Annotated in this window: 179 protein-coding genes, 8 pseudogenes and 1 riboswitch (1 of these 188 cut by a window edge); of the genes and pseudogenes, 119 read left to right on the top strand and 68 right to left on the bottom strand. The window is 71.3% G+C overall.

What is annotated here, in order from left to right; all coding sequences use genetic code 11:
* Positions 1-1,180, top strand: partial view of an ATP-dependent DNA helicase gene (locus ACP4IX_RS06220; protein WP_426554943.1) — the 3' portion only. 821 nt of this gene lie to the left of the window's left edge; 1,180 of the gene's 2,001 nt are visible here — the last part of the coding sequence; the start codon falls outside the window, past its left edge; its stop codon occupies positions 1,178-1,180.
* Positions 1,181-1,313: 133 nt separating this feature from the next.
* Here ACP4IX_RS06220 and lexA read toward each other — a convergent pair whose 3' ends face one another.
* Positions 1,314-2,093 (bottom strand): transcriptional repressor LexA, encoded by a 780-nt coding sequence (gene lexA, locus ACP4IX_RS06215; protein ID WP_426521805.1) that lies wholly within the window; start codon positions 2,091-2,093, stop codon positions 1,314-1,316.
* 640 nt (positions 2,094-2,733) lie between these two features.
* Between lexA and nrdR the strand changes: the two genes are divergently transcribed.
* Both nrdR and ACP4IX_RS06205 read left to right on the top strand, forming a co-directional pair.
* A complete protein-coding gene (gene nrdR / locus ACP4IX_RS06210) occupies positions 2,734-3,285 on the top strand; it encodes a transcriptional regulator NrdR (protein WP_361731598.1) in 552 nt (183 codons plus the stop codon).
* A 169-nt stretch (positions 3,286-3,454) separates the two neighbouring features.
* Entirely contained in the window at positions 3,455-6,352 is a 2,898-nt protein-coding gene (locus tag ACP4IX_RS06205) for a vitamin B12-dependent ribonucleotide reductase (RefSeq protein ID WP_426521807.1), read from the top strand.
* 128 nt (positions 6,353-6,480) lie between these two features.
* On the opposite strand, the gene ACP4IX_RS06200 is transcribed toward ACP4IX_RS06205, so the two are convergent.
* Positions 6,481-7,014 (bottom strand): TerD family protein, encoded by a 534-nt coding sequence (locus tag ACP4IX_RS06200; protein WP_426521808.1) that lies wholly within the window; start codon positions 7,012-7,014, stop codon positions 6,481-6,483.
* A 159-nt stretch (positions 7,015-7,173) separates the two neighbouring features.
* Between ACP4IX_RS06200 and ACP4IX_RS06195 the strand changes: the two genes are divergently transcribed.
* The 3 genes from ACP4IX_RS06195 (at position 7,174) to ACP4IX_RS06185 (ending at position 9,480) form a co-directional block, all read left to right on the top strand.
* Complete coding sequence (locus ACP4IX_RS06195; protein ID WP_426521809.1) at positions 7,174-7,779, top strand: YdbC family protein; 606 nt, start codon at positions 7,174-7,176, stop codon at positions 7,777-7,779.
* 123 nt (positions 7,780-7,902) lie between these two features.
* Positions 7,903-8,562 carry a histidine phosphatase family protein gene (locus ACP4IX_RS06190; RefSeq protein ID WP_426521810.1) on the top strand — a complete coding sequence of 220 codons (660 nt, stop codon included), beginning with the start codon at positions 7,903-7,905 and terminating at the stop codon, positions 8,560-8,562.
* A 12-nt stretch (positions 8,563-8,574) separates the two neighbouring features.
* Positions 8,575-9,480, top strand: coding sequence for an ADP-ribosylglycohydrolase family protein (locus tag ACP4IX_RS06185; RefSeq protein ID WP_426554942.1), 906 nt, complete (start codon positions 8,575-8,577; stop codon positions 9,478-9,480).
* A 263-nt stretch (positions 9,481-9,743) separates the two neighbouring features.
* Here ACP4IX_RS06185 and ACP4IX_RS06180 read toward each other — a convergent pair whose 3' ends face one another.
* Complete coding sequence (locus tag ACP4IX_RS06180; protein ID WP_426554941.1) at positions 9,744-11,291, bottom strand: MFS transporter; 1,548 nt, start codon at positions 11,289-11,291, stop codon at positions 9,744-9,746.
* 187 nt (positions 11,292-11,478) lie between these two features.
* On the opposite strand from ACP4IX_RS06180, the gene ACP4IX_RS06175 reads away from it, so the two are divergent.
* From ACP4IX_RS06175 to ACP4IX_RS06165, 3 genes are all read left to right on the top strand, one after another.
* Complete coding sequence (locus ACP4IX_RS06175) at positions 11,479-12,099, top strand: TetR/AcrR family transcriptional regulator (protein ID WP_426554940.1); 621 nt, start codon at positions 11,479-11,481, stop codon at positions 12,097-12,099.
* An 81-nt stretch (positions 12,100-12,180) separates the two neighbouring features.
* Complete coding sequence (locus ACP4IX_RS06170; RefSeq protein ID WP_426521814.1) at positions 12,181-12,882, top strand: ribonuclease HII; 702 nt, start codon at positions 12,181-12,183, stop codon at positions 12,880-12,882.
* A 68-nt stretch (positions 12,883-12,950) separates the two neighbouring features.
* Positions 12,951-13,583 (top strand): hypothetical protein, encoded by a 633-nt coding sequence (locus ACP4IX_RS06165; RefSeq protein WP_426521815.1) that lies wholly within the window; start codon positions 12,951-12,953, stop codon positions 13,581-13,583.
* 191 nt (positions 13,584-13,774) lie between these two features.
* On the opposite strand, the gene ACP4IX_RS06160 is transcribed toward ACP4IX_RS06165, so the two are convergent.
* Together ACP4IX_RS06160 and ACP4IX_RS06155 are read right to left on the bottom strand one after the other, a co-directional pair.
* The gene (locus tag ACP4IX_RS06160) at positions 13,775-14,389 is read right to left on the bottom strand and encodes a hypothetical protein (protein ID WP_426521816.1); all 615 of its coding nucleotides are present in this window, start codon (positions 14,387-14,389) and stop codon (positions 13,775-13,777) included.
* Between the two features lie 279 nt (positions 14,390-14,668).
* Entirely contained in the window at positions 14,669-16,834 is a 2,166-nt protein-coding gene (locus ACP4IX_RS06155) for a RecQ family ATP-dependent DNA helicase (RefSeq protein WP_426554939.1), read from the bottom strand.
* 175 nt (positions 16,835-17,009) lie between these two features.
* Between ACP4IX_RS06155 and ACP4IX_RS06150 the strand changes: the two genes are divergently transcribed.
* The 7 genes from ACP4IX_RS06150 (at position 17,010) to ACP4IX_RS06120 (ending at position 28,456) form a co-directional block, all read left to right on the top strand.
* A complete protein-coding gene (locus tag ACP4IX_RS06150) occupies positions 17,010-18,578 on the top strand; it encodes a DUF4192 domain-containing protein (RefSeq protein WP_426554938.1) in 1,569 nt (522 codons plus the stop codon).
* A 706-nt stretch (positions 18,579-19,284) separates the two neighbouring features.
* Entirely contained in the window at positions 19,285-21,204 is a 1,920-nt protein-coding gene (locus tag ACP4IX_RS06145; protein ID WP_426521819.1) for a glycogen debranching N-terminal domain-containing protein, read from the top strand.
* A gap of 131 nt (positions 21,205-21,335) precedes the next feature.
* Entirely contained in the window at positions 21,336-22,094 is a 759-nt protein-coding gene (locus tag ACP4IX_RS06140) for an NUDIX hydrolase (protein WP_426521820.1), read from the top strand.
* 123 nt (positions 22,095-22,217) lie between these two features.
* Positions 22,218-24,470: an ATP-binding cassette domain-containing protein gene (locus ACP4IX_RS06135; RefSeq protein ID WP_426521821.1), complete on the top strand. Its 2,253-nt coding sequence runs from the start codon at positions 22,218-22,220 to the stop codon at positions 24,468-24,470.
* Positions 24,471-24,631: 161 nt separating this feature from the next.
* Positions 24,632-25,519, top strand: coding sequence for a sporulation transcriptional regulator WhiH (gene whiH / locus ACP4IX_RS06130; RefSeq protein ID WP_426521822.1), 888 nt, complete (start codon positions 24,632-24,634; stop codon positions 25,517-25,519).
* 426 nt (positions 25,520-25,945) lie between these two features.
* Positions 25,946-27,478: an RNA polymerase sigma factor gene (locus ACP4IX_RS06125; protein WP_426554937.1), complete on the top strand. Its 1,533-nt coding sequence runs from the start codon at positions 25,946-25,948 to the stop codon at positions 27,476-27,478.
* A gap of 135 nt (positions 27,479-27,613) precedes the next feature.
* Positions 27,614-28,456 carry a S1 family peptidase gene (locus ACP4IX_RS06120; protein ID WP_426521824.1) on the top strand — a complete coding sequence of 281 codons (843 nt, stop codon included), beginning with the start codon at positions 27,614-27,616 and terminating at the stop codon, positions 28,454-28,456.
* 126 nt (positions 28,457-28,582) lie between these two features.
* Here ACP4IX_RS06120 and ACP4IX_RS06115 read toward each other — a convergent pair whose 3' ends face one another.
* Positions 28,583-28,813: a DUF7455 domain-containing protein gene (locus ACP4IX_RS06115; RefSeq protein WP_426521825.1), complete on the bottom strand. Its 231-nt coding sequence runs from the start codon at positions 28,811-28,813 to the stop codon at positions 28,583-28,585.
* A 439-nt stretch (positions 28,814-29,252) separates the two neighbouring features.
* Here ACP4IX_RS06115 and ACP4IX_RS06110 point away from each other — a divergent pair, with 439 nt between their 5' ends.
* A complete protein-coding gene (locus ACP4IX_RS06110) occupies positions 29,253-31,376 on the top strand; it encodes a DNA gyrase/topoisomerase IV subunit B (protein ID WP_426521826.1) in 2,124 nt (707 codons plus the stop codon).
* Positions 31,377-31,820: 444 nt separating this feature from the next.
* Here ACP4IX_RS06110 and ACP4IX_RS06105 read toward each other — a convergent pair whose 3' ends face one another.
* The 3 genes from ACP4IX_RS06105 to ACP4IX_RS06095 all read right to left on the bottom strand — a co-directional run bounded on the left by ACP4IX_RS06105 (position 31,821) and on the right by ACP4IX_RS06095 (position 35,268).
* Complete coding sequence (locus ACP4IX_RS06105) at positions 31,821-32,501, bottom strand: response regulator (RefSeq protein ID WP_426521827.1); 681 nt, start codon at positions 32,499-32,501, stop codon at positions 31,821-31,823.
* Positions 32,498-34,174, bottom strand: a complete 1,677-nt coding sequence (locus ACP4IX_RS06100) for an ATP-binding protein (RefSeq protein WP_426521828.1) — start codon at positions 34,172-34,174, stop codon at positions 32,498-32,500. The genes ACP4IX_RS06105 and ACP4IX_RS06100 overlap by 4 nt, the downstream gene beginning before the upstream one ends.
* A 149-nt stretch (positions 34,175-34,323) precedes the next feature.
* Positions 34,324-35,268 carry a sucrase ferredoxin gene (locus ACP4IX_RS06095; protein WP_426554936.1) on the bottom strand — a complete coding sequence of 315 codons (945 nt, stop codon included), beginning with the start codon at positions 35,266-35,268 and terminating at the stop codon, positions 34,324-34,326.
* Between the two features lie 678 nt (positions 35,269-35,946).
* Between ACP4IX_RS06095 and ACP4IX_RS06090 the strand changes: the two genes are divergently transcribed.
* Positions 35,947-37,146 (top strand): CobW family GTP-binding protein, encoded by a 1,200-nt coding sequence (locus ACP4IX_RS06090; protein WP_426554935.1) that lies wholly within the window; start codon positions 35,947-35,949, stop codon positions 37,144-37,146.
* Here ACP4IX_RS06090 and ACP4IX_RS06085 read toward each other — a convergent pair.
* On the bottom strand, positions 37,143-39,599 hold the full coding sequence (locus tag ACP4IX_RS06085; protein ID WP_426521831.1) for a DNA gyrase/topoisomerase IV subunit A: 2,457 nt from the start codon (positions 39,597-39,599) through the stop codon (positions 37,143-37,145). The two genes, ACP4IX_RS06090 and ACP4IX_RS06085, sit on opposite strands and share 4 nt — an antisense overlap.
* Before the next feature lie 333 nt (positions 39,600-39,932).
* On the opposite strand from ACP4IX_RS06085, the gene ACP4IX_RS06080 reads away from it, so the two are divergent.
* From ACP4IX_RS06080 to ACP4IX_RS06065, 4 genes are all read left to right on the top strand, one after another.
* The gene (locus ACP4IX_RS06080; RefSeq protein WP_426554934.1) at positions 39,933-41,309 is read left to right on the top strand and encodes a M16 family metallopeptidase; all 1,377 of its coding nucleotides are present in this window, start codon (positions 39,933-39,935) and stop codon (positions 41,307-41,309) included.
* Positions 41,306-42,694, top strand: coding sequence for a M16 family metallopeptidase (locus ACP4IX_RS06075; protein ID WP_426521833.1), 1,389 nt, complete (start codon positions 41,306-41,308; stop codon positions 42,692-42,694). Before ACP4IX_RS06080 ends, ACP4IX_RS06075 begins: the two co-directional genes overlap by 4 nt.
* Before the next feature lie 190 nt (positions 42,695-42,884).
* Positions 42,885-43,049: riboswitch (cyclic di-AMP (ydaO/yuaA leader) on the top strand.
* Positions 43,050-43,061: 12 nt separating this feature from the next.
* On the top strand, positions 43,062-43,826 hold the full coding sequence (locus ACP4IX_RS06070) for a M23 family metallopeptidase (RefSeq protein ID WP_426521834.1): 765 nt from the start codon (positions 43,062-43,064) through the stop codon (positions 43,824-43,826).
* A gap of 199 nt (positions 43,827-44,025) precedes the next feature.
* Positions 44,026-44,721, top strand: a complete 696-nt coding sequence (locus ACP4IX_RS06065) for a GntR family transcriptional regulator (protein WP_426521835.1) — start codon at positions 44,026-44,028, stop codon at positions 44,719-44,721.
* Between the two features lie 199 nt (positions 44,722-44,920).
* Here ACP4IX_RS06065 and ACP4IX_RS06060 read toward each other — a convergent pair whose 3' ends face one another.
* The gene (locus ACP4IX_RS06060) at positions 44,921-45,202 is read right to left on the bottom strand and encodes an HPr family phosphocarrier protein (RefSeq protein ID WP_053138275.1); all 282 of its coding nucleotides are present in this window, start codon (positions 45,200-45,202) and stop codon (positions 44,921-44,923) included.
* 199 nt (positions 45,203-45,401) lie between these two features.
* Here ACP4IX_RS06060 and ACP4IX_RS06055 point away from each other — a divergent pair, with 199 nt between their 5' ends.
* From ACP4IX_RS06055 to ACP4IX_RS06020, 8 genes are all read left to right on the top strand, one after another.
* Entirely contained in the window at positions 45,402-48,506 is a 3,105-nt protein-coding gene (locus tag ACP4IX_RS06055; RefSeq protein WP_426554933.1) for a GNAT family N-acetyltransferase, read from the top strand.
* A 62-nt stretch (positions 48,507-48,568) separates the two neighbouring features.
* Entirely contained in the window at positions 48,569-49,165 is a 597-nt protein-coding gene (locus ACP4IX_RS06050; RefSeq protein ID WP_426521837.1) for a DUF5998 family protein, read from the top strand.
* Positions 49,165-50,358: an alkaline phosphatase family protein gene (locus ACP4IX_RS06045; protein WP_426554932.1), complete on the top strand. Its 1,194-nt coding sequence runs from the start codon at positions 49,165-49,167 to the stop codon at positions 50,356-50,358. The genes ACP4IX_RS06050 and ACP4IX_RS06045 overlap by 1 nt, the downstream gene beginning before the upstream one ends.
* 52 nt (positions 50,359-50,410) lie before the next feature.
* Positions 50,411-51,064, top strand: a complete 654-nt coding sequence (locus tag ACP4IX_RS06040) for a thymidine kinase (RefSeq protein WP_426521839.1) — start codon at positions 50,411-50,413, stop codon at positions 51,062-51,064.
* A 234-nt stretch (positions 51,065-51,298) separates the two neighbouring features.
* Positions 51,299-52,432, top strand: coding sequence for a sensor histidine kinase (locus ACP4IX_RS06035; RefSeq protein WP_426554931.1), 1,134 nt, complete (start codon positions 51,299-51,301; stop codon positions 52,430-52,432).
* 101 nt (positions 52,433-52,533) lie between these two features.
* A complete protein-coding gene (locus tag ACP4IX_RS06030) occupies positions 52,534-53,436 on the top strand; it encodes an ATP-binding cassette domain-containing protein (protein ID WP_426554929.1) in 903 nt (300 codons plus the stop codon).
* Positions 53,429-53,905: a hypothetical protein gene (locus ACP4IX_RS06025; RefSeq protein ID WP_426554928.1), complete on the top strand. Its 477-nt coding sequence runs from the start codon at positions 53,429-53,431 to the stop codon at positions 53,903-53,905. The genes ACP4IX_RS06030 and ACP4IX_RS06025 overlap by 8 nt, the downstream gene beginning before the upstream one ends.
* Positions 53,906-53,910: 5 nt before the next feature.
* A complete protein-coding gene (locus ACP4IX_RS06020) occupies positions 53,911-54,189 on the top strand; it encodes a hypothetical protein (protein WP_426554927.1) in 279 nt (92 codons plus the stop codon).
* A 186-nt stretch (positions 54,190-54,375) separates the two neighbouring features.
* On the opposite strand, the gene ACP4IX_RS06015 is transcribed toward ACP4IX_RS06020, so the two are convergent.
* The 3 genes from ACP4IX_RS06015 to ACP4IX_RS06005 all read right to left on the bottom strand — a co-directional run bounded on the left by ACP4IX_RS06015 (position 54,376) and on the right by ACP4IX_RS06005 (position 57,309).
* Positions 54,376-54,822: a hypothetical protein gene (locus ACP4IX_RS06015; protein ID WP_426554926.1), complete on the bottom strand. Its 447-nt coding sequence runs from the start codon at positions 54,820-54,822 to the stop codon at positions 54,376-54,378.
* 64 nt (positions 54,823-54,886) lie between these two features.
* Positions 54,887-56,257, bottom strand: coding sequence for an amidohydrolase family protein (locus ACP4IX_RS06010; protein WP_426521843.1), 1,371 nt, complete (start codon positions 56,255-56,257; stop codon positions 54,887-54,889).
* A 98-nt stretch (positions 56,258-56,355) separates the two neighbouring features.
* Entirely contained in the window at positions 56,356-57,309 is a 954-nt protein-coding gene (locus ACP4IX_RS06005; RefSeq protein ID WP_426554925.1) for a DMT family transporter, read from the bottom strand.
* A 442-nt stretch (positions 57,310-57,751) separates the two neighbouring features.
* On the opposite strand from ACP4IX_RS06005, the gene ACP4IX_RS06000 reads away from it, so the two are divergent.
* On the top strand, positions 57,752-58,651 hold the full coding sequence (locus tag ACP4IX_RS06000) for a LysR family transcriptional regulator (protein ID WP_426554924.1): 900 nt from the start codon (positions 57,752-57,754) through the stop codon (positions 58,649-58,651).
* A 230-nt stretch (positions 58,652-58,881) separates the two neighbouring features.
* Here the strand turns inward: ACP4IX_RS06000 and ACP4IX_RS05995 are convergent, their stop codons facing one another.
* A complete protein-coding gene (locus ACP4IX_RS05995) occupies positions 58,882-59,349 on the bottom strand; it encodes a hypothetical protein (RefSeq protein WP_426554923.1) in 468 nt (155 codons plus the stop codon).
* 113 nt (positions 59,350-59,462) lie between these two features.
* Between ACP4IX_RS05995 and ACP4IX_RS05990 the strand changes: the two genes are divergently transcribed.
* Complete coding sequence (locus tag ACP4IX_RS05990) at positions 59,463-60,137, top strand: response regulator (protein WP_426521848.1); 675 nt, start codon at positions 59,463-59,465, stop codon at positions 60,135-60,137.
* Between the two features lie 316 nt (positions 60,138-60,453).
* Here ACP4IX_RS05990 and ACP4IX_RS05985 read toward each other — a convergent pair whose 3' ends face one another.
* The 3 genes and pseudogenes from ACP4IX_RS05985 to ACP4IX_RS05975 form a co-directional block, all read right to left on the bottom strand.
* On the bottom strand, positions 60,454-61,254 hold the full coding sequence (locus ACP4IX_RS05985) for a hypothetical protein (RefSeq protein ID WP_426554922.1): 801 nt from the start codon (positions 61,252-61,254) through the stop codon (positions 60,454-60,456).
* Positions 61,255-61,558: 304 nt separating this feature from the next.
* Positions 61,559-62,416, bottom strand: a pseudogene (locus ACP4IX_RS05980) (pentapeptide repeat-containing protein); the annotation flags it as partial.
* Positions 62,417-62,623: 207 nt separating this feature from the next.
* Entirely contained in the window at positions 62,624-63,445 is an 822-nt protein-coding gene (locus tag ACP4IX_RS05975) for a VOC family protein (RefSeq protein WP_426554921.1), read from the bottom strand.
* A 252-nt stretch (positions 63,446-63,697) separates the two neighbouring features.
* On the opposite strand from ACP4IX_RS05975, the gene ACP4IX_RS05970 reads away from it, so the two are divergent.
* Entirely contained in the window at positions 63,698-64,549 is an 852-nt protein-coding gene (locus tag ACP4IX_RS05970) for a sulfurtransferase (RefSeq protein WP_426554920.1), read from the top strand.
* Positions 64,550-64,945: 396 nt separating this feature from the next.
* On the opposite strand, the gene sepH is transcribed toward ACP4IX_RS05970, so the two are convergent.
* Complete coding sequence (gene sepH, locus ACP4IX_RS05965) at positions 64,946-66,004, bottom strand: septation protein SepH (RefSeq protein ID WP_426521852.1); 1,059 nt, start codon at positions 66,002-66,004, stop codon at positions 64,946-64,948.
* A gap of 472 nt (positions 66,005-66,476) precedes the next feature.
* Between sepH and ACP4IX_RS05960 the strand changes: the two genes are divergently transcribed.
* Positions 66,477-67,307 (top strand): hypothetical protein, encoded by an 831-nt coding sequence (locus ACP4IX_RS05960; protein ID WP_426554919.1) that lies wholly within the window; start codon positions 66,477-66,479, stop codon positions 67,305-67,307.
* Here ACP4IX_RS05960 and ACP4IX_RS05955 read toward each other — a convergent pair.
* Positions 67,231-68,556, bottom strand: a complete 1,326-nt coding sequence (locus ACP4IX_RS05955; RefSeq protein ID WP_426554918.1) for a D-arabinono-1,4-lactone oxidase — start codon at positions 68,554-68,556, stop codon at positions 67,231-67,233. The genes ACP4IX_RS05960 and ACP4IX_RS05955 overlap by 77 nt on opposite strands.
* The gene (locus tag ACP4IX_RS05950; RefSeq protein ID WP_426554917.1) at positions 68,510-69,754 is read right to left on the bottom strand and encodes an MFS transporter; all 1,245 of its coding nucleotides are present in this window, start codon (positions 69,752-69,754) and stop codon (positions 68,510-68,512) included. The genes ACP4IX_RS05955 and ACP4IX_RS05950 overlap by 47 nt, the downstream gene beginning before the upstream one ends.
* A 173-nt stretch (positions 69,755-69,927) precedes the next feature.
* On the opposite strand from ACP4IX_RS05950, the gene ACP4IX_RS05945 reads away from it, so the two are divergent.
* Positions 69,928-71,055, top strand: a complete 1,128-nt coding sequence (locus ACP4IX_RS05945) for a ferrochelatase (RefSeq protein ID WP_426521856.1) — start codon at positions 69,928-69,930, stop codon at positions 71,053-71,055.
* 8 nt (positions 71,056-71,063) lie between these two features.
* The gene (locus tag ACP4IX_RS05940) at positions 71,064-71,882 is read left to right on the top strand and encodes an inositol monophosphatase family protein (protein WP_426554916.1); all 819 of its coding nucleotides are present in this window, start codon (positions 71,064-71,066) and stop codon (positions 71,880-71,882) included.
* 716 nt (positions 71,883-72,598) lie between these two features.
* Here ACP4IX_RS05940 and ACP4IX_RS05935 read toward each other — a convergent pair.
* Positions 72,599-72,772 (bottom strand): hypothetical protein, encoded by a 174-nt coding sequence (locus ACP4IX_RS05935; protein WP_167392522.1) that lies wholly within the window; start codon positions 72,770-72,772, stop codon positions 72,599-72,601.
* Positions 72,773-73,220: 448 nt separating this feature from the next.
* On the opposite strand from ACP4IX_RS05935, the gene ACP4IX_RS05930 reads away from it, so the two are divergent.
* The 4 genes from ACP4IX_RS05930 to ACP4IX_RS05915 all read left to right on the top strand — a co-directional run bounded on the left by ACP4IX_RS05930 (position 73,221) and on the right by ACP4IX_RS05915 (position 76,790).
* Positions 73,221-73,874: a response regulator transcription factor gene (locus tag ACP4IX_RS05930; RefSeq protein ID WP_003993508.1), complete on the top strand. Its 654-nt coding sequence runs from the start codon at positions 73,221-73,223 to the stop codon at positions 73,872-73,874.
* A 6-nt stretch (positions 73,875-73,880) separates the two neighbouring features.
* Positions 73,881-75,125: a sensor histidine kinase gene (locus ACP4IX_RS05925; protein ID WP_426521858.1), complete on the top strand. Its 1,245-nt coding sequence runs from the start codon at positions 73,881-73,883 to the stop codon at positions 75,123-75,125.
* A 404-nt stretch (positions 75,126-75,529) separates the two neighbouring features.
* Positions 75,530-75,826 (top strand): DUF4193 domain-containing protein, encoded by a 297-nt coding sequence (locus tag ACP4IX_RS05920; RefSeq protein WP_003993510.1) that lies wholly within the window; start codon positions 75,530-75,532, stop codon positions 75,824-75,826.
* Between the two features lie 13 nt (positions 75,827-75,839).
* The gene (locus ACP4IX_RS05915) at positions 75,840-76,790 is read left to right on the top strand and encodes a hypothetical protein (RefSeq protein ID WP_426521859.1); all 951 of its coding nucleotides are present in this window, start codon (positions 75,840-75,842) and stop codon (positions 76,788-76,790) included.
* 17 nt (positions 76,791-76,807) lie between these two features.
* On the opposite strand, the gene ACP4IX_RS05910 is transcribed toward ACP4IX_RS05915, so the two are convergent.
* Entirely contained in the window at positions 76,808-77,269 is a 462-nt protein-coding gene (locus ACP4IX_RS05910; protein ID WP_426521860.1) for a DUF3093 domain-containing protein, read from the bottom strand.
* Positions 77,270-77,326: 57 nt separating this feature from the next.
* Between ACP4IX_RS05910 and ACP4IX_RS05905 the strand changes: the two genes are divergently transcribed.
* From ACP4IX_RS05905 to ACP4IX_RS05875, 7 genes are all read left to right on the top strand, one after another.
* On the top strand, positions 77,327-77,911 hold the full coding sequence (locus ACP4IX_RS05905) for a PaaI family thioesterase (RefSeq protein ID WP_426521861.1): 585 nt from the start codon (positions 77,327-77,329) through the stop codon (positions 77,909-77,911).
* Positions 77,908-78,468, top strand: a complete 561-nt coding sequence (gene dut, locus ACP4IX_RS05900; RefSeq protein WP_426521862.1) for a dUTP diphosphatase — start codon at positions 77,908-77,910, stop codon at positions 78,466-78,468. The genes ACP4IX_RS05905 and dut overlap by 4 nt, the downstream gene beginning before the upstream one ends.
* A 1-nt stretch (position 78,469) precedes the next feature.
* Positions 78,470-79,222 (top strand): DUF3710 domain-containing protein, encoded by a 753-nt coding sequence (locus ACP4IX_RS05895; protein ID WP_426521863.1) that lies wholly within the window; start codon positions 78,470-78,472, stop codon positions 79,220-79,222.
* Between the two features lie 374 nt (positions 79,223-79,596).
* Complete coding sequence (locus ACP4IX_RS05890; protein ID WP_426554915.1) at positions 79,597-82,251, top strand: ATP-binding protein; 2,655 nt, start codon at positions 79,597-79,599, stop codon at positions 82,249-82,251.
* Positions 82,248-82,931 (top strand): response regulator, encoded by a 684-nt coding sequence (locus tag ACP4IX_RS05885; protein ID WP_426521865.1) that lies wholly within the window; start codon positions 82,248-82,250, stop codon positions 82,929-82,931. The genes ACP4IX_RS05890 and ACP4IX_RS05885 overlap by 4 nt, the downstream gene beginning before the upstream one ends.
* An 88-nt stretch (positions 82,932-83,019) precedes the next feature.
* A complete protein-coding gene (locus ACP4IX_RS05880) occupies positions 83,020-83,418 on the top strand; it encodes an OB-fold nucleic acid binding domain-containing protein (RefSeq protein WP_073731801.1) in 399 nt (132 codons plus the stop codon).
* Positions 83,419-83,421: 3 nt separating this feature from the next.
* The gene (locus tag ACP4IX_RS05875; protein ID WP_426521866.1) at positions 83,422-84,222 is read left to right on the top strand and encodes a DUF3159 domain-containing protein; all 801 of its coding nucleotides are present in this window, start codon (positions 83,422-83,424) and stop codon (positions 84,220-84,222) included.
* Between the two features lie 111 nt (positions 84,223-84,333).
* On the opposite strand, the gene ACP4IX_RS05870 is transcribed toward ACP4IX_RS05875, so the two are convergent.
* Both ACP4IX_RS05870 and ACP4IX_RS05865 read right to left on the bottom strand, forming a co-directional pair.
* Entirely contained in the window at positions 84,334-85,011 is a 678-nt protein-coding gene (locus ACP4IX_RS05870) for a potassium channel family protein (RefSeq protein WP_426521867.1), read from the bottom strand.
* Entirely contained in the window at positions 85,011-85,682 is a 672-nt protein-coding gene (locus tag ACP4IX_RS05865; protein WP_398131759.1) for a potassium channel family protein, read from the bottom strand. Before ACP4IX_RS05865 ends, ACP4IX_RS05870 begins: the two co-directional genes overlap by 1 nt.
* Before the next feature lie 550 nt (positions 85,683-86,232).
* Here ACP4IX_RS05865 and ACP4IX_RS05860 point away from each other — a divergent pair.
* The 4 genes from ACP4IX_RS05860 to ACP4IX_RS05845 all read left to right on the top strand — a co-directional run bounded on the left by ACP4IX_RS05860 (position 86,233) and on the right by ACP4IX_RS05845 (position 92,578).
* A complete protein-coding gene (locus ACP4IX_RS05860) occupies positions 86,233-88,293 on the top strand; it encodes an APC family permease (protein ID WP_426521868.1) in 2,061 nt (686 codons plus the stop codon).
* Between the two features lie 79 nt (positions 88,294-88,372).
* Positions 88,373-89,725, top strand: coding sequence for a class I SAM-dependent RNA methyltransferase (locus tag ACP4IX_RS05855; protein WP_426521869.1), 1,353 nt, complete (start codon positions 88,373-88,375; stop codon positions 89,723-89,725).
* Between the two features lie 984 nt (positions 89,726-90,709).
* Positions 90,710-91,153 (top strand): Rrf2 family transcriptional regulator, encoded by a 444-nt coding sequence (locus ACP4IX_RS05850; RefSeq protein ID WP_426554914.1) that lies wholly within the window; start codon positions 90,710-90,712, stop codon positions 91,151-91,153.
* 183 nt (positions 91,154-91,336) lie between these two features.
* Positions 91,337-92,578: an amidohydrolase family protein gene (locus tag ACP4IX_RS05845; protein ID WP_426521870.1), complete on the top strand. Its 1,242-nt coding sequence runs from the start codon at positions 91,337-91,339 to the stop codon at positions 92,576-92,578.
* Here the strand turns inward: ACP4IX_RS05845 and ACP4IX_RS05840 are convergent.
* From ACP4IX_RS05840 to ACP4IX_RS05830, 3 genes are all read right to left on the bottom strand, one after another.
* Positions 92,575-93,159 (bottom strand): hypothetical protein, encoded by a 585-nt coding sequence (locus tag ACP4IX_RS05840; protein WP_426554913.1) that lies wholly within the window; start codon positions 93,157-93,159, stop codon positions 92,575-92,577. The two genes, ACP4IX_RS05845 and ACP4IX_RS05840, sit on opposite strands and share 4 nt — an antisense overlap.
* 188 nt (positions 93,160-93,347) lie before the next feature.
* On the bottom strand, positions 93,348-95,183 hold the full coding sequence (locus ACP4IX_RS05835; RefSeq protein ID WP_426554912.1) for a sensor histidine kinase: 1,836 nt from the start codon (positions 95,181-95,183) through the stop codon (positions 93,348-93,350).
* A complete protein-coding gene (locus ACP4IX_RS05830) occupies positions 95,176-95,928 on the bottom strand; it encodes a response regulator transcription factor (protein ID WP_115744663.1) in 753 nt (250 codons plus the stop codon). The genes ACP4IX_RS05835 and ACP4IX_RS05830 overlap by 8 nt, the downstream gene beginning before the upstream one ends.
* A 112-nt stretch (positions 95,929-96,040) precedes the next feature.
* On the opposite strand from ACP4IX_RS05830, the gene ACP4IX_RS05825 reads away from it, so the two are divergent.
* The 4 genes from ACP4IX_RS05825 (at position 96,041) to ACP4IX_RS05810 (ending at position 99,921) form a co-directional block, all read left to right on the top strand.
* The gene (locus ACP4IX_RS05825; RefSeq protein ID WP_426521873.1) at positions 96,041-96,748 is read left to right on the top strand and encodes a hypothetical protein; all 708 of its coding nucleotides are present in this window, start codon (positions 96,041-96,043) and stop codon (positions 96,746-96,748) included.
* Between the two features lie 76 nt (positions 96,749-96,824).
* Positions 96,825-97,907, top strand: a complete 1,083-nt coding sequence (locus tag ACP4IX_RS05820) for a hypothetical protein (protein ID WP_426521874.1) — start codon at positions 96,825-96,827, stop codon at positions 97,905-97,907.
* Complete coding sequence (locus tag ACP4IX_RS05815) at positions 97,904-98,629, top strand: ABC transporter ATP-binding protein (RefSeq protein WP_426554911.1); 726 nt, start codon at positions 97,904-97,906, stop codon at positions 98,627-98,629. Before ACP4IX_RS05820 ends, ACP4IX_RS05815 begins: the two co-directional genes overlap by 4 nt.
* Positions 98,626-99,921, top strand: a complete 1,296-nt coding sequence (locus tag ACP4IX_RS05810; protein ID WP_426521875.1) for an ABC transporter permease — start codon at positions 98,626-98,628, stop codon at positions 99,919-99,921. Before ACP4IX_RS05815 ends, ACP4IX_RS05810 begins: the two co-directional genes overlap by 4 nt.
* Before the next feature lie 538 nt (positions 99,922-100,459).
* Here the strand turns inward: ACP4IX_RS05810 and ACP4IX_RS05805 are convergent.
* The 6 genes and pseudogenes from ACP4IX_RS05805 to ACP4IX_RS05780 all read right to left on the bottom strand — a co-directional run bounded on the left by ACP4IX_RS05805 (position 100,460) and on the right by ACP4IX_RS05780 (position 106,942).
* Positions 100,460-101,208: pseudogene (locus ACP4IX_RS05805) on the bottom strand (transposase family protein).
* 404 nt (positions 101,209-101,612) lie between these two features.
* Positions 101,613-102,077, bottom strand: a complete 465-nt coding sequence (locus ACP4IX_RS05800; RefSeq protein ID WP_426554909.1) for a barstar family protein — start codon at positions 102,075-102,077, stop codon at positions 101,613-101,615.
* Positions 102,074-104,515 (bottom strand): RHS repeat-associated core domain-containing protein, encoded by a 2,442-nt coding sequence (locus ACP4IX_RS05795; RefSeq protein ID WP_426554908.1) that lies wholly within the window; start codon positions 104,513-104,515, stop codon positions 102,074-102,076. Before ACP4IX_RS05795 ends, ACP4IX_RS05800 begins: the two co-directional genes overlap by 4 nt.
* A gap of 188 nt (positions 104,516-104,703) precedes the next feature.
* Positions 104,704-105,330 (bottom strand): annotated as a pseudogene (locus ACP4IX_RS05790) (helix-turn-helix domain-containing protein); the annotation flags it as partial.
* 531 nt (positions 105,331-105,861) lie between these two features.
* Positions 105,862-106,545 (bottom strand): nucleotidyl transferase AbiEii/AbiGii toxin family protein, encoded by a 684-nt coding sequence (locus ACP4IX_RS05785; RefSeq protein WP_426554906.1) that lies wholly within the window; start codon positions 106,543-106,545, stop codon positions 105,862-105,864.
* Between the two features lie 5 nt (positions 106,546-106,550).
* Positions 106,551-106,942 (bottom strand): annotated as a pseudogene (locus ACP4IX_RS05780) (hypothetical protein).
* Positions 106,943-107,508: 566 nt separating this feature from the next.
* On the opposite strand from ACP4IX_RS05780, the gene ACP4IX_RS05775 reads away from it, so the two are divergent.
* Entirely contained in the window at positions 107,509-107,703 is a 195-nt protein-coding gene (locus ACP4IX_RS05775; protein ID WP_007445201.1) for a ribbon-helix-helix protein, CopG family, read from the top strand.
* Complete coding sequence (locus tag ACP4IX_RS05770; RefSeq protein WP_426523712.1) at positions 107,700-108,092, top strand: type II toxin-antitoxin system death-on-curing family toxin; 393 nt, start codon at positions 107,700-107,702, stop codon at positions 108,090-108,092. The genes ACP4IX_RS05775 and ACP4IX_RS05770 overlap by 4 nt, the downstream gene beginning before the upstream one ends.
* A 516-nt stretch (positions 108,093-108,608) precedes the next feature.
* On the opposite strand, the gene ACP4IX_RS05765 is transcribed toward ACP4IX_RS05770, so the two are convergent.
* The 10 genes and pseudogenes from ACP4IX_RS05765 to ACP4IX_RS05720 all read right to left on the bottom strand — a co-directional run bounded on the left by ACP4IX_RS05765 (position 108,609) and on the right by ACP4IX_RS05720 (position 123,019).
* Complete coding sequence (locus tag ACP4IX_RS05765; RefSeq protein ID WP_426554905.1) at positions 108,609-109,199, bottom strand: GTP-binding protein; 591 nt, start codon at positions 109,197-109,199, stop codon at positions 108,609-108,611.
* A complete protein-coding gene (locus ACP4IX_RS05760) occupies positions 109,186-109,557 on the bottom strand; it encodes a DUF742 domain-containing protein (RefSeq protein ID WP_426523710.1) in 372 nt (123 codons plus the stop codon). The genes ACP4IX_RS05765 and ACP4IX_RS05760 overlap by 14 nt, the downstream gene beginning before the upstream one ends.
* Positions 109,557-109,958, bottom strand: coding sequence for a roadblock/LC7 domain-containing protein (locus ACP4IX_RS05755; RefSeq protein ID WP_030826382.1), 402 nt, complete (start codon positions 109,956-109,958; stop codon positions 109,557-109,559). The genes ACP4IX_RS05760 and ACP4IX_RS05755 overlap by 1 nt, the downstream gene beginning before the upstream one ends.
* Positions 109,955-112,156 carry a nitrate- and nitrite sensing domain-containing protein gene (locus tag ACP4IX_RS05750; protein ID WP_426554904.1) on the bottom strand — a complete coding sequence of 734 codons (2,202 nt, stop codon included), beginning with the start codon at positions 112,154-112,156 and terminating at the stop codon, positions 109,955-109,957. The genes ACP4IX_RS05755 and ACP4IX_RS05750 overlap by 4 nt, the downstream gene beginning before the upstream one ends.
* A gap of 429 nt (positions 112,157-112,585) precedes the next feature.
* Positions 112,586-112,883, bottom strand: a pseudogene (locus ACP4IX_RS05745) (IS5/IS1182 family transposase); the annotation flags it as partial.
* A 77-nt stretch (positions 112,884-112,960) separates the two neighbouring features.
* Positions 112,961-113,686: a response regulator transcription factor gene (locus tag ACP4IX_RS05740; RefSeq protein WP_426554903.1), complete on the bottom strand. Its 726-nt coding sequence runs from the start codon at positions 113,684-113,686 to the stop codon at positions 112,961-112,963.
* Positions 113,683-114,918: a sensor histidine kinase gene (locus tag ACP4IX_RS05735; protein ID WP_426523707.1), complete on the bottom strand. Its 1,236-nt coding sequence runs from the start codon at positions 114,916-114,918 to the stop codon at positions 113,683-113,685. The genes ACP4IX_RS05740 and ACP4IX_RS05735 overlap by 4 nt, the downstream gene beginning before the upstream one ends.
* Positions 114,919-115,014: 96 nt before the next feature.
* Positions 115,015-117,228: an MMPL family transporter gene (locus ACP4IX_RS05730; RefSeq protein ID WP_426523706.1), complete on the bottom strand. Its 2,214-nt coding sequence runs from the start codon at positions 117,226-117,228 to the stop codon at positions 115,015-115,017.
* Between the two features lie 583 nt (positions 117,229-117,811).
* Positions 117,812-119,566 carry a glycosyltransferase family 4 protein gene (locus ACP4IX_RS05725; RefSeq protein WP_426554902.1) on the bottom strand — a complete coding sequence of 585 codons (1,755 nt, stop codon included), beginning with the start codon at positions 119,564-119,566 and terminating at the stop codon, positions 117,812-117,814.
* Between the two features lie 2,022 nt (positions 119,567-121,588).
* On the bottom strand, positions 121,589-123,019 hold the full coding sequence (locus tag ACP4IX_RS05720) for an endo-1,4-beta-xylanase (protein ID WP_426554901.1): 1,431 nt from the start codon (positions 123,017-123,019) through the stop codon (positions 121,589-121,591).
* A 1,045-nt stretch (positions 123,020-124,064) separates the two neighbouring features.
* On the opposite strand from ACP4IX_RS05720, the gene ACP4IX_RS05715 reads away from it, so the two are divergent.
* Entirely contained in the window at positions 124,065-125,489 is a 1,425-nt protein-coding gene (locus tag ACP4IX_RS05715; protein WP_426523702.1) for a non-reducing end alpha-L-arabinofuranosidase family hydrolase, read from the top strand.
* A 195-nt stretch (positions 125,490-125,684) separates the two neighbouring features.
* On the opposite strand, the pseudogene ACP4IX_RS05710 reads toward ACP4IX_RS05715, so the two are convergent.
* Both ACP4IX_RS05710 and ACP4IX_RS05705 read right to left on the bottom strand, forming a co-directional pair.
* Positions 125,685-125,803, bottom strand: a pseudogene (locus ACP4IX_RS05710) (IS5 family transposase); the annotation flags it as partial.
* A gap of 31 nt (positions 125,804-125,834) precedes the next feature.
* Complete coding sequence (locus ACP4IX_RS05705; protein ID WP_426523701.1) at positions 125,835-127,100, bottom strand: cytochrome P450 family protein; 1,266 nt, start codon at positions 127,098-127,100, stop codon at positions 125,835-125,837.
* A gap of 146 nt (positions 127,101-127,246) precedes the next feature.
* Here ACP4IX_RS05705 and ACP4IX_RS05700 point away from each other — a divergent pair, with 146 nt between their 5' ends.
* The 11 genes from ACP4IX_RS05700 to ACP4IX_RS05650 all read left to right on the top strand — a co-directional run bounded on the left by ACP4IX_RS05700 (position 127,247) and on the right by ACP4IX_RS05650 (position 145,507).
* The gene (locus ACP4IX_RS05700; protein ID WP_426523720.1) at positions 127,247-127,405 is read left to right on the top strand and encodes a transposase; all 159 of its coding nucleotides are present in this window, start codon (positions 127,247-127,249) and stop codon (positions 127,403-127,405) included.
* A gap of 36 nt (positions 127,406-127,441) precedes the next feature.
* A complete protein-coding gene (locus tag ACP4IX_RS05695) occupies positions 127,442-127,564 on the top strand; it encodes a hypothetical protein (RefSeq protein WP_426523700.1) in 123 nt (40 codons plus the stop codon).
* 1,042 nt (positions 127,565-128,606) lie between these two features.
* A complete protein-coding gene (locus tag ACP4IX_RS05690; protein WP_426523719.1) occupies positions 128,607-129,200 on the top strand; it encodes an ATP-dependent Clp protease proteolytic subunit in 594 nt (197 codons plus the stop codon).
* Positions 129,201-129,252: 52 nt separating this feature from the next.
* On the top strand, positions 129,253-129,921 hold the full coding sequence (locus tag ACP4IX_RS05685; protein WP_426523699.1) for an ATP-dependent Clp protease proteolytic subunit: 669 nt from the start codon (positions 129,253-129,255) through the stop codon (positions 129,919-129,921).
* A 549-nt stretch (positions 129,922-130,470) separates the two neighbouring features.
* Positions 130,471-131,196, top strand: a complete 726-nt coding sequence (locus ACP4IX_RS05680; RefSeq protein ID WP_426523698.1) for a dienelactone hydrolase family protein — start codon at positions 130,471-130,473, stop codon at positions 131,194-131,196.
* Positions 131,197-132,359: 1,163 nt separating this feature from the next.
* Positions 132,360-133,427 (top strand): methyltransferase, encoded by a 1,068-nt coding sequence (locus ACP4IX_RS05675; protein WP_426554899.1) that lies wholly within the window; start codon positions 132,360-132,362, stop codon positions 133,425-133,427.
* Positions 133,428-133,675: 248 nt separating this feature from the next.
* Positions 133,676-134,422 (top strand): SDR family NAD(P)-dependent oxidoreductase, encoded by a 747-nt coding sequence (locus ACP4IX_RS05670; RefSeq protein ID WP_426554898.1) that lies wholly within the window; start codon positions 133,676-133,678, stop codon positions 134,420-134,422.
* A gap of 70 nt (positions 134,423-134,492) precedes the next feature.
* Entirely contained in the window at positions 134,493-135,593 is a 1,101-nt protein-coding gene (locus tag ACP4IX_RS05665) for an SIS domain-containing protein (RefSeq protein ID WP_426523695.1), read from the top strand.
* 54 nt (positions 135,594-135,647) lie between these two features.
* Positions 135,648-142,889 (top strand): amino acid adenylation domain-containing protein, encoded by a 7,242-nt coding sequence (locus ACP4IX_RS05660; protein ID WP_426554897.1) that lies wholly within the window; start codon positions 135,648-135,650, stop codon positions 142,887-142,889.
* Entirely contained in the window at positions 142,886-144,061 is a 1,176-nt protein-coding gene (locus ACP4IX_RS05655) for an FAD-dependent monooxygenase (protein ID WP_426554896.1), read from the top strand. The genes ACP4IX_RS05660 and ACP4IX_RS05655 overlap by 4 nt, the downstream gene beginning before the upstream one ends.
* A 285-nt stretch (positions 144,062-144,346) precedes the next feature.
* The gene (locus ACP4IX_RS05650; RefSeq protein ID WP_426523692.1) at positions 144,347-145,507 is read left to right on the top strand and encodes an acyl-CoA dehydrogenase family protein; all 1,161 of its coding nucleotides are present in this window, start codon (positions 144,347-144,349) and stop codon (positions 145,505-145,507) included.
* Positions 145,508-145,580: 73 nt separating this feature from the next.
* Here ACP4IX_RS05650 and ACP4IX_RS05645 read toward each other — a convergent pair.
* From ACP4IX_RS05645 to ACP4IX_RS05620, 6 genes and pseudogenes are all read right to left on the bottom strand, one after another.
* Positions 145,581-146,130: pseudogene (locus tag ACP4IX_RS05645) on the bottom strand (molybdopterin cofactor-binding domain-containing protein); the annotation flags it as partial.
* Between the two features lie 57 nt (positions 146,131-146,187).
* Positions 146,188-146,517, bottom strand: coding sequence for a putative quinol monooxygenase (locus ACP4IX_RS05640; RefSeq protein WP_426523691.1), 330 nt, complete (start codon positions 146,515-146,517; stop codon positions 146,188-146,190).
* Positions 146,518-146,548: 31 nt separating this feature from the next.
* A complete protein-coding gene (locus ACP4IX_RS05635) occupies positions 146,549-147,574 on the bottom strand; it encodes an NAD(P)-dependent alcohol dehydrogenase (RefSeq protein WP_426523690.1) in 1,026 nt (341 codons plus the stop codon).
* Positions 147,571-148,386, bottom strand: coding sequence for an iron-sulfur cluster assembly protein (locus tag ACP4IX_RS05630; protein WP_426523689.1), 816 nt, complete (start codon positions 148,384-148,386; stop codon positions 147,571-147,573). Before ACP4IX_RS05630 ends, ACP4IX_RS05635 begins: the two co-directional genes overlap by 4 nt.
* Before the next feature lies 1 nt (position 148,387).
* Positions 148,388-149,386: an amidohydrolase family protein gene (locus ACP4IX_RS05625; protein WP_426523688.1), complete on the bottom strand. Its 999-nt coding sequence runs from the start codon at positions 149,384-149,386 to the stop codon at positions 148,388-148,390.
* A 79-nt stretch (positions 149,387-149,465) separates the two neighbouring features.
* A complete protein-coding gene (locus ACP4IX_RS05620; protein ID WP_426523687.1) occupies positions 149,466-150,260 on the bottom strand; it encodes an acetoin reductase in 795 nt (264 codons plus the stop codon).
* A gap of 215 nt (positions 150,261-150,475) precedes the next feature.
* On the opposite strand from ACP4IX_RS05620, the gene ACP4IX_RS05615 reads away from it, so the two are divergent.
* Positions 150,476-152,281: a sigma-54-dependent Fis family transcriptional regulator gene (locus ACP4IX_RS05615; protein ID WP_426554895.1), complete on the top strand. Its 1,806-nt coding sequence runs from the start codon at positions 150,476-150,478 to the stop codon at positions 152,279-152,281.
* A 151-nt stretch (positions 152,282-152,432) separates the two neighbouring features.
* Positions 152,433-153,650, top strand: a complete 1,218-nt coding sequence (locus ACP4IX_RS05610) for a hypothetical protein (protein WP_426554894.1) — start codon at positions 152,433-152,435, stop codon at positions 153,648-153,650.
* Between the two features lie 301 nt (positions 153,651-153,951).
* On the opposite strand, the gene ACP4IX_RS05605 is transcribed toward ACP4IX_RS05610, so the two are convergent.
* Positions 153,952-154,854: a helix-turn-helix domain-containing protein gene (locus ACP4IX_RS05605; RefSeq protein ID WP_426554893.1), complete on the bottom strand. Its 903-nt coding sequence runs from the start codon at positions 154,852-154,854 to the stop codon at positions 153,952-153,954.
* Between the two features lie 683 nt (positions 154,855-155,537).
* Between ACP4IX_RS05605 and ACP4IX_RS05600 the strand changes: the two genes are divergently transcribed.
* Positions 155,538-156,452, top strand: a complete 915-nt coding sequence (locus ACP4IX_RS05600; protein ID WP_426554892.1) for an MBL fold metallo-hydrolase — start codon at positions 155,538-155,540, stop codon at positions 156,450-156,452.
* Positions 156,453-156,473: 21 nt separating this feature from the next.
* The gene (locus tag ACP4IX_RS05595) at positions 156,474-157,964 is read left to right on the top strand and encodes a carboxylesterase/lipase family protein (protein WP_426554891.1); all 1,491 of its coding nucleotides are present in this window, start codon (positions 156,474-156,476) and stop codon (positions 157,962-157,964) included.
* Between the two features lie 141 nt (positions 157,965-158,105).
* On the opposite strand, the gene ACP4IX_RS05590 is transcribed toward ACP4IX_RS05595, so the two are convergent.
* Positions 158,106-158,420: a hypothetical protein gene (locus ACP4IX_RS05590; RefSeq protein WP_426523681.1), complete on the bottom strand. Its 315-nt coding sequence runs from the start codon at positions 158,418-158,420 to the stop codon at positions 158,106-158,108.
* 394 nt (positions 158,421-158,814) lie between these two features.
* Here ACP4IX_RS05590 and ACP4IX_RS05585 point away from each other — a divergent pair, with 394 nt between their 5' ends.
* The 8 genes from ACP4IX_RS05585 (at position 158,815) to ACP4IX_RS05550 (ending at position 170,288) form a co-directional block, all read left to right on the top strand.
* Positions 158,815-161,016, top strand: coding sequence for a sensor histidine kinase (locus ACP4IX_RS05585; RefSeq protein ID WP_426554889.1), 2,202 nt, complete (start codon positions 158,815-158,817; stop codon positions 161,014-161,016).
* Positions 161,017-161,163: 147 nt separating this feature from the next.
* Positions 161,164-161,835: a response regulator gene (locus tag ACP4IX_RS05580; protein ID WP_426523718.1), complete on the top strand. Its 672-nt coding sequence runs from the start codon at positions 161,164-161,166 to the stop codon at positions 161,833-161,835.
* 341 nt (positions 161,836-162,176) lie between these two features.
* Positions 162,177-162,452 carry an Atu4866 domain-containing protein gene (locus ACP4IX_RS05575; protein WP_426523679.1) on the top strand — a complete coding sequence of 92 codons (276 nt, stop codon included), beginning with the start codon at positions 162,177-162,179 and terminating at the stop codon, positions 162,450-162,452.
* Between the two features lie 173 nt (positions 162,453-162,625).
* Positions 162,626-163,462, top strand: coding sequence for an alpha/beta fold hydrolase (locus ACP4IX_RS05570; protein ID WP_426554888.1), 837 nt, complete (start codon positions 162,626-162,628; stop codon positions 163,460-163,462).
* Positions 163,463-163,484: 22 nt separating this feature from the next.
* Positions 163,485-164,048, top strand: coding sequence for a TetR/AcrR family transcriptional regulator (locus tag ACP4IX_RS05565; protein WP_426523717.1), 564 nt, complete (start codon positions 163,485-163,487; stop codon positions 164,046-164,048).
* A gap of 63 nt (positions 164,049-164,111) precedes the next feature.
* Positions 164,112-165,074: an effector-associated constant component EACC1 gene (locus tag ACP4IX_RS05560; protein WP_426554887.1), complete on the top strand. Its 963-nt coding sequence runs from the start codon at positions 164,112-164,114 to the stop codon at positions 165,072-165,074.
* A gap of 2 nt (positions 165,075-165,076) precedes the next feature.
* Positions 165,077-169,843: a caspase, EACC1-associated type gene (locus ACP4IX_RS05555; protein WP_426554886.1), complete on the top strand. Its 4,767-nt coding sequence runs from the start codon at positions 165,077-165,079 to the stop codon at positions 169,841-169,843.
* Positions 169,844-169,991: 148 nt separating this feature from the next.
* Positions 169,992-170,288 carry a serine hydrolase gene (locus tag ACP4IX_RS05550; RefSeq protein WP_426523675.1) on the top strand — a complete coding sequence of 99 codons (297 nt, stop codon included), beginning with the start codon at positions 169,992-169,994 and terminating at the stop codon, positions 170,286-170,288.
* Positions 170,289-170,587: 299 nt separating this feature from the next.
* On the opposite strand, the gene ACP4IX_RS05545 is transcribed toward ACP4IX_RS05550, so the two are convergent.
* Positions 170,588-171,304 (bottom strand): TetR/AcrR family transcriptional regulator C-terminal domain-containing protein, encoded by a 717-nt coding sequence (locus ACP4IX_RS05545; RefSeq protein WP_426523674.1) that lies wholly within the window; start codon positions 171,302-171,304, stop codon positions 170,588-170,590.
* Between the two features lie 180 nt (positions 171,305-171,484).
* Between ACP4IX_RS05545 and ACP4IX_RS05540 the strand changes: the two genes are divergently transcribed.
* The 6 genes from ACP4IX_RS05540 (at position 171,485) to ACP4IX_RS05515 (ending at position 178,674) form a co-directional block, all read left to right on the top strand.
* Positions 171,485-173,092, top strand: coding sequence for a CocE/NonD family hydrolase (locus tag ACP4IX_RS05540; protein WP_426523716.1), 1,608 nt, complete (start codon positions 171,485-171,487; stop codon positions 173,090-173,092).
* Between the two features lie 179 nt (positions 173,093-173,271).
* Positions 173,272-173,349 carry a 50S ribosomal protein bL37 gene (locus ACP4IX_RS05535; protein WP_370443954.1) on the top strand — a complete coding sequence of 26 codons (78 nt, stop codon included), beginning with the start codon at positions 173,272-173,274 and terminating at the stop codon, positions 173,347-173,349.
* Between the two features lie 114 nt (positions 173,350-173,463).
* A complete protein-coding gene (locus ACP4IX_RS05530; protein WP_426554963.1) occupies positions 173,464-174,813 on the top strand; it encodes an APC family permease in 1,350 nt (449 codons plus the stop codon).
* Positions 174,814-175,084: 271 nt separating this feature from the next.
* Positions 175,085-175,741, top strand: a complete 657-nt coding sequence (locus tag ACP4IX_RS05525; protein WP_426523673.1) for a TetR/AcrR family transcriptional regulator — start codon at positions 175,085-175,087, stop codon at positions 175,739-175,741.
* A 548-nt stretch (positions 175,742-176,289) separates the two neighbouring features.
* On the top strand, positions 176,290-177,900 hold the full coding sequence (locus ACP4IX_RS05520) for an MFS transporter (RefSeq protein WP_426554885.1): 1,611 nt from the start codon (positions 176,290-176,292) through the stop codon (positions 177,898-177,900).
* Positions 177,901-178,206: 306 nt separating this feature from the next.
* On the top strand, positions 178,207-178,674 hold the full coding sequence (locus tag ACP4IX_RS05515; protein WP_426523671.1) for a DUF7144 family membrane protein: 468 nt from the start codon (positions 178,207-178,209) through the stop codon (positions 178,672-178,674).
* Between the two features lie 21 nt (positions 178,675-178,695).
* On the opposite strand, the gene ACP4IX_RS05510 is transcribed toward ACP4IX_RS05515, so the two are convergent.
* Both ACP4IX_RS05510 and ACP4IX_RS05505 read right to left on the bottom strand, forming a co-directional pair.
* Positions 178,696-179,136 (bottom strand): hypothetical protein, encoded by a 441-nt coding sequence (locus tag ACP4IX_RS05510; protein WP_426554884.1) that lies wholly within the window; start codon positions 179,134-179,136, stop codon positions 178,696-178,698.
* 155 nt (positions 179,137-179,291) lie between these two features.
* Positions 179,292-179,720: pseudogene (locus ACP4IX_RS05505) on the bottom strand (FAD-binding oxidoreductase); the annotation flags it as partial.
* A 317-nt stretch (positions 179,721-180,037) separates the two neighbouring features.
* Here ACP4IX_RS05505 and ACP4IX_RS05500 point away from each other — a divergent pair.
* The 10 genes from ACP4IX_RS05500 (at position 180,038) to fxsT (ending at position 195,704) form a co-directional block, all read left to right on the top strand.
* Complete coding sequence (locus tag ACP4IX_RS05500) at positions 180,038-180,430, top strand: cell division protein SepF (RefSeq protein WP_426523670.1); 393 nt, start codon at positions 180,038-180,040, stop codon at positions 180,428-180,430.
* Between the two features lie 264 nt (positions 180,431-180,694).
* Positions 180,695-181,924: an ATP-binding protein gene (locus ACP4IX_RS05495; protein WP_426523669.1), complete on the top strand. Its 1,230-nt coding sequence runs from the start codon at positions 180,695-180,697 to the stop codon at positions 181,922-181,924.
* Positions 181,921-182,322, top strand: coding sequence for a nucleotide pyrophosphohydrolase (locus tag ACP4IX_RS05490; RefSeq protein ID WP_426523668.1), 402 nt, complete (start codon positions 181,921-181,923; stop codon positions 182,320-182,322). The genes ACP4IX_RS05495 and ACP4IX_RS05490 overlap by 4 nt, the downstream gene beginning before the upstream one ends.
* Positions 182,323-182,448: 126 nt before the next feature.
* On the top strand, positions 182,449-182,919 hold the full coding sequence (locus tag ACP4IX_RS05485; RefSeq protein ID WP_426554883.1) for a DUF6099 family protein: 471 nt from the start codon (positions 182,449-182,451) through the stop codon (positions 182,917-182,919).
* A 115-nt stretch (positions 182,920-183,034) separates the two neighbouring features.
* Complete coding sequence (locus ACP4IX_RS05480) at positions 183,035-183,958, top strand: LLM class F420-dependent oxidoreductase (RefSeq protein WP_426523666.1); 924 nt, start codon at positions 183,035-183,037, stop codon at positions 183,956-183,958.
* Between the two features lie 177 nt (positions 183,959-184,135).
* Positions 184,136-185,614 carry a 3' terminal RNA ribose 2'-O-methyltransferase Hen1 gene (locus ACP4IX_RS05475; protein ID WP_426554882.1) on the top strand — a complete coding sequence of 493 codons (1,479 nt, stop codon included), beginning with the start codon at positions 184,136-184,138 and terminating at the stop codon, positions 185,612-185,614.
* A complete protein-coding gene (locus ACP4IX_RS05470; RefSeq protein WP_426554881.1) occupies positions 185,611-188,250 on the top strand; it encodes a polynucleotide kinase-phosphatase in 2,640 nt (879 codons plus the stop codon). Before ACP4IX_RS05475 ends, ACP4IX_RS05470 begins: the two co-directional genes overlap by 4 nt.
* A 146-nt stretch (positions 188,251-188,396) precedes the next feature.
* Positions 188,397-189,950: an effector-associated domain 2-containing protein gene (locus ACP4IX_RS05465; protein ID WP_426554880.1), complete on the top strand. Its 1,554-nt coding sequence runs from the start codon at positions 188,397-188,399 to the stop codon at positions 189,948-189,950.
* On the top strand, positions 189,947-191,074 hold the full coding sequence (locus ACP4IX_RS05460) for a MoxR family ATPase (RefSeq protein WP_426554879.1): 1,128 nt from the start codon (positions 189,947-189,949) through the stop codon (positions 191,072-191,074). Before ACP4IX_RS05465 ends, ACP4IX_RS05460 begins: the two co-directional genes overlap by 4 nt.
* 1 nt (position 191,075) lies before the next feature.
* Positions 191,076-195,704 carry an FxSxx-COOH system tetratricopeptide repeat protein gene (gene fxsT, locus ACP4IX_RS05455; protein ID WP_426554878.1) on the top strand — a complete coding sequence of 1,543 codons (4,629 nt, stop codon included), beginning with the start codon at positions 191,076-191,078 and terminating at the stop codon, positions 195,702-195,704.
* Positions 195,705-195,758: 54 nt separating this feature from the next.
* Here fxsT and ACP4IX_RS05450 read toward each other — a convergent pair whose 3' ends face one another.
* On the bottom strand, positions 195,759-197,069 hold the full coding sequence (locus ACP4IX_RS05450; RefSeq protein WP_426554877.1) for a cation:proton antiporter: 1,311 nt from the start codon (positions 197,067-197,069) through the stop codon (positions 195,759-195,761).
* Positions 197,070-197,263: 194 nt separating this feature from the next.
* On the opposite strand from ACP4IX_RS05450, the gene ACP4IX_RS05445 reads away from it, so the two are divergent.
* The 7 genes from ACP4IX_RS05445 (at position 197,264) to ACP4IX_RS05415 (ending at position 205,864) form a co-directional block, all read left to right on the top strand.
* Positions 197,264-198,427, top strand: a complete 1,164-nt coding sequence (locus tag ACP4IX_RS05445) for a hypothetical protein (RefSeq protein WP_426554876.1) — start codon at positions 197,264-197,266, stop codon at positions 198,425-198,427.
* Positions 198,424-199,539, top strand: coding sequence for an effector-associated domain 2-containing protein (locus tag ACP4IX_RS05440; protein WP_426554875.1), 1,116 nt, complete (start codon positions 198,424-198,426; stop codon positions 199,537-199,539). The genes ACP4IX_RS05445 and ACP4IX_RS05440 overlap by 4 nt, the downstream gene beginning before the upstream one ends.
* Positions 199,540-199,657: 118 nt before the next feature.
* Positions 199,658-199,894 (top strand): hypothetical protein, encoded by a 237-nt coding sequence (locus ACP4IX_RS05435; RefSeq protein WP_426526202.1) that lies wholly within the window; start codon positions 199,658-199,660, stop codon positions 199,892-199,894.
* Between the two features lie 117 nt (positions 199,895-200,011).
* Positions 200,012-201,892, top strand: a complete 1,881-nt coding sequence (locus ACP4IX_RS05430; protein ID WP_426554874.1) for an aKG-HExxH-type peptide beta-hydroxylase — start codon at positions 200,012-200,014, stop codon at positions 201,890-201,892.
* 102 nt (positions 201,893-201,994) lie between these two features.
* The gene (locus ACP4IX_RS05425) at positions 201,995-203,218 is read left to right on the top strand and encodes an arginine deiminase (RefSeq protein WP_426526206.1); all 1,224 of its coding nucleotides are present in this window, start codon (positions 201,995-201,997) and stop codon (positions 203,216-203,218) included.
* 61 nt (positions 203,219-203,279) lie between these two features.
* On the top strand, positions 203,280-204,287 hold the full coding sequence (argF, locus tag ACP4IX_RS05420) for an ornithine carbamoyltransferase (RefSeq protein WP_426526208.1): 1,008 nt from the start codon (positions 203,280-203,282) through the stop codon (positions 204,285-204,287).
* Positions 204,288-204,415: 128 nt separating this feature from the next.
* Positions 204,416-205,864 (top strand): amino acid permease, encoded by a 1,449-nt coding sequence (locus ACP4IX_RS05415; protein ID WP_426554873.1) that lies wholly within the window; start codon positions 204,416-204,418, stop codon positions 205,862-205,864.
* On the opposite strand, the gene ACP4IX_RS05410 is transcribed toward ACP4IX_RS05415, so the two are convergent.
* Positions 205,821-206,261: an ATP-binding protein gene (locus tag ACP4IX_RS05410; protein ID WP_426526212.1), complete on the bottom strand. Its 441-nt coding sequence runs from the start codon at positions 206,259-206,261 to the stop codon at positions 205,821-205,823. The genes ACP4IX_RS05415 and ACP4IX_RS05410 overlap by 44 nt on opposite strands.
* A gap of 200 nt (positions 206,262-206,461) precedes the next feature.
* Between ACP4IX_RS05410 and ACP4IX_RS05405 the strand changes: the two genes are divergently transcribed.
* Both ACP4IX_RS05405 and ACP4IX_RS05400 read left to right on the top strand, forming a co-directional pair.
* Positions 206,462-207,289 carry an enoyl-CoA hydratase family protein gene (locus tag ACP4IX_RS05405; RefSeq protein ID WP_426554872.1) on the top strand — a complete coding sequence of 276 codons (828 nt, stop codon included), beginning with the start codon at positions 206,462-206,464 and terminating at the stop codon, positions 207,287-207,289.
* 4 nt (positions 207,290-207,293) lie between these two features.
* Complete coding sequence (locus ACP4IX_RS05400) at positions 207,294-209,699, top strand: bifunctional salicylyl-CoA 5-hydroxylase/oxidoreductase (RefSeq protein ID WP_426554871.1); 2,406 nt, start codon at positions 207,294-207,296, stop codon at positions 209,697-209,699.
* Here ACP4IX_RS05400 and ACP4IX_RS05395 read toward each other — a convergent pair.
* The 3 genes from ACP4IX_RS05395 to ACP4IX_RS05385 all read right to left on the bottom strand — a co-directional run bounded on the left by ACP4IX_RS05395 (position 209,663) and on the right by ACP4IX_RS05385 (position 213,291).
* Positions 209,663-210,577: a sulfotransferase family protein gene (locus ACP4IX_RS05395; protein WP_426554870.1), complete on the bottom strand. Its 915-nt coding sequence runs from the start codon at positions 210,575-210,577 to the stop codon at positions 209,663-209,665. The genes ACP4IX_RS05400 and ACP4IX_RS05395 overlap by 37 nt on opposite strands.
* Positions 210,578-210,660: 83 nt before the next feature.
* Positions 210,661-211,506 (bottom strand): PaaX family transcriptional regulator, encoded by an 846-nt coding sequence (locus ACP4IX_RS05390; protein ID WP_426526220.1) that lies wholly within the window; start codon positions 211,504-211,506, stop codon positions 210,661-210,663.
* A gap of 15 nt (positions 211,507-211,521) precedes the next feature.
* Positions 211,522-213,291 (bottom strand): AMP-binding protein, encoded by a 1,770-nt coding sequence (locus ACP4IX_RS05385; protein ID WP_426554962.1) that lies wholly within the window; start codon positions 213,289-213,291, stop codon positions 211,522-211,524.
* A 64-nt stretch (positions 213,292-213,355) separates the two neighbouring features.
* On the opposite strand from ACP4IX_RS05385, the gene ACP4IX_RS05380 reads away from it, so the two are divergent.
* From ACP4IX_RS05380 to ACP4IX_RS05370, 3 genes are all read left to right on the top strand, one after another.
* Positions 213,356-214,513 (top strand): acyl-CoA dehydrogenase family protein, encoded by a 1,158-nt coding sequence (locus ACP4IX_RS05380; RefSeq protein WP_426526222.1) that lies wholly within the window; start codon positions 213,356-213,358, stop codon positions 214,511-214,513.
* On the top strand, positions 214,510-214,908 hold the full coding sequence (locus tag ACP4IX_RS05375) for a RidA family protein (RefSeq protein WP_426526224.1): 399 nt from the start codon (positions 214,510-214,512) through the stop codon (positions 214,906-214,908). The genes ACP4IX_RS05380 and ACP4IX_RS05375 overlap by 4 nt, the downstream gene beginning before the upstream one ends.
* A gap of 205 nt (positions 214,909-215,113) precedes the next feature.
* Positions 215,114-215,557 carry a DUF6299 family protein gene (locus ACP4IX_RS05370; RefSeq protein ID WP_426526226.1) on the top strand — a complete coding sequence of 148 codons (444 nt, stop codon included), beginning with the start codon at positions 215,114-215,116 and terminating at the stop codon, positions 215,555-215,557.
* Positions 215,558-215,635: 78 nt separating this feature from the next.
* Here ACP4IX_RS05370 and ACP4IX_RS05365 read toward each other — a convergent pair whose 3' ends face one another.
* On the bottom strand, positions 215,636-216,520 hold the full coding sequence (locus tag ACP4IX_RS05365; RefSeq protein ID WP_426554869.1) for a DUF2637 domain-containing protein: 885 nt from the start codon (positions 216,518-216,520) through the stop codon (positions 215,636-215,638).
* 654 nt (positions 216,521-217,174) lie between these two features.
* Between ACP4IX_RS05365 and ACP4IX_RS05360 the strand changes: the two genes are divergently transcribed.
* Positions 217,175-217,924 (top strand): class I SAM-dependent methyltransferase, encoded by a 750-nt coding sequence (locus tag ACP4IX_RS05360; protein ID WP_426526230.1) that lies wholly within the window; start codon positions 217,175-217,177, stop codon positions 217,922-217,924.
* 102 nt (positions 217,925-218,026) lie between these two features.
* On the opposite strand, the gene ACP4IX_RS05355 is transcribed toward ACP4IX_RS05360, so the two are convergent.
* Positions 218,027-218,425 carry a MerR family transcriptional regulator gene (locus ACP4IX_RS05355; protein WP_426526232.1) on the bottom strand — a complete coding sequence of 133 codons (399 nt, stop codon included), beginning with the start codon at positions 218,423-218,425 and terminating at the stop codon, positions 218,027-218,029.
* A 407-nt stretch (positions 218,426-218,832) separates the two neighbouring features.
* Between ACP4IX_RS05355 and ACP4IX_RS05350 the strand changes: the two genes are divergently transcribed.
* From ACP4IX_RS05350 to ACP4IX_RS05340, 3 genes are all read left to right on the top strand, one after another.
* The gene (locus ACP4IX_RS05350; RefSeq protein ID WP_426526234.1) at positions 218,833-220,335 is read left to right on the top strand and encodes a SulP family inorganic anion transporter; all 1,503 of its coding nucleotides are present in this window, start codon (positions 218,833-218,835) and stop codon (positions 220,333-220,335) included.
* Positions 220,336-220,795: 460 nt separating this feature from the next.
* Positions 220,796-221,236 carry a MarR family winged helix-turn-helix transcriptional regulator gene (locus ACP4IX_RS05345; protein WP_426526236.1) on the top strand — a complete coding sequence of 147 codons (441 nt, stop codon included), beginning with the start codon at positions 220,796-220,798 and terminating at the stop codon, positions 221,234-221,236.
* 83 nt (positions 221,237-221,319) lie between these two features.
* Positions 221,320-222,210 carry an NmrA/HSCARG family protein gene (locus ACP4IX_RS05340; protein ID WP_426526238.1) on the top strand — a complete coding sequence of 297 codons (891 nt, stop codon included), beginning with the start codon at positions 221,320-221,322 and terminating at the stop codon, positions 222,208-222,210.
* A gap of 228 nt (positions 222,211-222,438) precedes the next feature.
* Here ACP4IX_RS05340 and ACP4IX_RS05335 read toward each other — a convergent pair whose 3' ends face one another.
* On the bottom strand, positions 222,439-222,864 hold the full coding sequence (locus ACP4IX_RS05335; RefSeq protein WP_426526240.1) for an arsenate reductase ArsC: 426 nt from the start codon (positions 222,862-222,864) through the stop codon (positions 222,439-222,441).
* A 92-nt stretch (positions 222,865-222,956) separates the two neighbouring features.
* Here ACP4IX_RS05335 and ACP4IX_RS05330 point away from each other — a divergent pair, with 92 nt between their 5' ends.
* The 3 genes from ACP4IX_RS05330 (at position 222,957) to ACP4IX_RS05320 (ending at position 225,396) form a co-directional block, all read left to right on the top strand.
* The gene (locus ACP4IX_RS05330) at positions 222,957-223,265 is read left to right on the top strand and encodes an ArsR/SmtB family transcription factor (protein WP_426526242.1); all 309 of its coding nucleotides are present in this window, start codon (positions 222,957-222,959) and stop codon (positions 223,263-223,265) included.
* Positions 223,262-224,371 (top strand): ACR3 family arsenite efflux transporter, encoded by a 1,110-nt coding sequence (arsB, locus tag ACP4IX_RS05325; RefSeq protein WP_426526244.1) that lies wholly within the window; start codon positions 223,262-223,264, stop codon positions 224,369-224,371. Before ACP4IX_RS05330 ends, arsB begins: the two co-directional genes overlap by 4 nt.
* A 341-nt stretch (positions 224,372-224,712) precedes the next feature.
* Positions 224,713-225,396: a carbonic anhydrase gene (locus ACP4IX_RS05320; protein WP_426526246.1), complete on the top strand. Its 684-nt coding sequence runs from the start codon at positions 224,713-224,715 to the stop codon at positions 225,394-225,396.
* A 66-nt stretch (positions 225,397-225,462) separates the two neighbouring features.
* Here ACP4IX_RS05320 and ACP4IX_RS05315 read toward each other — a convergent pair whose 3' ends face one another.
* Together ACP4IX_RS05315 and ACP4IX_RS05310 are read right to left on the bottom strand one after the other, a co-directional pair.
* The gene (locus ACP4IX_RS05315; protein WP_426526248.1) at positions 225,463-226,374 is read right to left on the bottom strand and encodes a phosphorothioated DNA-binding restriction endonuclease; all 912 of its coding nucleotides are present in this window, start codon (positions 226,372-226,374) and stop codon (positions 225,463-225,465) included.
* Between the two features lie 519 nt (positions 226,375-226,893).
* The gene (locus tag ACP4IX_RS05310) at positions 226,894-227,256 is read right to left on the bottom strand and encodes a hypothetical protein (RefSeq protein ID WP_426526250.1); all 363 of its coding nucleotides are present in this window, start codon (positions 227,254-227,256) and stop codon (positions 226,894-226,896) included.
* Positions 227,257-227,540: 284 nt separating this feature from the next.
* Between ACP4IX_RS05310 and ACP4IX_RS05305 the strand changes: the two genes are divergently transcribed.
* Positions 227,541-228,065, top strand: coding sequence for a DUF6584 family protein (locus ACP4IX_RS05305; RefSeq protein ID WP_426526252.1), 525 nt, complete (start codon positions 227,541-227,543; stop codon positions 228,063-228,065).
* Between the two features lie 235 nt (positions 228,066-228,300).
* Here the strand turns inward: ACP4IX_RS05305 and ACP4IX_RS05300 are convergent, their stop codons facing one another.
* Positions 228,301-228,693 (bottom strand): ester cyclase, encoded by a 393-nt coding sequence (locus ACP4IX_RS05300; protein WP_426526254.1) that lies wholly within the window; start codon positions 228,691-228,693, stop codon positions 228,301-228,303.
* A 404-nt stretch (positions 228,694-229,097) separates the two neighbouring features.
* On the opposite strand from ACP4IX_RS05300, the gene ACP4IX_RS05295 reads away from it, so the two are divergent.
* Together ACP4IX_RS05295 and ACP4IX_RS05290 are read left to right on the top strand one after the other, a co-directional pair.
* The gene (locus ACP4IX_RS05295) at positions 229,098-229,967 is read left to right on the top strand and encodes a helix-turn-helix transcriptional regulator (RefSeq protein ID WP_426526256.1); all 870 of its coding nucleotides are present in this window, start codon (positions 229,098-229,100) and stop codon (positions 229,965-229,967) included.
* On the top strand, positions 229,964-230,620 hold the full coding sequence (locus ACP4IX_RS05290) for an NADPH-dependent F420 reductase (protein ID WP_426526258.1): 657 nt from the start codon (positions 229,964-229,966) through the stop codon (positions 230,618-230,620). The genes ACP4IX_RS05295 and ACP4IX_RS05290 overlap by 4 nt, the downstream gene beginning before the upstream one ends.
* Positions 230,621-230,686 lie beyond the last annotated feature (66 nt).

Genomic DNA, 230,686 nt, shown 5'->3' with positions numbered 1-230,686 from the left:
CGCCGACCAGCTCCAGACCGCGGCCGAGGGGTTCGAGCGGCTGATGGAGCTGGCGCTGCCGGGCCGGCTGGAGGAGATCCCGGAGGACCTCGGCTACGCGCTGATGGCGCTGCGCGACGCCTGCCGTACGGTCATCTCGGCGATCGGTGCCACCCGCGACAAGTCCGTGCAGGACGAGGACGCCGTGCGCAAGCAGGCGCTGGCCTCCGTGGAGTCCGTGCACGACGTGGCGGAGCGGATCACGAACGGTTCCGAGTGGGACGTCGTCTGGTACGAGCGGCACGACCGCTTCGGTGCCTCCCTGCGGGTCGCCCCCATGTCCGTCGCCGGCCTGCTGCGCGAGAAGCTCTTCGCGGACCGCTCGGTCGTCCTGACCTCCGCGACCCTGAAGCTGGGCGGCGACTTCAACGGCGTCGGAGCATCCCTCGGCCTCGCCCCGGAGGGCACCGAGGGCGATGACGTCCCCCAGTGGAAGGGTTTCGACGTGGGGTCGCCCTTCGACTACCGCAAGCAGGGCATCCTGTACGTCGCCAAGCACCTGGCGCGCCCCGCCCGCGACGGCGACCGCGGCGACATGCTCGACGAGCTGACGGAGCTGATCCAGGCCGCAGGCGGTCGTACGCTGGGGCTGTTCTCCTCGATGCGGGCAGCCCAGCTGGCCGCCGAGGAACTGCGCTCCCGCATCCCCGAGTACCCGATCCTTCTCCAGGGCGAGGAGACGCTCGGTGAGCTGATCAAGAACTTCGCCGCCGACCCGAAGACCTGCCTCTTCGGCACGCTGTCGCTCTGGCAGGGGGTGGATGTCCCCGGGCCGAGCTGCCAACTGGTCGTCATGGACAAGATTCCGTTCCCACGCCCCGACGACCCCTTGATGAGCGCCCGCCAGAAGGCGGTGGAGGAGGCCGGCGGTAACGGTTTCATGGCGGTCGCCGCCACGCATGCCGCGTTGCTGATGGCCCAGGGCGCGGGCCGCCTGATCCGGGCGTCGGGCGACCGCGGTGTGGTCGCCGTTCTGGATCAGCGACTGGCGACGGCCCGGTACGGAAGCTATCTGAAGGCGTCGCTGCCCGAGTTCTGGTTCACCACGGACCGCAATCAGGTCCGCAGGTCACTCGCCGCGATCGACGCGACGGCACGGCAGATGGAAACGGAGACGGAGACGGCGGCGGAGGGCGGCTGAACGCGGTGCCCCACACGGCGGTCACCGGGGCCTGGCCCTCCACACAGCGCGGGGCCCCGGAACCGGCGCAGAGGTTCCGGGGCCCGGTCGGGTCGGCGGGTCGCTGTCGCGGCGTACCCGCCCGCCGTGGCGCTCAGACGCGGCGCAGTACGGCCACCACCTTGCCGAGGATGGTCGCGTCGTCACCGGGGATCGGCTCGTACGCCGAGTTGTGCGGAAGGAGCCAGACGTGGCCGTCCTCACGCTTGAAGCGCTTGACGGTGGCTTCGCCGTCGAGCATCGCGGCCACGATGTCGCCGTTCTCGGCGACCGGCTGGCGGCGGACGGTGACCCAGTCGCCGTCGCAGATGGCGGCCTCGATCATCGAGTCGCCGACGACCTTCAGGACGAACAGCTCGCCGTCACCGACCAGCTGCCGGGGAAGCGGGAAGACGTCCTCGACGGATTCCTCGGCGAGGATCGGGCCACCGGCGGCGATGCGCCCGACGAGCGGGACGTACGACGCGGCCGGCTTGCCGGCGGTGTCCGTGGGCTGCACGGAGGAGACCTGGTCGGAGCCGCGCACCTCGTAGGCGCGCGGGCGGTGCGGGTCGCGGCGCAGGAAGCCCTTGCGCTCCAGCGCCATCAGCTGGTGTGCGACGGAGGAGGTGCTGGAGAGGCCGACGGCCTGGCCGATCTCCCGCATGGACGGCGGGTAGCCGCGTCGCTGCACCGAGTCGCGGATCACCTCGATCACCCGGCGCTGGCGGTCGGTGAGTCCCGAACTGTCCGCCCGGATGCCAGGAGGTCGGCCTGGCAGGGAGCGCTTGTGCCCCTCTGGATTCACGGCGTCGCTCATGGCATGTACCGGCTCAGGTCGGCCCTGGGGGCGGTCCTGGGCAGTGATGGCGGCACTGTCGGCAGTGGTGGTCACGTCGGCCCCTCTCGATGGTCTCCCTGCTGCACAACGGTAGTAGCTTTCGAAAGGTTGCGCCAAACACACGTTCGAGTGAAAAATCGCGAATCGTTCGCCCGGATGCCATGTCGGGGTGTATGGCCTGCGCGATGCCTGCGCGGTGCCGGCGGACGAAAGGGTCCATTGCGGTACTCTTCACCGCCGTGGTGGCAGCCTCGGGGGTGTCGCTCCAGTCTGCCATCCGGCGTTCCGTTCGACGGCGTGGGTCCCTCATCTGTGCGGTAGCCCCACGCGCCCTTCTCGCGGTGCCCACGGTATCTCCGCATGCCGGCGGTCGACGCGTTCGCGCGCCCGTGTCCGCCGCGCCTGCGGGCCGTACCGCCCTTGCGTGCCCGTGTGGTGCCCGTGCGCGTGCGCGCCGTCCGGGCCGTGCGGCGACTCCGCACCCACGGCCGGTACGTACGGGAGCGATGCGAACGCAGGGCGTGTATGTATGAGTCGATCCCCACATCTAGTGGTTGGATTGCATCAGCAGCCCACAAGTTGTGGTCCCCCGGGTCTTCGGCCCTGCCGCGATCGCCTATGCTGGGGGCTGCTTCGAGGGGCCTGAAGGGCCTTCCGAGGCCATTGAGTCTGCTGTGAGGAGGGTTCGGAGATCATGCACTGCCCCTTCTGCAGGCACCCCGACAGCCGTGTCGTCGACAGCCGTACGACCGACGACGGCACGTCGATCCGCCGGCGCCGCCAGTGTCCTGACTGCTCCCGTCGTTTCACGACCGTGGAGACGTGCTCGCTCATGGTGGTGAAGCGGTCCGGGGTCACCGAACCGTTCAGCCGGACCAAGATCATCAACGGTGTGCGCAAGGCCTGCCAGGGCCGGCCCGTCACCGAGGACGCGCTCGCCCAGCTCGGCCAGCGGGTCGAGGAGGCGGTGCGGGCCACCGGAAGTGCCGAGCTGACCACCCACGACGTGGGGCTGGCCATACTCGGTCCTTTGCAGGAACTCGACCTCGTCGCCTATCTGCGATTCGCCTCCGTCTACCGGGCGTTCGACTCGCTCGAGGACTTCGAGGCCGCGATCGCGGAGCTCAGGGAGGCGACGGGGCGCCCCGGCGGGGACGGCGACGACGCCGGTGCGGGGAGCCAGGAGAACGACCGCGGGTCCACGGGGGCGGCACAGGTCCCCGAGCCCGCAGGCGCCGCCGACTGACCGGCGGGCCGGACCCGGACTTCGGCGCCCGGGCCCGGCCGGACGGCGGCGAGTGACAAAGACCTGTTGCGGGCGGTAGCGAGAGATGCCCGCAATACAAGACAGAACACCGTGCCACGGGAACAATCGGGGCACTTCAGGGCGTTTTCGCCCGTACATGGGAGGCGGCATGACAGAGACGGCGAGCGGTCCGGCACGGAGTTCCCGCGCCAAGGGCACCAAGGCGGGCAAGGGACTCCGCGTCGAGCGCGTCCACACCACTCCCGGAGTCCACCCCTACGACGAGGTGGCCTGGGAGCGTCGTGACGTCGTCATGACCAACTGGCGCGACGGCTCGGTCAACTTCGAGCAGCGTGGCGTCGAGTTCCCCGAGTTCTGGTCGGTGAACGCGGTCAACATCGTCACCAGCAAGTACTTCCGGGGCGCCGTCGGCACCCCGCAGCGCGAGGTGAGCCTGAAGCAGCTCATCGACCGCATCGTGAAGACGTACCGGAAGGCCGGTGAGGACCACAAGTACTTCGCCTCGCCCGCCGACGCCGAGATCTTCGAGCACGAGCTGGCCTACGCCCTCCTGCACCAGATCTTCAGCTTCAACAGCCCCGTCTGGTTCAACGTCGGCACGCCCCAGCCGCAGCAGGTGTCCGCCTGCTTCATCCTGTCCGTCGACGACTCCATGGAGTCGATCCTCGACTGGTACAAGGAAGAGGGCATGATCTTCAAGGGGGGTTCGGGCGCGGGTTTGAACCTCTCCCGGATCCGCTCCTCCAAGGAACTGCTCTCCTCCGGCGGCAACGCCTCCGGCCCGGTCTCCTTCATGCGCGGCGCCGACGCCTCCGCCGGCACGATCAAGTCCGGTGGCGCCACCCGCCGCGCCGCCAAGATGGTCATCCTCGACGTCGACCACCCCGACATCGAGGACTTCATCGAGACCAAGGTCAAGGAGGAGGAGAAGATCCGCGCCCTGCGCGACGCGGGCTTCGACATGGACCTGGGCGGCGACGACATCACGTCCGTCCAGTACCAGAACGCCAACAACTCGGTCCGCGTGAACGACACGTTCATGAAGGCCGTCCAGGACGGCGGCAAGTTCGGTCTGACGTCCCGCATGACCGGCGAGGTCATCGAGGAGGTCGAGGCCAAGGCGCTCTTCCGCAAGATGGCCGAGGCCGCCTGGGCCTGCGCCGACCCGGGCATCCAGTACGACGACACCATCAACCACTGGCACACCTGCCCGGAGTCCGGCCGGATCAACGGCTCGAACCCGTGCAGCGAGTACATGCACCTGGACAACACGTCCTGCAACCTCGCCTCGCTGAACCTGATGAAGTTCCTGAAGGACGACGGCAAGGGCAACCAGTCCTTCGACGCCGAGCGCTTCGCGAAGGTCGTCGAGCTCGTCATCACCGCGATGGACATCTCCATCTGCTTCGCGGACTTCCCGACCCAGAAGATCGGCGAGAACACCCGCGCCTACCGCCAGCTCGGCATCGGCTACGCCAACCTCGGCGCCCTGCTGATGGCGACCGGCCACGCGTACGACTCCGACGGCGGCCGTGCCCTGGCCGGCGCCATCACCTCGCTGATGACCGGCACGTCGTACCGGCGCTCCGCCGAGCTCGCCGCGATCGTCGGCCCGTACGACGGCTACGCCCGCAACGCGCAGCCGCACCTGCGGGTCATGAAGCAGCACTCCGACGAGAACGCCAAGGCCGTCCGTATGGACGACCTGGACACGCCGATCTGGGCCGCCGCCACCGAGGCCTGGCAGGACGTGCTGCGCCTCGGCGAGAAGAACGGTTTCCGTAACGCCCAGGCGTCCGTCATCGCCCCGACCGGCACCATCGGTCTGGCGATGTCCTGCGACACCACCGGCCTCGAGCCCGACCTCGCCCTGGTCAAGTTCAAGAAGCTGGTCGGCGGCGGCTCGATGCAGATCGTCAACGGCACCGTCCCGCAGGCCCTGCGCCGCCTGGGTTACCAGGAGGAGCAGATCGAGGCGATCGTCGCCCACATCGCCGAGCACGGCAACGTGATCGACGCCCCCGGCCTCAAGCACGAGCACTACGAGGTCTTCGACTGCGCCATGGGCGAGCGTTCCATCTCCGCGATGGGACACGTCCGCATGATGGCCGCCATCCAGCCGTGGATCTCCGGCGCCCTCTCCAAGACGGTCAACCTGCCGGAGTCGGCGACCGTCGAGGACGTCGAGGAGGTCTACTTCGAGGCCTGGAAGATGGGCGTCAAGGCGCTCGCGATCTACCGCGACAACTGCAAGGTCGGCCAGCCCCTCTCCGCCAAGACCAAGGACAAGTCCGCGACGGACGCCGTCGCGGAGAAGGCCGAGGCGACCATCCGCGAGACGGTCGAGAAGGTCGTCGAGTACCGTCCGGTACGCAAGCGCCTCCCGAAGGGCCGTCCCGGCATCACCACGTCCTTCACGGTCGGCGGCGCCGAGGGCTACATGACCGCCAACTCCTACCCGGACGACGGTCTCGGCGAGGTCTTCCTGAAGATGTCCAAGCAGGGTTCGACCCTCGCGGGAATGATGGACGCCTTCTCCATCGCGGTCTCCGTCGGCCTCCAGTACGGCGTGCCGCTGGAGACGTACGTCTCGAAGTTCACCAACATGCGCTTCGAGCCGGCCGGTATGACGGACGACCCGGACGTGCGGATGGCGCAGTCGATCGTCGACTACATCTTCCGCCGCCTGGCGCTGGACTTCCTGCCCTTCGAGACGCGCTCCGCGCTCGGCATCCACTCCGCCGAAGAGCGTCAGCGCCACCTGGAGACGGGCTCGTACGAGCCGTCCGACGACGAGCTCGACGTCGAGGGCCTGGCCCAGTCGGCGCCGCGCGCCCAGGAGCTGAAGGCCGTCGTCACGCCGAAGGCCGAGGTCGAGGCGGCCAAGCCCGCTCCGCAGCAGGCTCACACCAGCGCCGAGCTGGTGGAGATGCAGCTGGGCATCCAGGCCGACGCCCCGCTGTGCTTCTCCTGCGGAACGAAGATGCAGCGAGCCGGTTCCTGCTACATCTGCGAGGGCTGCGGCTCGACCAGCGGTTGCAGCTGATCCGTAGGTCCACATGAGTAAGGGGCGTCCGCCATGGCGGACGCCCCTTACTCATGCGCCGGCTGCTCATGCGCCGGCTGCTCATGCGCCGGCTGCTCATGCGCCGGTTACTCACGCACCGGGCGCTGTCAGGGGCGGCGTGTCGCACCCATCGTGGCGGCGAACGCCGCGGGATCCCCCTCGAAACCGTGGACGCCGGCCCGGAACTCCCATGCCCCCGTCTCGTCCCGGACGAACTCGGCGACCGTCGCCGCCGACGCGCCCAGGACCCCGCTGAAGTCGTCCGTGGCAAGGTCGGTGTAGCCCTCACGGATGCGCAGTCCCGGGTTGCCCACGTCTGCGAAGGTCCGGTCCTCGGCGCGCTGCTGGATCGCGACGCCCACCACCACGCGCGTGTACCGCGCGTCGAGCCGCTCCAGCTCCAGCGTCATGACCTCGTCGAAGCCGAAGCCCTTGCCGTCCCGGCTGTCCCGGTTCAGATAGATGGTGCCGTCGGGGGAGCGGCTGTCGAAGTGCACCACATAGGCCGGGTCGCCGTACGGGTCACCCACCGGATAGGTCCCGGCGACGACGTCCAGGTCGGCGGCCGGCTGCCCCGCCGGACTGGGGTCCCACCGCAGTGCGACCTCGACCTTGCGAATGCCCTTGTTGAGGCGGTTCACGAACATCCCCTTCCCTGGTCCCGCGTCCCTGCCCGGCCACCTCAACTGCCGAGTGGTCACGGTCGGTTGCCCATCCTGCCACGCGCAGCGAGCCTGGTGCGGGCAAGCGGTCCCGCGGAGAGTGACCGGTACCGCGTTCCCTGGCCTTACCATGGCGCGGTGCTGGTCAAGTGGATTCGCTGCACCGTGGTGGACCGCCGCGGTTTCGAGCGGGGGCAGCGGAAGTGGGCGGGGCTTCCGGGGGAGCCGGGTTTTCGGGGGCAGGGGGGTGGCTGGAGCAGGGGGAGGCAGGACGTGGCGCATGTCTTCGCCTTCTGGGAGAGCCGTGCCTTCTACGACTCGTTCATGGCCCGTTCCCACGACCGGCTCGCCTCGGCCCAGGCAGGCACCTTCAAGGATGCCCAGGTACGTCTCTTCGACTACCGGTTCGACGTGAAGACCGGGTTCGAACCGCGCTTCACCGACGCCGACCTGCTGCGGGTGGCACTCTGTCGCGTCCACGAGGAGCGGGCCGAGCACTACGTCCTCATGCAGGAGAAGGTCTGGAATCCCGCGATGGCCGGTTCGCCCGGTATGGTCCGCGGGCTGTTCGGCGAGGCGCCGGGGAACGAGTACCTGGTGCTGTCCATGTGGCGGTCGGCCGCCGAGCACGGCAAGTACCGCACCGAGAGGGTGGAGCGGCTCGCCCTGCGGGCTCAGACGGAGGCCGATGTCGCGGCACTGACGGGGGACATCGTGCAGCTGGAACCTTCGTGGACCGTTTGAGATCGGATCCCGGCCGCCCCGGCGCCCGACGGGTGCCGACCCGGACGGGGAGACTGTGTGACGTACGCCGTACGGGGCCCGTCCGAGTGCTTGGCTCCGTCCGTTTCGATCTAGGGTTCTGACATGGCACGACCACGGCGCATCGTTCTTGTCCGGCACGGCGAGTCGACGGGCAATGTCGATGACTCCGTGTACGAGCGCGAGCCCGACCACGCGCTGGCCCTCACAGAACGGGGCCGGGCGCAGGCAGAGGAGACGGGCAGGAGGCTGCGCGAGGTGTTCGGCCACGAGCGGGTCAGCGTGTACGTCTCCCCGTACCGCCGGACCCACGAGACACTGCGCTCCTTCCGCCTCGATCCCGAACTCATACGGATACGGGAGGAGCCCCGGCTGCGTGAGCAGGACTGGGGCAACTGGCAGGACTGCGACGACGTACGCCTGCAGAAGGCCTACCGGGACGCCTACGGCCACTTCTTCTACCGCTTCGCCCAGGGCGAGTCCGGTGCCGACGTGTACGACCGGGTCGGCGGCTTCCTGGAGAGCCTGTTCCGCAGTTTCGAGGACTCCGACCATCCGCCGAACGTCCTCCTGGTGACCCACGGCCTGGCGATGCGGCTGTTCTGCATGCGGTGGTTCCACTGGACGGTCGCGGAATTCGAGTCGCTGTCGAACCCCGGGAACGGTGAGATGCGCATGCTCGTTCTCGGTGACGACGGCAAGTACACCCTTGACCGTCCGTTCGATCGCTGGCGAGATCCGGAACCGTACGGGATCACCGGATAGAGTGGCAGGGCGATGACCGCTCATTCATCTCCCGACGGGCGCCTGGACCGGGCCCTGTCCAGCCTGCGCGGACTGTCGGTGGGCGACGCGCTGGGCTCACAGTTCTTCCTGCCGGCGAACTACCCGCTGCTGAAATGCCGCGAGCTGCCCCCCGGCACCTGGCAGTGGACGGACGACACGGAAATGGCCTGCTCCGTGGTCTCCGTCCTGGCCGCCCACCACCGCATCGACCAGGACGCGCTGGCGCTCTCCTTCGCCCGGCACCACGACGTCGACCGCGGCTACGGCCCCGCCGTCAACCGGCTGCTGCGACTGGTCCGGGAAGGCGGTGACTGGCGCGAGCTCGCCGCCGCGCTGTTCAACGGCCAGGGCTCCTGGGGCAACGGCGCCGCGATGCGCATCGCGCCCCTGGGCGCCTGGTACGCGGACGACCCGGAGCAGGCGACCCATCAGGCGGAGATCTCGGCCTACCCCACGCATCAGCACCGCGAGGCCGTGGTCGGCGCCATGGCGGTCGCCGCGGCCGCCGCACTGGCCGCGGACCCCGGCGGCCCTCCCACCCCCCACGCGCTCCTGGACGGGGTGATCGCCCTGGTGCCGAAGAGCGCGGTCGGCGCCGGGCTGCGACGCGCCCGGGACATGCTCGACTACGGCGACGCGACCACGGTCGCGGCGGTGCTGGGCTGCGGCAGGCGTACCACCGCGCACGACACGGTTCCCTTCGCCCTCTGGTCCGCGGCGCGCTCTCTCGGAGCCTACGAGCACGCTTTCTGGACGACCGCCCAGGTCGGCGGGGATGTGGACACGACCTGTGCCATCGTGGGCGGGGTGGTCGCCGCGGGCGAGGCCGGAGCGCCGCCGCCCGAGTGGGCGGGACGGGTCGAGGCGCTGCCCGAGTGGATGCCGGCGCCGGCTTAGCGGACTCTCCGTATGCGACGGGAACTCTGCGTGACCGCTCGTCCGTTGTCGTGACAACCGTTGTGCGGGGAGTGAGCCTGGCCGGGAGTGTCACGAGGGGGTAGGGCATGGGGTGGTTGCCGCTGGTGTCGGTCGTCGCGCCGCTGTTCTTCGTCTTGCTCTCCCGGTCCGGCACGCTGCGGACCGGGTGCCGACGGCGCGGGCACCGGCGAGCGCCCATGACGCCCGCCGGTGGACACCGCCCGGTCCGGGGTACCGCCCGGTCAGCCCATCCCCGGCCCGGCCGAGCCGGACAGCGCCTCCAGGTCGCTCTTGCGTACCCGGATCACCAGCCAGGCCGTGGCCAGGGCGAGTACGGCCATCACGGCAGCCGGCAAGAAGGCCGCCGATATGCCCTGCGCCAGCACTTCGTGTCCCCAGGGCGCCGGCAGCTGGTGCGTCTGGGCGAATTCCGCCTTCTGCTCCGCCGAACCGTTGGTGAGGAAGTCCGCCCCCTGCTTCTCCGCCTCGTCCTTGGTGGCCGTGCCGAACATCGTCGTCAGGATGGCGAGGCCGATCGAGCCGCCCACCTGCTGCATCGCGTTGAGCAGGCCGGACGCCGCGCCCGCCTCGTGCTGGGCGACCCCGGAAACGGCGGTCAGCGTCAGCGTCACGAAGTTCAGCCCCATGCCGAACCCGAAGATCAGCATCGGCCCGAGGACGCCGCCGACGTAGGTGCTGTCGGAGCTGATGAGGGCCTGCCAGCCGAGCCCGATCGCGGCGAGCGCCGAGCCCACGAGCATGAACGGCTTCGGGCCGAACACCGGCAGGAACCGCTGCGACAGGCCCGCGCCGAGCGCGATCACGACCGTGACCGGCAGGAAGGCCAGACCGGCCTGGATGGGGGTGTAGCCCAGTACGTTCTGAACGAACAGCACGATGTAGAAGAACATGCCGAACATCGCCGCGGCCAGGCTCAGCATGATCACGTAGGTGCCGGAGCGATTGCGATCGGCGAACATCCGCAGCGGGGTGATCGGCTCCTTGGCCCGCGACTCGATGAACACGAAGGAGAACAGCAGGACCACCGCGGCCGCGAAGGAACCGATGGTCAGCCCGTCCCGCCAGCCCTCGTCCGCGGCACGGATGAAGCCATAGACGAGGGATGCCATACCCGCTGTCGAGGTCACCGCCCCGGCGATGTCGAAGCGTCCGGAGTGCCGCTCGGACTCGCTGATGTACAGCGGGGTGAGCACGGCGATCAGTACGCCGATCGGCACGTTGACGAAGAGTACCCAGCGCCAGTCGAGCCACTCGGTGAGCATGCCGCCCGCCAGCAGGCCTATGGCGCCGCCGCCTGCGGAGACGGCGGCGAAGACACCGAAGGCCCGGTTGCGTGCCGGCCCTTCGGGGAAGGTGGTGGTGATGAGGGCGAGCGACGTGGGCGACGCGATCGCGCCTCCCACACCTTGCAGGACGCGCGCTGCCAGCAGCTGCCAGGGCTCCTGGGCGAAGCCGCCGAGCAGCGAGGCGAAGGTGAACAGCAGGATGCCGGTCATGAAGACCCGGCGACGGCCGAGGATGTCACCGGCACGGCCGCCGAGCAGCAGCAGACCGCCGAAGGTGAGTGTGTAGGCGCTGACGACCCAGGTGAGGTCGGTGGTGCTGAAGCTGAGCGCCTCTTGAATGTGCGGGAGGGCGATGTTCACAATCGTCGCGTCGAGTACCACCATGAGTTGGCAGGCCGCGATGACGGTGAGCGCGATGCCGGGACGCCCGTCCCGGCGGGCCGCTCCCGGCTTTTGGTCTCGGATCAGGGAAGAGGTTGCCACTGTGTGTCCCCCACGAATGACTTAGTGAACGATCACGTTCACTGTTGCGCCAACGTTAGTGACTCGCCAACAGTGAACGCAAGCGTTCACTTGATGTGCCGTCGTGCGACCCGTCCCCCGTGGTGGTCGTGCGACGCCCGCCCTGTCCCCGGAAGACCGATTTCCCCGCATCCTGGAGACCTTCGACATGGTTGCTTCGCACTGGGCGGCCGCCTCCGCCCGGACGCCCTCCCGCCGGCGTGGCGCGGTCCTCGAACGCGCCATCCTCGACGCCGCGCTGGAACAGCTCGGCACCGTCGGCTGGAACGGCCTGACGATGGAGGGCGTGGCCGCCGGAGCCCGGACCGGCAAGGCGGCGGTCTACCGCCGCTGGCCGTCCAAGGAGGATCTCGTCGCGGACGCGCTGCGGTCCGGACTGCCGCGCTTCGACGCGGTGCCCGACCTCGGGAGTGTGCGCGAGGATCTCCTGGTGCTGTGCCGGAGGGCCCGCGACGCGATGTACTCCCGCTCTGGATTCGCCTTGCGGTCAGTGATTCACGAATGCGACAGCGTGCAGGCGGAACGCTTCCATGCGGTGATCGTTTCAGGGGTGATCGAGCCGACCCTCGCGGTGCTCCGCGAGGTCGTCAACCGCGGAATAGAGCGGGGAGAGGTCCGGCGGGAAGCGTCCAACGGATACGTTTTCGACGCCATCCCGGCGATGATGATGTACCGGTCGAAGGTTTGTGGAAGTGAATGGACGGACCAGGAGATCGAGGAGATGATCGACCAGCTGATGGTTCCGCTGCTGCGGCCGGACGCGGTCTGAACCCGGGCTTCGCGGGCCCGGGTCCCGTTTGGGGAGCCGGGGTGTCGCCGGAGGTTCGGGGCGGCGTAGGCTAAGGGCGCCATGCCGTACGAACCACCTACTCACACCGTCGAGCGCTCTCTCCGCGCTACGACCGGAGCAAAGATCATTGCCGGTGTCGACGAGGTGGGGCGCGGTGCGTGGGCCGGTCCGGTGACCGTCTGCGCCGCGATCACCGGACTGCGTCGGCCCCCGGCCGGCCTCACCGATTCCAAGCTGCTCACCATCAAGCGACGCACCGAACTCGCCGTGGAGCTGCAGACCTGGGTGACGTCCTACGCACTGGGGCACGCCTCTCCGGAGGAGATCGACGCCCTGGGAATGACCGCGGCGCTGCGACTGGCGGCGGTCCGTGCCCTGGAGGCCCTGCCGATCCGCCCCGACGCCGTCATCCTCGACGGCAAGCACGACTATCTCGGGGCGCCTTGGAAGGTTCGCACGGTGATCAAGGGCGACCAGTCCTGCGTGGCCGTCGCGGCTGCTTCCGTGCTCGCCAAGGTCCAGCGCGACAAAATGATGGCCGAACTGGGTATCGACCATGCAGACTTCGGTTTTGCGGACAACGCCGGGTATCCGTCGCCCGTGCACAAGTCCGCGCTGGAGGAGCGGGGACCCACCCCGCACCACCGGTTGTCGTGGGCGTATCTTGATGCGCTGCCCCAGTGGCGGCACCTCAAGAAGGTCCGTAGCGGGGTGGACGGAAGCCTTCCGGAAATCGAGGGTCAGCTCGGATTCGATTTCTGAAAGATCCGCTCGCAGGCATGTGCCACCCGCCGACGCGAGCCGCACCAACGTTTGATAAAAATCAGCTCATGCCTCTCAGTCCCGAGGAGCCTCAGATTCACGAGAAGGCCCAGGGTCCCCGCGCCACTCCGGCCAGCGGCCGCACCGCGTCGACCCCCCGCCCCGTACCCGGCCCCCGTCCCGCGGCACCGCCGCGCCCCGGCCGTCCCGGCCCCGCGCGGCCGGCGCCTCCGACGCAACGCGCGTCGCGCGACGCCGCCGCGGCCAAACCCGGCCCGTCCGGTCCGGCTGCTCCGGCAGCCACCCCGGCCGCCCCGCAGATCCAGCTGGTCCCGGCCTCTCCCGAAGGCGCGCTCGACGCCGCCGAAGAGGCTGTGGACCTTCTGCTGGACTCGGGCCGCACCCCCGGTGACGTGCTGGTGATCACCACCGGCGAACCACACCCGTGGGCCGCCCACGAACTGTCCTTCGGCGATGCCGCCTACTGGGCGCAGCACGACGCGGGCGACGACGTCTTCTACGCGGACGCCGCCGTCGCGGACCGTGCCGCGTCGCGGGCCGTGGTCGTGGTCGCGATCAACGGAGGCCCCGAAGCCGCCGCTGTCACCGCCCTGTCCGTGGCCCACTCCCGGGCCGGTGCCCTGCTGATCGTCTGCGGTGACCCGCAGCGGATCAACTCGGTGCTGGGCGCGGGCGTCTGAGTCCTACCGTCGCGTGCGGGGGCACCGGTGCGACGCATGGGTCGCCGTACCGGCCCCCGCACAGGGTGCCCTCGCGTGCCGGGGCGACCGGCGTTCGCTGGGCGGCGTACGGGCGTGGCCGGGTGTTTCCTTGCCTGGACATCGGCCTGGACGTCACGGCCCGGTGCCGGAGCACCCCGTGTCCGTGACGCTCAGCGAGCGGCCGCCCGGCGCAGCACGTCCGACGGAACACCGCCGGTCCGCGGTGACGGGGGAGGCGTCTCCGACATGGCGAAGGGCTCCGGCGTGGACGCCGTGTTCGGGCGGCGCCCGCCACGGCCCTCGCCGAGGACCTGCCAGCCGTCACGGGTCAGCGTGATGTACGCGCCGCAGCGCAGTCCGTGCAACGTGCACGCGTCCCGCAGTCCCCACATCCACGCGCCGTCCTCTTCGGTCCAACGCGCGTCGCCCTCGCGGCAGTAGAGCAGGACGGCGGTGCGCACCGGAGTGCGGCGGCGCAGATCGTGCGGGATCACCCGGCGCAACTGGGAGAGCAGCGCGTTGCGGAACATCCACCCGTCGGCCGGGGCCCGGTGACTGGTGAACGAGGCGCTCGCACGCAGTCGTTCGTCCGGATCGAGTACGGCCACGACCGCGGTCGCCGGCTTGGGGCGGTGCCGCGAGTGCAGCCCGCTGACTACCTCCCGCGGATTCCGCAGCAGCGGGATTCCGGCAGCTGCCCACTCCGCCGGTTCGAGCATGCGAGTGGCGGAAGCGGCGGACGACGACAACGATGCCGCCGAGGACGGAGCGAATCCGAAGGTCACGTTCCTCCCTTCGGCTACGCGCCCGCACTGCGGGCGGGGTCGGATGTGAGGGAGCCCGCACCGCAGTGAAGCCCTGCCGGATCACGGAAGAGCCGTGCGGGGAGCGGACTTCAATTCTTCCTGTCGAACTTGGATGCGGCAACGAGCAATTGGGACCGACGGCCGTTATCGGATGATGTGCGTCCTATATCCCTACCCAGAGCGCCACCGGGAGACGCACGGAACGCGCCACCCGGGGCCACACGGAACTCCGGCCCCGCCTGCGCCCGCGGTGGGCGATCACCCCTGCACGGCCAGGACCATGGGCAACACTCCCTGGGCGCCGGCGCGGCGGAGCAGCCGGGCCGCCACCGCGAGGGTCCAGCCGGTCTCGGTGTAGTCGTCCACGAGCAGGACCGGGCCTTCGAGGCCGGCGAGCGCGGCGGCGAGGGCGGGCGGCACCGAGAGGGCGCCGTCGAGTGCCTTGAGCCGCTGCGCGCTGTTGCTGCGCGACGCTCTGGGAGCCTCACCCGTGTACTCGACCGAACCGAGCAGTGGCAGCCGACCGACCTCGGCGATGTGTGACCCGAGGGAGTGGACCAGTTGCGGCCGGGTGCGCGAGGCGACGGTCACCACTCCGGCGGGACGTGGCCGGCCGTCGACCGCCCCCGAGGACCAGCCGCCGGGTCCCGTCGCCCAGTCGGACAGTACTCTCACGACGGCCTTCGCGACATCGTCCGGCACCGGGCCGTCGGGCGTCTGGGCCGAGAGCATCGGTCGCAGCCGGTTGCCCCAGCCGATGTCGCACAGACGGCCCAGCGCTCGGCCCGGCCCGGCCTGTTCCCCGGCCGGAATGCGCCCCTTCAGATCGACGCCGATCGCGGGAAGCCCGGTCGGCCACATGCGGCGCGGCTCCACCTCCACGCCGGCCCGGCCGAGGTCGACCCGCGCGGCGTCGAGAGCGTCGGTGGAGGTGTCCGCGGTGAAGCGCGGACCCGCGCAGTTGTCGCAGTGGCCGCAGGGTTTGGCCCCCTCGTCGTCCAGTTGGCGTTGCAGGAACTCCATCCGGCAGTCCGTCGTCGAGGCGTAGTCGCGCATCGCCTGCTGTTCGGCTCTCCGCTGCCGCGCCACCCAGTCGTAACGCTCCGCGTCGTACGTCCACGGTCGCCCGGTCGCGATCCAGCCGCCCTTGACCCGCTTGACCGCTCCGTCCACGTCGAGGACCTTGAGCATGGTCTCCAGGCGGGAGCGGCGCAGCTCCACCAGGGGCTCCAGGGCGGGCAGCGACAAGGGGCGTTCCGCGTGGGCGAGGATGTCGAGCGTGCGGCGCACCAGGTCCTCCGACGGGAAGGCCAGCGAAGCGAAGTACTCCCAGATCGCTTCGTCCTCCTTCCCCGGCAGCAGGAGCACCTCCGCGTGCTCGACACCGCGCCCGGCACGGCCGACCTGCTGGTAGTACGCGATGGGGGAGGAAGGTGATCCCAGGTGCACCACGAAACCCAGGTCGGGCTTGTCGAATCCCATGCCCAGCGCCGAAGTGGCGACCAGCGCCTTGACCCGGTTGGCGAGCAGGTCGTCCTCGGCCTGCTGCCGGTCGGCGTTCTCGGTCTTGCCGGTGTAGGAGGCGACGGTGTGGCCGCGCTGCCGCAGGAAGGCGGTGACCTCCTCGGCGGCGGCCACGGTGAGCGTGTAGATGATTCCGGATCCCGGCAGCTCGTCGAGGTGGTCGGCCAGCCAGGCCATCCGGTGCGCGGCGTCGGACAGCCGCAGCACAGCCAGGCTGAGGCTCTCCCGTTCCAGCGGCCCGCGCAGCACCAGCGCGTCCGACGTGCCGCCGGTGCCGAGTTGCTCCGCCACGTCGGCGGTCACGCGTGCGTTGGCGGTGGCGGTGGTGGCCAGGACGGGCACGCCGGCCGGGAGGTCGGTGAGCATGGTGCGCAGCCGCCGGTAGTCCGGGCGGAAGTCGTGGCCCCAGTCGGAGATGCAGTGGGCCTCGTCCACCACGAGCAGACCGGTCGCGGCGGAGAGCTTGGGCAGCACCTGATCGCGGAAGTCCGGATTGTTGAGCCGCTCGGGACTCACCAGCAGTACGTCGACCTCGCCCGCGGCGATCTCGTCCTGGACGGCGTCCCACTCCTCGGTGTTGGAGGAGTTGATGGTCCGGGCGCGGATGCCGGCCCGGGCCGCGGCCTCGACCTGGTTGCGCATCAGCGCGAGCAGCGGGGAGACGATCACCGTGGGCCCGGCACCGCGGTCACGCAGCAGCGCGGTCGCCACGAAGTAGACCGCGGACTTGCCCCATCCCGTGCGCTGGACGACCAGGGCCCGGCGCCGGTCGGCGACCAGCGCCTCGATCGCCCGCCACTGGTCCTCCCGCAGCCGGGCGGCGCCGGAGGCGTCCCCGACGAGGCGGGCGAGGACCGTGTCGGCCGCTGTCCGGAGATCCGCGTTGCTCGTGTGCTCCATGCGTTCCATACAACAGGACAGGACTGACAGCCGGGCGATGGGGCGTGCGGGGCGGGCGCGGCCGTCGGGCGGAGCGAGGCGGACGCGGCTGTCGCAGGGACGCGTGTGACGTGTCCCTGATTGCAGTTATCCACAGGGCAAAGCGGAACTTTGTGATCCGCGAGATCGTCGGCCCATGACGAACCACAGCGAAACGACCGGATCCTCCGAGAACGGCGACGTCTCGAAGCCCGTGAAGCCGGGCCGCGCCGCCCGCCCGCACGAGGGCCCCGGCGACGAGCACCAGGTCACTCTGCGTACCCCCGCCGAACTGGCCGACGCCCTGCCGTACCTCCTCGGATACCGCCCCGAGGACAGCATCGTCCTGGTCGCCCTGCGCGACAGGGACGGACGGGGCCGTTTCGGCGGCCGGGCCCGGCTCGGCATTCCGGCGGACGTGGACGACTGGGCGGGCGCGGCCGGACAACTGGTCCACGGCCTGGTGACCGGCAGCGAGCGACGAGGGGTGCGGCCCGAGCAGATGGTCGCCTACCTCTGTCAGGAACCGGCGCGTGGGGAGACCGGCCGAGAGGTGATGGAGCGACTGCGGCCGCTGGCCCAGCGGCTGCGCGTCGCATGCGGCACCCTCGACGTACCCGTGGTCGAGGCGCTGTGCATCTCGGCCGGGCGCTTCTGGTCGTACTGCTGCGACGACGCCGTCTGCTGCCCGGCCGAGGGGACCCCCATGGGACCGCCGGGCACGTCCGTGCTGGCCGCGGCGGCCACCTACGCCGGTATCCAGGTGCGTGGTTCACTGAGCGAGCTGCGGGCGAGGCTGCTTCCCCGGGAGGACGCCGCGGCACTCGAACAGGAGGCGGCACTGGACGCGGCCGCCATGGTGCTGGTCTCCCGGATCCTCGACGACACCGGCCGTTCGCAGGTGGCCGAGGAGACGCTGGACCTGGCGCAGCGGGTCATGCGACGCCTCGCCGAGGCACCGCCCGTCTCCGGCGTCCCGGCCGAGGATCTGCGCGACGACCAACTGCTCGGTCATGACGAGTCGGCGGCGCTGATCCTCGGCCTCCAGGACCGCACGACACGTGACCGCGCGGCTGAGTGGATGGAGGGTGACGAGGCGGGCCCCGCGCTGCGCCTGTGGCGGGCCTTGGCCCGCCGCTGCGTCGGATCGTACGGCGAACACGCGGCCGCGCCCCTCACCCTCGCGGGATGGGTCGCCTGGTCCACCGGCGACGAACTGGAGGCCCGCGAGGCTCTGGCCATGGCGCTCGGCGCAGATCCGGACTACCTCTTCGCCCGGCTCCTGCACCAGGCGTGCAACGAGGGCCTCGATCCCGAGTCGGTCCGCCGCTGTCTGCGTGCGGAGCGTGGCGGCCGTGCGGGCCCGGGAGGCGGCGTATCGGGTGGTGAAGAGCAGGCCCGCGGGTCCGCGGACAGCGAGGTGACCGAGGCCTCGTCCGCTTCGCAGACGCCTGGTGGCCGTCGGCGCCGCACGCGCTCCCTGACCCCGGTCGGCGCGATCCGTCGTCGTGCGAGGACGCAGGCGCGTGAGCCGGGCGCGAAAAGCGGGCGTCCCGGCAACTCGGCGGGCGGCGACCGCCCGGGCAGCGCGCGGACCGGCCGTACGCGGTCGCGCCCCTCGGGGGCGGGAGCGGGGGCCACGGGCCGGAAGGACGCGTGCGCGGAGGGAACGGGCGGGGGAGAACCAGGCACCGAAGGGGGGCGGCGAGCGACTCCGATGAGGTGACCGTGTCCGTCAGGCCGAGGGCGCTGCGCCGGGCAGGAGACAGGCTCGGGCCAGTGAGGGAAGACGGCAAGCCGCGACGCTGTGGCCGACTGGGCGTCAGGCCGACCAGGGGTTCCTGCTGATGTCCTGCTGTCCCGCGGTCTTGCTGTCCTGCGGTCTTGCGGTCTTGCGGTCCTGCTGTTGTGCGTTGCCCCGCGTCACCCTCCGGTCGTGGCCGTTCGGCACGCACCGGCGTTCCAGGCGGGAGACGGCCCGCGGCTCGGGCCCCCGCCGACCGGGCGACCACCTCGGGCGTGACCCGGGGGACACCCCCTCCGTTCACCTGAGTGGCGTAACGCCCGGGCCGTCCCGGACGCTGCGTCGCACCGTACCCGCCAGGCCGAACCACCACATACGGCGCCGTTCCCCCGAGGCGCAGAGAGAACTGAGAGGGAGCCTCCCCGTGCACGAGCCGACTCCATCGTCCGCCGCCGCGGACAGCGTTGCCGCCGGCCGGAGGGCGACGCTGCCGTCCTTCGCCGCGGCCATGGCGCCTGTCAGCAAACGCGGCTCGGGGCAGGGCAGGAACCTCGGCCCGCCGCTGGTCCGACCCCGGCCGACGCCGCCCCTGCCCCCGACACGGTCGCATACGGAGCCGGTCGCTGCTCGGAGCGCGCCGCCTGCGATGCCGCACAGGGGCGGGAACCTGCCGCCCATCCACCGAACCATGATCGGGGTGGCCCTCCCCGCTCTCGTGATCTCCACGGAACAGGGGCAGCTGACCGGCCTCGGCCTGGAAGGCTTCTACCGTGCCGGTCGGCGCCTGCTCTCCCGGTGCCGTCTTCGCGTGGCCGGGCGGGAGCCGGTTCCGTCGCAGGCCCGGATGACGGGCGCCGGCCGCGCCCTCTTCGTGGGAACGCTGCGGACGACGTCCGCGCCGGGGCCGGACCCGGACGTCATGGTCGAGCGGGTCCGGGACGCCGACGGAACGGAGCGGATAACGCTGCGCAGTTGGGCACACCGCCCGCTGCGGCTGCCGGTCGAGGTGGCCCTCGGTACGGATCTGGCGGACCTGGGATCGATCGCCGCGGGCAGTGCGGGCCCCGACCTGCCGGCCAGCGTCCACGATTCCGGTCTGCGGTGGTCCTGTACCGCGGGCAGTGTGTCGGTCACAGCAGTCCCGTCGCCCGCCGACGCGCTGGCCGCCGCGGGACTGCTGCGGTGGGAGTTGGTACTGCCCCCGGGCGGCAGCACGAGCATCGAGCTGCGCGTACGACCGGACGGTGCGGGCCCGCTCCGGGCGGTGGGCCGCACGGCGGCCGACCCGCTGGCCTCCGCACACGCCACCGGCGACGACCCGGCAGTCACGGCCCTCCTGCGGACCGGCATCGAGGATCTCCGAGCCCTGATGCTGCGCGATCCCGCGCACCCCGCCGACGTCCATCTCGCGGCCGGCGTCCCCTGGCGCTGTGGCCCGGCCCCCGCCGAGGCACTCGCCGCCGCCCGGATGGCGCTCCCCCTCGGCACCCGGCTGGCCGCGGGTACGCTGCGCGCCCTCGCCCGCACCCAGCATCGCGGCCCCGGCCCGCGGGCCGGCATGATCCCCGGACCCAGACGTGACGCCGGCCCGCACCTGCCACCGGGCTGCACCGGCACCGAGGCGACCCTCCTCTTCCCCGTGCTCCTCGCGGAGGCCCGCCGCTGGGGGCTCGGCGAGCACGAGACGAGGGAGCTGATGCCGGCGGCCGAGCGGTGTCTGAACTGGCTGCGCACCACCGCCGGGGACGGCACGTACGTACCCGATCCGCACCCCGACGGCCCCGTCCGCTGCGAAACCCAGGCGCACGCCCACCGCGCCGCCCTGCTCGGTGCCGAGCTGCTCGACGCATTCGGCAGACCGGGCGGTGACGGACTGCGGCAGTGGGCCCGGAGCCTGCGGACGGCGTTCCGGCGGGATTTCTGGATCGACAACCCGGCGGGCGGACGGCCGGCGGCGGCCCGGGCCCCGGACGGACGCCTCGTGCCGCACCTGAGCGCGGCCGCGGCTCACCTCCTCGACACCGGACTGCTCGGCGGGGGCGTCGCGGCCCCGGGCCTGCTCGACGCGGTGCAGACCGGCCAACTCGCCCGCCTGCTGGGCAGTCCGGCCATGGACTCGGGCTGGGGTCTGCGCGGACTGGCCTCGAAGGAAGCGGGATACAACCCCTTCGGGCACCGCGCGGGGGCCGTACGCGTCCAGGAGACGGCGGTTGCGGTGGCGGGTCTGGCCACCGCCGGTCACGAGAAGGAAGCGGGCTCCTTGCTGCGCGGCGTACTGGCCGCGGCCGGCACCTTCGGCCACCGCCTGCCGGAGATGTACGCGGGGGAGCAGCGCACCGGTGCGAGTGCTCCCCTGCCGCATCCGGCGGCCTGCCGTCCCGCCGCCACCGCTGCCGCCGCCGGGGTGCTGCTGCTGACGACGCTCGTAGGCATTCGTCCGGACGCCCCGGCCGGGTCCGTCACCCTGCGCCCTGTACGCAGCGCACCGCTGGGGGAGCTCGGGCTGACGGGGCTGCGGGTCGCCGGCGCACCCTTCTCCGTGCGGGTCGGCCGGCTCGGCCTGGCCATGGTCGAAGAGGCCGCCGACGGACTGCAACTAGGAGCCTGACCAGGAACGACGTGGCCCCGCACGGGGACCGGGAGGCAGCGGTGGGACGCACGCCGGAGCCAAGCGGATCAGTCGCCGAAGCGGACGGCGAAGGGAGTGTTTATCGTCAGGCAGACGACTATGATCGCCGCATGCCCTACGACCCGTCAGCCTTTCCGCCCTTCGCCGTCACCGTGGACCTGGTCGTGCTGACCGTGCGCCGCCACTCCCTGTGCGCGCTGGCGGTGCGCAGGGGCGAGCCGCCGTTTCAGGGCCGCTGGGCCCTGCCCGGCGGTTTCGTACGGGCCGACGAGGATCTCGCGCAGGCGGCGGCGCGGGAGTTGGCCGAGGAGACGGGCCTGTGTGTCCACGACCCCGTCGCACCCACCCAGGACAACGGTGCCCACCTGGAACAGCTCGCGACGTACGGCGACCCCGAGCGGGACCCCCGGATGCGCGTGGTCAGTGTCGCCCACCTCGCGCTCGCTCCCGACCTGCCCGCGCCACGGGCGGGCGGTGACGCCAGCAACGCGCGCTGGGCGCCGGTCGAGGAACTGCTGGAGCAGGCTGGTCACGGCCGTGACAGCGAGCCTGTGGCGCCGCTCGCCTTCGACCACGCCCAGATCCTGGCGGACGGGGTGGAGCGAGCTCGCTCCAAGATCGAGTACTCGTCGCTGGCCACCGCGTTCTGCCCGCCCGAGTTCACCGTCGGCGAATTGCGTCGCGTCTACGAGGCGGTGTGGAGCGTGGCACTCGACCCGCGCAACTTCCACCGCAAGGTGACGGGTACGCCGGGCTTCCTCGTCCCTACCGGCGGCACGACCACTCGCCAGGGCGGGCGTCCCGCCCAGCTCTTCCGGGCCGGCGGCGCGACTCTCCTCAACCCTCCGATGCTGCGCCCCGAGGTGTGACGGCGAGCCCGGCCGGCACCTCGGAGCGAAGAGCGAACAAAGAATCGAAGAGACCTGTCACCCTGGGCCCGGCCCGCCGTGCGATGTCCGAAAAACCGGATATGACACGCTATCTTGCTACAGGTGATCCAGGCCTTCGGACTTACCAGCAACCCCCGCAAGGAGCTTCCCCCTGCCGTCGACGACGTCTCGTTCGAGGCACGCGCGGGCCACGTCACCGCGTTGCTCGGCGCATCGGGCGCCGGCAAGACGACGGCACTCAGGCTCATGCTCGAACTGGAGCACGGCCGTGGTCTCACCTACTTCCGAGGCCGTCCCCTGCACCGCATCGCCCATCCCTCGCGTGAGGTCGGCGTGCTGCTGGGAGATGTGCCGGGGCACCCGGCCCGCACGGTTCGCGGCCATCTCCGCATGCTGTGCGCGGCCGCCGGTGTTCCCGTCCGGCGGGCCGACGAAGTCCTGGAGTCGGTCGGCCTCGTGAGCCTGCGGGACGAACGCCTCGGCACGCTCTCCCGCGGCATGGACCGACGCCTCGGAATGGCCTGCGCGCTGATCCCGGACCCGCACACCCTGGTACTCGACGACCCCGCCGGCGCGCTCTGTGCGCGCGAGGCCCGCTGGCTCCACGGCGCGCTGCGTGCCCACGCCGGTCAGGGCGGCACCGTCCTGTTCAGTACGGCCGACCCCAAGGAGGCGGCGCGTACCGCCGACCACGTCGTCACGCTGGAACGGGGCAGAGTCGTCGCCGACCAGGAGGCGGCGGACTTCTCCCGTACCCGCCTGCGCCCCCGCGTCGCCGTCCGCAGCCCGCACGCCGCCCGGCTCGCTGCCCTTCTGGTCAAAGAGGCGCGTACGGCCCGCCGTTCCGTCGAGGTCGTACGTGAGGGTGGCAACCGCCTCGCGGTGTACGGCAGTACGTGCGCCGACGTCGGCGAGACCGTGTTCCGTCACGGCATCCTGGTGCACCAACTCGCCGACGAAGTCGGCGACATGGGTCCGGGTGCGGGCGCGACGCCTGCCGACCGGCAGTCGGGTGCCGAGCTCGGCAGGGCACCGGAAGCCGGAGACCAGGCCGCCCCTCGCCCGGCCGTCACCCGCCCACGCCACCCGTCCGCCACCGTGCCCCACCCGGTCCCTAGCGGCCCAGGGCACCCGTCCGCCACCGTTCCCGGCACGGTCGGCCCGCACCGGCCTCCCGCCGGCGACGGCGGCCCGGAGCCCGGTGCCCCACGCCCGGCCACTGCGACCGACTCCCCCCAGCGGCCGGCGGGCACGGCCCCGCGTGTCCCCGGGGAGGAGGACTCGCTCGCTGACGCCTCTCGGCCGTCGGACGGTACGGCCGGACCGGCCGCACCGTCCGGGGCGGAGCCGTCCCCTGCCGCTGACACCCCTCACTCCTCCCCCGGAACCCGGCCTGTGGCCACGAACCCCCGGCAGCTCGACGGTGATGCGCCGACGATGACCGGCCTTCAGCCCCTCGGCCGGGCCGGACAGGCGTTCCCCTCCACGGGCGGAGGCGCCGATGCGGCCACCGCCGTCGCCGCCGTCACGAGCGGCGCCCGGAAGGCGGTGTCCCCGCTTCCGCCCCCCGTCTCCGTCCGCTCCGCCCCCAGTCCCCTCCGCCCACTGCGCTATGAACTCCGCCGTGCGGTCGGCATCAGCACCGGATTCGTCACCGGCGCCGTCGTCCTCGTCGTATCCGCTGTCCTCGCTGTGGTCCTGGCACGCGTGGGCCACACCCCGCAGCCGCGGCTTCTGGCCGCGTGGCCGCGGGAGCTGCCGCTGCCGCCCGCGGCGCTCGGCGCGGGGCTGCTCGGCGCGCTCGCCTTCGGCGACGAGTTCCGCCACCCCGCCCTGGCGGCGGACCGCGGCACCGTGCCCCGCCGGATGGGGCTGCTGACCGCCAAACTCGTCGTCTCCGCGGCCACCGCGGTGGTGCTGGCCGTCCTGGCGGTGGGCTGCGACGCCGAAGTGCTCCGTCTGTTCTACGGACAGGAGCTCGCCCGGGTTCCCGCCGACTGGCCCGCACTCAGCGCCGGTTGGCTCGGGCTGGTCGTCGGATGCGCCTGGTCCGGTGTGCTCGCCGCGGGCGTCTTCCGGTCCACCACGGCCGGGCTCGCCGCGGTGGTCGCCGTTCCCGTGCTCGTCGTACCGCTCGTACAAAAGGTCTGGGACGGCCCGTCCGTGCGGACCGCCGCCGGTCTCCCGATGCGGGTGCGCGAGGCCCTCCTGACGCAGTGGCCGTTCGGCGGTGAGCGATATCTGGCCGATGTGCTGAGCATGATCGTCCAACCCGTGGGCAGCGCCCTGACGTTGTCGCTGACCACTCTGCTCTGCGCCTACCTGCTCGTGACCCTGCGCAGCAGGGTCCGATGACGTCGGCCGTGCCCTTCCGGTCCGACCGTGCGCGCAACTCCCCGGGGAAAGCCCATTTCTTTCCGATAAGGCGTCAATTGCGACGGGGTGAGCGATCACCCTTTCGTGTGCTTTTCACCAAAGACCTCAAGGGAGTTGAGAACGGCGCCGACAAAGGATGCGTGAGTACCCTTGCGCACACCATGATGACCGCCGCCCGCTCCGCCGACTCCGGCCTCGCGAACCCGGGCGAACTCGACCGCTACCCCTACGCCGAGGCGCCCCCCGTCGACCGCGTCGGAGTACCCGCCTGGGAAGGGGTGGAGCCCGAGCTGGGCCGCGTGGGCCGGCGCACCGCGGGCAGCCGTGGCCGTGGACTGCACGGGCAACTCGTCCAGCAGCTGGGCCAGATGATCGTTTCGGGTGACCTGGGCGCCGACCGCCCGCTGGTGCCCGAGGAGATCGGCCAGCGCTTCGAGGTGTCCCGAACCGTCGTCCGTGAGTCCCTCCGCGTCCTGGAGGCCAAGGGCCTGGTCAGCGCCCGCCCGAACGTCGGCACGCGCGTGCGCCCCGTCAGTGACTGGAATCTCCTCGACCCGGACATCATCGAATGGCGCGCCTTCGGGCCACAGCGCGACGACCAGCGCCGCGAGCTCAATGAGCTGCGCTGGACGATCGAGCCGCTCGCCGCCCGCCTCGCCGCCGGGCACGGGCGCGAGGACGTCCAGCAGCGCCTGTCGGACATGGTCGGGATCATGGGGCACGCCCTCGGACAGGGTGACGCGCTCACCTTCTCGCGTGCCGACGCCGAGTTCCACACGCTGCTCATCCAGATCGCGGGCAACCGGATGCTGGACCACCTCTCCGGGATCGTCTCCGCCGCCCTGCACGTCTCCGGTGGGCCGGTCACGGGCTGTGACCGGCCCACCGACGTCTCGCTGACGCAGCACGGCAGGATCGTCGACGCCCTCGCCGCGGGGGACGGCGCGGCGGCCGAGGCGGCCATGCGGCAACTTCTGACCGTTCACCCCGAGGTGGAACGCGTGGTGCCCGCCCCGCGCGAGCACTGACCGCGTTCCGCCGCAACGGCGCGGGCCGGGCACGCCAGACCCCTCCTATGGCTGTGGCCGGCCGGTTCGCCGCCACCGCGGGCCCCGCGGAACCCCTCGTGGTTCCGCGGGGTCCGAAGGTGCGATGTGGCCTGGGCCTCTCGGCGTGACGGAGTTGGGCTCGTCGGTGACCTTGTTCGGCCGTATCTGACCTGTTTTGAACGCTTACGGGGTGTGACTCGGGCCACGCGGATTGGGCGTAACGCTCGTGGGAACAACGCGATGACCTAAGAGGTGACAGCCGCGGAGGGAATACGGACGCCGTTCACGGCGCTGTGCATCTCCCCGGCTCGCCCGCGCCGTCGACTCACTCCTAAGCCGACGGTCGGCTCCTGTCCGCCATGGACGGGGCCGGAAGCCGTTTTCCAACGTTCCGAGAGGTTGTTCGTGTCGGCCAGCACATCCCGTACGCTCCCGCCGGAGATCGCCGAGTCCGTCTCTGTCATGGCGCTCATTGAGCGGGGAAAGGCTGAGGGGCAGATCGCCGGCGACGACGTGCGTCGGGCCTTCGAAGCTGACCAGATCCCGGCCACTCAGTGGAAGAACGTACTGCGCAGCCTCAATCAGATCCTCGAGGAAGAGGGTGTGACGCTGATGGTCAGTGCCGCAGAGCCCAAGCGCACCCGTAAGAGCGTCGCAGCGAAGAGTCCCGCCAAGCGCACCGCCACCAAGACGGTCACGGCGAAGACGGTGACCAGCAGGAAGGCCACCGCCCCCGCCACCCCGGCGGCGCCCGCCACCGACCCCGCCGTCGAGGACGAGGTACCCGCCAAGAAGGCGGCGGCCAAGAAGACGACCGCCAAGAAGGCGGCGGTGAAGAAGACGACCGCCAAGAAGACGGCTGCGAAGAAGACGACCGCCAAGAAGGAAGACGGCGAGCTTCTCGAGGACGAGGCGATCGAGGAGCCGAAGGCCGCGGCGGAGGAGCCCGAGGGCACCGAGAACGCGGGCTTCGTGCTGTCCGACGACGACGAGGACGACGCCCCGGCCCAGCAGGTCGCCGCGGCCGGCGCCACCGCCGACCCGGTCAAGGACTACCTCAAGCAGATCGGCAAGGTGCCCCTGCTCAACGCCGAGCAGGAGGTCGAGCTCGCCAAGCGCATCGAGGCGGGTCTGTTCGCCGAGGACAAGCTCGCCAACTCCGACAAGCTCGCCCCCAAGCTCAAGCGCGAGCTGGAGATCATCGCCGAGGACGGCCGCCGCGCCAAGAACCACCTCCTGGAGGCCAACCTCCGCCTGGTGGTCTCCCTGGCCAAGCGCTACACCGGCCGCGGCATGCTCTTCCTGGACCTCATCCAGGAGGGCAACCTCGGTCTGATCCGCGCGGTGGAGAAGTTCGACTACACCAAGGGCTACAAGTTCTCCACGTACGCCACCTGGTGGATCCGTCAGGCGATCACCCGCGCGATGGCCGACCAGGCCCGCACCATCCGTATCCCGGTGCACATGGTCGAGGTCATCAACAAGCTCGCGCGCGTGCAGCGCCAGATGCTCCAGGACCTGGGCCGCGAGCCCACCCCGGAGGAGCTGGCCAAGGAACTCGACATGACCCCGGAGAAGGTCATCGAGGTCCAGAAGTACGGCCGCGAGCCCATCTCGCTGCACACCCCGCTGGGCGAGGACGGCGACAGCGAGTTCGGTGACCTCATCGAGGACTCCGAAGCGGTCGTCCCGGCCGACGCGGTCAGCTTCACGCTCCTGCAGGAGCAGCTGCACTCCGTCCTCGACACCCTGTCCGAGCGCGAGGCGGGCGTCGTCTCCATGCGCTTCGGTCTCACCGACGGTCAGCCGAAGACCCTCGACGAGATCGGCAAGGTGTACGGGGTCACGCGGGAGCGCATCCGTCAGATCGAGTCGAAGACGATGTCGAAGCTGCGTCACCCGTCGCGCTCGCAGGTGCTGCGCGACTACCTCGACTAGGTCGCGGTCGTACGAGCGGCAGGGCCCGGTTCCGCCAGGTGGGGAACCGGGCCTTCGTGCTGGGCAGCGGGTGCGCGGCACGGCGGGCTGGATCACTCTGGGTGTTCCATCACAATCTCGGAGTGAGGAGCCTGCATGCGTCGCCTCTTTGCCCGGGCGCTGGTCCGGCCGCTGGTCCTGGCGGCTGCGGCGACCGCGATACCGCTGGTGTCCGCCGCCCCCGCGTCCGCCGACAGCATCGTCGTCGGAGGCTTTCCGGTCGAAGCGTCCGACAGTCCGTGGACCGTCGCCCTGTCCAGCCGTGACCGGTTCGGAGGTACCCGGGCGGGACAGTTCTGCGGAGGAGTGGCCGTCGGCCGTACCACCGTGCTCACCGCGGCCCACTGCCTGGGTGAGGAGGTTCTCGGGTCGCCGCCCGAGCAGGTGCGCGATCTGAGGGTCATCGCCGGTCGTACGGACCTGCTCTCGGACCAGGGCCGGGAGGTTCCGGTCCGCGACGTCTGGGTGAACCCGGCGCACGACGACGTCACCAACGCCGGTGATTTCGCGGTGCTCACCCTCTCCGAGGCCCTTCCCGCCGGCTCGGTCATAGGGATGGCGGCCGCGGGCGACCCCGCGTACGGATCCGGGACGGGTGCGCTCGTCTACGGGTGGGGGGACGCCTCGGGTACCGGGGACTACGCGAACGGCCTTCGGGCGGCACGCGTGCGGGTGCTTCCCGACGCACGCTGTGAGCGGGCGTATCCGGGAAGCGACGACGGGCGGTACCACGCCGGCACGATGCTCTGCGCCGGCGAGGATGCCGGTGGCCGCGACGCCTGCCAGGGCGACAGCGGGGGGCCGCTGGTCGCACAGGGGAGACTCATCGGCCTCGTGTCCTGGGGGAGCGGCTGCGGGCGCCCGGGCAGTCCCGGGGTGTACACGCGCGTCTCCGCGGTTCTGCGGACGCTGGGATGGGAGACGGCCGCCGCGCGGTGACGTGAGGGCGCCTGACGGCCGCTGAGGGCCTTCAGGGTACGAGGACGGGCGGCCGCCTCCTGGTTGCGGAGGCGGCCGCCCGTTCATCGGCCTGGGCCGGGCTGGCTCGTCGTCGGGCGCGAAGCGTCAGCGCTCTTCCTCGGCGGAAGATTCCGGAGCGGCCGTCAGCCGCTCCGTCTCGTCCTGTATCTCAGCGGCGATCTTCTTGAGTTCCGGCTCGAACTTGCGCCCGTGGTGAGCGCAGAAGAGCAGTTCTCCGCCGCTCAGCAAGACGACGCGCAGGTACGCCTGGGCGCCGCAGCGGTCGCAGCGATCAGCGGCCGTCAGCGGGCTTGCGGAAGTCAGAACAGTAGTCACGTCGCCTCTTCTCTAGCTCGACGAGCTGTCGTACCAGGGTCAACATCCAACCAGCCCCAAAACGTTCCCGCTCGTGGCTTTTCCTCGAAAAAAATTTCCGAGGGGCAGGCTGTTGCCGGTTGGCGGCGAATGTGCCGTATTGCGTGTCTCTGTGTCGTACGGGTTCGCGCAGTCGGTCAGTGTCAGTCCCGCCGGCTGGGTTGCCGGTTTGTTCATGAGGACGTGCCCGGAGCCTAAATGGTTCATGCCTCGAAGGGAACGTGATGTGTACTTCACCCCATCGAGGGATCGAACAGGCATGCGACGCTGGACTAGGGTGAACCTCGACGAGGGTGGCGTTACAACGGCTCTACCAGGCCTCGGTACCCTCTGACCGGTGAACTGAGCCGCGCCCTTACCCAGCGGGGCCCCATCTGAAATTCAGCGAGGAGCGAACCGCGTGACCGCCGAGACATCCGTGCCGTCCACTGCGCTGCTGGCAGGAGCAGACCGGGACGGATCCAACTACACCGCGCGGCACCTGCTCGTCCTCGAGGGGCTCGAGGCCGTGCGGAAGCGTCCGGGCATGTACATCGGATCGACCGACAGCCGTGGCCTGATGCACTGCCTGTGGGAGATCATCGACAACTCCGTCGACGAAGCCCTCGGTGGTTACTGCGACCACATCGAGGTGATCCTCCACGACGACGCGTCGGTGGAGGTCAGGGACAACGGCCGGGGCATCCCGGTCGACGTCGAGCCGAAGACCGGCCTGTCCGGTGTCGAGGTCGTCATGACCAAGCTGCACGCCGGCGGCAAGTTCGGAGGCGGCTCGTACGCTGCCTCCGGCGGTCTGCACGGCGTCGGCGCATCCGTGGTGAACGCCCTGTCCGCCCGGCTGGACATCGAGGTGGACCGCAACGGGCACACCAACGCCATCAGCTTCCGGCGTGGCGTTCCGGGCGCGTTCACGGGCGCGGGTCCGGACGCGAAGTTCGAGGCCGCGAGCGGACTGCGCAAGGCCAGGAAGATCCCCAAGAGCCGCACCGGCACGCGCGTGCGGTACTGGGCCGACCGGCAGATCTTCCTCAAGGACGCCAAGCTCTCCCTGGAGAACCTGCACCAGCGGGCCCGTCAGACCGCGTTCCTGGTGCCCGGACTGACCATCGTCGTCCGGGACGAGTACGGTCTCGGTGACGGCGGCAGCAAGGGCGAGGAGTCCTTCCGTTTCGACGGCGGCATCAGCGAGTTCTGCGAGTTCCTGGCCAGTGACAGGCCTGTCTGTGACGTGCTGCGCTTCAGCGGGCAGGGCAGCTTCAAGGAGACCGTCCCCGTCCTGGACGAGCACGGCCAGATGACGCCCACCGAGGTCACCCGCGAACTCGGCGTCGACGTCGCGATGCGCTGGGGCACCGGATACGACACCACCCTCAGGTCGTTCGTCAACATCATCGCCACGCCCAAGGGCGGCACCCACGTCGCGGGCTTCGAACAAGCGGTGGCGAAGACGATGAACGAGGTGCTGCGGACCAAGAAGATGCTGCGCGTCGCCGAGGACGACATCGTCAAGGACGACGCCCTGGAGGGTCTGACGGCGGTCGTGACGGTTCGCCTCGCCGAGCCGCAGTTCGAGGGCCAGACCAAGGAGGTCCTCGGCACCTCGGCGGCCCGCCGCATCGTGAACAACGTCATCACCAAGGAACTCAAGGCGTTCCTGACCTCCACGAAGCGTGACGCGGCCCAGCAGGCCCGGGTGGTCATGGAGAAGGCCGTCGCCGCGGCCCGTACCCGCATCGCCGCCCGTCAGCACAAGGACGCCCAGCGCCGCAAGACGGCCCTGGAGTCCTCCTCGCTGCCCGCCAAGCTCGCCGACTGCCGCAGCGACGACGTCGACCGCAGCGAGCTGTTCATCGTCGAGGGCGATTCCGCGCTGGGTACCGCGAAGCTCGCCCGGAACTCCGAGTTCCAGGCGCTGCTGCCGATCCGCGGCAAGATCCTCAACGTTCAGAAGTCGTCCGTGACCGACATGCTGAAGAACGCCGAGTGCGGCGCGATCATCCAGGTCATAGGAGCCGGTTCGGGCCGTACCTTCGACATCGACGCGGCCCGCTACGGCAAGATCATCATGATGACCGACGCCGATGTGGACGGCTCCCACATCCGTACGCTGCTCCTGACCCTGTTCCACCGCTACATGCGGCCCATGGTGGAGGCCGGCCGGGTCTTCGCCGCGGTGCCGCCGCTGCACCGCATCGAGCTCGTCCAGCCGAAGAAGGGCCAGGACAAGTACGTCTACACGTACTCGGACCGGGAGCTGCGGGACAAACTCATGGAGTTCCAGAGCAAGAACATCCGGTACAAGGACTCGATCCAGCGGTACAAGGGCCTGGGCGAGATGGACGCCGACCAGCTGGCGGAGACGACCATGGACCCGCGGCGCCGCACCCTGCGCCGGATCAACCTCACCGACCTGGACTCCGCCGAGCAGGTCTTCGACCTGCTGATGGGGAACGACGTCGCGCCCCGCAAGGAGTTCATCTCCAGCTCGGCGGCGACCCTGGACCGTTCGCGCATCGACGCGTAACCGCGCGTGACCGTGGTGCCGGGCCCGGCGACTGAGTCGCCGGGCCCGGCACGGTGTCCGGGTCCGGCACGGTGTCCGGGTCCGGCACGGTGTCCGGGTCCGGCGACCGCACGGGAAGGCCACTGCCCGAAGGCCGCCCGGCTGGTCGCACGAGCGGCTCCGCCACCTGCGGACGGCGCTCGCACCGTGGGGAGTCAGAGAGCGGGCCCTTGACCCCTGGCCCCTGACTCCCCGCGATCCACCCGGAACCCACTCCCGCGGCCATGGGGGGGGGCAGTCACCTGAGGGGGCGACGCCTGGGGAGAGGGGAGTCAGGCATCCTCCCGTTGTGTCCGGCCTCGGGCACGCAGTCGAGCAACGGTCGCCCCCGAGGTTCCGGGAATGGTCCCGAAGGAGCGGTCGGCCACCGCGACGCCCCGGACCTGTCCTTGGCGCCCGGACTCCTCAGGCGCGGGTCGCCCACTCGTAACGGTGCTCCGGGCGGCCCGCGTCGCCGTACTTGAGGGTCAGCCGGGCCCGTCCCGTGCGCTCCAGCAGTTTCAGATAGCGCTGTGCGGTCTGGCGGCTCACCCCGGTCCGTTCGGCGATCTCCTGGGCGGAGAGAGCACCGTCGGCCTTCAACAGGCACTGGCGCACGAGCTCGGCGGTGGTGGGGGAGTGCCCCTTGGGCAGCCCCGGCTCCGACGGTGCCGACAGGGCGCCGAAGATGCGGTCGACCTCGGCCTGCTCCGCCTCACCACCGCCGTCGAGGGTGCGCCGCAGCTCCGCGTACGCCTCCAGCTTGGCGCGCAGCCCGGCGAAGGCGAACGGTTTGACCAGGTACTGCAGGGCCCCCTGGCGCATCGCCGCCTGGACGGTCGACACGTCCCGTGCCGCCGTCACCATGATCACGTCGGTCTGATGGCCACGTCGCCGCATCTCCTGGACGACCTCCAGACCGGTCCGGTCGGGCAGGTAGTGGTCCAGCAGGATCAGGTCCAGGCGCGGCAGCGTCTCCACGCTGCGCAGCGCCTCCAGCGCGCTGTGCGCCTCGCCGGCGACGTGGAAGCCCGGAACCTTCCCGACGTAGGCGGCGTTGACCCGCGCGACCCGCGTGTCGTCGTCCACGACCAGGACCTCGATCATCGGGACTCCTCCTCGGCAGCAGCAACGGTGTTCACGGGGGCGGTGAAGGCGTGTTCCAGGTCTGCCTCGGCCAGTGCCTCGGGCAGGACGACGACGAACTCCGCGCCCCCGCCGTGCGCCTCACCGACGGTGGCGCTGCCGCCCTGCCGCTCGGCCAGCCTGCGTACCAGAGACAGCCCGATGCCGCGCTGGCGGTGGGCCGGCGGTTCCTTGGTGGACCATCCCGCCGCGAACACCAGCTCGCGGCGTTCCGCCGGTATCCCGGGCCCGGTGTCACGCACCCTGAGCGTGGCCGCACGGCCCCGCGCACGCACCTCGACCTCCACGCGCGCGTGCGGCGTCCCCGCGACGGCGTCGAGCGCGTTGTCGACCAGATTGCCGACGATCGTCACGAGCCCCCTGGGGTCGACCAGGAGGTCCGGCAGTCGCGTCCGGTCCGACACCCACAGGGCGACTCCGCGTTCGGCCGCGACGGTCGCCTTGCCGACCAGCAGGGCGGCGAGAAGCGGATCCCGGATCCGCTCGGTGATCTGCTCAGCGGTGACCCGGTGGTCGCCGACCACCTCGCCGACGAACTCCACGGCGTCGTCGTACATCTCCAGTTCGAGCAGCCCCAGCAGGGTGTGCATGCGGTTGGCGTGCTCGTGGTCCTGTGCACGCAGGGCGTCGATCAGGCCGCGCGTCGAGTCCAGCTCCCGGCCGAGCTGCTCCAGCTCGGTGCGGTCGCGCAGTGTGGCGACGGCACCGCCGTCGTCGGTGGGCATCCGGTTGGCGACCAGGACCCGCTGGCCGCGCACGGTCAGCAGGTCGGTCCCGGTCACCCGGCCGGCCAGGACGTCGGCCGTGCGGCCCGCGCCGAGCGCCTCGTCGGGGGAGCGGCCGACGGCCTCGCCACCGATGCCCAGCAGCCGCTGGGCCTCGTCGTTCAGCAGGCGTACCCTGCCGCCGCGGTCCAGGGCGACGACGCCCTCCCGGATGCCGTGCAGCATGGCCTCGCGCTCCGCGAGCAGCCCCGCGATGTCCGAGAAGGCCAGGTCCCGGGTCTGCCGCTGGACCCGGCGGGAGATGAGCCAGGCGGCCAGCGCCCCGACGGCCAGGGCGCCACCGGCGTACGCGAACAGGCCGGGGATGGCGTGGATCAGCCGGGCCCGGACGCTGTCGTACGCGATGCCCACCGAGACGGCGCCGACGACGGCGCCGTCGCTGTCGCGCAGGGGCACCTTGCCGCGCGCGGAGCGGCCCAGGGTGCCGTCGTCGATCTCCATGACCTCACGGCCGGCCAGGGCATGCCCGGGGTCGGTCGAGACGACCTCGCCGATCCGCTCCGGGTCGGTGTGCGACCAGCGCACGCCCTGCCGGTCCATCACGACGACGTACTCCGCCGCCGTGGCCCTCCGGATCCGCTCCGTCTCCTGTTGCACCGGCCCGTCGGGCGCGGGCCGGGTGGTGCGCAGGTCCCGTACCACCTGTGGTTGCTGCGCTGTGGTCTGGGCGATCGCGAGCGCCCGGCGCATCGCCTGGTCGTCCAGCTGGTCGCTGAGCGGCGCCAGGAAGAGCCCGGTCGCGAGCACGACGACTCCCGCGGCGATCGCCAGCTGCATCAGCAGCACCTGCGAGAACACCCGCCGCGGCAGGCCGAGGCGCAGGCGGCGAACGGGGGGAGTGGGACTCATACCCATGACGGTACGTGGAGGCTCTGACATGCCGTAGAGGGGTGTGGCACGGATCTCCCGAGCGCCTGAGGCGAGGGAGGCCCGGCCGGGACCTCTCGCCGCCGTCGGACCCGTCCCCTTCCCCGGGTCCCCGGGTTCCCGGGCCGGCTTCAGCCGGCGAGCGCCGCCGTCACCGACACCTCGCGCACCGCGGTGACCGCCATCCGCGCCGGCGAGCCCAGCACCGACGTTCCGCAGCTCTCCGGACGCGGCGGCACCGACGTGTCCTGCTCGACGACGACCCGCCAGTGCCGGCCGTCGGCGTGGGCCACGGTCACCTCCCAGCGCGGTGCGGCGCCGTCCGTCCGCACGACGCTCAGCACCTGCGCCGCGTCCTCGCCCACGGCCGAGCGCACGGCCAGCTCGGCCGCCTGCCCGGGGCGCTCCCACGAGGAGTTCCCGCGGCAGCCCTCGACGACGACCCGCGCCTCCCGCGCACTGTGCAGGATCTCCTTGACCGCGTGGGCCTGGACCCGGCCGTACGCGTACCCGTGGGGCAGCACGAGCACCGTCGGCGAGAAGCGGTGACCGCCCAGATGGGTGACCTCCCACACGTTCTCGGCACCGGACGCGGCGAGCTCGGCCGCGAGCGGACGGCCCAGGAGCGCGCAGCACCGGTCGCGCTTGCCGTTGGTACAGACGAGAGCGAGCGGATCGCCCAGGTGGGGACCGCCTTCGAGCACCGACTCGAAGGTACGGCGGTCGCCCCTGCCGAGCGCGGCGAAATCGAGGTCGAGCAGCCGGCGGGGGTCCGTGAGTGTGGTGCCGTGCAACCACACGTTTCCCGGCACGGTGTGGGCCGCGTACACCCGACGCTCGGCCGGAGTGCCGCCGTCCGCGTGGCGCCCGGGCCGGCGGATGAGCGCGATGCGTACGCCCGTCCCCTTCACCGCCGCCTCCAGGGCACGCCCCAGCGCGGGATCCAGATGGCTCGACGTGAGCGCCTTGGCGCCCCACGGGCCGGGCTGTTCGAGCAGCAACCAGGTCCTCGCGACGGGTGCGGTGCCCGAAACGGGCTCGTCGAGGTTCCGGGAGACGACTGAGCACGTACTCACAGAGGTGAGCCTAACCTGACTTGCGTCGCGACGGCTTCTCAGCCGCGCCTGAGCGCTGCTTCGGCACCGTCCGGCAGCGGCTGCCGGCCCCGCGTGGGGCCCGCCGGTACGCGTGCGCGGGGGCGCTCGCCGTACTCCTCCAGCGCGTGCGCCTACCAGCCCGCCGCTGGGCCACGGCGGTGCGCTGTGCGGGGCAGGGCCGCCGGTCCGGCACCGGCGGCGGCTGAGGGTCCGTGCGGCCCGGTGCCGTTCCGCGCCAGGCCTCATCGGTGGGGCCGTCGAGCGGGACGGGGTGCCGGGGGCTCGACGGACGACTGGTCCGGCGCGGTGGACGGTTGCGTGCGGCCGGGACGGTGTGACGGGGTACGGGGCGACCGCCCGCCGGTCGTCGAGTGCGGGTCGGCTGACGGGGACCGGCGAGCGATGGCTGACGCTGCCGCCTCCAGGTGCCGAGCGGCGCTGAGCGGTGGGGAGCGGCGGGGAGGCGGAGAGGCGGCGCACGGAGGAAGGCGAGGGTCGCACGTCCGGCGCCATGCGAAACGTCCGCCCAGCAAGCGCTGCTGACAATCGTTCGCTCCGCGGGTACTGCGCCGGCTCGTATCCTGAGCAGGCAATTCCGTAGGTGGTCTACGTTCTGCCGCGGACCGGCACACGCGTAGGTGAGAGAGAGGTCGCACGGTGGGGCAGCGCTCGACTCTGCAGCAGATCCCGGTCGTCGTACTCGCCGGGTTCCTCGGCTCGGGAAAGACCACCCTTCTCAACCACCTCCTCCATCGCAGTGGAGGCAGCCGTATCGGTGCCATCGTGAATGACTTCGGCTCGATCGAGATCGACGCGATGGCCGTCGCCGGAGCACTCGGCGACTCCACCGTTTCGCTCGGCAACGGGTGTCTGTGCTGTGCCGTCGACGCCGGCGAACTGGACGGGTACCTGGAACGCCTGGCCCGGCCCGACGCCGGTGTCGACGTCATCGTCATCGAGGCCAGCGGGCTCGCCGAGCCGCAGGAACTCGTCCGCATGCTTCTCGCGAGTGAGCAGCCGGAGGTCGTCTACGGCGGGCTCGTCGAGGTCGTCGACGCCGCCGAGTTCGAGGACACGCGCGCCAAGCACCCCGAGATCGACCGGCACTTGGCGCTCGCCGACCTGGTCGTGGTCAACAAGACCGACCGGGCCCCGGAGGCCGAGCGGGTGCTCGCGCTCGTCCGGTCGCTCAGCGACCGCGCCGCCGTCGTGCCCGCGACCTACGGCCGCATCGACCCCGAGTTCCTCTACGACTGCAGGCCCAGCGAGGAACGCGTGGGGCAGCTGTCCTTCGACGACCTGTACGACCACTCCAGGGGCGGCGCACACGCCGAGCACCTGCACGCCGCCTACGACACCCTGTCGTTCGTCTCCGATCTCCCGCTGGACCCGCGCCGGCTCATGCGGTTCCTGGACAGCAGGCCGGAGGGCCTGTACCGGATCAAGGGCTACGTCGACTTCGGTCCGTACGACACGCGGAACCGGTACGCCGTCCACGCCGTGGGCCGTTTCCTGCGCTTCTACCCGGAGCCCTGGGCCCCTGCCGACGCCCGCCGCACCCAGCTCGTCCTCATCGGCACCGGCATCGACGCGCCTGCCCTCGGCGAGGAACTCGGCGCGTGCCGGGCGGATCCCGACGCCCAGCACGCCGACGAGCACGGCATGTGGGGCGTCCTGCGCTACGTACCGGATCCAGGCGACGGGGAACCGGGTGACATGGAGCCCGACGACAGGGAGCCCGACGACACGGAGCCCGACGACACGGAGCCCGACGACACGGAGCCCGACGACACGGAGCCCGACGACACGGAGCCGGGCGGCGAGGAGCCGCCGCCCGTTCCCTGGGGCGGGCCCTAAGCCGGTCCCGCCACCACCGACACCGTCTTCGGCAGTGACACCCCCGAGCCGTCGCGGCGCGGGTCGATGGCCGGGAGCTGGGCCGGGGAGCCGTTCTTCTGCGCGGCGAGCGCCGGGGTGGCGCCCGCCCAGGCGAAGGCCAGGCAGTCCTCGCCCTTCAGGAACCGCTGGCAGCGCACGCCCCCTGTGGCGCGGCCCTTGCGCGGATACTGGTCGAAGGGGGTGAGCTTCGCCGTGGTCTGGACGGAGTCGTCCAGAGTGCCGCGCGAACCGGCGATGGTGAAGACCACCGCCTCCGAGGCCGGGTCCACCGCCGTGAAGGAGATGACCCTGGCACCGTCGGTGAGCTTGACGCCCGCCACGCCGCCCGCGGGACGGCCCTGCGGGCGGACCTGCGAGGCCTGGTAGCGCAGCAGCTGCGCGTCGTCCGTGATGAAGACCAGGTCCTCGTCGCCGGTGCGCAGCTCGGCGCCGCCGACGATCCGGTCGCCCTCCTTGAGGCTGATGACCTCCAACTCGTCCTTGTGAGACGGGTAGTCGGGCACCACACGCTTGACGACACCCTGTTCCGTGCCGAGCGCCAGGCCGGGGGAGGACTCGTCCAGCGTGGTCAGGCAGATGACCGTCTCGTCGTCCTCCAGGGTCACGAACTCCGCGAGCGGAGCGCCACCCGAGAGGTTCGGCGTCGGCAGGGGCTCCGGGAGCTGGGGGAGGTCCACGACGTTCACCCGCAGCAGACGCCCGGCGGACGTCACCACGCCCACCTCGCCGCGCGCCGTGGCAGGCACCGCCGAGACGATCAGATCGTGCTTGACCCGCTTGGCCCCCGCCTCCGCGACGAGCGGCTCGTCGTTCGCGGTGCGGGCCAGCAGGCCCGTCGAGGACAGCAGTACCCGGCACGGGTCGTCCGCCACCTGGAGCGGCACCGCGGCAACCGGGGCGCCGCTCGACTCCAGCAGTGTGGTGCGGCGGTCGGTGCCGAACTTCTTGGCGACCGCGGCCAGTTCGGTGGAGACCAGCTTGCGCAGCTCCGCGTCGGAGTCGAGGATCCGGGTCAGCTCCTCGATCTCCGCGTTCAGCCGGTCCTGCTCGGACTCCAGCTCGATGCGGTCGAACTTGGTGAGCCGCCGCAGCGGCGTGTCCAGGATGTACTGGGTCTGGACGTCGCTCAGCGAGAAGCGCTCCATCAGGCGCTGCTTTGCTTGTGCGGAGTTCTCACTGGAGCGGATGAGGCGGATGACCTCGTCGATGTCGACCAGGGCGGTGAGCAGGCCCTCGACCAGGTGCAGACGGTCGCGGCGCTTGGCGCGGCGGTACTCGCTGCGGCGCCGTACGACGTTGAAGCGGTGGTCGAGATAGACCTCCAGCAGTTCCTTGAGGCCCAGGGTGAGGGGCTGGCCGTCCACCAGGGCGACGTTGTTGATGCCGAAGGACTCCTCCATCGGCGTCAGCTTGTAGAGCTGCTCCAGGACCGCCTCCGGCACGAAGCCGTTCTTGATCTCGATGACCAGGCGCAGTCCGTGCTCGCGGTCGGTGAGGTCCTTGACGTCGGCGATGCCCTGGAGCTTCTTCGAGCCGACCAGGTCCTTGATCTTGGCGATCACCTTCTCCGGACCGACCGCGAAGGGCAGCTCGGTCACGACGAGGCCCTTGCGGCGGGCCGTCACCGTGTCCACGGCGACCGTCGCCCGGATCTTGAACGTGCCGCGGCCCGTCTCGTAGGCGTCCCGGATGCCGGGCAGACCGACGATCCGGCCGCCGGTGGGCAGGTCGGGGCCCGGGACGTGCTTCATCAGGGCTTCGAGGTCGGCGTTCGGGTGCCGGATGAGGTGCCGGGCGGCCGCGATGACCTCGCGCAGATTGTGCGGCGGCATGTTCGTGGCCATGCCGACCGCGATGCCCGAGGCGCCGTTGACCAGCAGGTTCGGGAAGGCGGCGGGCAGTGCCACCGGCTCCTGCTCCTGGCCGTCGTAGTTCGGGCCGAAGTCGACGGTGTCCTCGTCGATGGACTCCGTCATCAGGCTGGTGGCCTCGGCCATCCGGCACTCGGTGTACCGCATGGCGGCCGGCGGGTCGTCGTTGCCCAGCGAGCCGAAGTTGCCGTGGCCGTCCACCAGGGGGACGCGCATCGAGAACGGCTGGGCCATGCGCACCAGGGCGTCGTAGATCGACGCGTCGCCGTGCGGGTGCAGCTTGCCCATGACCTCGCCGACGACGCGGGCGCACTTCACGTAGCCGCGCTCGGGCCGCAGGCCCATCTCGTTCATCTGGTAGACGATGCGGCGGTGCACCGGCTTGAGGCCGTCGCGGGCGTCCGGCAGCGCACGGGAGTAGATGACCGAGTACGCGTACTCGAGGAAGGAGCCCTGCATCTCGTCGACGACGTCGATGTCGAGGATCTTCTCCTCGTACGAGTCGTCGGGCGGCGGGGTCTTCGTACTACGGCGGGCCATCGCTGCCGGCTCCTTGCTGAAGCGTGAACGGTGATCTGACGCGGTCCATTGTGGACCGCGGCACTGACAGCGACCGACCAGGACCCGTCACGGGCTGCCCGGCCCGGCGCTGCCCGCAGGGTACGCCCTCGTGCCGAGCCCCCGCCCCCGTCGGGTGGCCGACCCCGATCTCGCTCTCGGCGTAGGAGGTCCGGGAACTCCACGGGCGGCCCGCACGCTTGCATACAGTGGCAGGATCGGAAGGATCGGCGGAATTCCGCAGTTCCGCCCAATGATCCACCAAGTGATTCACCAAGTGATTCCACCAAGGATTTCGCGATCGAAGGGACGTACATGCCCATGGGTCACACGGCCACAGCCCAGGCAGGCTCCGGCGGCCTGACAGCGACCGAGCACCGCCTGGCCAACGGCCTGCGCGTGGTGCTCTCCGAGGACCACCTGACCCCGGTCGCGGCGGTGTGCCTCTGGTACGACGTCGGCTCTCGCCACGAAGTCAAGGGGCGTACCGGCCTGGCTCACCTTTTCGAGCACCTCATGTTCCAGGGCTCCGCCCAGGTCAAGGGCAACGGCCACTTCGAGCTGGTGCAGGGCGCCGGCGGCTCGCTCAACGGCACCACCAGCTTCGAGCGGACCAACTACTTCGAGACCATGCCCGCCCACCAGCTGGAGCTCGCTCTGTGGCTGGAGGCCGACCGCATGGGCTCCCTGCTGGCCGCCCTGGACGACGAGTCGATGGAGAACCAGCGGGACGTCGTCAAGAACGAGCGCCGCCAGCGCTACGACAACGTGCCCTACGGCACGGCCTTCGAGAAGCTGACCGCCCTCGCCTACCCGGAGGGCCACCCCTACCACCACACGCCGATCGGCTCGATGGCCGACCTGGACGCGGCGACGCTGGAGGACGCGCGCGCGTTCTTCCGCACCTACTACGCGCCGAACAACGCTGTGCTGTCGGTCGTCGGCGACATCGACCCCGAGCAGACGCTCGCCTGGATCGAGAAGTACTTCGGTTCCATCGCCTCGCACGACGGCAAGCAGGCCCCCCGGGACGGCTCGCTGCCCGATGTCATGGGTGGGCAGCTGCGCGAGATCGTCGAGGAGGAGGTCCCGGCCCGCGCCCTGATGGCGGCCTACCGCCTGCCGGAGGACGGCACGCGCGCGTGCGACGCGGCCGACGTGGCTCTCACCGTCCTGGGCGGAGGCGAGTCGTCCCGCCTGTACAACCGGCTGGTACGCCGCGACCGCACGGCCGTCGCCGCCGGGTTCGGCCTGCTGCGGCTCGCCGGAGCACCCTCCTTGGGGTGGCTGGACGTGAAGACGTCCGGCGACGTCGAGGTGCCGGTCATCGAGTCCGCCATCGACGAGGAGCTCGCCCGGTTCGCCGAGGAGGGGCCCACGCCGGAGGAGATGGAGCGCGCCCAGGCCCAGTTGGAGCGCGAGTGGCTGGACCGCCTGGGCACGGTCGCGGGCCGCGCCGACGAACTGTGCCGGTACGCCGTCCTGTTCGGCGACCCGCAGCTCGCCCTCACCGCCGTGCAGCGGGTGCTCGAGGTGACGGCGGAGGAGGTCCAGGAGGTCGCCAAGGCCCGCCTGCGTCCCGACAACCGCGCGGTGCTCGTCTACGAGCCCACCGCCCCCGCCGACGCCGACGCCGACGACAACGACGCCGACACGAACGCCACCGACGAGAACGAGGAGGCGGCCAAGTGACCGAGCTCGCCACCATGGAATTCCACCCCCAGCCGCAGGCCGGCGAGCCCAAGCCGTGGGCGTTCCCGGCCCCGGAGCGCGGCAGCCTCGACAACGGCCTGACGGTGCTGCGCTGCCACCGCCCCGGCCAGCAGGTCGTCGCTGTCGAGGTCAATCTGGACGCGCCCCTCGACGCCGAACCGGCCGGCCTCGACGGCCTCGCCACGATCATGGCGCGCGCCTTCTCCGAGGGCACCGACAAGCACTCCGCCGAGGAGTTCGCCGCCGAGCTGGAGCGCTGCGGCGCCACCCTCGACGCACACGCCGACCACCCCGGCGTCCGGCTGAGCCTGGAAGTACCCGTCTCGCGTCTCGCCAAGGCGCTCGGCCTGGTCGCCGACGCCCTCAGGGCGCCCGCGTTCGCGGACAGCGAAGTCGAGCGGCTGGTCCGCAACCGGCTCGACGAGATCCCGCACGAGCTGGCCAACCCGGCACGCCGCGCGGCCAAGGAGCTGTACAAGGAGCTGTTCCCGGCCGGGACGCGCATGTCGCGTCCGCGTCAGGGCACCGAGGAGACGGTCGCGCGCATCGACTCCGCGGCCGTACGCGCCTTCTACGAGAAGCACGTCCGGCCCGCCACGGCCACCGCGGTGGTCGTCGGCGACCTCACCGGCGTCGACCTCGACGCGCTGCTCGGTGACACGCTGGGCGCGTGGACCGGCTCCGCCGCCGAGCCGCGTCCCGTGCCGCCGGTGACCGCCGACGACAGGGGCCGGGTCGTCATCGTGGACCGCCCCGGAGCCGTCCAGACGCAGCTGCTGATCGGTCGCACCGGCTCCGACCGGCACGACCGCGTGTGGCCCGCCCAGGTGCTCGGCGCCTACTGCCTCGGCGGCACCCTCACCTCGCGCCTGGACCGCGTCCTGCGCGAGGAGAAGGGCTACACCTACGGCGTGCGGTCGTTCGCACAGGTCCTGCGTTCCGCGCCCGACGGCACGGGCGCCGCCCTGCTGGCCATCAGCGGCTCCGTCGACACCCCCAACACGGGTCCCGCGCTGGAGGACCTGTGGACGGTGCTGCGGAAGGTCGCGGAGGGCGGGCTCACCGACGCCGAGCGCGACGTCGCCGTGCAGAACCTGGTCGGTGTGGCGCCGTTGAAGTACGAGACGGCTGCGGCCGTGGCGAGCACGCTGGCCGACCAGGTCGAACAGCACCTGCCGGACGACTACCAGGCCACGCTCTACCGCCAACTCGCCGCCACGGGAACCGTGGAGGCCACGGCGGCGGTCGTGAACGCCTTCCCGGTGGATCGTCTGGTGACGGTCCTCGTCGGCGACGCGGCGCAGATCAAGGAGCCCGTCGAGGCCCTCGGCATCGGTGAAGTGACCGTCGTGGCGGCCGAGTAGCGGCCCGCGCGCGGGGCGGCCCTGGTGACCACAGTGTCACCAGGGTCGCCTTTTGTCCGAATTGGGGGGCTGACTGACCGTCTGCCCTGTGGCGTGCGCTACAAAACGCCTGTTGCGTTTGAGGATTGAAGGCACCCCGTTTAGCGTCGTCCGGGCTGTTCGTCAGGCAGTGCGCCGCACCCGCGGCACCGGACAGCCATCGCCGAGTCCCCGTACGGCGCGAGCCAGGGGAGCCGGGGACCCATCGCAGTCCCTGGGGTGAATCGGACGCCCGCGCGTGCAGCGAGGGGGTCCGTAGGAGACCTTCCTGCTCCGAACCCGTCAGCTAACCCGGTAGGCGAGAGGGAAGGAAAGGACCAGCCTCCACATGGCGTTCACGCGCGCCACCGGTAAGCACCGCCGTCCCAGCCGGATGCACCGCACCACCGCCCACGCGGCGGGCGTCGCGGCCCTCGCCACCACCGGTGTCGTCGGCACCCTCGCGACTCCGGTGCTCGCCGCCGAGTCCGAGGCGGAGCAGAGCGGACTCACCCCGGTCGTCACCATCGGCGACGCCGTGGCCGACGAGATCGACGCCCAGGCCACCGCGCAGAAGCGGGCCGCGCTGGACGCCGCCGCCCGTGAGGCGGCCCGGGAGGCCGCACGCGAGCGGGCCGCCGAGGCGGCCGAGGAGGCGCGCGAGGCCAAGGAGCGCGCCGCGCGCGAGGCGGAGCGCAAGCGCCTCAACACCTTCGTGTCGCCGATCACCGCCTCCTACGTCTCCACCGCCTACCAGGCCGGCAGCTCCCTGTGGTCCTCGGGCAGCCACACCGGCATCGACTTCCACGCCGCGAGCGGCACCACCGTGCACGCGGTCGGCGTCGGCACCGTCGTCGAGGCCGGCTGGGGCGGGGCGTACGGCAACCAGGTCGTGATCAGGATGCACGACGGCACGTACACGCAGTACGGCCACCTGTCGTCCATCGGCGTCTCGGTCGGCCAGGCGGTCGCCCCCGGTCAGCAGATCGGCCTCTCCGGCGCCACCGGCAACGTCACCGGGGCCCACCTGCACTTCGAGGCCCGTACGAGCCCCGAGTACGGCTCGGACATGGACCCCGTCGCCTATCTCCGCTCCCACGGTGTGAACATCTGACGGCGGACGGTACGGCACTCGAGCGCCCCGGCTTCCGAGCCGGGGCATTCGCGTTTCCACGGGCGATCCAGGCGTCGCCGCTGTCCAAAAGATGACCAGGAAATCCGCCCCGCCGTCGGAATATCCGCCCGGCTGGCCTAGAGTCACTGCTCACGCGTCAATCGTCGACGTTTCACGGGGATTAGGGCGGAGGTCGGGCATGCGTATTCCGGCGCACTCGGTGTGCACGGCGATCCGGGACGACATCGTCGCCGGCGTCCACGGGCGCGGCAGTCGGCTCACCGAGGAACTGCTCGCCCGCCGTTACGGAGTCTCCCGCGTCCCGGTCCGTGAGGCCCTGCGCACGCTGGAGGCCGAGGGCTTCGTGGTGACCCGGCGGCACGCGGGCGCGTGCGTGGCGGAACCCAGCGAACAGGAGGCCGCCGACCTGCTGGAGGCCCGTACGCTCCTCGAACCCCTCGGTGCCTCCCGGGCCGCCCGGCGCCGTACCGAGGCCCACCTCAAGGTGCTGCGCGGACTGGTCAGGCTGGGTCAGGAGCGGGCCAGGCAGGGCAACAGCGATGATCTGCGCTCCCTGGGCGGCTGGTTCCACGACACCCTCGCCCAGGCCGCGGGCAGCCCCTCCCTGACGGCGCTGCTGACCCAGCTGCGCCACAAGATCGCCTGGATGTACACCGTGGACGCGCCGGCCGGACCCGTGGAGTACTGGGCGGAGCACGGTGCGATCGCGGACGCGGTGGCCCGGGGCGACAGCGAGCGCGCGCGGGCCCTCATGACGCTGCACACCGAGCGGTCGACGCCGGATTATCGACTGCGATTCGCTTCCGAGGACGAACGGACGAGGCGTGTGAGGAAAACGCAACGTCCCGTAAACACACCGAGCCTCCGGGCTTAACGCGAGGGCCGTACACAAAGAGCGAGCAGAGTAATTCGAGAGGTCTTTCCCGCTGCCCGACTGCCCGACTGCCCGGCTTTTTGGCCTACCGACGTCCAGGAATGCCCGGATGCCCGCGAACGAGCGAAGCGGAAAGAAAAAAGGCCCGCCCGGTGTCCGAGCGGGCCTTTCATTGCTGCTGTCCGTCAGACGATGTCCGTCAGACGGTCTCGGGAAGCTCCTCGAGCCCTTCGGAGACCAGCTTCGCCAGCCGCTCCAGAGCGGCGTCCGCGCCCTCGGCGTCGGAGGCGAGGACGATCTCCTCGCCGCCCTGGGCGCCGAGGCCGAGAACGGCCAGCATGGAGGCCGCGTTGACGGGGGAACCGTCGGCCTTGGCGATCGTCACCGGGACGCCTGTGGCCGTGGCGGCTCGGACGAAGATGGAGGCGGGGCGGGCGTGGAGGCCCTCGGCCCAGCCGACGTTGACGCGGCGCTCAGCCATGTGATGCTGCCCTTCGGGTATTCAGGGGTTCATGTTGTCTAGACCAGTCTTGTCTAGACCAGTTTCCCACATCGTGAAGCGTGTCCGGACGGCTGTGTGCCGCCCTGTGTGGTCGGTCGGACCGCGGCCTCGGTCCGACCCTCCGTCCTCCACAGACTGCCTCGCGCCGTTGTCGTACGCGAGCCGTACTCTGGGGCCCATGCAGACCTCGTCGGACCGGCACGAGTACCCCGCCCACTGGGAGGCCGACGTGGTGCTGCGCGACGGCGGCACCGCGCGCGTCCGCCCCATCACCGTTGATGACGCCGAGCGCCTGGTCAGCTTCTACGAGCAGGTCTCCGACGAGTCGAAGTACTACCGCTTCTTCGCGCCGTACCCTCGCCTGTCCGCCAAGGACGTCCACCGCTTCACGCACCACGACTTTGTGGACCGGGTGGGACTCGCGGCCACCATCGGCGGCGAGTTCATCGCCACCGTACGCTACGACCGGATCGGCGCCGGGGGAACACCCGCCCCCTCCCGTCCGTCGCCCACCACCACCCTTGCCGGGGGCCGCTTCGCGCCCGCCCCTCCGGTCTCCGACGAGGCCGAGGTCGCCTTTCTCGTCCAGGACGCCCACCAGGGGCGCGGCGTCGCCTCCGCGCTGCTGGAACACATCGCCGCCGTCGCCCGTGAGCGAGGCATCCGCCGCTTCGCCGCCGAGGTGCTGCCCGCCAACACCAAGATGATCAAGGTGTTCATGGACGCCGGGTACACCCAGAAACGGAGTTTCGAGGACGGCGTGGTCCGCCTGGAGTTCGACCTCGAACCCACCGACCGCTCGCTCGCCGTGCAGTACGCGCGCGAGCACCGCGCGGAGGCGCGTTCCGTTCAGCGGCTGCTGCAGCCCGGGTCGGTGGCGGTCATCGGCACCGGCCGTACCCCGGGAGGCGTCGGCCGCAGCATCCTCGGCAACATCCGGGACGCGGGCTACACGGGGTCGCTGTACGCCGTGAACAAGGCGTTCCCCCAGGACGGCACGGAACTGGACGGGGTCCCGGCGCGCCGCTCGGTGCGCGACATCGACGGCCCCGTCGACCTGGCCGTCGTCACCGTGCCCGCCGAGCGCGTCCCCGAGGTGGTCACCGAGTGCGGCGAGCACGGGGTGCAGGGCCTGGTCGTGATCTCCGCCGGATACGCCGACAGCGGCCCCGAAGGACGCGAACGCCAGCGCGCACTCGTGCGGCAGGCGCGCACGTACGGCATGCGGATCATCGGGCCCAACGCCTTCGGGATCATCAACACCTCCCCGGACGTGCGGCTCAACGCCTCCCTCGCCCCCGAGATGCCCCGCACCGGACGGATCGGCCTGTTCGCCCAGTCCGGTGCCATCGGCATCGCCCTGCTGTCCCGGCTGCACCGGCGCGGCGGCGGGGTCACCGGCGTCACCGGTGTGTCGAGCTTCGTCTCGTCCGGCAACCGGGCCGACGTCTCCGGCAACGACGTCCTCCAGTACTGGTACGACGACCCGGAGACGGATGTCGCGTTGATGTACCTGGAGTCCATCGGCAACCCGCGCAAGTTCACCCGCCTGGCCCGGCGGACGGCGGCCGTCAAACCGCTGGTCGTGGTGCAGGGCGCCCGGCACGGCGGCGTGGCACCCCAGGGGCACGCCGTACGGGCGACGCGGCTGCCGCACGCGACGGTCTCCGCGCTGCTGAGGCAGGCCGGCGTGATCCGGGTCGACACGATCACCGACCTGGTCGACGCGGGTCTGCTGCTCGCCCGCCAGCCGCTGCCCGCCGGACCGAGGGTGGCGATCCTCGGGAACTCGGAATCACTGGGGCTGCTGACGTACGACGCCTGCCTCTCCGAGGGGCTGCGGCCGCACCCTCCCCTGGACCTGACCACGGCCGCCTCGGCCGACGACTTCCACGAGGCCCTGTCCCGGGCCCTGGCCGACGACACGTGCGACGCGGTGGTGGTGACCGCCATCCCGACGGTGGGGGAGGGGCCGACGGGAGACGCGGCGCTGGCGGAGGCCCTCCGCTCGGCGGCGGCCGGGGTGCCCGCCAAGCCGGTCCTCGTGGTCCACGTGGAGCTGGGCGGCCTGGCGGAGGCCCTGTCCGCGGCGACGAGCACGGCGCCGCAGGCGGTTCCGCCCGGCGAGCCGCGGGCCGCTTCGTCCGGCGGGCCGCAGGCGGCTTCGGACGCCGGCCCCCGGGTGGCCTCGACGGCGGAGAACCAGGCGGCTGCGTCCACCGACCCCCAGGCTGCTCCGTCCACCGCCCCCCGGGCCGCCTCGTCCGCCGAGTCCAAGGTGGTCCCGGCCCCCGGGCCGCACGCGGTCTCGGCCGCCGTGCCCCGGGCGCCCCTGGCCTCGGGGGCAGGCGCCGCCGCCCGCCCTGGCTCCGCGAAGCGGCCCTCCACCGGCGAGCCCGTCGGCGAGGGGCCGGAAGGGGCCCGCCTCATCCCGGCCTACCCCGCCGCCGAACGCGCCGTCCGCGCCCTCGCCCAGGCCGTCGCCTACGCCCAGTGGCGACGTGACGCCGCCGACCCCGGCAAGGTGCCGGAGTACGAGGACATCGACGAGAAGGGCGCCGCCGAGCTGATATCCGGGCACCTCGCGCGCGGGCAGGGGCTCACGCTCGGCCCGCAGGAGACCTGCGACCTGCTCGGCAGGTACGGCATCCACGTCCACCGCGCCCTGCCCGCCCCCACCCCCGACGACGCCGTCGCCGCCGCGCGGACCATCGGCTACCCCGTCGCCCTCAAGGCCACCGCCCCGCACCTGCGCCACCGCGCCGACCTGGGCGGCGTACGCCTGGACCTCGCGGACGAGGAGCAGCTGCGGCGGGCGTACGCCGAGCTGACCGAGTTGTTCGGGAAGCCCGAGGAGCTGCGCCCGGTGGTGCAGGGCATGGCCCCGCGCGGCGTCGACACGGTCGTACGGGCGGTCATCGACCCGGCGGCCGGCGCGGTGCTCTCCTTCGGTCTGGCCGGCGCGGCCACGCAGCTGCTCGGCGACATGGCGCACCGGCTGGTCCCGGTCACCGACCGCGACGCCACCTCCCTCATCCGCTCGATCCGCACGGCGCCCCTCCTCTTCGGCTGGCGCGGCTCGGCTCCGGTCGACAGCTTGGCCCTGGAGGAACTGCTGCTGCGGGTCTCCCGGCTGGTGGACGACCGTCCGGAGGTCGTCGCGGTCACCCTGGAACCGGTCGTCGTCGCCCCGCGAGGCCTGAGCGTGCTCGGCGCCGCCGTCCGCCTCGCACCGCCACCCGCCAGGGACGACCTCGGCCCGCGGACCCTGCCTGCGTACTGACCGCCCGCGCCCCGGGACGGGTCTCGCACGAGCGTGCCGCGCAGTCGGCGCGCCCCCGTAGGATGGACGGCATGGCCAAGACCAGTACGACGACCCAGGGGCTGCGAGCGGCGATCGAGCGCAGCGGCTACTACCCGGCCCTCGTGGCCGAGGCGGTGGAGGCCGCTGTGGGCGGCGAGCCCGTCCGGTCGTACCTGGTCCACCAGGAGACGACGTTCGACCAGAACGAGGTGCGCCGGCACGTGACCGTGCTCGTGCTCACCGGCAACCGCTTCATCGTCAGCCACACCGACGAGCAGGCCGCCGACGACACCTCCCCGACGCCGTACGCCACGACGTCCACGGAGTCCGTCAAGCTCGGCCGGATCTCGTCCATCGTCGTCAGCCGTGTGGTCGCCAACCCGGAGCAGTACAAGCCGGGCACGCTGCCCCGCGAGATCGTGCTGACCATCGGCTGGGGCGCCGTCTCCCGCCTCGACCTCGAGCCGGCCGCCTGCGGCGACCCCAACTGCGAGGCCGACCACGGCTACACGGGCAGTTCCACGGCCGACGACCTCAGCCTGCGCGTCAGCGAGGCCGGCGACGGCCCGGAGACGGTGCGCCAGGCGCTCACCTTCGCCCAGGCCCTCTCCGAGGCGACCGCGGACACCTCCCGCTGATGGCGCAGCACACCGCCTGGGACACCGAGCCGGAGCCTCTCCCCGTCGACTCCGCCCCCGTACCCGAGTACGGCACCGGATCGCTCGCCGACCTGCTGCCCACGCTCGCCGCAGGCCTCGGCGTGCCCGGCATGACCGCCGGGATCACGGAGCTGACCCCCGCCGACCGGAACTGCGTCTTCCTGATCGACGGCCTCGGCTGGGAGCAGCTGCGCGCGCACCCGGAGGACGCCCCCTTCCTGACCTCATTGCTGGGCAGCTCACGCGGCGGCACCGGACGCCCGATCACCGCCGGCTACCCGGCGACCACCGCGACCTCCCTCGCCTCCGTCGGCACCGGTCTGCCACCGGGCTCCCACGGCCTGCCCGGTTACACCGTGCGCGACCCGGCCACCGGCGCGCTGATGAACCAGCTGCGCTGGCAGCCGTGGACCGCGCCGGGCCGCTGGCAGCCGTACCCCACCGTCTTCCAGCTCGCCCACGAAGCGGGCGTGCGCGCCGCGCAGGTCACCTCCCCGGCCTTCGCGAACACCCCGCTGACCAAGGTCGCGCTCAGCGGCGGCGCCTTCCACGGACGCCTGTCCGGCGAGGACCGCATGGACTGCGCCGCCGAGCAACTGGCCGGCGCCGACCGCGCCCTCGTCTACACCTACTACGCCGAGGTCGACGGCGCGGGCCACCGCTTCGGCGTCGACTCCGACACCTGGCGCGGCCAGCTCGCGCACGTCGACCGGCTCGTCCAGCGCCTCGCCGAGCAGCTGCCGCCGCGCAGCGCCCTGTACGTCACCGCCGACCACGGCATGATCGACGTGCCCTTCGACGAGGACCACCGCATCGACTTCGACGAGGACTGGGAGCTGAAGGCCGGCGTCGCCCTCCTCGGCGGCGAGGGCCGTGCCCGCCACGTGTACGCGGTCCCCGGCGCGCACAACGACGTGCTGACCTGCTGGCGGGAGGTGCTCGGCGAGCAGTTCTGGGTGGCCTCCCGGGACGAGGCGATCGACGCGGGCTGGTTCGGTCCCCGCATCGACGACCGGGTGTACGACCGCATCGGCGACGTGGTCGCCGCCGCGCGGGACGACGTCCTGCTCATCGCCTCCGAGCGCGAGCCGAACGAGTCGTCGATGGTCGGCAACCACGGGTCGATGACCCCTGCCGAGCAGCTCGTCCCCTTGCTCGAAATCCGCTCCTGACCCACCCCCCCCGCGTACCCCGCCCTCTCTGCCGAAAGGTGCTCAGCCCCTCATGCCCGAGCTGGTGTTCTTCTCCGGAACCATGGACTGCGGGAAGTCGACACTTGCTCTGCAGATCGGTCACAACCGGTCGGCACGAGGACTACAGGGTGTGATCTTCACGCGGGACGACCGTGCGGGGGAGGGGAAGCTGTCCTCGCGGCTGGGCCTGGTGACGGAGGCGACCGAGGCGGCTCCGGGCATGGATCTGCACGCCCACCTCGTGGATCGGCTGACGCGGGGCGGCAGGGTGGACTACGTGATCGTGGACGAGGCGCAGTTCCTCGCCCCGGAGCAGATCGACCAGTTGGCACGCGTCGTGGACGACCTGGGCCTGGACGTCTTCGCCTTCGGCATCACCACCGACTTCCGCACGAAGCTGTTCCCCGGCTCGCAGCGGCTGATCGAGCTGGCGGACCGGATCGAGACCCTTCAGGTCGAGGCGATGTGCTGGTGTGGTGCGCGTGCCACGCACAACGCCCGCACGGTGGGCGGCGAGATGGTCGTGGCGGGCGAGCAGGTCGTCGTCGGAGATGTGAACGGCCCGGCCGCGGAGGTCGGTTACGAGGTGCTGTGCCGACGTCACCACCGCCGCCGGATGACGAGTGTCTCCGCGCACGCCGGCGCGCTCTCACCGGACGTCCTGCCGGTGGCCCCGCCTGAGTGACACCGGCCGTACCGCCGGTCACGGGGCCTTTTCCACCTCCTTTTGAGGTGGTGGGAGGAGGGCTCGAGGCGTGCCGGCCCACGGCTGTGGCCGCTGATCGGAACGAGCACCGCCCACCGCCACCCCCACCAGGCCGTCGACCGGTCGGCGTCCCTCGCGGGGCTGGGCCGCGGCGGAAGCGCTGTCGCGCGGAACGTTGGACGCGCCGTCAACCGAGCGCATACGTTCGCGCGCATGGGTGACACCCCTTTTCGGCGCCTGGTCATGCTCGACGTGCCTGCTGCCCTCGGATTCGCACTGCTTCCGTACGTGTCGGCACTGCGGCCGGCCGGGGGCGGCGAGGTGGGCGGCGGCACCGTAGGGCTGTTGTCGCTGAGCGTCGCGCTGGTGTTGGCCGCCCGCCCGCTGTGGCCCGTCCCGGTCTTCGGATTCGTCCTGACCACCGCCTGCGTGGCACTGGCGGTCGGCGCCGGACCGGCCCTGTTCCCGGCCGCCTCCTACGCCCTGTACGCGGTGGCCACGACGAGGAGCGGGCCACCGGTGTTGTCCGTGGCCTTCGTCGCGGGGCTGTGCGCCGCGGGCGCGGCCCTGCTCACGGTCACGGGAGGGCAGAGCCAGCAGGGTGGCGGCAAGGCCGTGCAGGCCGTGTTCGGACTGCTTGTTCTCGGCGCCACCTGGGCGGCGGGATCGGCCGTCCGGGAACGGCGGGAGAGCACGCGGCGCGCCATCGAGCGTGCGGCCGAGCAGGCGAAGACCGAGGAACGCCTCCGCATCGCCCGTGACATCCACGACGTCGTCACGCACAGTGTGGGCCTGATCGTGATCAAGGCCGGTGTCGCCAACCACGTGATCGACACCCGCCCGGAGGAGGCGCGGGAAGCCCTGGCGGTGATCGAGGACGTCAGCCGCAGGGCGCTGCGCGACATGCGAGGCACCCTCAAGGCGTTGCGCCACGAGCAGGAGGACGCGGACCAGCAACTCCGGCCGGTACGAGGGCTGTCGGACCTGCCCGATCTGGTCCGGACGGCCGAGGCGGCCGGCGTCCGCGTCGACCTGCGGTCCCGGTACGCGGAGGAACCACCGGACGGTGTGGCGCTGTCCGCCTTCCGGATCGTCCAGGAGGCGCTGACCAACGTCGTCAAGCACGCCGCGCCGACCCGCTGCCGGGTGCACCTCACCTCGCAGCAGGGGACGTTGACGATCGAGGTGGCCGACGAGGGCCCCGGGCCGGGGCACCGGCCGACCGTGCCCGGCGGTGGCATGGGCCTCGTCGGAATGAAGGAGCGGGTCGCCGCGCACGGCGGCACCCTCAGCGCCGGACCGGAACCGGCCGGCGGTTTCCGGGTCCTGGCGACGCTGCCCTACTGAGCGGAACTCATGCGCAAGTATGAGGTCGAGCCGTGGAGGCCTGTCGGCAGTCCCGTCCCGGGACCGATGCGGCCGACGAGACGCTCGACGAGACTCACCCTGTGATCGACGTCCAGAAGTTGACCAAGCGGTACGGGCGGAACACGGTCGTGGACGGCCTCACCTTCACGGTGCGGTCGGGGGCGGTCACCGGGTTCCTGGGCCCCAACGGAGCCGGCAAGTCCACGACGATGCGCATGATGCTCGGCCTCACCCGCCCGGACGCCGGATCCACCCGCATCGACGGCCGCGCCTATCACGAACTGAGGCACCCGGCCCGGCACGTCGGTGCCCTGCTGGAGACAGCCGCGCCCCATCGCGGCCTGACCGCCGCCGACCATCTGCTGTGGCTCGCGAGGAGCAACCGGATCGCCCGGCGACGGGTCGGAGAGGTCCTCGCGACGGTCGGTCTGACGGAGGCGGCCCGGCGGCGGACCGGGACCTTCTCCCTCGGCATGGGCCGGCGGCTCGGCCTGGCCGCGGCCCTGCTCGGAGACCCGCCCGTCCTCGTGCTCGACGAGCCGGTCAACGGCCTGGACACCGAAGGCGTCAAGTGGCTGCGCGAACTGCTGCGCGCGATGGCCGCCGAAGGCCGGACCGTCCTCGTCTCCAGCCACCTGATGGCCGAGATGTCCCTGGTCGCGGACGACCTGATCATCGTCAGCCGCGGGCAACTCCTCGCCGGGACCAGCATGTCGGACTTCATCCGGCGCCACGGACGTACGTACGTGCGCGTGCGGACGGCCGAACCCCTGCGGCTCCACGGTGAACTGGAGAAGAGGGGAGCCTCGCCGAGGCTCGTACCGGACGGCGGCCTGGAAGTCGACGGCCTGCCGGCGGCCGAGATCAGCCGGCTGGCCGCGGCGGTCGGCGTCCCGCTCGAAGAACTGAGCACGCACACGGGATCCCTCGAGGACACGTTCCTCGAGCTCGTCGGCAAGGGAGGAAGCGACACCCATGTCTGAGACGGCCGCGGCCGTCCGGGCCGAGTTCACCAAACTGCTGGGCATCCGGGGCACGCTCGCCGCCCTGCTGCTGTTCGCACCCTTCAGCCTCCTGATCGCAGCCCTGGGCGGGTGGTCCGCGAAGGGCGCCATCGAATCCGACAGTCCCGGGCTCCGCCCCGACTTCACCCCTCAGCAGGCGGGCCTGGACGGCGTCCTCTACGGCCAGCTCGCCCTGATCGTGTTCGGAGTGCTCATCGTCTCCAGCGAGTACACGTCGGGGATGATGCGGGTCTCCCTGCTCGCCGTGCCCCGGCGCGGCCGGCTCTACGCGGCGAAGACGGCCGTCACCGCCGCCGCCACCGCGGTCTCGCGATCCCCGTCACGGTCGCCGGCTACCTGGTCACCCAGCTCGCCCTCGGACCCCACGGCGCCTCGATCGGCGCGAGCGGTGTCCCTCGCGCCCTGGCCGGCGCGGTGCTCTACCTGACGCTGATGAGCCTGTTCGCGGCGGGCCTCGCCGCGACGGCCCGCAGCGCCGTCGTTCCCTTGGCCGTTCTGCTCCCCATGGTGCTCGCCGGCTCCCAGATCCTGTCCGTCGTCGGAGCGACGAAGGAGGTGGTGCGGTACTTCCCCGACCGGGCCGGCACGCGGATGCTCGCCGTCGGCGCGGACGACGCGTACACCGGGTTCGCGGTCCTGCTCGCGTGGACCGTCGCGGCGCTGGCCCTCGGCTCCTACCGGCACCACCGGTGGGACGCGGGGTGCCGGTAAGAATGCTGTCACCAGCCGCGAACGGCGAGGGTCACGTCCTACGACGTGCGGCGGGGTCGCGTTCGGCGACGTGTCGGGCGACCGAGTCGACGCCGGGGCGGGCGTACCGCTCCAGGGAGCGGACGGATGCGTGGCGGGAGCGTGCCAGCAGCATCGGGGTGGAGGTGCCGTCTTCCGCGTCGTGCGTCAGGGCACTGTGACGGAGCCGGTGAAGCGTCCAGCCGCTGAGATCCTCGATGTCGTCGGGTGAGGGAGGGGGTTGGCCGACAGCCGGGTGTTCTCCTCGAAGATCTCCTCAGCGCGACGGTAGGAGAGCCGGGCCCGGCCGGTCTCGGGGCACACGTCGAGCGTCGGTGTTCCGGCGGGGGCCTTGCGGTCGGTGAGGAAGAGCGGGCCGCGGGTACGGCGGGCGATGAGGCGGGGCAGGAGCTGGGCGGTGCCCGACTGCCAGTGAATCCACTCCGTCGCCCCGCCCTTGGCAGTGATTTTCCCTCGCTTGTCCTGCGGGTACAGGTCTTCGACGTTCAGGTACAGCACCTCGTCGGCCCGTGCGGCGGACTCGTAGAGCAGGGTGCGCAGCTCTGCTGCTACGGGGACGCCGGTTGCGTGTCGAAGCGGCTTCCGGTGCGCCACGGTGACGTGCGTCTGCCGGCCGGGTCGTCGTTCGCGTCGGCCCGGTGCCTGCCTGGTGGTCGGCTCAGACCGGGAGCGGCAGACCGGCGGCGTGGAAGAGCCGGTCACGGGAGGCCGCGGCCTCGTCGAAGACGGCGTCGCCTCCCTTCAGTACACCGTTCTCCTTGAGGATGGCACCGGCCACCACGACCAGGTCGACATTGCCGGCGTGGCCGCCCGCGACGATCGTGGCCGCGACGTCCGTGGCGGGCAGCATGTTGGCGTGATCGAGGCGGATCATGATCAGGTCTGCCTCCTTGCCCGGGGTCAGGCTGCCGGTGCGGTCGTCGATCCCCGCGGCCCGTGCGCCCTCGATGGTCGCGAAGGACAGCAGGTCGGCGGCGTTGAACGTGGGCAGGCCGGGAACACGGTCCATGGGTCCGGCCGCACCGGCGAGGATCAGCTGCTGGTAGGCGAGGGTCGCCCGCATGACGCCGAACATGTCACCGCTTACGATCGTCTCGGTGTCCACGCTGAGGCTCGGGCGGACACCGGCGGCCAGCAGCCGGTTGGTGGCCGGCTGGCCCAGGCCCGGCATGAAGACCTCGAGGGCGCCAGCCACGGACGCGGTGGCGCCGCGTGCGGCCAGCATTCTCAGCTCCTCGTCGGTCGACGTGCACAGGTGGATGAACGTCATGTCGGAGGCGAGCAGCCCGGCCTCCTCCAGTTGCCGTACGGCCTGCTGCTCCGCCCCCCACTCGCCGAGGCCCACGTGCATGCTGATGCGCAGGCCCAGTTCACGGGCGAGCCGGATGTCACGCTCGGACACATCGGGGGTGGACAGCTCCGGTCCGCGGAGCATTGCGTTGAGGGTCACCCGCGCCGAGTCGTCGGAGAGCACCTCGTTGCGGATGCGCCGAATGTCGTCGGGGTGGGTGCGGTCGCTGCCGAACTGCCACTGTTCGGCCTCCGTCGATGGCCAGCCGTGGTCGAAGACGGCACGGATGCCCGACTCCCAGTGCGCGGCGATCGCCGCGTCCGAGTGCTCGGGGCTGTTGCTGATGTGCGATTCGTCCCGAACGGTCGTCACCCCGGAGTCGAGGGACATCAGGTCCGCCGCCAGGTTGCCGATGTGTACGTCCCGGGGGTCGAAGTACTGTCCGAGGCCGATTTGCACCTGGCTGCGGTACTCCTGGTAGGTCCAGGCGGGGCCGAGATTGCGCAGCGCTCCCTGCCAGTTGTGGCGGTGGGTATCAATGAAACCGGGCAGGACGGCGTTCCCTGTGCCGTCGATGACCCTGGCCCGGTCGTCGGACAGGTCCCGGCCGACCTTGAGGATCCTGCCGTGGGCGATGAGGATGTCGCCCACGAAGTTGCCGAGCTTGTCGTCCTGCGTCATCAGGTATGCGCCCTTGATCAGGATGCGTTCGTTGTTCTGCGGCTGGTTCTGGGACACCTGTGGTTCCTTTCGTGCCGTGGGCGGCACTGTGTTGCTTCTCCATCGAGAGAGGGGTGGTGGGTCGGGTACGCGTCCGGTCCGGGCGCGGACGTGGATCACTCCGCGGTGGTGTCACGAGGGCGTCGGGAGGCAATCCAGACGGCGCCGAACGTGAGCAACGCACCGAGGACGGTGAGGACGGAGGGGGACCGACCGTCCGAAGGGACCAGGAAGTCCAGGGCGATCGAACTGGCGAGCTGCCCCGCGATAGAGGCCATGCTCAGCAGCAGGACACCGATCCGGCGCACCAGGAACGCCGAGGCGCCGATGAACACCACGCCGCACAGACCACCGAGGTAGACCCACAAGCTGGTGGGCAGCGGGTCCCCCGCGGTCCCCCGCACGAGTGTTTTCACCCCCCAGGCCGCGGCGAGGAACACCGCACCGACAAGGAAGTTGAGCCAGGTCGCTGCGATCGGCGAGCCCGACGCGGCCGTCGTCGCTCCGTTGAGTGCCTGCTGCACACCGAGGAGGAAGCCGGCGGCGATGGCGGCGAGGGCCGGCAGGATGATCGTGACCGGCGCGAGGGTGTCGGCGAAACGGGGCAGGGCGGACACGACTGCGGCCACCAGGATGACGGCCGCTCCCGTGAGCCGGGCGGCGCCCGGGCGCTGCCGCAGGCCGCCGCCGATGCCCCGGCTGTCCACGATCAGACCGCCGAAGGTCTGACCGGCGATGGCCGACACGGTGAACACGGCGACTCCAGTGACCAGCGCGGCGGTGGACTGGGCCAGGGCGAACGTGCCGCCGAGCACACCGGCCAGCAGGTACCGGCGGGGGAGCCGGCCATCCCGTGAAGCGCCGGCCAGGCGGCGCAGCGCGCCGCGCAGCCCGGGGGAGAAGAGCGCGAGGAGGGACAACAGGACGAGTCCGCCCGAGAAACTGATCGCCGCCGCGGCGATGCCGTCGTCGAGGCGATGACTCAGCTCGCCGTTCAGACGGGCCTGTACCGGCACCACCATGCCGGCTGCGATGGCTGCCGCGACGGCCAGCGAGCCGCCGCGAGGCACGGATGGGCGGGACTGTTCCGCCGACTGGGGACCGGGCCCAGCAGGACGACGATGACCTGACCCGGTTGGAGCGGTGGGAGTACTCATGTCGAAGTTCCTCAAGAAGGGTTGCGGCCGGGCAGGGCCCGGTCGGCCCGGCCGCCGCTGGCCGGTCGGGTCCCGCCTGCGGCGGGGCCCGGGGCGCGGGCCTTTCTCAGAAGTCAGTACGCGCGATGTCGTCGAGGACCGACGGTCCCGCGGGGTCCGACCCAGGACACGCCGGGCCGTGTCGCCCGAAGCGTGTAGCCGGTGCCGCCGGTGAGCAGTACGCGCATGGTCATCCTCCTTCGCTGGCGTTTCCTGGTCCGGGCGTTGGCCGCACGACAACAGTCGCCCTGCCCGGCTATCGTGTCCAACGAATGTTTTCGAATGTTCGATCGGACATACCGATGAATGAGGGAGTGTGGACCAGAAGCGACTGGAGTACTTCATCACCGTCGCCGAGGAGCTGAACTTCACGCGGGCGGCCCAGCGGCTGCACGTCACTCAGTCCACGCTCTCGGCCGGCATCAAGGCCCTGGAGCACGAACTCCGGACCGAACTGCTCCTCCGTTCCACGCGGTCGGTCAGACTGACGGAGGCCGGCTCGGCGTTCCTCCCCGAGGCGCGGACCGCGATCGAGGTACTCGACCGGGCCCGGGCGGCAGTGGAGCCGCTCTCCACGGGGCTGCGCGGCAGCCTCACCGTTGGCGTCCTCAGCGGGCTGACGGTGATCGACGTACCCGCGCTGGCCGGTGAATTCCACCGCCGTCATCCCGAGGTCCGGTTGCGTACCGAGACCTCCCAGCGGGGAACCTCCGGGCTGATCGAGCGGATCAAGGAGAGCCACGTCGACGTGGCCTTCGTAGGAGCCGACATCAAGGACGAACACCTCAGATCGAGGGCCATCAAGAGGTACGAGGTCCAGCTGCTGGTCCCCGCCGATCACCCACTGGCCCGCCGGAAGCGTGTGCGGCTCAGAGACATCGCCGGGGAGTCCTTCGTCGACATGCCCGCCGGTTTCGGGCAACGCCAGATCGCGGACGACGCGTTCACGAAGGAGGAGCTGTCCCGGCGGGTCCTCATCGAGGTCTCGGACATCACCACGATCGCGGAGTACGTGGCGCACGGCTTGGGCGTGGCGCTGTTGCCCCCGGACTTCGCCGCGGCGGCCGGGGACGCCGTTTGTACCGTCCCCCTCGCGGACGTCCGACTGGCCTGGACGCTCAGCGTGGTCGCCTCCGCGACGCGTCCGCCGACGCGGGCGCTGCATGCCTTCCTCGACCTGATCCCACACCACATCCGGCGCGACCGCGTGTTCTGAACGGACATCCCCGGTCGTGTCCGGATCACTTCCCGAAATCCACCGGCCTCGCGTGGACGGGTACTTGAGGATGTTCTCCTTGCCCGACACCTTCTTGAACGCGTTGACCAGCTGCTCGGTGACCTTCTTCTCCGCCCGCGCCCCGATCCGGTGCACCGTGGAGATCAGCAGCTCGACCAGCGTGTCCGTGATCGCCCGTTCTCGCTCGTGCAGCAGCGCGGCCAGCAGCGTCACCGCAGCGGCAGTGGGTGAGTGCGCAGATGGGAGGGGGGATTCCACCGCGGCCGCGCCCGCCACCCGGCCACGACCTTCGGCGCGATGTCGGCGAACAGGTCCGCCGGCAGCCCGACCGCCCTCACCGTGAGCAGCCTGTCGATCTCGGTGAGCATCGTCTCCAGGCTCACATGGCCCGGAGCCTCCTTGGTCTTCCCCAGGACCGGCGGGCCGTCCTCGCCCTCACCGGGTGCGGTGTCGTCCTCCTGGCCGGCGCCGACGACCAGGGCGACGATCCGTTCCGTGCTGTCGACCGTGAGCCGCGCCGAGATCCTCGCCGTCAGCGTCTCCTCGGCCACTCGCAGCGCGGCGCCCACGATCCGGTCGCACCGCCCTTGAGTCGGCGGCTCGATGCTCTCCGACCGGCAGCGGGCCAGCAGTTCCGGGCCGGCCCGGACCGCGGGACCGACGGCGGGAGGAACCATGTCCGCGCTCCACGATCCCTCCGTACAGGCACCGAAGCGCGGGAGCCGGGAGCGGCGGAACTGCTAAAGTCGCGCCTTCCGACAGCCCATGACCAGCGTGTGAGGATTGCGGAATGGCTGAGGCGGTCCGGGTACTGATCGCGGACGACCAGGCACTGCTGCGCGGTAGTTTCCGTGTCCTCGTCGATTCGACACCGGGAATGGAGGCGGTCGGCGAGGCGGGCGACGGCGTCCAGGCGGTGCGACTCGCCCGTGAACTCAAGCCGGACGTCGTCCTGATGGATCTGCGCATGCCCGTCAAGGACGGCATCACCGCCACGCGGGAGATCTGCTCCGACGACACCATGGCCGGCGTGCGGGTCCTGGCCCTCACGATGTTCGACATGGACGAGTACGTCTACCCGGCCCTCCAGGCGGGCGCGAGCGGATTCATGCTGAAGGACGCCTCGCCGGCCGACCTGGTCGCCGGCATTCGCGTCATCGCCACCGGTGAGGGTGTGCTGGCGCCCACGGTCACCCGCCGCCTCATCGCGAACTTCTCCCGCCACGACCGAACGGCCCGCCCCGCCCCGCGGCTCGTCGGGCTCACCAAACGGGAGCAGGAAGTGCTCGTGCTGATCGCGAACGGCCTGTCGAACGCTGAGATCTCCGGGCGACTGGTGATCAGCCTGCCCACCGTGAAGACCCATGTGAGCAGCCTTCTCGCCAAGCTGAACGCCCGCGACCGCACCCAACTGGTCATCATCGCCTACGAGAGCGGACTCGCCGAGCGGGGGATGCCGGCCTGACGGACTTTCGGCGGGAGCGCTCCGGCCTGCCGCCGCCCGTCGCGCCGCACCCCGGCGCTGCGCGGCGTCGTCCTCCCCAGCCGGCGCCGTCCCTGCCCCGGGTGGCCGTAATCGGCCCCGACGCGCCGCAGCCCCGGCCTGGGTGGAGACGGTACGGGTCTGAACCCGGTGTGGAGGTGAAGCGCATCTCGAAGGCGGGGGTCGGGGGCGGGGCCTTCTTCAAGGGGGAAGCCCTCGGGGCGGTTTCGGGTGCACCGGGTACCGCAGTGTTCCAGTGGCACGTGTTCTGCGGACTCCTTGTTGTGGCGGCGCACGGTCAACGTTTGACGCGGTTGCGGACGGCCAGGACGGCCAGGCCCAGCAGGACGGGCTCGGCCACGCGGGAGGCCATCTCGATGTAGGTGCCGGCGGTGGTCAGGTCCTGTCCGCTGGAGCGGAACACCACGGAGTTGAGCGTGACGTTCAGTGCCTTCTCGAAGCGCTTGCCGGTGAACCTGTTTCCGGTGGGATTCCGCGGGTCGGCCTTGCCGATCTCGAAGGTGACCTCGCCCCCGCCGGGCGGCACGGTGCCGGTCGCTTCCTGCTTCGGGGAGTTCTCGGGGAGCCCGAAGCCCATCAGCAGCACGATGGTGACGAGCATGGCGGCAGCGAGCCAGCCCAGGGCGCGGGAGGCGCGCAGTCCGTAGCCGGACAGTATCCAGTAGCCGTACAGCAGCCCGCGTTCGGCACGGGGGGTGCCGGTGCGGTCGTGGCGGCGCATCTCCATCTCGCCGTAGTAGAAGTCCGCCGCTCCCGGCTCGTTCTTGCCGTCCTCGAACGTCTTGCGGAGTGCCCGGTACACCGGTGACAACTGTGCCGGTCCGACGTGTCCGGCGCCGAGCACTGCTGGATTCCAGCCCCGGACGGCTCCCGGCCGGCGCGCGCGCCAGTGGTGCTCTTCGGCGAGGGTGCGGCGCTGGGTGAACCGCATGGGGCGCCGACGCCGCCAGTGCGTGCGGGACGGGACCGTGTCGAAGGAGCAGGTGCCCTCCAGCCGCAGCTGGTCCAGGTGCACGGTCCCGGTGAACAGGCACTCCGACAGGTCGACGTCGGCGAGAACCAGATGGGCGGCGTCCAAGAGCCTGTTCTGTCACCGGCTGTCCGTCGGGGAGTACGAAGGGGTCGGCCTCCGCGGCGATCGTGAGGGGGTACTCGAAGACGGCGTGGGCGAAGTCCACCGTGGCATAGCGCAGACGCAACTCGGCCGTCGACGACCAGCGGGTCCGTCGGCACTCCAGGCGGCGCGCGGCGGACGAAAGGTTCACCGGGCCGGCGAACACCGCTCCGGACAACGTCACCCGCCCGGCGCACACCAGTGGCCCAAGGCTGACTGACCGCTCGAAGACCGCCTGTTCGAACCGTGCATCGCCCAGGAACGTCGCCGACTCGAACCGTGCGTCGCCTCGGAACGTCGTCGATCTGAACCGTGCGTCGCCCCGGAAGGCCACTGAAGCGAACCCGGCACTGCCCTGGAACGTCGCCGAGGAGAATCCGGCACCGCCCTGGAACGTCGCCGATCTGAACCGTGCGTCGCCGTGGAAGGTGGCTGCCCCGAACCAGGCGCCGTCCTGGAAGGTCACCGATCCGAATCCGGCGCCGCTTTGGAAGACTGCCGACTCGAACCAGGCGACACCCTTGAACGTCGCCGACTCGCACCCGGCATCGCCCTGGAAGACCGCCGACTCGAACCGTGCGTCGGCCTGAAAGGCCGTGAACCTGAACCGCGCGTCGGCCTGGAAGACCGCCGACTCGAACCAGGCGGCGTGCTGGAAGGTCACCGACCTGAACTCGGCACCGTGCTGGAAGGTCACCGACCTGAACCAGACGTCACCTCGGAAGGTCGCCGACCTGAACCACGCGACGCCTTGGAAGGTCGCCGACGCGAATCCGGCGTCGCCCTGAAAGGTCGCTGACTCGAACCAGGCGTCGCCTTGGAAAAGCGCCGACGTGAACCGAGCCTCACCGAGGCGGGGATGTCCGGTGGCGGGGTCACGGAGGGCGTCGAGGAGGGCGTCGAGAAGGGATTCCGTGAAGGGGGTGCCGCGGTGGTCGATGTCGGCGCCGGGTGTCAGACCGGCCAGGTAGGTGTCGCGGTCGGTGTCGGTCAGGTGGGCGAGGCAAGCGGTACGACCGGGGACAAGGATGCCGCGGCAGCCGACCGGGTCGTCCGGGGCGGCGCCGTCGCCGCAGTGCGGCCAGTCGGGCGGAGTCGTGGACGGTGCGGGGCTCAGGGGCGTCATGTCCGGAGGACGATCACGCATGACCGGACGGTTTCCCGCCGCTTCCTGGCCGCCGCCGGCCGAGCCGTGGTCGGCTGACTGCATCCGCGACGTCTTCACGGTGGAGGTCGTCCAGCCCACTTCCGGCGGGTGGGAGGGCAGCGATGTCGAGGCGGCGCTGGAGGTGGTGGGAGGGGAGCTCGGGCGTCGCGGGTGCCCCGGCCGTTCTCACCCTTTCCGTGCGTGGTCGTGCCCGCACTGGACCAGCGCGAACCGCGCCCCCTCCGGGTCCGCCACCATCGCCACCCGGCCGTGGGGAGTGTCCTGGACGGGCTTGACGGCATGACCGCCCAGATCGGTGAGGCGCTCCAGGGACTCCTCCGCGTCGTCCACCTCGAAGTACGTCATCCAGTGCGGTCCCCGGTCGCGGGGCAGGGCGGTGCCGAGGCCGTGGATGCCGGCGACGGGGCGTCCGTCGAGGCGCAGGGTCACGTAGTCGAAGTCGGCGGAGACCTCCGGCGCCAACTCGAAGCCGAACACGGTCTCGTAGAACTTGGCGACGCTCGTCGACTCGAAGGTCATCAGCTCGTTCCACGCCGGTGTGCCGGGCACACCCGTGACGGCCGTGCCGAGGTGCGCCGCCGCCTGCCAGATGCCGAAGACGGCGCCCGAGGGGTCGGAGCAGATGGCCAGACGGCCGGCCTCGCCCGCGTCGAGCGGGCCCACACCGATCGTGCCGCCGCACAGGCGTACCGTTTCGGCCGTCCGGTTGACGTCGTCGGAGGCGAAGTAGGGCGTCCAGGCGAGGGGCAGGTGCCGGTCCGGGGGCAGCTGGCCGATGCCCGCCACCTCGCGGCCGTCGAGCAGGGCTCGCGCATAAGGGCCCAACTGCTGCGGCCCTGGCTGGAATTCCCAGTCGAACAGTGCGCCGTAGAACTCCCGGGTCGCGGCCGGCCCGTGCACCATCAGACTCACCCAGCAGGGTGTGCCGGGCGTGTGCCGGGCGTTCGTCTCGCCGTCCCGGCCGGTCGACTCCCGTGCGTCGGTCATCGTCACTCTCTTCTCGGCCCTCCGCGGGCCGTGCGTCCGCTTCCGCTCTGACGGATACCGGTCTGACAGACCTTCGCGCCGGTGCCGGCACCGGGCCCGCGCCGCGTGCTTCGGGCCCGCCCGTGGGGCCGGCCCGGCTGCTCGGGTGGTACAGCATGTGCCCGAACCCGTACGCCTCGTGATCGGTACTGTACGGCGGGCAGAGTAGCCCGACTTCGACGCGGCGGCCACTCGGTACGCCAGGATGGGGTCATGAACGCCATCATTTCCGTATCCGAACTCGTGACCGAACTGGCGGGTGCGAACCCGCCGGTCCTGCTCGACGTCCGCTGGCAGCTGAGCACGGCCGGGGCGGCCGGTGCCGCGCCGTTCGACGGGCGGGCCGCGTACGCGGCCGGGCACCTTCCCGGTGCCGTCTTCGTCGACCTGGACAGGGAACTCGCCTCCGCGCCCGGCGGGCACGGCCGGCATCCGCTGCCCGACATGGCGGAGTTCGGGGTGGCGATGCGCCGGGCCGGCGTGTCGTCCGGCCGGCCGGTCGTCGTGTACGACGGCGGACAGGGATGGGCGGCGGCTCGCGCGTGGTGGCTGCTGCGTTGGACGGGTCACCCGAACGTGCGGGTCCTCGACGGCGGGTTGCCGGCTTGGAAGGCGGAGCTCTCGACGGACCTCCCCGCTCCGGTGGAGGGCGACTTCACGCCGGAACCGGGCGCGGCGGGGATGCTCGACGCGGACGGCGCCGCCGCGCTGGCCCGCTCCGGGCTGCTGCTCGACGCCCGGGCGGGGGAGCGGTACCGGGGCGAGGTGGAGCCGATCGATCCGGTGGGCGGTCACATCCCGGGTGCCGTGTCCGCGCCGACGACGGACAACGTGGCGGCGGACGGCCGCTTCCTGCCCGCCGGGGAACTCCGGGCCCGCTTCGCGTCCTTGGGGGCCGGGGAGGACAGGGAGGTCGGCGTGTACTGCGGCTCGGGCGTGTCGGGAGCCCACGAGGTGCTGGCGCTGGCGGTGGCGGGCATTCCGGCGGCGCTGTACGTGGGTTCGTGGTCCGAGTGGTCGTCGGATCCGGCAAGGCCGGTCGCGACGGGACCGGATCCGCAGTAGGCGCGACGACGCAGTGGCGGGGCCGGTCCGCGAGCGGGCGGGCCGGAGCAGGGCGGGGCCGACGAGGGCTTGGCTGGTCTGGGTCCGGGCGGGGGTGGCGAGGGCTTGGTTGGGCCGGGCCCCGGCGGGGTCGCGGCGGGCCCGGGCCGCGAGCGGCTGTGCGGGCCCGGCGGGTGGACGGCTCCGGGCAGCGACGGCTTGGTGGACGGGACGGGACGGGGCGGGACGCGGCGAGGGCGTGGCGTGGCCGGTCGCGAGCAGGCGGGCCGGGTCCGGGAAGGGGGGCGACGCCACGGTCGCAGTGGGCTCACCGTCCGGTGTGCCGGCCGGCGAAGGAGGCCGGGGGCCGCACCCGCGCGGGTGCGGCCCCCAGGCCCGTACGCCGTCGGATCCCGCCTACTCCTGCTTCTTCCGCCGCGTCCCGAACACGATCTCGTCCCAGCTGGGAACCGCCGCCCGGCGGCCCGGGCGGACGCCGTCGGCCTCGGCCTGGCGGTCGGTGGAGCCGGTGAGGCGGTCGCGGTGGCTGGCCACGGAGCGCGGCATGAGCACGTCGGCGTAGGCGGAACCGGCCGACGCCGCGGAGGCCGGAGGCTCCTCCACCTCGGGCTCCTCGACAGGCTCGTCCCCCGGATCCGGAGCGCGCTCGGGTACCACCAGGTCGCCCCGGAAGCTCGGTACCGCCTCCAGCAGGCTGGTGAGCGAGTCGCGTTCGCGTTCGGCCGAGGCGGTGGCCGCGGTCTCCTCGTCCGGTTCGGACGGCGGTGGCGGCAGGCTCGGCCGCTCCCGCTGCTCCCGGTCGAGGGAGCGGTCCAGCGGCCGGTCGCGCGGCAGCCGTGCGATGCGCGGGACGAAGGGGAAGCTGGGCTCGGGCGCGGCGAGGTCGTCGGACTCGCCGATCAGCGCGCGCGCCTCCTCGTCGACGGCCTGGACGAGCCGCCGGGGCGGGTCGTAGGTCCAGCTCGCCGAGTGCGGTTCGCCCGCGACCAGGTAGACCAGCAGGACTTCCCAGGTGCCGTCGTCGCGGCGCCAGGAGTCCCACTGGACGGTGTCCTTGTCGGCGCCGCGCAGCAGCAGCCGCTCCTGGACCGCCTCGCCGAGGGGCGGACCGGAGTTCTCGCCGGGACGGCGGACGGGGGTCTTGCGGGCCCGCTCCGCCATGAAGGCGCGCTCGGCCAGCACGGGTCCCTCGAAGCGTCGTACGCGGTCGACGGGGATGCCGGCCATCTGTGCGACCTCTTCCGCGGTCGCGCCGGCACGTATACGTGCCTGGATGTCGCGGGGGCGGAGATGACTCTCCACCTCGATCTCGATCTGGCCGAGGCGGGGACGGTCGCCGCGCACGGCGGCCCGGAGCCGCTCGTCGATCGGAAGCGTGTATTCCGTGCTGTCCGCAGCCTTCAGCACCAGCCGTGTGCCGTCATTCGAGACGGCCACGACACGCAGTTCGGGCATGGGGACCTCCCGGGTGGTGCCTGCCGACGTCACGTGCGTCGCTGCTTCCGCTCTGTCGAGTGTGACCTGCCCGGGTGCAGCCTGCCACAACCTTGCCGAGTTGCCCGGCGTGTCGGGCACGGGCCCTGGATCGCCGTTATGGCACGGTTACCCATTTGCAACGGTGGGTGACCGATTCTGTCACCCTGCGCAACCAGCCCCCTCCCGGCGGTCCTTCAAGGTCCGGAGCCCCCTGTCGGGAGACCGGGCCCAGGGTTCGCAACAGTACTCCATTCGGACCACCTGCGTGGATGGGCGCGCCGCGCGACTTCTGGTGAGGGGTGGCGCCCGGCCGCTCCCGGTGGGGTTTCCGTGATCCCGGGCGTGGCGTACTTCACGGAATCACCAGAAACGGAACTAATGGTTTCGGCCGCACGTCCCTTTCTCGTGCAGTTGATCGATCACGTACGGGAAAGACAGGCAAGGTCCGGGGATGCGTGAAAAGCCCGATGATGCAGGCGAGGCGGATGTGGGCGCGGAGGTGAAGTCCAAGCGGATCGACCTGAGCGTGCCCCAGGTCGCGGGCAGCGCCCTGGCGGCGGTGGTGGCCGCCAAACTCGCCTCCTCCTTCGGCGTGTACGGCACGATCCTCGGGGCCGGCCTGATCAGCGTCATCGCCACCTGCGGAGGCTCGGTCCTCCAGCACTTCTTCAAGCGCACCGGCGAGCAGCTCCGGGTGAAGCGCCCCCTCGGCGCCGGGGGTGCCGACGGGCGTGGAGCGGCGGTCCCGGGCGAGTTCACCGCAGGCACCGTCTACCGCGCACGGACCAGGGGCTGGAAGCGCCCGTTGGTCGCCGCGGCCCTCGTCTTCGGGGTCACCATGGCCGGGATCACCGCGTACGAGGTCGCCTCCGGCGAGAGTCTGGGCGGCGGCCACAGCACCACCGTCGGCAGCGCTCTTTCCGGGCACGGCACGTCCGCCCCGGATCCGGAGAAGTCGGACGGATCCGGCAACTCCCAGGACTCCGAGGGCTCCCAGGACTCCGGTGGACCGGGTGACTCGGGCTCCGGCAGCGACGCTCCGGCAGCCACCCCATCCGGCACTCCGAGCGGCACCGACGGCAGCGCGTCGCCGGGCAGCGGCTCCGGGGAGGACGAGGGCACGGCGTCCAGCCCGACGCCCACCCCGGACGCCACCGGGGAGAAGGGCTCCGGCGACGCCACGAGCCCGGACCCCGAGGCCTCGGCTACGGCCCCAGGACCCGGCGCAAGTAGTCGTTCCGGAACAGACGATCCGGGTCGAGGCGGTTCCGCAGCGCCGTGAACTCGCCGAAGCGCGGATACACCCGGGAGAAGTACTCGGCGTCCCGGGCGTGGATCTTGCCCCAGTGCGGTCGCCCCTCGTGCGCCGTGAAGATGCGCTCGGCGGCGGTGAAGTACGCCTGGTAGGGCGTGCCCCGGACCATGTGGACGGCGATGTACGCGCTGTCGCGGCCCGACGCCGTGGACAGCGTGATGTCGTCGGCCGGGGCCGTGCGCACCTCGACCGGGAAGCTGATGCGCAGCCGTGACCGGTCGACCATCGCCCTCAGCTCGCGCAGCGCAGGGACGACGGCCTCGCGCGGAATGGCGTACTCCATCTCCAGGAAGCGCACCCGGCGCGGAGATGTGAAGACCTTGTAGGGGGTGTCCGTGTACGTCCGCGCGGACAGTGCCCTGCTGGAGATCCGGGCGATCGCGGGGACGGCGGCGGGCGCCGCGCGGCCGACCCAGTTGGCCGCCTGGAAGACACCGTTGGACAGGAACTCGTCCTCGAACCAGCCCCGGAGCCGCCCCACCGGTTGTCCGGGGCCGGCGCTGCGGTTGTTGCGCTTGGTGTGGGTGCCGCCGGTGTGCGGGAACCAGTAGAACTCGAAGTGCTCGTTCTCGGCCCACAGTTCCTCGAAGCCGGCGAGGACCCGGTCGAACCGCATCGGTTCCTCGCGGGCGGTGAGCAGGAAGACGGGTTCCACGGCCAAGGTGAGCGCGGTGACGACGCCCAGCGCGCCCAGGCCGATCCGGGCCGCGGCGAAGACGTCGGGGTTCTCCCGCTCGGAGCAGGTCAGTACCGACCCGTCCGCCGTGACCATTTCCAGGCCCCGGATCTGGGCGGCGATCGAGGCGGAGTCGCGGCCCGTGCCGTGGGTGCCGGTACTGGTGGCCCCGGAGACGGTCTGCTCCATGATGTCGCCCATGTTCGTCAGCGACAGGCCCTCCCGCGCGAGGGCCAGGTTGAGCCTCTTCAGCGGTGTGCCCGCTTCGACCGTGACCGTCATGGCGGCGCGGTCGATGCCCCGGATGCCGGTCAGCAGCTGAGGGCGTATCAGCACGCCGTCCGTCGCGGCTATGGACGTGAAGGAGTGCCCGGTGCCGACGGCCTTGACCGGCAGTCCGTCCTCGGCCGCCCTGCGCACGGCCTCGGCCAGTTCGTCGACGGAGGCGGGGGTGACCTCCCGCGTGGGGCGCGCGGAGACGTTGCCGCCCCAGTTACGCCATGTGCCGTTCTTCCCGCTCGCCGTGCGTGTGCTGCTCAACGGTCCCTCCCCGACGCGGAGCCGGCCGCTTGAGCCGGCGGTACCCGAGGAAACCGACCGCGGCCGCGACGGCCCCGGCCACCGCCGGAACCGCGTACCCGGCACGCGCCCCGGAGGCGTCGATCACCCAGCCGCCCGCGGAGGAGCCGAGTGCGACCCCGACCGCGAGGCCGGTGCTCACCCAGGTCATGCCCTCGGTGAGCTGCGTGCGTGGTACGTGCTCTTCGATGAGGGACATCGTCGTGATCATCGTGGGAGCGATGGACAGACCCGCAACGAACAGCGCCGCGGCCAGAAACAGCAGGTTTCCGACCAGTAGGAGGGGGATCATACTCACGGCCATCGCACAGACGCCCAGCAGCCAGCGGCGTTCCGGCGGCCCCGCGAAGCGCATCAGCCCGAAGATCATGGCCGCCGTGCACGACCCCGCCGCGTACAGGGCGAGGACCAGGCTGGCGGCGGCCTTGTGCCCCTCCTCCTCGGCGAAGGCCACGGTGACGACATCGATGGCCCCGAAGATCGTCCCCGTCGCCGCGAACGTCCCGACCAGGACCTGGAGCCCCCGGGAGCGCAGGGCGGTGCCGCCGCCCTTGTGCTCGCGAGGATGCGGCTCCGGCTCGGTGGCGCGCTGGGCGGTCAGCCAGAAGACGCCCGTCGCCAGGAAGCAGGCGGCGAGCAGCGGACCGGCCTCCGGGAACCAGGCGGTGGACAGGCCGATGGAGATGATCGGCCCGAAGATGAAGCAGATCTCGTCGACCACGGACTCGAAGGAGTACGCGGTGTGCAGCTGCGGTGTGCCCCGGTACAGGGCCGCCCACCGGGCCCGGACCATGGCACCGAGGCTCGGCACGCAGCCGACGCCGGCGCAGGCGACGAACAGCACCCAGTCCGGCCATCCGTAGTGCGCGGCCGGCAGCAGCACGGCCGCCGCGGTGAGCGACACGAGGGTCGCCGGTCGCAGCACCCGCCGCTGGCCGTACCGGTCCACCAGGCGGGAGACCTGCGGTCCGGCCGCGGCGGCGGCGAGGGCGATGGTGGCCGACAGGGCACCGGCCAGCCCGTACCGCCCGGTCAGCTGCGAGATCATCGTCACCACGCCGATGCCCATCATCGACAGGGGCATCCGGCCGAGGAAGCCCGCGGTGGAGAAGCTCTTGGAGCCGGGGGCGGCGAACAGGGCGCGGTAGGGGCTGGGCAACGAGGTCTCCGGGAACGGCTCAGTAACGGCTCGGACGGCTCAGTAAGGCCCGAACGCAGTCGATACAGCTTACTCGTCGCAACGCCCGGAAACAGCCCCCGCGGACCTGGCGGGACGCACCGTCGGCACCCCGCCGTTTTCCCGCTGTCAGTGCCGGGTGGCAGGATCGAGACATGCCTGACGTGCTCGATGCCAGCCCCTATGACGCCCTGCTCCTGCTCTCGTTCGGCGGCCCGGAGGGCCCGGACGACGTGGTCCCGTTCCTGGAGAACGTGACGCGCGGGCGCGGCATCCCCAAGGAACGCCTCAAGGAAGTCGGCCAGCACTACTTCCTCTTCGGCGGGGTCAGCCCCATCAACGACCAGAACCGCGCCCTGCTGGACGCCCTCCGCAAGGACTTCGCCGAGCACGGCCTGGACCTGCCGGTCTACTGGGGCAACCGCAACTGGGCGCCGTACCTGACGGACACCCTGCGCGAGATGGTCCGCGACGGACGCCGCCGCATCCTCGTCCTCGCCACCAGCGCCTACGCCTCGTACTCGGGCTGCCGCCAGTACCGCGAGAACCTCGCGGACGCGCTCGCCGCGCTGGAGGCCGAGGGACTGGACCTGCCGAAGATCGACAAGCTGCGGCACTACTTCAACCACCCGGGCTTCGTCGAGCCCATGGTCGACGGGGTCGTCCGGTCACTCGCCGAGCTGCCCGAGGAGGTGCGGGACGGCGCGCACATCGCCTTCTGCACCCACTCGATCCCCAACTCCGCCGCCGACACCTCCGGCCCGGTCGAGGAGCACGGTGACGGCGGGGCGTACGTACGCCAGCACCTGGACGTGGCGCAGGTGATCGCCGACGCCGTCCGCGAGCGCACCGGCGTCGACCACCCCTGGCAGCTCGTCTACCAGTCCCGCTCCGGCGCCCCGCACATCCCGTGGCTGGAGCCCGACATCTGCGACCACCTGGAGGAGCGCCACGCGGCCGGCGTCCCCGCCGTGGTGATGGCCCCCATCGGCTTCGTCTCCGACCACATGGAGGTCCTGTACGACCTCGACACGGAGGCCACGGCCAAGGCCGGGGAGCTCGGGCTGCCGGTGCGCCGTTCGGCCACCGTCGGCGCCGACCCGCGGTTCGCCGCCGCGGTCCGCGACCTCGTCCTGGAGCGGGCCGGGGACGAGCGCGGGCAGCAGGTCGCCCCGTGCGCCCTCGGCGCGCTCGGCGCGAGCCACAACCTGTGCCCGGTCGGCTGCTGCCCCGCCCGTGCCCCCCGCCCCGCCGCCGCGGGCGCCGACAGTCCCTACGCGTGAGGAGCCCCGTGACCGCCGTGACGCCCGTCCCCCTCCATGCCGAGCTGCTGAGGATCGCCCAGGAGGCCGCCCACCGCGCGGGCGAGCTGCTGCGCGACGGCCGCCCGGCCGACCTCGCGGTCGCCGCCACCAAGTCCAGTCCGATCGACGTGGTCACCGAGATGGACATCGCGGCGGAGAAGCTGATCACCGGCCTGATCGCCGAGCACCGCCCCGACGACGGCTTCCTCGGCGAGGAGGGCTCGGCCACCGAGGGCACGAGCGGCGTCCGCTGGGTCATCGACCCGCTCGACGGCACGGTCAACTACCTGTACGGACTGCCCACCTGGGCGGTCTCCATCGCCGCGGAGCAGGACGGCGAACGGGTGGCCGGGGTGGTCGTCGCCCCGATGCGGGGCGAGGCGTACCACGCGGTGCTGGGCGGCGGCGCCTGGGCCACGGGTGCCTGGGACGGCGAACGCAGGCTCGCCTGCCGCCCCGCGGCCCCGCTGGACCAGGCCCTGGTCTCCACCGGCTTCAACTACGTCGCCGACGTCCGCGCCGAGCAGGCCGACATCGCGCGGCGGCTCATCCCGCTGGTACGCGACATCCGGCGCGGTGGCTCGGCCGCGATCGACCTGTGCGACGTGGCAGCGGGACGCCTCGACGGCTACTACGAGCGTGGACTGCACCCCTGGGACCTCGCCGCGGGCGACCTGATCGCCCGGGAGGCGGGCGCGGTGACCGGTGGACGCCCCGGTGAGCGCCCGACCGGTGACCTGACGATCGCGGCCACGCCGGAGGTGTTCGAGCCCCTCCAGCGACTCCTGGTGGACTTCGGCGCGTAGGCCTCCGGCCGGCGGACCGGCGCGCAGGAGGCGACGGCGCACGGCCGGCGCCGAGGGGCGTGCCGGCTCCCGCGCCCTGCGGCGCGATCCACCGAGATGCGCCTGTGCCGGCTGCCAGTGCGGTCGGCCGGCACAGGGAGCGGGCGGCGGCTGACGTCCCGGGCGATCCGCCGTCGGGGGGTCGGCCGTCGACGCGGCGGACCATCCGGTCGGCACGGTCCCGGGGTGGCCCGCCGGGCGCCGGTCCTCGCACAGCCCGGAGCTCGTGAAGCCCGGGGACGCGCGGTCGGGCCGCAGCCTTCGCGCTGCCGCTGCCGCTGCCCGGAGCACCGCCGTACGCCGGACCGCGCACGGGCCGGCCCCGTATGTCTAGGGTGGGGCAACGGGGCAGAGGGGCAGAAGCGCAGCGGTACGTGGCCGCGGGGGCGGGGGTGTGCGCGCGGTCCCCGTGCCGACGGGGTGCCCCTGTGCGGGGTGCCCCTGTGCTTCCGCCCTCGCCCGCCCAGGCGGTGCCTCCGGGGCGGCGGGCGTTGGTGCAGGGTGACGGCCCGGGGCCGCGCCCGCTGTTCCCACGGGCCGGGGTGCTGCCCGGCAGGGGCTGTCCACACGCGGTCCGCGCGGCCCGGCGGCCGTGCGCTCATCGCCGGACGGCGAGACGCACGACAAGGCCCCGGCGCGGATCGATCCGCGCCGGGGCCTCGTCGCTCACGGGCCGGTCAGACGCCGGTCGCGCCGACCTCCACACCGTGCTCGGCGGCGAGACGGCGCAGGTCGTCGAGCTCTCCCAGCTCCACCTCGACGAGGAACTCGTCCCCCTCGTCGCGGGCGCGGGACAGGTCGGACTCGGTCGTCTTTATGCGCTGCAGAAGTCCTGCGGTGAAAGCGTCCATGCTGCGCCCCCTCGTCCTGGGTCGTGGGTCGATGGCACGGGGGTGTGCCGTTCGGAAGGGGCGATCACGTCTCCGGTGGAGTGCCCGGCGCTGCCCGGCAGGGCAGCGGCGGTGCCGGACACCCACGCCCGCTCTGCGGAAGCGGACCGCGGCGTACCGCGCGGTAACGCGGTACAGGCAGAGGGTGATCGCGGGGTGTAAAGCCGTCCTCCCCCAGCTCCCCTTCGCGGAAACCTCAACCGCGGGAGAAAATCTCGCATTCCCGCCCCCGCCGCCTTCCCCGCGATTCCGTCCGGCCGGAGGTGCTCGGCGGTCGTCACCGGCCCCTCACCCGCCTTACAGCCGACTTATGGCCGAAAAGGGCAGGATGGAGGCAACACACCCACCAGCCCCCTGCCCTCGTGCGCCGAGAAGCGCTACGCGGGTGGACACAGGAAGGACAAGCGACGTGCGCGTACTCGTCGTCGAGGACGAGCAACTGCTCGCCGATGCGGTGGCCACCGGACTGCGCCGGGAGGCCATGGCCGTCGACGTCGTGTACGACGGTGCGGCCGCCCTGGAGCGCATCGGCGTGAACGACTACGACGTGGTCGTCCTCGACCGCGACCTCCCGCTCGTGCACGGGGACGACGTGTGCCGCAAGATCGTCGAGCTGGGCATGCCCACGCGCGTGCTGATGCTCACGGCCTCCGGCGACGTCAGCGACCGGGTCGAGGGGCTGGAGATCGGCGCCGACGACTATCTGCCCAAGCCCTTCGCGTTCAGTGAGCTCATCGCGCGCGTGCGTGCCCTGGGCCGGCGCACCAGCGTGCCCCTGCCGCCCGTTCTGGAGCGGGCCGGGATCAAGCTCGACCCGAACCGCCGCGAGGTCTTCCGCGACGGCAAGGAGGTGCAGCTCGCGCCGAAGGAGTTCGCGGTGCTGGAGGTGCTCATGCGCAGCGAGGGCGCGGTCGTCTCGGCGGAGCAGCTGCTGGAGAAGGCCTGGGACGAGAACACCGACCCGTTCACCAACGTCGTGCGCGTGACCGTCATGACCCTGCGCCGCAAGCTGGGCGAGCCGCCCGTCATCGTCACGGTCCCCGGCTCCGGCTACCGGATCTGATCGACCGTGGCGACGACACCCGCGCCCCCCGGGGCGCCTCCGAAGCCCACCTGGGACCCGCGGTCGGCCACCCCGCTGCCCTGGCTGCGTCCCACCATCCGGATACGGCTCACGCTGCTGTACGGCGGCATGTTCCTGATCGCCGGCATCCTGCTGCTGTCGATCATCTACCTGATCGCCGCCCAGGCGGTGCGCACCGGCAACCAGCCGTTGTACAAGATCGTCGATTTCGAGGGTCTCCGGGTGACCAGCAACGACTGTCCGGGGGTCACCAACGGCAACCTGTCGCTGTCGCAGTTCAACGCGGCGATCAGCGACTGCATCGACCACCAGCGCCAGGTCGCCCTGGACAGGCTGCTCAGCCGCTCGCTGCTGGCGCTGCTCGGCCTCGCCGTGATCGCCTTCGCCTTCGGCTACGCCATGGCCGGCCGCGTCCTGTCGCCACTCGGCCGGATCACCCGCACCGCGCGCGCGGTGGCGGGCTCCGACCTCTCCCGGCGGATCGAGCTGGACGGCCCGGACGACGAGCTGAAGGAGCTGGCGGACACCTTCGACGACATGCTGGAGCGGCTGCAACGGGCCTTCACCGCCCAGCAGCGCTTCGTCGGCAACGCCTCCCACGAGCTGCGCACGCCGTTGGCGATCAATCGCACCCTCCTCGAAGTGCACCTGTCCGATCCGAACTCCCCGGTGGAGCTCCAGCAGCTGGGCAAGACGCTCCTGGCCACCAACGAACGCAGCGAGCAGCTCGTGGAGGGCCTGCTGCTGCTCGCCCGCAGCGACAACCAGATCGTCGAACGTAAACCGGTGGACCTCGCCGAGGTGGCCGGCCAGGCCGTCGACCAGGTGCACGCCGAGGCGGAGGCCAAGGGCGTGGAGATCCGCGGTACGCGCGAGCCCGCGGTGGTCCAGGGCAACGGCGTCCTGCTGGAGCGGATCGCCCTGAACCTCGTACAGAACGCGGTGCGGTACAACGTGGCCGGACAGGGCTGGGTGGAGGTCACCACCGCGGTCGAGAGCGGCCAGGCGGTCCTGGTGGTCACCAACACGGGCCCGGTCGTACCGGCGTACGAGGTCGACAACATCTTCGAGCCGTTCCGGCGGCTGCGCACCGAGCGCACGGGCAGCGACAAGGGTGTGGGCCTCGGCCTGTCCATCGCGCGGTCCGTGGCCCGGGCGCACGGCGGGCACATCTACGCGCAACCGCGCGAGGGCGGAGGGCTCGTGATGCGTGTGACACTTCCCGTCTGAGATCATGACCCCGACATCTCACCGAGCTCGGAGGATGTTCGCTTTGAGCGGAATTTCCAGGGTGGCGACCCGGGAATCCCCTGTGTGATCGATCACAGCGGAGGCTTTCCCGCCATTCACTCTCGGTGATCATGCACCCTGTCGAAAGCCGGGAAAATCCCGGTTTTCAGGGGTCCTGATCACGGGAAGTACACGGTGAGGCGCCTTTGAAGTGCGGTATTGGGACCGTGTACGGTCCCCATCGCCATCCAAGCCGATCACTCATGAGGAGTCCGGTTGGGTGTCGATTGAGTAACAGACCTTGATGTGAGGCAAAATCTCCGCCTCAGGTCGGGCACAAGTCCGGCCTCTCACGCGTTACGTGCGCTGGAGACACCGCAGACACCCAGAGGGGGAGAGCGACTATGGCAACCGATTACGACACTCCACGCAAGACCGACGACGACGTCGACTCGGACAGTCTCGAAGAGCTGAAGGCGAGGCGGAACGACAAGTCCGCGTCGGCCGTCGACGTCGACGAGTTCGAGGCCGCGGAAGGCCTCGAACTTCCCGGCGCCGACCTCTCGAACGAGGAACTGGCCGTCCGTGTGCTTCCGAAGCAGCAGGACGAGTTCACCTGCATGAGCTGCTTCCTGGTGCACCACCGCAGCCAGCTGGCCCGGGAGAAGAACGGCCAGCCGATCTGCCGCGACTGCGACTGAGGCGGGGTCGGCCGTGACTGGCTCGACCCCTCCCTGGAAGCGCCGCTTCTCCAGGCGGGAAGCGGACCAAGGACCGTCCGACGGTCCCTGTGGCGCGCGTGACGACGAGCGGGGCCCGACCGACAAGGGAGCGGCCTCGCTCGAGCCGGCGGCCGACCGGGGTGACCTCCCGGCGACCGCGCAGGCCCCGGCACCCGCTGCCCGGCGACGGGCAGCGGCGTTCCGGCACAAGGCCGGACAGGGTGTCCGCAACGGCGGCAACCGCGCCAGGGCCGCCCTGGCGCACCTCGCCGACCGGATCATCGAGCTGGCCCCGCGCGTGCCCGTACGGGACCTGGCGACGCTCCGCGGGCAGTTCCCCGGTCTCGGACCGGAGGAGCTCGCCGACCGGCTCGTGGCGGGCGCCGCCAAGGGCACGGCGACCGTCGGCGCGGGAGTCGGCGCGGCGGCGATGATGCCCGTACCGCCCGCGATGCCCGCCGAACTGGCCGCCGAGGTCACCGGCGTGGCCGCGATCGAGCTGAAGCTGATCGCCGAGCTGCACGAGGTGTACGGACTGCGTCCGCCCGGCGGCCTCGCGCAGCGCAGCACCGCGTACCTGAACTCCTGGTCGGACGAGCGCGGCGTCGACGTGTCCAAGCCGTCGACCCTCGGCTCGGCGATGAACAGCCACATGAAGCGTCAGCTGCGTCAGCAGATCATGAAGCGGATGGTGCGCAACCTGCCGAACCTCATGCCGTTCATGGTCGGCGCCGCCGTGGGCGCAGTCATGAACCGCCGCGACACCAGAAAGCTGGCCGACAGAATCCGGGCGGACCTGCGCAAGAAGCAGGTGCCGTGGAGCGCCCTCGACGAGCTACCGGCCCTGGAGGGGCCGCGGGACGCGCTGGACATGGGCGCCCTCACCGAGGAACCCGGCCCGAAGGGGTTCGGCCACCGCCCCGACGGGGACGGCGGCCACTGACCCCGGTCCGTCCGGCGTTACGCCGCCGCCTTCGCCGCCTTCAGGGCCTCGACCAGCCGCTCGGGCTCGCGGGTCGACAGGTACAGGTACGGAGTCGGGTCCTCCGGGTCCGTGACCACCACGCGCACGGCCCTCGGGATGTAGGCGCGCAGCAGCAGGAAGGCCCGGGTGTCGGCCTTGTGGGTGCGCCAGGCGCGGGCCTCTGCCGGATCGAGGATCTCCGCCTCGCCCAGAGCCGACACCGGCACCTTCGCCTCGCCCGCGATCAGCGAGTCGCCCACGACGCGGATGCGGACCGCACCGTACGAACTGGCCACCACCGCCGCCACCGCCGTTCCGCCGGCCAGGCCGCCCAGCATCGGCAGCGTGCCGAAGGGCAGCAGGATCAGGGCGAACGAGAGCCCCACCAGGAAGGATCCCAGCCACCAGGAGCGGGGCGCGGTGAGGCGTTCTTCGTACGGGGCGGTGGAGAGCTGCATGAAGCAAGCTTGGCACGGTATCGGTGTTCGGCCGATGCGCGGGTAAGGTCTGCGCCTGTGAGTGGTACTTCCTCAGGTCTTCAGGTCCCCGCCGACGCCGTGAAACCCGTACGGCACCCCGACGCGCCCGCCCCCGGCGAACTGCTCGGCGCGCACTACGGGCAGTGCTTCGGTTGCGGCGGCGACCAGCCCCACGGACTGCACCTGCAGGCACGGGCGGGCGAAGGGGTGTCGATCACCGCGGAGTTCACCGTGCAGCCTGCCCACCAGGGCGCCCCCGGCCTGGCCCACGGCGGCGTGCTGGCCAGCGCCCTGGACGAGACCCTCGGCTCGCTGAACTGGCTGCTGCGCACGATCGCGGTGACCGGACGGCTGGAGACCGACTTCCTGCGGCCGGTGCCCGTCGACACGACGCTGCACCTGGAGGCCGAGGTGACCGCCGTGGCCGGCCGGAAGATCTACTCCACCGCCACCGGCCGGATCGGCGGCCCCGAGGGACCGGTGGCCGTCCGCGCCGACGCCCTCTTCATCGAGGTCAAGATCGATCACTTCGTCGACCACGGCCGCGAGGAGGAGATCCGCGCGGCCATGGACGACCCGGACCAGGTCCGCCGCACCCGGGCCTTCGAGGTGAACCCGTGAGCCGGGGCCGCGGGCCGGAACTCGACGTCCTGATCCGCCGCGTCGACCCCGACGTACCGCTTCCGACGTACGCGCAGCCCGGCGACGCGGGAGCCGACCTGCGCACGACCGTCGGCTGCGAACTCGCGCCCGGTGAGCGGGCCGTACTGCCCACGGGCGTGTCTGTGGCGCTCCCGGAGGGGTACGCGGCCTTCGTGCACCCACGTTCCGGTCTGGCCGCCCGCTTCGGTGTCGCCCTCGTGAATGCCCCGGGGACGATTGATGCCGGGTACCGTGGGGAGATCAAGGTGATCGTGGTGAATCTCGACCCGCGCGAGACGGTGCGGTTCGAGCGCTTCGACCGGATTGCCCAACTGGTCGTCCAGCAGGTCGAGAGGGTCCGCTTCCGCCAGGTCGCGGAACTTCCCGACTCGGCGCGGGCCGAAGGGGGCTTCGGGTCCACCGGCGGCCACGCCGAGACGGACCGTGCAAGCGGCACAAGCGGTCAGGTCGCCGAGGGCGGCCCGACGGGTGGGAATCGATACGCTTCGGTCGTATCCGACCGGGAAGGACAGTGACGTGTTCGGACGTCGCAAGAAGAGGGATGCCGCCGAGGACGCGGCCGGCGAGGCCGAGCAGGTCGTCGACAGCGTCGACACCGAGGCGGACGACAGGGCCGAGCGGGTGCGGCTCGAGCCCGAACCGCGGCCCGACGGCCCCTGGGACAGCACCGAGGTCCGCGACCCCGCCGAGGGCCGGGTGGACCTGGGCGGCCTGTTCGTACCCGGAGTCGACGGCATGGAACTGCGGGTGGAGGTCGCGGGCGACGCGATCGTCGCCGCGACCGTCGTACTGCGCGACAGCGCCATCCAGCTGCAGGGCTTCGCGGCGCCCAAGCGCGAGGGCATCTGGGGTGAGGTGCGCGAGGAGATCGGCTCCGGCATCACCCAGCAGGGTGGCATCGTCGACGAGGTCGAGGGCCCGCTCGGCTGGGAGCTGCGGGCCCAGGTCCCGGTGCAGCTGCCGGACGGCACGAGCGGCTTCCAGGTCGTGCGGTTCGTCGGTGTGGACGGTCCCCGCTGGTTCCTGCGCGGAGTGATCTCGGGCCAGGGCGCGGTGCAGCCGCAGGCCGCCGGTCTGCTGGAGCAGATCTTCCGCGACACGGTGGTGGTCCGCGGCGAGGGTCCGATGGCCCCCCGCGACCCGATCGTCCTCAAGCTGCCGAACGACGCGCAGATGGTCCCCGAGGGTGTCCAGCAGGAGGAGGGCTCCCGCTTCGCCGGCGGCATGGGCCAGCTCCAGCGCGGGCCGGAGATCACCGAGGTCCGGTAGGCGAGCACTCCGCACGAAGGGCCGCGCCCCGCACCACGGGACGCGGCCCTTCCGTCGTACCGGGCGGAAGGGTTCGCCGGACGCCGGGACGGACGGGCGGGAGGGCTCGCCGGACGGACGGACGGGCGGAGGGACGGACGGACGGGCGGAGGGACGGACGGACGGGCGGAGGGACGGACGGGCGGGCGGAGGGACGGACGGGCGGGCGGGAGGGCGGTCGAGCAGTGCCGTCCGCGTGCCCGAGCCGTGAGGTCCGCGGACGTCAGAGTTCCGTCAAAGAGCACCTCCACCCTGCGCCCCGCCCCGTTCTGCCGGGATTACTGGCCGTAAGGTCGACGCTGCGCACTCAGCGATGACCGGAAGACAATGAGGCCATGGGACGCGGCAAGCTTCGGATCTATCTCGGCGCGGCGCCGGGCGTCGGCAAGACGTACGCGATGCTGTCCGAGGCGCACCGCCGCACGGAGCGGGGCACCGACTGCGTCGTGGCCTTCGTGGAGCACCACGGCAGGTCGCGCACCGAGGTGCTGCTGCACGGCCTGGAGCAGGTGCCGCGCCGGGAGCTGGAGCACCGCGGCGCCCGCTTCACGGAGCTGGACCTGGACGCGGTGCTGGCCCGGGCCCCGCGGGTGGCCCTGGTGGACGAGCTGGCCCACTCCAACGTTCCCGGCACCCGCAACGCCAAGCGGTGGCAGGACGTCGAGGAGCTGCTGGCCGCCGGCATCGACGTGGTCTCGACCGTCAACATCCAGCACCTGGAGTCACTCGGTGACGTCGTCGAGTCGATCACCGGCGTACGGCAGCGGGAGACCGTGCCGGACGAGGTGGTGCGGCGCGCGGACCAGATCGAACTGGTGGACATGTCGCCGCAGGCGCTGCGTCGCCGCATGGCCCACGGCAACATCTACCAGCCGGACAAGGTCGACGCGGCCCTGTCCAACTACTTCCGCCCCGGAAACCTCACCGCCCTGCGGGAGCTGGCCCTGCTGTGGGTCGCGGACCGCGTCGACGAGTACCTCCAGCAGTACCGCAGTGAGCACCACGTCTCGAAGATCTGGGGCTCGCGCGAGCGCATCGTGGTCGGACTGACCGGCGGTCCCGAGGGCGGGACGCTGATACGGCGGGCCGCGCGCCTCGCGGAGAAGGGCGCCGGCGGCGAGGTGCTGGCCGTGTACATAGCCCGCAGCGACGGGCTGACCTCGGCCTCCCCGAAGCAGCTCGCGGTGCAGCGCACCCTGGTGGAGGACCTCGGCGGCACCTTCCACCACGTGCTCGGCGAGGACATACCGGCCGCCCTGCTCGACTTCGCGCGGGGTGTCAACGCCACCCAGATCATCCTCGGCTCCTCGCGCCGCAAGGCGTGGCAGTACGTCTTCGGCCCCGGCGTCGGCGCCACGGTCGCCCGTGAGTCCGGCCCCGACCTGGACGTCCACATCGTGACCCACGAGGAGGTCGCCAAGGGCCGCGGACTGCCGGTGGCCAGGGGCGCGCGGCTCGGCCGCTCCCGGATCGTCTGGGGCTGGCTCACGGGCCTGGGCGGACCGGTGCTGCTGACACTGCTGCTCAACACCGTCCACCTCGGGCTCGCCAACGACGTCCTGTTCTACCTGGCGCTGACCGTGGCCGCGGCCCTGCTCGGCGGGCTCTATCCGGCGCTGGCCTCGGCCGCGGTCGGATCCCTGCTGCTGAACTGGTTCTTCACGCCGCCGGTCAACCGGATCACCATCGCCGACCCGAGGAACATGCTCGCGCTGGCCATATTCGTGGGCGTCGCGCTCTCCGTGGCCTCGGTCGTCGACGTCGCGGTCCGCCGCACCCACCAGGCCGCCCGGCTGCGTGCCGAGTCCGAGATCCTCTCCTTCCTCGCGGGCAACGTCCTGCGCGGCGAGACCAGCCTGGAGGCGTTGCTGGAACGGGTCCGTGAGACGTTCGGCATGGAGTCGGCCGCCCTCCTGGAACGGGAGGGGGACGTCTCGCCCTGGACCTGCGCCGGCCGGGCCGGGGCGGGTCCGCCGGTCGGGCGCCCCGAGGACGCGGACGTGGACATGCCGGTCGGGGACCACATGGCCCTCGCGCTGACCGGCCGCGTCCTGCCCGCCGAGGACCGCCGGGTGCTGGCCGCCTTCGCCGCCCAGGCCGCGGTCGTCCTGGACCGGCGGCGCCTGCGCGAGGAGGCCGACCGGGCCCGCGCGCTGGCCGAGGGCAACCGCATCAGGACGGCGCTGCTGGCCGCCGTCAGCCACGACCTCCGTACACCGCTCGCCGGGATCAAGGCGGCGGTCACCAGCCTGAGGTCCGACGACGTGGCGTGGTCCGAGGAGGACCGGGCGGAACTCCTGGAGGGCATCGAGGAGGGCGCCGACCGCCTCGACCACCTGGTGGGCAACCTGCTCGACATGTCCCGCCTCCAGACCGGCACGGTGACGCCGCTGATCCGTGAGATCGACGTCGACGAGGTGGTGCCGATGGCGCTCGGCGGGGTGCCCGAGGGGAGCGCCGAGCTGGACATCCCCGAGACCCTGCCCATGGTCGCCGTCGACGCCGGGCTCCTGGAGCGGTCGATGGCCAACCTGGTCGAGAACGCCGTCAAGTACAGCCCCGCCGGCCGGAGCGTCCTGGTCGCCGCCAGCGCCCTCGCGGACCGCGTCGAGGTGCGGGTCGTCGACCGGGGGCCGGGTGTGCCGGACGAGGCGAAGGACCGCATCTTCGAGCCCTTCCAGCGTTACGGCGACGCACCGCGCGGGGCGGGTGTGGGGCTCGGCCTGGCCGTGGCCCGGGGCTTCGCCGAGGCGATGGGCGGCACCCTGAACGCCGAGGACACCCCCGGCGGCGGCCTCACCATGGTGCTCACCCTCCGCGCGGCGGGCTCCTCCGGACCCGCCGGCGCGCACTCCGCCACCGCGCACTCCGCCACCGCGCACTCCGCCACCGCGCACTCCGCCACCGCGCACTCCGCCACCGCGCACTCCGCCGGCGCGCACTCCGCCACCGCGCACTCCGCGACAGCAGAAAGGCAGGCTGCCCGATGACCCGGGTGCTCGTGATCGACGACGAACCGCAGATCGTGCGTGCCCTCGTGATCAACCTCAAGGCACGGCACTACGAGGTCGACGCCGCCCACGACGGCGCCACCGCCCTCCAGCTCGCCGCCGCCCGCCACCCCGACGTCGTGGTGCTGGACCTGGGCCTGCCCGACATGGACGGCGTCGAGGTGATCAGGGGCCTGCGCGGCTGGACCCGGGTGCCGATCCTGGTGCTGTCCGCCCGGCACTCCTCCGACGAGAAGGTCGAGGCACTCGACGCCGGAGCCGACGACTACGTCACCAAGCCCTTCGGCATGGACGAACTGCTGGCCCGGCTGCGGGCCGCCGTCCGCCGGGCCGAGCCGGTCCCGGGCGGCGAGGACGGGGTGGTCGTGGACACCGCCGAGTTCACCGTCGACCTGGCCGCGAAGAAGGTGCACCGGGGCGGGAAGGACGTACGGCTGACGCCCACCGAGTGGCATCTGCTCGAGGTGCTGGTGCGCAACACGGGCCGCCTGGTCAGCCAGAAGCAGCTGTTGCAGGAGGTGTGGGGGCCCTCCTACGGGACGGAGACGAACTACCTGCGCGTCTACATGGCCCAGCTGCGCCGCAAGCTGGAGGCGGACCCCGCGCACCCGCGGCACTTCGTCACCGAGCCGGGCATGGGGTACCGCTTCGAGAAGTGAGCGGGGGACGAGGGGCCAGGAAGTGAGCCTCGCGATACCGGCCCGGAGAGGGTGTCTGGCTGTCGGCGCGCCCCGGTACGCTTCAGATATGAGTGCTGCTCCGCGTTCCGACAAGCCGGTGGGCCGGTTCCGGCGCATGTTCGACCGGCTCTCCTCGTCACAGGAGGACCTGGAGTCCGAGGAACTGCGTGAGGACGCCGACACCGCCGGCTGCACCCGCATCTGCGACTGCCAGGACCGGCAGATCGTGTCGGTTACTGGTACCTTGCGCACGGTCACCCTGCGACCGCGTGCGGGCGTCCCGGCCCTGGAGGCCGAGCTGTTCGACGGCTCCGCCGCACTGGACGTGGTGTGGCTGGGCAGACGCTCCATCGTGGGCATAGAGCCGGGGCGCAAGCTCATCGCATCGGGCCGGATCTCCATGAGCCGGGGCCGCCGGGTGCTCTTCAACCCGAAATACGAACTGAGACCCCTCGGACGGGAGTAGCCGGTGACGTCGCTCGACAAGCCGACCGAAGACACCCAGGACACGGAAGCCGGCGACGCGCGGGCGGTGACGGAGGCCGCGCTGTTCGAGGCGTTCGGCGGCGTGCGGGGCATGGTCGAGACGGTGCTGCCGGGCCTGCTCTTCGTCACCATCTTCACCCTCAACAACGACCTGCACATGTCGGCGATCGCGGCGCTGGCCGTGTCGCTGGTGCTGGTCGTGGTCCGGCTGGTGATGAAGGACACCGTCAAGCACGCGTTCAGCGGGGTCTTCGGCGTCGCCTTCGGCGTGGTCTTCGCGATGATGACCGACAACGCCAAGAACTTCTATCTGCCGGGCATGCTCTACACCCTGGGCCTGGCCATGGCGTACATCGTCACCTCGCTGGCCGGAGTGCCGCTGATCGGCCTCATCCTCGGCCCGGTCTTCAAGGAGAACCTCTCCTGGCGCACCCGGAACCCGGGCCGCAAGAAGGCGTACACCAAGGCCAGCTACGCGTGGGGCCTGATCCTGCTCGGCAAGAGCGCGATCCTCTTCCCGCTGTACTGGTGGGCCGACACCGAGCAGCTCGGCTGGGTCCTGGTCATCCTGAAGATCCCCCCGTTCCTGCTCGCCGTCTGGCTGACCTGGGTGTTCCTCGCGAAGGCGCCGGCCCCCATCGACGTGTTCGCGGAGATGGAGGCGGCCGAGAAGGCCGAGGAGGCGAAGGCGGAGCGGGAGAAGGCCGAACGCGAGGCCCGGGAGGGCGAAGCCGTGGAGACCGCCGCGGACTCCACACGCAGCGGCAGGCACCGCAAGGACTGACGGCCTACGACGACGGTCGACGGTGTACGGCGTCGGTCGACGGCATACGACGGTGGGGCGCCCGGGAATCTCCGGGCGCTCCACCGTCGTATGCGCGGGTCCTGCGTCCGCTCAGCGCGCGGCGTCGCCGCGCCGCGCCGACAGCAGGTCCTCCAGCTGCTCCTCGCGGGCCTGCGCCGCCACGAACAGCAGCTCGTCGCCGGCCTCCAGGGAGTCCTCCCGGGACGGCGTCAGCACCCGGGTGCCGCGGATGATCGTGACCAGTGAGGTGTCCTCGGGCCACTCCACGTCGCCGACCTGGATGCCGGCCAGGGCCGACTCCTCCGGCAGCGTCAGCTCCACCAGGTTGGCGTCGCCGTGGCTGAAGCGCAGCAGCCGGACCAGGTCGCCGACGCTCACCGCCTCCTCGACCAGGGCCGACATCAGCCGCGGGGTGGAGACGGCGACGTCCACCCCCCAGGACTCGTTGAACAGCCACTCGTTCTTCGGGTTGTTCACCCGGGCGACGACGCGCGGAACGCCGTACTCCGTCTTGGCCAGCAGGGAGACGACCAGGTTGACCTTGTCGTCGCCCGTCGCGGCGATGACGACGTTGCAGCGCTGCAGCGCCGCCTCGTCCAGGGACGTGATCTCGCACGCGTCGGCGAGCAGCCACTCCGCCATCGGGACGCGCTCGACCGAGATGGCGGTCGGCGCCTTGTCGATGAGCAGGATCTCGTGGCCGTTCTCCAGCAGCTCGCCCGCGATCGAGCGGCCGACCGCACCGGCTCCGGCAATGGCGACCCTCATCAGTGACCGGCCTCCTTCTCGGGACCCTTGGCGAACGCCGCCTCGACCTTGTGGACCTCGTCGGTGCGCATCATCACGTGCACCAGGTCACCCTCCTGCAGCACCGTCTGCGAGGTCGGCAGGATGGCCTCCCCGAGCCGGGTGAGGAACGCCACCCGCACCCCCGTCTCCTCCTGGAGCCGGCTGATCTTGTGGCCGACCCAGGACGCCGAGGTGTGCACCTCGGCGAGCTGGACGCCGCCGGTGGGGTCGCGCCACAGCGGCTCGGCGCCCGAGGGGAGCAGCCGGCGCAGCATCTGGTCGGCCGTCCAGCGGACGGTGGCGACCGTGGGGATGCCCAGGCGCTGGTAGACCTCGGCGCGGCGGGGGTCGTAGATGCGGGCGGCGACGTTCTCCACACCGAACATCTCGCGGGCCACCCGGGCGGCGATGATGTTCGAGTTGTCGCCGCTGGAGACCGCGGCGAAGGCGCCGGCCTCCTCGACGCCCGCCTCGCGCAGGGTGTCCTGGTCGAAGCCGATACCGGTGACCCTGCGGCCCCCGAACGTGGAACCGAGGCGGCGGAAGGCGGTGGGGTCCTGGTCGATCACGGCGACCGTGTGCCCCTGCTGTTCCAGGGTCTGCGCGAGGGCGGAGCCCACGCGCCCGCAGCCCATGATGACGATGTGCATCGCCTCACACCCCGCTTTCCGCGGGTCCGCCGGCCTCTGTGGATGTCCTGCTCATGTCTCTCTTTCGGCTCGCCTGGCGACACGTCGCGGCCAGTGTGCGGGCCGCGGGGAGACCATCATGCCGGTGCGTACCGGCGCTGACGCCTCTCGGGGCCCCGGGTAGCCGGATTCCCCGTCCGGGGAGCCGGATCTCCCTGTGCGCACCCAACGTATCGGCAAGCCTCCAGGGGCCGCAGGTGCCGTCTCACCCTCTGGCGGACGACCCCCGCCGGCCGATGCTGCGGACGCTGGCGAGAGTCAGGATTCCGAGGCCGACGAGTGTGACGGCGCCGCCGATCAGTTCTGCGATCAGGTGCATGGAACCTCCAGGGGCGGCAACGGCCGGGAAGCGAACGGCCATCGGACGGTGCTTGTCATATAGGCATGCGAACCCGATCACCTGCGGAATCCGCAGCCGCACCCTCCCCGAATTCACCCGTAGAGCAGACGGCCGGAGGATCGGGGGTGGCGGGTGGGCGGGCGCCCGTTCGAACCCTTACGATCCTCTGTTGTGTCCAAACTGACCGACGTGCCCAAACGGATTCTGATCGGGCGCGCACTGCGCAGTGACCGGCTGGGGGAGACGCTCCTGCCGAAGCGCATCGCCCTACCCGTCTTCGCCTCCGACCCGCTCTCCTCCGTGGCGTACGCGCCCGGCGAGGTCCTGCTGGTCCTGTCCATCGCGGGCGTGTCGGCGTACCACTTCAGTCCCTGGATCGCGGTCGCGGTCGTCGTGCTGATGTTCACGGTGGTCGCCTCCTACCGGCAGAACGTGCACGCCTACCCGAGCGGCGGCGGCGACTACGAGGTGGCGAACACCAACCTCGGCCCCAAGGCGGGCCTGACGGTGGCGAGCGCGCTGCTCGTGGACTACGTCCTGACCGTCGCGGTCTCCATCTCCTCCGGCATCGAGAACCTCGGCTCCGCGGTCCCCTTCGTCGTCGAGCACAAGGTTCTCTGCGCGATCGCCGTGATCCTGCTGCTGACGCTGATGAACCTGCGCGGGGTCAGGGAGTCGGGCACCCTGTTCGCCATCCCGACGTACGTCTTCGTCGCGGGCGTCTTCATCATGATCGTGTGGGGAGCCTTCCGCGGCCTGGTGCTCGACGACACCATGCGCTCCCCGACCGCGGACTACGAGATCAAGCCGGAGCACGGGGGCCTGGCCGGCTTCGCCCTGGTCTTCCTCCTCCTGCGGGCCTTCTCCTCCGGCTGTGCCGCGCTCACCGGCGTGGAGGCGATCTCCAACGGCGTCCCGGCCTTCCGCAGGCCCAAGTCGAAGAACGCGGGGAACACCCTCGCGCTCATGGGCCTGCTCGCCGTCACCATGTTCTGCGGCATCATCGCGCTGGCCGCCGCGACCGACGTCCGCATGTCGGAGAACCCGGCCACCGACCTCTTCCACGACGGCGTCCCGCTCGGCGCGGACTACGTCCAGCACCCGGTGATCTCGCAGGTCGCCGAGGCGGTCTTCGGCGAGGGCAGCTTCCTGTTCATCGTCCTGGCCGCGGCCACCGCACTGGTCCTCTTCCTCGCCGCGAACACCGCGTACAACGGCTTCCCGCTGCTCGGCTCGATCCTCGCCCAGGACCGCTACCTGCCGCGCCAGCTGCACACCCGCGGTGACCGCCTGGCCTTCTCCAACGGCATCGTGCTCCTCGCCGGCGCGGCCATGCTCCTCGTCTTCGTCTACGGCGCCGACTCCACCCGCCTGATCCAGCTCTACATCGTCGGTGTGTTCGTCTCCTTCACGCTCAGCCAGATCGGCATGGTCCGCCACTGGAACCGCCACCTGGCCACCGAACGGGACCAGGCCAAGCGCCGCCGCATGGTCCGCTCCCGGGCCATCAACGCCTTCGGCGCCTTCTTCACCGGACTGGTCCTGGTCGTCGTGCTGGCCACGAAGTTCACGCACGGCGCCTGGGTCGCCCTGCTCGGCATGTGCATCTTCTTCGCGACGATGACGGCGATCCGCAAGCACTACGACCGCGTCGCCGAGGAGATCGCTGCCCCCGAGGACCCCGAGGAGCAGAGCGACGACATCGTGCGGCCGTCCCGCGTCCACTCCGTCGTCCTCATCTCCAAGATCCACCGCCCGACCCTGCGCGCCCTCGCCTACGCCAAGCTGATGCGCTCCGACACCCTGGAGGCGCTCAGCGTCAACGTCGACCCGGCGGAGACCAAGGCACTGCGCGAGGAGTGGGAGCGGCGCGGCATCGCCGTACCGCTGAAGGTCCTGGACTCGCCGTACCGCGAGATCACCCGCCCGGTCATCGAGTACGTCAAGAGCCTGCGCAAGGAGTCCCCGCGCGACGCGGTCTCGGTGATCATCCCCGAGTACGTGGTCGGCCACTGGTACGAGCACCTGCTGCACAACCAGAGCGCGCTCCGCCTCAAGGGCCGCCTGCTCTTCACCCCGGGCGTCATGGTCACCTCCGTCCCGTACCAGCTCCAGTCCTCCGAGGCCGCGAAGCGCCGGGCCCGCAAGCGGCAGGACTGGAACGCGCCCGGCGCGGTGCGGCGCGGTCCGGCGCAGCGCGACCGGGCGAAGGACTCCTCGTCGTCGACGTAGACTGGACGGCTGCTGTCCTTTGACGTTCGTCTTCCGGCGATCGTCCTTCGTCGTCCCCTTTCTATGGAGTCACCCCGCCATGCAGGCAGAACCGAAGAAATCGCAGGCGGAGTCCCAGCCGGTCTCGCTGGTGGGCGACGAGTACGAGGTCGAGGTCGGCCCCGTCGCCCACGGCGGCCACTGCATCGCCCGTACGTCCGAGGGGCAGGTGCTGTTCGTCCGGCACGCGCTGCCCGGCGAGCGGGTCGTGGCCCGGGTCACCGAGGGCGAGGAGGGCGCACGCTTCCTGCGCGCCGACGCCGTCGAGATCCTGGACGCCTCCAAGGACCGCATCGAGGCCCCGTGCCCGTTCGCCGGCCCCGGCCGCTGCGGCGGCTGCGACTGGCAGCACGCCAAGCCCGGAGCGCAGCGCCGCCTGAAGGGCGAGGTCGTCGCCGAGCAGCTGAAGCGCCTCGCGGGCCTCACGCCCGAGGAGGCCGGCTGGGACGGCACGGTGATGCCGGCCGAGGGCGACAAGGTGCCCGCCGGCCAGGTCCCGTCCTGGCGCACCCGGGTCCAGTACGCCGTGGATGCCGAGGGCCGCGCGGGCCTGCGCAAGCACCGCTCGCACGAGGTCCAGCCCATCGACCACTGCATGATCGCCGCGGAGGGCGTCAGCGAGCTGGGCATCGAGCAGCGGGACTGGACGGGCATGGAGTCCGTCGAGGCGATCGCGGCGACCGGCTCCCAGGACCGCCAGGTCATCCTCACTCCCGAGCCGGGCGCCCGCCTGCCCATCGTCGAGCTCGACCGCCCGGTGTCGGTCATGCGGGTCGGGGAGAAGGACGGCGGCGTCCACCGCGTCCACGGCCGCCCCTTCGTCCGCGAGCGCGCCGACGACCGCACCTACCGGGTGGGCAGCGGCGGTTTCTGGCAGGTCCACCCGAAGGCCGCCGACACCCTCGTCAAGGCGGTCATGCAGGGCCTGCTCCCGCGCAAGGGCGACATGGCCCTCGACCTGTACTGCGGAGTGGGCCTCTTCGCCGGCGCCCTGGCCGACCGCATCGGCGACAAGGGCGCCGTCCTCGGCATCGAGTCCGGCAAGCGCGCGGTCGAGGACGCCCGGCACAACCTCGCCGGCTTCGACCGGGTGCGGATCGAGCAGGGCAAGGTGGAGTCAGCCCTGCCGCGCACGGGGATCGACGAGGTCGACCTCATCGTCCTGGACCCGCCGCGCGCGGGGGCGGGACGCAAGACGGTGCAGCACCTGGCGTCGCTGGGGGCGCGGAGGATCGCGTACGTGGCGTGCGATCCGGCGGCGCTGGCGCGGGATCTGGGGTACTTCCGGGACGGAGGGTACCGGGTGCGGACGCTGCGGGTGTTCGATCTGTTTCCGATGACCTCGCACGTGGAGTGTGTGGCAATTCTTGAGCCCGCAGTAAAGAGCCGCTGACCTGCTGATTCTCTGATTCCCCAGGGTGCGGGCGGATTGTGCCGACATGTTTCCGTAGGTTTACCGCGTGGAGCATGCTGTAGGTTCCCGCCACGCGTCTCACCTGTGGTTTCGCAGCAGGTGTGAGTCGAGAACGCTCGGCCTCAACTCCGTAAGGGACGGGTTCGGGAAATGTTCTTGACGCTGTTTCTGACGGGGCGTGAGGTGGTCGTCCTGGATCAGATAGCGCGGGTCAATCGATGTGTCGGACTTTTGCGGAACCTTCCGTTTTCACCAACCTGCGGGGCCTCGATGACGGTGACGCGTCTGCCGTACCGAGGGCGGGCGTCACCGGTACCGACTGACCCGACTCATGGACTGGTTCCTGCTCCGGCGCGGAGACGAGGAGCGAACCGTATTCGCCGTCGAGTCTGAGGATATCGGCCTGCATGCGCTGCACCCGGTTTTCGAACCACACTTGCCTGCGGCACGAGGTCCACCGTGTTCGCCGTCCGGTGTCAAGGTTGTCATCGCCGCGTAGTGTGGACTGTTGCTTGTCGAAGCCGTCAGTCCTTGAATTCCTCTCGCGTCCACTCTCGGGCGAAATACTCCAGCTGCTTGGTGATGAGCTCGACCGCGTCCAAGACCTCGGCGGGTGGGTATCCGTGCCGGGCGAGTAGCCGGTCACTCGTCGAGGCGTCGCGGGATCCGTGCGAACTCGCCGCTCTCGAGCGGATCGGTGGCCCCCGGGTCGTGTTGCTGATGCCGCCGTCACGGACGATGGGCCCGCCCGAGAGCCCGAGTCGGAGGAGTCCCTGGTGGAGATCGGCGCGCATCTCGTAGTGGATGCGGCAAGATCCCGGAGGTGTCGGGCCGTGAAGGCGATGAGCCGACCAGGGCGCATCCGGCCTGCTTCGGGTCCGAGGCCCCCGGACGACTCGGTTGACCATCGAATTATCTGCAACTAGGTTGGTGGCAGTTTGTCGGCGGCGGCAGGAGTCGGAGATGGCGGGGCTCAGCAGTAGGAGCGCGGTCGCGATCCACGCGCTCGCGATGCTGGCGCACCGGCGTGGAGGCTCGTTGACTTCCGCGGAGATCGCGGACAGCCTGGAAAGCAATCCGGTTCTCGTGCGGCGCATTCTCGGCCGCTTGCGAGACGCTCATCTGGTGCGGTCCACCGAGGGGCGGGGAGGCGGCTGGTCCCTTGCTCGCACCCCGCGGGACATCACGCTCTATGACGCGTACGCCGCCGTGGAGGGGGAGCAGGTCTTCGCGAGGCACCCTCATCCGCCCAGCGGGGCGTGCGTGGTCGGCCGCAACATCGGCGATCTGCTTGACGTCGAGTTCCAGAACGCAGAGCGAGCTCTGGAGGAGCGGCTCGGCCGGACGACGATCGCCGCCCTGCTGCAACAGATACTGGCCTCCGACGGCGAAGCGAAGGACCGCTGATTCAGCGGTGACGCACACATGTCCCACGTCACGACGCACGCCCAAACTGTAACTTGTTTGATTTCAGTTTGTCCCGGGGCGCGGTACTCCAGGGTCTCCCGGCTCCCGGTGTCAGCCCGCACGGTCCATCTACGCGCACCCGAACCTGAGCGACCTGCTCAGAACGTGCCAGGAGTGAGAGCGATGAACCAGGAAGACGAAGCGATCGCGAGCGCCGAGGCTCGCGGCCCTGTGACCTACGACCTCGTGATCAGTCGCGCACGTGTCTTCGACGGCCGCCAGGTGCTCACCGGTCTGTATGACGTCGCCGTCGACGGCGCACGGATCGCTTCCGTATCGGCCGAGCCGCTCAGGGGCGGACAGGAGGTGGATGCGGCCGGAGGATGGGTCATGCCGGGACTGATCGACACTCATGTCCACTTCTACGACGTGCGCGCGGTCTCCGATCCCGATTCGATGCGGGCCTTCGAGGAGAACGAGCTTCCTGAACGGCTCGGGCTGTTCCTCGACCACGGGATCACCACCATCAAGTCGGTGGGTGATCCGACGGACGGAATCCTGGACACACGGGCCAGAATCGCCGCAGGCACGCTGCGGGGCCCGCGCCTGCTGGCGACTGGTTGCGGCATCACCGGACGCGACGGGCACCCCGCCGCCACTGTCTTCCGCGACAACCCCTGGGCGCGCGAACGCTTCACGGGAGAGGCCGGCAGCGTGCAGGAGATCCGAGACCTGGTGCACCACCTGGCTGACCACAAGGTGGACGCGATCAAACTCCTGTCAGAGGGCGCGTGCGCACACTCCGGCGGGCCGAGATACCTCTGGCAGAACCCCGCCTTTCCGGATGGTGTCGCGTTGGAACGGCTTCCCCTCGATCTCCTTCGGGCGGGCATCGAGGCCGGGCATGAGCGGGGCCTTCGGGTTACCGTCCACACCACCCAGCAAGTCGCGGCACGCGAGGCGATCGAGGCCGGGGCGGACGGCCTGGAGCACGGTGTCACCGTCGAGCCCCTCACCGACCACTCGCTCATCGACCTGATGCTCGAACGCGGCATCACCTACACACCCACGCTCTGGATCGACGACGCCCACCCGGACGCCCGCGACAATCTCCGGAAGGTCGCTGAGGCCGGCGTGCACATCGCGTTGGGCAGTGACACCTTCAGCGGTCGGGGCATGTTCGGAGCCAACACCCTGGAAGAGGCCGAACTCATGAGGGCGGCCGGGATGACGCCCACCCAGGTACTGGCCGCAGGCACCAGCGGTGCGTCGAGGCAGTGTGTCCGCCCCGACCTCGGCACGGTGACCCCCGGCAAGCGCGCCGACCTGCTCGTGCTGAACGCCGATCCCACCACGGACATCCGCAACGTACGCGACCTCCGCATGGTGATCCTGAACGGCGAACTCGCCGTCGACAAACGCTAGTCTAGAAGACGCCCTGCTGCGTTGACGCAGCCCGCCCCGGGACTGCGCGAGTGCCGATGGAACACGCGCGGGATGCTCCTATGCTTGTCAAGCGGCAGGAGCGAGATCGGTTTGAGTGATTCGTTCCGTTGGTGTGGTGGTAGGGCGCGGTAGACCTCGCGGGCGACGAATCGCTTGCGGCAGCGCATGTTGTCTTCTTGTTTCAGCCCTTCCTCGGTGCGTCGTTCGACGTAGGCGCGGGTGCGTTCGTCCAAGCGCATGCGTTCGGGGTTGTCCCCGGCCGAGGCCAGGAGCTGACCGGCGGTCTCGGGGCCGACGCCGAACAGCTTCAGCAGTGCCGGGGCCGCCTGCTTCACCAGCGGGACGATCTCCGCGTTGAGCTCGGTGATCTCCTCGTCCACGGCCTGGTGGCGGCGGACGAGCCGCCGCAGGGCGGCCCGGGCCGCGGCGAGTGGGCGGGACAGGTCCACGCCGGGCCGCAGCCGGGCCAGGGTCCGTAGCAACGCGGCCCGGTCCAGACCGGTGGTCTGCTCCCGCAGCATTGCCGGGGCGGAGACGAGCAGGCTACGAATCCGGTTCATGGCCTGGGTCACAGAACGCCCGTCCGGCCGAGTGCGTGGTGACACCCGGCGGGCCGACAAATCCCCAACAGGACAGTCGAGACGTCAGTCGGCCGAGGGGTCAGACCCACCGGGGGCGTCACCACGTCGCATCCTCACCGCAGCCGACTCGGCCCGACTCGCCCGGGCGCTGAACCACTTCTCGCACTTCATGAGTGGTGCGGCAGGCGAAGTGTGAAAGTCGAGCCGACGTTCGGCGTGCTGGCCGCGGTCACCGTTCCCCGGTGTGCTTCGGCCAGGCGGCGCACGATGGCCAGTCCGAGGCCGCTGCCGCCACTTTGTCTGCTGCGGGACTTCTCCGCGCGCCAGAACCGGTCGAAGATGTGCGGCAACTCGTCGGCCGAGATCCCGGTCCCGGTGTCCGCCACGTCGATCACGACGGTGTCGAGGTCGACGTGGGCACTCAGAGTGACCGACCCGCCCGCGGGTGTGTAGCGGATCGCATTCGACACGAGGTTGCCGATCATCTGGCGTATCCGTACGGGATCAGCGATGACCGGGACGCGTCCTGTGTCCACGACCGTGATGGTCACGCCTGCTGCCGTCGCCGTGGCCCGGTTGGCCACGGCGACGGCAGCCAGCAGCTCCATGAGCTCGACGGGCGCCGGAACCAGACGGAGCTCGCCGGCCTCGGCGGCGGAAAGGTCCCGAAGATCGTCGACAATGTGCTGGAGCTGGAGTGCTTGTCCCAGCAGGTTGGTCACCAGATCGGCGTCGGGCTGTGCGATGCCGTCCTCCACCGCCTCCAGCCAGCCCCGGATGTTGCTCACCGGGGTGCGCAGTTCATGAGCGATGTCGTTGGTCATGTCCCGGCGTGCTGATTCCAGCTGTTCGCGGCGTTGCGACATCGCGTTGAAGGCGGCCGACAGTTTCGCGATCTCGTCGCCTCCCCGGACCAGCACGCTCGGGGACGCCTCCCCGCCCTCCATGCGCATGGCCGCATTGGTGAGCGTCCTGAGCGGCTTCACCAGGCGGATGCCGGTCAGCGTGGTCACGGTAACCGTCATCACCAGCACGGCGGCGGCCCAGCCCGCGATGCGGAGCCGGTTCGCGGAGGAGAGGTCGAAGAACGTCGTCGCCGTACGTCCGGGACTGCTGACGTACAGCAGCGCGGCCGGTGCCACATACGGTGCCAACTGCTGGCTGCGGCTGGTCGTCAGACACGACAGGACTGTCGAGGCCGGGGGCGCGTGACGGGTCCGGGGTTCCCAACTGCCGTCAATCGCGAGCCTCACCCCGTCCACCTCCCGACGGGCCAGGCACGCGTTGACGAGGCTCGTGAGTCCCTCCAGGGCCTTCTCTTCCGACGGTGTCGGATCAGTGAACCCGAGGGAGCAGCGCTGCTCACCGGGAGTGGGTGTACCGCCGGGGTTCGGCACCACCACCTTCGGGCGTCCGGCGGGCGACATCTGAACGTGGGCCTGGGTGCCGTAGAACTCGCGCAGGCACAGGACCACTCGCTTCGCAGTGCGCGTCAGCCTTTCGTTGTCTTCCTCGGACAGCTTGAACGGTCCCACTGCCCGGGGGTCGATCCGCTCCGTGCCTGACCGGCCGTCGTCCGTGTTCTTGTTCAACTCGGGGTCGACGGCCAGGGGGTCGATGACCGCGGATGCCTGCTGCGGAGGCTGGAAGGGGCGATTCCGGTCGGCGTTCGAGTCCGCCAGGAGGTGCCCGTCTTCACCGAGCAGAACGATGCGGTGACCGGCTGACTGTGCCAGGTGGTCGACGGTCGGCTGGACGCCGTTCCAACTCGGGTGCGTCGCGGCGTATCCCAGGAGGGTGTCGTAGATCCGGGCGTCGTCGGCCAGTGCTTGCCCTCGCTCGCGGCTGAGTACGACAGCGGTGGTCTGCAGGACCACCCATGCGGTGGCGGTGATCGAGCAGACCGACACGAGTGCCGACACCGCCAGCAGGCGCAGCAGCAGACTGCGCCGCAGCGGCACGGCCGAGATCCGGACCCTTCTTCCCTCGCGGAACCTACCCATACGGGTGCGCCTGCTGGTCGTGCGGAGTGTCCGTGAGCTTGTAGCCCACTCCGTACACGGTCACCAGAGGCATGACGTCCTGCGGGCCCGGTCGAACGTCCTTGATCTTGCGGCGCAGATTCATGACGTGGACATCGACCGTCCTGAGGGTGATGAAGGGGTCGGAGCCGTGCAGACGCTCAAGGATCTGGGTCCGGGACAGCACCTGACCCGCGTGCTCGACGAGCATGTCGAGGAGGCGGAATTCTCCCGGCGTGCAGCGGATCACACGACCGTACGCCCACACTTCGTGACGGACACGGTCGACGGTGACCGGCCCGGCCCGCAGGACGGCGTTGCGTGCTTCCCGGTCGGCCTCGGCGTCCGGGCCTCTGTCGCTGCGGCGCAGCAGCGACCGGATGCGCGCCATGAGTTCGCGGGGGCTGAACGGTTTCGTCATGTAGTCGTCCGCGCCCAGATCCAGGCCGAGCAGTAGATCGTCCTCGGACGACCTGGCCGTGAGCATGAGCACGGGAAGGTTCGCGAGACGGGGCTCCGCACGTATGACACGACACACGTCCAGTCCGTCGACCCGGGGCATCATCACGTCGAGGACCAGCAGATCCGGGCGTCGGCCGCGCAACAGGTCAAGGGCGGAGCGGCCGTCGTGAGCCAGGGTCACCTCGTGGCCCTCGTGCTCCAGGTAGCGACGGACCAGTTCGGCCTGATCGGCGTCGTCTTCGGCCACCATCACATGTGCACGCATGGCGTCAGTTTAGGAACGACAACGGCAGTGTTCTGCCCGTGCCGTGGGAAGCAGACCGCATCGCCATGAGTTCCTGACAATCACCTGACAATGCTGGTGAACGCTGATCGGCATGAACAGGCATGCACAGCACTCGCCGATACTCCGCGGCCCCGTCGACGCCCCGGAGCACCCCCGTAATCGGCCAGTGCGCCGCCCGCGGCTGTGCGCTCTCGCCGCCGGTCTGGCCGTGGTCGCCGGAATGTCGCTCGCTGCATGCGGCAGCGGTGAGGACGCCGAGGCCGGCTCCGGCAAGAGCGTGGACACCTTGGCGTCCGGCTCACCGACGGGGAAGGAGCCGGCGTCGAAGGACGAGGCCCAGGACTCGGCCGTCGACGCCAAGCGCCCTCAGCTGCGCCTGGACACCTCCGAGGAGGAGAAGCAGCGGCTCACGGACTCCTACAACGCATGCCTGCAGGCGCACGGCGTACCGATGAACACCAAGCGGGCGGCCCTCGCGGGCGCCAAGCAGGCAGCCCCGGAGCAGGGCAGGGCGGACGCCCCCAAGTACCGTCCCGCCTACGAGGCCTGCCTGGTCAAGCTGCCGCTTCAGCCTCCCGAGACCACGCCCGAGGGCAACCCGCACTTCGCGGACGACTTCCGCGCGTACGTCAAGTGCCTCCAGCACAAGGGCATGAAGATCCACCTCGTCGCCGACACGAGTGTCAGCGCCGACGGCCTGAGCTGGACCTATGACAAGGACACCACGGGCACCCTGCCGGAATCCGGAGTCCCCGAGGCTGAGCAGTCGTGTTCGCTGGAGGCGTTCGGTGACAAGTAGCGGCTCGCCCCGTGGTAACTCGGCCCGAAAACGGCCGCGTAGGGCTTTCCGCACCGTGCGCAAGGGGACAGTGGCAGTGGCGGTCCTCGTGGTGGCCGCGGGCGGGGTCTACGGGGCGAGAGCGCTGTCGGACCACGGTGAGCGCCAGCAACCCGGCCCCGCGGCAGCTCCGTCCGCTCAGACCACCCGGGTGAAGCGCGCCGACCTGTCCGACTCCCGGACACTGCCGGGAGTTCTGGGCTTCGGGGGGCAGGTCACGGTGAAGGGGTCCGGGAAGGGCGTCATCAGCCGGCTGCCCGCCCCGGGCTCGGTCGTCTCACGGGGGAAGCCCCTGTACTGGGTGAACGACGAGCCGGTCACGGCGTTCTTCGGCGACACTCCGTTCTTCCGTGAGCTGGACAAGGCGGGGACGACCGGGCGGGACGTGACCGTTCTCGTCGAGAACCTGGAAGCCCTGGGCTATGACATCGGCCCTCGGCCGCAGCGGTCCGCGGCATCGCGCGAGGGCAGCGAGGCGGGCGAGGCCGGCACCGAACTGACCACCGGAGTGTTGGCAGCGCTCAAGCGCTGGCAGCACGACACCGGCCAGGAGGCCACCGGGACTCTGGCCCCGGACCGGGCCGTGGTCCTGTCCGGCCCCTCACGCGTCGACGCCGTCAAGGCGCAGTTGGGTGACCCGGCCACCGAAGAAGTCCTCACCCTCACCTCGCAGGACAAGACGGTCACGGTGGAGGCCGACGCGGGCAGTGCCGGGTCCATGCACCAAGGCGACGCGGTCTCCATCATCCTTCCCGACACCAAGAGTGTTCCTGGCACGGTCGGGTCCATCGGTACCACCGTGCAGGGCGGCGACGCCGCCGAAGCGGGTGCCGGCACCGACACGACGCCCACCCTGGAGGTGAGGGTCCAGCCGTCGGACGCCGACGATGTCGCCAAGCTCGACGCGGCGTCCGTACAGGTCGTCTTCACGGCCCGGACCAGGGAGAACGTCTTGGTGGTCCCCGTAGGTGCCCTCCTCGCCCTGAGCGAAGGCGGTTACGCGCTGCAGCGTCCCGGCGGGAAGCTGGTCGGGGTCACGACCGGCCTCTTCGCCAAGGGGCTCGTGGAGGTCAGCGGAGCCGGCATCGAGGAAGGCGACGTGGTGGTGACGGCATCATGACAAGCCCGCCGGGAACGGGCTCGGCCGTGCTCACCGTGCGAAACGTCAGCAAGGTGTACGCGGGAGGGGTCACCGCCCTCGATGACGTATCCCTGACCATCCGGGCGGGCGAGCTGCTGGCCATCGTCGGCCGTTCGGGGTCCGGAAAATCCACCTTGCTGAACATCATGGGCACCCTCGACAGACCGACGGGCGGCACGGTGTGGATCGGCGACCAGGACGCCGCACAGCTGTCCGACCGGACACTGTCCGCGCTGCGCGGACGTTGGCTGGGCTTCGTATTCCAGCACTTCCACCTCACGGACGGCCTCACCGCCGAGGAGAACGTCGCCACCGGACTGCTCTACTCGGGCGTGCCCCGCCGCCGTCGGCAGCCGATGGCCGTCACCGCCCTGGACCGTGTCGGTCTCGCCCATCGCACACGCCACTTGCCGCACCAACTCTCGGGAGGCGAACGCCAGCGAGTGGCCATCGCCCGAGCACTGGTCAACGAACCGGTGCTGGTACTCGCCGACGAGCCGACCGGCGCTCTCGACACTGCGAACGGACAGTCCGTGCTCCATCTGCTGACCCAGCTGAACAGCGAAGGCACCACCATCGCCGTCATCACCCATGACCGGGACATCGCAGCGCGCCTGCCACGCAGGATCGAGATGTGTGACGGGCGCGTCGTCACCGACTCACACCCTGAGGCGTCTCTGACCCCCGGGGGCGACGCGTGACCCGTGGGAGAACTCGCCATCGGGACGACCTGGACCTAAGAGAAGCCCGGGGGCGCCACGTCCCGAACCCCTCCGCCGCCGTCGAGCGCGGCGATCCGGCCCGACCCGTGCGACTGGCACCGTCGGACATCCTGCGTCTCGGCCTTCTCGGCATCCGCGTTCGCCCCATGAGGGCGGCGCTTTCCGCCCTCGGCATTTCGATCGGCACCCTCACCCTCGTCCTCGTCACCGGGATTCCGGCGTCGAGCCACAGTGCGCTCGACCGGCAGCTCGCGGCGCTGGGCACGAACCTGCTCCGAGCGCAGCCGCAGTCCAACCAGAATCCCCCGGTGCTGTTGCCGCGGGAAGCGGCGGCAATGGCCGCCAGGATCGGGCCGGTGAGCCGCACGAGTGCCGTGGCCAACACGCATGCGATCGTCCGGCGCTCCGACCGGACAGACCCCAACGACGGACTCGGGCTCAACGTTCTCGCCGGCCAGGACGACCTGCTTCCCGCCGTGAACGGCCGGGTGAGGTCGGGCCGTTTCCTGACCCCCGCCACCAACCGGCTACCCACCGTCGTGCTCGGCCACCAAGCCGCTGCCCGGCTGGGAATCCCCCGCATCGTCCCGGGGCAGGAGGCCCCGCAAGTCGTCATTGATCAGACGTGGTTCACGGTCATCGGCGTCCTCGATCCGATCCCTCTCGCCGAGGACCTCGACCGCTCCGTACTGGTGGGCTGGCAGGCGGCGGAGCAGGAGCTCGGCTTCGACGGACACCCCACGGTCATCTATGTGCGAGCCGACGAGGACGCCATGGAAGCTGTGGCCGACGTCCTTCCCGCCACCGTGTACCCGAAGCTCCCCGGGCTGGTGCAGGTGAGCCGGCCATCGGATGCCTTGGCCGCCAAACGCGCCGTGAACAGCACGTTCTCGGTGCTCTTCCTGGGACTGGCGGGGGTGGCCCTGCTGGTCGGCGGTATCGGAGTCGCCAACACCATGTACATCTCCGTGCTCGAACGACGCAGCGAGATCGGCCTCCGGCGTGCGCTGGGCGCCAACCGGGGACAGATCCGCGGCCAGTTCATGACCGAGTCCCTGGTGCTCTCCCTGCTCGGTGGAGTGTCAGGAACGGTGATCGGCGTTCTCGCCACCGTCGCCTACGTGACGTACCAGGGCTGGCCACCGGTGATCCCGCTGTCCGCCATCGCCATGGGCACGGGCGGAGCGATGGCCATCGGCGTCCTGGCAGGGATGTACCCGTCCGTGCGCGCTGCCCGCCTGGCACCGACCGAGGCGCTGAGCACGGGGTGATCCCGCTCTCCGGTGTCGGGAGCCGCCGGTTGCGACGTGAGCCGACCGATGGGCGTCCTCCTCCATCACGGCAGTCGGCGAGAGGGAGCAAGAGACGGTGGACGTGGTCTACCAGCGGGCCGTGCTCATCTTCCCCAGGGCTGAAGGTCTACGCCCCCGGGAGAAAGGGCTGGGTCGTCATGACGCTCGTTTGACGCTCCGGGGGTCCGTGCGCAGGACAGCGAGCCGAGAAGAAGGCTTTGACCTGGCCTTTCCCGAGACTTGCTCAGGCCGACATCTTTCCGATGACGCACCATGTGGAGTGCGTGGCGATCCTTGAACCGGCCGCGAAGGGCTCCTGACCTGCGGTTTTGCGTGTGCGCATTATGTGTAGTGTGGGCGTTACGGGCGATATCTTGACTCTGAAATGACGCTCATTTGACGCTCGTTCTGATGGTGTGTCAGGTGCCTTGTCGGGCAGGTCAGACCCCGACAAGGTGGCGAGTATCGATGGGGCGCCGAGGGCAGGCGACGCTGAGCATGGACCTACTGAGCGTTTTCAGCGTTGACGCTCCAGGGTGAGGACGGCAGCGGCGATGACGGTCATGCGGTTGAGGCTGCAGCGAGCTCGACGGAAGATGCCCCAGGACTTCAGTCTCGCGACGCTTCGTCCAACCGGTGCTCGTGCCGCTGACAAGGCCCGGTTGATCGTCTGCTGGGTCGCGGTGAGGTCCTGGTGTGGAAGGCGTCTGATCGGCGTGGTCACCCAGGAGTCGGCCCCGATGTAGGCACGGTCGGCGAGGACGGGAACGCCTTGGCGTTCGCAGATCCGGATGATGCGGTGGGTGCGGGCCGCGGTGAGGTCGTGGGTGCGTCCGGGCAGTGCGGGCGAGATCCACAGCAGCTTGCCCGTAGGGTCGGCGATGACCTGCACGTTCACGCCGTGGCGGCGGTGCTTCTGGGAGAAGTCGGCCCGGCTGTCACCGACCCGGTCGCACTCGGCGAGCGTGCCGTCGAGCAGGACGTGTTGGGGATCCGTTTCCCGCAGGACTCGTAGCAGTCCGGGCGCTCGCCTGGACAGGTGATTGACGACGGCGCTGACGTAGGCGTGGGCGGTGCCGACGGATATGCCGAACCCGGCGGCGATCTGCGCGAGGGTGTCGTGCCGGCGAAGGTAGACCAGACCGACGAGAGCACGCTGGTGGGGCGGGAGCTTGCGCGGCGGTCACCCTCACGGGTGACGATGAGCATGGTTACCCACTCGACCAGAGCGTGAGGCAGGTCCTGTGCGGCAGGATAGGGAACCAACGAGGCTCCTGCGCTGATGAGTTGAGACGTGGAACACCTCTCTCAACGGCACAGGAGCCTCGTGCGTTGCGGAAGACCAGCCCGTCACCCGCCCGGTGGCCACTCTGAAAACGCTCAGTGAGAATACGTGCGCCGCCCTCGTCTGAATCCGGCCATTCCCCGATGGTCTCGTAGATTTCTTCGTCGTCGGGGATGAGGAACTCTCGGTACACGTCCGCCTTCATTCCACTGTACGGCGGCCAGTGGTTCAGACTGTCTGAATGCTCACATTCGGGCCACTGTCGCGGAAGATAACTGTGGAGAGTCTATGCCCGCAGTCCGGCAGGATCTGCCAGGTACTCTCGGTACCAAGTGCTCCGTGCGAGCGTAGAGGGCCGATTCGGTCACGCCGAATTCACCGGGCCTCAATAGGTCCTGATTTCGCGGAGTACCTCCTCATGGACATGGGGCGGGCACAGCAGTACGGCCTGAAAAGTGATCTTCTCCTGGCCTGGAAGCTCGGGCTTTCCCGCCCAGAACTTAACGGCGTCGTTCAGGGAACGGAAGAGGATTTCACGTTCTTCGGTGCTTTCGGAAAGTGCGACGTCGGCGTCATCGATGGTGAGGAGGAAATGCTTGGCGTTGATCCAGTGTAGATCGGTCAGGCAGTCCTGCAGTGCGTTCCAGTTCCAGCCGAAGTAGTCCGGGAGGCGCAGTGCCTCGTAGAACTGAGTGAACACTCCGTCGGAGTCGTGCATTTCCTGTCCTCGCATCCGGGCCGAGTAGATCAGTCCGGTGGGAGGCAGGGCGCGTGCAACGGAGAGCGAGGAGTCGGTCGGGACGACACAGACTTCTTCCTCGTTACGTTCCCACCAGGTGGCGTTGCTCATCGGCCGGTCTCCATCACGATGTACGTCTGATAATGGGTCGGAGTGTAGTACGCCGATCCGTCCGACCCGGTCACGACCCTCTCGCCGCCCCATCTCGGGTTGTCGATCGACTGCACCGTGCCCCATTCCGTATAGCGGATACTATTTCCCTGACTGTCGAATTCGGGAAGTTTGTAGGCGCCGCCCTTCCCGCTGTTCTCGAATGGCTTGGGGATGGACGGTCCCATGAGTTGAGGGCCCGCGCCCTGAGCCTCCACACCGAACTCGCGAATGTCACGGAGGACCGCTTCGGACTCCGCCGGAACCTTTGTGGGAATCCACCCGCTCAGCTTTGATGTGTCGCCCAGGGTCTGGCCCACTTGGTAGTTCGGTGAGAGTCCCAGTGGGTCGGCGCCTGTGTGGGGATTGTCGACGTATGTAACCGGATTGGGCGCGGGCGTGAGGCCGAGGGGGTCCGGAGCCGTGTAGCGGCCGGTCTCGGGGTCGTAGTGACGGAAGTAGTTGTAGTGGAGGCCGGTTTCAGGGTCGTAGTACTGACCGGGGAAGCGCAGAGGAGTGTAGGTGCTGCTGTCCCGGGACCAGGCCGTGGTGCCCCAGAGCGTGCTCCGGGTGCGCCAGGCGATGTCGCCGGACTCGTCGACAAGTTCGGTGGGGGCACCGACAAGGTCGGTGGCGATGGCGAAGAAGCGCCGGTCGATCTCCTGCTGGCGGGCATCCGCGGTGAGGATCCGTTCGGTTTGGGCCATTGGAGTCAGGCCGCGGTGGTCCCATGTGAGCGCCACGTGATGGGCAATGTCCTGCGACGCCGTGATCTGCTCGCACAGGGTGGTGCCGTCCCAGGTGAAGCGGACCTCCTCGATGACCGTCTCGCCATCGGAAGCCAGGCGTTGCTTGGCGGTGCGACGACCCAATGGGTCGTATCGATAACGCCAGCGGGTGCCGTCGGAAGTGATGACGGAGGTGAGGCGGTCCTCGGCGTCCCATTCGTAGCGCCAGGTGTCGGGTTTGCGGGAGAGGCGGGTCCTCTGGCGCAGGGTGACGCGGCCGTTGGCGTCGTGTTCGTAGCGCACACCTCCGGCGCGGGTGAGGGAAGTGCCGTGGTACGTCCGGGCTCCAGTGGCTTCCTGGCCGGGATGGGAGGCAGGCCAAGAGGCGGAGACCTGATTGCCGCTCGCGTCGTAGGCGTACCGTTCACTCCAGTCGTCGGCCATCACGGCGGTGACGCGGCCGATCGGGTCGAGGCCGAAGGTGCGGGTGCCCGACAACCGGTCGGAGACCACGGAGAGGTGGCCGTCGGCCCGGTAGGTGTAGGTGCGGCTGTTGAGTACGCGTCCGTCGGTGATCAGGTGCTCGGCGGACAGACGCCCGGCTTCGTCCCAGGCCGAGGTGACGGTGAGGGAGCCGAAGACGCGAGACAGTTCACGGCCTGCCGCGTCATGGGTGAAGGTGACTTCCTGACCACCAGTGGTCAGGAGGCTGGGGCGGCCTGCCGTGTCATGGGTGTAGGAGGTGACATGGCCGGTGGGGGTGACACGTCCCACGCGACGGCCCACGGCGTTGTAGCGAAAGGTGGTGGCGCGGCCGTCGATGAGTTCCGTCTTGATCAGGCCGCGTCGGTCGTACTGCCGGATCAGGTCGCCGTCCGGGCCGGATGCCCGCAGGAGGCGCCCGGCCGGGTCGTACGCGTAGCTGGTTGTCCGTCCGGCGGCATCCTTGCAGGTGACACGGCCCAGCTCGTCGTGAGTGAAGGAGATGACGTCACCGAGCGGGTCGATACGCGTGGTCAACTGCCCTACCGCGTCGAGGCGGTAGTCGATGGTGCGTTCGTCGAAGTCGGTTTCCGAGACCAGGCGGCCGGCCGCGTCGTACCGGTAGCTCCAGCCTAGTCCTTGTGGGTTGGTGACCCGGGTAAGGCGTAGGGCGGTGTCGTACTCGAACGCGTAGCGGGCGCCGTCCGGCCCGGTGCGGGCAGCGAGGAGGTCGAAGTGGGTGTACTCGAACCTGGTCACTCCTCCAGCCGGGGAGGTGTGGGTCAGGCAGTTGCCCTCACCGTCGTAGGTCCATGACTCGGTGACGCCGTCCGGGGCCGTACGGCGGGCGAGTTGCCCGTCGGCGTTCCAGGTGAGACTGGTGACTCTGCCCACAGGGTCGACGGTGCTTACGAGTCTGCCGAGAGCATCGCGTCCCACGCGGGTGGTGCCGCCGGCCGGGTCGGTGACCTCCACCGGCAGGCCCGCGGCGTCGCAGACCACCTGGGTCGTGGCGCCGAGGGGGTCGGTGACGGAGATGACGCGGCCGGCGTCGTCGTAGGCGTAGCAGGTGGCGTGGCCAGCTGCGTCGGTGATTCTGATCCGATTGCCGCGCTCGTCGAATTCCTGTGTGCGACGGGTGCCGTCCGGCTCGTGGAACTCCACCGGCAGTCCAAGCGGGCCGCGCACGATGCGCAATCCAGTGCCGTCGGGCCGAGTGACCACGACGAGCCAGCCATCCTCGTCGTAGGCGTAGACGGTGGTGCGACCGAGTGGGTCGGTGCGGGTCAGGAGGTTGCCGTCGGTTTCGTAGGTGAAGCGGGTGGTGTGGCCGAGGGGGTCGGTGACGGCCAGGAGACGGCAGCCCGGGCCGAACAGGTGGCGGGTGCTGTGTCCGCTTTCGCCCAGCAGGAGCCCGCGGTGGGCCGGATCCCCAGCGGTCCGAACTCGTCGAAGGCAAAGACCCGGTCCGGGAAGTGCTCCAGGACGTGCTCGATCCGGTCGAGTTTGGCGTCGCGTTCCGGGTCGGGGGACTCCTTCCAGGTCTTGGTGCGCTGGAAGGTGATGCCGCGGCGGCGGAGCAGGCAGCGTAAGGCTTCGCGGCCGATGAGGATGATGCGTCCGTGGACGCGGCGCAGGTAGGCGGCGAGTTTGCGGATCGACCAGCGGGTGAAGGGCTGGCCGAGTTTGGTGGGGCGGGTGGTGGCCGTCTGGATCACGAAGTCTTCGTCGTCAGGGGTGAGCAGGCGGGGACGGCCTCCCGCCCATTGAGGGTCCAGGCAGGCCAGGCCGATCTCGTTGAACCGGTGGATCACCTCCCGCACCGTGTCCTCGTCGGCCTGGACCAGCTGGGCGATCACCGGTACGCGGTTTCCGCCGGCGGACGCCAGCAGCATCATCGCCCGGCGGTAGCGCACCGAGCTGGTACTGCCCCGGCGCACGGTCTGCTGCAGCTTCTGCCCTTCCTGGTCGGTCAGTCTGCGCACCCGCACAGGCTCGGCCACCACACCTCCAGCGGTCGGAATGGACGTCACCGCCCATCCAACCGCTCCAACTACCAACCCGACGAACCTATTCGGTCACAGCACTAGCTGAGGTATCGGCCCAGCGTGGTCGGGGGATGCCGGAGGCGTACAGCAGACGTACGACGTCGGGGTCCCAGGTGGCGCCCAGGCGCGGGTGCGGTCGGTTGCAGCGTGGTGTGCGGTGAGGACGTCGTCGGGGACGGTATCTGGACGCGCTCGTCCGGTGCACCCGATGCAGTATCCCGTTGATGACTTGGCGGTGGTCCCGCCACCGGCCACACCGCCCGTCACTCACCGGCAGGAGCGGTTCCTCGCCGCCACCTCCCAGTGTCGGTCTACGTAGGTCTAGTTCCAGATGAACGGCTTGGGGTCTGCGTTCCAGGTCTTGAACCAGGCGCGGATATCGGCTTGAGGATCTGGACGTTCTTGTGTGCGCCGCGGCGGATCTCGGCCGCGTGAGTGAGAGCTTTGCGGAGCCGGTCGGTCTCGTCGGCAACTCGCAGATGAGGTTCAGTCCGGATTCGAGCCGTCGATGTCCGGATCATCGGACACTTCGAGGAGGCGGGCCGCGAGGCTGTCGGCCCACTCCACGGCCCAGGCACGGAGAGCGGTGATGGTGGCGTCATCGAGGCCATAGGCGGCGAAGGCTTCGTCGTCGGTCCACTCGGCGCCTGTGAGGTTCGCCTGAAGGTCTTCGCGCTCGAAGCGGCCGCGGGCGTGGCGGCGGCCGAACTCTTCGAGCTCGGCATTGGTCCAGCGGCGGGAGGCCGCGAACACGTCGATCAGGTCGCGGGGCGCTCCGCGGTCGGCGAGGGCGCGGACCTTGGTTCCGATCCCGTCCTCCTCCGCGAGGACGGGACCGTACGGGCTCTGGGTGACCGGCCGCCAGAAGATCTCCTTGAGGATGTCGACTTCGCATTCCTGCCCGGTGGCCGGGTCGGTCACGGTGAAGCGGGCGGACAGCGGGGCGGTCTCCAGCGCGTGCACCTTCCAGCCGCGGGCTTCCAGGCCGGCCCGGAGCGTGGCGGCGATGTCGGCCATGGGTGCCGGGTTCTCGGTGGCGACACCGAGGTCCTGGCTGGGGCGGTTCACCAGGCGGTGCGCCCGTGCGGCATATCCGCCGGTGAGAACTAAGGGGTATGGGGAGCCGAGGGCGATCACATCCGCCAGGAGCCGCGTGTGCAGCTCCGGCATGTCCGTCACGCGGCTGCCCGGGTGCGGGAGGCGAGCTGAGGGAAGGCGTCTTCCCATACGGCGCGCACGGTGCGGCCGACGAGGGTGCGCAGCACCGGCCACAGCTGGAGGAGCAGGTCCCGGTTGAGGTACCGGGGCAGGTCATCACGCAGGCCCTCGTGCAGGACGGTGCGGTACAGGCCCATACGCTGGCGCGGCTTGTCCAGATCGTATGAGGTCATCCCGGACCAGGCCATGTGCAGCGGCAGATCCACGACACCGTGGGTCGGCCCGCGCAGCTCGTCCAGCGACTCCGGCAGACGGCGGCGGAACTTCTCCCGGTACAGCGCGAGGTCCTCGGCGTCCGCGCCCGAGGCATCCCTCGGGTGGGTGCGGGGTGCTGTGGGCGGGAGGGCATGACTCCATTATGGCGGCCGGAGACGTTGCGAGGGGTCATGATGTGCGAGCTGGCGTCCAGAGCGAGCGGGGCGGATCCCCGGGTGAGCTGGTTGCTGCAGTCTGCCCAGCCCTGCGCAGGACGGACTCTCGGCCTTGACGCTCGTTTGACGCTGTGGGCGTCTGTACGAGGACGATGAGCCGAGAAGCCAGGCTCTGACCATGGCTTTTCTGGGATCCGCTCAGACCGACATCTATCCGATGACGTCGCATATGGAGTGCGTCGCTATCCTCGAACCTGCTGGCAAAGGGTCTTGACCTGCGCTTTTGTTGTTCGGGTGGGTCGCTCGCCCTGTTTCCCTCCAGGCAGCGGTTCGCGCGGGCGGATCGATCTCTATAACTCGCTGACCTGCGGATTCGTGAGCGAGGTGCATGCATCGGCGACGCTTTGAGAGGGTCGTTCGGAGATCCTTGACGCTCGCAGCGGAAGTCTCTGCTGCACCTCCTCATCAGGTGCCTTGGGCCCCACGTCTTCAGGGGAGCGGCTCGAACGCGCCAGCCATGATACCGGTCAGGTATCATGGCTGTATGGCGATGACACTCCGGCTCCCCGATGACCTTGACGCGAAGCTCACCGAGCGGGCTCGTCGGGAGGGCCGCAGCAAGCAGGAACTTGCCATCGAGGCCATCCGTGATGCTCAGGACCGGGCCGAGCTGAAGGTCGATGACGTTCTGGCCGAGCTGATGGACAGCGATGCGGAGATTCTGGACTACCTGAAGTGACGAACGTGCGCTACCTCCAGATCGACGAGATCCTGGCCATCGCCCGCACGGTCAACGGTACCGAGCACAGCGTGCGGGACATGGGTCTTCTGGTGTCGGCGATCGAGAGGCCCCGGACGAACGTGTTCGGTGCCGAGTTGTATCCCACGTTGCACGAGAAGGCTGCGGCGCTGCTGCACTCCGTTGCCCGCAATCACGCGTTGATCGACGGCAACAAGCGCACCGCCTGGCTCGCCATGCGCGTCTTCCTGCGGTTCAACGGCGTCAGCGCCGGTACTGTCCCGCCGCCCGTCTCCGTGGCCGGCCCGTTCGTCGAGGACGTCGCGCAGGACAACGTGGATGTGCCGGTCATCGCCAAGCGTCTGGCGGCCTGGTTCCCGATTACCTGACGTTCGACGTCGTGTCCCGTAATCGATCTTCAGGTATGCCGGGACTGCCAGGTAGCGGAGGCGATGGTGCGTCTGTGCGGCGTGGAGGAGGTTGTGCAGGCGGGCGACACCGAGCATGGCGTGTCCGCGACCGGGTCGGTCCCGGCAAGACCGTCCGGTCCGAGTGCGCACTGTCGACCGGAGCCGTAGCCCCCGAGCCCGGGCAGGCCGCCGCACCGAACGGCGTACCCGCCACCATCCCGTGCCGCTGTGAGCCGGGCGCCCGGCTCACCGGAGCGCGGGACGGTACCGGGACCTGACGCGGGGAACGGCCCCGCGTCAGGTTCTGCACAGCGCCCGGTGGGAGCCGGCTGTCCGGGCCGTGCCGCGAGAGGCGTTCCTCGACGACGGCTGGTTCGAGTACGAGGACGGCGGCCGGTACCGGCCGGCATTCCTGGACTGCCGACGCGGCGGCGGCCTGGACCGGGTCTACGGGCGCGGTCGTGAGCCTCCACGCCACCACGTGGCAGGCCGAAGTCAGCCGGTCGCCGCGACCTCGGCTTTGGCGATGAGCATGTCCAGGAGCGAGAGCAGCGCACCGCGCGCGTCGTCACGGGAGCGGGCATCGAGCAAGTGGATGGGTGTGTTCGGGTCACGCAGATGCAGCGCCGCCCTGATCTCCTCGGCGGTGTAGAGCTGTTCGCCGTGGAAGCAGTTCGCGGCGACCACGAACGGAAGCCCTCGGTTCTCGAAGAAGTCGACGGCCGGGAAACTGCGGTCGAGGCGTCGTGTGTCGACAAGGACAATCGCCCCGAGTGCTCCGTTCAGCAGGTCGTCCCACATGAACCAGAAGCGCTCCTGGCCAGGTGTGCCGAACAGGTAGAGCACGACCTGTGCGTCGGTGAGGGTGATGCGGCCGAAGTCCATCGCGACGGTGGTAACCGCCTTGGACTCGATGCCGTCGAGGTCATCGATGCCGACGCCCGCGCTCGTCAGCCGTTCCTCGGTGCGCAACGGCTCGATCTCGGAGACCGTCTCGACCAGGGTCGTCTTGCCGACACCGAATCCCCCAGCGATGAGGATCTTGACGGGGTCCGCTTCCTGGGCAGGGGTGTCATATCCGGGCAAGGTTGTCCCTGATTCTCATGAGCAGGTGGACATTGGTGGTCTCGGCCCCTTCCAGGGGTGGCCGGTGCTCGATCAGCCCCCGATCCGCGAGTTCGCCGAGAAGAAGCGTCATGGGAGTGAGGCGGATGTGCATGCGCGCCGCGATCTCGGCGACCGCCAGGCCGCCCGGAGGCGAGCACATCGCGAGGATGGCCTGCCACTCGCTGGGCAGGCCGCCGTGGCCGTCGGCGACGGCCACGGCCGTGATCGTGGTGTCCATGGTGAGGGCGGTGTGTGCAGCCGCCGTACGTCCATCGGTCAGCGCGTACAGCCGCGTCCGGCGGTGGCCTCCCTCTCGCGGCCTGGGCTCGTCCGCCATTACGACGGCTGCGCCTGGCCGCGATCAGGCGTGCTCAGCCACTCACCGAGCGCCTGGGCGGTGCGCACGGCTTCACCGCCCAGCTCCCCCAGCCGCGCCTTGCGGGAGGTCACCACGATGAGCGTGCTGCCCTCCCCGCACCCGACGATGCAGAGATAGCAGTCGTCCATCTCGACCAGTTGGCGGATCACCCGGCCGCCGTCGACCTCCCTGGATATCGCCTTCATCGTGGAAGCGATACCGGAGGACGCGGCGGCTATGCGCTCCGCCTGGTCCCGTTCCAGCTCGTACGAGCTGAGCTTGATCCCGTCGTTGGACAGGAGCACGGCTCCCTGGATGCCGGCGATCCTGCTCAGGTTGTTGTCCAGGACGCTGTAGATCATGTCGTTCGTTGTCGTCATGGCTGATCCTGTCGGAGTTCTTCTTCCACTGTCTGAGTCCCGTGTTCGTAGTCCGCCCAGGCGTCGGCCACTTCTTCGGGTGTCGCCGCATCCTGATGGACGGCAGTCTCCGGTGCGTGGGGCGCGCGGAGCTGCTCGGCGATATGAGCCTGGGGGACCCGCTCGGGGAGGGCCGGCTTCGCGTCACCGTTCCGTGTCGGGGAAGGAGCCGACGGCTTGCTCTTCACCGGCCGCCCGGGCAAGCGCTCCGGCGTCCTACGGCCGGCCGACGCGGTCTTCGCGTGCAGGACCAGCTCGGGCTTGCGTTCGTCGAACGGGCCCGGCGCCGGGGCGGGCATCGCCACCGCGCGCGGTGTTTCCTTTTCCGCCCGGACCGGTTCGGTCGGCACAAGGAGTTCCTTGGGAAGGATCACCACGGCCGACGTCCCCCCGTATACCGAGCGGCGCAGCGTCACTGTGGCGCCGAGCTGTTCGGCGATGTGGCCGACCACGAAGAGTCCGAGCCGGTGCGCGTTCTCCGCCAGGACGGAATACGGCGGGGCCGAGTGCAGACGCCCGTTCATCTCCTCGTAGGTTGCGGCGGTCACCCGAGGCCCGCGGTCCTCGATGTCGACCAACAGCCCGTCTGTCACCAGTTCGGCACGGACGACCACCTTCGACTGCGGCGGGGAGAACCGGGTGGCGTTGTCGAGGAGTTCTGCCAGGAGGTGGCTGATCTCGCTGATCACCCGCGGTACCACGCTGATCTCGTCCAGGGCCTGGCGCTCGATCCGCCGGAAGTCCTCGACTTCCGCGGCGGCTTCGCGCAGCAGGTCGGCGACGCGCATGGGCTCGGTGTGCGGATCGGGGATCTCCCCACCTGCCAGGATGAGCAGGTTCTCGATCTGCCGCCGCATACCCACCGTCAACTGGTCGGATCGCATCAACCGGGCGAGAAGCTCCTCGTCGTGCCCGAAGGCGTCCTGCAGTTCGTCGGTGAGGGTCAACTGGCGGCTGACCAGGTTTCCGGTGCGCGAGGCGATGCCCGCGGCGAACATACCGAACCCCTGACGCTCGGCCGCGAGCCGCGCATGCCCGTCGACGGATACGGAGACGACCCGGGCGAACGCGTCGCTGATACGTCCGACCTCGTCCCGGTCTCCGCTCACCGCGGGCAGCGCATCGTCGTCGACGGGCTGCCCGCGCTGGAGCCGGGCAACGACATCCGGCAGCGTGTCCTCGGCAACGGCCACCGTACGTTGGTGCAGACCGCGCAGGCGGCGGAGCACGGAGCGCGTGGTGAGCACGATGACGGCCGCGACGGCAAAGACGGCTGCGCCGTTTCCGACGATCAGCCAGATGACCCCGTTCTCCAGCTGCGTGGCCTTGGCGTCGGCGTGCACGAGCAGTGCTCGCCCCTGTTTCGCGTTGAGCGCGGCAAGGCGCGAGGCGAACTCGTCGTACGCGGCCTGCCAGGCGTCGGCCTCCTTGGGCAGCTCGATGCCGGACGCGGTGTTCCGGTGATCGGAGATGACCGCGTCCTCGAGGCGGACCTTCGTCTTCCAGCCGTCCGAGGCGAAGACCTGGTCGTAGGCCGCTTTGTCCTCGGCCGTCAGATACGGCGCGACCCACTCGTCGTACTGGTACCGCTGGGATCCGACGGAGTTGACGAATTCGGCGAACCCGGAAGGGCTCAGCCGCCTGGACGGCCCGGCCATGGCGAGGATGGTGGTCTCGCGCGCCACCATCTCGGACACCGTGAACACCGTGACGACCAGGCCGCTCTCCTGGATGAGCTCGGCGTCTTCCGCATGGCTGAACTCGTTCTGGTATACCCGGATGATGCGGTCGACGAGGTCGGAGTAGTAGCCGATCGTCCGATCCGCGTCCCCGCTGCGGGCGTCCGCGCGCTCGCGGAACGCGGCCAGATCCGCGAGGCTGTGCTTCAGCTCCGCGACGTACTGATCGTCCTCGCGCCCGGTCGCCGCCGCAGCTCCGTCCGCCGCCCGGCGGAACTCGTCCGCGGCCCGGTCCGTGGCCGCGCGCTGCTCGCGCAGCTCTTTCTCGGACACGGAGCCGCTCGCCCACCGTGTGGCGGTCATCGCCCGCTCGGCCTGCAGTTCGACCATCAGCCTGGTCAGCGGTACATCGGTCCGCTCACCGACTGCCACATCAGCGCGCAGTTGCTTTGACTGGTGCACCAGCGGCTGTGCGGTCATGACCACTTGGGCACTCATCGCCAGAATAGGGACGATTGCCAGCCAAATGAGCAGCGTACGCAGGCGCAGAGTACGCCGCCGACGAGTCGCCGGCTGTCCTCGTGTGCCTTCGGGTTCTATGGGAGACATCAGTCCTCGGAGAGCGGGGAACCAGTGGGGACGGCCCGACCGCCGAGACCGGACGCAGTCCTGAGTTCAGGACCGGGGGAAGTCCGGTTCGGCTTTGACGCGACGTGAGGTACCGATCATAACCAGCCACACCGGCGAAACGGAGAGAAGACTTCCGTTGGCCACATGTGGTAGCGGCGACGAAGCGTTGCGCGCATCAGACGCCGGCGTTCACCTGACGCCTGGGCACAGGCGTGCTCGTGCAGACAGGACAACCCGCTCCGCCGGTCGCACGTCTTGGTCCGACCGGCGAACGGGGCACTTGAGGCGTCGGGTGGTGGGCCGGCCATCCGAGCGGTAGCGGCTCGTCGGTCGCCGGATGAGCATGCGGAGCGTGACGACGGTGGCGGCGAGGCAGAGGTAGAAGCCCACGGCCTCGCCGCTCTTCCCGGTGCAGCGCCGGAGCTTGCGGTAGTCGGTTCGTCTACGAGTGGGTGCGCTCGATCCCCCAGCGCTTGCCGGCCTGGATCGGGGCCGGCACGCCCTTGCGGGCCATCTCGGCCGTGAACCCCAGCCGGGCTACCCGTACACGGAACTTGGTGCTGTCGTAGCCGCGGTCGGCGGCGCGCGGAAGGCTTGACGCTCACCTGACACCCGTCTTGATGCGGTGTCAGGTACCGCTCTGTGGTGGCCAGTTCATCTCGGCTCGTAAGTCTCGTCCTCTGACCTGTGCCTCGGCGGGGCCCCGTTGTCCGCTCCCGCCTGCACCAGGCCCGTCTGGTACGCGATGACGACGAGCTGTGCCCGGTCGCGGGCGTGGAGTTTCGTCATCGCGCGGTGGATGTGCGTCCGTACCGTCAGCGGGCTGACCACCAGCAGCTCCGCGATCTCCGTGTTGGACCTGCCCTCGGCCGCCAGCGCCATCACTTCCCGTTCCCGTCCGGTGAGGTCGGCGAGCCGTTCCGGGGGCGCCAGGTGGGTGCCGGGGGCCGGGGAGGTGAGGAAGCGGGTGATCAGGGTGCGGGTGGCGCCGGGGGAGAGAAGCGCCTCCCCGGAGGCCACCGTGCGGATGCCGGCCAGCAGGGCGTCCGCGGTGACGTCCTTGCCGAGGAAGCCGCTGGCCCCGGCCCGCAGCGCCTGGGCGACGTAGTCCTCGGTCTCGAAGGTGGTCAGGATCAGCACGCGGGTGGTCGCCAGCTCCGGATCGGCGCAGATCGCCGCGGTGCCGGACAGGCCGTCCGTCCCGGGCATGCGGATGTCCATGAGCACCACGTCCGGGTGGTGGGTACGGGCCAGCTCCAGCGCCGCCGCCCCGTCGGACGCCTCCCCGACGACCTCCATGTCCGGGCAGGAGTCGATCAGGATGCGGAACGTGGCCCGCAGCAGGGCCTGGTCGTCCGCGAGCAGCACCTTCACGGTCATGGAGACTCTCCTTCGACGGCGGCGGACGGCTGCAGCGGCAGCGCGGTGGTGACCTCGAAGCCGCCCTCGGGGCGGGGACCCGCGCACAGGTCGCCGCCGATGGACTGGGCGCGCTCCCGCATGCCCCGCAACCCGAAACCGCCGGACGTCCCGTTGACGGCGGTGGCCGGGCCGTCGTTGCTGACGGTGATGAGCAGCCGGGAGTCGGCGTAGGTGAAGCCGACGTGGGCGGCGCGTTCGGAGGCGTGCTTGGCGACGTTGGTGAGGGCTTCCTGCACGATCCGGTACGCGGTCAGGTCCACGCCCGGCGTCAGCGGGCGGCGCACGCCCTCCTGGTGGACGACGACTTCCAGGCCCGCCGAGCGGTAGGAGTCGATCAGCTCGGGAAGGCGGGCGAGCCCCGGCGCCGGTTCCAGGCCCTCGCCCTTGGGCCGGTCGTCCTGGCGCAGCAGGCCCAGGGTGGCCTTGAGCTCGCGCAGCGCCGAGGAAGTGGTGCCGGCGAGGTCGTCGAGGATCTTCCGGCTCTGCTCGGGGTTGCTGCGCGAGAGGTGGGCGGCGGTGCCGGCCTGGGCGTTGGCGAGGGCCAGGTGGTGGGCTACGACGTCGTGCAGCTCGCGGGCGATGCGCATGCGCTCCTCGGTGACCCGCAGCCGGGCCTCCTCCTCCCGGGTGTGTTCGGCGTGCTCGGCGCGGGCCTTGACCGCTTCCAGGTAGTCGCCGCGCAGCCGGGCCAGGCTGCCGCCGACGAGCGGCAGGGCCATCCAGAACACCGGGCCGATCACGGTCAGGACGGGGGAGAGGTCGCGCATGCCGTCGGAGAACAGGTTCACGGTCAGCAGGGCCACCGTGACGGCGAGCGCGTACAGGCGAACGGTCCGGCGGTCGCACAGGACGGCCAGCCAGTACATCGCGGCGAGCAGCGGGGCCAGCAGCATCGGGGTGAGCAGGTAGCCGCGCGCGATCGCGGCGATGGTGACCCCGGCGACCACGACCACGACGGTGCGGGTGTGGGTGCGGTACTTCAGCAGGACGAAGCAGGACAGGCCGAGCATGATCTCCAGCGACTTCCCCGTGTCCGGGCGGTTGACGCCGGGGAGGCTGAGGTGGGTGCCGAAGAAGGCGCAGCCGATGAGGGCCAGCACCATCGTCACGTCCAGGAAGCGGGGAAAGCGCGAGAAGCGCGACGCGTACTGCTCCACGCGCTCGGTGTAGCGCTCCAGGCTGCTGCGCATGGTCGGCTCTCTCGGTGAGGGGGCTGGCATTCATGGTGGACGATGCGAAGCCGCCCTGGTCGCTGGGACGACCCCGGGCGGCTCCTGCGCACCCGGTCAGGCGCGGGCGAGGTCCTTCTCGGCCGGTTCCGCCTCGGGCTCGGTCGGGCGGGTCAGGGCCTGGCCCTCCACGTCGACCCGGGGCAGGATACGGTCCAGCCACTTCGGCAGCCACCAGGCCCGCTCGCCGAGCAGGGCGAGGACGGCGGGGACGATCGCCATCCGGACCACGAAGGCGTCGAGCAGGACGGCCGACGCGAGGCCGAAGCCGATCATCTTGATCATGGCGTCGCTGTCCCCGATGAACCCGGAGAACACCGCGATCATGATCAGCGCGGCGGCCACGACGACCCGGGCGCTGTGCTGGAATCCGGAGGTCACGGCCTGGGCGGGCCGCTCGCCGTGGACGTACGCCTCGCGCATCCGCGAGACCAGGAAAACCTCGTAGTCCATGGCGAGGCCGAAGACGATGCCCACCAGGAAGATCGGCATCAGGCTCATGATGGGGCCGGTGGTCTCCACGCCCAGAAGGTCGGCGCCGTGGCCCTGTTGGAAGACCACGACCACCGCGCCGAGCGAGGCGAGCACCGAGAGCAGGAAGCCGACGGCCGCCTTCAGCGGGACGAGGATCGAGCGGAAGACCACCAGCAGCAGGATCACGGCGAGCCCGACCACCACGAGCAGGTACGGAACCAGCGCGGACTGCACCTTCTCGGAGATGTCGATGTTCATCGCGGTAGTGCCGGTGACCTCGAAGGCCGCCCCGGCCTCGGACTCGACGCCGGGCCGGTCGCCGCGGATGGTGTTGACCAGGTCCTTGGTCTCCTGGTCGGTCGGCGCGGTGGTGGGGACGACGGAGAAGACGGCCGTGTCACCGGATTCGTTGAACTGGGCCGGGGACACCGACACCACGCCCTCGGTGCCACCGATGCGCTCGGAGACGGTCTCGGCCGCGGCCTTCGGGTCGCCGGCGTCCTTGGCGTCCACGACCACGGTCAACGGGCCGTTGAAGCCGGGGCCGAAGCCCTCGGCGAGCGCGTCGTAGGCCCGCCTCTGGGTGGTCTCCGTGGACATGGCCTCGTCGCCGGGCATACCGAGCCGGAGGTCGGTCATCGGCAGCGCCAGGGCGCCGAGGCCCGCGACGGCGGCGAGCAGCACGGGCAGCGGACGGCGCAGCACGAAGCTCGCCCAGCGGGTGCCGCCGTTGACCTTGCGCGTCTCCTGCGGCGTACCGCCCGCTCGGCGGGCCTTGCGGTCCTTGCGGGTCAGTACGGCGTTGGGCCAGAAGCCGAGGAAGGCCGGGACCAGGGTCAGCGCGATGAGGACGCCGACGACGACCGCGCCCGCCGCGCCCAGACCCATCTCGGTCAGCATCGGGATGCCGACGACGGAGAGACCGGCGAGCGCGATGACGACGGTGAGCCCGGCGAAGACCACGGCGGAGCCCGCGGTGCCGGTGGCGAGGGCGACGGCCTCCTGGGGCGTCCGCCCCTTGGCGCGCTCCTCGCGGTAGCGGAAGACGATGAACAGGGCGTAGTCGATGCCGACGGCCAGGCCCAGCATGATCGCCACGGTGCTGGTGGTGTCGGTCAGGCCCAGCGGACCGGCCAGGGCCGTGAGGGCGAACAGGCTGATGCCGACGCCGATGAGCGCGGTGAGCAGCGGGAGCCCGGCGGCGGCCAGTGAACCGAAGGTGATCAGCAGGACGACTGCGGCGACGGTGATGCCGATCGCCTCGGCGGTGCCGCTGGGTCCGCCCATCTCCTGCATGGCGTCGCCGCCTGCCTCGACGGTGAGCCCGGAGTCACGGGCGTGCTCGAGCGACTCGTCCAGGTGGCTGCGGCTGGCGTCGGTGAGTCCGGCGGCGTCGACCTTGTAGGTCACGGTCGTGTACGCGGTGGAGCCGTCCTCGCTGACCGCGCCGGACTCGTACGGGTCGACGGTGCTCGCGACCTGCGTGCCGTCCCCGAGTTCGGCTATCGCGGCCTCGACGGCCTTCCTGTTCTCGGTGGCGGTGACCTTCTCGCCGTTCGGCGAGACGAAGACGACGCGGGCGGTGGCGCCGTCGGCTGCGGCGCCGGGGAACCGCTCCTCCATCAGGTCGAAGGCTTCCTGCGATTCGATCCCCGGCATGGAGAAGGGTTCCTCCTCCGCCTCCGGCGCGGTCATGCCGGCGAGTCCTACGGCGGCCAGCACGGCGGCCCAGGCAAGGGCAACGGTCCAGCGTCGCCTGAACGCCAAGCGGCCCATTCGATACAGAAAAGCAGCCAAGGGAGGGTCTCCACATCCGGGTCTCGAAGGTGCCTCCAGACTCCTGAAGAGGGGGGTGTCCTGTCGTCGTCCGGCTGCCGACACTGCGCGGTACTGAATCCGCAGTACTACGCCCTCCGCGGGTCCCACCCGGGGACGAGAGCGGGTCAGCCTCAGGTCGCGGGGCGGAGTTCCTCAACCCCCGGGAACGGCACACCATGATGCCGGTTCGACGGACTCCGCGGACCGGGCGTACAGCGGCACCGTCCGCTGCCCACTGGTGCACAGCGCGCACTGTCTCGGTGCTCACGTGCACCGACAGCGCCGCGCCGTCCGCGAGCGACGGGAACAACAACTCGTTCAGCCGGAGCACGACTTCGCAGCCCGGGCGCAGGCAGCCGGGTTGGTGTGCCGTCCCCTGCCGGAGACGGTCGCCGGCACCCGGGCCTGGCCTCGCGACGGAGGCATGCCGGTTGATCACCCTCGGTGGGCTGAGCACGGGATCGATCCCGAGTGCCGCGTCGGGTGGGCACTGGGTTCCACTGCACCGGACTGGTGCCTTGACGGAGCGTGGGATGTTTCCGGTCTGCGCCGCGGCGAGCCGTCATCTTCGGCCCGCTCTTTCGGGACGCGACTCGACCGCGCCACTTTTTGATACCGGCCAGGCATCATGGCTTCGGGCTTGAAGGCCAAGCCGGCTCCCGGGGAGAGGGTAGCGGTGAAGGTCTGCGAAGGAACCGGCCCTTCCCGGTGGACTTCCACCCCCGGGTATCCGGTGGTCTTGCCGCCCCGCGCTACCTTTCTTTCCTCCTGCCCCGGCGTCACGGAGAACTGGGGCCCTGCGGTGACAGTGCCGCTCAGCCGGATGCCCGGGTGGCGGCCCACAACCAGCTTCCCGTCGAGGTCGGTGTCGGGAGCCAGCGCAGCTACTGCTGTGACCGGGATGGTGTGGATCAGCGGGCCCTTGTCCCTGGCGCAGGTGTTGAGCTGACAGAGCGTCCTTTCCTCGTAGATCGGTGTCTTCAGTGACGGTCCGTCGAGCCCCTGCAACGCCGCGTCCAGCGTCTGTGGCGGTACGGCCCTGTTCACTGGCGGTCTTCTCGCTCCGGTCCGACACGGCGGCCATGTGCTTATGGACCGGCATCGACGGCCCCGAGCCCGTCCCCGGTGCGCTTCCCGGACTTCGCCCGCCACCGCCGCGCAGCAGCCTGCAACGTTCGTCGAACACCCGCGTCATCCACCGCGGGACGGAAATCCGGGGCCGACCTCCGGCAGGTGTCCCGTGGTGGACCACGCCATCGTCCGGGGGACCACCGCTGTCCGCTCCGGTGGAGAGCGACGGGCCGATGCGAGTGCCCGCTCCTCGCGGCCGTGTCGTTGGCAAGGTCTCGACGGCCTCGCACCACAGGTCGAGGTCGGACGTGGCGCTGAGCTCGTCGGAGCGGGCCCGTGCGCGGCGTGAGGCGCGCGCCCAGGTGCCGGGGTCGCGCAGGGAGTTCAGGACATCGATCCACGCCGCGGGATCGTCGCGGTAGGCGAAGATGCCGGCTGGGCCCAGGGCTTCGACAAGCCCGGGGGTGGGATGGGCGATCACCGGGATCCCGGAGGCGAACGCCTCCACCGCCACCCGCCCCCACGACTCGTACAGGCTCGGCATGAGCACCACCCGCGCCTGACTGTAGACGTGCTCACGCATCCGGTGCCCGGGCACCGAGTCGATCACCTCGCAGTTCGGCAGCCTTGGCGGCGGCATGACCTGCGTCCCGTAAGCGCCGCGCACCCCCCTGAACCGCCACTGCGGACTCCAGGCGGCGATCTGCCAGAACAACTCCCCGCCCTTGTCGGCGTTCAGGTTGACCAGCGTCACGCACTGGCCCGGACGGGTGCGGTACTCCGCCGCGATCACCGGCGGGCGCACCACGATGCTGCGCCGGGGGAGGAACGCGGGCGGGTAGCGGGCGTAGAAAATCCCCCCGTCCCGGCGGATCCACTGGCTGTTGTAGACGACAAGGTCGGCGCCGGCGGCGTTGTGGAAGCTCTCGGAGAAGTTGTCGTGGCAAATCACCGCCACCGGGATCGACTGTTCCCGCGCGAGCCCGGCGACCAAGGGCACGTTCTCATAGTGGGACACCAGCACATCCGCCGTGGCGGCGCGCGCGACGAAGTCGATGCCGGCCTGAAACGGCACGACGTGTACCCCGTCGATCTCGTAGGGCAGCTCGCTCTTGCCCGGGTGGGACAGCCACACCTCGACCCGGTGGCCGCGCTCGGCCAGCGGGCGGAGTATCGAGTGCAGCATCCACTCCGAGCCGGCGTTGTGGTCCGGCGGATACCCGTACACCCGCGCCACGATGGACACACGGCGGCCGGTCGGCGCGCCCGCAGCCGCCCGCGACGGACGCCACGCCGCTGCCCGGTCCGCCCGCAGGGGACCTCTCACCGGAAGAGGAGAGGCAGAAGTCGCGCGCAACAGTCCCCGGCCGCCCGGCCCAGCCCGTACCTGAGACACAGCGGGCGCGTCAGCGGTGCGCGAGGGAGGTGGGGTCGTGCCTGAAGGTGGCCAAGGAGTGGGCAGGGGCCCGGTGTCCCTGTTGTAGAGCATCGCGGCCCGACGGCCCACGCGCGCCGCCAGGGCCTGTAGACCGGCATTCCTGCCGTCACCCACGCCATCTCCTATCAAGAACGACTGGCAAGAAGTACGCGGCGCCTCCGCGACACCGGCCGCAGCGTCCCCGTTTCGTCAGCCTCCTCGTGCGCTGCACGCACACCAGGGGCCGCCACAGACGTTCCGCGGCCAGATCCCGCGCACACCTGTTCGCGCAAGACTTCACCGGGATGCCGGGCAGTGGCGACGTGCAGGACGGGCGCGCGCTGGGAGGCGGCTTGTTCGGTGACGGAGCCGAGTGAGCCCTGGGATTAAGGACGGCTCCCGGTTTCGTCCGGCCCGTCGGGGCCAGCAGCTATGGCGTCTGGTCGACAGGACGGTCGGTTCCGAAGCCAGGCCCAGGACATACGGACCTGGGCCTGGCGGTATTACGGTCGCTCTCCGAGCGGTGCCGGGGAGGAGCGCCACGCTGACGTACTCCTCGACGTCCTGGCGCTGCGCACGCGCCTCCCCATTCTCCTGACACACCCCAGGGACCAGGCGGGATGGAGCGTGGCGACCTGAGGTCTGAACCCTGGGGCGTGGCCTGCCTTCTTCGAGGGCTACCAGGGACGCGGAACACCTTCGAAGCCCCGGTCATAGGCCACGGCCATGGTGCCGGCGATGACGGTCGCCACGGTTGTTCCGCCCCATCGGGACGCCACCCAGCAGCCACGCAGCTCACCGTATCGGTGCACGTCACGCTACGCCGGGACAACCACCTCGAACAGGGACGTGCTGGTCTACCGCGTTTCGGCTCAGGCCGTGGTCCGCAGAGCAGCCGGCGGGCCGATGGCTGACGTCCCGGCTTCCCGCGCCGCACGCTCTTGCCGAGTCCGGCGCAGCGCGGCGGCCTCGGTCGCCGCAGCCTGGCGGCGACGCTGAACGCGGACCCGCCCCCGTAGGTGACCGCCGCCTGTGCCCCTACGATCAGTCCCCGAATGCCGGGGGCGTGACACCGAGGGCGTGCGCGGTCCCCGCCCGTGACACCGGCTCGCAGCAACTCGGCGATGGCTCCGTGCTGTTCACGGGTGCTGGCTCGGTACAGGGACTCGGCGTCATGGGGGCTCTCGGCGGCCACCGCCGTGAGGGCGAGGATCAGCGCGGCGTCGGACACGGGGGCGCAGTACTCCAGGGAACGCACGAGGCCGTTCCGGGGGTCGGGATCGGGGAGCACCTCCGTGCGCAGGAACTCGACGATCTGCCGGAGCGGTGTTCCGGGGTCGCCCGGGCCAGGGACTCCTCGGTCGGGAGGTGCCGGTGAACCGTTCCGACGCCCACGCCGGCGCGTCGGGCGATGGCACGGGTCATGGGCGGGCACTCGATGCCCGTGCCGGCCAGCAGGTCCCGCGTCCCGGTCGTGTCGACGGTCGGACAGTGGTTCCTGCCGCTGCAGATCGTCGACTCGAAGCCGTCGATCAACGGCATGGCAGGCGGTAGCCGGGGTGGTCTTCGAACTGCCCCACCATGAGGCAACCGCGGGTCCGCCGCCCCAGCCCGAGGAGTGACGGAGTCTGGATCCAGGCGGTGGACGCGGGTCGGCCAGCCAGGCATGCACTGGTGTCCACCGTCGCGGCCCCGGCGGGCACGGGACGCACCGCGGCGGGCATGCCGATCGCGAGGGCCGCCGCCGTTACGGCGGCGGCCCGGGACCCTCAACGGAGTCTTCCTGGAGGGGTGGAGCAAGCCGCACTGCAGGCCGTCATCGATACGTGCCCTCTTTTGCGGCAGGTCCCATCAGGTGTGGGTCCAGCGTTGGTTGCTGCCGTTCGAGCAGGAGTAGAGCTGGATCAGGGTGCCGTTGGCGGTGCTGCCTCCGACGGCGTCGAGGCAGAGGCCGGACTGGACGCCGACGATGGATCCGTCGGAGTGGAGGCGCCATTTCTGGTTGTCGCCGCCCCAGCAGCTGTAGATCTGGACTTTGGAGCCGTTGCCGGTGCCTGCGGCGTCCAGGCACTTGTCGCCGTAGACCCTGAGCTCGCCGGTGTCGGTGTGCGTCCACTGCTGGTTGGTGCCGTCGTGGCAGTCCCACAGTTGCAGCTGGGTGCCGTCGGTGGTGCTGGTGCCGGGCACGTCCAGGCAGCGGCCCGAACCGACGCCCTTGATCTGTCCCGACTCGGTAGGGGGCGTGGTGGAGCCGCCGTTGAGTGCGTTGAGGACGGCGGTGTAGGCGGGCTTCTTGCTGCCGTCGCCGTTGAACAGCAGCGGCGTCTGCTCCGATCGCCAGGAGTCGGTGTCGCGCACACCCCAGACGGTGATGCCGAGGCAGCGCGGGACGGCCAGGCAGTCGTTGGTCACGTTGGCGAAGGTCGAGGCCGGGGCGCCCTGGATGTCGAGTTCGGTGATGGCCACGTCGACACCCAGGGCGGCGAAGTTCTGCAGCGTGGTACGGAAGTTGGCGTTGTAGGGGCTGCCGCTGTTGAAGTGCGACTGGAAGCCGACGCAGTCGATCGGCACGCCGCGCTGCTTGAAGTCCCGGACCATGGCGTACATCGCCTGGGTCTTGGCCCAGGTCCAGTCCTCGACGTTGTAGTCGTTGTAGCAGAGCTTGGCCGCCGGGTCGGCGGCGCGCGCGGTGCGGAAGGCGACCTCGATCCAGTCGTTGCCGCTGCGCTGCAGGTTGGAGTCCCGTCGGGCTCCCGAACTGCCGTCGGCGAACGCCTCGTTCACGACGTCCCACTGGGTGATCTTGCCCTTGTAGTGGGCCATCACGCCGTTGATGTGGTCGATCATCGCCTGGCGCAGTGCGCCGCCGCTGAGGTTCTGCATCCAGCCGGGCTGCTGGGAGTGCCAGGCCAGGGTGTGGCCGCGCACCTCCTTGCCGTTCTGCACGGCCCAGTTGTAGACGCGGTCCGCGGCGGCGAAGTTGAACTGGCCTCTCTGCGGTTCGGTGGCGTCGATCTTCATCTCGTTCTCGGCCGTCACCGAGTTGAACTCACGGTTCGCGATCGAGGTGTACGTCGAGTCGCCCAGCTTGCCCGAGGCGATGGCGGTGCCGAAGTAGCGGCCGCTCTGCGCCGCCGCGGCGCCGAGCGTGCTCTCGGCGGCGTGCGCGGACGGTGGCGCGACCAGTGCGGTGACCGCACCGAGGGCGCCGACGATCAGCGCCAACAGCAGGCGGTGGACCTTCTGGCGAGCAGCGGATCCGGGGAGGGCATACGAGCCCATTACTGTGCCTCCAAGGTAGAGATCACGGAAGGACCGAAAGCGCAGGGGGGTTGTGTCGTCCGCTGCCCTGTGGCAGACGGACGGACGGGCGGGCCGGAGTCCGGGCAGCGCGGGATCACCGGACAGCGCGGTCATGGGACGGGACGATCTCCGACACAGGGGCGGGGCTACTCCATCGCGGCTCAGCCGGGGGACCGCCACGCGGCGTCGGGTGTCTCTCCCGCTGCGTGAAGAGCCGGGACGCGCTGGTGCGAACCTCACCGGAACGAAAGGGATGGCGCAGGTGCCTCGGTGCACGGATCCGTAATGCGGTGGTGCGCGGACCTGCCGTGCAGCACGGCGTGCCCGAAGGCCGACGTTGTTCGAAATGTCGACCTGCGGCCGGTCCTCAGACAAGAATGATTGGGCTTTGACGATGTATCGTCAACGCTTTTGGAAGGACAAGTTTCATTCTTCTGTCCGAAACTTTCGAGACCCTGTTGAGGCGGGTGGCGGCTCCCAGTTCCAGCGCGGGGTTGTTCGACGGCGTGAACCCCCTGGTCGATGTGTGTGGGACCCTCCCCACTCCGGAGCCAGGTGTGCAGAACCCGGCCGCTTGTCACCATGACGAGCGACATTTCACGCATGGGCTCTCGTAAACGTTTCGGCGCCATGGGCGACACATGCGAAGGGTATTGACGCCGTTCGCGGGCTCCCTATCATTCAGGGTGCTCGACACCCCGATCCCTGTTCGGTATGACGAACACCTCTTAGTCGCTCCGTCGCGCGGCAGGGCAACTCCCCGTCGCGCCGGCGGAGCGCAGACCGCAAGGAGTCGTGGTGCGCGTATGTCATGGACTTGCCAGGTCGTCGTCGACGCCGCCGACCGCCATGCCGTCCAAGGGGCCGGGCGCCACCGGTCCTCCAGAAGGCCGTGAAGGGCCTGGACGCCACAAGCGGTCTGCCGTGGCGCGCACGGACCGCCGCACACCGCACCGCACCGACAGTCCGGACGCCCTCTGGCGAGGCCGGCCGGAACCGCTCACCCAAGGTTGAGGAAGTCCCCATGCGCAGAGGAAATTCGAGCCGCAGGCATCCGTCTGCGGTGCTCGCCGCCCTGGTTGCGGCCCTGGCCGCGTTGGCGGCGCTGCTCGTTGCCACCACCACCACGGCTCAGGCGGCCACCAGTGGCGCCTTGCGCGGTGTTGGTTCGAACCGGTGTCTCGATGTGCTGGGCGCCGACCAGACCAACGGCACGTACCTGCAGATCTACGACTGCTGGGGCGGGACCAACCAGCAGTGGACGCTGACGGACGGCAATCAGTTGACCGTGTACGGCAACAAGTGCCTGGACGTTCCCGGCCACGCCACCGCGCCCGGGACGCGGGTGCAGATCTGGGCCTGCTCCGGCGGTGCGAACCAGCAGTGGCGGGTGAACGCCGACGGCACGGTCGTCGGTGCGCAGTCCGGGCTGTGCCTGGAGGCGGCCGGCGCCGGTACGGCCAACGGAACGGCGGTGCAGATCGGGACGTGCAACGGTGCCGGCAACCAGAAGTGGACCGGACTGACGCCGCCGACGGACGGCCCGTGCACCCTCCCGCCGACGTACCGGTGGACGTCGACGGGGGTGCTGGCGCAGCCGGCGAACGGGTGGGCCGCGGTGAAGGACTTCACCACCGTGACGCACAACGGCAGGCACCTGGTCTACGCGTCGAACGTGTCGGGATCGTCGTACGGCTCGATGATGTTCAGCCCCTTCACGAACTGGACGGACATGGCGTCGGCCGGCCAGACCGGGATGAACCAGGCCGCGGTGGCGCCGACGCTGTTCTACTTCGCGCCCAAGAACGTCTGGGTGCTGGCGTACCAGTGGGGTTCGTGGCCGTTCATCTACCGCACGTCGAGCGACCCCACCGACCCCAACGGCTGGTCCTCGCCGCAGCCGCTGTTCACCGGGAGCATTTCCGGCTCCGACACCGGCCCGATCGACCAGACCCTGATCGCCGACGACCGGAACATGTACCTGTTCTTCGCCGGTGACAACGGCAAGATCTACCGGGCGAGCATGCCGATCGGGAACTTCCCGGGCAACTTCGGCTCGTCGTACACGACGATCATGAGTGACACGAAGGCCAACCTGTTCGAGGGCGTACAGGTCTACAAGGTGCAGGGTCAGAACCAGTACCTGATGATCGTCGAGGCGATGGGCGCGAACGGGCGCTACTTCCGTTCCTTCACGGCCTCCAGCCTGAGCGGCTCGTGGACCCCGCAGGCCGCCAGCGAGAGCAACCCCTTCGCGGGCAAGGCCAACAGCGGGGCCACCTGGACCAACGACATCAGCCACGGTGACCTGGTCCGGAACAACCCCGACCAGACCATGACCATCGACCCCTGCAACCTGCAGTTCCTCTACCAGGGCAAGTCCCCGAACGCGGGGGGCCCTTACGACCAACTGCCCTGGCGACCGGGCGTCCTCACCCTGCAGCGCTGACCTTCCCGATCCACGTGGGGCGTGACGTGGCGCGGTCCGCAGGCGTGTGGGCGATGACGAGAGAGGGGAAGAAGACTGCTTGACGCGGACCCGCCCCCAGCGCGTCGGCGTCCTCGCCGACGCGCTGGGGGAAGCGCTGGACGACGGGGACCGGCGCTTCGGCGCATGCCCTTGACCTCGTCGAGCGGTAGGGGAAAGGGTCTCGTGCTCGCGAGCGAGGCGGCGGTGGAGCATCGGCCAGCCGTAGGTCCGCTCCACCGCCCACCGTTTCGGATCGGTGTGGACCCTCTGGCTCCAGAGGTGCGTTGGACGATTCCGCCCGTCAGCCCGCCCGCGGCGGGCGTATCACCACCGCACCGGCAGCTCCCGCACCCCCCGGAGCAGCATCCCCGGGATCCACTCCCCCTGCTCCCCGTCCGCCGTCAGCTCCGGGCAGCGCTCCAGTAGCGTGCGCAGCGCCACCTCGGCCTCGAGGCGGGCGAGGGGGGCGCCCAGGCAGTGGTGGATCCCGTATCCGAAGGCGACATGGCCCCGGGTCTCGCGCTGTACGTCGAAGCGTTCCGGATCGGGGAAGCGCGCCGGGTCGTGGTCCGCGGCGGCCATGGCGATCAGCACGATGGCACCGCGCGGCACCCGTACGCCGCCGATCTCGGTCTCCTCCAGGGCGATGCGCGGCGTGGTGGTCTCCACCGGCCCGTCGTAGCGCAGCGTCTCCTCCACCAGCCGCGCCGCCAGCTCCGCCGGATCGGCCCGTACGGCCGCCAGCTGCTCGGGGTGCGCGAGGAGGGCGCGTACCGCGTTGCTGATCGTGTTGACCGTCGTCTCGTGCCCGGCGACGAGCAGCAGGAAGGCCAGCGAGAGCAGCTCGTCCTCGGTGAGCCGGTCGCCGCCCTCGTCGACCGTGTGGACGAGGGCGCTGAGCAGGTCCTCCCCGGGGCTCTCCCGCTTGGCGGCGATGAGACCCCTGAGATACGGCATGACCTGCTCGTACGCCTCCTTCTCCGCCTCGGGGCTGGTGGGCGCGAGGGTCTCGTTGGACCAGGCGCGGAAGGAGTCGCGGTCCAGGTTGGGGACGCCGAGCAGTTCACAGATGACGGTCATGGGGAGCGGGAAGGCGAACGCGTCGATGAGGTCGGCACGGCGCGCTCCGTCCGCCGTCATGCGGTCCAGCAGCTCGTCGGCGATCTCCTGGACGCGCCCCCGCATCCCCTCGACCCGCCGGGCCGTGAACTCCCGCGCCACCAGGCTCCGCAGCCGGGTGTGGTGGGGCGGGTCGCTCATCAGCATGTTGGCGTTGCCGAGCATGTTCAGGGCGTACGGCGGGCGCCAGCCGGCCTGCCGCCACTCGCGCTGCCAGTCCCGGCTGAGCTGCGGGGAGTTGAAGGCCTCGCGCGCGGCCTCGTACCCGACCACGAGCCACACGATCCCCCTGTCGGGCGCCACTACCTGGTGCACCGGACCGCGCTCGCGCAGTCGCGCGTAGGCGGTGTACGGGTCGGCGTCGAAGTCGGGGCTGAGCGAGGCGAGCACCTCGATCCCGTCGGTGCCGTCGGGCCGGTCGGTGCTGTCGGGTATCGCGGGGTCGGAGGCGGCTGTCTCGGTCTCGGTCACGACGCAAGTCCCTTTCCTCAGGCCCGGGTTACCGGCCCCCGCCGACCACTCCGAGCACGGCCGCTCACTTTAATCCCGCACCCCCACCCGCACAACTGCCCGCTCTTCTCATTACTGACCTTGAATGCGTGATGTCGGCACGGTGAATCGAGGAGTCCGGGCAGGGGGTTCTCACTGACGGCGAGTGGGCCGTGCTGGAGCCGCTGATGCCGGTGAGCAGCAACCGGTGCGGCCGGTGGCGGGATCACCGACGAGTGATCAATGGAATCATTTACCGGATCAGCACCGGAAAGCAGTCGGTGTGAACTGCCCGAACGCTTCGGCCCGAAGATCGCAACACGGTGGAACGGGCCATCGGGAAGCTCAAGCAGTTCAGATCCGTCTCCCCCCGCTACGACAAGCGCGGCTACGTCCACCTCGGCACTGTCACCGCCGCCGCCCTCCTCATCTGGCTCCGACCGTGATCGTGTGCGGGAGCCGCTGATCGGGCGATCCGTCCTCAGCGTCGGACCAGGCAGAACGGATGCCCTGCCGGGTCGGCATAGATGGGAGCGGCCCCGGCCCTCGAGGTCCAGGAGCGCGGAGACAGAACCCGGATGCCTTCGACCGGGTCGGGGCCGGGCGCGTAGGGCGTAGCCGGCAGACGGCGAGCCACGCGTGGTCGGCGATCAAGCGGCGCGTTCCGGCGGTGAGATGGATCTCGGGGGTCGTCGTCCGAGACCGGCACGATCGTCCCGCCGAGCTGGTGGCGGGTGTCCCGGAGCAGGTCTGGGTGGTCCTGCCAGGAGAAGCTCTTGCGTCCTTCGGGCCGGGCGTCCGGGCGGGGCCGGTGGACCAGGCGTGAGCGTTGTCCGGGCTTGTGGCAGGCCAGGGCCGCGACCGGGAGACGGCCGCGGGAGCGGCCCCCGGACGCGGACGCGTTCACCGGCGGCACCCGTACACCTTCCAGCAAAGCGAGGCCATCACACCGCGTTCACCAAAGCGGCAAGAAACATCAACAGAATTCGCTTACCAGAGCCACCTGCGCGGGTGCGTCGGCAACGTGCCTGTGCGGACAAGCCGGCTCCGTCCCTGTGCTTCGACGTGCTTCGACGTGGAGTTCCGCCGCATCGTCCGTGCTGTCCGCAGAGGGGGCCGGGCAACCGCTTTGCTCCTGGCCGAATTCAAGCGTCGATTATTTCCTTATGCACCATTTTTTGCATACGTCGTCTCGGTTCCGCTGCCGTCGAGGCCGCCCGGGTGGCTGAACTCCGCCTGGTTTCAAGCCAATTGAAACTCCGTCACATCCTCCGCTCTGAGCGAACAGCTTGTCAACTCCCCCTGGATAGGGGTGGCGTGCGTGTTAGCTTCGTTGGGCGCGAGGGGGCGAGTGGAGTGCTGCTTCCGGTTCCCATTGGCCGGATAGCAGCCGAACGGACTCAGTCCAGGCCCTTTAGTGGACACGCGACGACAGAGGAGTGGAATCCCATGAGCTCTCGGCAGCTGCCTCTCGAAGCAGGACAGATGATGCCTTACGCCCGCGGCGGTGCCGGTGATGGGGTCAGTGTGGACGCGGTTTACAACCGCCTCCTCGAGGAGCGCATCATTTTCCTCGGCAAGGAAGTCGACGATGACATCGCCAACCGCGTTACCGCGCAGATGCTGATGCTCGCCACGGACCCGACCCGAGACATTTACTTGTACATCCACTCACCGGGCGGTTCGGTTACCGCCGGCATGGCGGTCTACGACACCATGCAATACATCAAGAATGACGTCGTGACCATTGCCATGGGATTCTGTGCCTCCATGGGCCAGTTCCTTCTCACCGCCGGTGCGAAGGGAAAGCGGTTCGCATTGCCGCACACCAAGATTCTCATGCACCAGCCCTCGGCCGGTCTCGCCGGGTCGGCCTCGGACGTCAACATCTACCTGGACCAGTTGGTCCGCACCAAGCGGGAAATGGCTGAGCTCATCGGGCTCCACTCCGGCCAGGACACCGAGACGATCACCCGTGACTCTGACCGGGATCGCTGGTTCACTGCCCAGGAGGCCAAGGAATACGGCCTGATCGACGAGGTGATGACCGCGGATCACCCGGGCCTTGGCGCTGTCGGCTAGTCGGCCGCCCCACGGACCAGCACATCCACTCACCTCGGGAGGACCACGCCCAGTGACCGCTTCTCTGCCCACATCAGCCTCGCCCCCGTTCGGGTCCGGTCACTTGCGTCCGGAAAGCCGTTATGTCGTACCGCGCTTCGTGGAGCGTACGTCGCAGGGCACCAGGGAGTACGACCCCTACGCGAAACTCTTCGAGGAGCGCGTGATCTTCCTCGGCACTCCGGTCGATGACGTCGTGGCCAACGACATCATGGCCCAGCTCTTGTGCCTCGAGTCGCTGGACCCCGACCGGGACATTTCTCTCTACATCAATTCACCCGGCGGTGACCTCACTCCGCTCACCGCTGTCTACGACACCATGCAATTCGTGCGGCCCGACATCCAGACGGTCTGCCTCGGGCAGGCCAGTTCGGTGGCCGCCGTGATCCTGGCGGCGGGCACCCCCGGGAAGCGTCTGGCTCTGCCGAGCGCTCGGATCCTCCTCCAGCAGCCGCACAGCGCCGGCACCCAGGGCCAAGTGTCCGACCTGGAGATCCAGGGCCGTGAGATCCAGCGTCAGCGAGAGCTGATCGAAAGGCTTCTCGCCAAGCACACCGGCCGGGACGTCGCACAGATCAACAAGGACGTCGACCGAGCCCACGTCCTTACCGCCGATCAGGCGCTGAAGTTCGGACTTGTCGACCAGGTGGTTGCTCCTCGCACCGTCGCGAGTGTGCAGTGATGCAGCGGGTTGCAGCGGCCTGAGGTTCGACTGCGAGGGCAGTCCCAGGAGAGTGCTGGCGTCGAGGTGATCACCTTCCGCGGGTGATTCTCCGCAGGATCCTCCAGGGCTGTCTGCCGCAGGAGGTGCCGTGCGCGGCGCTGCTCTGTCGACGGGGTCGGTTATGGGCCCGCCCCCGCCCTGCGAGTTCCTTCCCCTCCTTCCTCTCCTTCCTCGCTTCCCTTGTATATATGGGAAGCGGCACATGCCGGGCCCGGTCTCCGGATGGCCGTCGTCGGCGATCGTCACGATCTTGCCGACGACGGCCGTCGTGCTGGACGAACCCCTTCCCTGTCCTGCAGGCGTCGAGGCTGTCGGCGGAGGGCGCGGCACGTCGTGACATCGACCGTTGCCGAGGTCCCCGGCGGCCTGTACTCCATGCCGGTGACATGCCGGGACCGAGATCGGCGGCCTGTCGGCCATCGTCGCAGTTCAGAGAGGTTCCAGCGTGGTCCGGCCGGCTCTGTCGGTTCGATCGTGCCGGCCGTGAGGTCGCTACAGTTCGTTCCCATGAGCACGGTTACCACACGCTCGGTCGCCTACCCGGCCGACGGGCTGACGATGGTCGGGCACCTGGCGCTCCCGGCCGGCGCCGACCGTCGGCCCGCAGTCCTGGTCGGGCCCGAGGGGACCGGACTGAACGACTTCCAGCGCAGCAGGGCCGACGCCCTGGCCGAGAGGGGGTACGTGGCGTTCGCCTTCGACATTCATGGCGGACGGTGGTTCACCGACCCCGAAGAGATGATGGCCCGGGTGATGCCCCTGCTCGCGGATCCCGACCGGATGCGGAGGATCGGTCACGCGGCGCTCGACGTGTTGCGTGCCGAACCGCGGACCGATCCCGACCGGATCGCCGTCATCGGCTACGGCACCGGGGGCGCCATCGGGCTGGAACTCGGGCGCGACGGTGTCGACCTGCGTGCGATCGGGACGGTCAACGCCCTGACTACGGGCCGACCGGGTGAGGCGGCGCGCATCCGCTGCCCCGTGTGGGCAGGGGTCGGATCGGAAGACCCGATCATGCCGCCCGCGCAACGGGACGCTTTCGCCGCCGAAATAATGGCCGCGGGAGTCGACTGGCGCCTCGTGGTCTACGGCGGTGCGTTGCACGCCTTCCACCACCCCCCGGTCGACCAGCGCGTGCGCCCCGGAGTGGGCCACCACCCCCGACACGCGCGACGTGCCTGGAGTGACGTCGTCGGTCTGCTCGACGAGTGCGTGCCCGTAACGGCGTGACGCTTCCAGGAGTATTCGCGGCCGTGCCGTAGCCACGTCACGCCCTGCTCCGCGAAGGCGGCTGTCGTGCCTCGACTCAGCCTGCCGTAGATCATTTACGGGACAGCCCTGAGACCGGGCCGGTGTCGTGCCGGACGGACGCCCGCGAGGCCGACGTCGCCGAGCCCCGGAGTGGCGACGTCCCTGCCGTCCCGCGTGCGCCGCGTCTCCTCGGGGTCCCGGCGCAACTCGTTCCCCATGTCCCGATGCGGTTGCGGGGGAAGCGTCCGCAGCCGGTCGCCCGGCCGCTGCCACAGATCACGGTTGCCCCCAGTCGCCGAGCCGCTGACGAGCCTCTCGCCCTCGTCGCCTGCCGTCTCGTCGGAAGCAGCAAGGCAACTCAACGGGTAACAGTGCGCGGCTCCGTGTCTCCGTACTTCGTCGATGTCTCGTAGCGGGTACGGAGTAGGCGCGCTGCTGGGCGTCGGGACAGGCGGCGTAGGTGGGATCGTAGTCGCCGGAGGTGCATCAGGGATCTTCGTGGGTTGGGTCGGATCCCGGTCATGAATGTGGCTGCGAACGGCATCAGAAAATACAGGAAACCCCTGGCCGGCCAAATACTTCTTGGTCTTCTCCGACGCTAGGGCGTCTCGCAGACGTATTCCGGAGCGGATCCTCGACAATGATCGACAAAGGGGCGTCGCGATTCCGGTGTTCTGTCCGTTTTGGGAAAGATGATGCGGCTGCCTGCCGCTCTATCCAATGGATGATTTTCGGCCTCTTGATCGCTCAGGCTGAGGTCAGGGCCGGGGCTCCTTCGGCCAAGAATGAAGCGGTGCAGGGGTGGGAGCGATCGATTCACGCCATCAACGAGGGGGCTGGGGGCGTGAATGGTCTTGTGCGGTTCTCGGGTTCGGTGTTGCACTCTTAGTGCATCGCGACCTTAAACGGATTCGTCATTCGGACAGGGCGCGTCAACGGGGAGGGAACTTTCGATGATGCAGGTGAAGGCGACGATCTAGCTCCGCCCCTTTGGTGCCGCGCCCCCGGGACGGGGTGCGGCACGCTGCGTGGATCTCGCTCCCACTGTCTGCCTCAATGCCGCTAATCGGTAAAACCGGACGTTGCTGGGTTCCGCCACGACACGACACGGCCGAGGGTGCACGCCCGAGGCTCGTAGCACCGTGAAGGAGATCATCATGACCAAACCGTCGGCGACCGCCCTGGACGAGCTGTGGAAGCTGGTTTATACCAGCTTTCGGTTCCCGTTCCTGCACGCCGCACTGCGCCTGAAGTTGTTCGCTCTGCTCAAGGAGCGGCCAGGCAGTACTCGCGAAGAGATAACCCAGGCCCTGGAGCTGGAGGAACGGGCGGGTCACGTGCTGCTGCTGGGGTGCAGCACCTTCGAGCTCGTGCGCAAGGAAGACGGTGGTTACCACAACACCGCCGCGACCGATATCCTCGCGGGCGATCCGGACGAATTCATGCCGGTCATCATCCGCTACACCCACGAGATGTTGTATCGCCCGATGGGCTGGCTCTACGAATCGCTGGTGGAGAACGACAACCTGGGGCTGGACCGTGAGCTGCTCGCCGGCTCGTCGGCGACCACGCTCTACGAGCTGCTCGGCGAGGACAAGAACCTCGAAAAGGTATTCACCGCCATGATGGAACATCAGAGCCGCTCGGTGGTCGAGGACTTCGTCAACTCCGTGGACTTCTCCTCCTACCAGCATGTACTGGACGTCGGCGGTGGCACTGGAACAAACGCCATCGCCTTCGCCCGGCGGTGGCCGCACCTCCAGGCGACCATCCTCGAACTCCCCAACGTGGCGAAGATGGCGGAAGAGCAGATCGCCGAGGCGGGTCTCGTCGACCGTGTTCACGCTGTCGGAGCCGACATCTGGCAGGAGGAGTTCCCCACTTCCCACGACTGCGTCGTATTCTCTCGATTCCTTGAGATCTGGTCGCCGGAGCAGGTTCGCGACCTTTTCGCGAAGACCTACCGGGCGTTGAAGCCGGGAGGACACCTGGTGATCGTCGCCTGCGCCCAGGACGACGACGAGACCGGTCCCGCCCACGCCGCGTTCATGTCGGCGTACGTGCACACGATCGCGTCGCCCGAGGGCCGCATCTACACGCCGCAGGAATTCGAGCAGTGGTACACCGAAGCGGGGTTCGAGCCGATGGACCGGCAGTACCCCGGGCGGTTCGACGTCATCCTGCGCGCCCGTAAGCCCGACGCCGGCTGAGCAGGCCCACGGCTGAGGGCATGTGTCGCTTTGTGCCGGTGGGGGCGTGCGCCAGGCTCTGCGGCGGATTCGCCGCAGGCCCCTGCCCGGCGCCCTCCGTGCGCCCTGCCGCGGCTCCGCCGGCGCGAGCCGCGGCAGCGTCCTGGCGGTCGGCGGTCGGCGGTCGGCCCGGCGGGGTACGTCTTGCCGGCCGCCGTGAGGTCGCCACGGTATGGGAAAGAACGGACAACCCACTATGCGGAGCTTGAATGAAATCGCCTGACAAACTGGCTGTAGTTACCGGTGGAACCAAGGGGATCGGGCTCGAATTCAGTCGCAGGCTCACTCGGTTGGGATATCGGGTAGTGGCCACTTTTCGCAGTGACGAGGATGCGGCGCACCAGGCCGCGCGAGAGATGAAGAAGGACCTTTCGGTCATCCAGTCCGATGTGTCGGATCCCGATGATGTGGCGCGGCTGGCCGAATTGGTGTATGCCGGTCACGGTATTCCCCAAGTGCTGGTCAACAATGCTGGACTGAACATAGACCGGCCCGTTCTGGAGATCTCCGACGCGGACTGGCGCCAGGTGCTGGACACGAATCTCTCGGGTCCGTTCTACATGACCCGGGCGTTTGCTCCGCACATGTTGGAGGCCGGCGGTGGTTCCATTGTCAACATCGGTGCGACCACAGCGATCCGCCCCCGGCTGAACGGCGCAAATTACTGTTCGAGTAAAGCGGGATTGCTCCACCTGACCAAGTGCCTGGCAATGGAGCTCGCCCCCAGTATCCGGGTGAATTGCCTCATCCCAGGAATGATCGACACGGAGGAGATGCGGACTCGGTTCCGCCTCGCCGAGCCGGAGCGTATGAACGCGCTTCTGGATGAAATACCGCAGCGGCGGATCGGTTCCACCGATGAGATGGCGGACGCCCTGGAATTCCTGGTGAGTTCGGGAGCCACTTACATCACGGGCCAGAAGCTCATCGTGGACGGTGGCCAGTTCATGTGGTGAAGGACTCGGGCGCGGTCCGGAGATCGTGAACCGATAACTGACATGAGAAGTCACAGAGAAAGAGAAGCTCATGCGATCACGCCTCGAACGCTATCAGGAATTCCTGGAGCAGGAATACCGTGCCGGTTTCACGAAGTCGGATGAGTACGACATCTCCGGGATCTCGGAAGATCTCGTGAAGAGGATGTGGGATGGGCATTTCACCCGCATCGTCTTCAGTGGCATGGGATGCTCGGCCATCGTGTCGGACGTGATCAAGGTCTACTTCAACTCGATCAGGAGCGACCTCGAAGTACATGTCTTCAACGACTACGACTTCGAGTACCTGATACCGCGCTCGGTGATCGAGGACGACCGGACGCTCATCATCCTCAGTTCGTACAGCGGCCACTCCAACGAGCCCGTCCGGGCCTTCCACGCACTGAGCCCGATGCACGACCGGGTTCTGCTGCTCACCTCGGGCGGCCGGCTCGGCGAGCTGGGCGAGGAACACGGGGTGTCCATCGCGCGCTGGACCCTGAGCAAGCCGGACCGCGAGTACCCACTGTTCCATGTGGGCCAGTACTTCTCGATTCTGGTCGACATGTTCCTGAAGCTCGGGCTCCTGAACAAGGACCACGGTCCGGAAGTCCGCGCCCTGGCCCGGACCTTGGAGACCGACTTCACTCCGTCTCTGCGCGCGTTGGCGGCCGACGCCGCTGTCCGGAGCGAGAACGCCAACATCATCATGCTCGGCTCGCCGAAGTGGCACGAGAGCCTGCTGAAGCTCGCCAAGATGCACTTCAACGAAATCGCCATGGTGCCCGCGACGCGGAACTACTTCCACGAGTTCTGCCACAGCGAGGTGGCCACGCTCTCGGACCCCGTACGTCGTCACAGCATCCTCATCTTCTCCGACCCGGAGGAGGACGACTACACCCGCGCCAAGCGCAGGAACCTGGTGTCGCTGCTGACCGCGCCGATACCGCAGAACGCGAACGTCACGGTGACCGAGGTCGAGCTTGACCAGCCAACTTTCATGCGTCAGTACTTCACCGCTCTGGAATTCGTCCAGTATCTGACCCTCGACCTGGGAAAGGCGCGGGAGACGGCGTCGAGGAATCTCATTTCGGAGGCGGCAGGGAACCCCTGGTACCACGGCTCCACGATTGCCGCGGAGAACGCTGGCTGACGTATTCGGGCAGCTCGGTCATCGACAGTAACAGCCGAGACAGATGGAGCGATCTTGGATTCCCGGGAGCGTAGCACTCTCACGGCCTACCAACAGGACATCTGGGCGGCGAATTCCCTCTTCCCGGACCTCCCCCAGTTCAACTGTTTCATCGTTGACCGGTTCACCGGTGAGGTCGACGTCGATCTGCTCAAGGAGTGCCTGCGCCGTGCGGCCGACCGCAATGACGCGTTCCAGCTCCGGATCGACCCCGAGGACGGGACTCCGCGCCAGTGGGTCGAGCACGAGACGTTCGACATTCCGACGATCGACCTGTCCGGGACTGCCGCGCCGCGTGCGGCCTGTGAGGCGTGGATCAAGGACGCGTTCGACGTCGCGTTCGAGGTGGAACGTCGTCGGCTGTTCACGATCGCCGTGCTCAAAGAAGGCGAGGACACCGTCCATGCCTACGTCAAGGTGCACCACATCGTCGCGGACGCCTGGGGCCTGAACCTGTTCATGTCCCAGGTGCGCGCCGAGTACGACCAGGTGCGGCGGACCGGGAGGTTCGACGACCGGCCCGTACCGTCCTACCTGGACTACGCCGACGACGAGCGCCGCTACCGGGATTCGGCCGACCACGGTGAGGACCGCGCGTTCTTCCAGAAGCAGTTGGAGGGCGTCGCACCGGCCTTCTTCCGCCGCGCCGCACCGGCCGGATCGCGGGGCAGCGCCCGTCACGGCTTCCTGATCGAGCGCTCCCTCATCGAACGCATACGTGAGCGTGGGCATTCGGTCTTCGCGTACGTCGCGAGCGCCTTCTCCGTCTACCTCTCCCGGGTCCACGGCAGCGACGAGGTCGTTCTGGGCGTACCGCTGCTGAACCGGCCCACTGACGGGCAGAAGCGGACCGTCGGGCACTTCGCCAACACGCTGCCCCTGCGGGTGAACCCGCGCAAGGACCTCTCGATGAGCGAACTGGTCGCAGAGGTGCAGTCCGCCACCCGGGCGCTCAAACCCCACGAGCGATTCTCCTTGGGCGACTTGCTGCGCGCGGTTCCGCTCCGGGACAACGGCCGCAAGCGGCTGTTCGACACCACCATCGCCTATCTGCGCTGGCCGAGCCCGGTCGGTGTACAGGGCATGACGTACGAGACCGTCGTGCAGGCCCGGGCCCATGACGATGACGTACTGGCGGTCGTCGTGAACGAGCTGGACGATGTCAGTGACGTCCTGGTCGACATGGACTACGCCGTCGACGTCTTCGACGCGGACTTTCCCATCGAGTCGGTGGCCGCCCACCTGGAGGCGATCCTCAAGGGCGCTCTCGACCGGCCGGACCGGCCCCTGTCGGAGATATCCATGGTCGGCGCCGCAGAGCGCGCCACCCTGGTCGCGGTGGGCAGCGGTCCGGTGACCGACTTCACGCGGGACTCCACGGTCCATGCTCTCTTCGAGAAGCAGGCGGCCAGGACGCCGAACGCGGTGGCCGTCCTGGCGGACGATCCCGCCGATTCGCTCACCTTCGCTCAGCTGGACGCCTGGGCGAACCACGTCGCACACCAGTTGCGGGGCGACGGCGTGGCCACCGGTGACCGAGTGGCCGTGGCGGTCGAGCGCGGCCCGCAACTGGTCGTCGCGGTGCTGGGGGCGCTCAAGGCGGGCGCCGCGTATGTACCGGTCGACCCGAGCCATCCCGTGGAACGGATCAGGTTCCTGCTGACCGACAGCGGGGCCACGTCCGTACTGCTGGGCACCACCGTGTCCGAGCGAGTGGTGGGCGACACCGTAGCTGTGCGCCGCCTGGATGCCGCCCCGGGCGCCGGGCCCGCGCCGCTGGCGCCCGCCGGCGGCCCGCACGATCTCGCGTACGTCATCTACACCTCGGGGTCCACGGGGCAGCCCAAGGGCGTGCAGGTCGAGCATCGGTCCGTGGTGAACCGGCTGGAGTGGATGCAGCGCGGCTATCCGGTCGGCTCCGGCGACGTCCTGCTGCAGAAGACACCGGCGACCTTCGACGTTTCGGTGTGGGAGCTGTTCTGGTGGTCGATCACCGGTGCCGGACTCGCACTCCTCCCGCCCCGGGGCGAACGCGATCCCCGCGCCATCCTCACGACGATGCGGGCACACCGGGTGAGCGTGGCCCACTTCGTGCCCTCGATGCTCGGTCCCTTTCTCGATCTGCTCGAAGAGGCCCCGGCGCTGCTGGACGGGATCACCTCCTTGCGCCTGGTCTTCTGCAGCGGTGAGGCGCTGACTCCCGCACACGTGCACCGGTTCCACCAGGTCTTCGCGGCGGCCGGCACCTCGGCGCCACAGCTCGTCAACCTCTACGGCCCGACCGAGGGGACGGTCGACGTCACGTACTACGACTGTCCGGCGGACCCGGCCGACGAACCGCGGCGCGTACCGATCGGACGGCCCATCGACAACATCCGGCTCTACGTGGTCGGTGCGCACGGCGACCTCCAGCCCACCGGAGTTCCCGGCGAGTTGTTCATCTCAGGAGTCGGCGTGGCACGCGGCTACCTGGGCCGGCCCGATCTGGACGCCGCAGCGTTCGTCGACGACCCGTTCACCCCGGGCGAGCGGATGTACCGTACCGGGGACCGCGCGCGATGGCTCGCGGACGGCACCCTCGAGTACCTGGGCAGGCTCGACGACCAGGTGAAAATCCGCGGAAACCGGGTGGAACTCGGCGAGGTCCGCAACCACCTGACGGCCGTGTCCGGGGTCAGGGACGCGATCGTGGTGGACCGGACCACCCCCTCCCGAGGCGCCCATCTGGTGGGCTACTACGTGGCGGACGGCGGAGCGGAGCTCACTGACCTCCGGTCCCGACTTCTGCGTTCCTTACCGGAGTTCATGGTCCCCGCATTCTTCGTGCGGATCGACTCGATACCCCTCACGGCGAACGGGAAGGCAGACCGCAGCAGGCTGCCCGCACCCGCCGTCGAAGCGCATGCCGGAGCCACAGCACCCGCCAACGAGACCGAGGCGAAGATCGCGGCGGCCTGGGCGCTGGTGCTGGGAACCGAGGAGATCGGCGTCGACCAGGACTACTACTCCCTGGGCGGCGACTCGATCCTGATGCTTCGCATCCAGGCCGAGGCACGCCGCGCGGGCATCCACTTCACACTGGCCGACATGGTCCGCAACCCCACCGTGGCGGCGCTCGCCGCCCGCGCGACCACGTCATCACCGGACGAGCGGGACGCACCGCTGGAGCCGTTCGCGCTGGTGTCCGGAGTCGACCGCGCCCGACTGGCGGACCTGGCGGACGCCTACCCGGCGACCCGGCTGCACCTCGGCCTGCTCTACCACAGCAGGGAGCACGAGAGGACGGCCGTGTACCACGACGTCTTCCGCTACTCCCTCAGGACGGCCTGGAACGAGAAGGCGCTCCGCAGTGCCTTCGACGACCTGGTCCGGCGCCACCCCGTGATGCGCTCCGCGTTCGACCTCGGCGGATACTCCGAGCCCCTGCAGCTCGTTCACCGGGAGGCCGTCGGCGGGCTGGAGATCGCGGATCTGCGGAACCTCGGTGACCAGCAGGCGCAGGCCGAGATCGCCCGGCACATCGAGGAGCGGAGGTACCACGCGTACCGGCTGGACAGGCCGCCGCTCTACCTCTTCCGCGCGCACGTCCTGAACAACGACACCGTGGAGCTGGTGTTCAGCTTCCACCACGCGATACTGGACGGCTGGAGCGTCGCCACCCTCGTTCGCGAACTGCTGCAGGACTACCTCCACCACGCCGGCCGTCCTGTCGAAGCCGTCCCGTCCGGACAACTGCCCTCTCCCGCCCTCCACGTACGCGAGGAACGGCGGGCCCTCGCCTCCGACGAGACCAAGCGGTACTGGCAGAGGCTGCTCACCGGTGTCGAACTGGCCCAGATCGACGGACTGAGGCCCCACGAGCCCGCAGGCGGCGAGGGCGTCATCCACCACCGGGTGGAACTGCCGGACGGCCTCGGCACCGAGCTGCGCCACCTGGCACGCACCCACGGCCTGCCCGTCAAGTCCCTGTTGCTCGCTGCCCACTGCCTGACCCTGCGGCTGTTCTCCGGTACACAGGACATCACCACCGGTCTCGTCACCGGCGGACGGCCGGAGGAGGCCGACGCCGAGAGGATCACCGGGCTCTTCCTCGAGACGCTGCCGCTGCGCCTCGACACCCGGCCGCGCAGCTGGATCGGCTCGGCGCGTGAGGTCTACCGGCAGGAGCAGGACAGCCACCCCCACCGTCACTACCCGCTCAGCGCGATCCAGGAGGACCGCGGGGGCGACGTCATCTTCGAGACGGCCTTCAACTACGTCAACCCGCACGTCCTCAGCTCGCTCTTCGAGGGCACCGACATGGAGCTGACCGACTTCAGGACGTGGGAGGAGACGAACTTCAAGATCCTGGTGAACGCGGTCACCGACCCGGTGGACGAACGCCTCTGGCTGCGCATGGACTGCGACGGGCGCACCTTCTCCGCGTCGCAGGTGGAGAGCATCGGTCACACCTACCTGGCCATCCTCCGGCAGATGACCGAGCACCCCGAGGAGCCGGCCGACTTCGCCTTCCTGTGCGCTTCGCCGACCGAGGCGGTACTGCGGACCGGCGCTGAGCCCCGCACCCCCGGGGAGCCTCCCAAGAACGTCGTACGGCGCATCGACGAGCACGTCGCAGCCACCCCGGACGCGATCGCCGTCTCCTGGGGAACACGGCAGTGGACGTACGCCCAGCTCGACGAGGCGGCGCATCGAATCGCCCAAGGCCTGATCGGCGCCGGAGCACGGCCCGGATCGACCGTCGGCATCGCCATGGACCGCTCTCCCGAGACACTGGCCGCCGTCCTGGGCGTCGGGAAGGCAGGCGCCACCTGTGTCCCGCTCGACGTGAGCTATCCGCCCGCCAGGCTCGCGGCGATGGCCGCGCAGGCCGATCCGGTACGGATCCTCACGCACGAGGCGCACGCGCACCTCTTCGAGGAGTCCGCCCGGCTGTTGTACGTCGCCGACCTGCTCGCCGCGGAGCCGGCGCCCGGGGGCGGGCCGGAACTGCCGGACATCACCGGCGAGACCGTCGCCTACCTGCTCTTCACCTCCGGATCCAGCGGCGAACCCAAGGGAGTCGAACTCCCGCACCGCGTGCTCGCCAACTACCAGGAGTGGCAGATCCCCTCGGCCAGCGGAGCGGCCGGGGGCAAGACCCTGCAGTTCGCACCGCTCAGCTTCGACGTGGCGTTCCAGGAGATCTACTCCACGCTGTGCGGCGGCGGCACCCTGCAGCTGATCGCCGAGGACGAGCGGAAGGACATGCCGGCCCTGCTGCGGCTTCTGGACCGCGAGGAGGTGGAGCGGGTCTTCATGCCCTACGTCGCGCTCCAGCAGCTCGCAGAGACGTCCCAGGCGCTGGGCGTCCGCCCCGCTGCCCTGCGGGTGGTCATCTCGTCCGGAGAGCAGCTGAGGATCACCGACGAGATCCGCCAGTTCTGTGCGGCGCGGCCGGACACGGTCCTGGAGAACCAGTACGGACCCACCGAGACCCACCTGCTGACCCACCACACGATGACCGGTGACCCGGCCCTCTTCCCCGACCTGCCGCCCGTCGGAGTGCCCGTGGACGGCATCGAGCTGCACCTGCTCGACGGCCTGATGCGGCCGGTGCCGCCGGGCGCGAAGGGCGAGATCTACGTCGGAGGGGTATGCCTGGCGCACGGTTACCGCAACCGCCCCGACCTGACCGAGCAGCGGTTCGTACCGGACCCGTCCGGTGAGCCGGGCGCCCGTCTGTACCGCACGGGCGACCTGGCCAGGGTCATGCCCGACGGCAACCTCGTCTGGCTCGGCCGCGCCGACTCCCAGGTGAAGGTGCGCGGCTTCCGGGTCGAGCCGGCCGAGGTGGAACTCGCGATCGCCAAGCTCGCCGAGGAGCAGGCCGCGTCCGGCATCCGCGAGGTGGCGGTGGTGCCCCGGCGCCGGGAGAGCGGAGACGCGTTCCTCGCGGCGTTCCTCGTCGGCGACGCCGGCGCCGTGGACCTGGACGAGGTGCGTAGCCGGCTGCGCGCGGTGCTGCCGGACTACATGATGCCCGCGCACCTGGAGTGGCTGACGAGCCTGCCCCTGACGCCCAGCGGCAAGCGGGACGACGCGCTGCTGCGCCGCGTGCCGCTGGCCGCGCCGTCGTCGGACACCACCCCGCCCGCCGACGAGCACGAGAAGGCACTGGTGGGCATCCTGGCGGAACTGCTGGAGCTGCCCACGGTGGGCGTGCGGGACAACTTCTTCGACGTCGGAGGCACCTCACTGACCGCGATGCGGCTGGTGATGACGATCGAGAAACGCTACGGCGTCAACGTCCCGCTCTCCGCGTTCGTCGCCGCCCCGACCGTCGCCGGTCTGGCACAGCACCTGCGGGGCAGCGGCTCCGCGGCCCGGTTCGACCCGGTCGTGCCGATCCGCACCGAGGGCGACAGACCGCCGCTGTTCCTGGTCCACCCGCTGGGCGGCCATGTGCTGTGCTACGTACGCCTCGCCCGTCACCTGCCGCAGGACCAGCCGGTCTACGCGCTCCAGGCATCGGGGACCGTGGCGGGCACCGAGCCCCTCAGCTCGATCCCCGAGATGGCGGCGAACTACCTGGAAGCCGTGCGGCGCGTGCGCCCCGAAGGGCCCTGCACGATCGGAGGGTGGTCCTTCGGCGGCTTCATCGCCTTCGAGATGGCGCGACAGCTGCGGCGCAGCGACCCGGACGCCCTGCACGGCACCGTGCTGATCGACCCGATCGCCGTCAAGCAGGGGGAGCGGCCCGACGTCGCCGACCACTCGCTGCTGGAATGGTTCTTCTGGGAGCTGCTGTGGATGGAACGCGGCGGCACCGCACCGGTGGTCCCGCTGCCGGACGGCCTGGAGGAGGAGGCGAAGTTCGACTTCATCGTCGAACACGCCACCCAGGCGGGCGTCCTGCCGGCGGGCAGCTCACGCACCACCGTGCGCCGCCTGTTCGAGATGTTCCGGGCGCACTGGCAGGCGATCCTCACCTACCGGCCCGAACCGGTCGACGGGGACGTGGTGCTGCTCCGTGCGACCTCGGACCTGCCGGAGATCCTCCAGCCGATGCACGGGGCCGCGCAGAGCCTGCACACGGACCCCACCAACGGCTGGGGCGACCTGACCACGGGACGGCTCCAGGTGGTCGACGTCCCCGGTGACCACCTGGTGCTCCTGGAGGAACCGCACGTGAACGTCGTCGCCGAGAAGGTGGCTCAGGCGATGACGGCCGGCCGACCGGGCCGGAGGCGGCCGTCGAAGAGGAGTGGGACATGACGCAGCATCCCCCGCGCAAGGCCCTTGTCATCGGAGCGGGCATCGGCGGCCTCGCAGCCGCCGCGACACTGCGCCGCGCAGGCGTCGAGGTGCAGGTCTTCGAGCGGGCTCCCGAGCTGCGGCCGGGCACCACGGCGGTGTCGTTGATGTGCAACGCGGTCCTGGCGCTGCGCACCCTCGACATCGACATCGCCCCGGGGCTCGACAAGCGCGGCGAGGTCTTCGACGAGCTCAAGTTCCTCACCCGGCGCGGCCGTCCGATCAGGACCCTCCCGTTCCGTGGGATCTCGGACCGGCTGGGGGCCTCGAACTACGCCGTGCACCGGGCCGACCTCCAGCAGACGCTGCTGGACGCGCTCGGGAACGAGAACGTCATCGAGTTCGGTGCCACGGCGACTGGGTTCGTCAGCGGCGAGGACGGGGTCGAGGTCACCTTCGAGGACGGCAGGACCGCCTCGGGCGACTTCCTGATCGGGGCGGACGGCTTCAACTCGGCGATGCGCAGGCAGGTGGCGGGCACCGACGAACCGCGGCCCGGCAACTACGCGTGCTGGCTGGCCACGGTGCCCTTCACCCACCCGCGGATGAGCAAGGGCTACGCAGCGCACTACTGGGGGCGTGGACAGCGTTTCGGCCTCGCCGACATCGGCCGGGGCCGCGCCTACTGGTGGGCGACGAAGAATGTGCCCCCGGGTGCCTCCGGACACCTGCGGCGCGGCAAGGAAGGGCTCGCGGGCCTCTTCGCGGGCTGGGCCGACGAGGTGCGGGAGGCGATCCGCACCACCCCCGAGGAATCGATCGTCCGCATCACGGCCCAGGACCGCCCGTTCCTCCAGCGGTGGGGCACCGGGCGCACGACCCTGCTCGGCGACGCGGCCCACCCCATGCTCGTGAGTCTGGGCCAGGGGGCGGCGCTGGCCATCGAGGACGCCGTCGTCCTCGCCCAGCACCTGCGCGCGACAGCGGACCCGGTGGCGGCGCTGCGCGGCTACGAGGACGAGCGCAGGCCGCGGACGGAACAACTGGTCGCGGCGGCCCGTGCGTTGAGCGAGACCGAGCAACTGGAGGGCCTCCTCCCCGCCCTGGCGCGCGACCTCTACTTCCGCTTCACACCGCTGTCCAGGCTCACAGGTCAGAACGAAGCGGTCCTCACCTGGCCCCCGCTGGGCTGACCACACCCCAGGACCGCTGAAGGCCGACTCGCGGGTGGGCACACACGCGCCCACCCGCGGGAGAGTCCCGTCGTACCGGTAGACGTGAGCGGTGCGCGCGTCCGGGCGGTCAGCCACCCCGCTGCCGCCCAACGGACTCTTGAGGAACCGAGCCGCTCGATGATCGGCAAGCGGGCCGGCGGCTGCGCCGACTGACCGGGAAGCGGCAGGCCCGGCCCGCCGGGCGGACCGACCCCGCCGGCTCTTCCCGTGTACGGACCTCTCACTTAAGGACCGCTGAAGACCATGGACCATCGCCTCACCCCCGAGCACGAGGAACTGCGCCGCACCGTCGCCGAGTTCGCCCATGACGTGGTGGCCCCGAAGATCGGGGACCTGTACGAGCGCCACGAGTTCCCGTACGAGATCGTGCGGGAGATGGGGCGGATGGGACTGTTCGGGCTGCCGTTCCCTGAGGAGTACGGAGGGATGGGCGGGGACTACCTGGCCCTGGGGATCGCGTTGGAGGAACTGGCGCGGGTGGACTCCTCGGTGGCGATCACGCTGGAGGCGGGTGTCTCGCTGGGAGCCATGCCGGTGTTCCGTTTCGGCACCGAGGAGCAGAAGCGGCAGTGGCTGCCGAGGTTGTGTGCGGGGGACATGCTGGGTGCGTTCGGGCTGACGGAGCCGGGGTGCGGTTCGGATGCGGCCGGGACGCGGACGACGGCGGTGCGGGACGGGGCGACGGGGGAGTGGGTGATCAACGGGTCGAAGTGCTTCATCACCAACTCGGGTACGGACATCACGGGACTGGTGACGGTGACGGCGGTGACGGGTCGCAAGCCGGACGGGCAGCCGCTGATCTCGTCGATCATCGTGCCGTCGGGGACGCCTGGTGTCACCGTGGCGGCACCGTATTCGAAGGTGGGCTGGAACGCGTCGGACACCCGCGGGCTGTCGTTCTCGGACGTGCGGGTGCCGGGTGGGAATCTGCTGGGCGAGGAGGGGCGTGGGTACGCGCAGTTCCTGCGGATCCTGGACGAGGGGCGGGTGGCGATCGCGGCGCTGGCGACGGGGCTGGCGCAGGGGTGTGTGGACGAGTCGGTGAAGTACGCGCGCGAGCGTCGCGCGTTCGGGCGCCCGATCGGTGATTACCAGGCGATCCAGTTCAAGATCGCGGACATGGGGATGCGGGCCCACATGGCGCGGGTGGGCTGGCGGGACGCGGCGTCGCGGTTGGTGCGGGGGGAGCCGTTCAAGAAGGAGGCGGCGGTGGCGAAGCTGTACTCCTCGACGGTGGCGGTGGACAACGCGCGGGAGGCGACGCAGATCCATGGGGGGTACGGGTTCATGAACGAGTACCCGGTGGCGCGGATGTGGCGGGACTCCAAGATCCTGGAGATCGGCGAGGGCACGAGCGAGGTCCAGCGCATGCTGATCGCGAGGGAACTGGGCCTCCCGGCCTGAGTTCCCGCAGGCCGCGGTGGAAGGTCACCGCAACGCTCTCCCGCACACCTCGGCGAGTACCGAGCGAGACGGGGAGGGGCAGTTCGCGAACGCGGCGGCCGGTGGCGTGGAAGACGGCGTTGGCGGTGGCGGGTGCCACGCCGGCGGCGACGACCTCGCCGAGACCCTTGACGCCGATGGGGACGGCATGGAGGTCCTCGCCGTTGTCGAGGTGGACCGCCCGCGGGGTCGGGGACGTCGGCGTTGACGGGGACGAGGTGGTCGGCCAGGTCGGCGTTGACGATCCGGCCGTCGCGGTGGTCGGTGACGGTGTGCTCCAGCGGGGTCCGGCCGATGCCGCCGGCCATGGCGCCCAGGGCCTGACTCCCGGCGAGCTCGGGACTGATGATGCGGCCCGCGTCGTGGACGCCGAGCATCCGCCGGACCGGCGCCAGGCCCAGGCGGACGTCGACGGCGACCTCGGCGAACGTCGCGCCGAAGGCGTGCGGGGAGGACCGTCCGGGCCCCGACGGCGGAGCGAAGGAGCCGAGCGTCTCCAGGTGGGTGCGGTTGTCGCGGGCCAGGAGCCGCCCGTAGGTCTCTGCGCGGGCTTGGTCGCCGCGTACCCGCAAGCGGCCGTGGCGGGGGCAGAAGCCCGTACGGCCGGCTCCGGCCCCCTCCGTGACGCCGCGCGCCCCGCGTCAGCCTTCGCCGACCGCCATCTCGCCGAGCAGCGACCAGTCGTCCTGGGGCACCTTGACGTTGACGATCCTGGGGGTGGCGGCGAGATGCGGCGGCAATGTCCGCCGCGCCGCCCCGAAGTGCGCCGAGCCCACGTGCGCCGCACCGGCCTCGGCGTCCCGGAAGGCTTCCACCAGAACGTATTCCGCCGGGTCCTCGATGCTGCGGGACCAGTCGAACCACAGGCATCCCGGCTCGGCGCGCGTCGCGCGGGTGAACTCCTCCACCACCTCGGGCCACCGGTCGGCGTGCTCGGGAAGGACACGGAACTTCACGGTGATGAAAATCAAGGGGTTGCTCCCTTCGTCGTGCGGGGCGGGGTCACGGGGTGAGGATCGCCCGGCCCCGGATCCGGCCGCTCCCGAGATCGTCCAGGGCGTCCTGGAAGCGGTCGAGGGGGTACTTGGCGGTGTGCAGGCGTACGCGGCCCTGCGCGGCGAGAACCATCAGCTCACACAGGTCGTTGTAGGAGCCGACGAGGTTGCCGATGAAGTTGATCTCGGCGGAGATGATGTCGATGGTGGGGACGTCGATGTTCTCGCCGTAGCCGACCACGTGGTAGTCGCCCGCCCGGCGCAGCATGGCAACGCCGTCCCTGGTGGAGCCGCCCTCACCGACGAAGTCGATGACTGCCTCCGCCCCCTGCCCGCCGGACAGTTCGCGCACCCGGTCCACGTGGCCGCCGTCGACGAGGACCCCGTGATCGGCGCCGATGGAGACGGCCAGGGCCACCGCGTCGGGATTGCGGTCGACGACGACGATCTCGGCAGCGGTGATGGCCTTGAGCACCTGCACGCCGATGTGCCCCAGCCCGCCCGCGCCGATCACGACGCAGCGGTCGCCCGGCCGCAGCTTCCGGGCGGCCTTGGCCGCCGCGTGGTAAGCCGTCAGACCCGCGTCGGCGAGAGCCGCCACATCGGCCGGTTCGAGGGAGTCGTCGATCCGCACGACACTGCGCGCGGAGGTCTTCAGGTACTCGGCGTAGCCGCCGGCCGTGTCGATACCGGGGAAGAGGTTGTTCTCGCAGTGCACGTCGTCACCGGCCCGGCACGCCCGGCACAGTCCGCAGGTGATCAGCGGGTGCACGATGACCTTGTCGCCCTGGGAGACGTTGGTGACGGCGGTGCCGACCGCGTGGACCCAGCCGGCGTTCTCGTGACCGATCGTGTAGGGCAGTTCCACGCCGGACTTCTGCGCCCACTGCCCCTCCAGGATGTGGATGTCGGTGCGGCACACACCGGCCCCGCCGACCCTGACGATCACGTCGTACGGGCCGGTGACCTCGGGGGCCGGGACCTCGGCCATCTCGAGGTTCTTGCCGTAGCCGACGACCTGGACTGCTTTCACGAGACGTTCTCCTTCGGCGGAGCGGTGAGGTGGCGGAGATCCTTGGCGTGCGCGGGCCGGCCCGCCGCCGCGGAGTCCTCCTCGCGCGGGGCCTGGTCGGCCGCGGACTGCGGGTAGCGGGTGCGGAGCAGGCCCCGGCAGAAGTGCGCGTTGCCGTCGATCGACACCCGGACCGAGCGGGCGAAGCGGAGGCGGAGCGGAATCTCCCCCGGCGGGTACCGCCGCCCGTCCTCGTCCACCAGGACCGGGTCGGACGGTGCCACCCCGAGGCCCAGCGCCGCGCGGCGCCGCAGCAGCGCTCCGGTCGCCGCCGCCTCGGGCAGGTCGCCGAGCACCACGTCGTGGAGCTCCTCCTCGGTGAGGTCCGGACCGGACCGGAGCAGCAGGGTCAGCGCCCGTTCCATCGCCGCGGCATGCGCCTTGCGGCGGAACGTCAGCCGGAGCGCTTCGAGGTCCTTCTCCGCCTCGGCCCCGAACGTCCCGCGGTAGCCCGCGTCCGCGGCCAGGCCACGGTTGATCAGGTCCGAGTCGTGGTGGTCGTCGAGCAGCACCACGACCTCCCGGGTCCAGGGCAGTGCCGTCAGCGCGTCCTTGGAGTCCGAGGCCATCAGATAGGCGAAGTTCGGCGAACAGAACGAGGTGGGGAGCCTGAGACGTACGGTGAGCGCCCCGTCGGGGGCCTCCGTCACGGAGCGTACGAAACCGAGGTCGGTGATCGGCTCGTCCAGCTCCGGATCGTAGACCGTGTCCAGCGCCGCGCGAGCGGACCGTTCCCGCGCGGCGGCGGACATCCGCGGTGTGCCGGCGGACATCTCAGACCACCTCCGGTTCGGCGAGACCCAGTCCGGCCGGGACCTCGATGCCGTACATGGCGGCCGCGTTCAGGCCGAGGATCTTCTTCTTCTGCGCCAGGGTGACCGGCGCGTACTCCGTCAGGTCCTCGGGGATCTGGAAATCGACGAACCGCTCGATCAGCCACCGGGGCGTCCACAATGCGTAGTCGCTGGAGAACTGGATGCGGTCCTCGTCCAGCCAGTACAGCAGTTCGCCGATGATCTGCGCGAAATAGCGCGGCCGGCTGTGGATGAACGGCATCGCGACCGCGAGACCCGCGTGCACGTTGGGTTCCTGCGTGGCGATCCAGCAGAAGTCCTCGAGCCGGGGCAGGCCGCAGTGCTCGACGACGAAGTTCATCTCGGGGAACCGCGTGGCCGCCTTGTCGACGTCCGCCACGTCGAACGCGTCCCGGTCCAGTGGCCGGATGGTCGGCCCCTTGTGGATGTGGATGTTGTTGATCCCGAGTTCCTGACACGCCTCGAGATAGCGGTACGTCCACGGATCGTCGAGTTTGTAGCCGCGGCTGTCGCCCTTCCACTCGGCGGTGTACAGCTTCACGCCCTTGAGCTGGAACCGCTCGGCGTCCCGCCGCAGCCGGTCGAGGCCCTTCTGCTCGTAGCGGGGGTCCCACGAGTGGTTGTAGGTCAGCTTGTCCGGGTGCCGCTGTGCGAGCGCGAAGGACTCCTCGGTCTGCCCGAAGCCGTTGCGGTAGAACGCTCCCAGCCGCGCGGGCTGGAAGATGGCGTGGTCGACGTACCCGTCGGCGAAGAGGTCCTTCATCAGACGCTCGCCGCCGTAGTGGAGGAACTCCTCGTACGGCCAGAGCTCCGATTCCGGGCTCAGGTTCCGGTGGTAGTCGTAGAAGCAGTCGATGAACTGCTTGCCGTGGATGTTGAGCCGGTTCTCGGGACGCGCGTCCCAGAGCGCGACGTGCGCGTCGACGATGAAGTAGCTCTCGCCGTCCTTGGAATACATCTCTCTCCTCGGTTCGCGGTGGGTGGCCGACCGGATCGGTGCGCGATGACTGGCCGAGCGGGCGCTCGACGGGCCGCGTTCAGGAGAACTGGATACCGCCGTCGATCATGACGGACTGGCCGGTCATGTAGTCCGAGTCCCGCGAGGCCAGGTAGGAGACGAAGGACGCGACATCCGCGGGCTCCTCGACCCGGCCGAGCGCGATCGCCTCCGCGTACTTCTTGATGGCCCGGCCCTTCTGCAGGCCCTCGGCCTCGGCCAGCCGCTCGTCGATCAGGTCCCACATGTCGGTGCCGACGATGCCCGGGCAGTACGCGTTGACGGTGATGCCGTGCCGCGCCCACTCCATGGCCGCGGCCTGGGTCAGCCCGCGCACGCCCCACTTCGACGCCGAGTAGGTGCCGAGCAGCGCGAACGGGCGGTACGCGACGATCGAGGCGGCACCGATGATCTTGCCGCCGCTCCCCTGGGCGATCATCTGCCGTGCCGCGGCCTGGTAGGAGAGGAAGACGCCGCGCAGGTTCACCGCCATGACCTGCTCGAACTCGTCCAGTCCGGTCTCCAGCAGCGGAGTGACCCTGGCGATGCCGGCGTTGGCCACGAAGACGTCGACCCCGCCGAAGCGGCCCGCGACCTCCTCGACGAGTGCGTCGGTCTGCTCCTTGCTGGTCACGTCGGCGTGCACGGCGAGGGCCCGGCGGCCCGTCTTCTCGATGCCGGCCGCCACCTCGCTCAGTTCCTCGCCCATGCCGGGGAGGTCGGCGACGGCCACGTCCAGCCCGTCCTCGGCCAGCCGCTCCGCGATGCTGCGGCCGATGCCCCGGGCGGCGCCGGTGACGATGGCGGTACGGGCTTCGTTCCGGGCGGAAGTCATGGGTCCTCCTGTGCTCGACGCTGAGCGGCCGCACCTTCGTGCGGCGCCGCCCTCAGCGTGGAGGCAGGGGGCGCCGTCGAGTTTTTCAATGTGGAACACACCCCGGTCGCCCCTGATCAGGGCACGGAGAACGCACGGAGAAGTCGTGGGCAACCACCCGTTGACAGGTGCAAACGCGTTCGTAATATGGCGGAAACACGCTCATCGGAGGCGCCATGCTCAGTGACAGCACAGCGCGGGACCGGACCATCGCCCAAGCGCGCCTGAAGTTCCTCGAGAACGCGGAACTGCCTGCGGCGATCGTGCCCGAGGGCATTCTCAACTCCTGGCAGCGTTCCAAGTACCTCGGGATCGGTACGGACGAGGTGGTCGTTCCCTACAAGCCGGACTACGACCGGGAGAGCCGTCTGGTACGCGCCGCCACACCCGTCCTGGACCGGTTGGAGCGGGCGCTGGCCGGTTCGGACGCCTGTGTGATCGTGACGGACCGCAACGGCTGGGTACGCGATCGCCGCGTCGGCGAGAAGCGGCTCTCGGCGCACCTGGACCGGGTCCACCTGGCGCCCGGCTTCAACTACGCCGAACAGTTCGTCGGTACGAACGGCATCGGGGTCGCCCTGGAGGAGCGCCGGCCCAATGTGGTGCTGGGCACCGAGCACTTCAACGAACGCCTGCAGAACGTCTCCTGCGCCGCCGCCCCGATCCGGAACTCGGTCACCGGACGGGTCGAGGGAGCCATGAACCTGACCTGCTGGAACGGCCCGGCGCGCGCCCTCATGGCAGCCCTGGTGCAGGAAGCCGTCGATGACATCGAACGCGTGATGTACGAGTTCAGCAGCGCGCACCAGCGCGCCCTGCTGGAGGCGTTCCAGCAGGTCACCCACTACGGCGACCGGCCGGTGCTCTGTCTCGGCCAGGACCTCGTGCTCGCCAACACCGCCGCGTCGGCGAGGCTCAACGGCGACGATCACCGACTGCTGCACGAGGCCGCCGCCGAGCTCGGGCACGCGCCCCGCGCGCGAAAGCAGGTGCAGTTGACCGGCGGGGAGACCGTCCTGATGCGGTGCCGCCAGGTCGACAGCTCGGCGGGGGCGGCCGGATACCTGCTGGAGCTGGCCTTCACGGACCGCCCCTCCGCCCAGGCCCGTACCGGTACCGGTTCCCGCTCCCGCGAGGAACGGGACGCGGCCCGGCCGTGGCCGCTGCCGGGCCTGGCCGGCACGGATCCGGCGTGGAACACCGTCTCCCGTACGGTGTCGCGCTGCGCCCGCGCACGGACGCCGCTCCTGCTCCACGGCGAGACCGGAACAGGGAAGTCCGCGCTGGTCCGTGCCGCGCACGCGCTGACCGGGGCGGCCTCGGCACCCGTCGTCGTGGACGCCGCGGCGCCCGGGGCCGCCGAGGCCGGGAACGACCTGTCGGCTGCCCTGCGTGCGGTGCCCACCGGACCGGGCCGCGCCCTGGTCCTGCGCAATGCCGACGCGGTGGCCCCCGGGCAGGGACCCGCCGTCGCCCGGGCGCTGGACGCCGCGGCGGCACAGGGCACATGGGTCGTGGGGACGCTCCGCCGCGCACCGGGCGTACCGGAGCCGCTGAGGCACTGCTTCCTCGAAACGGCGGCGGTCCCCGCCCTGCGGCACCGTCTCACGGACCTCCCGGCCCTGGTCGACCGTCTGCTGCAACGCATCGGCGCGGGCGTGACGTGCGCCCCGGAGGTCCTGCCGCTGCTGCGCCGGCACGACTGGCCCGGCAACATCCGCCAGCTGAGTCTCGTCCTGAGCAAGGCCGCCGCGGGCCGCCGTACGTACCGGATCGAGCTCCGCGACCTGCCGCCGTCCCTGCACAGCACGGGCAACCGCTCCCTGAGCGCCTGGGAAGCGTCCGAGCGCGACACCCTGGTCCAGGCCCTGCTGGAAGCGGACGGCAACAAACTGCTCGCGGCCCAGCGGCTCGGCATCTCCCGTACGACGATCTACCGCAAGATGAGGGCCTACGGCATCACGCTCCCCGCACGCCGCTGACACGGGCGGGGAGCGGCCGGGAAGCGGGCTCCGGGCCAGGGGCGACCGTACCGGTCCCAACCCGGACCGGAAGCCCGGCCGTCCGACGTGGAGCCGGAGAGCGTCGGCCGGCGTCCTCGGTGGTAAGCAACCACCACGGAGGGGCACCCCGATGGATCAGCGAACGTCCGACCGCACCGCCGACGCGACCACCGAGTTCGAGAGGGACGTCGTCAAGCTGTTGCTGGAGACGATGCGCGCGGTGGCCGAGCAGGAACGTGCGGATGTCGGTACGGAAGGCCTGTTGTACGCACTCGTGTCGGGCGAATGGGCCGCGGGCTCGGCGATCGCCCCCGGAATGAGGGCCTCCGGCTCACTCGGCGGCTCGATCGCGGCCCGGGGGACATCGGTGTGGATCAGCGGGGACGCCGGTGACGGCGAGGTGGGGAGCCCGGACGACGAGCGGGAGATCGACGCCTTCTGGCGGGAGGTCCGGCAGGAGGAGACCAAGAGGCTGCGCTGGAGGAACCGGAAGGAGGAGGAGCCGGAGGGCTTCGCGCTCCCGCCGATGACCGCCGCGTTGCGCACCTGTCTGCGCAAGGCGCTGGAGGCGGCACGGGAAGAGGGCACCGTTTCCGTACGCGTCCGCCACGTGGCGCGGGCACTGGTCGAGCAGCCCGGTACGCGGGCCCGCGAGGCCATGGTGGTGGAGAAGCTGGATGTCGCGGCCGCCTCGACCGCGCTCCACCCGCTGCGGGGGAGCGACGAAGCGCCGGAGCCCGGTCCGGTGCTGATGATGCGCAAGGCGGGGACGTTCGGGAAGAGCGGTAATCCACTGACCCGGAAGTTCGTCGCCTGGGTGTTCGGGGGCGGCGCCGGGTTCGGCTCCGCGGTCGTCGGCGCGGTGCGCTCGGAGGCACAGCGCAGCGCGGTGCGGCGCGGGGCGGCGGAGACGGAAGCGGTCGATGTGCTGCTGGGGATCCTGGCGCTGGACCGGTCGTTGACCGTCGCGGACCGTGAGCTGCCCGAGGAGCTGACCGGAGCGAACCGGGGGGCGGAACTCCTGCGCCGGCACGGCGCACGACTGGGTGCCGTCGCCCGGGTGCTGCTCCCCTCCACCGGGGTCGCGGAGGGGGTGCCCCCGGAGGTCGCCGGCTCCGCCGACTTCGAGCGACGGCTCCTGCACGTCACGCAGTTCACCGCCTCCGCTCAGGGCTCGCCGACGGTCGGTACGACCCATCTGCTGGCGGCCCTGCTGGACGGGGCCGGGACGGACCCGGAGTCCGCGGCGGAGGTCGGGCGGGTGCTGACGGAGAGCGGGGTGGACGTCGACGGGCTGCGTGCGGAGCCGGAGCTTCGGGTTCCCGGAGGAGCGGCACAAGGAGTCTGAGACCGACGCGGTTCACCAGCGCGCACGACGTGGGCGGCTGCCGGGGGTGCCACTCGCACGGAGGACCGCCGGCGTCTTCAGGACGGTCCACCCGCGGCTGCCGCGCTCGTCGTGTGCCGGGTGCCCTGGGGCGGACTCCCGCTGAGGGGCGGCGAGTTCCGTCCCCCCAGTCCGACGGGCCGGCACCGTGCGCCAGGTGAGCAAGGGCGTCATGCGGTCCGGCGCGGAACGAGGTCCTGTGAACGGCGCCGGCTCCCAGCAGACCGCCGGGCGCGCCGGCACGGTGTCACGTCTGATGGCTTCACCGAGCAGGACCGGGAGCGGGGCGCTCCGGACGGGCGGACGGGGCGGACGGGGCGGTCGCCCGGGAGAGCAGGTGGAGCGCGGCCTGCGACGGGGAGTCGGGCTCGGCGATGGCGAGCACGATGTGCCGTTCCTCGTCCTGCGGGGGACGCAGGCTCTGCTGCGTCACGGTGAGGCTGCCGACCAGCGGGTGGTGCATCTCGTACGTCGCGGAATCACAGGGACTGACCCTGTGATCGGCCCACATGGCGGCGAACTCCGGACTCCCCATCGTCAACTCGCCGACGAGTGAGGTGAGCAGCGTGTCGTCGGGGTGCCGGCCGGCCGTCATACGGAGGTTCTCGACGACGGCCCTCGCCTTGCTCGGCCAGTCGGCGTACAGCGCGCGGGTGTGGGGGTCGAGGAAGACGAGGCGGGCCAGGTTGGGGCGGTCGCCGGGCTCCGCCGGGCGGGCCGGGTCGATGTGGGAGGCGAACAGCGCGTGTCCCATCCGGTTCCAGGCCAGTACGTCACCGCGCCGCCCGCTGACGAGGGCGGGAACGTCACCGAAGGCGGCCAGGAGGGCGAAGGTCGCCGCGTCGACGTGTTCGGCGGGCGGGCGGCGGACGACCGTGCGCCGCCTCGCGCTGTCCGCCAGGTCGTGGAGGTGACGCTGCTCGGCCTCGTCCAGGCGCAGCGCCCGGCCGATGGCGTCGAGGACCTCCGGTGAGGCGCCCACGGACTGGCCCTGTTCCAGACGGGTGTAGTACGAGGAACTCACGCCGGCCAGCAGTGCCAGTTCTTCACGGCGCAGACCGGGCACCCGGCGCCGGTCCCCGTAGTCCGGCAGCCCCACGTCCTCGGGGCGCAGATGGGCCCGCCGGGTCTGCAGGAAGTTCCCGAGTCCTCGCTGTCCGCTCATGAGACCCAGTATGTGGACCCCGCCGGCCGGCAACCTGACCCGGTCGGGGATAGGCACCGCCGGGTCTGGCTCGGCCGCCGTGATGCCGCTGACATGGGTCCTGCACCGTTCACCTGCTGCGACGACGGCACGCCCCGCGCAGCGCACATCCCGTGAGGACGACCACATGACCGAGACCTCTGACACCGCCACTCCGTTCCGCCACGCTCCCCGGGGGCTTCCGCGTCGGCGGTGAGCCCGAAGCCGACCGGCTGGGCCACGGCACGACGCACATCACCGGCCCGCGGGACCGGGGCCGGCCCGCGACGGAGCCGAGGCCGTGCGGGCACCGCGCCGCGTCGCCACCGGCCGGCCGTGAGCCGGGCGGCCCGCTGGAGGCCCCGGCCGGGGGGCACGACGCGGCCCTCGCGCGGCGGGCCCCGCCGGGGTCGCTCCACGTGCTCCGAACGGGCCGCCGATCCCGGCACCCGGAAGGCGGCCCACCTGGAGGAGCACCCTCCGCTTCCTCGGCGGGCCCCGGCGAAGCCGGCGTCGAAGCGCCGGACCGCACCGCCGGGCGAGGCGCCGGACCGTACCGCCGGGCGAGGCGGCACCACCAGCCGCTGACGCCGGGGCATCCCCGCCCCGCCACCGACAGCCGTCCTGCCGGACGGACCTGACGCGAAACGTATGGGAGACCGACCGTGAACACCATCACCCTGGGTGACGTCACACTCACCCGCGTCCGGGAGTACTTCGGGCCCGTGGACATGACTCCCGAGACGTTCTTCCCGGACAGCCCCGAGAGGGCGTGGGAAGAACACCGCACCCTGCTGGTCCCGGACTTCCTGGACGACGACACCCGGATCGTCAACTCGGCGATCCAGACCTGGCTGCTGCGCAGCGAGGGCAGGACCATCCTCGTCGACACCGGCGTCGGCAATCACAAGGAGCGCCCCTACGCCCCCGTGTGGAGCCGGATGGACACCGGATTCCTCGACAACCTCGCCCGCGCCGGGGTCCGCCCCGAGGACGTGGACATCGTGATCAACACGCACCTTCACATCGATCACGTCGGCTGGAACACGTATCTCGACGGGCGCACCTGGGTTCCCACCTTTCCCAACGCCACCTACCTGATGCCGAAGGCCGACTTCGACTTCTGGAACCCGGAGAACGGGCACGAGTCCGTACTCGGCCGCGGCAACCAGAACGTGTTCGAGGACAGCGTCGTCCCGGTGTACCGGGCCGGCCAGGCACTGCTGTGGGAGGACAGCCACCAGATCGACGCCGCTCTGCGCCTGGAACCCGCACCGGGACACACCCCCGGCTCCTCCGTGCTGACCCTCACCTCCGGGACGGACCGCGCGGTCTTCGTCGGCGACCTGCTGCACAGCCCGGTGCAGGTCTTCGAACCGGACTCCAACAGCTGCTTCTGCGAGGACCCCGCGCAGGCGCGCGCCACCCGTCACGCGGTGCTGGGCCGGGCAGCGGACACCAACGCGCTCGTCATCCCCGCACACCTGGGCGGCCACGGCGCCGCCGAGGTGGTGCGCGACGGCAGCAGGTTCGCCGTCAAGGGCTGGGCCCCCTTCACCCCGTACACCGAACAGGGCTGAGCCCTGCGGAAAGGCACTCCCGTGAACCATCGCACCGACCCCGTCGTGACCACGACGCGGGGATCCGTACGCGGCCTGCGCCAGGGCGGCGTCATCACGTTCCTGAACATCCCCTACGCCGCCCCGCCCCGCGGCGCCGGCCGGTTCGCGGCGCCCCGCCCGCACGAACCGTGGGACGGCGTACGGGACGCCACCACGCCGGGGCCCAACGCCCCGCAGGCCGAACGCAGGCTCGGCCGCGTGGACATGTCCCCCTACTTCGGGGACGGTTGGCACCGTGGCGAGGACTACCTCACGGTCAACGTCTGGACACCCGCCGACGCGGACGGTGACCTGCCCGTCATGGTGTTCGTGCACGGCGGTGGATTCGTCGCGGGGTCGACGAGGTCCGCGCTGTACGACGGCTCCGCCTTCGCCCGCGACGGAGTCGTCCTCGTCACCCTCAACTACCGGCTCGGCATGGCGGGGTTCCTCGACCTTCCCGGAGCACCCGCCAACCGCGGCCTGCTCGACGTCGTGGCCGCGCTGCGCTGGGTACGGGACAACATCGCCGCCTTCGGTGGCGCCCCGCACAACGTCACCCTCTTCGGCCAGTCGGCGGGAGCGACCGTCGTCGGGGGAGCCCTGGCCACTCCCGAGGCCGCGGGACTGTTCCACCGGGCGATCGTCCAGAGCGGCAGCGGCCTGGGAGCGTTCACGTCCGAGCAGGCCGCCCGCGTCACCACGGCAGCGGCCCGGGCCCTGGGCGTCGAGCCGCACGCCGACGCCTTCGCGGAGATCCCGGACGACCGCCTGGTGGCAGCGGCCTCCGCACTCGCCGGCACGGACCTGCGGACGGCTACGCACCACGACCCGCTGATCGGGCTCAGCCCCTTCAGCCTGGTCCTGGACACCCAGCCGGCCGTATCCGTCGCCGCGGGCCTCGGCGCCGGCGTCGACCTGCTCGTCGGAACCAACACGGAGGAGGGGAACCTCTACCTGGTCCCGGTGGACGCGTACGCCACCTCGACCCGTGCGGACGTCGACGCCGTCGCGGCACGTGCGCATCCCGATCCGGTCCGGCTCGTGGAGACGTACCGCAGGACCCGCCCGAGGGCGGCCCACGGCGAGCTGCGGTCCGCCCTCATGGGCGACGCCCTGTTCGGCGCGGGCAGCCGGGCCCTTGCCGACGCACACGCCGACCGGTCCGGTGCCGCCACCTACAGCTACGAGTTCGCGTGGCGCTCCCACGCCCTGGACGGACGACTCGGCGCCGCCCATGCGGTGGAGCTGCCCTTCGTCTTCGACCTCACGCGGCTGCCCCGGTTGCACGGTGCCCATGCCCTGCTCGGCCCCGACGGACCACCCGCCGATCTCGCTCCCCGCGTGCACGGGGCATGGATCCGGTTCGCCGCGACGGGCGATCCCGGCTGGGCCCCGTACGGCCCCGAGCGCCGGGCCACCATGCGTGTCGACGCCGACTGGACCTTGGTCGACGACCCTCGCGGCCGGGAACGACAGGCATGGACCTGATCCGGCACGCCCGACGCGTTCCTTCACGCGGTCGCCCACGACGGTGGCGAGGGCGGGATCACGGACCCGTGCGACGAGCGCCTGCCTCGGCGCGCGGCTGACCCGGCGGAGCGCACGACGCGCGGGTGGACGGGACGGAGCTCACGCGTCGACCTCCCGGTGGTGGGAGCGCCGGTCGGCGCGTGTGCCCCGGAAGGACGTGATCCTCCGGCAGGCCGACGCGACGAGCGCGGCGAACAGGACGTTCACGCTGACCATGAAGGTCCACTCGGCCGGCGGTCCCCCGGGGCCCGCGGCCGACTCCAGCGCCGAGAACAACGCCTTGCCCGCGGGATAGAAGGCGGCACACAGGAGGACGAAGAGCCAGAACGGCTGCTTCTCCAGCGGTTTGGACCACACGACGACGGCAAGGGCCAGGGCGGCCACCAGGGCGGTGAGAAGATCGATTCGCTCCATGTGACGATCCTTTCGCCCCGGGGACGACGCGGCGTCGGCCACCGGGAGGAACACCGTCTAGGCCGCAGGACATAGAGCGCCGGTACGGTGCCCGGAACCGGCCCGGCACGCCTCCCCGGGTGGCAGGGAGCTCGGGTGCCCGCGGACGTCACCGGCGCCGGGCCGCCTCCTCCATGCGCACGCGAGAACCGGGCCGGCCGGCCCGGACGTGTCCGCGGCTGCGCGGAGGCCGGTTCCTCAGGGCACCGGCCTCAGCGTCCTGAGCGCGAGTTCGGCGGGGACCGCACCGCAGGGGCTGCACCCTTCTACCGGGAGGGCAGCGGCGCGCACCGGCGGAACAGGGAGCGACGACACTGAGGAAGACAACACCCCGGGAGAGAGACGGAGTACACGCGTGACGGCAGGGACCACGGACGGCCCGACGGCGCTCACCGGCACGAGCACGAGCACGAGCACTGGCACTGGCACCGGCATCGCAACCGCGTCGGCGGGACCTCACGAGGACGTGGCCGCCGCGTCGATGAGGAGGGCCGCCCGGCGCCGCTTTCTGCCGGCCCTGTTCGCGGTAGTGCAGTCGGTGTTGCTGTTCCTCACGGTCGCGTCACTGGAGGAGCCGCCGAGCACCACGGCGTGGATCACCGCGTGGTCCGCCACGGTGGTCACCGTCGTGGCGCTCGACCGACTCCACCGGACGCCGCTCGCCGCCCTCGCCGCGATTCTCCTGGTGTCGGTGCTGGGGCAGCTTCTGGCACCCCCCGACATGCTGGTCCTGGTGCCCGGGCTGGTGGTCCTGACAGCGCTCTTCTCCGTCACCGCGCGGAGAGACTGGACCGTCGCCCTGGGCGCGACCGCCGCCGCCGTCGTCGTCGATCCCGTTCCCCTGGCCGTACGGCACGGCCTCGACGGCGTTCTCCTCTCCGACTGGCTCGTCGCCGCCGGCCTCTGCCTGCTGGCGTCCGCCCTCGGCGCAGGCCACCGGTACCGGCTGCGGGAACGGCAGGCGGCGAAAGAGCGGCTGGCCCGTGCCGAGAGGGAGCGTGAGCAGGCCGCCGGCACCGAACGCGAGCGGCTGGCACAGGAGTTGCACGACATCAGCGCGCATCACCTCACCTCGGTCGTGGTGTCCGTCGAGGCTGCCCGCAGGCTCGGCGGCAGCAGACCCGAACTCGGCGCCGAGGCACTCGCGTTCGCGAGCCGTACCGCCCGCGAGACCCAGTCCGCGCTGCGGCGTCTCGTGGCCGTCATGCAGGTGGGTGACGCACCGGCTCCCGCGTCGATGACCGCTCCGATCGAGGCCCTGATTGCCGGCTTCGGCAGACTGGGCCGTCCCATCTCCGTCTCCCTGCCCGCCGACCTCGCCGGGCCGGCGGCCGAGGCCGCCCACGCCATCATCCGGGAGGCGCTGACCAACGCCCTGCGCTACGCACCGGGCGCCTCGGTCGGCGTCCGGGCGGAGCGGGCCGGGGACACCCTGCGGCTGACCGTCGACAACGGCAGGCCACCCGGTTCCACCGGCGGCGACAAGCTGGGCCTCGGCTCCGGTCGAGGGGTGGCCGGGATGTGCCGGCGCGCCGCCGCCATCGGGGGGCAGCTGTCCGCGGGGCCCCGGCCGGACGGGGGCTGGCGCGTGCACGCCGTGCTCCCGGACGCCCCGCCCGCACGGCGGCCGGTGGTGGGACGGCGGCGTGACTTCACCCGCGAGCAGCGGATCGCGGACGGGGCGGTCTTCGTCTCGGCCGCCGTGGCATCGTGGAGCTTCGCCCTGCCGAACGCGTGGAACGCCGGTCACGGAGTCGGGGTGTGCCTGCTGCTCGCGCTGGTACTGACCGTTCACGCGCTGCCGCTGTTGTGGCGACGGCGTGCCCCTTGGCTGGTCCTCGGGGCCGTCGGGGCCACTGCCCTGGTGTGGCCGGTGCTGCTCCGCGGCGATGTGCTGCCGCCGTCCACCGCGGACTGCCTCCTGGGCGGCGGAGTCGTCGAACTGGCCGCCGTCTACGCCGTCGCCGCCTACGGCCGCGCCCTGAGACCCGCGACCGCGCCTGCCGCCCGGTACGCCGAGCCCTCGGCGCCACCGTTGACGTATCCGTCCGGTTTCCGGCTGTCGTATCTGTCGGTTCCCGCGGCGGTCCTCTCGTTCGGGATCCCCATGACGGCCGCCTTCGCCGTCGACGGAACCATGCTCGGGGAGCCGGCCGGCTCTCTTCTCGCAGTGCTGTTCTACGGGTCCTTGCTCTTCGTTGTGCTGCTGGTCCCCCTCGGCCTGGGGCTCACGGTCGCGTGGGGAGCGGGGATGCTGATGCACAGGCGCCGCAGGCGGGAGCTGAGCCGCGAGGACGCGGCGCTCACGGCCCTGTTGGCGGGCGCGCGGGAACTGGTCCACGAAGAGCGGCGGCGAGTCGCCGGCGGTCTGCGGGAGACCGTGCTCCGGCAGACCGGCCGAGTGATCTCCTCCGCGGAGGCGGGCAGCCTGGACGACGTCGCCGCCGCGTCGAGGGCGACGCTCGCCACCATGCGTCGACTGCTCGGGAGCCTCGACGCCGGCCAGGCGCCCGCGGCGCGTCGGGAGAACGCCGTACAGGACGCCCCTCGGACCTAGGAGGGGCCGGCGCGGTCCGCTGCTCGCGGTGACCCGTGTTCTGGCTGTCCGCAGGCGGGTACGGCCGACCTGGCACGTCCCGGTCCCGCCATGGGAAGATGCGGCGCAGGCGTCGGGCCCTGCGTGAGCGAGACAAGGAGAGGCGCCATCAGCATTCGGGTGCTGGTCGTGGACGATCAGGCGATCGTCCGCGCGGGCTTCGTGGCGATCCTGGACGCCGAGTACGACATGACCGTGGTCGGCGAGGCCGCGGACGGCGACGCGGCAGTGTCGCTGGCGGCCGAACTCGCCCCCGATCTGGTGCTGATGGACATCCGGATGCCCGGTATGGACGGGCTGACGGCCACCCGGCTCATCACGCGTCACAGCGGTGGAGCCCGAGTCCTCGTGCTCACCACGTTCGACCTCGACGCCTACGTCTACGACGCGTTGCGTGCCGGAGCCTCCGGCTTCCTGCTCAAGGATTCCGAGCCGGACGATCTGCTGTCCGCGATCCGTGTCGTCGCCTCCGGCGACGGCGTCCTCGCCCCCGCGGTCACGCGACGTCTGATAGCGGCCTTCGCCCGAGGGGCCCCGGTCCGTGCGGAGGCGTCCGGCCCCCTGGACTGCCTCACCCAGCGCGAGCGCGAGATCCTGATCCTGGTGGCCACGGGCTTGAGCAACGCGGAGATCGGAGCGCGGTTGGGGCTGGCCGTGGGCACGGTGAAAGTGCACGTCAGCGCGGTGCTCAGCAAACTGGCCCTACGGGACCGCGTTCAGGCGACCATCTTCGCCTACGAGAGCGGACTGATCCGCCCGACCGGGATGTCGTCCGCCTGAGAGGTGCGTCCGGCATCGACGGCGACGCGTTCGTCACCGCGGCGCAGGACGCCCAGGGCCACCTGCCCGGCCAGTGAGGCCCTGACGGGCACGACGGTCATGCTCCCGGCGAGACGCGTCCGAACCGGACCGGACATCTCCCGGGACACCGCGCGCCGCGGGAGCGCGGTGTCCCACGACTTCGGCTGATGACGGTGGCACGTCTCCCGGTGGCACCTCCCGGGATCGTGTGGAGGGACGCACGGGGAATCAGCCGGCGGTGGGTGCGCGGCACCCAGGAACCCCTCACCCGGAGGGACGGCGGCCTGGCCGCCTCCCGCCGCACGGCCGAGGGTGGAGCCATGACCAGCAACGACACGCCCCGCGCTCCCCACCCCTACGTCGGGATGTGGGTGACCGCGGACGGCCACATCCGCCAGGAGCTGCTTCCGAACGGCCGCTACGACGAGGCCCGGGGAAACCGCCGGAGCGCCTACACCGGCCGCTACACCGTCACCGGCAACCACCTCGACTACGTCGACGACACCGGCTTCACCGCCACCGGCGACGTCCGCGACGGGGTTCTCTTCCACGAGCACCTCGTGCTCTACCGCGAGGACGACCCGCGCGCCCGGTAGGGGCCCGGGCATGACCGGCATCCCGCCGCAGGCGACCCCGCCCGCCACCACTGCGAGCGCCCTGACGGCCGTGAACGGGCGGCAGGGGCCGCGCCGGTAAGTCCGCCGTTGACAAGTGTGGCTAATGGCATTAGCTTTTGGCTAACGAGATTAGCCAGGAACTGGGGGATGCCATGACCGAGTACCTTGCCGTCGACGGCGGCACCATCGCTTACGAGGTGACGGGGTCCGGCCCCCTGATCGTGCTCGCGCACGGCATGGGCGACAGCCGCGCCGCGTACCGTGCCGTGATCCCGCCGCTGGTGGCGGCGGGCTACCGGGTCGCCGCGGTCGATCTGCGCGGTTGCGGGGAGTCCAGCGCGGACTGGCCGGCCTGGAGCCGCACCGACATCGCCGGCGACCTGCTCGCGGTGGTCCGTCACCTGGGCGGCCCGGCCGTGCTCGTCGGCCACTCGGTCTCCGGCGGTGCCGCCACCATCGCCGCGGCGCGGGAACCCTCGCTGATCACCTCGGTCGTCGAGTTGGCGCCGTTCACCCGCAAGCAATCGGTCCGTCTCGGCGACCTGCGCGTGAAGCGTTTCCGTCAGGGCATGCTCCGGCTGCTCGGCGCAGGGGCGTTCGGCAGCGTGCCGCTCTGGCGCTCGTACCTCGACGTGGCCTACCCCGGCGTGAAGCCGGCCGACTGGGCCGAGCGGCTCGGCCGCATCGACTCCCTGCTGCGCGAGCCGGGCCGGATGAAGGCCATGCAGGGCATGGGCCGCTGCGCCCCGACCGACGCCGGCGCGCAGCTCGGCAGCGTCCGCTGCCCGGTCCTGGTCGTGATGGGCACGCTCGACCCCGACTGGGCCGACCCGCACGCCGAGGGGTCGGCGATCGTGGGCGCCCTGCCGTCCGGCCTCGGTCGCCTCGAGATGATCGAGGGCGCCGGGCACTACCCGCACGACCAGTTCCCCGACCAGGTGGTTTCGCTCGTGCTCGCCTTCATCCGCACGGAGGCCGCTCGTGCCTAGGGCCGGCCTGGACCCGGCGGCCGTGGTCGCGGCCGGTGCCGCCCTCGCCGACGAGGTGGGCCTCGCCAACCTGACGATGGGTCTGCTGGCCGAGCGGGTGGGCGTGCGCACCCCGTCCCTGTACAAGCACGTGGGCGGCCAGGAAGACCTCAACCGGCGCATCGCGGCCCTGGCGTTGAGCCAGGCCGCCGACACCGTCGGTGGTGCGATCCAGGGATACGCGGGCCGTGACGCCCTGGCCGCCGCGGCGCGCGCCTTCAGAGGCTTCGTCCTGGAGCACCCCGGCCGGTATGCCGCGACGATCGGCGCGGAATCGTCGGGCCCGGACGATCCGCTGGCCATCGAGGGGCAGCGGCTGCTCGGCGCGTTCACGGCGGTCCTGCGTGGCTACGAGATCGGAGAGGCCGACGCGGACCACGCCCTGCGCATGCTCCGCAGCCTCTGCCACGGCTTCGCCACGTTGCAGGCGGCCAACGGTTTCCAGTGGAGCACCGGCATCGACGAGAGCTTCGAGTGGCTGATCGCCTTCGCCGACCGGGGGCTGCGCGCCATGAGCATGCTGTCGCCGTCGACCACTCCCGCCTGACCGGCGGTCCGCCTCGTCGGCACGGCTGCGATCGCGCACGTGCTACGGGCACTGATCCGGCGGATGCGGAGCATTTACGATGTCGACCATCTCGCCGGACCGCTTCCGAGGCGCCGTGACCATCGGCCGGCCGTAGCGGCGCGGCACGTCCGCCTCCGGTACGGCCGACGAGCGGCCCGCTCGGGACCGGCACCCCACCCGGTGCCTGCGGGACCGAGGACGGCACCGGCCCGCGGCGGCGCTGCGGGCCGGCCGCGGGCCGGCTGCGGAACCTGCCGACCGCTGCGCCGTCCCGCGTTACCGCGTTGCCAACTCGCGTGTTGGAGGGGACAGTTGGTAATGATGCGCCGTGTTGCAGCTGGAGGGCAGCAGAGAATGAGAGTGACCCTGTCCGTGGATACCGGGCACGGAGATGTGGCCGGAGCCTGCGACGACCTCTATCAGTGGCTTCGCCAGGACCCTGAGCTGCGCGGGTTCGTCCGCCGGGAGGCGCCCGCCGCGCCGTCGGGCGGAGCCATGGGTGCCCTGGGGGAGCTGATCTCGCTGCTGCTGGCTCCCGGTGGTCCGACGGCGGCTGTGGGGGCGGCCGTCGTGGTGTGGCTGCAGGGCCGCCGGGGCAATCAGACCGTCACCCTCACCCTGCCGGACGGTACCCAGACCGTCGTCACCTCCGAGAAGGTGCGCGGGCTGACCGCCGAAGGCGCCAGTGAGCTGGCCGAGCGGGTCGCCGCGGCGCTCCGGCAGGAGCGGGACCCGGGCACGGCGCCGGCGACGCGGACGCCGCAGGAAGCGCGAGGGCCCCGGCAGGGGGAGGAAGGCCAGGCGGAACAACGGAGCCAGGGGGCAGAAGGGGTTTCGGAAACAGAGGAAGTCCGGGGGACAGAGGAAGTCCGGGGGACAGAGGAAGTCCGGGGGACAGGAGAAGTCCGAGGGACAGAAGGAGTCCGAGGGACAGGAGAAGTCCGGGGGGCAGAAGACACGGCGGAGGGCGACGGCCGCGTCGGTCCGGTCCGAGAAGCGGGCTGACCATGGTCGCGGGGGACGTGACGGAGCCGCCGGCGAGGACGGATCTGGCGGCGGCCGGCTGCCACGCGCTGGTGGTCGGGACGGCCACCCACCCGGGAGAGCTGCTGCCCGAGCTGCCGTCAGCGCACCGGTCCGCGCGGGACGTGGCCGAGACCCTGAGCACGGTGTGCGGCATGGGCGACCGGGTCACACTGCTCACCGATCCGACCTCGCCGAGCGACGTCCTGGAGGCGCTGGCGACGGTCATCGGCCGGGCCGAGCCCACCGAGCAGCGGTACGAGCGCGGAACCGTCCTCCTCTACTTCGTCGGGCACGGGCTGCGCGGACCCGGCCGGCAGCTCTACCTGGCGACGGCGAGGACCAAGTCCCAGACCGACACGGCGCATTCCGTTCCCTACACGGAGATCGAGCACTACCTGAGCGATGCCGCCGCCGACCCGGTCGTGATCCTCGACTGCTGTTTCGCCGGCAACGCACAGGAACCCGGCCGGCCCGCCCAGACGGACCCGTTCGCCGGTGCCCGGCCCACCGGCAGCTACCTGCTCGCCTCGGCGATGCGTGACGCCCTGGCGTACGCCCCGCCGGACGCGGAGCACACCCTCTTCAGCGGCCACCTCCTCGCCCTGCTGAGGGAGGGTCACGCCGGCGGCCCCAAGTGGCTGACGCTGGGCGGCGTCTACCGGCTGCTCGACCAGCGGCTCCAGGGCAGCGCCGCCCGCCCGTACGGCGGTGGAACCGCGCGCATGAGCGAGCTGACCCTCGCCGTCAACCGGCGGTACGAGCCGCTGACGGGCCCGGACACCGAGCAGCGGGCGGCCGGCCCCCCGGACCCCGACGCCGTCTGCCCCTACCCCGGCATCCTTCCCTTCCTCCCCGAGCAGCACCATCTCTTCTTCGGCCGTGAGGAACTGACCCGGGAGTTGCTGCTCCGCGTCCAACAAGCGCGCCCCGGCGAACCGGTGGTCCTGGTGGGGCCGTCGGGGGTCGGCAAGTCCTCACTCCTCCGGGCGGGGCTCAGCGTGGCCGCGGAACAGGCGGGTCTCGGCCCCGTGCGGCTGGTGCCGGCACCGGGTGACCGGCCCTTCCGCAGCCTCGCCGAGGCGTGGGCGGCGGCGGTGGGCAGAGCGCCTTCCGACGTCGTACGGGATCTGGAACGCGGGCATTTCAGCCGCCCCGCGGCGACGGGCGAGGGGACCGGAGCCGGGCAGGCACCGCGCCTCCTCGTCATCGACCAGCTCGAGGAGTACTTCACGCTCTGTTCGGACGACGCCGAACGCGAGCGGTTCGCCGCCGCCCTCACCGCGGGAGCCGGCGAGGAACGGGCCGGGGACGCGGCCTCCGGTCCGCGTCTGGTCCTGGCGCTGCGCGCCGACTACTACGGTGACGCCCTCAGCGACCCCCGTCTGGCATCCGTCGTGCGGCCGGGCCACTTCGCGGTGCCCGCACTGACCGACGACGAGGTCGAGGCCGCGATCGTGCGCCCGGCGCGGTACGCGGGCCTGCGGTGGGAGGAGGGCGTACCGCAGCTCCTGCGGCGCGATGTGAACGAGGAGCGACGCACCACGGGTGATGCCGCGGCGCTGCCCTTCCTCGCCTACGCCCTCCCCGAAATCTGGCTGAGGCGCCGGGGGACGACCCTGACGTACGCCGGGTACGCCGCCGCCGGCGGCATCCGGGGCGCGGTGGCCACGGCGGCCGAAGGGATCCACTGCTCCCTCGACGACGCCGGCCGCACGGCTCTGCGCAGCCTCCTGCTCGCCATGGTCCACGTCGCCGACGGTGAGGGGCGGCTGGTCCGCCGCCGGGTGCTTCCGGCGGAGGCGGCCGGCAGCGAGGGCCTGCTGCGCCGGCTCGCGGACGCCCGCCTGGTCGTCGTGGACGAGGAGGGCGGGGCGCAGCTCGGCCACGACTCGCTGCTGCACGCGTGGGCGAGGCTGAGCGGCTGGATCGACGAGGTGCGGGACGACCTGCTGAGGCTCCGCCGGCTGACCGCGGCGGCGGAAGGCTGGGCCGAGGCCGGACGCAGGCCGAGCGGCCTCTACGAGGGCGACGCCCTGGAGGAGGCGAAGAAGCTCACCACGGGTCACACCGGGCGGGTTCGTCAGGTCCCGCCCGCCCGGGACGGCCGGCGGCTTCAGGGGCCGGCCCGGAAAGTCCTGTCGGCCCTGGGCGACCGGCCGGCTCGGGAGGCCCGGCACGCGGCCGACGACGGCTCGGCAGGTGCAGCGGCGTCGGCCGTGGTCCGCGTCCCCGTCCCGCGGGTGGTGGGCGAGTTCGTCGCCGCGAGCGACCACGCGCAGCGCCGGCGACGCCTCGTCACACGGGCGTGGATCGCCTCCCTGTCGGTGCTGTCCCTGGTGGCGGTGTCCCTCTTCGGGTGGGCCGCCCATGAGAACGAGCAGGCGGAGAGCCGGGAGAAGCGCCTCATCGCCAGGGAGCTGGCCGCCCGGGCCGACGCCCTGCGGGAGCGTGACCCGCAGACCGCGCTCCGCCTGAGCCTGGCCGCCTACCGCACGGCGGTGACCCCCGAGAGCCGATCCAGCCTCTACAGGGCCTCGACGACCGTCACACCGACCCACCTGGTGCCCGAGAAGCGGCATCGCCGGGCCGTTCTCGACCTCTCCTACAGCCCGGACGGCAAGGTCCTGGCCGCGAGCCACCGGGTCGACGGATCCGGCGGCGGCCGGGTCCAGCTGTGGGACGTGTCCGTGCCGACCAGGCCGGTCGAAGCGGGCCGGTTCCAGCTGAGCGGCAGTTCGGCCATCGCCTTCCACCCGACCTCGCGGATCCTCGCCGCGCAGTCGGGGGACGAACTGACGCTGTGGGACACTGCCGACCCGGGGAAGCCGAGAGAGCTCGCCCGGCTGCCGCTCGCCCAACGGGCGACGTACACGCTGGCCTTCAGCGGGGACGGCCGGACCCTCGCGGCGGGCAGCGCCAAGGGCCTGCTGCGGCTGTGGAACGTGGGCGATCCCGCCCGGCCCACGCTGCGGGCGCAGCGGACGGTCGCCGAGACGGAACTGATCTCCCTGGCCTTCACGCGGGACGGCGACCACCTGGTCACGGGCAACGGGAACGGGGAAACGGGCAGCGGGCAGCCCGCGCAGGTACGACTGTGGGACGTCAGCGACCCGGACCGGCCCGTGCTGCGGGACACCGAAGAGGCCGAGACGGTCATGGCGGTGGCCGCCCACCCCCGCCGCGACCTGGTCGTCGCGACCGGTGCGTCCGGGAAGATCGCCTGGTACGAAGTGGTGGACGGGCAGAACCTGCGGCGCGTGGAGGCGGAGGAGCACCGGGACACCTGGGGCTCCGGGAACGAGGACGTCCCGTCCCTGGCCTTCAGCGCGGACGGCAGGTTCCTGGCGGGAGCCGACCGCGGCCACGGCATCAGGCGGTCCGACACGACCGGGAAGGTGTCGGACCTGGTGAACGAGCCCAACGGGGCGGCACTGCCGACGAGCGAACCGACCCAGTCGGTCGCCTACAGCCCGGACAGCAGGTATGTGGCGGCCGGCCTGGTGGACGGAGAGGTGTGGTTGTGGCCCGACCGGGCCAGGGCGCCGGCGATCGAGGGCCGCATCCACGACATGGTCCAGATGGGCTCCAGCCCCTTCAGCGCGGACGGTGAGCTGGTCATCGCCTCGCGGGACGAGGGCGCGGACCGCACGACGAAGGTGTGGGACGTCAGCGACCCCCAGGCGCCGAAGGTCCGGTACACCCTGCCGGAGGGATGGGAGGCGATGTCCTTCCTGGCACGCCGTGAGAAGCCGCTGTTCCTGGCCCACCACTGGGTCGGGGGGCTGGACCACACCCTCCAGGTCTGGCAGTTGGAACCGGGCGGTGCCGTGCGGAAGGGTTCCGGTATCCGGTTCACCGCCGACATCCCGGCCATCGCGGTGAGTCCCGACGGCATGCTCCTCGCGGTGGGCTCGGAAGAGGAACCCGACACCGCGCTGTGGGACATCAGTGATCCGGCGAGCCCCGTGCGCCGGGGCGCGCTCGAGGTGAGGGCGAGCGGCGCGCTCTGGAGCTCGGGGAGCCTGTGGTTCGCCGGGGACCAGACGCTGGCGACGACGGAACAGGACCGGCACATCAGGTTCTGGGACGTCTCCGACCCCGCCCGCCCCCGCAAGGGCGACCGCATCGAGGACGCGGCGTCGATGGCAGCCGGCGCGATGTACGTCGGCTCGTCCCGGCTGCTCGTCACCGAGGCGCCGGGGGACGAGATCCAGCTCTGGGACCTCTCCCGGCCCGCGCACCCCGTCAAGGGCGACAAGATTCCGGCCGCGCCCCGGGGCTACTTCCCCGTGGGCGAGGGGCGGTTGGCGGTGATGCTGGCCGATGGAGGCGTCGAGTTCTGGGATGTCTCCGATCCGGCACGTCCCGAGAGGACGGGCTACGACCTCCTGTTCGACCGCTCGGTCGCTCCGATCCGCATGAGCTCCGACGGCCGCTACGCGGTGACGAGCGAGCCCTACCGCCTCTGGTCCATCGGGAAGGACGGGCGGTGGGACACCCCCGAGCTCTTCACGCTGGAGAACGCGCAAGAGGTACACGTGCCCCCGGTGACATCACCGGAGGGTCTCCGGTGGCTGGCCGTCACCCCGCAGGACACCACTGGCATCACAGCGGAGACGACCTACGTGCTCGACTTCGCCACCGACGGCCTCTACGAGGACCTGTGCACGGCCTATCCCGCAAGCGTCTCCGAGGACCGGTGGCGGCAGATGTTCCCGCACTTGGCCCACCGTCAGTCCTGCGACTGACGCCACGCGGGCGTGGGGAGCGCCCCGGCCCGACGCGAGGACGGCGCGGCAGGACGCGTACGCGGAAGACCCGGTACCACCGCCGGCCGTCGACGATCCGCACCGGCCGCCGGTACTCGTCCCCCTGCAGGCCCTGGCCGACCAGGTGGTGGCCGACCCGAACCCCAACCCGGGCGCCTTCCTGCTCGCCCGCCACGGCTCGGACGAGCGCTTCGGCGCGGCCGGGGTCGCCGACCGGTCCGCCGGCACGCCGATGGCGCCGGACCTGAGGTTCCGCACCGGGAGCGTCACCAAGACCTTCACCGCGACGGTCGTCCTGCAACTCGTCGCCCACACCAACTGGAGCTCGCTCGCCGACACCGGGATCGACGACGACTTCTGGGCCGCCTTCCAGCAGGGTTACTGCCGAACGTCCGGGCAGACCGGGATGCCCGCGGCGCACTGACGTCGCGCGGGGCCGGGGCGGGGGCCGAACGGCGGGCGGGGCAGGGCGATGCGCGGGCGACCCCGCAGTCCTGTCACCACCCTCGGCTCAGGGCGGTCGCGGCATCCGGCCGGTGCCCGCCGGGCCGAGGGTGCGGTCGAGATCGGTCACGGCGTCGCACTCCCCGCCGGCGCGGATCCGTCCGTCGGCCTCGTCGCCGGTCGCCTCGCCCGCTGTGGCCCATGGTCGGTCCGGCGCTCGCCAGGGCCCCGCGCCGTGCTCACGCGAGTCCTCGGCCCGGTGCGGACAGGCGAGCGGGATCAGTCGGTGTCGAGGCCGTCGACCAGGCGGTTGAGGAACCGGGTGAAGGTGGCCTCGGGGGTGAGGGCGCGGCCGGGGGCGGAAAGGGCCTCGGCGAGTTCCGGGTGGCGGCCGTCGGCGGCGACGGTGGCGAGGTAGCGGGCCTCGGCCGCGGCCCGGTCCGGGGACTGCGCGGCCGTGGCCTGTGCGATCTCGTGGGCGACGTGGCCGGCCACGAACGCGGTGAGCTGGGCGAAGACCTCCATCTTCGCGGCACCGTCCAGCCCGGTGGGCCGCAGGACGGCGAGCGCGTGTTCCAGGAAGGCCAGCGTGTTGGGGCCCGGAACGCGACGGGTGGACAAGGCGGAGGTCAGCCAGGGGTGGCGCAGGATGTGGGCGCGCTGCAGATGGGCGATGGTCTTCAGATCGGCGCGCCAGTCGCCGCTGGGCGGGCCGGTGACGGTCAGTTCGCCGCTGACGTGGTCGACCATCAGTTCCAGCAGGGTCTCCTTGTCGGGAGCGTAGCTGTAGAGCGACATGGCGCCGGCTCCGACCGCGGCGGCCACCCGCCGGATGGTGACCGCTTCGAGCCCTTCGGCGTCCGCCAGGGCGACGGCCGCCACGGTGATCTGCTCCCGGCTGAAGGAGGGCCTGCGGCCCTTGCGGGGCTCCGTGGGAGGCAGCCAGAGCTGTTCGGGGTCGACGCCCGCGGCGCCGGGCCTCACGTCACGGGGCACGGTCTCGCGCTCCTTCGCCTGGTGGTCGGGACGGCTCCTGCGTAGGTCATCCAAGCACCCCCTGTTCTCGTACACTGTACGGAAATGAAGGAGGGGACGATGACATCACGCACGCCCGACGCCGTGGCCGGACCGGTCGGGGCGCGATCCGCCGGGAAGCCGCCGCTGTCCTCACGGATGATGAGGGCGACCTGGCGGAACCTGCCGGCGAAACGGTACGAGGCGGGATGGGAGCCGGGGCTGGCGGTGCCGGCCGCCGACGGCAGCCCGTTGATCACCGACCACTACTTCCCGCGTGCGGAGGGCGACTTCCCCACCCTCCTGGTCCGCTCGCCGTACGGCCGAGGACTGCCGTGGTCGCCCCAGTACGGCCTGCTCTTCGCCGAACAGGGCTTCCACGTGGTCCTCCAGAGCTGCCGCGGCACCGGCGGCTCGGGCGGCGCGTTCGACCTGTGGCGCAACGAGGCCGCCGACGGCCGGGCCACGGTGTCCTGGCTGCGCGAGCAACCCTGGTTCGACGGAACCCTGGGGACCGTCGGCCCCAGTTACCTGGGTTACGTGCAGTGGGCCCTGGCCCTGGACCCGCCGCCGGAGCTGAAGGCGATGGTGGTGCAGGTGGGCCTCCACGATCCCCACGCCCTGTTCCACTCCGGCGGTGCCCTGCTGCTGGAGAACACCCTCGCCGTCGGCTCGGGCATGACCTACCAGCACCAGGGCATGGGACCGTTCGTGAAGGCGACCCTGCGCCTGCAACGCCGCCTGCGCACCGTCACCACCGCGCAGCCGCTGCGGGGTGCGTACGTGCCCGCCCTCGGGGGCGAAGTGCCCTGGGTGGACGACGTGATGACCCACCCGGACGCCGAGGACGCCTACTGGCACGGCGCGTCGCTGGCGGAGTCGGCGCAGCGGCTCCGCGTGCCCACGGCCCTGATCACCGGATGGCACGACGCGCTGGTCGACCAGACCTTCGAGCAGTACCACCGGCTGCGCCGCGCCGGATGCGAGACCGCCCTGCTGGTCGGTCCCTGGACCCACACCTCCGCCCTGCAGCAGGGATGGCCCGAGGTGTTCACCGAGAGCCTCGCCTGGCTGCGCGCCCACCTGAACGGCGACCGCTCCGGCCTGCGGCCCACCGCGGTGCGCGCGCACATCGGCGGCGAGAACACCTGGCGGGACCTCGACGACTGGCCGCCGCCGCACACCCCCACCCCCTGGCAGCCCGCCCCGGACGGACACCTGACCCGGCAGGCCTCCACGGACTCCGCACCCCTGGCGACGTTCCGCTACGACCCGGCCGACCCCACCCCGTCCCTCGGCGGCCCGCTGCTCTCCCGCACCGCCGGCCCACGCGACAACAGCACCCTGGAGTCCCGGGACGACGTCCTGACGTTCACCGGCCCGCCACTGACCGAGCCCGTGGACATCGCGGGCCCGGTCTCCGCACGGCTGAGCGTCTCCACGGACACCGGGCACGCCGACGTCTTCACCCGCCTGTGCGACGTGGACGCGCGGGGCCGCTCCGTCAACGTCTGCGACGGGCTGGGCGGGCTGCGGACCACCGGAGACGCCCCCACGCAGGTCACCGTGCCCATGAGCACCACCGCCCACCGCTTCGCCGCCGGGCACCGCATACGCTGGCAGATCAGCGGAGGCGCCCACCCGCGCTACGCCCGCAGCCCCGGCACCGGGGACTCACCGGTGGACGCCACCACCTTCACACCGGTGCGCATCACCCTCCACGCGGACTCGGCGCTGGTGCTCCCCCACAGCTCGGCCGAGGCGCGCTGACCCGGGGGGTGGGCGGGAGCCGGCGAACCGGTGCACGCCCGTCGCATCCCGTGACGTAGGCCACCCGTGTGTATTTCGCGGCGGGTGTTTGCCGTCGCGCCGGCGGGAAAGGCGCTCCCTGGTCTCCGGGGTCACAATCCGGTGGACAGTACGTGAAAGCACAGGGAGAGGAGGCTTCGATGTCCTCGAAGCGACGCCGTAAGAAGAAGGCTCGCCGCAAGAACGGCGCGAACCACGGAAGCCGTCCCCAGAGCTGAGGACGCGTCGACGCATCGGGTGGGTGGCGGACGCCACCCACCCGAGCGCTTTCCCGGCGCGGCGAGCGGCAGGAACATGGCGTGCTTCTCGTCCTGCGGGAAACCTGGGGCGCCATGGCGAGACTCGAGAAGCAGCCGTCGGTGGACGCGCGGGGCGGCCCGGCGCTCAAGCGCGCGCTGACCACCCCGCTGCTGTACTTCTTCATCCTGGGCGACGTGCTCGGCGCCGGCGTGTACGTCCTGGTGGGGCAGGTGGCCGCCGACGCCGGCGGAGCGGTGTGGGTGCCGCTGGCCGTCGCCCTGCTGCTGGCGATGCTGACCGCCGCCTCCTACGCCGAGCTGGCCACGAAGTACCCGCGGGCGGGCGGCGCCTCCCACTACGCCACCCGCGCCTTCGGTCCGTTCGCCGGTTTCGTCGCGGGCTTCTGCATGCTCGCCGCCGGCATCGTCTCGGTGGCCGCGCTGGCCCGCGGCTTCGGCGGCGACTACCTGTCCGCCTTCGTGACCCTGTCGGTCGGGCTCGTCGCCGTGCTGTTCCTCGCCCTGCTCGCGCTGGTCAACGCGCGGGGCATCAAGGAGTCGACCCGTGCCAACGTCGCCGCCACCGTCATCGAGGTGGGCGGCCTCCTCGTCATCGTCGTCCTCGGGGGCTGGCTGCTGCTGCGCGGCGAGGGCGACCCGGCGCGGCTCGGGCAGCTCGGTACGCCGGAGAAGGGGGCGGCGGCGGCCGTACTGAGCGGGTCCGTCCTCGCGTACTACTCCTTCGTCGGCTTCGAGACCTCGGTGAACGTCGCCGAGGAGACCCGCGACCCGAGGCGTTCCTACCCGCGCGCCCTGTTCGGCGCCCTCGCCACCGCGGGCGCCGTGTACGTGCTGGTGGGCATCGCCGCGTCCGTGGCGGTACCGACGGACCGGCTGGCCGAGTCCAGCGGGCCGCTGCTGGAGGTCGTCGAGGCGGCCGGCGGCGTGCCGACGCGGCTGTTCAGCGCCATCGCGCTGGTCGCCGTGGCGAACGGCGCGCTGCTCACCGGCATCATGTCCTCCCGGCTGGCCTACGGCATGGCCCGGGACGGGCTGCTGCCCGCCGCGCTGACCAGGGTGCTGCCCGGCCGCCGCACGCCATGGGCCGCGATCGCGGTCACGACCCTGCTGTCGATGCTCCTCGCGCTCACCGGCAGTGTCGCCACCCTGGCGTCCACCCTGGTCCTGCTGCTGCTCGTGGTCTTCCTCATGGTCAACACGGCCGTGCTCGTGCTGCGCCGCGACCCGGGGGAGGCCGACCACTTCCGGGCCCCGACCGTGCTCCCCGTGCTGGGCATCGCGTCCTGCGTCGTGCTCGCCACGCAGATCGAGGCCGAGGTGTGGCTGCGCGGGCTGCTGGTCGTGGCCGTGGGCACGGTGCTCGCCGCGCTCGGCGCCGTACGGCGGGCGGCCAGGGGCGCGGACCGGGCCGGGCGGGCGTGACCGGACGCGGAGCCGCCGACGGGAGCCGCCGACGAGAGCCGCCGACGGGAGACGCCGACGGGAGCCGCCGACGAGGGGATGTCGACGAGAGCCGTCTGCGGGAGAGGCCGATCGAGCGGTCGCAGGCCGGGCGGCCGCCGTCCGGGCAGCCGCCGGCCACGTGCGTGTCCGGTCGGCGCGGGGGAGGGCACGCCACCGGCCGGGCCGGGGCCGGACCCCCGTGCCAGAATGGACGCCCCCGCAGCCCCGCTCTCCCGCCCAGAGGTCCCCCGTGCCCAAGCCCGTCGCCCGTGAGCCGCAGCGACGCAACGCGCGGTCCAACCGGGCGCGCATCCTGGCCACGGCCCGCCGGGAGCTGGGGCGGAACCCGGACACCACCCTCGAGGAACTGGCCCGGGCCGCCGGTGTCGTACGGCGTACCCTCTTCGGTCACTTCCCGGGGCGCTCGGCGCTGCTGGAGGCTCTCGCCGAAGAGGCGTCCGAGGTGCTGCGCGGTGCGATGGCCGCCGGGGCGGAACGGACCGGGCCGGGCGAACCGGCCGAGCGCGCACTCGCCCACTTCCAGTTGCTGATGTGGCCCGTGGGCGACCGCTACCGGATGCTCCTGGCGCTGGCCCGGCACGACTTGGGCCTGGACCGCGTGGCCGAGATCCTGGCCCCGGCCCGCGCCGAGGTCACCGCCATCCTGGAGCGGGGGCAGCGGGACGGTGTCTTCCCCGGTCACCTGCCTCCGGCCGTGTTGAGCGCCGGGCTGGAGGCGATGATGGTCGCGCTGCTGGAGCAGGTCAACACCGGGGCGCTGGAGGACGACGGCACCCGGGCCGCCGCCGCCTCGCTCATCGCGGCCGGTGTGCCGGAGGAGCGGGCCCGCGCCGTGGTCGAGGACGTTGCCCCGACGGTCACCGCGGAAGTCGTCCCGGGAGAGTGAGCCGCCGCCCGCGGCGCCGTACGGCGGGTACGCCCGCGTAGGCCCTGCCCGTCGCCGCGGAGACCGTGCGGGCTGCGGGCCGCACGGTCTCCGCGAGCCGCGCGGCCCGCGCACCTCACCTCACCGTCATCGTCACTGTCGCCGTCGCCGTCGCCGTCGCCGTCACCGCCCCCACCGCCGTCGCGTCGGCGTTCCCGCGTCCTGGTGACGACCGGCGCGGCCACGAGGGTGCCCGTGCCGCCGTCGTTCGGGTCCGGCCCGTCCGGGTCCGGCCCGTCCGGGTCCGCGGTCGCGCCGTACCGCCCGCCCCCATGGCCTCCTCGACGAGCCCCCCGCCCAGCGCGTCCAGGCCGGTGAGTGACCGCAGGGGGTGCGGCGCGTCACGCCGGCCGCCGCGGCGCCCGCGACTACTACGGAAGGGGGCCGCCGTGCCGCGGGGACGCCGAGAGACACCCAGTTGTTTGCACGTCACTGTGCAACAAACTACTCTGCACGAGCCTGCACACCGATGGGCAATTAACCCGTTCTCGTTCCCCCTGGGAGCCCCCATGCCCCTCCTGACCACCCCGCCCGTCGAGAAGACGACCGGGCCGTACGCACGGCGCTGGTGGGCGCTCCTCGTGCTGTGCCTGAGCCTGCTGATCGTCGTCATGGCCAACACGTCCCTGATCGTCGCCGCGCCGGACATGACCGCCGACCTCGGCCTGAGCAGCAGCGACCTGCAGTGGGTCATCGACGGCTACACCGTCCCGTACGCCGCGCTGATGCTGGTGCTGGGCGCGGTCGGCGACAAGTACAGCCGCCGCGGCGCCCTGATCGCCGGTCTGGTGATCTTCGCGGGCGGTTCGGTGATGGGCAGCCTGGTGGACGAGACCGGACCGGTCATCGCGGCCCGGGCGGTCATGGGCGTCGGCGCCGCCGTCGTCATGCCGGCCACGCTGTCCCTGCTGGTCGCCGTCTTCCCCAAGGAGGAGCGGGCCCGCGCGATCACGGCCTGGACCGCCACCTCCGGCCTCGCCATCGCCGTCGGCCCGCTGGTCGCCGGCCGGCTCCTGGAGGACCACGCCTGGGGCTCGACCTTCCTGGTCAACGTCCCCATCGCGGTCGTCGCCGTCGTCGGCGCGCTGCTCCTCGTACCGCCGTCCAAGGCCGCCGGCATGGGCCGGATCGACTACGTGGGCGGCCTGCTCTCCATCGTCTCCGTCGGCAGCCTGGTCTACGCGACCATCGAGGGCCCGCACTTCGGATGGGGCGCCGGCCCGGTCGCCGCGGCCGTCGTCGCGGGCGTCGGCCTGGTGGCCTTCGTGGCCTGGGAGCTGCGCCACCCGCACCCCATGCTGGACGTGCGCAGGTTCCTGCTGCGCCCCTTCAGCGGCTCGATGCTGGCCGTGCTGTTCTTCTTCTTCGGCACCTACGGCGCCATCTACTACGCCACGCAGTTCCTCCAGTTCGTCCTCGGCTACGGCGCCCTGGAGACCGGCGTACGGCTGCTGCCGCTGGCCGGGGCCGTGTTCGTCGGTGCCGCGGTGACCGGGAAGCTGACCCCGAAACTGGGCGTGCGGGCGATGGTCGGCTCCGGCATGGTGATCGGCACCGCCGGTGTCTTCCTGCTCGTCCTCATCGAGAAGGACTCCGCCTACGCCGACTTCCTGGCCCCGATGCTGCTGCTCGGCCTCGCGATCGGGCTGAGCGTGTCACCGGCAACCGACACCATCATGGGCTCCTTCCCGGAGAGCGAACTGGGCGTCGGCGGCGGCGCCAACGACACCGCCCTGGAACTCGGCGGCTCGCTGGGCATCGCCGTACTGGGCTCCCTCCTCGGTACCGCCTACCGCGACGAACTCGCCGGCCTCGTGGGGAAGCGGCTTCCGGCCACCGCACTGGACACCGCCCAGGACTCCGTGGGCGGCGGCCTCGCCGTCGCCGAGCGGCTCGCGACGGACCCCGCCGCCGGACCCCGGCAGGCCGAGGCCCTGGCCGACGCGGTGAACCAGTCCTTCGCCCACGGCGTCGCCACGACCAGCCTCGTCGGCGGGATCATCATGGCCGCCGGCACCCTGCTCGTCCTCGCCGTCCTGCCCGGCCGCCGCGCCCGGCAGCAGTCCGGGGAGAAGCCGGCCGGGGCCCGGGAGGCGGAGTACAGCGGCTCCGCGCGGTGAGTCGGCCGGGCCACCGCCGCTCGGTCCGGCCGGTCACCGGCCCTCCGACGTCCGCCTGCGCAGCGCGCGTTCCACGTACCGCGCGTTCGCAGGTGCGCTCCAGTGAACGTGAGGCGGGGGCGGGTCGCCCGCACGCGTTCTTGTTCCGGGGCCGGGCAGTGCGGCGCGGTCAGACCTCCTTCACCCGTTCGGCGGACCCGCATGGCCCCGCGGGGCGGCTGACCCCAGGCTCGGAGTGACCTGTCGGTGCCCCCGGGCGCCGACGGGCCGAGGCCCGTACGGGGACACGAAGAAAGGACTCCGCCCATGAGCCAGCACGCCGCACCTTCTCCCGGCAGGCCGTCCCACGGCACCGACGGTCCGCTGCCCCCGCGGCCGGCTGACCGCACCAGCGGCTGGGTCACCGGCGGCGTCGTCTTCGCGGGCGTACTGATGCTGCTGAACGGCGCCCTCGCTGTCCTCCAGGGCATCGCGGCCATCGCCGAGGACGACGTGTACGCACGCGTCGGCAGCTACGTCTACGAACTCAGCCTCACCGGCTGGGGCATCATCCACGTCATCCTGGGTGTCCTGGTCCTCGTCACCGGCTACGGCCTGCTCAAGGACATGGCCTGGGCGCGTTTCGCGGGCATCTTCCTGGCCTCGCTGAGCCTCGTCTCCCAGTTCCTGTTCCTGCCGTACGCGCCCGTCTGGGCGGTGATCATGATGGCGATCGACGTGTTCGTGATCTGGGCGCTGGCCAGCCGTCAGGACCAGGCGGACCGGCGGGCCTGAGCGCCACCCGCCGGCCGGCCGTCAGCGCCCTCCGCCGTCAGCGCCCCCCGCCAGCCGGCGTGCTCCAGCACCCGTACCGCCGCTCGTCCGATGTGCGGGTGGAAATGGTTGGTGAAGGTGTCCGGCCACAGCAGCACGGTCCCCGTCGAGCATCTCGAACAGCAGTCGCGCCCGGCCCCGGGTGGAGTGCTCCTCCTCCCGCGTCACCTGGTACGACGGACACATCACCGTGCCGTCACTGGTGTGCTGCCGGCACTTGCCGGCACCGACGCACCGGTTGGCCGCCCGGGAGAACGACCCACCGTCGTGCGGAAAGCGGAAGTGCAGGTCGCGGGGCTCGTACGGGGCCCAGTCACCGCCCAGGCGCAGGTTCTCGTCCAGCCCGTACGGCGCGACGACCTTCCCCGGGTTCATCCGGTCCAGCGGGTCGAAGACCGCCTTCAGCCGCCCGAACGCCTCCACCAGCTCCCGGCCGAACGGCGGGTCGCTGTCCGGCGAGCACGGCGACGGGCAGAGCCGGGGCGAGCTGCTGCCGCGCATGGACGAGGTCGGCGGCCCGTTCCATGAACCTCCGGTACGTCGCCGCACGAGTTGTTGCCGATCACGCCGCCGAGGGTGTAGTTGGCGTGGGTGGCGGGCTCGGGCCCGTAGCGCAGGCCGTGCGGCGCGAGCCGCCGGTTGAGGTCGTCCAGCACGATCCCGGGCTGCACGACACAGGTGCGGGCGCCGGCGTCCACCGACTCCACGCGCGTGCAGTACTTCGACCAGTCGAGGACCACGCCGGCGTGGGTGCACTGCCCGGCCAGACTGGTACCCCCGCCCCGGGACAGCACCGGCGCACCGAACTCCCGCGCCACGGCCACCGCCTCGGCACCGGCCTCGGGGGTGCGCGGGACGACCACACCGATGGGCGTCTGCCGGAAGTTCGAGGCGTCCGTGGAGTACGCCGCCCGGCTCCCGGCGTCGAAGCGGACCTCACCGTCGACCCGCTCGCGCAGAGCGGTCTGGAACGCGGCGGTGTCGACCGGCGGCGCCCCTTCGCGCATGACGGGCTCGGGCAGGTCCAGCGCACCCATGGCTCTCCTTCGGGGGTCGGCGCGTACGAACTGCGCCCGCGCGTGCGGGACAATGGCGTCCGCGTTCGCGGAGCAGCGCTCTCTGCGTGTGCGGAGCAACGGCCCCTGCGCGTACGGGAGAACGGCCCCCGCGCGCGGAGCGGCCGTCCCTGGGTGCCCCCCGGCCGCCACAGGGCAATCACCGGATACGGAGCGTCGCGAACCGTGTCGCTGTTGGGCCGAACGGGTGACTTGGCGTAAGAATTGGCTGGTGCAGGCAATGAAGGCGAGTGAAATCGGGGGAGCCGGTGAACAGTCACGACGTCACCGATGAGCAGTGGGAAGGGCTCGCCCAGGTCGTTCCGTTGCGCGGGCGCGACGCATGGCCGTCCGCGGTCGGCCACCGGGCGATGCCGGAGGCGGAGACGGAGACACGCCGCCGTTTCGTCGTCCTCAGGGTCAACGTGTTCGCGGACGCCCGCGAGGTCGCGGAGACCCTGATGACGGGCATTCCGGTCCTCCTGGACCTGACCAGCGCCGAGACCGACGTCGCCAAACGGGTCCTGGACTTCAGCACGGGCGTCGTGTTCGGCCTGGCCAGCGGCATGCACCGCGTCGACCGCAACGTCTTCCTGCTCACACCCGCGGGGACCGAGGTGAACGGGCTGATGGAGGGCGCGGCGGAGGTTCCCGGAATTTGACGGGGCGCGTCGGCTTCCGGGGTGTGAGCGGGGTGTGAGGGCTTCCGGGGTGTGAGCGGGGGGTGCCGGCTTCCGAGGTGTGAACGGGGCCGTCGGCTCCCGGCGTGTGAACGGGGCCTGCCGGCCCCCGGGGGTGTGACGGGACCGGCCGGCCATGACGGTCCCGTCCCCCGATCGTAGGAACGCGGGACGGGTAAAACGGTTCGGCGTGCGGTGGAGTCCTACGGTCCGCACATGGCAGCGTCACTTGCGTCACCTGCGTCAATGTCCCCCGCGGCAGCGGTGCCCGCCGTGTCCCGTTCGGACCGGCCCCACGTCACGGAGCTGCGGCTGTCCGCCTTCGCCGGGCACCGGGGCGCCGTGCTGCGGCTCGGGCCGCTCACCGTGCTCGCCGGGCCCAGCGGCTGCGGGAAGACCAGCGCGCTCGCGGCGTACGAGGCCCTGGCCCGGCTCGGGGGCGGCGCCGAGCTCGGCGCGGTCTTCCCCGATCCGGTCGCCTGCGTGCCCGAGCGGGCCCGGCCCGACCCCCAGCACCGCCGCGGCTTCCGCATCGGCTGCACCGTCGACGGAGCCGCGGGCCCGGTACGCCTCGACGTCGCCGTGCAGGCCGAGCCCGAGCTGCGCATCGTGGGGGAGCGGCTGACTGCGGACGGCGTCGTGCTGCTGCAGACCGCCCTGCGCGACCCCGGCCGCCGTGCCGTGCAGGCGGCCTGGCACACGGCCGGGTCGGTGCCCGTGACCCGCGCCCCGCTGCCGGACGACCGGCTCGGCACCCCGCTGCTGCCGCTGCGGGTGGCCGGCAAGACGGAAGGGCAGCGCAGGGTGCTGGCCGCGGCCGAGCAGACGGTGGTCGCCCTGCGCTCCGTCTTCGCCTGCGATCCGCGGCCCGGCCGGATGCGGGAGCCCGTACCCGTCGGCTCCGGGCGCCTGCTCGGCGGGTGCGACAACCTCGCCGACGTGCTGTGGCGCACCCGCACCGAGTGCGGGAGGCGGCACGCGCAGTTCGTCGGGGCGGTACGCGCGGGATGCGCGGGGCCCGTCGACGACGTCCTGGCCGAGCCGGCCGCCGGCGGTGTGGTCCGTGCGCTGCTGGACCGGGGCGACGGCGTCCGTACCGACCTCGCCCGGCTCGGCTACGGCGAGCTGCGCTACCTCGCCCTCGCGCTGGTGCTGTTCACCGGCCCCGGTGTGCTGGAGGTCGACCCGGCCGGAGAGGTGCCCGCCGCGTTGCAGACACTCACCGTTCTCGCCGACGGTTTCGACCGCGGCCTGGACGTGCGGCAGCGCGCGGAACTGCTCCGGCTGGCGGCCCGGATGTGCGACCGCGGGCACATCCGCCTCGTCGCGGCGGTCGCCGACGCTTCGTGGGTGGCCGGGGCGGCGGGTGCGGTCGGAGAAGCGGATGTCGCCGGAGGAGCGGGTGCCGGCGGGGAAGCGGGTGCCGCCGGGGAAGCCGGTGCCGACGGAGTCACCGTGGTACACCTGGTCCAGTGACCGATCCTCCCGACCTCGCGGCGTTGCAGCGCAGGCTCGCCGAGTTCGCCGCCGCGCGGAACTGGCAGCCGTACCACACCCCCAAGAACCTCGTGGCCGCCCTCAGCGTGGAGGCCTCCGAACTCCTGGAGATCTTCCAGTGGTTGACGCCCGAGCAGTCGGCCCGCGTCATGGCCGACCCGGACACCGCGCACCGGGTCCGGGACGAGGTCGCCGACGTACTGGCGTACCTGCTCCAGTTCTGCGAGGTGCTCGGCGTCGACCCGCTGGCCGCGCTGGAGGCGAAGATCGAGCGGAACGCGCTCAGGTTCCCCGCGCCCGGAGGGCCGGCGGACCGAGCACGGAGGAGCGCCGAACTCCGTTATCACGCTCCGGAGTCGGAAACGGGCCCGAGTTGAATATAGTGTCCGAAGATTTCCGTCTTCCTCTGGCTTTTCGTCCCACATGCCTTCACTCTGGGTAGTGAACAACGGAGTTCGGGCGGACGCGCCGCGAGCGCGTCGGAGACAGACGGGGGCAGCGGCATGGACGCTGTGCGGCTCATCGTGGCGAGTGGGCGGGCCCTGGCCGCCGGTGGCGAGGTGCCGGAAATCCTGACCGAGGTGTGGCAGGTGCAGGCCCTGGCGCAGGCGATCGGAAGCCGGCTGGCGGTCTCCGGACCACCGGAACTGCGCGACGAGGCACGGGGACTGACCGATCTCGCGGGTCGCGGCTGCGGAGTGCTGCGCACCCCGGAGCTGGCCCCGGGGGAGCTGCGTGCCGCCCAGCTCACCGAACTGGGCGATGCCCGCCAGGCGCTGATGCGCCTCGGCACCCTGCTCGGCGAGACCGGTATCGCGCTCGTCGGCGTCGCCAGTGCCGCGGACGACGAGGCCACGTACTGGCAGTGCATGGAGGCCATCGACGCGGCGGACGAGTCGCGGGACCGCGTCCTGGAGATGCTGCGCAGACTGACGGACCGGGACGCGGAGTTACCGCAGCGGGAAGCGGGCTAGCCACGACACCGCGACCGGCCGGCCGCACCCCCGCTCAGCCGCGCAGCGGCCAGGAACGCGCCGGGCCACCGGGAGCCTGTGCGCCGCACGCGCACCGAGCAGGCAGGATGGAGACATGGATCTCCGTATCTTCACCGAGCCCCAGCAGGGGGCCACCTACGACACCTTGCTCACCGTGGCCAAGGCCACCGAGGACCTCGGCTTCGACGCCTTCTTCCGCAGCGACCACTATCTCCGCATGGGCTCCGTGGACGGCCTTCCCGGCCCCACCGACGCCTGGATCACCCTGGCCGGCCTCGCCCGCGAGACCAAGCGCATCCGGCTCGGCACCCTCATGACCGCCGGCACCTTCCGGCTGCCCGGCGTCCTCGCCATCCAGGTCGCCCAGGTCGACCAGATGTCGGGCGGCCGGGTCGAGCTGGGCCTGGGCGCCGGCTGGTTCGAGGAGGAGCACAAGGCGTACGGCATCCCCTTCCCGAAGGAGAAGTTCGCCCGCCTGGAAGAGCAGCTGGCGATCGTCACCGGTCTGTGGGCCACGGAGACCGGCAAGACCTTCGACTTCCACGGCGAGTTCTACGACCTCACCGAGTCGCCCGCGCTGCCCAAGCCCGCGCAGCCGAAGGTCCCGGTGCTCATCGGCGGCCACGGCGCCACCCGCACCCCGCGGCTGGCCGCCCAGTACGCCGACGAGTTCAACATCCCGTTCGCCTCGATCGAGGACACCGAGCGCCAGTTCGGCCGGGTGCGGGCCGCCGCCGAGGAGGCCGGCCGCGGGGCCGACGCGCTGACCTACTCCAACGCCCTCGTCGTCTGCGTCGGCAAGGACGACGCCGAGGTCGCCCGCCGGGCCGCCGTGATCGGCCGTGAGGTGGACGAGCTGAAGGCCAACGGCCTGGCGGGCTCCCCGGCCGAGGTCGTCGAGAAGATCGGCCGCTATGCCGAGATCGGCGCGCAGCGGATCTACCTCCAGATCCTCGACCTCGACGACCTGGACCACCTGGAGCTGATCTCCTCGCAGGTCCAGTCCCAGCTGACCTGAGGCCGGCCGTCCGGCAACGGAAGGCGCCGGTCACCCGTCCGATAACCGAAGGCGTCGGTCACCCGTCCCGTGCGATGGTATGACCGTCGTCCTGCCGGAGCCCCCAGGATCAACACCCTGGGGGCTCCCGCGCGTACGGCACCTCGTCAGCGTCCACCGGCCGGAGAGGCCCTCAGCATGTTCCTGACCATCACCACCACCGGTACCCCCGAGCACCCCGCGACCGATCTCGGCTTCCTGCTGCACAAGCATCCGGACAAGGCGCAGGCGTTCTCCACCTCCTTCGGCACGGCCCACGTGCTCTACCCGGAGGCGGAGGAACAGCGCTGCACGGCGGCGCTGCTGCTGGAGGTCGACGCGGTGGCGCTGGTCCGGCGCGGCCGGGGCAAGGGCCGTGGCGGCGCGCCCGACGCCGCACTCGCGCAGTACGTCAACGACCGCCCGTACGCGGCCTCCTCACTCGTCGCCGTCGCGCTGAGCAACGTCTTCTCCAGCGCGATGCGCGGCGTGTGCAAGGCCCGGCCGGAGCGCGCGGCCGAGCCGCTGCCGCTGCGCGTCGAGGTACCGGCACTGCCCGCCCGCGGCGGTCCCGGCCTCGTGCGGAGCCTCTTCGAGCCGCTCGGCTGGACGGTCACCGTCGAGGCCGTCCCGCTGGACACCGAGTTTCCCGAGTGGGGCGACTCGCGCTACGTCCGCCTCGTCCTGGAGTCCGCGGCCCTCACCCTCGCCGAGGCCCTGCGGCACCTGTACGTCCTGCTCCCGGTGCTCGACGACGCCAAGCACTACTGGGTCTCCCCGGACGAGGTCGACAAGCTGCTGCGGGCCGGCGAGGGCTGGCTGCCCGGCCACCCGGAGCACCAGCTGATCACCAGCCGCTACCTGTCCCGCCGCTGGTCCCTGACCCGTGAGGCGATGGACCGGCTGGAGCTGATCCGGCTGGCGGAGACCGACGACAGCGACGTCGAGGACATCGACAACGCGGTCGCGCAGGAGACGGCGCCCGAGGCCGAGGAGAAGCCCACGCCGCTGGCCGTGCACCGCCGCGAGGCGATCCTCACCGCCCTCCGGGACCACGCCGCCGCCCGCGTCCTCGACCTCGGCTGCGGCGAGGGGCAGCTGGTGCGGGAGCTGCTCAAGGAGCCGCGGTTCACCGAGATCGTCGGCGTGGACGTGTCGGTGCGCGCCCTCACCATCGCCTCGCGGCGGCTCAAGCTGGACCGCATGGGCGAGCGGCAGGCCGCGCGCGTCACCCTCTTCCAGGGCTCCCTCGCCTACACCGACAAGCGCCTGGGGGGCTACGACGCCGCCGTCCTCAGCGAGGTGATCGAGCACCTGGACCTGCCCAGGCTGCCCGCCCTGGAGTACGCCGTGTTCGGATCGGCCCGCCCGCGCACCGTCGTCGTCACCACGCCGAACGTCGAGTACAACGTGCGCTGGGAGACCCTCCCGGCCGGCCACGTCCGCCACCGCGACCACCGCTTCGAGTGGACCCGCGAGGAGTTCCGCACCTGGGCGGAGACGGTGGCCGAACGGCACGGCTACACCCCGGAGTTCCGCCCCGTCGGTCCCGAAGACCCCGAGGTGGGCCCGCCCACCCAGATGGCCGTGTTCACCCGGACCGCGAACGAGAACCAGAAGGAGGCGAAGGCCGCATGACCACCACAGGTAACACCGGCACCACCGACACGACCGGCACCACGGGTACCACCAACACCACCGGTACCACCGTGCAGGCCCGCGCCCTGCCGGTCACCGACCTCTCCCTCGTCGTACTGATCGGCGCCTCCGGCTCCGGCAAGTCCACCTTCGCCCGGCGCACCTTCACGCCCACCGAGGTCATCTCCTCCGACTTCTGCCGGGGCCTGGTCGCCGACGACGAGAACGACCAGAGCGCCAGCCGGGACGCCTTCGACGTCCTCCACTACATCGCCGGCAAGCGCCTCGCCGCCGGCCGCCGCACCGTCGTCGACGCGACCAACGTGCAGCAGGACGCCCGGCGCCAGCTGATCGAGCTGGCCAGGAAGTACGACGTCCTGCCGGTCGCCATCGTCCTCGACATCCCCGAAGAGGTGTGCGCCGAGCGGAACGCCACCCGCACCGACCGGGCCGACATGCCCCGCCGGGTCATCCAGCGCCACATCCGCGAACTCCGCCGCTCCCTGCGCCACCTGGAGCGCGAGGGCTTCCGCAAGGTGCACGTCCTGCGCGGCGTGGCGGAGACCGAGCAGGCCACCGTCGTCACCGAGAAGCGCTTCAACGACCTCACCCACCTCACCGGCCCCTTCGACATCGTCGGCGACATCCACGGCTGTGCAGCCGAGCTGGAGTCGCTGCTCGGCAAGCTCGGCTACACCGACGGCGTCCACCCCGACGGCCGCACCGCCGTCTTCGTCGGCGACCTGGTCGACCGCGGCCCGGACAGCCCCGGCGTCCTGCGCCGCGTGATGTCGATGGTGAAGTCGGGCAACGCCCTCTGCGTCCCCGGCAACCACGAGAACAAGTACGGCCGCCACCTGAAGGGCCGGAAGGTCCAGCACACCCACGGACTCGCCGAGACGATCGAGCAGATGGACGGCGAGAGCGACGAGTTCCGCGCCGAGGTGCGGGAGTTCATCGACGGCCTGGTCAGCCACTACGTACTCGACGGCGGCCGGCTCGTGGTCTGCCACGCCGGTCTCCCGGAGAAGTACCACGGACGCACCTCCGGCCGGGTCCGCAGCCACGCCCTGTACGGCGACACCACCGGCGAGACCGACGAGTTCGGGCTGCCGGTGCGCTACCCGTGGGCCGAGGACTACCGGGGCCGCGCGGCCGTCGTCTACGGCCACACCCCGGTCCCCGAGGCCACCTGGCTCAACAACACCATCTGCCTGGACACCGGAGCCGTCTTCGGCGGCAAGCTCACCGCGCTGCGCTGGCCGGAGCGCGAACTGGTCGACGTACCGGCGGAGCGGGTCTGGTACGAGCCGGCCAGGCCGCTGCGCACCGAGGCGCCCGGCGGACACGACGGCCGCCCGCTGGACCTGGCCGACGTGCAGGGCCGCCGGGTGGTGGAGACCCGGTACGCCGGCCGGATCACCGTGCGGGAGGAGAACGGGGCGGCGGCCCTGGAGGTCATGAGCCGCTTCGCCACCGACCCGCGCCTGCTGCCGTACCTGCCGCCGACCATGGCACCGACCGCCACCTCGGGGGTGGACGGCTACCTGGAGCACCCGAAGGAGGCGTTCGCCCAGTACGCGGCCGACGGTGTGGCGCGGGTCGTGTGCGAGGAGAAGCACATGGGCTCGCGGGCGGTGGTCCTGGTCTGCCGCGACGCGGAGGCGGCCCGGGCGCGTTTCGGGGTAGGGGGCGCCTCCCTCCCGAGCGGGCCCGGGAGCGGGGGAGGGCCCACGGGCTCCCTCTACACCCGTACCGGCCGCCCGTTCCTCGACGACGCGGCCGTCACCGAGGAGATCCTCGGCCGGCTGCGCTCGGCGATCACCGAGGCCGGCCTGTGGGACGAGCTGTCCACCGACTGGCTGCTGCTGGACACCGAGCTGATGCCGTGGTCGCTGAAGGCCTCCGGACTGCTGCGCTCCCAGTACGCCGCCGTGGGCGCCGCCTCCGGTGCGGTGTTCCCGGACGCGCTGGCCGCGCTGGAGAAGGCCACCGCGCGCGGCGTCGGGGTCGGGGACCTCCTCGACCGCCAGCGTGCCCGGTCCGCCGACGCCGCCGCGTTCACGGCCGCCTACCGCCGCTACTGCTGGACCACCGACGGCCTGGACGGCGTCCGCCTGGCCCCGTTCCAGATCCTGGCCGCCCAGGGCCGCAGCCTGGCCGCACTGCCGCACGACGAGCAGCTCGGCCTCATCGACCGGCTCGTCGAGCACGACGGCAGTGGCCTGCTCCTGACCACCCGGCGGCTGTACGTCGAAACCGGCGACCCCGAGTCGGTGTCGGCGGGAGTCGACTGGTGGCTGGAGATGACCGGCCGCGGTGGCGAGGGCATGGTGGTCAAGCCGGTCGGCGCCGTCGTCCGCGACGCGAAGGACCGCCTGGTGCAGCCCGGCATCAAGTGCCGCGGCCGCGAGTACCTGCGGATCATCTACGGCCCCGAGTACACGCGCCCCGACAACCTCGCCCGGCTGCGGCAGCGGTTCCTGAACCACAAGCGGTCCCTGGCGATCCGCGAGTACGCGCTCGGTCTGGAGGCCCTGGACCGCCTCGCGGACGGCGAGCCGCTGTGGCGGGTGCACGAGGCGGTGTTCGGCGTGCTGGCGCTGGAGTCGGAGCCGGTGGACCCGCGGCTCTAGCGAACGTGTCCGGCCGAGCCGCCCTCGAAGGGGCGGCTCGGCCGGATCGGTGTCCCTCCACCCCACTGGTCTCTGGTAACCCGTCAGTTGCCGTGCTAACTTCGCAGGTCGGTCAGGCAGACGTACCGGCTCATGGGGGACAGTCGGTGGAGACAGGCGCGGGATTCGGGGCAGCCGAGGGCGACTCCGGGCATGCGCGCGGGGCGGCACTGCTGCTGGAGCTGACCGAGGCCCTGTGCGGACTCGGCTGTACGGAGGATCCGCAGGGGCGGAGCCAGTTCGCCACGGTGCTCGGGGACCACCTGGGTCTGACGCGCCCCGTCGACCTGCGCGGCGTCAAGCAGCGCGAGGACGTGGTCACCCTGGTCCGCACCGCCCTGAAAGTGGAGGGCGGGGAACACGTGCTCGTCACGGTGGTGCGCATCCTCGAAGGGACGCCGGCCGGTGACGCACTGGACCGGCTGATCACCCCCGACCCGCCCGCCCCGCCCCAGGTGCCGCCGGGCCCGCTGGGCCGCGACGACGAGGCCCGGGCGCGCGCCGTCCTCGCCGGGGGCGAACTCCCCGCCGGCCGGCTGCGCGACGACCTCGCCGAGGAACTCAACGGCCTCGACCTGCCCACCGGACTCTTACCCGACCAGCTGTTCCTCCACGTCCTCGCGTGGAACGCCCAGCCGGACGGCCTGCCGCCCGCCGTGCTCCTCCTCGACCGGGCGGGCCCGCTCGCCGCCACGCGCGGCCACCGCGCGGCGCTCTGCGGCTGGGTCGACGACTGGGCCCGGCGGGCCGGCCTCACCCAGGAGCTGATCCGGCGCCGGGAGACCCGCGCCCGGACGGTGCGCGACCCCGACATCCCCCGCTGCCTCGTCGTCGCCGTCGAGCCCGCCCGGGACGGCTCCGGCGAGGTCGTCGTACGTCCCTGGCTCAACACCGTGCCGGGCCACTGGGACCCGCAGCCCGGCGCGCCGGCCGTGACCACCCTGGACGCGCTCGGCCCGGCCGTCGACGACGCGCTGCGGCAGGGCGGCCGGCTCTGGGCCGGGCCGGGGGAGCCGCCCGCCGGTGGACACCGGCAGCCGTCGGCGTACGTGGAGTTCGTCCTTCCGTACGAACTCCTCAACCACGATGTGGCGAGTTTGACGTACCGGATCGGTGACGGGCGGCCGTTGCCGCTCGGGCTGAAGTACGGGGTGCACCTGCGCAGTCTGGACCGGATGCGCACCGACGACGCACTGGTGCGACACCAGTGGCAGGAGCGCTGGCACGCGCTGAGGCAGCACGGGGTCAGCGTGCACGGCTGGAGCGAGCCGGACGCGCAGCGGATCGACGCATGGCAGGCGACACTCGCGGGGGACACCAGGCACACGGCCGTGGTGATGGACGCCCCGGCCCGGATCTCCGCCATGGAGGCCCTCAAGGCCGCCATAGCGGAAGGTGTCGGGCTGGCGGTGTGGGACCGCAGAGGAGCCTTCCCCGAGGAGCGACGTGAGGTGGTGACGGCCGTCTTCGCAGCCGTACCGACGCCCGGGCAGATCCCGCTCGCCATCCACCGCCTGCGGCAGAACGCCGAACTGAACCGGCAGGGTCCCGGTCGGCTCCTCGGCCGTCACATCGGCTTCTTCTGGGACGACCCCACCCGCATTGTCGACATGCATACCATTGATCCCGGCGAACTCGCCGACGAGGAGGCACCGGCATGAACGCGCAGGAGCAGACGTCCCCGAACGGCTGGCGCGTGTTCCACGGCACCGGCCGGCCGCCGGTCGTCCCGCCCCCGCTGCCGCAGGCGCCGCCCTGGCGACGGTTCCTCGGCGCGCCGTCCCAGCCCGCACCGCCGGACGAGCCGGAAGCAGCGGTACGCCGGCTGGGTCGCGGCGACGTCACCCCGCAGCTCGGCCCCGACGAGATCGACACCGTCAACGCCGCCCTGTTGCTGCGCCGGCCGCTGCTGATCACCGGGCCGCCCGGAATCGGCAAGTCCACGCTCGCCTACGTGATCTCCCGGGAGCTGGGCCTCGGCCGGGTCCTGGAGTGGAGCATCGTCAGCCGGACCACGCTGCGCGACGGGCTGTACGTCCATGACGCCATGGGCCGGGCCCAGACCATCGCGGCCTGGCAGGCCGGACTGCGCGGCACCGCGCCCCGGGTACCGGAACCGGGCGGCACCACGGCGACGGCGGACGCGGAGGGCGGGGCCGCAGAGCCGGGCGGCGACAACCCGTCGGCCGTGTCAGCACGCCGGCAACTCCCGCCTCTTCTGGGGGACTTCATCACTCTCGGCCCACTGGGCACCGCCCTGCTGCCCTACGATCGTCCCCGGGTGCTCCTCGTCGACGAACTCGACAAGAGTGACATCGACCTGCCGAACGACCTGCTGCACGTCCTGGAGAACGGAAGCTATGACGTCCCGGAACTGGTGCGCGACGCCGCGGACACCGCACGCGTCCACACCAGCGACCCCGCCGGACAGGCGCTGGTGCGGGGCGGGCGCGTCGAGTGCCGGGAGTTCCCGGTCGTGGTGATCACCAGTAACGGGGAGCGGGAGTTCCCCGCCGCCTTCCGCCGGCGCTGCCTCCCGCTGGAGATGCGCACCCCCGGCCGCGAGCAGCTGCTGGCCCTGGTGGAAGGACACCTGGGTGTCCGGCCCGAGGGCACCGAGGACCTGGTGGACGAGTTCGTGCGGCAGATCCGGTCCGGCGGCACCCACTCCCTGGACCAGCTGCTGAACGCGGTGCAGATGACCACCGCGGGTGGTTTCCAGGCGGACGGTGACGGGCGTAAGCTCGTGGAAATGCTCCTCCGCGACCTCGCGAAGGGCCGCTGAATTGACCGGCTTTCCCAGGGAGCGCGCATCCGGACCGGGCGACGGTGATCCCGTATCGGGGACGTCGCCCCCGTCGGCGTTCCCCGATTCCGTCGAAGGCGCGCGTGGGTACGGAGCGGCGCTCACCACGGCCCCGGCCCAGGACCCCGGTGCCCGCGACCAGTCGTACCCGGACGCGCCGCAGCCCGCCGGCCCGCACTGGCGGGAGGTCGCCGACGCGGTCTGGCTCGCCGCGTACTGGGACCGCCACGGCGGCCCCGGCTCCGGCCCGGGCGGCCCGGGCAGCGGCCGCCCGGATCCGGCGCAGGACCCCGCATCCCCGCGGCCCGCTCTCCCGCCCGCCACCGAGGGCGAACGGACGGCGGACCGGCCCCCCGCCGATGCCGACGCACGCGCCGCCGACCCGGCACCGGACGCACGGCCGGCCCCCTCCGCACCCGACGCCTCCGGCACCCCTGCCGCGCCCGCACCGCCGCCGGGCGACCCCGCGGACCGGTTCGCACCCACCGGCCACCCGGCCGGCGCGCACGCCGAACCAGCCCCCCGGCACCGGTTGTTACCCGACGCCGAGGGCACCTTCACACTCCACGTCGGGCAGCCGCTGCTGCCCCCCGAGGAGCGCTCCCGGCCCGGCCCCGGCCGGACCACCGCGCTGCTCGCCCGCGCCCTGCACCGACTGGCCCGGCGCATCCCCTCCCGCCACACCCTGGAACTCGACGAGGAGGCCACCGCCGAGCAGGGCGTGTCCGACGGCCTGTGGCTGCCCTTCCTGCGGCCCGCCCGGGCCACCGTCTTCGACCTCGTCCTGCTCGTCGACGACGCCCCTACCATGGGGATCTGGCAGGAGACCTGCGCCCGCCTCACCGAAGCCGCCGAGCACAGCGGCGCCTTCCGCGGCGTCCGCGGCGTCCGGGTGCACGTCCCGCGCACCGGCACCGCCACCCTGCGCCGGGCCACCGACCGCGCCACCGCCGACCCCGCCGAACTCCTCGACGGCCGGGGCGGCCGGGTCTTCCTCGTCGTCACCGACGGGCTCGCCCACGGCTGGGCGGCACCGGCCGCCGACGACCTGCTCGGCCGACTCGGCCACGCCGGCCCCACGGCCCTCGTCCACCTGCTGCCGCCGCACCTGCGCCACCGCACCTCCCTCTACCCGTACCAGGCGGTCCTGGAAGCCGGCGGCTTCGGCGCCCCCAACGACGGCCTCGGACACTGGGCGCCGCCCGGCGGCCCCGACCCGCTGCGCCCGCTGCCCGAGGCCGGTGACGGCTCCGTACCGGTGCCCGTGCTGTCCCTCAAGCCCGGCTCCCTCGGCACCTGGGCCGACCTCGTCACCGGTGAGCGGGGCGTGCGCCGGTCCCTGCCCGTCGTCCTCGCCGGTGCCCTCGCCAAGGGAGCGCCCGCCCCCGGCCTGCGCGCCCCGCGCCTGCCGCGCGCCGCCTCCGCCGCCGTGCGGCGCTTCTTCACCCTCGCCACCCCCGCCGCCCGCCGACTGGCCACCCAACTCGCGGCCATTCCCTTCGAGTTCGACCTCGTGGAGCAGATGCGCCGGCGCGCCATGCCGGAGACCGGTCCCGACCACATCGCCGAGATCCTCATGGGCGGGCTGATCGACTGGAACAGTGGCGGCGAAGGCCGGCCCGAGTTCGCCGAGGGGGTCCGCGAGGCGCTGCTCGCCACCACCACCCGCAGCCAACTCGCCCGCACCGTCAGCATGGTGGGCGAGCTGCCGGCCGCCGGACGGCGCGGCGTCGCCCTGCGCGCCGCCCTGAGCGACCCGGCCGGAGCCGCCCTGCCCGACCCCGCCGAACACGGCTGGCTGCGCAGCGAACTGGCCGTGATGCGCGCACTCTCGGGTCCCTACTCCGAACGGGCCAGGCGCATCGAACCCCGACTCTCCGGGCGCCTGCCGCCCGGTGCGGCCGAACGGGTGGGCGCCGGTTTGCCCGCGGGTACACCCACAGAGGTGAACCCTGCGGGCGGCGGGGGATCACCCGGCGGCCGAGAAGGCATGGATCCAGCGTCGAACCACCCCACCGAACCTGGAGACCACGTGCCGCCCCTGGTAACCGACGCGACCTCACCCGAAGCCCCGGAGGCTGAGCAGCTCATGCAGAGCACCACGACCGCGACGTCCGCCCTCCTGGTGAACGTCCCCCTGCGGAACACCTCGTTCGTCGGCCGGCAGGGGCTGCTGAGGGCCGTGGAGGAGCAGCTGGGGGCCCAGGACACGGCCGCAGTGCTCCCGCACGCGCTGCACGGCCTGGGCGGCGTCGGCAAGTCCCAGCTCGCCCTGGAGTACATCTACACCCACCAGCACGAGTACAAGGTGATCTGCTGGATCCCCGCCGAGCAGGAGAGCCTCATCCTGGCCGCGCTGGCCGGCCTGGCCGCCCGGCTGGGCATCACTCCGTCCGGGCAGGACCGCGGCGCCCCCACCGCGAACACCGCCGTCCCCGCGGTGCTGGAGGCCCTGCGCACCGGCGCCCCGCACGCCGACTGGCTGCTCGTCTTCGACAACGCCGAGGACATCGACGTGGTGCGCCGGTACTTCCCCGCCAACGGGCCCGGGAAGGTCATCGTCACCTCTCGCAACCGTGCCTGGGAGCGGGTGGCGACCCCGCTGCCGGTGAGCGTCTTCGAACGGTCGGAGTCCGTCGAGCTGCTCCGCAGGCGCTCGCCCGACCTGACGGCCGAGGAGGCGGACCGGCTCGCCGAGGCACTCGGTGACCTGCCGCTGGCGGTGGAGCAGGCGGGCGCCTGGCGCGCCGTCACCGGCATGCTCGTCGACGACTACCTCGACCTGCTCGCCCAGCGCAGTCCCGAGATCCTCGAACTGGACCCCAACCCCGACTACCCGGTCTCCGTCGCCGCCGCCTGGGACCTCTCCCTGGAGCGCATCCGGCAGAACAACCCCGGAGCACGGCAACTCCTCGACATCTGCGCCGGCATGGCTCCCGAACCGATCCCGCGCTCCATCCTGCGCGGCAGCCGGGGCGTCAGCATCACCCCCGAGATCGACCCCCTGCTGCGCGACTCGATCAAACTGAACCGCGCCATCCGCGATCTCAGCCAGTTCTCCCTGATCAAGGTCGACACCCGTTCCAACACCCTGCAGATGCACCGCCTGCTGCAGACCGTGCTCCTGGCCAAGCTCGGCACGCAGGAGCGGGAGCGGATGCGGGGCGCCGCACACCAGTTGCTGTCGGCGGCCAAACCGGGGCCGTACGGCTCGCCGCTGGAATGGCCCGCCTACCAGTCACTGCTGCCCCACCTCCGTGCCTCGCAGGCGGTGACCAGCACCGACACCTGGGTGCGGGACCTCGTCGCCGACAGCGTGTGGTTCCTGTACTACTGGGGCGACCACGACGGTTCCGCGGAGTTCGCCCGGCAGACCTACAGCGCCTGGCTCGCGGCCTCCGGCGAGGAGGACATCCACGTCGTCCGGATGACGAAGTGCCTCTCGTTCCTGCTGCGCCAGACCGGGCACGTGCCGGAGTCGATCCCGCTGGCGGAGAAGGCGCTGGAGACCTCCCGGGCACTCGACGTCGAGCCCGAGGAGCTGATCGACTCGCTGTGCGAGACGGCCGACGCCCGCCGCTACCAGGGCCGGATCCAGGAGGCGCGGATCCTGAGCCAGGAGGCGACCGAGCTGGCCCGGTCCCTGTTCGGCCGCGACGATCCCTCCACCCTCCGCGCGACCCACTCGTGGGGCGTCGACCTGCGGCTGTGCGGGGAGTTCCGGAAAGCGCTGCCGCTGGACCAGGAGAACGCCCGCCTGCGGGACCTGCACTTCGGACCCACCAGCTTCTACACCCTCAACACCCTCAACAGCCTGTCCATCAACACGCGAGAGTGCGGCGACTACCCGGGTGCCCGCGAGGCCCTGGAGGACGTGTACCTCCGCGCGCGCTCCGCACTCGGCGGCGAGCACCCGCTGACCCTGCGCATCGCCCGCAACCTGGCGGTCTGCCGACGCCGTGACGGAGCACTGGACGCGGGTGCCGAGCTCGCGGAGGAGGCACTGCGGCACTTCACCCGCCGCTACGGGGAGGACCACTTCGACTCACTGGCCACGGCGACCAACGTCTGCGTCGACCTGCGTCTGGCCGGAGACCTCGAGGGCTCCCAGGAACTGGCGGAGAGCACCGTACGGCGTTATGCGCAGCGGCTCGGAGACACCCACGTGTGCACCCTGCTGGCCAGAGTCACCCTGGCCGCGACGCTGCGGACGCGCGGTGCCCTGGACAGCGCGCAGGAGCAGGAGGACGACGCGGCCCGGCTGCTGGCCGACACCGTGGGAGAGCGGCACATCGTCACACTGACCACCGCGCTGGGCCAGGCCAACACGGCCTACGCCCGCCTGGACTTCGAGCGGGCCCGTGAGATCGACGAGGCCAACCTGCCCCTGCTCGCGGAGGTCGCCGGCGAGGAGCACCCGCTCACGCTGTCCTGCACGGCCAACCTCGCCCTCGACCTGCGCGGCCTGGGCCGGGGCGCGGAGGCCGACGGAATGCAGCGCAAGGCCGTCGAGGGCTTCACCCGCGTGGTCCGCGCCGACCAGCCCTGGCTGGTGGCGGCCCGCCAACGGCGGCGCATCGAGTGCGACATCGCGCCGGTACCGATGTGACCGCCCGGCCGCCCCGGCGGCCGGGCGGGCGGGCGGCCGGGCGGGCGGGTTCGCTCAACCGACGTCCGAGCCCGGCTCCGTCGTCGTTCCGCCCTGGGCGGGCGGGGCCACCGGGACGGTCGCCTGGGCGGGGGGCGCGGGGCGGTCCGGTCCGGCCGGCCGACGGGTGAGCAGCAGGAGCGGCTGCGTGAGCAGGGTCGTGGCGAGGGCCATGAAGACCAGCACCGTGTAGAGGGGGGTGCTCAGCAAGCCCGCGTGAAGACCCGCGTCGAGGGCGATCAGCTCCGTGAGACCCCGGGCGCTGAGCAGTACGCCCACGGTCCGCGCGTCGTGCCGGTCCAGTCCGCCGAGCCGGGCCGCGAGCGTGCCGCTGCCGATCTTCGTCGTGACGGCGAGCACGGTCACCACCAGCAGGACGGTCCAGCCCGTGCCGTCCATGCCGTTCAGCGCCACGGACTGACCCGAGACCACGAAGAAGAACGGCAGCAGCAGTGAGCTGACGTCGTGCAGCGGCCGCAGCAGGTCCGGGTCGAGCGTGCCGCCCTCCTCGCGCGGGACCACCACTCCGGCGAGCAGCGCCCCGAAGATCACGTGCAGTCCCAGGGAGTGCGTGACCCACGCCGATCCGAGGGCGAAACCGATGAGCAGCGCCAGCCGCAGCGCGGGCTCCATCCGCGTCCGCCACAGCAGCCGGCGCAGCACCGGCCGGGCCGCGAGCACCATCACGGTGACGAAGCCGACGGCGAGCGCCACCCGCCACGGCCAGTCGAGCACCGCCTCGGCGCCGCCGCTGTCCATCAGGGCCGCGGCCAGCACCGTCCAGCAGACCGCGTCCAGCACCCCGGCCGCCGAGACCGCCACCACACCCGGCACGGACCCGGACAGTCCGTTCTCCCGCACGATGGCCGTCAGCACCGGCACCGCCGTTATCGACAGGGCGACCCCGGCGAAGACCACCATGGCGGGGGAGAGGTCCCGCGGCATGCCCAGGCCGTGCAACTGCTCCCGGAAGACGAGCGCGCCGGCGCAGCCGGCCGCCATCGGCACCACGAAGGAGGCCAGCGCCACGGTCAGCGAGGTGCGGGCCCGGTCGCCGAGGATCTTCAGATCCAGCTCGTAGCCCACCGCGAACAGGAAGACCACCAGCGCGAACTGCGCGAAGCCGGTCAGCGCCGGGCCGATCTCCTCGGGGAACAACGACGCGTACGCGTCCGGCGCCAGCGCCCCGAGCAGGGACGGGCCGAGCGCGATGCCCGCCGACAACTGCCCGACGATGTACGGCTGTCCCAGCCGCCGGGCCAGCCAGCCGGCCGCGTGGGCGGCCACCAGGACGAGAGCCGCGGCACCCACGAGGTGCGTGATCATCGCGTCAGGGCTCAATGTGTCTCCCCCGTTGGTCAGGTGGCCAACCGGTGGCAGGCCTGTTCGACGGTCCTCTGCTCGGCGGTCTCCGGTTCGGAACGTTCGCCGCGGAAGGGATCGAACCTTCCTAGACTGGAAACGATCTGACGAGGGATCGGAAGTCGTACACGGACCTGGACCAGGGGCACGGGGGGCACATGACGGCGGTCGTCTTCATCCACGGCACGGGGGTGCGCGAACCGGGCTTCTCTGCGCTCGCGGGGCGCTTCTCCGTTGGAGTGACGGAGCTGCGCGGCGGACTGCGCGTCGTGCCCTACTACTGGGGCGGCGAGCACGGGGCGACGCTCGCCGCCGGCGGAGCGAGCCTGCCCCCGGTCTCCGGCCGGAGCCGAGGCCCCTCCGCCCCGGACGCCGACGACGACGGCACGGCCGCCTGGGCCGCCCTCTACGCCGATCCGTACGCCGAACTCGCCCTCGCCGCTTCCGGGTCGGCCGCCGCCGCCGAGCTGCCACCGGGTTCCCTGCCCCCGGACCAGCACCTGCGGGCACGGCTGGCGGCCCTCGCCGCCGAGGGCGACGCGCCGGCGGCCGACCTGGGCCCCGGCCTGGCGCGCGCCGCCGCCGGCCTGGCCGCGCACCCGCTGCTCGGCGCCGCGGCCGAGGCCCTCGCCCCGGACGACCTTCCCGGCCTCGCCGCCCGCAGCCTCACCGCCCAAGTCGTCGCCGGCGCCCTGGACTCCGACGCGCCCCTCGTGCCGGTCGGCGCCACCCGGGACGCCGTCACCGACCGGCTCGCCCGCGCCCTGGGCGCACCGGCCCGCGGCACGGAACGCGGCGTGCGCTCCCTGGCACTGCGGGTCGCCGGCTCCGCCGCCTCCCGTGCCATCGTACGCCGCCGCCGGGCCCTCACCGAGGCCGCCCACCCGGCCGCCGGGGACGTGCTGCGCTACCTCAGCCGCGGCGACGCGGTCCGCGCCGGACTGCGCGCCCTGCTCGCCGGTCTGGAGCCGCCCGTCGCGGTCGTCGCGCACAGCCTCGGCGGCATCATCGCCCTGGACACGCTGGTCCTCACCCCGCTGCCCCAGGTGAGGCTGCTGGTCACCGCCGGTTCCCAGGGGCCGTTCCTCTACGAGTCCGGGTCCCTGCCCTCCCTGGAACACCCCGCGCCGCTGCCGGACCACTTCCCCGACTGGCTGAACCTCTACGACCCCCGCGACCTGCTCTCCTACCTGGGCGCCGGCCTGTTCCCGGGCCGCGTGACCGACGTCGCCGTCGACAGCCGCCAGCCGTTCCCGGCCGCGCACAGCGCCTACTGGACCAACCCGGCCGTGTACCGGCACATCGTGGACCGGCTCCCGTGACCGGCCCGCTCCCCGCCCCGGCCGCGGACCCGGCCCGGGTGCACGCGCTCGTCGTCGGCGTCGAGGCCTACGACGCCGGCACCGGCTGGGACCTGCCCGGACCCGCCCGGGACGCCGTCCGGTTCCACCGCCTGCTGCGCGCCGCCGGAGTACCCGAGGCCAACATCCGCCTGCACCTGGCCCCGTTGCCGCCGTACGTCCCCGAAGTGGCGTACGCGCCCGCCGACCACGCCACGCTGCGCCGGGCCCTGGTCCGCGAACTCCCCGCCGCCCGGGGAGATGTGCTCTGGGTCTGGTGGGGCGGCCACGGCGTCCTCGACCGGTCCGGGCAGCTGCGGCTGTTCTGCGCGGACGCCACCACCGACGACAAGCTGGGCATCGACCTGGACTCGGCGCTCGCCCGGTACGCCGGGGACGCCGTGCCCGGCTTCGCGGACCAGCTGTGGATCGTGGACGCCTGCGAGACCTTCGAGGAGGCGCTCGCCTTCCGCGAGCCGCTGCCGCCGGACGCGCTGCCCGTCGGGCGGCGCAGTCTCGCCCACCGGCAGACCCTGCTCCGGGCCGCCGGGCGGGGCCGGGCCGCCGCCAACGATCCGGTGCGCGCCACCGGCCTGTTCTCCGACGTCCTGCTCGCCCTGCTGGCCGACCGGGCCGCGGTACTGCCCGCACCGCCCGATGCGGAGGAACTGTTTCCGGCCGTACGGACGCGTATCGCCGCCCTCAGGGACGCGGGCCGTACTCTGCAGTACCCCGAGATCCGGCTGCAGAGCCCCGAACGCACCGAGATCCTCGCCGCGGTGGAGCCCGGCGGCAGGGAACGGCGGGTCTCCCCGCTGCTGCGGGCCGTGGACGCCCTCCTCGCCTATCCGCTGATGAGCGACCCGACCGAGCGGCAGACGGTGGTCGGGTCCCTGGACCCACGCGTCACCGGGACGCTGCCCCGTCACACCAAGGCACGCACGGACGCGACCGGCATCCTCAACACCCTCGCCCGGCGCCACCCGCAGGCGCTGTGGGAACTGTTCGACGCCGTGGTGGCGGTCGACGACGATCCGCTGCGGAAGGACGGACTCGCCGAAGCGCTGAGGGAGTTGGCGGATCCGCGGGAGTGACCGGGTGCTCGTGGATGATCGGGTGGCGTGATCGTACGGTTTTCGACATGGGTCGTAATGGCCATGATGGAAAGAGACACGGGGCATCGAGTGCCACCGTGCGAGAAGGGGGAGCATCTTGGACCAGCCGCCCGCTCTGCGCCATGCCGAAGCCGCCACCCGTGAACAGCCGGTCGCCCTCGGGCGCGCCGATGTCTGGGAGTCGGATCTGGCGGACGTCGCGGCGCTGCCCCTGACCGCCGTGGACGCTCTCACGCCGCTCCGTCCCACTGCCCGCCTGCTCGAAGAGGTCCTGCGCGCACGCGGCAGCATCAGAGGCGGCGGCGAGGGCGGCGGCGGCGCCCGGGCCGAGTAGCCGCCGCCCGCACCCGACCGAAGGGCCCCGACGGCAGGGCCCCGGAGACGAGCCCCGACGAGGCCGAGCGCCCGCCGGGGTGCACGTGCGCCCACCCCCGACCGGAGGTCCCCGCCCATGACCAGCGAGCCGCACCCCGCCCCGTTCCGCGTGCCGGACCGGATCTTCGCGGAACTGGCCGCCGGAGGTGGTTCCGCGGAGGCCGTCGCCTTCCTGGAACGCGGGGAGCGGGCACGGCGGCTGCTCCTGCTGCGGACCCTGCTGGACCGGCTCGCGGAACTGCCCACGCCCCTGACACCGGTCGCGGAGGCCTGGGACACCTTCAAGGCGGCCGCCGAGCGGGCACCCGAGGCGGTCGACCGGCTGCTGCTCGCGCCGACGACGGGTGGCTGGATCGCCCACATGCTGCGCCGGGTGCACGGCACCGCGACGGGGCCGCCGCTGTGGGCGGAGGCAGGCCGGCTGAACGTCCTGGCGCTCACCGCGGCCCTGCGCGCCGGTACCAGGACGTCGCTCACGGTTCCCCTCGCCGACGGCGCTCTGCACCTGCCGGGCCTCGGCCTGCTCCGGCTGCCGGCCGCGTCGCCGGGACCGGCCGTCGCACGGGCCGCGACGAAAGCGGGTCGGCTGACCCTCTCCGGCCCACCGGCCCACGACGGCTCCCGCACCTCCGTGACGTGCCACCCGGTGACGGCGCCGGCGGACCGGCGACGACCGGAGGAGCCTCGGACGGAGGCATTCCGCCGGCAGGGATCCCGCCCGGCCGAGCCACTCCCGGCCGAGCCCCGCCAAGCCGGTCCTCGCCAGGCCGAGCCCCGCCAGGCCGAGCCCCGCCAGGCCGGGGCCCCGCCCGCCCCCGCGGCGGGTCCCGCCCCCGAGACGTCGGCCGCCTGGCTCCCCCTGCGTACTCTCGTCCACACCACCCCCGCCGGTCCCGTCGCCATACCCCTCGACGATCTCGACCCCTACCGCGACCTGGACGATCCGGTCCCGCCCGCCCGGCTCGACGCCGAGGAGGCGGCCGAGTGGCAGCGGGTCTTCGACGACGCGGTCGGGATCCTCGCCGCGACGGGCACCGGCACCGACAAAGGCACCAGCACCAGCACCGGCACCGGCCCGGGAGGGCTCGACCCGGCCCTGATACGCGCCGTCATACCGTACGGCCGCACCGCCTTCACCCCGCCCGCTCCGCCGACCGTCGGGGTGTCCGCCTCCAGCGGCGACTCCTTCGGCGCCATGGTGATCTCCCGCCCCGGGTCCGCGCTCGCCCTCGCCGAGACCCTCGTCCACGAGTTCCAGCACAGCAAACTCGCGGCACTCCTCCACCTCTTCCCCCTCCTCGACGACGACCGGGAGGAGCGCTTCTACGCCCCCTGGCGCGCCGACCCCCGCCACCTCACCGGGCTGCTGCACGGCGCGTACGCCTTCACCGGCGTCGCCGGCTTCTGGCGGGACCGGCTGGCCGATCCGGCCCACGCCGAGACCGCCGGCTACCACTTCGCGCTGCGCCGGCTGCAGAGCCGGCTGGTCGTGCGCACGCTGCTGACCAGCGCCCGGCTCACCGCACCGGGGCACCGGCTGGTCGCGGGGCTCGCCCGGACGCTGGACGGATGGCTGCGCGTACCCGTCGACCCGGCCGTACGGGCCCGGGCCCGTACGGCCGCCGCCCTGCACCGCACCCAGTGGCGGCTGCGCAACGTCGCCGCACCGGCCGGGCCGGACGACGGCACTCTCCGCTTCCGCCCGGACCGCGGCTTCTGGCCCGACACCCGCACCCACGCCTTCGCCCTCCGCCCCGCCGACCCCCGCACCCCCGACGAGCACCTCGCCGCCGGCGATCCGGCCACCGCACTGGACGGCTACGCCAAGGAGCTGGCCCGTGACCCGGCCGACCCGCACGCGCTGTCCGGCTGGATCGTCGCCCGCGCGGTCCTGGAGCCGGGCCGCTCCACCCGTCGCCCGCTCGCCCGCCCGGAGCTGCTGCTGCCGGGCGGCTGACCCGTCGCGCACGTGCTCCTGCCGCGCCGGGCGGCTGACCCGCGGCGCACGGGTCTGCGCAAGCGGGGGGTGAACAGGCGCCCGAATGGTCAGGATGGAGTCATGGGATTCCAAGTCGACTCCGAAGCCGGGCGGCTCACCCGCGTCATCCTGCACCGGCCGGATCTCGAGCTCAAAAGGCTCACCCCCAGCAACAAGGACGCCCTTCTCTTCGACGACGTGCTGTGGGTGCGCCGGGCGCGCGCCGAGCACGACGGGTTCGCCGACGTGCTCCGCGACCGCGGCGTCGCCGTGCACCTCTTCGGCGATCTGCTCTCCGAGGCCCTGGACGTCCCGGCGGCCCGCCGGCTCGTCCTGGACCGGGTCTTCGACGAGAAGGAGTACGGCGTACTGGCCACGGACCACCTCCGGGCCGCCTTCGAGACCCTGTCCGCCCGCGAGCTCGCCGAGGTCCTGGTCGGCGGCATGACCAAGCGCGAGTTCCTGGAAGCGCACCCGGAGCCGACCTCCGTGCGGTTCCACGCCATGGAACTGGACGACTTCGTGCTCGGGCCGCTGCCCAACCACCTCTTCACCCGGGACACCTCGGCCTGGATCTACGACGGCGTCTCCATCAACGCCATGCGCTGGCCCGCCCGGCAGCGCGAGACGGTCCACTTCGAGGCGATCTACCGGCACCACCCGCTGTTCCGTGACGCGGCGTTCCACCTCTGGTCCGAGGGGCAGGCCGACTACCCCTCCACCATCGAAGGCGGCGACGTCCTCGTCCTCGGCAACGGCGCCGTGCTCATCGGCATGAGCGAGCGGACCACGCCCCAGGCCGTGGAGATGCTGGCGTACAAGCTGTTCGCGGCGGGCTCCGCCCGCACCATCGTGGCCCTCGACATGCCCAAGCGGCGGGCCTTCATGCACCTCGACACCGTGATGACGATGGTCGACGGTGACACCTTCACCCAGTACGCCGGGCTCGGCATGCTCCGCTCCTACACCATCGAGCCGGGCGTGGGCGAGAAGGAGCTGAAGGTCACCGACCATCCGCCGGAGCACATGCACCGCGCGATGGCCGCCGCGCTCGGGCTGAGCGAGATCCGCGTCCTCACCGCGACCCAGGACGTCCACGCCGCCGAACGCGAGCAGTGGGACGACGGCTGCAACGTACTGGCCGTCGAGCCGGGCGTCGTCGTCGCCTACGAACGCAACTCCACCACCAACACCCACCTGCGCAAGCAGGGCATCGAGGTGATCGAGATCCCGGGCAGCGAGCTGGGCCGGGGCAGGGGCGGGCCGCGCTGCATGAGCTGCCCGGTCGAACGGCAGGCCGTATAAGAATTCAAGGAGTCGTATACAATTCCATGGAGATCCGTCCCCGTACCTCTGGAGCGCCCCCATGGCGACAGTCCCGACCGCACTCGCCGGCCGCCACTTCCTCAAGGAGCTCGACTTCACCGCGGAGGAGTTCCGCGCCCTGGTCGAGCTGGCCGCGGAGCTGAAGGCCGCCAAGAAGGCCGGGACCGAGACGCGGTACCTGCGGGGGAAGAACATCGCCCTGATCTTCGAGAAGACGTCGACGCGCACGCGCTGCGCGTTCGAGGTCGCCGCCGCCGACCAGGGCGCCTCGACCACGTACCTCGACCCGGCCGGCTCGCAGATCGGCCACAAGGAGTCCGTGAAGGACACCGCGCGCGTGCTGGGGCGCATGTTCGACGGGATCGAGTACCGGGGCGACAGCCAGCGGAAGGTGGAGGAGCTGGCCGCCTTCGCCGGCGTGCCCGTCTACAACGGCCTGACCGACGACTGGCACCCCACCCAGATGCTCGCCGACGTGCTGACGATGACCGAGCACAGCGACAAGCCGCTGCACGAGATCACCTTCGCCTACCTCGGTGACGCCCGCTTCAACATGGGCAACTCCTACCTGGTCACCGGCGCCCTGCTCGGCATGGACGTACGCGTCGTCGCCCCGAAGTCCTATTGGCCCGCGCAGGAGGTCGTCGACCGGGCGAAGGAGCTCGCCGAGTCCAGCGGGGCGCGCATCACCCTCACCGAGACCCTGGACGAGGGGGTGCGCGGGGCGGACTTCGTCGTCACCGACGTCTGGGTCTCCATGGGCGAGCCCAAGGAGGTCTGGAGCGAGCGGATCACGTCCCTCGCCCCGTACGCCGTGACCATGGACGTGCTGCGCGCCACCGGCAACCCGGACGTCAGGTTCCTGCACTGCCTGCCCGCCTTCCACGACCTGGGCACCAAGGTCGGCCAGGAGATCTTCGAGGCCCACGGCCTCGATTCCCTGGAGGTCACGGACGAGGTCTTCGAGTCCGCGCACTCGGTCGTCTTCGACGAGGCCGAGAACCGGCTGCACACCATCAAGGCGGTCCTGGTCGCCACCCTGGCCTGACCGGCCGGGGCAGCCGCAGGGGCCCATCCCGCTATTCTGACCGGCGGTCCCGGAGCCACCCCTTCCGGTGCCGCCGGCCGCGATCACCGTCGCGCCCCCCGCACCACCAGAAACGAGCACCACCCGCAATGCCCGCTTCCCGCGTCAAGTCCCCCCACCTCCTCGTCGCCGAATCCGGCGCCGACCGCGAAGGCCACGGCCTGAAGCGCACGATGGGGCTGTTCCAGCTCGTCTGCTTCGGCGTCGGCGCGATCGTCGGCACCGGCATCTTCGTCGGTCTGTCCGACTCGGTGGCCGAGGCCGGCCCCGCCGTCGTGGTCTCCTTCGTCCTGGCCGCGATCACCTGCGTGTTCACCGCGTTCGCCTTCGCCGAGCTGGGCGGCGCCATCCCGGTCTCCGGCTCCTCGTACTCCTTCGCCTACGCCGGACTCGGCGAGCGGACCGCCTTCCTGGTCGGCTGGTGCCTGCTCCTGGAGTACGGCGTGTCCGTCTCCGCGGTCGCGGTCGGCTGGAGCCAGTACGTCAACGAGCTGCTCGACAGCGTCCTCGGCCTCCAGCTGCCGCACGCGCTCTCCGCGGGCCCCGGCGACGGCGGCGTGGTCAACCTGCCCGCCGTGATCGTCATCGCCCTGGCCTGCGTGCTGCTGGTGCGCGGGGTGCGGGAGAGCGCCCGGGCCACGGCGGCGATGGCCGTCCTCAAGCTGGCCGTCCTCGTCGCCTTCTGCGCCGTCGGCTTCTACGCCTTCCAGGACGGCAACCTCAGCCCGTTCTCACCGGACGGCCTCGGCGGCATCGGCGCCGGCACCACGGCCGCCTTCTTCTCGTACATCGGCTTCGACGCGATCACCACGGCCGGTGAGGAGGCCAAGAACCCGCGCCGTGACATCCCCATCGCGATCCTCGTCTGCATCGGCCTGGTCACCCTGCTCTACTGCGCGGTCGCCGTCGCCGCGATCGGCGCCATCGGCGGGGACGCGGTCGGCGACCGGCCCGCCGCCCTGTCGTACGTCGTCAACGAGGTCACCGGCTCCACGATCGGCGGCGGCGTGGTCGCCTTCGGCGCGGTCGTCGCCATCGCCTCGGTGGTGCTCGCCGTGATGTACGGCCAGACCCGCATCCTCATGTCGATGTCCCGCGACGGACTGATCCCGCGGGTCTTCGAGAAGGTCTCGCCGCGCACCGCGACCCCCGTCGCCGGCACGCTGATCGTCGGCGCGGTCTTCGCACTGCCGGCGGCGTTCGCCCCGCTGGACGCGGTGGTCAACCTGTGCACCATCGGCACCCTCGCCACCATGGCCGCCGTCAACGTCGCCGTGATCGCGCTGCGCCGCCGCGAGCCGGGCCTCGCCCGCACCTTCCGCGTGCCGCTGTACCCGGTGACGCCCCTGCTCGGGGTCGGCTTCTGCCTGTACCTGATCTACGAGACGGGCGCGGCGACCTGGCTCCAGTTCGCGGTGTTCCTCGCGGTGGGGCTGCTGGTGTACGCGGCCTACGGGCGCCGGCACTCCCGCCTCGCCCAGGCCGGTGCGGAGGTCACTCCGAAGGGCGACGCGGAGCGGGTACCGCAGGAAGCCTGAACCAGACCGCCTTGCCGGACCCGGCGGGGCGGTGACCGCAGGACGAGCTCAGGGCGCGGATCAGCAGCAGGCCGCGCCCGTGCTCCTGCCAGGGGTCGGGCGGCTCCACGCCGGGGCGGGTGAGGTCGCCGGGCGGGGCCGGGTCCGGGTCGTGCACCTCGACCTGGCAGCCGGTCGGCAGCAGCTCCACCACCAGCTCTATCGGCGCCCCGCCGGAGGTGTGCTCGACGGCGTTGGCGACCAGCTCCGCGGTGAGCAGTTCCGCGGTGTCGCCGTCGGCCGTGTGCTCCAGCCCGGCCAGCGCCGTACGGACCAGGGAACGGGCCACCGGCACGGCCGCGGCGGAGTGCGGCAGTGCGATGCGCCAGGAGGCGGGGGCTGCGGGGTGATCGTGCACGGCTGGTCCGTTTCGTGGAGCAGGCGGTCCTGTCCGGCTTTCAACCTCATGAATGGTACGGCGCCGCCCGGCGGAGTCGTCGAGGGGCACCGTCCGGGGCCCTCCACCCGATGTACCGCCCGGGGTCCTCCACCCGATGCCGGAACAAGCTGTCGCGCACCCGTGACGACGGTCACGGAACGGTGATAACTTCGAGTGTCATGAGTCCCTTCACCGGCTCCGCCGCCCCCACCCCCGACTGGCGGCACCTGCGCGTCGACCTCACCGACGGCGTCGCCACCGTCACCCTCGCCCGCCCCGACAAGCTCAACGCGCTGACCTTCGAGGCCTACGCCGACCTGCGCGACCTGCTCGCCGAGCTGTCCCGGGAACGGTCCGTGCGGGCCCTGGTGCTGGCCGGGGAGGGGCGCGGCTTCTGCTCGGGCGGCGACGTCGACGAGATCATCGGCGCGACCCTGTCCATGGACACCGCCCAGCTCCTCGACTTCAACCGCATGACGGGCCAGGTGGTGCGGGCCGTGCGGGAGTGCCCGTTCCCGGTGATCGCCGCGCTGCACGGCGTCGCCGCCGGGGCGGGAGCGGTCCTCGCCCTGGCCGCCGACTTCCGCGTCGCCGACCCGTCCGCCCGCTTCGCCTTCCTCTTCACCCGCGTCGGCCTCTCCGGCGGCGACATGGGTGCGGCGTACCTGCTGCCGAGGGTGGTCGGCCTGGGGCACGCGACCCGGCTGCTGATGCTCGGCGACCCGGTGCGGGCGCCGGAGGCCGAGCGGATCGGCCTGATCAGCGAGCTGACCGACGAGGGCCGTGCCGACGACGCCGCCGCCGCGCTCGCCCGCCGCCTCGCCGACGGTCCGGCCCTCGCGCACGCCCAGACCAAGGCCCTCCTCACCGCCGAACTGGACATGCCCCTCGCGGCCGCGGTGGAGCTGGACGCCTCCACCCAGGCCCTCCTGATGAACGGCGAGGACTACGCCGAATTCCACGCGGCCTTCACGGAGAAACGCCCCCCGAAGTGGCAAGGGAGGTAGGCGGATGCCCTCGGCCCAGGGGACCGAGGCGCCCTCGGGGGCGCGGGGGACCGCGCGAGCCACCGCGACGACGCCGCACTCGCCCGCGACGCCCCGCCACCCCCTGCGCGCCGCGATCGTCGGGGGCGGCCCCGGCGGCCTCCACACCGCCGCCCTCCTCAAACGCCTCGCCCCCGACCGGCAGGTCACCGTCTGGGAACGCAACGCCCCCGACGACACCTTCGGCTTCGGCGTCGTCCTCTCCGACGAGACCCTCGGCGGCATCGAACACGCCGACCCCGTCGTCTACGCGGCCCTGCGGCAGGACTTCGTCCGCTGGGACGACATCGACATCGTCCACCGGACCACCCGCCACACCTCCACGGGACACGGGTTCGCCGCCCTCGGCCGCCGCCGCCTCCTGGAGATCCTGCACGACCGCTGCCGCGCCCTCGGCGTGGAGCTGCGCTTTCGCACCGAGGCCCCGCACCCCGACCGGCTGGCCCGGGAGTACGACCTGGTCGTGGCCGCCGACGGCGTGCACAGCACCACCCGCGAGGCCTACCGCGACACGTTCCGGCCCCACCTGACCGTCCACCGCTGCCGCTACATCTGGCTGGCCGCCGACTTCGCCTTCGACGCCTTCCGCTTCGACATCGCCGAGACCGAGCACGGCGTCATGCAACTGCACGGCTACCCGTACGCGCCCGACGCCTCCACCGTCGTCGTCGAGATGCGCGAGGACGTCTGGCGGGCGGTCGGCTTCGACGGACTGGACGAGTCCGAGTCCACCGCCCGCTGCGCCGAGATCTTCGCCGACGCCCTCGGCGGCCGGCCGCTGAGGTCCAACAAGTCGGCGTGGACCGCCTTCCGCACGGTCGTCAACGAACGCTGGTCGCACGGCAACGTCGTCCTCCTCGGCGACGCCGCCCACACCGCCCACTTCTCCATCGGCTCCGGCACCAAGCTCGCCGTGGAGGACGCCCTCGCGCTCGCCGCCTGCCTGGAGGAACAGCCCACCCTGGAAGCGGCGCTGACCGCCTACGAGGCGGAGCGGCGCCCCGTCGTCGCCTCCACCCAGCGGGCGGCCAAGGCCAGCCTGGAGTGGTTCGAGGACCTGCCCCGGTACCTCGACCAGCCGCCCCGCCGGTTCGCCTTCAACCTGCTCACCCGGAGCCGCCGCGTCACCCACGGGAACCTGCGGCTGCGCGACGCCCGCTTCACCGAGTCCGTCGAGCGCGAGTTCGGCTGCCCGCCCGGCACGCCCCCGATGTTCACCCCGTTCCGGATGCGCGGCCTGACCCTGCGCAACCGCGTCGTCGTCTCCCCGATGGACATGTACTCGGCCACCGACGGCATCCCCGGCGACTTCCACCTGGTCCACCTGGGAGCCAGGGCCCTGGGCGGTGCCGGACTGGTGATGACCGAGATGGTCTGCGTCAGCGAGGAGGGCCGCATCACCCCCGGCTGTGCGGGCCTGTACACCGGCACGCAGGGCGAGGCGTGGCGGCGGATCACGGACTTCGTGCACGAGCGGGCGCCCGGCACCGCGATCGGCGTGCAGCTCGGGCACAGCGGACGCAAGGGCTCGACCCGGCTGATGTGGGAGGGCATGGACGAACCGCTTCCCGAGGGCAACTGGCCCCTGGTCGCTCCCTCCCCGCTGCCGTACGGACCGGGCAGCCAGACGCCGCGCGAGCTGTCCCGGGCCCGGCTGACGGACATCCGGACGCAGTTCGCGGCCGCCGCCACGCGGGCCGCCCGGGCCGGTTTCGACCTGCTCGAACTGCACTGCGCCCACGGCTACCTGCTCTCCGGCTTCCTCTCCCCGCTCACCAACCACCGCACCGACGCCTACGGCGGCTCACTGGAGAAACGGCTCCGCTTCCCGCTGGAGGTCTTCGACGCCGTACGCGACGTGTGGCCGTGGGAACGGCCCATGACCGTCCGGATCTCCGCGACCGACTGGGCCGAGGGCGGCACGAGCGGCGAGGAGGCCGTGGCGATCGCCCGGGCCTTCGCGGCGCACGGCGCCGACGCCGTCGACGTCTCCACGGGGCAGGTCGTGGCCGACGAGCGGCCGGAGTTCGGGCGGTCGTACCAGACGCCGTACGCGGACCGCATCCGGAACGAGGCGGGCGTCCCGGTGATCGCCGTCGGCGCGATCTCCTCCTGGGACGACGTCAACTCGCTCCTCCTGGCCGGCCGCACCGACCTGTGCGCCCTCGCCCGCCCCCACCTCTACGACCCGCACTGGACGCTGCACGCGGCGGCCGAGCAGGGCTACGAGGGGCCGGGTGCCGTATGGCCGGCGCAGTACCGGGCGGGCAGCCGCCGTCCGGTGACCGGACGGACCGACGCCCCCAAGCCCAGGCTGACGCTGCACGGACGGCGTCAGGACGTGGCGTCCGACGCGGTGTCCGACGTGTAGCCCCAGGCCGCGCACATCGCGCGCAGCCGCTCGGGGATCTCGTCCTCCTCCGGCAGCGCGCGCCCCGGCTGCACGGTCCCGGTGCGGATGTGGTCGCGCCAGTCGCCGAGCCCCCTGATCAGTTCCCGGCCGCTCTTCCTGCCGTAGTTCAGCATGGCCGGCGTGTAGTCGACACCGAGGAACGCGCACAGGCGGCGCATCTCCCGCCCGGGATCGGCGGTGACGTCCTCGTAGCGCACGGTGAAGCCGTCGGGGTCGGCCGTACGGGCCTCCTCGACGGCCGTCATGTAGCGCAGCACGTCGGTGACGGCCTTGTCGTACGGCCGCTTGACGGGATCGCTCTCGTGCCAGGAACGCGTGATGGACTCCGGATGACGCAGCAGGAACACGAAGCGCGCGTCGGGCCAGCAGTCCTTCAGGCGCCGGTACATGTACGCGTTGGCCGGGGTCTTCTCGACGATGAAGTCCTTGCCGGACTTGACCAGTTCACGGTGCATGACGCGGTCCCAGAGCAGGTGCTCCAGGTCCCCGCGGGCGTGCCCGAGTGCGCCCATGGCGTGCTCGGAGTGCCAGTTGTCGCAGATGACGTCCATCCGTCCGAGATGCAGTTCGTGCAGGGTGTGCAGCCGCGGGTGGGCGCCCAGCATCATGCGCAGCAGGGTGGAGCCGGAGCGGATGGACGAGATGATGAAGACGGGCTGCCGCAGCAGCCGGTCGGTCGCCAGGTCCTCGGCCGACGGACATCGGTAGGTGGCCGCGGGGCGCGCCGCGGCCTTCGGTGCGGCGGAGGTCCTCCCCTGCGCCGCCCGGGGGGCTCTCCGGACCTGGAGGCCGGTGGTGACGGTGAGGGCCCGGTTCAAGGTGCGCGCGAGACTCATGCGTCCGCACGGTAGGCGGGAAACCTGAGAAGAGGGTCTGAGGAGGCTGAGGGTTCCCTCATCATGGAGAAGGGTGACGCGAGTCACTCGCCCGGGGGTGTGGGTGCTCCGGGTGTCGCGTAGAGCGCGCCCGCGTCGCGCAGCCGCTCGTGCAGGGCCCGGAAGACGGCCGCCGAGCGCGTACCGGGCCAGTCCTCGGGCAGCAGCCGGGCGGGCAGTCCGGGGTCGGCGTAGGGCAGGTGGCGCCAGGAGTCCAGAGCGAGGAGGTAGTCGCGGTAGGCCTCCTCGGGCGGGGTGTCCGTCCGGCGCTCCCAGTCGCGCAGCACGCGCGCGTGGCGGTCGAGGAACGCCTCGTGCTCCTTGGCGATCGCGGCCAGGTCCCACCAGCGCCCCACCGCCTCGGCGGTCGGCGTGAACCCGAGGTGCTCACCGCGGAAGAAGTCCACGTAGGAGTCCAGGCCCAGGCGGCCCAGTGCGTGCCGGGTCTCCTCGTACAGGCGGGCCGGGGCGATCCACACGCCGGGGGCGGCGGTGCCGAACCCGAGTCCGGCCAGGCGGGAGCGCAGCACGTGCCGCTTCTGCCGCTCCGACTCCGGCACGGAGAACACGGCGAGCACCCAGCCCTCGTCCGCGTAGGGCGTCGCGGCGTAGACGCGCCGGTCCCCGTCGTCCAGCAGTTGGCGGGCCTCGGCGGAGAGTGCGTAACCGGCCGAGCCCCGGGCGGTGCGGGCGGGCAGCAGCAGCCCGCGCCGCTTCAGCCGCGACACCGACGAGCGGACGGAGGGGGCGTCCACCCCGACCGCGGCGAGCAGCCGGATCAGCTCGGCGACGGGCACGGGGCCCGGCGCGAAGCGGCCGTACGCGCCGTAGAGCGTGACGATCAGGGATCTCGGGGTGTGCTGCGCGTGCTGGTCGGACACGTTGATCATCTTAGGTTGTCGTCATCAGACCTGGTCACCACGGGGATCGCGACCGGCGGGGGGCAGGAGCCGGTAGCGCTGGAGCTTGCCGGTGGCGGTGCGCGGCAGCGCGTCGAGGAAGACGATCTCGCGCGGGCACTTGTACGGCGCCAGCTCGGACCTGAGGAACGCGCGCAGCGCGTCCGAGTCCCGCACGGCACCCTCCTTCAGTACGGCGTGGGCCACGACGGCCTGCCCCCGGGCAGGGTCCGGCCGGCCCACCACGGCAGCCTCCACCACGTCCGGATGGCGCAGCAGCGCGTCCTCCACCTCCGGCCCGGCGATGTTGTACCCGGCGGAGACGATCATGTCGTCGGCGCGCGCCACGTAGCGGAAGTACCCGTCGCGCTCGCGGACGTAGGTGTCACCGGTGATGTTCCAGCCGTCGCGGACGTACTCCCGCTGCCGCGGATCGGCGAGATACCGGCAGCCCACCGGTCCCCGCACCGCCAGCAGCCCGGGCTCCCCGTCGGGCAGGGGCGCACCGTGCTCGTCCTGCACGCGCGCGTGCCACCCCGGCACCGGCACACCCGTGGTGCCCGGCCTGGCGGCACCGTCCGCCGCGGAGACGAAGATGTGCAGCAGCTCGGTGGCGCCGATGCCGTTGATGAGGCGCAGGCCGGTGCGCTCGTGCCAGGCCCGCCAGATGGCCGCGGGGAGGTTCTCGCCCGCCGAGACGCAGCGCCGCAGACACGTCACGTCGTACGCGTCCAGGTCGTCGAGCATCGCCCGGTACGCCGTCGGCGCGGTGAACAGCACCGACACCCGGTGCTCGGCGACGGCGGGCAGCAGCTGCCTGGGGCCCGCCTGCTCCAGCAGCAGCGCGCTCGCCCCGGCCCGCATCGGGAAGACCACCAGCCCGCCGAGCCCGAAGGTGAAGCCGAGCGGGGGGCTGCCCGTGAAGACGTCGTCCGCGCGCGGCTTGAGGACGTGCCGGGAGAACGTGTCGGCGATCGCCAGCACGTCACGGTGGAAGTGCATGCAGCCCTTGGGGCGCCCGGTGGTGCCCGAGGTGAAGGCGATCAGCGCCACGTCGTCGGCCGCGGTGTCCACGGCCGGGTACGGGGCGCCGGGCGACGCACCGGCCCCGGTGCCGGCGTTCGCACCGGCCCCGGTGCCGGCGTTCGCGCCGGCCTCGGCACCGGCGTTCGCACGGTTCAGCAGGTCGTCGGGCGCGTCCCCGCCGTACGTGGTGATCCGCAGCCCCGGGATCTCCGCCCGGGCGAGGTCGTCGACGGCCCGCACGTCGCACAGGGCGTGCCGCACCCGGGCGATCTCGCAGACGGCGCGCAGCTCGTGCGGGCGCTGCTGGGCCAGCACGGTCACCGCCACCCCGCCCGCCTTCAGCACCGCCAGCCAGCAGGCGGCCAGCCACGGGGTCGTGGGGCCGCGCAGCAGCACCCGGTTGCCCGGGACGACACCGAGGTCGCCCGTGAGGAGGTGGGCGAGCCGGTCGACGCGGGCCCGCAGCTGCCCGTAGCTCCAGCGGTCCCCGGACGAGGTGCGGAAGACCGGGCGGTCGTCGGGCGGGCCGGCGAGCAGCTCCGCGGCACAGTTCAGCCGGGCGGGGTAGCGCAGCTCCGGCAGGTCGAAGCGGAGCTCGGGCCACTGGTCCGGGGGAGGCAGATGGTCGCGCGCGAAGGTGTCGACGTGGGCCGAGCGGTGCGGACCTGCGCGGTGCGGATCTGCCATGGCGGTTCGCCCCCTGTGTCGTGGTGGGCTCGCGCCCTGAGCGTAACGCGTTGATGACGGCAGTCAACGGTGCGCGATAACCTCGGGTGTGGCCCAGCGGGCAGGGGAGCAGGGGAAGGGACCGGCGATGACCGCATTCTCGCTCGAACCGGCACGACTCGCCTGGTGCGCCGAGCTGCGCGCCCTGGCCGCCGAACGGCTGCGCCCGCTGGCCGAGAAGGGCGAACCGGGCCGCGTCGACCGCGCCCTCCTCGCCGAACTCGGCGCCCTCGGCCTGCTGCCCCGCCTGTTCACCTCCGGCGCGCTCGACCTGTGCCTGATGCGCGAGTCCCTCGCCCACGCCTGCACGGAGGCCGAGACCGCCCTCGCCCTCCAGGGCCTCGGCGCCCACCCGGTGCACGCCCACGGCACCGAGGCCCAGCGCGCCCGCTGGCTGCCCCGCGTGAGCGACGGCAGCGCGGTGGCCGCCTTCGCCCTCAGCGAACCCGACGCCGGGTCGGACGCGGCGGCGCTGACCCTGGCCGCCCGCCCGGACACGCGGTCCGACGGCCGCTCCGGCTGGCGGCTCACCGGTGAGAAGTGCTGGATCTCCAACGCCCCCGAGGCCGACTTCTACACCGTCTTCGCCCGCACCACCCCCGGCGCCGGCGCCCGCGGCGTCACCGCCTTCCTCGTCCCCGCCGACCGCCCCGGCCTCACCGGCACCCCCCTCGACATGCTCTCCCCGCACCCCGTCGGCGCCCTCGCCTTCGACGCCGTGCCGGTCACGGCGGAAGACGTGCTCGGCGAACCGGACCGCGGCTTCCGGGTCGCCATGGACACCCTCAACCTGTTCCGCCCCAGCGTCGGCGCCTTCGCCGTCGGCATGGCGCAGGCGGCCCTCGACGCCACCCTCGCGCACACCACCGCCCGCGACGCCTTCGGCGGCAAACTGCGCGACCTCCAGACCGTCGCCCACCAGGTCGCCGAGATGGCCCTGCGCACCGAGGCGGCCCGCCTCATGGTGTACGCGGCGGCCACGGCGTACGACGAGGGCGCACCGGACGTCCCGCGCCGCGCGGCGATGGCGAAACTCCTCGCCACCGAGACCGCCCAGTACGTCGTCGACAAGGCCGTCCAGTTGCACGGCGCCCGCGCCCTGCGCCGCGGCCACCTCCTCGAACACCTCTACCGCGAGGTGCGCGCCCCCCGCGTCTACGAGGGCGCGAGCGAGGTGCAACGCGGCATCATCGCCAAGGAGCTGTACCGCACCCTGGACGCGCGGACGCAGGAGGCCGGCGCATGACCGCCGAACGGGTGAACCCGCCCGCGCTCTCCCCGCCCACCGGCTTCTCCCACGCCGTCGTCGCCACCGGCACCCGTGTCGTGTTCCTGGCCGGGCAGACCGCCCTCGACACCGACGGCAAGGTCACCGGCGACACCCTCCCCGCCCAGTTCGAGCTGGCGCTCACCAACCTCCTGACCGCCCTGCGCGCGGCCGGCGGCACCCCCGCCGACCTCGCCCGCGTCACCGTCTACGCCACCGACGTCGCCGCCTACCGCACCCATGCCGCCGACCTCGGCCGCACCTGGCGCGAACTGGCCGGCCGCGACTACCCGGCGATGGCGGTCGTGGAGGTCGTACGCCTCTGGGACGAGCGCGCGTTGGTGGAACTCGACGGGTTCGCCGTACTGCCGTAGCGGCGCCGCGCCTCGCGCGGCCGGTGCTCGTCGCGTGCGCGGCGTTCGGCACCTGCGGCCCGGACCGGACACGGTCGTCGACGACTGGCTGCGCCCGTCGCGCACCGGCGCGGACTCGCCACCGAAGGGGTGACGGTCACGGGCGCCGGTCCGTCCGCCCGGTACCAGTGGAACCTCCCATTCCGAGCAACCGGGAGGTCCCCCCGTGCCCGTACGATCCGCAGCCCTCGCCACCGCCGTCGGCGCCGCCCTGCTCCTGCCGGCCGCCCCCGCCGCGACGGCGGCTCCCCACGACGCCCGTCACGTCACGAAGTCGGTGACGGTCGACCCGACCGGCCGCCTCGCCGCGGACGGCACCGTCACCCTCTCCGGTACCTACCGCTGCACCGCCGCCACCGGCCCCGTCTTCGTCGCCTCCTCCGTGAGCCAGAGCGACCCGTCCGTCCGGTACGGAATCGGCGGCAGTTTCGCGGTGTGCGACGGTCTGGAGCACCGCTGGGTCAACAGGGACACGACCCCCGCGAACGCCCTGAAGCCCGGCGCGGCCCGCGTCGAGGCCATCCTGCTGGAGCTGCGGCTCATGGGAGGTCTGCCTCTCCCCAGCCTCCTCGCACGGCAGGGACAGGACGTGACGCTGGCCGAGGGCTGAGCCGCCCCCGCACGGTCCGCCCCCGCACGGTCCCGCTCCCGCACGGTCCCGCTCCACGCCGCCCGGCCGCTCACCCGGTCAGGGCCGTTTCCTGGGCCCGGGGTCTGGCCGTGACGGGCGCTGCGGGTACCGCCGCTGCTGCGGAAGCGACAACGGGTCCGGAGCCGCCGTGCCCGCCGGTTCGGTGCCCGGCGGGGGCGTGGGGCGTTGCCGGTGCCGCGGCACCGCACGCCGGGGCGGACGGGTGAGCGTGATCTGGCGGACGATCTGCTGGAAGCAGACCAGCGAGGCCAGCCCCGGCAGGGCCGCGGCCGCACCGTCGCTGAGGGTTCGGGGCGCCTGGGCGATGCACAGCATCATCGCGATGGACGAGAACAGCAGGACCACGGCCCAGGAGTGGACCGCGCGGCGTTGGTGCAGCGCGGAACGCAGGACGGCCAGGGACGCCACCAGCCAGGGCCCGTAGACCAGCAGCGGCCACCACGACACGACGCTGCCGCGGGTGCGGGTCGCGGCGGCCAGGCGCAGCGGTTCGTACGCCACCATGCCGCCGAACAGGCTCACGGAGGCCGCGATGACCGCGGCGAGCGCCGCGACGAAGAGGCTCGTGGCGCGCAGCCGGCTCACCTTCGGTTTGCGGACCTTGCGGTGACTGGCGGGGGATTCTCTCAACGGTGGCAGTTCCGCCGTGATTTCCTGCAGATTGCTCAGCGGCGTACCGGGCGCGGGAGCGATCGCCGACATGTCCGTCGTTCCGGGCGGGGCGATGGTCTGCTGTCCCATCGCGTCCTGGAGCAGGAAAGCGAGCTCTTCGGCCGGGTCCCAGCCGGGCTCCGGCGGGACCAGGGTTTCCTGGGAGTTCCGCTGGAGGGATTCGTCCGGCGCCCGGTGCCGGCCGCCGCCGGTCGAACGGAACGGGCCCTCGCCGTAGGGCGTGTGCTGGTGTGTCTGTTCCTCGTACACGGCGCGCGGGTCACTCCGCCCCGGAGTACGTCAGGGACCCCTGGGACCGGCCCCACCGCTCGGCGAGGCCGGTCTCCAGCTCGGTCATGACGTCCAGGAAGCGCTGCAGCACGGGCTCGGTCACCCTGAGGGGAACGGGGAGCCCGCCTCTGGTCAGAGTTCCGTCGCTCGGGGACGGACAGTGGTTCCTGCCAGGCCTGTAGACGTACGGGCCAAGCGTCACCAATTCCCCGTTTTCCTCGCTCATATCCGAAGTAACGTCCGCCTACTGCGTCGGATGCGTGGCAGTCGAGTGAACGAGTCCTGTGATACTTACCCAATCCCGAATTCGTATCGATTCGACATGAATTCCGTACGAAGTATGAAGAACGTGAATCGGATGTACGTGGCGGAGGGTGCGCACGGTGGACGCTGCCGCCGGAGGGTGTGGGGCGTCGAGCGTGCGGCGCCCCGGGTTCCGCCTTGGTGTGCCGTCGCGCGCACGGTCGACGACGATTGCTAGTAATGGAATTCATTGTCGATTACCGTGGCGGTCACGTGCTGCGCGCCTCCCCCGAGGAGGCCTCCGGGCGTCCGGTGTCCGTCCTGCCCGCGACTGCCGGCCGCCGCGCCGCTTTTTGACGAACCGTCTGGCATCGGATTCCTGGAGGAGCGATGAGCGACCCCTACGAGCGGTCCGCGGAGTACCTCGACATCATGATCGCCGAGACGTGGGAGCCGCTGGCACCGGCGCTGGCCGACGTCCTGTCCCGCGTTCGTGCCGAGACCGGCACCGTGGTGGACCTCGGGGCCGGGTCCGGCCGGGGTGTTCGCGTCATCCGCGACGCGCTGCCGCACGCTCCCGTGCTCGCCGTCGAACCGTCGGCGGCGATGCGCGCCGTCCTGCTCGCCCGGGTCCACGAGGACGACCGCCTGCGCGAGCGCGTCACCGTGCTTCCGGGTGACTGCGCGAGCGTCGACTGGCCCGACGGGGTGCGCGCGGTGGTGGCCCTCAACATGATCGGTCACCTCCCGCCCGAGGAGAGGCGTGCGCTGTGGAGTCGCGCCGCGCGACGGCTCGCCCCCGGCGGGCTGCTGGTGTTCAACGTCGCTCCGCCGTTCACCCCGGTGGAGGTGGAGCGGGTGCGGATGGCCCGGGTCACCGTCGGTGAACTGGAGTACGAGGGCTGGGCCAGTGCGCGGCCCACCGGCGTGGACGAGATCACCTGGCGCATGGACTACGCCGTTCTGCGCCGAGGAAGCCCGGTGGGCGGGGCGTCGGTGGAGTACCGGTGGTGGGTCGCCGCGCGGGACACGCTGGCGGCCGAGGCCGCCGAGGCGGGACTCGGACTTCGCCCGGTCGGTGAACCGGGGCTGGGGCTGTGTGTTGTGGAGCGCGCGGACGAAGTGTCGACTGTTGGGTGATCCGGCAGTCATCACTCAAGCTCACCGCGTCCTGCTTCCGCTGCCCGTGCCGGGACCGGAACGGTGTTGGCCCTCGTGACGGTGGCCGCCGTGCCCGCCGAATCAGTGTTCGAGGCGCTGCCGGAGCGTGGCGGCGAAGTCCTCGGCCATCGCCAGGCGGGCGCGGAGCGTCTCGCAGCGCGCGTCGGCCACCTTCCGGTAGGAGTCCAGCCGCTCCCGCAGCCTCTCCCGCTCCTCTCCGGTGGGGGCCTCGTCGGACGCGGCGAGCCGGTCGGTGATGTCCAGCAGGTCGCGCATCTCCTCCAGGGAGAAGTCGAGCGGTTTCATGCGGCGGATCACCATCAGCCGGTCGACGTCCGCGGCCGTGTACAGCCGGAAGCCGCCCTTGCTGCGGGCCGAGGGAATGACCAGGCTGACTTCTTCGTAATGACGGATGGTGCGCAACGACAAACCGGTCCGCTCGGCCACCTCGCCGATCTGCATCTGCCGGTGTTCCGTCATCGCTGAGCCATCTCCCTCTGTCGTCCGCCTGATGGCGAAACAGTCAAGTGCGCCAGTCCAGGTGAGAACAGTCACAGGAACTCATGTGCTGTTCACCTGTGTTTCACAAGCCGCAACTCGCACTCTGCCCTCACGTCAGGGTAGAGTTGCGGGACGTGCTCGCCTCCGCCGCTCCATGCACGGCAAGGGCACGATCGCCGCAGCGCAGGCCCCCGACGGAACCTGTGACGGCACCGAAGACTTCCAGGCAATGATGCCCGACCGGCGACAGAGGGTTGCCGCCCCGTCCGGCAGGCCCCCGCCGAAGCGGCCGGGCTGCCGGGGATTCCGCACCTTCGTGGAATCACGTACACCCTGCGCGTGTGTCCAGCGGCAACGGACGCGTGCGCCCGAACAGGAACGGTTGCATGTCCTCACCGCTGTCCGCAGATCCCAGGTTCCGCATGTCCAAGCCCGACTGGCTTGCCTCCCCGAAGGTCCTGCGCACCGAGGTGCTGGCCGGCCTGGTCGTGGCCCTCGCGCTCGTCCCCGAGGCGATCTCCTTCTCGATCATCGCCGGAGTCGACCCCAGCATCGGGCTCTTCGCCTCCTTCACCATGGCGGTCGTCATCTCGGTCGTCGGCGGGCGCAAGGCGATGATCTCCGCCGCCACCGGCGCGGTCGCCCTGGTCATCGCCCCCCTGAACCAGGAGCACGGACTGGGCTACCTGGTCGCCGCCGTCATCCTGGCCGGTGTCTTCCAGGTGATCCTCGGTGCCCTCGGGGTGGCCAAGCTGATGCGGTTCGTGCCCCGCTCGGTGATGGTCGGCTTCGTCAACGCCCTGGCCGTCATGATCTTCATGGCCCAGGTGCCGGAGATGCACGACGTCCCCTGGGCGGTCTACCCGCTCCTCGTCGGCGGCCTGGCTCTCATGGTGTTCTTCCCGAAGGTCACCAAGGTGGTCCCGGCGCCGCTGGTCTCCATCGTCGTGCTCACCGTGATCACCGTCGCGGCCGGCATCGCGGTCCCCACGGTGGGTGACAAGGGCGAGCTGCCGTCCTCCCTGCCCGTTCCGGGGCTGCCGGACGTCCCGTTCACCATGGACACGCTGACCACCATCGCGCCCTACGCCCTCGCCATGGCGCTGGTGGGCCTGATGGAGTCCCTGATGACGGCCAAGCTCGTGGACGACATCACCGACACGCACTCCAACAAGACCCGGGAGTCCGTCGGCCAGGGCGTCGCCAACATCGTCACCGGCTTCTTCGGGGGCATGGGCGGCTGCGCCATGATCGGGCAGACGATGATCAACGTGAAGGTGTCCGGGGCCCGCACCCGCCTGTCCACCTTCCTGGCCGGCTCCTTCCTGATGGTGCTGTGCATCGTCTTCGGCCCGGTCGTGTCCGACATCCCCATGGCCGCACTCGTCGCCGTCATGGTGATGGTGTCGGTCGGCACCTTCGACTGGCACTCCATCCGGCCCAGGACCCTCAAGCGCATGCCGCTGGGCGAGACCGTCGTCATGGCGGCCACGGTGATCGTCGTGGTCGCCACCGACAACCTGGCCATCGGCGTCGTCGTCGGCTCCGTCGCCGCGATGATCATCTTCGCCAAGCGGGTCGCCCACCTGGCCAACGTGTCCGGCGTCGTCGATCCCGACGGCAAGCAGGTCGTCTACTCGGTCACCGGCGAACTCTTCTTCGCCTCCTCCAACGACCTCGTCCACCAGTTCGACTACAAGAACGACCCCGACGACGTCGTCATCGACCTGTCCGGCACCCACATCTGGGACGCCTCGTCGGTCGCGGCCCTGGACGCCATCGAGACGAAGTACGCCCAGCGCGGCAAGAAGGTCACCATCACCGGTCTCAACGAGCCCAGCGCCGACATGCACGGGCGGCTCGCGGGTCAGCTCACGGGCGGTCACTGACCGCCGGGTCCGGCCGCCCGCCGCCCGACGGAGCGCAGGACCGGCCGTCCGCCGCCCGGTGAAGCGCAGGTCCGCCCGCCCGCCGCGTGACCAGGCGTGGGGCGGGTGTGACCTTCAGCGATGGCTGGCCATGGTCGGCGATGGTTGGCCCCCGTGCCCGCGCGGGGAACGGGGGCGAGTCCTGCTCGGGGCCCGGATAGCCGTTTGTCCTTCGGCTGCCTCTGGCAACGTAGCTGTATCGCCTGTCCGGCCAGGATGGTCTGACGCGACGGTGAGCGGCAGTTCGCGCATCTTGCCTGCGGGGCTCGACGCCAGGACCAGCCGGGAGGCCTCCAGCGGTACGGTCATCACCCGCATTGTGGGACGAACACCAACGGCCGAGTCCGGAAGGCCGCCCAGTGCGGGCTGCCGGCCCGCGACGAGTAGGCTGATCGTTCGTCATCGGACCAGGGAGGTCGGCGTGGACTATGGCGACAAGCTCTTCTGGCTCTCGGTTGTGATTCAACGCAAGTACGCGCAGGTCTGTGCAGGGTTCGACCTGACCCCCTCGCAGGCCACGCTGCTCTGCGCCGTCAGGAACGAGCCGCGGCAGATGGCTGACCTCGCCGCGTCGTTGGGTATGACCAAGAACGCATTGAGCCAGCTGGTCGATCGCACCGCGCGGCGCGAGTTGGTCGGCCGGGCAAGCTCGGCGCAGGATCGACGCGTCGTCATGCTCAGTGCGACGCCCACGGGGAAGGTGCTCGCCGAGGCCGTTTACGCCGAGGTCGCGAAGCGCCTGCCCGAGATCGCGAGGAACCTCGACGCCGACGACCAGCGCGACTTCGAGCGCCTGGCCACCGCCATCGTGGACACCTCGGACCTCTCTTCGCCCACCTCGAACCAACCCATCACACCGTGAGGTCCCGCTGCACTCGCACCTTGACGACGTTCATGCCGTGAACTAGTTTCGTTCACGCCATGAACTAGTGAAGGGTGGCAGCGATGAGCGCACAGACGGCCGGCACGATCGCAGTCTTCGGCGCGACGGGGCAACAGGGCGGGGCGGTGGTCGACGCGCTGCTGGACCACAAGGCGCGGGTGCGGGCTCTGGTTCGCAACCCGCAGTCCGACCGGGCTCGGGCGCTGGCCGCCCGCGGCGTCGAGCCGGCGGCCATCCGGACCGACGACCCGGCGTCGCTGGCCGCCGCGCTGGCGACGGTCGAGGGGTTCTACTTCATGACCCCGGAGGCGAACAGCCTCGAAGAGGTCGAGGCGGAGATCCGCATCGGTACCGCGCTCGTCGACGCGGCGGTCGAGGCGGGTGTCCCGCACGTCGTGTTCAACTCGGTCTTCGGAGCGGACCGGGAGTCGGGTGTGCCGCACCACGACTCGAAGCACTCGATCGAGGAGCACCTGAGGAAGTCCGGCCTCAGGGCCTCGATGGTTCGGGCGACCGCCTTCATGGAGAACTTCGCGAGCGTGATGGCGCCGAGCCTGGAGCACGGGGAGATCGTGCTGAGGCTGCCGCTGCCGGAGGACGTCCCCCTGAAGATGATCTCGGTCAGGGACATCGGCCGGGTCGCCGCCGCGCTCCTGCTCGGCACCGCGGAGGCGCCCGGCGGAGCCGTCGAGCTCGTCGGCGACGAGCTGACGGGCCCCCAGATCGCCGCGGCGTTCGGCGCGCGCGCCGGGCTCCCGGCACGGTACGAGTCCCTCCCGCTGAGCGTGCTTCCCACCGACCTCGACAAGGTGATGTTCCGCGAGTTCGCGAAGGCGGCGGAATACCCTTCGGACCCCGCGGTAGTGCGCTCGATCGAGCCGGCCACCCTGGACCTGGCCGAGTGGATCCGGGCTACCGGCTGGACCGCGCCCACGAACGTGGCTGGTTCCTGAGCCTCCGGCCGCGATGAACGCCCCGCGAGCGTGCCCACTCCTCGGCGCTCCGGGCGCGGCAACGCATCCGCCAACGGTTGAAGCAGTCACGAAGCTCCCGGGGCGTCCCCGAGGCTGACACCGGCACACTGGTTGTCGAGAGGCCGCCGGTCGACGGTGAGGCAATTCCGTCCTCGTTCCGTCGTCCCGCCCTCGTCCGGTCCTCGTTCCGGACCTCGGTCGCGGTCGTCAGCGATCCGCCGACGACCGCGGATCCGGCGCGATCTCCTTGATCAGGTTCTCGACCAGCACCTTGATCTCGTCGCGGATCGGACGGACGGCCTCCACGCCCTGCCCCGCCGGGTCCTCCAGCTGCCAGTCCAGGTACCGCGTGCCCGGGAAGACCGGACACGTGTCGCCGCAGCCCATGGTGATGCAGACGTCGGACTCCTCGACCGCGTCCACGGTCAGTATCTTGGGCACCTCGGCGGAGATGTCGATGCCGACCTCACGCATCGCCTCGACGGCGGCCGGGTTGACGTTCTCGCCCGGGTCGGAGCCGGCGGAACGTACCTCGACGCGGTCCCCGGCCAGGTGGGTCAGCCACGCGGCCGCCATCTGGGAACGGCCGGCGTTGTGGACGCAGACGAACAGCACGGAGGGCTTGTCGGGCATCGGTAAGTCTCTCTTGTCTCGCGGCGGCGTCAGGTGCGCATGACGTCAGCACCCGGTGGTATCAGTCACCACTGATGTGAGAGTATCAGCGCATGATGACGTCAGTCGACGCTGACCTGATCCGGGTCCTGGCGGACCCGCTCAGGCTGCGCATCGTGACCCTGCTCGCCCGAGAGACGCTGTGCACCACCCACCTCGTGGAGGAGACCGGTGCCCGGCAGACCAACCTCTCCAACCACCTGAGGGTGCTGCGCGAGGCCGGGGTCGTCGAGACGGAGCCGTGCGGCCGTTACACGTACTACAAGCTGCGCCCGGACGTCATCGACTCGCTCGCCGGCCAGTTCGCCGGTCTGGCCGAGTCGGCCCGTACCGCCACCGAGAACAAGAGGGCCTGTCCATGACCCGCACCGACACACCCGCGACGACCGCCGAGGAGCCCTCCGTCGTCGCGAAGCTGTCGACGCTCGACCGCTTCCTCGCCGTCTGGATCCTCATCGCCATGGCGGTGGGCCTCGGCCTGGGGCGCCTGATTCCCGGTATGAACGACGCCCTCGCGCACCTGGAGGTCGGCGGGATCTCCCTGCCCATCGCCCTGGGCCTGCTGGTCATGATGTACCCGGTGCTGGCCAAGGTCCGCTACGACAAGCTCGACACCGTCACCGGCGACAAGAAGCTGATGGTCTCCTCGCTGGTCATCAACTGGCTGATCGGCCCGGCCGTGATGTTCGCGCTGGCGTGGATCTTCCTGCCGGACCTCCCCGAGTACCGCACCGGCCTGATCATCGTGGGGCTCGCGCGCTGCATCGCCATGGTCATCATCTGGAACGACCTGGCGTGCGGGGACCGCGAGGCCGCCGCCGTCCTGGTCGCCCTGAACTCGGTCTTCCAGGTCATCGCGTTCGGCCTGCTCGGCTGGTTCTACCTCGACCTGCTGCCCCAGTGGCTCGGCCTCGGCGACGGACAGGGTCTGGACGTGTCCGTGTGGAAGATCGCGCTCAACGTCGTGGTGTTCCTCGGCATCCCGCTCCTCGCCGGATTCCTCACCCGCCGCGTCGGCGAGAAGAGGCTGGGCCGGGAGAGGTACGAGACGGGCTTCCTGCCGAGGATCGGCCCCTGGGCGCTGTACGGCCTGCTCTTCACGATCGTCGTCCTCTTCGCCCTCCAGGGGAAGACCATCACGTCGCAGCCGCTCGACGTCGTGCGCATCGCGCTGCCCCTGCTGGTGTACTTCGCCGTGATGTGGGCCGGCACCTTCCTGCTGGGCAAGGCGATCGGCCTCGCCTACGACCGCACGGCCACCCTCGCCTTCACCGCCGCCGGAAACAACTTCGAGCTGGCCATCGCGGTCGCCATCGCCACCTTCGGCGTGACCTCCGGCCAGGCCCTCTCCGGCGTCGTGGGACCGCTCATCGAGGTGCCGGTCCTGATCGGTCTGGTCCACGTGTCCCTGGCCTGGCGCAAGAGGTTCGCCCCGTCCGCCGTCACCACCGCGGGGCGGGACTCCTGACGCACTGCCCCGACTGCCGTGCGCGGGGAACGGCCGGCGCGGCCGTCGGCGTCCGCCGCGAGCCCGCGCCGGTGGGGGACCGGGCCGTGCGCCGGGGGCCGCTCCTCGGGCGGTCCGACGAGGTGATGGCATGCACCGTGCGGTGCACCGCGTGCACCGCGTGTGCGGCGGCGCGGGCGGCACGACACGGCACGCCGACGTGCCGGTGACGTCGCCCTCTCGCTCGGTGCTGTGCACCCGGTGGCCGTGCCCCGGCCGTCCCAGCCTCACCCGAACGCGCCGACATGCCGTCCACCCCCCTGCTACGCCGGTGAGCGGGAACCGGTCGTAACCTGCGGCCCATGAACGACGTCACCCCTGGAACACCTGCCACTCCGCGCGAAGCCCTCGACCTGCTCCTGGCAGGCAACCAGCGCTTCACCGGCGGCACGCCCCGGCACCCCAACCAGGACGCCGGCCGCCGCGCCGACACGGCGTCCGCCCAGCACCCGTACGCCGTACTGCTCGGATGCTCCGACTCCCGGCTGGCCGCCGAGATCATCTTCGACCAGGGGCTGGGAGACCTGTTCGTCGTGCGGACGGCCGGGCACGCCGTGGGATCCGAGGTCCTCGGCAGCATCGAGTACGGGGTGAGCGTGCTGGGCTGTCCCCTGGTCGTGGTCCTCGGCCACGACGCCTGCGGAGCCATCGCGGCCGCCCGCGCGGCCGTGGAGAACGGCACCACCCCGCACGGCTACGTACGGGACGTGATCGAGCGGGTGACCCCCAGCGTGCTGGCCGCCCGGGCCGCCGGCGTGAGCGAGAACGACGGCTTCATCGACACGCACGTCCGCCACACCGTCGACCTCGTCCTGGACCGCTCCCGGGAACTCGCGGACCAGGTCGCCTCCGGGCGCACGGCAGTCGTCGGCCTGTCCTATCGGCTGGCCGAGGGCAGCGTACGGCCGGTCAGCTCGCGCGGCCTGGACGTGCCGCAGGGCCCGGCCACGGCCGCCGCGACCGCCTCCGCCCCGAACGGCCGGTGACGCCCGCGTCGCCGGTTCCCGCCGATGCGGACGGAAGGGGTGGCCGCTCCCGGCCGATCGGGGGTCTCAGGCACCCGTTCCCGTTCGAGCCGCCGCGGCGGGGCGCGGTTCGCCGCGGAAGACCTGACGGGCATGCCAGTCGCGGTGAGCGGCGGCAACAGGGAGCGTGCCGGGCTGCGGGCCGACGAGCGTGCGGCCGGCGAGGGCCGTGACGTACTCACGGGCGGCGGAACTGTGGCCGACGAAGCGCTGCGAGACGAGTATGCGCCGGTCGTCTCCGATCCCGAGGGCGCCCTTGTCGAAGAGTTTGTGGTGCAGCGAGCACAGGCACAGCCCGTTCTCGATGTCGTCGGGCCCGTCGAACGCCCACCAGCGCACGTGGGCGGCCTCCAGCCCGACCGGCACCATGCCGATTCTGCCGTCGTAGCCGCAGAAGGCGCACCGGTACTCGTAGGCGGTCAGCACCAGCTCCCGCATCCGCGGGTCGCGCCGCCTGCGTGCCGTCACGAGCCGCCCGGTCTCCGCCGGCTCCAGGTCCAGGCCGACGGCCTCGCACAGCTCGCCGTGGAGGGAGGGCGGGAAGTGCAGGTCGAGCAGCAGGCGCGCGATGCCGCCGAGCAGTCGCGGTTCGCGTCGCAGTGCCGCTCTCAAGTCGGGCGCGAGCCGACCGGTGGCGCCCGTCCTCCGGAGGTCCAGCACCCCGCTCCCGGGGCTGCCGGGCCCCCGGTCGGTGACCACTTCCCATACGCCGTCGCTGATCAGATGGTGGAAAGGGTATGCGGGCGTCGTCTTGTGGGGCGGACCGTACTCGGACAGCAGCAGTTGCAGGTCCTGTTCCACCGCGGTGTACCGCAGGCCGCCGTCGGCGTCGTCCTGGAACCGGCCGAGGGCGTACAGGAGCAGCAGCGGCTTGTGCGGAGCGCGGGTACCGCTCCTGGTCCACTGCCTCAGCTTCGCGATCCGCTCCAGCCAGTCCATGGGGGCTGATCGTAGACCCGAGCGAGGGGAACGCCGCCGTCGCCGCATGCCTCCGCCGGCGCAACGCCCGCGCCGGGCCCCGGACCGCCTTCGCCCCCGACCCGCCCGTCCGCCAGTGGCGGACACCCGTGCAAGGCCGCATGGCACCACAGGTGGGTGACGGCACACCAGCACGGCGTCTGCACGCGGCGGCCGACGCGTGCTCGCGAACCGGGAAGCACCGGGACGCTGACGCTCACCCGCGCCACACGTCGACACCGGTCCACGTACAGCCCCCGGAACCGCACGGCCTCAGGCGGCATGCCCCGCGTACGGCAACCGGCGGCGCACCTGGCCGTCCCGGCCTGCCGACTGCCGGGCAAGCCGTGTTGGCATGCCCCGGGTGCACGGCGGACTGGAAGAGCACCTCGGACACGGTGAAGCGGGCGGAGAGTCGTCCTCGTCGCCGCCGTCCGGGCGGCGACGAGGACGAGCCGACGGGCTACCTCTGGCAGGTCACCGCTGAAGGATCAGCCCCGCTCAGCCGTCCACGTGGATGTGGCGGAGCGGGTAGAACTGACCCGTCAGTGACTGGTACTTGCCGAAGTACTGCACCTTCACGTCACCCGGGGTGGGCTCGTAGCTGAACCAGCCCGAGTGGTTGCCGGTGCTGACCCAGCTCGCTTCGGTGTTGAACGTCGGCTCCACGTCGAGGTCGCCCACGCCCTTGAAACAGCGGCTCCACCCCATGAACTTGGTGAACTGCAGCTGATCCTTGTCAGTGGTGCACTGGACCTCGGTGAGTGCCGCCTGCTGACCGGCGTGGGCCGGAACGGCGACGGTCAGGGATGCGGCGGCCACAGCGGCGGCCACAGCGGCCTTGGCCGCGAACGGTATGCGCATGTAAAACCCCTTGTAAGTGAGGGAATTGGACCACCTCATACTGCTTCGCGCGCCGCCGACGGTGATGATCCGTGACCACTAGATGCCAGCCTTCCGCGGCGGGGAGCAGCCGGCTGCCACCGGCTGACTGGGTGCTGCGGGTCTCCCAGCGGTACCCCTCCGTCCTCTCTCCGGCGTCAGCGTCCCCGAGAGGAGGGAAGCAGCCCGCTTGCGGCCCGCCGCGGACGACGCCGGGCAACAGAATCAGGTCGACGAAGAGCAATGCGGTACCCGATCATGCGTTCATGCCCCTGAGAGAGACCCTTGCCCGAGTCGATGCGGATCTGGCTGCCGGCCGGGTTCCCGTCGCGCGCCAGCGCCTGCGCGGTCTCGTCTCGTCCTTCCCGCACGACCTGACGCTCCGCCGGCGTCTGGCCGGGGTGTACCGGCTCTACGGTGACGCCGCCGAGGCCGGACGCTGGATGTACCTCGAAGAGGACCGCGATGCCGGCGAGACCGCCGCCTTCGAAGCGCGGTACAAGTCTCCCGGGTGGCGGATGAAAGCCCTCGCCTGGCGCGGCCCCGAGGCGATGGCTGCCACCGCCTTCGCGGAGGGGCAGCTGGTCGCGGTGCGGACCGCCTGCGCCGAGGAGCTGGGGCACCCCGTCGACTGGGACGACCCCGCCTCCTACCGGGACGGCCTGGAGAAGTACGAGGAGCCCTCCGAGCCGTGGTCGTTCAGCGGTGTGCTGGCGGGCATCGGCTGCCTCGTGGGGGTCCTTGCGTTCCTCGCGATCTGGGTGAACGGAGTCGTTGCGCTCTTCGGCTGACCCAGGTCACCAGGCCCGGTGAAGGATCCTGGTCTCTCTGAGGATGTCGATTTCGCATCCTGCAGGTCACGTAAACGTCGCGCGATGACCTCCAGCGACTGCACCCCGTTCGCCCGTCTCACCGCTACCGCAGGCGGTTCGTCCACCAGCTCACCCGGGCCGGTGAGGCGGCCGAGGCGGCGCTGGGGACGTGCTCCCGGGAGATCCCGGGCTGCCGCGCCGGCTGCGGCCGAGGTCAGGCGGCCAGTTGCCGCAGCAGGTCGGACGAGTCGTGCAGCGCCGTCATCTGTACGAAGCGACCGTCGCTGACCTTGTAGATGGCGTACTCGGTGATCTCGAAGGAGGCTCCGGAGGGCGGAACGCCGAGCCACTCCTTCACCGGGGTGCCGGTGTTGACCGCGCGCACGGCGATCCGGTCCCGGTCGAACAGCAGCTCCTTGACCTCCCAGCGGAGGTCCGGAACGGCCTCGATGTCGTGCTTCTGGACCGTGATGACGTCGTCGCGGGTGCCCGGTTCGCCGTTCAGCACGACGTCGTCGGCGATGAACTCGTCCATGCCGTCGAACTCGTGGGCGTTGAGCGCCGCCACGTAGCGCAGGTACCAGTCCTTGAGGCCGGAGTCGGTCATCGGTTTCTCCTTCTGGGCGCGTCGATTCCTGTGCGGGATCGGTGGAGAGCGGCGAGGACCGGTGCCCCGCTCGACTCGCTACCGAGGTTAGGGACGGCGACGGTGGTGGCCCAGAGTCCTCCCGAGCCCGGGGACCGGGAGGGCCACCTTCGCCGCGCCGCCGCCGGCCCTGGCGCCGACGGGTGAGGAGACGCACCGAGGAGCACGGTGCGGCCGAGTTCGGTGAGGCGGTGGGCGGTCTCGACACCGAGGCCTTTGCCGGCGCCGGTGATGAGAGTGGTCCTGAGCGTGTTCCAGGGTGTGGCCGAGCCTGCCCGGCGCCGGCGAGGGAGCGGTTTTCGGTAGGACCAGCGGTACCACCCGGACGAGCACGGAGACGGACACGGGCTGTTTACGATGCAGTGGTGAACAAGGGACACGCCGTCGACAACCAGTTGGGAACGACGCTTCGGGCCTGGCGGGACCGGCTCTCGCCGGGAGCCGTCGGACTGCCGGTGGACCGGGCGCGTCGATCGCCGGGCCTGCGACGTGAGGAGCTCGCCGAACTGGCCGGTCTCTCCGTCGACTACCTCGTGCGACTCGAGCAGGGCCGGGCCGTCAGCCCCTCCGAGCAGATCGTCGGCTCGTTGGCCCGCGCGCTGCGGCTCTCCCAGGACGAGCGCGACCACCTCCACCGGCTCGCCGGGTTCCGGCCGCCGCAGGACCAACGGGTCGTCTACGACATTCCGCCGAGCATGCGACGGCTGCTGACCCTGCTCGACGCCACTCCGGTCGCGGTCTTCGCCGCGGACTGGCAGCTGGTCTGGTGGAACCCCAGGTGGGCGGCGCTGTTCGGCGAACCCACGCGGATCGGGGCCGAGGAGCGCAACCTGGTGCGGCTGCGCTTCCCGGTCGCCTCGGACCGCGGCCGTCTGACGAGCTGGCCGGTGATCCCGGTCAACGCCGAGGCCGCCGACCGGGCCCTGGTGGCCGACCTGCGCCGGGCCGCGGCCCGGTTCCCCGACGATCCGCGCGTGTCCGAGCTGGTGGCCGGCAGGGTCGCCGGCAACCCCCGGTTCGCCGCGTTCTGGGCCGATGCCGCCGTGGGCCGGCACGCCGAGGACCGCAAGACCATCCGGCACCCGGACATCGGGGAAGTGAGCGTCGACTGCGACGTCCTGACGGACGGGGACACCGACCTCAAGGTCGTCGCCTATACGGCCGTTCCGGGCAGCGAGGACGAGTCCAAGCTCGCGCGCGCCGGCATCATCTCCTCTCCGAGGAGCGACGCATGACCACGATCGGCATCATCGGGGCGGGCGAGGTGGGCAGCCAGCTCGCCCGCGCAGCCGTCGCCCACAACTACCAGGTGGTCATCGCCAACTCACGAGGCCCGGAAACGCTGACGCACCTCGTCGACGAGCTCGGACCCTCGGCCCGTGCCGCGACAGCGGCGGACGCCGCCGCAGCGGGCGACTTCGTGATCATCGCCGTCCCCCTCAAGCTGGTCAACGACATGCCTGCGGAACAGCTGGCCGGCAAGATCGTGCTCGACACCAACAACTACATGCCCTGGCGCGACGGCCACTTCCCCGCCATCGACTCGGGGGAGAAGACCGTGCACGAGCTGCGGCAGGAGCAGTTGCCCGCCTCGAAGGTCGCCAAGGCGTTCACCCACATCCAGGCTCCGCGCCTCTTCGCCTCCGCGAGTCCCCCGGGCACTCCCGACCGGCACGCCCTCTCGGTCTCCAGCGACCACCCCGAGGCGGTGGAGCTCGTCACGCGCCTGTACGACGAGTTCGGATTCGACACCGTCGACAACAGCCCGCTCAGCGAGTCCTGGCGAAGCGGCCCCGGCCAGCCCGCCTGGCAGGCGCACGCCCACCAGACGCGCGAGCGACTCGCCGCCAACCTGGCCGACGCGCATCGGATCGCATACCGTTCCTAATCAGTGAGCAGGAGTGAGTCTTGGACTCGTACCTGGTCACTGCGGACACCCCGAACGGTTTTGGGT

The sequence above is a fragment of the Streptomyces sp. WG5 genome (assembly GCF_049974565.1).
Classification (GTDB): domain Bacteria; phylum Actinomycetota; class Actinomycetes; order Streptomycetales; family Streptomycetaceae; genus Streptomyces.
Note: the sequence above shows the minus strand (reverse complement) of the source record. Positions and strands in the feature narration are given on the sequence as shown.

Bases quoted from the DNA above. Each gene is read 5' to 3' on its own strand.
- ACP4IX_RS05335 (WP_426526240.1), bottom strand. From the start codon at position 222,864: ATGCCCGACAAGCCCTCCGTGCTGTTCGTCTGCGTCCACAACGCCGGC.
- ACP4IX_RS06085 (WP_426521831.1), bottom strand. From the start codon at position 39,599: ATGGCCCGCCGTAGTACGAAGACCCCGCCGCCCGACGACTCGTACGAG.
- ACP4IX_RS05450 (WP_426554877.1), bottom strand. From the start codon at position 197,069: ATGATCACGCACCTCGTGGGTGCCGCGGCTCTCGTCCTGGTGGCCGCC.
- ACP4IX_RS06040 (WP_426521839.1), top strand. From the start codon at position 50,411: ATGCCCGAGCTGGTGTTCTTCTCCGGAACCATGGACTGCGGGAAGTCG.
- ACP4IX_RS05890 (WP_426554915.1), top strand. From the start codon at position 79,597: ATGGGACGCGGCAAGCTTCGGATCTATCTCGGCGCGGCGCCGGGCGTC.
- ACP4IX_RS05330 (WP_426526242.1), top strand. From the start codon at position 222,957: ATGATGACGTCAGTCGACGCTGACCTGATCCGGGTCCTGGCGGACCCG.
- ACP4IX_RS05375 (WP_426526224.1), top strand. From the start codon at position 214,510: ATGACCGCCGAACGGGTGAACCCGCCCGCGCTCTCCCCGCCCACCGGC.
- ACP4IX_RS05460 (WP_426554879.1), top strand. From the start codon at position 189,947: ATGAACGCGCAGGAGCAGACGTCCCCGAACGGCTGGCGCGTGTTCCAC.
- ACP4IX_RS05485 (WP_426554883.1), top strand. From the start codon at position 182,449: ATGGACGCTGTGCGGCTCATCGTGGCGAGTGGGCGGGCCCTGGCCGCC.
- ACP4IX_RS05320 (WP_426526246.1), top strand. From the start codon at position 224,713: ATGAACGACGTCACCCCTGGAACACCTGCCACTCCGCGCGAAGCCCTC.
- ACP4IX_RS05590 (WP_426523681.1), bottom strand. From the start codon at position 158,420: ATGGAGCGAATCGATCTTCTCACCGCCCTGGTGGCCGCCCTGGCCCTT.
- ACP4IX_RS05430 (WP_426554874.1), top strand. From the start codon at position 200,012: ATGACCAGCGAGCCGCACCCCGCCCCGTTCCGCGTGCCGGACCGGATC.
- ACP4IX_RS06055 (WP_426554933.1), top strand. From the start codon at position 45,402: ATGCAGACCTCGTCGGACCGGCACGAGTACCCCGCCCACTGGGAGGCC.
- ACP4IX_RS05670 (WP_426554898.1), top strand. From the start codon at position 133,676: ATGAAATCGCCTGACAAACTGGCTGTAGTTACCGGTGGAACCAAGGGG.
- ACP4IX_RS06185 (WP_426554942.1), top strand. From the start codon at position 8,575: ATGACCGCTCATTCATCTCCCGACGGGCGCCTGGACCGGGCCCTGTCC.
- ACP4IX_RS05540 (WP_426523716.1), top strand. From the start codon at position 171,485: ATGAGGGCGACCTGGCGGAACCTGCCGGCGAAACGGTACGAGGCGGGA.
- ACP4IX_RS05755 (WP_030826382.1), bottom strand. From the start codon at position 109,958: ATGACGACAACGAACGACATGATCTACAGCGTCCTGGACAACAACCTG.
- ACP4IX_RS05970 (WP_426554920.1), top strand. From the start codon at position 63,698: ATGAACGCCATCATTTCCGTATCCGAACTCGTGACCGAACTGGCGGGT.
- ACP4IX_RS05495 (WP_426523669.1), top strand. From the start codon at position 180,695: ATGTCCCCCGCGGCAGCGGTGCCCGCCGTGTCCCGTTCGGACCGGCCC.
- ACP4IX_RS05530 (WP_426554963.1), top strand. From the start codon at position 173,464: ATGGCGAGACTCGAGAAGCAGCCGTCGGTGGACGCGCGGGGCGGCCCG.
- ACP4IX_RS06145 (WP_426521819.1), top strand. From the start codon at position 19,285: ATGATCGGGGTGGCCCTCCCCGCTCTCGTGATCTCCACGGAACAGGGG.
- ACP4IX_RS05570 (WP_426554888.1), top strand. From the start codon at position 162,626: ATGACCGAGTACCTTGCCGTCGACGGCGGCACCATCGCTTACGAGGTG.
- ACP4IX_RS05390 (WP_426526220.1), bottom strand. From the start codon at position 211,506: ATGATCAACGTGTCCGACCAGCACGCGCAGCACACCCCGAGATCCCTG.
- sepH (WP_426521852.1), bottom strand. From the start codon at position 66,004: ATGCCCGAACTGCGTGTCGTGGCCGTCTCGAATGACGGCACACGGCTG.
- ACP4IX_RS05680 (WP_426523698.1), top strand. From the start codon at position 130,471: ATGAGCACGGTTACCACACGCTCGGTCGCCTACCCGGCCGACGGGCTG.
- ACP4IX_RS05610 (WP_426554894.1), top strand. From the start codon at position 152,433: ATGGATCAGCGAACGTCCGACCGCACCGCCGACGCGACCACCGAGTTC.
- nrdR (WP_361731598.1), top strand. From the start codon at position 2,734: ATGCACTGCCCCTTCTGCAGGCACCCCGACAGCCGTGTCGTCGACAGC.
- ACP4IX_RS05415 (WP_426554873.1), top strand. From the start codon at position 204,416: ATGCCCGCTTCCCGCGTCAAGTCCCCCCACCTCCTCGTCGCCGAATCC.
- ACP4IX_RS06020 (WP_426554927.1), top strand. From the start codon at position 53,911: ATGAGCCTGTTCGCGGCGGGCCTCGCCGCGACGGCCCGCAGCGCCGTC.
- ACP4IX_RS06050 (WP_426521837.1), top strand. From the start codon at position 48,569: ATGGACGGCATGGCCAAGACCAGTACGACGACCCAGGGGCTGCGAGCG.
- ACP4IX_RS05865 (WP_398131759.1), bottom strand. From the start codon at position 85,682: ATGCACATCGTCATCATGGGCTGCGGGCGCGTGGGCTCCGCCCTCGCG.
- ACP4IX_RS05995 (WP_426554923.1), bottom strand. From the start codon at position 59,349: ATGGTTCCTCCCGCCGTCGGTCCCGCGGTCCGGGCCGGCCCGGAACTG.
- ACP4IX_RS06070 (WP_426521834.1), top strand. From the start codon at position 43,062: ATGGCGTTCACGCGCGCCACCGGTAAGCACCGCCGTCCCAGCCGGATG.
- ACP4IX_RS05825 (WP_426521873.1), top strand. From the start codon at position 96,041: ATGAACAGGCATGCACAGCACTCGCCGATACTCCGCGGCCCCGTCGAC.
- ACP4IX_RS06175 (WP_426554940.1), top strand. From the start codon at position 11,479: ATGGTTGCTTCGCACTGGGCGGCCGCCTCCGCCCGGACGCCCTCCCGC.
- ACP4IX_RS05990 (WP_426521848.1), top strand. From the start codon at position 59,463: ATGGCTGAGGCGGTCCGGGTACTGATCGCGGACGACCAGGCACTGCTG.
- ACP4IX_RS06035 (WP_426554931.1), top strand. From the start codon at position 51,299: ATGGGTGACACCCCTTTTCGGCGCCTGGTCATGCTCGACGTGCCTGCT.
- ACP4IX_RS06170 (WP_426521814.1), top strand. From the start codon at position 12,181: ATGCCGTACGAACCACCTACTCACACCGTCGAGCGCTCTCTCCGCGCT.
- ACP4IX_RS06080 (WP_426554934.1), top strand. From the start codon at position 39,933: ATGCCCATGGGTCACACGGCCACAGCCCAGGCAGGCTCCGGCGGCCTG.
- ACP4IX_RS05885 (WP_426521865.1), top strand. From the start codon at position 82,248: ATGACCCGGGTGCTCGTGATCGACGACGAACCGCAGATCGTGCGTGCC.
- ACP4IX_RS06155 (WP_426554939.1), bottom strand. From the start codon at position 16,834: ATGGAGCACACGAGCAACGCGGATCTCCGGACAGCGGCCGACACGGTC.
- ACP4IX_RS06205 (WP_426521807.1), top strand. From the start codon at position 3,455: ATGACAGAGACGGCGAGCGGTCCGGCACGGAGTTCCCGCGCCAAGGGC.
- ACP4IX_RS06190 (WP_426521810.1), top strand. From the start codon at position 7,903: ATGGCACGACCACGGCGCATCGTTCTTGTCCGGCACGGCGAGTCGACG.
- ACP4IX_RS05445 (WP_426554876.1), top strand. From the start codon at position 197,264: ATGACGGCGGTCGTCTTCATCCACGGCACGGGGGTGCGCGAACCGGGC.
- ACP4IX_RS05975 (WP_426554921.1), bottom strand. From the start codon at position 63,445: ATGACCGACGCACGGGAGTCGACCGGCCGGGACGGCGAGACGAACGCC.
- ACP4IX_RS05630 (WP_426523689.1), bottom strand. From the start codon at position 148,386: ATGTCCGCCGGCACACCGCGGATGTCCGCCGCCGCGCGGGAACGGTCC.
- ACP4IX_RS05360 (WP_426526230.1), top strand. From the start codon at position 217,175: ATGAGCGACCCCTACGAGCGGTCCGCGGAGTACCTCGACATCATGATC.
- ACP4IX_RS05740 (WP_426554903.1), bottom strand. From the start codon at position 113,686: ATGACCGTGAAGGTGCTGCTCGCGGACGACCAGGCCCTGCTGCGGGCC.
- ACP4IX_RS06100 (WP_426521828.1), bottom strand. From the start codon at position 34,174: ATGAGTCCCACTCCCCCCGTTCGCCGCCTGCGCCTCGGCCTGCCGCGG.
- ACP4IX_RS06065 (WP_426521835.1), top strand. From the start codon at position 44,026: ATGCGTATTCCGGCGCACTCGGTGTGCACGGCGATCCGGGACGACATC.
- ACP4IX_RS05855 (WP_426521869.1), top strand. From the start codon at position 88,373: ATGCAGGCAGAACCGAAGAAATCGCAGGCGGAGTCCCAGCCGGTCTCG.
- ACP4IX_RS05715 (WP_426523702.1), top strand. From the start codon at position 124,065: ATGCGCAGAGGAAATTCGAGCCGCAGGCATCCGTCTGCGGTGCTCGCC.
- ACP4IX_RS05555 (WP_426554886.1), top strand. From the start codon at position 165,077: ATGGTCGCGGGGGACGTGACGGAGCCGCCGGCGAGGACGGATCTGGCG.
- ACP4IX_RS05575 (WP_426523679.1), top strand. From the start codon at position 162,177: ATGACCAGCAACGACACGCCCCGCGCTCCCCACCCCTACGTCGGGATG.
- ACP4IX_RS05870 (WP_426521867.1), bottom strand. From the start codon at position 85,011: ATGAGGGTCGCCATTGCCGGAGCCGGTGCGGTCGGCCGCTCGATCGCG.
- argF (WP_426526208.1), top strand. From the start codon at position 203,280: ATGGCGACAGTCCCGACCGCACTCGCCGGCCGCCACTTCCTCAAGGAG.
- ACP4IX_RS05620 (WP_426523687.1), bottom strand. From the start codon at position 150,260: ATGACTTCCGCCCGGAACGAAGCCCGTACCGCCATCGTCACCGGCGCC.
- ACP4IX_RS05395 (WP_426554870.1), bottom strand. From the start codon at position 210,577: ATGAGTCTCGCGCGCACCTTGAACCGGGCCCTCACCGTCACCACCGGC.
- ACP4IX_RS05945 (WP_426521856.1), top strand. From the start codon at position 69,928: ATGCCTGACGTGCTCGATGCCAGCCCCTATGACGCCCTGCTCCTGCTC.
- ACP4IX_RS05800 (WP_426554909.1), bottom strand. From the start codon at position 102,077: ATGAGCAACGCCACCTGGTGGGAACGTAACGAGGAAGAAGTCTGTGTC.
- ACP4IX_RS05830 (WP_115744663.1), bottom strand. From the start codon at position 95,928: ATGCGTGCACATGTGATGGTGGCCGAAGACGACGCCGATCAGGCCGAA.
- arsB (WP_426526244.1), top strand. From the start codon at position 223,262: ATGACCCGCACCGACACACCCGCGACGACCGCCGAGGAGCCCTCCGTC.
- ACP4IX_RS05400 (WP_426554871.1), top strand. From the start codon at position 207,294: ATGCCCTCGGCCCAGGGGACCGAGGCGCCCTCGGGGGCGCGGGGGACC.
- ACP4IX_RS05480 (WP_426523666.1), top strand. From the start codon at position 183,035: ATGGATCTCCGTATCTTCACCGAGCCCCAGCAGGGGGCCACCTACGAC.
- ACP4IX_RS05845 (WP_426521870.1), top strand. From the start codon at position 91,337: ATGAACCAGGAAGACGAAGCGATCGCGAGCGCCGAGGCTCGCGGCCCT.
- ACP4IX_RS05735 (WP_426523707.1), bottom strand. From the start codon at position 114,918: ATGCGCAGCAGCCTGGAGCGCTACACCGAGCGCGTGGAGCAGTACGCG.
- ACP4IX_RS05560 (WP_426554887.1), top strand. From the start codon at position 164,112: ATGCGGAGCATTTACGATGTCGACCATCTCGCCGGACCGCTTCCGAGG.
- ACP4IX_RS05840 (WP_426554913.1), bottom strand. From the start codon at position 93,159: ATGAACCGGATTCGTAGCCTGCTCGTCTCCGCCCCGGCAATGCTGCGG.
- ACP4IX_RS06150 (WP_426554938.1), top strand. From the start codon at position 17,010: ATGACGAACCACAGCGAAACGACCGGATCCTCCGAGAACGGCGACGTC.
- ACP4IX_RS05315 (WP_426526248.1), bottom strand. From the start codon at position 226,374: ATGGACTGGCTGGAGCGGATCGCGAAGCTGAGGCAGTGGACCAGGAGC.
- ACP4IX_RS06105 (WP_426521827.1), bottom strand. From the start codon at position 32,501: ATGATCGAGGTCCTGGTCGTGGACGACGACACGCGGGTCGCGCGGGTC.
- ACP4IX_RS05405 (WP_426554872.1), top strand. From the start codon at position 206,462: ATGAGTCCCTTCACCGGCTCCGCCGCCCCCACCCCCGACTGGCGGCAC.
- ACP4IX_RS06045 (WP_426554932.1), top strand. From the start codon at position 49,165: ATGGCGCAGCACACCGCCTGGGACACCGAGCCGGAGCCTCTCCCCGTC.
- ACP4IX_RS05605 (WP_426554893.1), bottom strand. From the start codon at position 154,854: ATGAGCGGACAGCGAGGACTCGGGAACTTCCTGCAGACCCGGCGGGCC.
- ACP4IX_RS05935 (WP_167392522.1), bottom strand. From the start codon at position 72,772: ATGGACGCTTTCACCGCAGGACTTCTGCAGCGCATAAAGACGACCGAG.
- ACP4IX_RS05515 (WP_426523671.1), top strand. From the start codon at position 178,207: ATGAGCCAGCACGCCGCACCTTCTCCCGGCAGGCCGTCCCACGGCACC.
- ACP4IX_RS05720 (WP_426554901.1), bottom strand. From the start codon at position 123,019: ATGGGCTCGTATGCCCTCCCCGGATCCGCTGCTCGCCAGAAGGTCCAC.
- ACP4IX_RS06140 (WP_426521820.1), top strand. From the start codon at position 21,336: ATGCCCTACGACCCGTCAGCCTTTCCGCCCTTCGCCGTCACCGTGGAC.
- ACP4IX_RS05625 (WP_426523688.1), bottom strand. From the start codon at position 149,386: ATGTATTCCAAGGACGGCGAGAGCTACTTCATCGTCGACGCGCACGTC.
- ACP4IX_RS05775 (WP_007445201.1), top strand. From the start codon at position 107,509: ATGGCGATGACACTCCGGCTCCCCGATGACCTTGACGCGAAGCTCACC.
- ACP4IX_RS05665 (WP_426523695.1), top strand. From the start codon at position 134,493: ATGCGATCACGCCTCGAACGCTATCAGGAATTCCTGGAGCAGGAATAC.
- ACP4IX_RS05920 (WP_003993510.1), top strand. From the start codon at position 75,530: ATGGCAACCGATTACGACACTCCACGCAAGACCGACGACGACGTCGAC.
- ACP4IX_RS06060 (WP_053138275.1), bottom strand. From the start codon at position 45,202: ATGGCTGAGCGCCGCGTCAACGTCGGCTGGGCCGAGGGCCTCCACGCC.
- ACP4IX_RS05690 (WP_426523719.1), top strand. From the start codon at position 128,607: ATGCCTTACGCCCGCGGCGGTGCCGGTGATGGGGTCAGTGTGGACGCG.
- ACP4IX_RS05300 (WP_426526254.1), bottom strand. From the start codon at position 228,693: ATGACCGACTCCGGCCTCAAGGACTGGTACCTGCGCTACGTGGCGGCG.
- ACP4IX_RS05835 (WP_426554912.1), bottom strand. From the start codon at position 95,183: ATGGGTAGGTTCCGCGAGGGAAGAAGGGTCCGGATCTCGGCCGTGCCG.
- ACP4IX_RS05290 (WP_426526258.1), top strand. From the start codon at position 229,964: ATGACCACGATCGGCATCATCGGGGCGGGCGAGGTGGGCAGCCAGCTC.
- ACP4IX_RS05310 (WP_426526250.1), bottom strand. From the start codon at position 227,256: ATGCGCATACCGTTCGCGGCCAAGGCCGCTGTGGCCGCCGCTGTGGCC.
- ACP4IX_RS05350 (WP_426526234.1), top strand. From the start codon at position 218,833: ATGTCCTCACCGCTGTCCGCAGATCCCAGGTTCCGCATGTCCAAGCCC.
- ACP4IX_RS05305 (WP_426526252.1), top strand. From the start codon at position 227,541: ATGCCCCTGAGAGAGACCCTTGCCCGAGTCGATGCGGATCTGGCTGCC.
- ACP4IX_RS06025 (WP_426554928.1), top strand. From the start codon at position 53,429: ATGTCTGAGACGGCCGCGGCCGTCCGGGCCGAGTTCACCAAACTGCTG.
- ACP4IX_RS05355 (WP_426526232.1), bottom strand. From the start codon at position 218,425: ATGACGGAACACCGGCAGATGCAGATCGGCGAGGTGGCCGAGCGGACC.
- ACP4IX_RS06165 (WP_426521815.1), top strand. From the start codon at position 12,951: ATGCCTCTCAGTCCCGAGGAGCCTCAGATTCACGAGAAGGCCCAGGGT.
- ACP4IX_RS05815 (WP_426554911.1), top strand. From the start codon at position 97,904: ATGACAAGCCCGCCGGGAACGGGCTCGGCCGTGCTCACCGTGCGAAAC.
- ACP4IX_RS05340 (WP_426526238.1), top strand. From the start codon at position 221,320: ATGAGCGCACAGACGGCCGGCACGATCGCAGTCTTCGGCGCGACGGGG.
- ACP4IX_RS05760 (WP_426523710.1), bottom strand. From the start codon at position 109,557: ATGGCGGACGAGCCCAGGCCGCGAGAGGGAGGCCACCGCCGGACGCGG.
- ACP4IX_RS05655 (WP_426554896.1), top strand. From the start codon at position 142,886: ATGACGCAGCATCCCCCGCGCAAGGCCCTTGTCATCGGAGCGGGCATC.
- ACP4IX_RS05785 (WP_426554906.1), bottom strand. From the start codon at position 106,545: ATGCCGGAGCTGCACACGCGGCTCCTGGCGGATGTGATCGCCCTCGGC.
- ACP4IX_RS05850 (WP_426554914.1), top strand. From the start codon at position 90,710: ATGGCGGGGCTCAGCAGTAGGAGCGCGGTCGCGATCCACGCGCTCGCG.
- ACP4IX_RS05425 (WP_426526206.1), top strand. From the start codon at position 201,995: ATGGGATTCCAAGTCGACTCCGAAGCCGGGCGGCTCACCCGCGTCATC.
- ACP4IX_RS05535 (WP_370443954.1), top strand. From the start codon at position 173,272: ATGTCCTCGAAGCGACGCCGTAAGAAGAAGGCTCGCCGCAAGAACGGC.
- ACP4IX_RS05615 (WP_426554895.1), top strand. From the start codon at position 150,476: ATGCTCAGTGACAGCACAGCGCGGGACCGGACCATCGCCCAAGCGCGC.
- ACP4IX_RS05475 (WP_426554882.1), top strand. From the start codon at position 184,136: ATGTTCCTGACCATCACCACCACCGGTACCCCCGAGCACCCCGCGACC.
- ACP4IX_RS05380 (WP_426526222.1), top strand. From the start codon at position 213,356: ATGACCGCATTCTCGCTCGAACCGGCACGACTCGCCTGGTGCGCCGAG.
- ACP4IX_RS05750 (WP_426554904.1), bottom strand. From the start codon at position 112,156: ATGACCGCACAGCCGCTGGTGCACCAGTCAAAGCAACTGCGCGCTGAT.
- ACP4IX_RS05650 (WP_426523692.1), top strand. From the start codon at position 144,347: ATGGACCATCGCCTCACCCCCGAGCACGAGGAACTGCGCCGCACCGTC.
- ACP4IX_RS05880 (WP_073731801.1), top strand. From the start codon at position 83,020: ATGAGTGCTGCTCCGCGTTCCGACAAGCCGGTGGGCCGGTTCCGGCGC.
- ACP4IX_RS05470 (WP_426554881.1), top strand. From the start codon at position 185,611: ATGACCACCACAGGTAACACCGGCACCACCGACACGACCGGCACCACG.
- ACP4IX_RS05910 (WP_426521860.1), bottom strand. From the start codon at position 77,269: ATGCAGCTCTCCACCGCCCCGTACGAAGAACGCCTCACCGCGCCCCGC.
- ACP4IX_RS05520 (WP_426554885.1), top strand. From the start codon at position 176,290: ATGCCCCTCCTGACCACCCCGCCCGTCGAGAAGACGACCGGGCCGTAC.
- ACP4IX_RS05960 (WP_426554919.1), top strand. From the start codon at position 66,477: ATGCGTGAAAAGCCCGATGATGCAGGCGAGGCGGATGTGGGCGCGGAG.
- ACP4IX_RS06120 (WP_426521824.1), top strand. From the start codon at position 27,614: ATGCGTCGCCTCTTTGCCCGGGCGCTGGTCCGGCCGCTGGTCCTGGCG.